Origin of the sequence: Chromohalobacter sp. HP20-39 (assembly GCF_033052815.1) — a bacterium.
Lineage (GTDB): Bacteria > Pseudomonadota > Gammaproteobacteria > Pseudomonadales > Halomonadaceae > Chromohalobacter.
This window is the reverse complement of the sequence record NZ_JAWHTP010000001.1, coordinates 567,865-762,126: the sequence shown is the minus strand read 5'-3', so window position 1 is coordinate 762,126 and position 194,262 is coordinate 567,865. Positions and strand designations below refer to the sequence as shown.

189 protein-coding genes, 1 tRNA gene and 1 pseudogene (1 of these 191 only partly in view) are annotated in these 194,262 nt (G+C 61.2%); 96 read left to right on the top strand and 95 right to left on the bottom strand.

Translation table 11 applies throughout. The features are described 5' to 3' along the window. Positions 1-213: 213 nt before the first annotated feature. Positions 214-414: a hypothetical protein gene (locus RVY79_RS03585; RefSeq protein ID WP_317462641.1), complete on the top strand. Its 201-nt coding sequence runs from the start codon at positions 214-216 to the stop codon at positions 412-414. Between the two features lie 95 nt (positions 415-509). On the opposite strand, the gene RVY79_RS03580 is transcribed toward RVY79_RS03585, so the two are convergent. The 3 genes from RVY79_RS03580 to RVY79_RS03570 all read right to left on the bottom strand — a co-directional run bounded on the left by RVY79_RS03580 (position 510) and on the right by RVY79_RS03570 (position 3,379). After that, positions 510-1,328 (bottom strand): Tim44 domain-containing protein, encoded by an 819-nt coding sequence (locus tag RVY79_RS03580; protein ID WP_317462640.1) that lies wholly within the window; start codon positions 1,326-1,328, stop codon positions 510-512. A 120-nt stretch (positions 1,329-1,448) separates the two neighbouring features. Then, positions 1,449-2,237 (bottom strand): peroxide stress protein YaaA, encoded by a 789-nt coding sequence (gene yaaA / locus RVY79_RS03575; RefSeq protein WP_317462639.1) that lies wholly within the window; start codon positions 2,235-2,237, stop codon positions 1,449-1,451. Between the two features lie 110 nt (positions 2,238-2,347). Further along, positions 2,348-3,379, bottom strand: coding sequence for an NADP(H)-dependent aldo-keto reductase (locus RVY79_RS03570; RefSeq protein ID WP_317462638.1), 1,032 nt, complete (start codon positions 3,377-3,379; stop codon positions 2,348-2,350). Positions 3,380-3,638: 259 nt separating this feature from the next. Here RVY79_RS03570 and RVY79_RS03565 point away from each other — a divergent pair, with 259 nt between their 5' ends. Both RVY79_RS03565 and RVY79_RS03560 read left to right on the top strand, forming a co-directional pair. Then, the gene (locus RVY79_RS03565; RefSeq protein ID WP_317462637.1) at positions 3,639-4,148 is read left to right on the top strand and encodes a sel1 repeat family protein; all 510 of its coding nucleotides are present in this window, start codon (positions 3,639-3,641) and stop codon (positions 4,146-4,148) included. A 133-nt stretch (positions 4,149-4,281) separates the two neighbouring features. Then, complete coding sequence (locus RVY79_RS03560; protein ID WP_317462636.1) at positions 4,282-4,779, top strand: hypothetical protein; 498 nt, start codon at positions 4,282-4,284, stop codon at positions 4,777-4,779. A gap of 57 nt (positions 4,780-4,836) precedes the next feature. Here RVY79_RS03560 and RVY79_RS03555 read toward each other — a convergent pair whose 3' ends face one another. The 7 genes from RVY79_RS03555 to RVY79_RS03525 all read right to left on the bottom strand — a co-directional run bounded on the left by RVY79_RS03555 (position 4,837) and on the right by RVY79_RS03525 (position 8,748). Next, complete coding sequence (locus RVY79_RS03555) at positions 4,837-5,808, bottom strand: NAD(P)H-quinone oxidoreductase (protein WP_317462635.1); 972 nt, start codon at positions 5,806-5,808, stop codon at positions 4,837-4,839. Positions 5,809-5,864: 56 nt separating this feature from the next. Then, positions 5,865-6,407, bottom strand: a complete 543-nt coding sequence (locus RVY79_RS03550) for a TIGR00730 family Rossman fold protein (RefSeq protein WP_317462659.1) — start codon at positions 6,405-6,407, stop codon at positions 5,865-5,867. A gap of 95 nt (positions 6,408-6,502) precedes the next feature. After that, positions 6,503-7,024: a DUF501 domain-containing protein gene (locus RVY79_RS03545; protein WP_317462634.1), complete on the bottom strand. Its 522-nt coding sequence runs from the start codon at positions 7,022-7,024 to the stop codon at positions 6,503-6,505. After that, complete coding sequence (locus tag RVY79_RS03540; protein ID WP_317462633.1) at positions 7,008-7,322, bottom strand: hypothetical protein; 315 nt, start codon at positions 7,320-7,322, stop codon at positions 7,008-7,010. The genes RVY79_RS03545 and RVY79_RS03540 overlap by 17 nt, the downstream gene beginning before the upstream one ends. Positions 7,323-7,350: 28 nt before the next feature. Further along, positions 7,351-7,821 carry a Cys-tRNA(Pro) deacylase gene (ybaK, locus tag RVY79_RS03535; RefSeq protein WP_317462632.1) on the bottom strand — a complete coding sequence of 157 codons (471 nt, stop codon included), beginning with the start codon at positions 7,819-7,821 and terminating at the stop codon, positions 7,351-7,353. After that, positions 7,818-8,228, bottom strand: a complete 411-nt coding sequence (locus RVY79_RS03530; protein ID WP_317462631.1) for a thioesterase family protein — start codon at positions 8,226-8,228, stop codon at positions 7,818-7,820. The genes ybaK and RVY79_RS03530 overlap by 4 nt, the downstream gene beginning before the upstream one ends. Before the next feature lie 94 nt (positions 8,229-8,322). After that, complete coding sequence (locus tag RVY79_RS03525) at positions 8,323-8,748, bottom strand: hypothetical protein (RefSeq protein WP_317462630.1); 426 nt, start codon at positions 8,746-8,748, stop codon at positions 8,323-8,325. Between the two features lie 37 nt (positions 8,749-8,785). Between RVY79_RS03525 and RVY79_RS03520 the strand changes: the two genes are divergently transcribed. Next, complete coding sequence (locus RVY79_RS03520) at positions 8,786-9,943, top strand: PatB family C-S lyase (RefSeq protein ID WP_317462629.1); 1,158 nt, start codon at positions 8,786-8,788, stop codon at positions 9,941-9,943. Positions 9,944-10,006: 63 nt separating this feature from the next. On the opposite strand, the gene RVY79_RS03515 is transcribed toward RVY79_RS03520, so the two are convergent. Next, the gene (locus tag RVY79_RS03515) at positions 10,007-10,951 is read right to left on the bottom strand and encodes a co-chaperone YbbN (RefSeq protein ID WP_317462628.1); all 945 of its coding nucleotides are present in this window, start codon (positions 10,949-10,951) and stop codon (positions 10,007-10,009) included. A gap of 172 nt (positions 10,952-11,123) precedes the next feature. On the opposite strand from RVY79_RS03515, the gene RVY79_RS03510 reads away from it, so the two are divergent. Beyond that, positions 11,124-11,912, top strand: a complete 789-nt coding sequence (locus tag RVY79_RS03510) for a DUF3750 domain-containing protein (protein WP_317462627.1) — start codon at positions 11,124-11,126, stop codon at positions 11,910-11,912. A gap of 70 nt (positions 11,913-11,982) precedes the next feature. Here the strand turns inward: RVY79_RS03510 and RVY79_RS03505 are convergent. Continuing rightward, positions 11,983-12,059 (bottom strand) — tRNA-Met (locus RVY79_RS03505). A gap of 171 nt (positions 12,060-12,230) precedes the next feature. Between RVY79_RS03505 and phbB the strand changes: the two genes are divergently transcribed. Further along, positions 12,231-12,980 carry an acetoacetyl-CoA reductase gene (phbB, locus tag RVY79_RS03500; RefSeq protein ID WP_317462626.1) on the top strand — a complete coding sequence of 250 codons (750 nt, stop codon included), beginning with the start codon at positions 12,231-12,233 and terminating at the stop codon, positions 12,978-12,980. A 78-nt stretch (positions 12,981-13,058) separates the two neighbouring features. Here the strand turns inward: phbB and RVY79_RS03495 are convergent, their stop codons facing one another. Continuing rightward, positions 13,059-15,821, bottom strand: a complete 2,763-nt coding sequence (locus RVY79_RS03495) for a DUF349 domain-containing protein (protein ID WP_317462625.1) — start codon at positions 15,819-15,821, stop codon at positions 13,059-13,061. A gap of 301 nt (positions 15,822-16,122) precedes the next feature. Here RVY79_RS03495 and minC point away from each other — a divergent pair, with 301 nt between their 5' ends. The 4 genes from minC (at position 16,123) to sbcB (ending at position 19,559) form a co-directional block, all read left to right on the top strand. Beyond that, entirely contained in the window at positions 16,123-16,854 is a 732-nt protein-coding gene (minC, locus tag RVY79_RS03490; protein WP_317462624.1) for a septum site-determining protein MinC, read from the top strand. 76 nt (positions 16,855-16,930) lie between these two features. Further along, positions 16,931-17,749 (top strand): septum site-determining protein MinD, encoded by an 819-nt coding sequence (gene minD / locus RVY79_RS03485; RefSeq protein ID WP_040243132.1) that lies wholly within the window; start codon positions 16,931-16,933, stop codon positions 17,747-17,749. Further along, complete coding sequence (gene minE, locus RVY79_RS03480) at positions 17,746-18,015, top strand: cell division topological specificity factor MinE (RefSeq protein ID WP_246976983.1); 270 nt, start codon at positions 17,746-17,748, stop codon at positions 18,013-18,015. Before minD ends, minE begins: the two co-directional genes overlap by 4 nt. A gap of 56 nt (positions 18,016-18,071) precedes the next feature. Then, positions 18,072-19,559, top strand: coding sequence for an exodeoxyribonuclease I (sbcB, locus tag RVY79_RS03475; protein ID WP_317462623.1), 1,488 nt, complete (start codon positions 18,072-18,074; stop codon positions 19,557-19,559). Between the two features lie 84 nt (positions 19,560-19,643). Here the strand turns inward: sbcB and RVY79_RS03470 are convergent, their stop codons facing one another. Together RVY79_RS03470 and RVY79_RS03465 are read right to left on the bottom strand one after the other, a co-directional pair. Beyond that, entirely contained in the window at positions 19,644-22,469 is a 2,826-nt protein-coding gene (locus RVY79_RS03470) for an insulinase family protein (RefSeq protein WP_317462622.1), read from the bottom strand. A gap of 15 nt (positions 22,470-22,484) precedes the next feature. Beyond that, complete coding sequence (locus RVY79_RS03465; protein WP_317462621.1) at positions 22,485-23,156, bottom strand: SOS response-associated peptidase; 672 nt, start codon at positions 23,154-23,156, stop codon at positions 22,485-22,487. 218 nt (positions 23,157-23,374) lie between these two features. Between RVY79_RS03465 and RVY79_RS03460 the strand changes: the two genes are divergently transcribed. Both RVY79_RS03460 and RVY79_RS03455 read left to right on the top strand, forming a co-directional pair. Next, positions 23,375-23,989 carry a TetR-like C-terminal domain-containing protein gene (locus RVY79_RS03460; protein WP_317462620.1) on the top strand — a complete coding sequence of 205 codons (615 nt, stop codon included), beginning with the start codon at positions 23,375-23,377 and terminating at the stop codon, positions 23,987-23,989. After that, complete coding sequence (locus tag RVY79_RS03455; protein ID WP_317462619.1) at positions 23,986-25,878, top strand: MFS transporter; 1,893 nt, start codon at positions 23,986-23,988, stop codon at positions 25,876-25,878. Before RVY79_RS03460 ends, RVY79_RS03455 begins: the two co-directional genes overlap by 4 nt. Here RVY79_RS03455 and RVY79_RS03450 read toward each other — a convergent pair. Further along, a complete protein-coding gene (locus tag RVY79_RS03450; RefSeq protein ID WP_317462618.1) occupies positions 25,875-27,158 on the bottom strand; it encodes an HlyC/CorC family transporter in 1,284 nt (427 codons plus the stop codon). The two genes, RVY79_RS03455 and RVY79_RS03450, sit on opposite strands and share 4 nt — an antisense overlap. Positions 27,159-27,236: 78 nt before the next feature. Beyond that, the gene (locus tag RVY79_RS03445; protein WP_317462617.1) at positions 27,237-28,037 is read right to left on the bottom strand and encodes an inner membrane protein YpjD; all 801 of its coding nucleotides are present in this window, start codon (positions 28,035-28,037) and stop codon (positions 27,237-27,239) included. 215 nt (positions 28,038-28,252) lie between these two features. Between RVY79_RS03445 and ffh the strand changes: the two genes are divergently transcribed. From ffh to RVY79_RS03395, 10 genes are all read left to right on the top strand, one after another. Continuing rightward, positions 28,253-29,665 carry a signal recognition particle protein gene (gene ffh, locus RVY79_RS03440; RefSeq protein ID WP_317462616.1) on the top strand — a complete coding sequence of 471 codons (1,413 nt, stop codon included), beginning with the start codon at positions 28,253-28,255 and terminating at the stop codon, positions 29,663-29,665. Between the two features lie 137 nt (positions 29,666-29,802). Beyond that, positions 29,803-30,054, top strand: coding sequence for a 30S ribosomal protein S16 (gene rpsP, locus RVY79_RS03435; protein WP_075367760.1), 252 nt, complete (start codon positions 29,803-29,805; stop codon positions 30,052-30,054). Positions 30,055-30,068: 14 nt separating this feature from the next. Continuing rightward, positions 30,069-30,623 carry a ribosome maturation factor RimM gene (rimM, locus tag RVY79_RS03430; RefSeq protein WP_317462615.1) on the top strand — a complete coding sequence of 185 codons (555 nt, stop codon included), beginning with the start codon at positions 30,069-30,071 and terminating at the stop codon, positions 30,621-30,623. Positions 30,624-30,660: 37 nt separating this feature from the next. Continuing rightward, complete coding sequence (gene trmD, locus RVY79_RS03425; RefSeq protein ID WP_317462614.1) at positions 30,661-31,464, top strand: tRNA (guanosine(37)-N1)-methyltransferase TrmD; 804 nt, start codon at positions 30,661-30,663, stop codon at positions 31,462-31,464. A 111-nt stretch (positions 31,465-31,575) separates the two neighbouring features. Further along, positions 31,576-31,935 carry a 50S ribosomal protein L19 gene (rplS, locus tag RVY79_RS03420; RefSeq protein WP_317462613.1) on the top strand — a complete coding sequence of 120 codons (360 nt, stop codon included), beginning with the start codon at positions 31,576-31,578 and terminating at the stop codon, positions 31,933-31,935. Positions 31,936-32,067: 132 nt separating this feature from the next. After that, a complete protein-coding gene (gene xerD / locus RVY79_RS03415) occupies positions 32,068-32,955 on the top strand; it encodes a site-specific tyrosine recombinase XerD (protein ID WP_317462612.1) in 888 nt (295 codons plus the stop codon). Positions 32,956-32,958: 3 nt separating this feature from the next. After that, complete coding sequence (locus RVY79_RS03410) at positions 32,959-33,693, top strand: DsbC family protein (protein ID WP_317462611.1); 735 nt, start codon at positions 32,959-32,961, stop codon at positions 33,691-33,693. An 83-nt stretch (positions 33,694-33,776) separates the two neighbouring features. Beyond that, complete coding sequence (locus tag RVY79_RS03405; protein WP_317462610.1) at positions 33,777-35,093, top strand: homoserine dehydrogenase; 1,317 nt, start codon at positions 33,777-33,779, stop codon at positions 35,091-35,093. Between the two features lie 141 nt (positions 35,094-35,234). After that, positions 35,235-36,623: a threonine synthase gene (gene thrC, locus RVY79_RS03400; protein WP_317462609.1), complete on the top strand. Its 1,389-nt coding sequence runs from the start codon at positions 35,235-35,237 to the stop codon at positions 36,621-36,623. Between the two features lie 68 nt (positions 36,624-36,691). Next, positions 36,692-38,491: a single-stranded-DNA-specific exonuclease RecJ gene (locus RVY79_RS03395; RefSeq protein ID WP_317462608.1), complete on the top strand. Its 1,800-nt coding sequence runs from the start codon at positions 36,692-36,694 to the stop codon at positions 38,489-38,491. A 39-nt stretch (positions 38,492-38,530) separates the two neighbouring features. Here the strand turns inward: RVY79_RS03395 and RVY79_RS03390 are convergent, their stop codons facing one another. The 3 genes from RVY79_RS03390 to RVY79_RS03380 form a co-directional block, all read right to left on the bottom strand. Next, entirely contained in the window at positions 38,531-38,950 is a 420-nt protein-coding gene (locus RVY79_RS03390; RefSeq protein ID WP_317462607.1) for a VOC family protein, read from the bottom strand. A 133-nt stretch (positions 38,951-39,083) separates the two neighbouring features. Continuing rightward, positions 39,084-41,624, bottom strand: coding sequence for a heavy metal translocating P-type ATPase (locus RVY79_RS03385; protein ID WP_317462606.1), 2,541 nt, complete (start codon positions 41,622-41,624; stop codon positions 39,084-39,086). A gap of 23 nt (positions 41,625-41,647) precedes the next feature. After that, positions 41,648-42,085: a MerR family transcriptional regulator gene (locus RVY79_RS03380; protein WP_317462605.1), complete on the bottom strand. Its 438-nt coding sequence runs from the start codon at positions 42,083-42,085 to the stop codon at positions 41,648-41,650. Positions 42,086-42,400: 315 nt separating this feature from the next. Here RVY79_RS03380 and RVY79_RS03375 point away from each other — a divergent pair, with 315 nt between their 5' ends. After that, positions 42,401-43,729, top strand: coding sequence for an OmpP1/FadL family transporter (locus RVY79_RS03375; protein WP_317462604.1), 1,329 nt, complete (start codon positions 42,401-42,403; stop codon positions 43,727-43,729). Positions 43,730-43,862: 133 nt separating this feature from the next. Here RVY79_RS03375 and thpD read toward each other — a convergent pair whose 3' ends face one another. The 5 genes from thpD to RVY79_RS03350 all read right to left on the bottom strand — a co-directional run bounded on the left by thpD (position 43,863) and on the right by RVY79_RS03350 (position 50,282). Continuing rightward, positions 43,863-44,768, bottom strand: a complete 906-nt coding sequence (gene thpD, locus RVY79_RS03370) for an ectoine hydroxylase (protein WP_317462603.1) — start codon at positions 44,766-44,768, stop codon at positions 43,863-43,865. 244 nt (positions 44,769-45,012) lie between these two features. Further along, positions 45,013-46,608 (bottom strand): ABC transporter ATP-binding protein, encoded by a 1,596-nt coding sequence (locus RVY79_RS03365; protein WP_317462602.1) that lies wholly within the window; start codon positions 46,606-46,608, stop codon positions 45,013-45,015. Between the two features lie 9 nt (positions 46,609-46,617). After that, complete coding sequence (locus RVY79_RS03360) at positions 46,618-47,511, bottom strand: ABC transporter permease subunit (protein WP_317462658.1); 894 nt, start codon at positions 47,509-47,511, stop codon at positions 46,618-46,620. Between the two features lie 56 nt (positions 47,512-47,567). After that, positions 47,568-48,494, bottom strand: a complete 927-nt coding sequence (gene oppB, locus RVY79_RS03355) for an oligopeptide ABC transporter permease OppB (protein ID WP_317462601.1) — start codon at positions 48,492-48,494, stop codon at positions 47,568-47,570. 186 nt (positions 48,495-48,680) lie between these two features. Continuing rightward, positions 48,681-50,282, bottom strand: coding sequence for a peptide ABC transporter substrate-binding protein (locus tag RVY79_RS03350; protein ID WP_317462600.1), 1,602 nt, complete (start codon positions 50,280-50,282; stop codon positions 48,681-48,683). Positions 50,283-50,546: 264 nt separating this feature from the next. Here RVY79_RS03350 and prfB point away from each other — a divergent pair. The 7 genes from prfB to rimI all read left to right on the top strand — a co-directional run bounded on the left by prfB (position 50,547) and on the right by rimI (position 57,043). Beyond that, positions 50,547-51,645, top strand: a protein-coding gene (gene prfB / locus RVY79_RS03345; protein WP_317462599.1) for a peptide chain release factor 2 whose coding sequence is annotated in 2 segments (ribosomal slippage) — positions 50,547-50,621 and positions 50,623-51,645 — 1,098 coding nt in all. Because the reading frame shifts where the segments join, the coding sequence is not laid out codon by codon here. Positions 51,646-51,731: 86 nt separating this feature from the next. Further along, positions 51,732-53,234: a lysine--tRNA ligase gene (gene lysS, locus RVY79_RS03340; RefSeq protein ID WP_317462598.1), complete on the top strand. Its 1,503-nt coding sequence runs from the start codon at positions 51,732-51,734 to the stop codon at positions 53,232-53,234. A gap of 260 nt (positions 53,235-53,494) precedes the next feature. Continuing rightward, complete coding sequence (locus tag RVY79_RS03335; RefSeq protein WP_317462597.1) at positions 53,495-53,881, top strand: hypothetical protein; 387 nt, start codon at positions 53,495-53,497, stop codon at positions 53,879-53,881. A gap of 106 nt (positions 53,882-53,987) precedes the next feature. Further along, positions 53,988-55,367, top strand: coding sequence for an MFS transporter (locus tag RVY79_RS03330; protein ID WP_317462657.1), 1,380 nt, complete (start codon positions 53,988-53,990; stop codon positions 55,365-55,367). Positions 55,368-55,433: 66 nt separating this feature from the next. Beyond that, positions 55,434-55,745: a BolA family protein gene (locus RVY79_RS03325; RefSeq protein WP_317462596.1), complete on the top strand. Its 312-nt coding sequence runs from the start codon at positions 55,434-55,436 to the stop codon at positions 55,743-55,745. Next, a complete protein-coding gene (locus RVY79_RS03320; protein ID WP_317462595.1) occupies positions 55,693-56,583 on the top strand; it encodes a hypothetical protein in 891 nt (296 codons plus the stop codon). The genes RVY79_RS03325 and RVY79_RS03320 overlap by 53 nt, the downstream gene beginning before the upstream one ends. Next, the gene (rimI, locus tag RVY79_RS03315; protein ID WP_317462594.1) at positions 56,567-57,043 is read left to right on the top strand and encodes a ribosomal protein S18-alanine N-acetyltransferase; all 477 of its coding nucleotides are present in this window, start codon (positions 56,567-56,569) and stop codon (positions 57,041-57,043) included. Before RVY79_RS03320 ends, rimI begins: the two co-directional genes overlap by 17 nt. 33 nt (positions 57,044-57,076) lie before the next feature. On the opposite strand, the gene RVY79_RS03310 is transcribed toward rimI, so the two are convergent. After that, a complete protein-coding gene (locus RVY79_RS03310; protein WP_097022202.1) occupies positions 57,077-57,286 on the bottom strand; it encodes a cell division protein ZapB in 210 nt (69 codons plus the stop codon). Between the two features lie 123 nt (positions 57,287-57,409). After that, positions 57,410-58,033, bottom strand: coding sequence for a 16S rRNA (guanine(966)-N(2))-methyltransferase RsmD (gene rsmD / locus RVY79_RS03305; RefSeq protein ID WP_317462593.1), 624 nt, complete (start codon positions 58,031-58,033; stop codon positions 57,410-57,412). A 135-nt stretch (positions 58,034-58,168) separates the two neighbouring features. Here rsmD and ftsY point away from each other — a divergent pair, with 135 nt between their 5' ends. From ftsY to rpoH, 4 genes are all read left to right on the top strand, one after another. Then, positions 58,169-59,584 (top strand): signal recognition particle-docking protein FtsY, encoded by a 1,416-nt coding sequence (gene ftsY, locus RVY79_RS03300; RefSeq protein WP_317462592.1) that lies wholly within the window; start codon positions 58,169-58,171, stop codon positions 59,582-59,584. Positions 59,585-59,588: 4 nt separating this feature from the next. After that, positions 59,589-60,257 carry a cell division ATP-binding protein FtsE gene (ftsE, locus tag RVY79_RS03295; protein WP_040243093.1) on the top strand — a complete coding sequence of 223 codons (669 nt, stop codon included), beginning with the start codon at positions 59,589-59,591 and terminating at the stop codon, positions 60,255-60,257. Next, complete coding sequence (ftsX, locus tag RVY79_RS03290; protein WP_317462591.1) at positions 60,254-61,246, top strand: permease-like cell division protein FtsX; 993 nt, start codon at positions 60,254-60,256, stop codon at positions 61,244-61,246. Before ftsE ends, ftsX begins: the two co-directional genes overlap by 4 nt. A 153-nt stretch (positions 61,247-61,399) precedes the next feature. Beyond that, entirely contained in the window at positions 61,400-62,266 is an 867-nt protein-coding gene (gene rpoH, locus RVY79_RS03285; RefSeq protein ID WP_317462590.1) for an RNA polymerase sigma factor RpoH, read from the top strand. Positions 62,267-62,360: 94 nt separating this feature from the next. Here the strand turns inward: rpoH and slmA are convergent, their stop codons facing one another. The 13 genes from slmA to RVY79_RS03220 all read right to left on the bottom strand — a co-directional run bounded on the left by slmA (position 62,361) and on the right by RVY79_RS03220 (position 75,983). Further along, positions 62,361-62,978: a nucleoid occlusion factor SlmA gene (gene slmA, locus RVY79_RS03280; protein WP_317462589.1), complete on the bottom strand. Its 618-nt coding sequence runs from the start codon at positions 62,976-62,978 to the stop codon at positions 62,361-62,363. A gap of 104 nt (positions 62,979-63,082) precedes the next feature. Beyond that, positions 63,083-64,003 carry an acetylglutamate kinase gene (gene argB, locus RVY79_RS03275; RefSeq protein WP_317462588.1) on the bottom strand — a complete coding sequence of 307 codons (921 nt, stop codon included), beginning with the start codon at positions 64,001-64,003 and terminating at the stop codon, positions 63,083-63,085. A gap of 51 nt (positions 64,004-64,054) precedes the next feature. Beyond that, positions 64,055-65,464, bottom strand: a complete 1,410-nt coding sequence (locus RVY79_RS03270; protein WP_317462587.1) for a phosphomannomutase/phosphoglucomutase — start codon at positions 65,462-65,464, stop codon at positions 64,055-64,057. 72 nt (positions 65,465-65,536) lie between these two features. Then, positions 65,537-66,013 carry a dUTP diphosphatase gene (gene dut, locus RVY79_RS03265; RefSeq protein WP_317462586.1) on the bottom strand — a complete coding sequence of 159 codons (477 nt, stop codon included), beginning with the start codon at positions 66,011-66,013 and terminating at the stop codon, positions 65,537-65,539. A 13-nt stretch (positions 66,014-66,026) separates the two neighbouring features. After that, a complete protein-coding gene (gene coaBC / locus RVY79_RS03260) occupies positions 66,027-67,262 on the bottom strand; it encodes a bifunctional phosphopantothenoylcysteine decarboxylase/phosphopantothenate--cysteine ligase CoaBC (protein WP_317462585.1) in 1,236 nt (411 codons plus the stop codon). A 73-nt stretch (positions 67,263-67,335) separates the two neighbouring features. Then, on the bottom strand, positions 67,336-68,511 hold the full coding sequence (gene uxuA, locus RVY79_RS03255) for a mannonate dehydratase (protein WP_317462584.1): 1,176 nt from the start codon (positions 68,509-68,511) through the stop codon (positions 67,336-67,338). Between the two features lie 9 nt (positions 68,512-68,520). Next, positions 68,521-69,978: a mannitol dehydrogenase family protein gene (locus RVY79_RS03250; RefSeq protein ID WP_317462583.1), complete on the bottom strand. Its 1,458-nt coding sequence runs from the start codon at positions 69,976-69,978 to the stop codon at positions 68,521-68,523. Positions 69,979-69,984: 6 nt separating this feature from the next. Beyond that, a complete protein-coding gene (locus tag RVY79_RS03245; protein WP_317462582.1) occupies positions 69,985-71,265 on the bottom strand; it encodes a TRAP transporter large permease in 1,281 nt (426 codons plus the stop codon). Then, positions 71,265-71,831, bottom strand: coding sequence for a TRAP transporter small permease (locus RVY79_RS03240; RefSeq protein WP_317462581.1), 567 nt, complete (start codon positions 71,829-71,831; stop codon positions 71,265-71,267). The genes RVY79_RS03245 and RVY79_RS03240 overlap by 1 nt, the downstream gene beginning before the upstream one ends. Positions 71,832-71,903: 72 nt before the next feature. Beyond that, positions 71,904-72,872: a TRAP transporter substrate-binding protein gene (locus RVY79_RS03235; protein WP_317462580.1), complete on the bottom strand. Its 969-nt coding sequence runs from the start codon at positions 72,870-72,872 to the stop codon at positions 71,904-71,906. A gap of 102 nt (positions 72,873-72,974) precedes the next feature. After that, the gene (locus RVY79_RS03230) at positions 72,975-73,997 is read right to left on the bottom strand and encodes a Zn-dependent oxidoreductase (RefSeq protein ID WP_317462579.1); all 1,023 of its coding nucleotides are present in this window, start codon (positions 73,995-73,997) and stop codon (positions 72,975-72,977) included. Positions 73,998-74,028: 31 nt separating this feature from the next. Then, positions 74,029-75,240, bottom strand: a complete 1,212-nt coding sequence (manD, locus tag RVY79_RS03225; RefSeq protein WP_317462578.1) for a D-mannonate dehydratase ManD — start codon at positions 75,238-75,240, stop codon at positions 74,029-74,031. Then, positions 75,237-75,983 carry a GntR family transcriptional regulator gene (locus RVY79_RS03220; RefSeq protein WP_317462577.1) on the bottom strand — a complete coding sequence of 249 codons (747 nt, stop codon included), beginning with the start codon at positions 75,981-75,983 and terminating at the stop codon, positions 75,237-75,239. The genes manD and RVY79_RS03220 overlap by 4 nt, the downstream gene beginning before the upstream one ends. A gap of 168 nt (positions 75,984-76,151) precedes the next feature. Between RVY79_RS03220 and radC the strand changes: the two genes are divergently transcribed. From radC to RVY79_RS03170, 10 genes are all read left to right on the top strand, one after another. Continuing rightward, the gene (gene radC / locus RVY79_RS03215; protein ID WP_317462576.1) at positions 76,152-76,826 is read left to right on the top strand and encodes a RadC family protein; all 675 of its coding nucleotides are present in this window, start codon (positions 76,152-76,154) and stop codon (positions 76,824-76,826) included. Between the two features lie 169 nt (positions 76,827-76,995). Next, on the top strand, positions 76,996-77,232 hold the full coding sequence (rpmB, locus tag RVY79_RS03210; protein ID WP_317462575.1) for a 50S ribosomal protein L28: 237 nt from the start codon (positions 76,996-76,998) through the stop codon (positions 77,230-77,232). A 30-nt stretch (positions 77,233-77,262) separates the two neighbouring features. Then, positions 77,263-77,418, top strand: coding sequence for a 50S ribosomal protein L33 (rpmG, locus tag RVY79_RS03205; protein ID WP_011508261.1), 156 nt, complete (start codon positions 77,263-77,265; stop codon positions 77,416-77,418). Between the two features lie 99 nt (positions 77,419-77,517). Next, a complete protein-coding gene (gene mutM, locus RVY79_RS03200; protein WP_317462574.1) occupies positions 77,518-78,333 on the top strand; it encodes a bifunctional DNA-formamidopyrimidine glycosylase/DNA-(apurinic or apyrimidinic site) lyase in 816 nt (271 codons plus the stop codon). A 40-nt stretch (positions 78,334-78,373) separates the two neighbouring features. After that, positions 78,374-79,564, top strand: a complete 1,191-nt coding sequence (locus RVY79_RS03195; protein WP_317462573.1) for a class I SAM-dependent rRNA methyltransferase — start codon at positions 78,374-78,376, stop codon at positions 79,562-79,564. A 2-nt stretch (positions 79,565-79,566) separates the two neighbouring features. Next, positions 79,567-79,890, top strand: coding sequence for a DUF2007 domain-containing protein (locus tag RVY79_RS03190; RefSeq protein WP_317462572.1), 324 nt, complete (start codon positions 79,567-79,569; stop codon positions 79,888-79,890). Positions 79,891-80,087: 197 nt separating this feature from the next. Then, positions 80,088-81,203: an alanine dehydrogenase gene (gene ald, locus RVY79_RS03185; RefSeq protein ID WP_317462571.1), complete on the top strand. Its 1,116-nt coding sequence runs from the start codon at positions 80,088-80,090 to the stop codon at positions 81,201-81,203. A gap of 99 nt (positions 81,204-81,302) precedes the next feature. Further along, the gene (locus RVY79_RS03180; protein ID WP_317462570.1) at positions 81,303-82,316 is read left to right on the top strand and encodes a tryptophan--tRNA ligase; all 1,014 of its coding nucleotides are present in this window, start codon (positions 81,303-81,305) and stop codon (positions 82,314-82,316) included. A 182-nt stretch (positions 82,317-82,498) separates the two neighbouring features. Continuing rightward, entirely contained in the window at positions 82,499-83,719 is a 1,221-nt protein-coding gene (locus tag RVY79_RS03175) for a YeeE/YedE family protein (protein WP_317462569.1), read from the top strand. A 159-nt stretch (positions 83,720-83,878) separates the two neighbouring features. Further along, on the top strand, positions 83,879-85,564 hold the full coding sequence (locus RVY79_RS03170) for an NAD-dependent malic enzyme (protein ID WP_317462568.1): 1,686 nt from the start codon (positions 83,879-83,881) through the stop codon (positions 85,562-85,564). 98 nt (positions 85,565-85,662) lie between these two features. Here RVY79_RS03170 and acnA read toward each other — a convergent pair whose 3' ends face one another. Continuing rightward, entirely contained in the window at positions 85,663-88,395 is a 2,733-nt protein-coding gene (gene acnA / locus RVY79_RS03165) for an aconitate hydratase AcnA (protein ID WP_317462566.1), read from the bottom strand. 338 nt (positions 88,396-88,733) lie between these two features. Here acnA and RVY79_RS03160 point away from each other — a divergent pair, with 338 nt between their 5' ends. The 5 genes from RVY79_RS03160 to RVY79_RS03140 all read left to right on the top strand — a co-directional run bounded on the left by RVY79_RS03160 (position 88,734) and on the right by RVY79_RS03140 (position 94,837). After that, positions 88,734-88,943: a CPXCG motif-containing cysteine-rich protein gene (locus RVY79_RS03160; RefSeq protein WP_246919207.1), complete on the top strand. Its 210-nt coding sequence runs from the start codon at positions 88,734-88,736 to the stop codon at positions 88,941-88,943. Between the two features lie 161 nt (positions 88,944-89,104). Continuing rightward, positions 89,105-89,707, top strand: coding sequence for a peroxiredoxin (locus tag RVY79_RS03155; RefSeq protein WP_317462565.1), 603 nt, complete (start codon positions 89,105-89,107; stop codon positions 89,705-89,707). 164 nt (positions 89,708-89,871) lie between these two features. Then, a complete protein-coding gene (gene trxB, locus RVY79_RS03150) occupies positions 89,872-90,825 on the top strand; it encodes a thioredoxin-disulfide reductase (protein WP_246899039.1) in 954 nt (317 codons plus the stop codon). Positions 90,826-90,986: 161 nt separating this feature from the next. Next, positions 90,987-93,224: a tRNA(Met) cytidine acetyltransferase TmcA gene (locus RVY79_RS03145; protein ID WP_317462563.1), complete on the top strand. Its 2,238-nt coding sequence runs from the start codon at positions 90,987-90,989 to the stop codon at positions 93,222-93,224. Between the two features lie 149 nt (positions 93,225-93,373). After that, positions 93,374-94,837 carry an aminoacyl-histidine dipeptidase gene (locus tag RVY79_RS03140; protein WP_317462562.1) on the top strand — a complete coding sequence of 488 codons (1,464 nt, stop codon included), beginning with the start codon at positions 93,374-93,376 and terminating at the stop codon, positions 94,835-94,837. Position 94,838: 1 nt separating this feature from the next. Here RVY79_RS03140 and RVY79_RS03135 read toward each other — a convergent pair whose 3' ends face one another. Further along, positions 94,839-95,933: an App1 family protein gene (locus RVY79_RS03135; RefSeq protein WP_317462561.1), complete on the bottom strand. Its 1,095-nt coding sequence runs from the start codon at positions 95,931-95,933 to the stop codon at positions 94,839-94,841. 92 nt (positions 95,934-96,025) lie between these two features. Further along, complete coding sequence (locus RVY79_RS03130; protein WP_317462560.1) at positions 96,026-96,589, bottom strand: type 1 glutamine amidotransferase domain-containing protein; 564 nt, start codon at positions 96,587-96,589, stop codon at positions 96,026-96,028. A 242-nt stretch (positions 96,590-96,831) separates the two neighbouring features. Here RVY79_RS03130 and rmuC point away from each other — a divergent pair, with 242 nt between their 5' ends. Continuing rightward, on the top strand, positions 96,832-98,310 hold the full coding sequence (gene rmuC, locus RVY79_RS03125; RefSeq protein ID WP_317462559.1) for a DNA recombination protein RmuC: 1,479 nt from the start codon (positions 96,832-96,834) through the stop codon (positions 98,308-98,310). A 60-nt stretch (positions 98,311-98,370) separates the two neighbouring features. Here rmuC and RVY79_RS03120 read toward each other — a convergent pair whose 3' ends face one another. Then, complete coding sequence (locus RVY79_RS03120; RefSeq protein ID WP_317462558.1) at positions 98,371-98,844, bottom strand: Dps family protein; 474 nt, start codon at positions 98,842-98,844, stop codon at positions 98,371-98,373. Between the two features lie 191 nt (positions 98,845-99,035). Further along, complete coding sequence (locus tag RVY79_RS03115) at positions 99,036-100,184, bottom strand: glycerate kinase (protein ID WP_317462557.1); 1,149 nt, start codon at positions 100,182-100,184, stop codon at positions 99,036-99,038. A gap of 241 nt (positions 100,185-100,425) precedes the next feature. Here RVY79_RS03115 and RVY79_RS03110 point away from each other — a divergent pair, with 241 nt between their 5' ends. Together RVY79_RS03110 and RVY79_RS03105 are read left to right on the top strand one after the other, a co-directional pair. Continuing rightward, the gene (locus RVY79_RS03110) at positions 100,426-100,971 is read left to right on the top strand and encodes a hypothetical protein (protein WP_317462556.1); all 546 of its coding nucleotides are present in this window, start codon (positions 100,426-100,428) and stop codon (positions 100,969-100,971) included. Beyond that, positions 100,968-101,336 carry a hypothetical protein gene (locus tag RVY79_RS03105; protein WP_317462555.1) on the top strand — a complete coding sequence of 123 codons (369 nt, stop codon included), beginning with the start codon at positions 100,968-100,970 and terminating at the stop codon, positions 101,334-101,336. Before RVY79_RS03110 ends, RVY79_RS03105 begins: the two co-directional genes overlap by 4 nt. 36 nt (positions 101,337-101,372) lie before the next feature. On the opposite strand, the gene RVY79_RS03100 is transcribed toward RVY79_RS03105, so the two are convergent. The 8 genes from RVY79_RS03100 to RVY79_RS03065 all read right to left on the bottom strand — a co-directional run bounded on the left by RVY79_RS03100 (position 101,373) and on the right by RVY79_RS03065 (position 108,037). Then, the gene (locus tag RVY79_RS03100; protein WP_317462554.1) at positions 101,373-101,789 is read right to left on the bottom strand and encodes an HIT family protein; all 417 of its coding nucleotides are present in this window, start codon (positions 101,787-101,789) and stop codon (positions 101,373-101,375) included. Positions 101,790-101,938: 149 nt separating this feature from the next. Continuing rightward, entirely contained in the window at positions 101,939-102,790 is an 852-nt protein-coding gene (locus RVY79_RS03095) for a carbon-nitrogen hydrolase family protein (RefSeq protein WP_317462553.1), read from the bottom strand. A gap of 134 nt (positions 102,791-102,924) precedes the next feature. Continuing rightward, the gene (locus RVY79_RS03090) at positions 102,925-103,449 is read right to left on the bottom strand and encodes a gamma carbonic anhydrase family protein (protein ID WP_317462552.1); all 525 of its coding nucleotides are present in this window, start codon (positions 103,447-103,449) and stop codon (positions 102,925-102,927) included. Between the two features lie 26 nt (positions 103,450-103,475). Further along, positions 103,476-104,231 carry an SDR family NAD(P)-dependent oxidoreductase gene (locus RVY79_RS03085; RefSeq protein ID WP_317462551.1) on the bottom strand — a complete coding sequence of 252 codons (756 nt, stop codon included), beginning with the start codon at positions 104,229-104,231 and terminating at the stop codon, positions 103,476-103,478. 48 nt (positions 104,232-104,279) lie between these two features. After that, a complete protein-coding gene (locus tag RVY79_RS03080; protein ID WP_317462550.1) occupies positions 104,280-104,714 on the bottom strand; it encodes a DNA-binding protein in 435 nt (144 codons plus the stop codon). A gap of 1 nt (position 104,715) precedes the next feature. Continuing rightward, on the bottom strand, positions 104,716-105,261 hold the full coding sequence (locus tag RVY79_RS03075) for a PPC domain-containing DNA-binding protein (protein WP_317462549.1): 546 nt from the start codon (positions 105,259-105,261) through the stop codon (positions 104,716-104,718). Further along, on the bottom strand, positions 105,258-106,871 hold the full coding sequence (locus RVY79_RS03070; RefSeq protein WP_317462548.1) for an acyl-CoA synthetase: 1,614 nt from the start codon (positions 106,869-106,871) through the stop codon (positions 105,258-105,260). Before RVY79_RS03070 ends, RVY79_RS03075 begins: the two co-directional genes overlap by 4 nt. Beyond that, positions 106,868-108,037 carry an acetyl-CoA acetyltransferase gene (locus RVY79_RS03065; protein ID WP_317462547.1) on the bottom strand — a complete coding sequence of 390 codons (1,170 nt, stop codon included), beginning with the start codon at positions 108,035-108,037 and terminating at the stop codon, positions 106,868-106,870. Before RVY79_RS03065 ends, RVY79_RS03070 begins: the two co-directional genes overlap by 4 nt. A 138-nt stretch (positions 108,038-108,175) precedes the next feature. On the opposite strand from RVY79_RS03065, the gene RVY79_RS03060 reads away from it, so the two are divergent. Next, entirely contained in the window at positions 108,176-108,958 is a 783-nt protein-coding gene (locus RVY79_RS03060) for an IclR family transcriptional regulator (protein ID WP_317462546.1), read from the top strand. A gap of 15 nt (positions 108,959-108,973) precedes the next feature. On the opposite strand, the gene RVY79_RS03055 is transcribed toward RVY79_RS03060, so the two are convergent. Together RVY79_RS03055 and RVY79_RS03050 are read right to left on the bottom strand one after the other, a co-directional pair. After that, complete coding sequence (locus RVY79_RS03055; protein WP_317462545.1) at positions 108,974-109,777, bottom strand: SDR family NAD(P)-dependent oxidoreductase; 804 nt, start codon at positions 109,775-109,777, stop codon at positions 108,974-108,976. Between the two features lie 72 nt (positions 109,778-109,849). Beyond that, on the bottom strand, positions 109,850-110,863 hold the full coding sequence (locus RVY79_RS03050; protein WP_317462544.1) for a DctP family TRAP transporter solute-binding subunit: 1,014 nt from the start codon (positions 110,861-110,863) through the stop codon (positions 109,850-109,852). Between the two features lie 366 nt (positions 110,864-111,229). Here RVY79_RS03050 and RVY79_RS03045 point away from each other — a divergent pair, with 366 nt between their 5' ends. From RVY79_RS03045 to dld, 4 genes are all read left to right on the top strand, one after another. Next, on the top strand, positions 111,230-112,237 hold the full coding sequence (locus tag RVY79_RS03045) for a DctP family TRAP transporter solute-binding subunit (RefSeq protein WP_317462543.1): 1,008 nt from the start codon (positions 111,230-111,232) through the stop codon (positions 112,235-112,237). Between the two features lie 34 nt (positions 112,238-112,271). Continuing rightward, complete coding sequence (locus RVY79_RS03040) at positions 112,272-112,745, top strand: TRAP transporter small permease (protein ID WP_317462542.1); 474 nt, start codon at positions 112,272-112,274, stop codon at positions 112,743-112,745. 2 nt (positions 112,746-112,747) lie between these two features. Then, a complete protein-coding gene (locus RVY79_RS03035) occupies positions 112,748-114,076 on the top strand; it encodes a TRAP transporter large permease (RefSeq protein WP_317462540.1) in 1,329 nt (442 codons plus the stop codon). Between the two features lie 165 nt (positions 114,077-114,241). Further along, positions 114,242-115,993 (top strand): D-lactate dehydrogenase, encoded by a 1,752-nt coding sequence (dld, locus tag RVY79_RS03030; protein WP_317462539.1) that lies wholly within the window; start codon positions 114,242-114,244, stop codon positions 115,991-115,993. Between the two features lie 26 nt (positions 115,994-116,019). Here the strand turns inward: dld and RVY79_RS21995 are convergent, their stop codons facing one another. Beyond that, a complete protein-coding gene (locus RVY79_RS21995; RefSeq protein WP_411161696.1) occupies positions 116,020-116,475 on the bottom strand; it encodes a transposase in 456 nt (151 codons plus the stop codon). A gap of 183 nt (positions 116,476-116,658) precedes the next feature. Further along, the gene (locus tag RVY79_RS21990; RefSeq protein WP_411161694.1) at positions 116,659-116,910 is read right to left on the bottom strand and encodes a helix-turn-helix domain-containing protein; all 252 of its coding nucleotides are present in this window, start codon (positions 116,908-116,910) and stop codon (positions 116,659-116,661) included. A 220-nt stretch (positions 116,911-117,130) separates the two neighbouring features. Between RVY79_RS21990 and RVY79_RS03020 the strand changes: the two genes are divergently transcribed. Together RVY79_RS03020 and RVY79_RS03015 are read left to right on the top strand one after the other, a co-directional pair. Next, the gene (locus tag RVY79_RS03020) at positions 117,131-117,259 is read left to right on the top strand and encodes an entericidin A/B family lipoprotein (RefSeq protein WP_317462538.1); all 129 of its coding nucleotides are present in this window, start codon (positions 117,131-117,133) and stop codon (positions 117,257-117,259) included. A 142-nt stretch (positions 117,260-117,401) separates the two neighbouring features. Next, positions 117,402-117,533 (top strand): entericidin A/B family lipoprotein, encoded by a 132-nt coding sequence (locus RVY79_RS03015; RefSeq protein WP_317462537.1) that lies wholly within the window; start codon positions 117,402-117,404, stop codon positions 117,531-117,533. 138 nt (positions 117,534-117,671) lie between these two features. Here RVY79_RS03015 and RVY79_RS03010 read toward each other — a convergent pair whose 3' ends face one another. From RVY79_RS03010 to RVY79_RS02995, 4 genes are read right to left on the bottom strand one after another with little or no spacing between them, the layout of a single operon-like run. After that, on the bottom strand, positions 117,672-118,442 hold the full coding sequence (locus RVY79_RS03010) for an ABC transporter permease (RefSeq protein ID WP_317462536.1): 771 nt from the start codon (positions 118,440-118,442) through the stop codon (positions 117,672-117,674). Beyond that, complete coding sequence (locus tag RVY79_RS03005; RefSeq protein WP_317462535.1) at positions 118,439-119,488, bottom strand: ABC transporter ATP-binding protein; 1,050 nt, start codon at positions 119,486-119,488, stop codon at positions 118,439-118,441. Before RVY79_RS03005 ends, RVY79_RS03010 begins: the two co-directional genes overlap by 4 nt. Before the next feature lie 9 nt (positions 119,489-119,497). Next, a complete protein-coding gene (locus RVY79_RS03000; RefSeq protein WP_317462533.1) occupies positions 119,498-120,709 on the bottom strand; it encodes an ABC transporter permease in 1,212 nt (403 codons plus the stop codon). 8 nt (positions 120,710-120,717) lie between these two features. Further along, complete coding sequence (locus RVY79_RS02995) at positions 120,718-121,650, bottom strand: ABC transporter substrate-binding protein (RefSeq protein WP_317462532.1); 933 nt, start codon at positions 121,648-121,650, stop codon at positions 120,718-120,720. Positions 121,651-121,853: 203 nt separating this feature from the next. Between RVY79_RS02995 and RVY79_RS02990 the strand changes: the two genes are divergently transcribed. Further along, positions 121,854-122,891: a hypothetical protein gene (locus RVY79_RS02990; RefSeq protein ID WP_317462530.1), complete on the top strand. Its 1,038-nt coding sequence runs from the start codon at positions 121,854-121,856 to the stop codon at positions 122,889-122,891. Between the two features lie 11 nt (positions 122,892-122,902). On the opposite strand, the gene RVY79_RS02985 is transcribed toward RVY79_RS02990, so the two are convergent. The 6 genes from RVY79_RS02985 to RVY79_RS02960 all read right to left on the bottom strand — a co-directional run bounded on the left by RVY79_RS02985 (position 122,903) and on the right by RVY79_RS02960 (position 128,786). Then, the gene (locus tag RVY79_RS02985) at positions 122,903-123,907 is read right to left on the bottom strand and encodes an ion transporter (protein ID WP_317462529.1); all 1,005 of its coding nucleotides are present in this window, start codon (positions 123,905-123,907) and stop codon (positions 122,903-122,905) included. Between the two features lie 66 nt (positions 123,908-123,973). Next, on the bottom strand, positions 123,974-124,486 hold the full coding sequence (locus tag RVY79_RS02980) for an acyl-CoA thioesterase (protein WP_317462528.1): 513 nt from the start codon (positions 124,484-124,486) through the stop codon (positions 123,974-123,976). Between the two features lie 46 nt (positions 124,487-124,532). Next, on the bottom strand, positions 124,533-125,879 hold the full coding sequence (locus RVY79_RS02975) for an MATE family efflux transporter (protein ID WP_317462527.1): 1,347 nt from the start codon (positions 125,877-125,879) through the stop codon (positions 124,533-124,535). Between the two features lie 121 nt (positions 125,880-126,000). Then, positions 126,001-126,249, bottom strand: coding sequence for a YfhL family 4Fe-4S dicluster ferredoxin (locus RVY79_RS02970; protein WP_011508227.1), 249 nt, complete (start codon positions 126,247-126,249; stop codon positions 126,001-126,003). A gap of 11 nt (positions 126,250-126,260) precedes the next feature. Continuing rightward, a complete protein-coding gene (coaD, locus tag RVY79_RS02965) occupies positions 126,261-126,764 on the bottom strand; it encodes a pantetheine-phosphate adenylyltransferase (protein WP_317462526.1) in 504 nt (167 codons plus the stop codon). An 81-nt stretch (positions 126,765-126,845) separates the two neighbouring features. Next, on the bottom strand, positions 126,846-128,786 hold the full coding sequence (locus RVY79_RS02960; RefSeq protein ID WP_317462525.1) for a beta-ketoacyl synthase: 1,941 nt from the start codon (positions 128,784-128,786) through the stop codon (positions 126,846-126,848). 251 nt (positions 128,787-129,037) lie between these two features. On the opposite strand from RVY79_RS02960, the gene trmB reads away from it, so the two are divergent. The 3 genes from trmB (at position 129,038) to dacB (ending at position 131,673) form a co-directional block, all read left to right on the top strand. Next, entirely contained in the window at positions 129,038-129,721 is a 684-nt protein-coding gene (trmB, locus tag RVY79_RS02955; RefSeq protein ID WP_317462524.1) for a tRNA (guanine(46)-N(7))-methyltransferase TrmB, read from the top strand. A 34-nt stretch (positions 129,722-129,755) separates the two neighbouring features. Beyond that, positions 129,756-130,085 carry a DMT family transporter gene (locus RVY79_RS02950; RefSeq protein WP_040243024.1) on the top strand — a complete coding sequence of 110 codons (330 nt, stop codon included), beginning with the start codon at positions 129,756-129,758 and terminating at the stop codon, positions 130,083-130,085. A gap of 109 nt (positions 130,086-130,194) precedes the next feature. Then, entirely contained in the window at positions 130,195-131,673 is a 1,479-nt protein-coding gene (gene dacB / locus RVY79_RS02945; protein ID WP_317462523.1) for a D-alanyl-D-alanine carboxypeptidase/D-alanyl-D-alanine-endopeptidase, read from the top strand. 16 nt (positions 131,674-131,689) lie between these two features. On the opposite strand, the gene RVY79_RS02940 is transcribed toward dacB, so the two are convergent. Continuing rightward, complete coding sequence (locus RVY79_RS02940; protein ID WP_317462522.1) at positions 131,690-132,667, bottom strand: MDR family oxidoreductase; 978 nt, start codon at positions 132,665-132,667, stop codon at positions 131,690-131,692. Positions 132,668-132,879: 212 nt separating this feature from the next. Here RVY79_RS02940 and RVY79_RS02935 point away from each other — a divergent pair, with 212 nt between their 5' ends. The 4 genes from RVY79_RS02935 to glnE all read left to right on the top strand — a co-directional run bounded on the left by RVY79_RS02935 (position 132,880) and on the right by glnE (position 138,108). Further along, complete coding sequence (locus tag RVY79_RS02935) at positions 132,880-133,251, top strand: diacylglycerol kinase (RefSeq protein WP_317462521.1); 372 nt, start codon at positions 132,880-132,882, stop codon at positions 133,249-133,251. A 56-nt stretch (positions 133,252-133,307) separates the two neighbouring features. Beyond that, positions 133,308-133,487 (top strand): hypothetical protein, encoded by a 180-nt coding sequence (locus RVY79_RS02930; protein ID WP_317462519.1) that lies wholly within the window; start codon positions 133,308-133,310, stop codon positions 133,485-133,487. A 2-nt stretch (positions 133,488-133,489) separates the two neighbouring features. Beyond that, positions 133,490-134,968, top strand: a complete 1,479-nt coding sequence (locus RVY79_RS02925; RefSeq protein ID WP_317462518.1) for a sodium:solute symporter family protein — start codon at positions 133,490-133,492, stop codon at positions 134,966-134,968. A 101-nt stretch (positions 134,969-135,069) separates the two neighbouring features. Continuing rightward, positions 135,070-138,108: a bifunctional [glutamate--ammonia ligase]-adenylyl-L-tyrosine phosphorylase/[glutamate--ammonia-ligase] adenylyltransferase gene (gene glnE, locus RVY79_RS02920; protein WP_317462517.1), complete on the top strand. Its 3,039-nt coding sequence runs from the start codon at positions 135,070-135,072 to the stop codon at positions 138,106-138,108. 90 nt (positions 138,109-138,198) lie between these two features. On the opposite strand, the gene tnpA is transcribed toward glnE, so the two are convergent. Then, on the bottom strand, positions 138,199-138,615 hold the full coding sequence (gene tnpA / locus RVY79_RS02915) for an IS200/IS605 family transposase (protein ID WP_317462516.1): 417 nt from the start codon (positions 138,613-138,615) through the stop codon (positions 138,199-138,201). Here tnpA and RVY79_RS02910 point away from each other — a divergent pair. The 4 genes from RVY79_RS02910 to RVY79_RS02895 are packed head-to-tail and all read left to right on the top strand — an operon-like array spanning position 138,508 to position 142,527. Next, complete coding sequence (locus tag RVY79_RS02910) at positions 138,508-139,698, top strand: transposase (RefSeq protein ID WP_317462515.1); 1,191 nt, start codon at positions 138,508-138,510, stop codon at positions 139,696-139,698. The genes tnpA and RVY79_RS02910 overlap by 108 nt on opposite strands. Positions 139,699-139,708: 10 nt before the next feature. Continuing rightward, positions 139,709-139,849 (top strand): hypothetical protein, encoded by a 141-nt coding sequence (locus RVY79_RS02905; RefSeq protein ID WP_317462513.1) that lies wholly within the window; start codon positions 139,709-139,711, stop codon positions 139,847-139,849. Positions 139,850-139,852: 3 nt separating this feature from the next. Further along, positions 139,853-141,670 carry an aminopeptidase P family protein gene (locus RVY79_RS02900; protein WP_317462512.1) on the top strand — a complete coding sequence of 606 codons (1,818 nt, stop codon included), beginning with the start codon at positions 139,853-139,855 and terminating at the stop codon, positions 141,668-141,670. Positions 141,671-141,720: 50 nt separating this feature from the next. Further along, entirely contained in the window at positions 141,721-142,527 is an 807-nt protein-coding gene (locus RVY79_RS02895; RefSeq protein ID WP_317462511.1) for an ion transporter, read from the top strand. A 325-nt stretch (positions 142,528-142,852) separates the two neighbouring features. On the opposite strand, the gene RVY79_RS02890 is transcribed toward RVY79_RS02895, so the two are convergent. The 4 genes from RVY79_RS02890 to RVY79_RS02875 form a co-directional block, all read right to left on the bottom strand. Continuing rightward, positions 142,853-145,696, bottom strand: coding sequence for a valine--tRNA ligase (locus RVY79_RS02890; protein ID WP_317462510.1), 2,844 nt, complete (start codon positions 145,694-145,696; stop codon positions 142,853-142,855). A 102-nt stretch (positions 145,697-145,798) separates the two neighbouring features. After that, entirely contained in the window at positions 145,799-146,251 is a 453-nt protein-coding gene (locus tag RVY79_RS02885) for a DNA polymerase III subunit chi (protein WP_317462508.1), read from the bottom strand. 135 nt (positions 146,252-146,386) lie between these two features. Continuing rightward, entirely contained in the window at positions 146,387-147,487 is a 1,101-nt protein-coding gene (locus RVY79_RS02880; protein WP_317462507.1) for a branched-chain amino acid aminotransferase, read from the bottom strand. Positions 147,488-147,608: 121 nt separating this feature from the next. After that, entirely contained in the window at positions 147,609-149,132 is a 1,524-nt protein-coding gene (locus RVY79_RS02875; RefSeq protein WP_317462506.1) for a leucyl aminopeptidase, read from the bottom strand. A gap of 207 nt (positions 149,133-149,339) precedes the next feature. Between RVY79_RS02875 and lptF the strand changes: the two genes are divergently transcribed. After that, positions 149,340-150,422, top strand: coding sequence for an LPS export ABC transporter permease LptF (gene lptF / locus RVY79_RS02870; RefSeq protein ID WP_317462505.1), 1,083 nt, complete (start codon positions 149,340-149,342; stop codon positions 150,420-150,422). Then, on the top strand, positions 150,419-151,483 hold the full coding sequence (gene lptG, locus RVY79_RS02865; protein ID WP_317462504.1) for an LPS export ABC transporter permease LptG: 1,065 nt from the start codon (positions 150,419-150,421) through the stop codon (positions 151,481-151,483). The genes lptF and lptG overlap by 4 nt, the downstream gene beginning before the upstream one ends. A 106-nt stretch (positions 151,484-151,589) precedes the next feature. Here lptG and RVY79_RS02860 read toward each other — a convergent pair whose 3' ends face one another. Both RVY79_RS02860 and RVY79_RS02855 read right to left on the bottom strand, forming a co-directional pair. Continuing rightward, complete coding sequence (locus tag RVY79_RS02860; protein WP_317462503.1) at positions 151,590-152,396, bottom strand: hypothetical protein; 807 nt, start codon at positions 152,394-152,396, stop codon at positions 151,590-151,592. Between the two features lie 261 nt (positions 152,397-152,657). Continuing rightward, positions 152,658-153,620, bottom strand: a complete 963-nt coding sequence (locus RVY79_RS02855) for an AraC family transcriptional regulator (protein ID WP_317462502.1) — start codon at positions 153,618-153,620, stop codon at positions 152,658-152,660. 231 nt (positions 153,621-153,851) lie between these two features. Between RVY79_RS02855 and RVY79_RS02850 the strand changes: the two genes are divergently transcribed. After that, a complete protein-coding gene (locus RVY79_RS02850) occupies positions 153,852-155,372 on the top strand; it encodes an aldehyde dehydrogenase family protein (RefSeq protein ID WP_317462500.1) in 1,521 nt (506 codons plus the stop codon). 115 nt (positions 155,373-155,487) lie between these two features. Here the strand turns inward: RVY79_RS02850 and RVY79_RS02845 are convergent, their stop codons facing one another. Both RVY79_RS02845 and RVY79_RS02840 read right to left on the bottom strand, forming a co-directional pair. Further along, positions 155,488-155,802 (bottom strand): hypothetical protein, encoded by a 315-nt coding sequence (locus tag RVY79_RS02845; protein ID WP_317462499.1) that lies wholly within the window; start codon positions 155,800-155,802, stop codon positions 155,488-155,490. A gap of 2 nt (positions 155,803-155,804) precedes the next feature. Continuing rightward, on the bottom strand, positions 155,805-156,041 hold the full coding sequence (locus tag RVY79_RS02840; RefSeq protein ID WP_317462498.1) for an addiction module protein: 237 nt from the start codon (positions 156,039-156,041) through the stop codon (positions 155,805-155,807). Between the two features lie 151 nt (positions 156,042-156,192). Between RVY79_RS02840 and RVY79_RS02835 the strand changes: the two genes are divergently transcribed. After that, positions 156,193-156,804, top strand: a complete 612-nt coding sequence (locus tag RVY79_RS02835) for a LysE family translocator (RefSeq protein WP_317462497.1) — start codon at positions 156,193-156,195, stop codon at positions 156,802-156,804. A 131-nt stretch (positions 156,805-156,935) separates the two neighbouring features. On the opposite strand, the gene fabF is transcribed toward RVY79_RS02835, so the two are convergent. Next, the gene (gene fabF, locus RVY79_RS02830; protein ID WP_317462496.1) at positions 156,936-158,201 is read right to left on the bottom strand and encodes a beta-ketoacyl-ACP synthase II; all 1,266 of its coding nucleotides are present in this window, start codon (positions 158,199-158,201) and stop codon (positions 156,936-156,938) included. A 114-nt stretch (positions 158,202-158,315) separates the two neighbouring features. Between fabF and RVY79_RS02825 the strand changes: the two genes are divergently transcribed. Next, a complete protein-coding gene (locus tag RVY79_RS02825; protein WP_317462495.1) occupies positions 158,316-158,960 on the top strand; it encodes a TetR/AcrR family transcriptional regulator in 645 nt (214 codons plus the stop codon). 200 nt (positions 158,961-159,160) lie between these two features. Here RVY79_RS02825 and RVY79_RS02820 read toward each other — a convergent pair whose 3' ends face one another. Further along, a complete protein-coding gene (locus tag RVY79_RS02820) occupies positions 159,161-160,096 on the bottom strand; it encodes an integron integrase (protein WP_317462493.1) in 936 nt (311 codons plus the stop codon). A gap of 288 nt (positions 160,097-160,384) precedes the next feature. Here RVY79_RS02820 and RVY79_RS02815 point away from each other — a divergent pair, with 288 nt between their 5' ends. From RVY79_RS02815 to bfr, 13 genes and pseudogenes are all read left to right on the top strand, one after another. Then, the gene (locus RVY79_RS02815; protein ID WP_233973971.1) at positions 160,385-160,579 is read left to right on the top strand and encodes a hypothetical protein; all 195 of its coding nucleotides are present in this window, start codon (positions 160,385-160,387) and stop codon (positions 160,577-160,579) included. Between the two features lie 562 nt (positions 160,580-161,141). After that, a complete protein-coding gene (locus tag RVY79_RS02810) occupies positions 161,142-161,513 on the top strand; it encodes a transposase (protein ID WP_317462492.1) in 372 nt (123 codons plus the stop codon). Then, positions 161,495-162,151 (top strand): annotated as a pseudogene (locus RVY79_RS02805) (IS3 family transposase); the annotation flags it as partial. The gene RVY79_RS02810 and the pseudogene RVY79_RS02805, both read left to right, overlap by 19 nt. Further along, complete coding sequence (locus tag RVY79_RS21985; protein ID WP_411161695.1) at positions 162,096-162,320, top strand: integrase core domain-containing protein; 225 nt, start codon at positions 162,096-162,098, stop codon at positions 162,318-162,320. The pseudogene RVY79_RS02805 and the gene RVY79_RS21985, both read left to right, overlap by 56 nt. Before the next feature lie 657 nt (positions 162,321-162,977). Further along, a complete protein-coding gene (locus RVY79_RS02800; RefSeq protein ID WP_317462491.1) occupies positions 162,978-163,898 on the top strand; it encodes a hypothetical protein in 921 nt (306 codons plus the stop codon). Between the two features lie 122 nt (positions 163,899-164,020). Beyond that, on the top strand, positions 164,021-164,896 hold the full coding sequence (locus RVY79_RS02795) for a toll/interleukin-1 receptor domain-containing protein (RefSeq protein ID WP_317462490.1): 876 nt from the start codon (positions 164,021-164,023) through the stop codon (positions 164,894-164,896). A gap of 75 nt (positions 164,897-164,971) precedes the next feature. Next, positions 164,972-165,484: a hypothetical protein gene (locus RVY79_RS02790; protein ID WP_317462489.1), complete on the top strand. Its 513-nt coding sequence runs from the start codon at positions 164,972-164,974 to the stop codon at positions 165,482-165,484. 322 nt (positions 165,485-165,806) lie between these two features. Then, positions 165,807-166,097 (top strand): hypothetical protein, encoded by a 291-nt coding sequence (locus RVY79_RS02785; protein ID WP_317462488.1) that lies wholly within the window; start codon positions 165,807-165,809, stop codon positions 166,095-166,097. Between the two features lie 98 nt (positions 166,098-166,195). Beyond that, positions 166,196-166,786 (top strand): hypothetical protein, encoded by a 591-nt coding sequence (locus RVY79_RS02780; protein ID WP_317462487.1) that lies wholly within the window; start codon positions 166,196-166,198, stop codon positions 166,784-166,786. A gap of 779 nt (positions 166,787-167,565) precedes the next feature. Then, positions 167,566-167,943: a hypothetical protein gene (locus tag RVY79_RS02775; RefSeq protein WP_317462486.1), complete on the top strand. Its 378-nt coding sequence runs from the start codon at positions 167,566-167,568 to the stop codon at positions 167,941-167,943. A gap of 261 nt (positions 167,944-168,204) precedes the next feature. After that, positions 168,205-168,750 (top strand): hypothetical protein, encoded by a 546-nt coding sequence (locus tag RVY79_RS02770; RefSeq protein ID WP_317462485.1) that lies wholly within the window; start codon positions 168,205-168,207, stop codon positions 168,748-168,750. A gap of 277 nt (positions 168,751-169,027) precedes the next feature. Then, complete coding sequence (locus RVY79_RS02765; protein ID WP_040243348.1) at positions 169,028-169,231, top strand: (2Fe-2S)-binding protein; 204 nt, start codon at positions 169,028-169,030, stop codon at positions 169,229-169,231. 311 nt (positions 169,232-169,542) lie between these two features. Next, positions 169,543-170,022: a bacterioferritin gene (gene bfr, locus RVY79_RS02760; RefSeq protein WP_317462484.1), complete on the top strand. Its 480-nt coding sequence runs from the start codon at positions 169,543-169,545 to the stop codon at positions 170,020-170,022. 63 nt (positions 170,023-170,085) lie between these two features. Here the strand turns inward: bfr and RVY79_RS02755 are convergent, their stop codons facing one another. The 5 genes from RVY79_RS02755 to RVY79_RS02735 form a co-directional block, all read right to left on the bottom strand. Continuing rightward, a complete protein-coding gene (locus RVY79_RS02755; protein ID WP_317462483.1) occupies positions 170,086-171,180 on the bottom strand; it encodes a 5-(carboxyamino)imidazole ribonucleotide synthase in 1,095 nt (364 codons plus the stop codon). Then, on the bottom strand, positions 171,181-171,690 hold the full coding sequence (gene purE / locus RVY79_RS02750) for a 5-(carboxyamino)imidazole ribonucleotide mutase (RefSeq protein ID WP_317462482.1): 510 nt from the start codon (positions 171,688-171,690) through the stop codon (positions 171,181-171,183). A 117-nt stretch (positions 171,691-171,807) separates the two neighbouring features. Then, a complete protein-coding gene (locus RVY79_RS02745) occupies positions 171,808-172,038 on the bottom strand; it encodes a DUF1653 domain-containing protein (RefSeq protein WP_317462481.1) in 231 nt (76 codons plus the stop codon). Continuing rightward, positions 172,035-172,859: a tRNA cyclic N6-threonylcarbamoyladenosine(37) synthase TcdA gene (gene tcdA, locus RVY79_RS02740; RefSeq protein WP_317462480.1), complete on the bottom strand. Its 825-nt coding sequence runs from the start codon at positions 172,857-172,859 to the stop codon at positions 172,035-172,037. The genes RVY79_RS02745 and tcdA overlap by 4 nt, the downstream gene beginning before the upstream one ends. 23 nt (positions 172,860-172,882) lie before the next feature. After that, the gene (locus tag RVY79_RS02735; protein WP_317462479.1) at positions 172,883-173,668 is read right to left on the bottom strand and encodes a pseudouridine synthase; all 786 of its coding nucleotides are present in this window, start codon (positions 173,666-173,668) and stop codon (positions 172,883-172,885) included. A gap of 101 nt (positions 173,669-173,769) precedes the next feature. On the opposite strand from RVY79_RS02735, the gene RVY79_RS02730 reads away from it, so the two are divergent. The 6 genes from RVY79_RS02730 (at position 173,770) to RVY79_RS02705 (ending at position 180,815) form a co-directional block, all read left to right on the top strand. Next, complete coding sequence (locus RVY79_RS02730; protein ID WP_317462478.1) at positions 173,770-174,498, top strand: SIR2 family NAD-dependent protein deacylase; 729 nt, start codon at positions 173,770-173,772, stop codon at positions 174,496-174,498. A 106-nt stretch (positions 174,499-174,604) separates the two neighbouring features. Beyond that, on the top strand, positions 174,605-175,555 hold the full coding sequence (locus tag RVY79_RS02725; RefSeq protein ID WP_317462477.1) for a bile acid:sodium symporter family protein: 951 nt from the start codon (positions 174,605-174,607) through the stop codon (positions 175,553-175,555). Between the two features lie 55 nt (positions 175,556-175,610). After that, a complete protein-coding gene (locus RVY79_RS02720; protein WP_317462476.1) occupies positions 175,611-176,357 on the top strand; it encodes a tRNA-uridine aminocarboxypropyltransferase in 747 nt (248 codons plus the stop codon). 75 nt (positions 176,358-176,432) lie between these two features. After that, on the top strand, positions 176,433-177,329 hold the full coding sequence (locus RVY79_RS02715) for a CHAD domain-containing protein (RefSeq protein ID WP_317462475.1): 897 nt from the start codon (positions 176,433-176,435) through the stop codon (positions 177,327-177,329). Positions 177,330-177,452: 123 nt separating this feature from the next. Beyond that, positions 177,453-179,006, top strand: a complete 1,554-nt coding sequence (locus RVY79_RS02710) for a BCCT family transporter (protein WP_317462474.1) — start codon at positions 177,453-177,455, stop codon at positions 179,004-179,006. A 255-nt stretch (positions 179,007-179,261) separates the two neighbouring features. Then, the gene (locus RVY79_RS02705; RefSeq protein WP_317462473.1) at positions 179,262-180,815 is read left to right on the top strand and encodes a BCCT family transporter; all 1,554 of its coding nucleotides are present in this window, start codon (positions 179,262-179,264) and stop codon (positions 180,813-180,815) included. A 77-nt stretch (positions 180,816-180,892) separates the two neighbouring features. Here RVY79_RS02705 and RVY79_RS02700 read toward each other — a convergent pair whose 3' ends face one another. The 4 genes from RVY79_RS02700 to RVY79_RS02685 form a co-directional block, all read right to left on the bottom strand. After that, positions 180,893-181,753 (bottom strand): glycine betaine ABC transporter substrate-binding protein, encoded by an 861-nt coding sequence (locus RVY79_RS02700; RefSeq protein ID WP_317462472.1) that lies wholly within the window; start codon positions 181,751-181,753, stop codon positions 180,893-180,895. 101 nt (positions 181,754-181,854) lie between these two features. After that, the gene (locus RVY79_RS02695) at positions 181,855-182,856 is read right to left on the bottom strand and encodes a 2OG-Fe(II) oxygenase family protein (protein ID WP_317462471.1); all 1,002 of its coding nucleotides are present in this window, start codon (positions 182,854-182,856) and stop codon (positions 181,855-181,857) included. 56 nt (positions 182,857-182,912) lie between these two features. After that, positions 182,913-184,190 carry a Xaa-Pro peptidase family protein gene (locus RVY79_RS02690; protein ID WP_317462470.1) on the bottom strand — a complete coding sequence of 426 codons (1,278 nt, stop codon included), beginning with the start codon at positions 184,188-184,190 and terminating at the stop codon, positions 182,913-182,915. A gap of 54 nt (positions 184,191-184,244) precedes the next feature. Further along, a complete protein-coding gene (locus tag RVY79_RS02685) occupies positions 184,245-185,240 on the bottom strand; it encodes a phytanoyl-CoA dioxygenase family protein (protein ID WP_411161693.1) in 996 nt (331 codons plus the stop codon). A gap of 67 nt (positions 185,241-185,307) precedes the next feature. Here RVY79_RS02685 and RVY79_RS02680 point away from each other — a divergent pair, with 67 nt between their 5' ends. Further along, positions 185,308-186,195, top strand: a complete 888-nt coding sequence (locus RVY79_RS02680) for a LysR family transcriptional regulator (protein ID WP_317462469.1) — start codon at positions 185,308-185,310, stop codon at positions 186,193-186,195. 12 nt (positions 186,196-186,207) lie between these two features. Here the strand turns inward: RVY79_RS02680 and RVY79_RS02675 are convergent, their stop codons facing one another. From RVY79_RS02675 to trkA, 7 genes are all read right to left on the bottom strand, one after another. Then, entirely contained in the window at positions 186,208-187,203 is a 996-nt protein-coding gene (locus tag RVY79_RS02675; protein ID WP_317462468.1) for a DUF2795 domain-containing protein, read from the bottom strand. A 187-nt stretch (positions 187,204-187,390) separates the two neighbouring features. Then, on the bottom strand, positions 187,391-188,083 hold the full coding sequence (locus RVY79_RS02670; RefSeq protein WP_317462467.1) for a DJ-1/PfpI family protein: 693 nt from the start codon (positions 188,081-188,083) through the stop codon (positions 187,391-187,393). A gap of 155 nt (positions 188,084-188,238) precedes the next feature. Beyond that, the gene (locus tag RVY79_RS02665) at positions 188,239-188,952 is read right to left on the bottom strand and encodes a LysE family translocator (RefSeq protein ID WP_317462466.1); all 714 of its coding nucleotides are present in this window, start codon (positions 188,950-188,952) and stop codon (positions 188,239-188,241) included. Positions 188,953-188,981: 29 nt separating this feature from the next. Beyond that, positions 188,982-190,196, bottom strand: coding sequence for a TraB/GumN family protein (locus tag RVY79_RS02660; RefSeq protein WP_317462465.1), 1,215 nt, complete (start codon positions 190,194-190,196; stop codon positions 188,982-188,984). Between the two features lie 109 nt (positions 190,197-190,305). After that, a complete protein-coding gene (sstT, locus tag RVY79_RS02655) occupies positions 190,306-191,517 on the bottom strand; it encodes a serine/threonine transporter SstT (protein WP_317462464.1) in 1,212 nt (403 codons plus the stop codon). A gap of 204 nt (positions 191,518-191,721) precedes the next feature. Next, positions 191,722-193,170, bottom strand: a complete 1,449-nt coding sequence (locus RVY79_RS02650) for a TrkH family potassium uptake protein (RefSeq protein ID WP_317462463.1) — start codon at positions 193,168-193,170, stop codon at positions 191,722-191,724. 46 nt (positions 193,171-193,216) lie between these two features. Next, positions 193,217-194,262: the 3' portion of a Trk system potassium transporter TrkA gene (gene trkA / locus RVY79_RS02645; protein WP_317462462.1), read on the bottom strand. 328 nt of this gene lie beyond the right edge of the window; 1,046 of the gene's 1,374 nt are visible here — the last part of the coding sequence; the start codon falls outside the window, past its right edge; the stop codon is at positions 193,217-193,219.

Genomic DNA, 194,262 nt, shown 5'->3' with positions numbered 1-194,262 from the left:
TCAGCAGTGAAACCGCTCAGCGCCGATGGTAGTGTGGGGCCTCCCCATGCGAGAGTAGGTCATCGTCAGGCATTTATCCCGGAAACCCCCGTTGGCCCATGCCAGCGGGGGTTTTTTCGTGGGCGAGTGGAACGCCGTTTGCCTGTGAGCGGGGCCTGTGCTTTAGTAAAGGCGTACATGGAGTAAGCACCCACCTCAAAGGAGAGAGAACCGATGCGTAGTGAATGGCTCAAGAAGCTGGCGCTGATGCTGGTGATTGGAATGACCGCCTTCGGTGTCGTTGCCTGCGACAACGATGAAGGGCCGGCCGAAGAAGCCGGCGAGTCCGTGGATGATGCCATGGACAACGCGGGGGACAGCATGGAAAATGCGGGTGAGGACATTCAGGACGCTGCCGAAGACGCCCAGAACTGACGCTACCCTGAATCGTGGAATACCGAAAAGGCCGGACAGATGTCCGGCCTTTTTCATGGCAGGTAGGGCAGAATGCCGTTGAAGAGCGCTGGCGTTCAGGTGCCGGGGTTCTGCTCGATTCCCTGGACGTACCAAGGCGCATTATCACGTATGTCACGGATCAGGTGCCAGGTCTCGTTGAACTCGGTTTTTTCGCCGTTTTCATCGAGAATGCCGTGGAAAAGGACGCTGGCTTCGGCTTGTTGTCCGATTTCTCTGACATCTCCTAGCTCGGCGAACAGACGCACGATCTCTGTCCGGTTATTTGCGGGTTGCTGCGCACGCTCTTCGCGTAGCAAGTTATAGAGTGTTGGCGTGACGTACTCTTGAATCCGGGCCAGATCGTTATTGTCCCAAGCGCGCTGGAGCGTCATGAAGTGTTCTTTGGCGCCGCCGAGAAAGCGCTCTTTATCGAACCACTCAGGCGCTGAGCCGGCGCTTCTGGTGGCTGTGCCGCCGGCATTGGAAAAGGACGGCGTATCCTGCTGAGTATGGGATTGACGCTCGTGGTGCTGTGGCCCACTAGCGGTTGAGGCGCGGCGTGTCCTCAAGAAGCGGAAGACCAGCCACGCGACGAGGGCGACTAGCAAGATGTCGAAAAAACGGATGCCATCGAAGGCGCCGCCAAAGAACAGCGAAGCCAGTAAGCCGCCCGCGAGGATGCCGGCAAAGGGCCCGGCGAAACGTGATAATCCCGCGCTGGGTTGGCGCTGAGTGGTTGCTGCATTGGTTCGGTTTGTGGCGGCGGGGCTATCCGCAGAGCGCGAATAACTGCCAAAGCTTTTGCCACCGCCGAGGCGCCGAGCATCGGCATGATCGGCTGCCAGGCCGAAGCCAAGCAAGCCGACCACGAGCATTACAAAAATGTTGCGCATGCACGTTCTCCCGCAGAATGAGAAGAGGAGTAGAACCGGATGCTCGATTCTAGCGGGGATTCAACGTTGAAGATATCAGTGCTTTTGTGCGGCTGAACCCTACTCGCTCTAGTTATTCGGTCAGGCGCTCGCTGCTTCGCTTTCGCGGCGTGTAAAAACCCAGCTATCGCCGTCCGACAGGCTGCTATTGAATTGGTAGCCGCCAACGTCGAAGCGTTTCAAGTCTTCGGGGTCGTCGACACGCTGGCGAATCATCCAGGCGGCCATCAAGCCCCGGGCTTTCTTGGCATAAAAGCTGATGATCTTGAATTGACCGTTCTTCTCATCCTTGAAGACCGGCGTGATGACACGGCACGTCAAGCGTTTGGCATCAATGGCTTTGAAGTACTCGTTGGAGGCGAGGTTGACCAGCACCGGCGAACCGCTTTCTTCCACGGCTCGGGAAAGGTCCTGGGTGAGGCGCTCTCGCCAGAAGGCGTAGAGATCCTTGCCCGCCGGATTGGCCAGCTTGGTCCCCATCTCCAGGCGATAAGGCTGAATCAGATCGAGTGGACGCAGTAGCCCATATAGCCCCGAGAGAATGCGCAGACGGCGCTGTGCCTCCTGGTTGTCCTGCTCACTGAATGAGGGGGCGTCCAGCCCTAGATAGACGTCGCCCTGGAAGGCCTGCGCGGCGGGCTTGGCATTCTCCGGTGAGAACGGCGGTGCCCATTCGGCATACCGTGCGGCATTGAGTCCTGCCAGCTTGTCACTGATGCCCATCAACTCGGAAAGCCGTTGGGGAGAGTAGTCGCGGAGAATGTCGATCAACTCGGCGCTTTGTTCAAGATACTCGGGTTGGGTGTATGTCGCAGTCGTCGGTGGTGTCTCGAAATCCAACGTCTTGGCCGGTGAAATGACGCTTAGCATGCGCAGTCCTCGCGTTCGGGATCGAAATGTTCATTACCGTTAGTATAACAAGCGCACCAGGGCGCTCCGATGATGGCGTGCCTATCGTGGTGATAGGCACGCCATCGGCGTCAGGGGCAAGGGTTGGGGTGCTGTCGATGCACGGCCTCGATAGCTTCGAGCACGCTAGCGTCCAGCGTCAGATCCTCGCTGGCCAGGTTGGCGTCGAGCTGCTCGAGCGTAGTCGCGCCGATGATATTGCTGGTCAAGAACGAGCGTGAATTGACGTAGGCCAGCGCCATCTGGGCGGGGTCCAGACCATGTTCGCGTGCGATCCCGACGTAGGCGCCGATCGCCTCCTCGGCCAGGTCGGACGTATAGCGCTTGAAACGTTCGAACAAGGTCAAGCGTCCCTGAGGCGGGCGGGCACCATCGAGGTATTTGCCGGTGAGCGCGCCGAAAGCCAAGGGCGAGTAGGCCAGCAGGCCGACGTCTTCACGATGGGCGATCTCGGCGAGCCCGACCTCGAAGCTACGATTGAGCAGGTTATAGGGGTTCTGCACGCTGGCCACGCGCGGCACACCTAGCGTGTCAGCGAGTTGCAGGCTTTGCATCACGCCCCACGGCGTCTCATTGGATAGCCCGATGGCGCGAATCTTACCCGCATCGACGAGCTCCTTGAGGGCCGTGAGTGTTTCCGCCAACGGTGTGGCATCCTCGTCCTCGTCATGCTGGTAGCCCAGCTTGCCGAAGAAGTTGGCGCTACGGTCGGGCCAGTGGAGCTGGTAAAGATCGATGTAGTCAGTGTTGAGGCGCACCAGGCTGTCGTCGACGGCACGCTGCAAATGCTCGCGAGTCAAACGCGGGCCGCCGCGTATATGCTCGAGGCCAGGGCCGGCGGCCTTGGTGGCGATGACCAGGTCATCGCGTTTGCCGCGTGCCTTGAGCCAACTGCCGATATACGCCTCGGTGAGTCCCTGGGTCTCGCCCTTGGGCGGGACAGGATACATCTCGGCGGTATCGATGAAGTTGATGCCAGCGGCAGTGGCGCGATCGAGTTGCGCATGGGCATCGGCTTCGGTGTTCTGTTCGCCGAAGGTCATAGTGCCTAGGCACAAGCGACTGACATTGATGCCGGTCTGGCCAAGGGGGCGTGTCTGCATCTGGGGCTCCGATCGGGTATCGAAAAAGGATGGAAACGGCATGGTAGCGGTGCCGCGTGCGGGCGGCAAACGGGGGTTGAGTCCCTCTGAGGGTAGGCGTATGCTTGGCGCCCCGTTGCCGGGGATAAGGGCGCTAAGCAGTATGTCAGGCAACGGTGACAGTGATTTTATCCGGGGTGTTGGCGCGTGCAGGGAGAGCCCGAGCCGACGCAATCGTTTACGTACCTACTCGGTCACGACGACTTCAGGGTCGATGGTTATGCAACAGGTATCCTCTCTGCGGATTCGGCTCGAATACCGTCTCGCAGCCCAACTGTTACATGCCCGCTGGATGACACGCTCTCCCGGCAAGCATCGTTTGACGATGCGACTTTTTCAGCGCTGTGCCGAAGCCGGTCATACCGCTGCGCTTTCGTTCTATGGTCATATGCTGTTTCATCGTGGCAACTCCCCACAGGATAAGGCCAAGGGCGCACGCTACGTCTTTCAGGCCGCCTACGCGGGCGATGTGCATGCGCAGTACCAGGCGGGTCGTATCTACGAGTTCGGCTGCGCGCAATACGCGCGCCGCGAAGAAAAAGCGGTGACCTGGTACGCACGTGCCGCCGAAGCCGGCCACGGCCTTGCCGCCGAGCGTATGGCTGAAGCCTACCGCTATGCTCACCTGGGACTTCCCGTCGATTCCCGGCGTTCCTCGCAATGGGCGGCGCTTGCCGAACGCGCGCAACGCAGCGAAGCCGGTGAGCCGATCGCGTCCCTGACGCACTGAGGCGTACTGAGAGTAGTGCCGTGGGGGCTCGCATCGCGTCCCCCGTTCACGTAGTCTGATTGGCATGCCCCCTGTAGACATCGTGGGCACGTTTCGTTCGTGACAACCCCGCTTTGAAGAGGAATGCCGCCACGTGTTGCCGATACTGCTCGATATCGAAGCGTCCGGTTTCGGGCGTGGCAGCTATCCGATAGAGGTGGGCATTGCGCGGGCCGACGGCAGTACCTGCGCCTTCCTGATCCAGCCCCTGGAAGAGTGGACCCATTGGGACCCCAAGGCCGAGTTATTGCATGGCATTTCGCGTGGCCGACTGCACCGCGAGGGTTACCCTGTCATCGAAGTGGCGCGCTGGCTCAACGATGAGTTGGTGGCCGACGGCATCGCCTATAGCGATAGCTGGGGGTACGATAATACCTGGCTGTCGCTGCTGTTCCATCATGCGGGCATGCTGCCGCGCTTTCGCCTCGAGGCATTGCGTCGTCTGCTGGATGAATCGCAACTCGAGCGGTGGGGGGCGATGAAGGAGGTCATCATCCGCGAGCGGGGCATTCAGCGCCACCGAGCCGGTGACGATGCACGCCTGTTGCAGCTGACCTACCAGCGTACCCGTGATGCCGCAGGGCAGGCCTAGAGTCCTGGTAAGGCCCTCTAGAACCCGCCTTGTGTACCATAGGTCTGCCGACCGTCGTTATCCCTCTCCGCTGACGCTCAACAGCACCTTGCCTGTGTTGGCATTGTCGATCATGTGCTGCATCGCGGTATCGGCATCTTGAATCGGCCACGCCTTGTCGACCAGCGGTTTGATATCGCCATTCGCTAGTTTGGGCCAGACATGGGCATGCAGTGCATCGAGGATGGCGCCCTTGGCGTGAGGCGAGCGCGAGCGCAGCGTCGAGCCGATGACCCGTTGGCGCTTCATCAGCATGAGACCGAGATCGATCCGGGCGTCGCGTCCTCCCATCAAGCCAATCAAAACTACCCGCCCGTCGGGATTGAGCACCTGTAGATCCTGGGCGATGTAGTCACCACCCACCGGGTCGAGAATCATATCCGCACCGCCCCATTCCTTGATCGGCGCGACGAAGCTGCCTTCGTGCCTGTCCCAGCCGGCATCGGCACCGAGCCGCTTGCAGGCATCCAGCTTTGCCTGGCTGCCAACGGTCACGAAGCACGGGTTGCCGAAGACACGACACAATTGAATGGCGGCCGTTCCCACCCCACTGGCCCCGGCATGCAGGACGATTCGCTCGCCGTGTTTGGCGGCGCCTTCCATGTACAGGTTGAGCCACGCGGTGGCGAAGACTTCGGGCAGCGCGGCGGCGTCACGCAGGCCGAGTCCTTGGGGAATGGGCAGTACCTGGGCCTCGGCGACCACTACCTGCTCGGCGTAACCGCCGCCGGCCAGCAGGGCGCAGACTTTATCGCCGGGCTTGAAGCGCTCCACGTTGTGGCCTACTTCGGCGATGGTGCCGCTGACTTCGAGCCCCGGGATGTCGCTTTCCCCTGGCGGCGGCGGGTATTGCCCAGCACGTTGCATCACGTCGGCGCGGTTCATCCCCGCCCAGGCAACATCAATACGCACTTCGTCGGCGGCAACACCGTGCGGCGCGTCGTGGGTTTGCCAGACCAGCGTCTGGTCATGGATGGCGATAGCGTACATCGAACGTTCCTCCTTGAAACTGGGGTCACATTGCACGGCATCTGTGAAGCGCGCGCTCACGAGGTCGTCGAGGATGCATGTTGCGCTGCCATCAAGTGATCGAGCAAGTGATCGGGGTCGGCGGCGGAAACGAGTCGCGCGCGTGTCTCGGGATTGAGAAAGCCGTGCGCGACGGTATGATCCAGGAACTCCAGCAATGGACGATAAAAACCGTTGACGTCGAGTACGCCGACTGGCTTGTCGTGAAGTCCCAGGTACTGCCAGGTCCAGGTTTCGAACAGCTCTTCCAGGGTGCCGATGCCGCCGGGCAGGGCGATGAAGGCATCGGCGTGCTCGGCCATGGCCGATTTGCGCGCATGCATATCATCGACACGCAGCAGCTGTGTCAGCCCCTCGTGGGCCATTTCGCGCTCGACCAGATGATGGGGGATGACGCCGATGACCTCGCCGCCTTCGCGCAGCGCGGCGTCGGCCACGGCGCCCATCAGGCCGACGCGGGCGCCACCGTAGACCAGCCCCCAGCCGCGTTGCGCGATGCGTCGCCCCAGCGCCTCGGCGGCGTGACGAAAGCTGGCATCGCGTCCTTCACGCGATCCCATATAGATACAGATGCGCACGCTTCCCCCCTATCAGATCGGTAGATTTGTCTCGACATTCGTGTCTTGCGCGATGACCGGCCAAGTGCCATAGAACGCTAGCGCAGACAGGCGAGCACATCGTATTCGGTATCCATCCAGCGTCCGATGGCGTTGTCGCCGCATAGATGATGGGCGTATTGCATATGCAGGCAGCGCACCTGATCCCAGTTGGCGATGCCGCCGATGCCGCGCCGCGTAAAGAGGTCGCGATAGCCTCGGCGGTCGACGATGTCGCGTTCCACGTCGCTCATGGTTTGCCAGCGCTGGGCCACGTAATCCTCGTGGCTACGCCGATACGCGGCCATGAAGTCGGCCTCTTCCTGAAGGCGTGACTCGAGGGCCTTGATAACGCCTTGGGCCTCGATGCGCGAGATGGTGATCTTCAGGTGATCGGAGCACAGCCAGAAATGCGTCGGGAACGGTTTGTCGTCGACGATGGCATGCATGCGCAGCACCAGCGGCGTGCCGTCTTGCGTGGCCGCAGCCACGGTCTGGATGCCACGCGGCGCGCGGCCCAGTTGTTGAGTAATGAGGGCCAGTTGGCGCTCGTCGGGCGCCGTTTCAGGGCGAATCACCATCGCGGGGGTCCAGTACGAATTTCGGCGAGTGGGCCACGGCCCGAAAGAATGCCGTATTGAGCTGCGCGGGCGTCGGCACGTAGTGCCATTCACGCTCGCAGTAGTCGCGTGCTCGTGCGAGTAAGGCGTCATACAGGCGGTTGAAGGGAGCATCATAATCGTAGGGGTCAGCGCCGGGCAACCGCAGGTGAGGATAGTCGGCGAAGCGTGCCACGAAGAAGCGCTCCAGCGCCTTCTCGACCATGCGGTGGCGTGGCTTGTCGTCGGGCGTGAGCCATAGATCGTAGCGAATCGCCATGCGAGCCTCCCCGCCTATCGAAGGTGTTTCATGCCCGCGTCAGCGGGGCTGTGGTCGCCTCGAGCAGGGCGATCAATGCCGTGGGTGTCAGGCATATTTCCAGGCCGCGCCGACCGCCACTGACGTGGAGCGACGACAAGGCGCGGGCGCTGTCGTCCACGAAGGTGGGCAGACGCTTGCGCTGTCCTAGTGGGCTGATGCCGCCCACGACATAGCCGGTGGTGCGCTCGGCCAGGGTGGGGTCGGCCATCCTGGCCTTGCGTGCGCCGGCGGCCTTGGCGAGTCCTTTGAGGTCGAGCGTGGCCATGACGGGCACCAGAGCGACGACGAGACGCCCATCATCGAGTTGTGCGAGCAAGGTCTTGAACACGCTATCCGGCGCCAGCCCCAGCGCGGTCACGGCTTCCTCACCGTAGGCGGCGACCTTGGGGTCATGTGTGTATTGGAGCACCTCGTGCGGGATGGCGTTGCGCTCAAGAAGGCGAATGGCGGGCGTCATGCGGGGGCAGGCTCCTCGTCGACCAGGTGCGCGGCCAGCGCTTCGCGAAGGTCGCCGGTCAAGGCCACCGCCGAGCCCTCGGTGTGATCGTAATGTACCAGCACCACATGGCCTCGGGCGCCCAGGCATCCTTCCTGCCAGGCTTCCTGGGTGACGGTGAAGGAACTGTTGCCCAGTCGCGAAAGCCAGGTGCGAATCTCGACATCCTGCCCATAGAACAGCTCGGCGCAGAATTCTACGTCCAGCTTGGCCATGATCAATGGCCACTTGCGGGGATCGAGGTCGGGCACGAATAGGCGAAACAGGTCGTTGCGTGCCAGCTCGAACCAGGCGGGAAGGCGCGTGTTGTTGATGTGCCCTAGGGCGTCGGTGTCGTAGAAAGCCGGCTCTACGCGGCGTGTGAACATGTCATTTCCCCGGGTCGTCGCCATCGAAAAAGGTGCTTTGCAAGCTAATTAGCATCGACTGCTGGTGGCATGTGGTCAAGTTCGCTCTTCGCCCTCAGATAAGACGCAAGGCGTCCTGGTCGACCCAGGCGGCATCCAGGGCCTTGGCAAGCGGTTCGCGCAAGTGACTCGGCAAGGCCTCGTGGGCGGCGTCGAGGGACTGAAAATCGCGGTTGCGCAGCCAGCAGTAGGCCCAGGCACAGGCTTCCTCGTCGTCGTCGGGCGTGGGGCGTGCGGGCATCTGTACAAGCAGGAAAACGGCGGTACGTGCCGCCCACAGCGGCGGTTGGCAGTTGCTGCTCCATTCACGCAGAGAGCGCCCATCGGGCTCGACTTGGGGGTCGCCGAGCCCGGCCAGGCGTGAGGTGTCGGCGAGAATCATCGCCAGGCGATCGGGGGCGGCTTGACCCAGCATCAGCCAGCGCCTCACCACACGTGGTGTGCCCCGCATGGCCTTGGCATAGAATGAGGTTTCAGGCATGTTCGAGAGTCTTCCGTTCGCGTCGATGAGTCTTAGCATGCCATATGATTTTGCCACGCCGCTGGATCGGCGACAGTATCCTTCCCAAAAATGGCAGCGTTATGCCGAGGATGTATTGCCGTTGTGGGTCGCGGACATGGATTTCGTGTCGCCCCCGGCGGTCGTCTCGGCGCTCGAGGAGCGCGTGTCCCACGGTGTCTTCGGCTATGGCAGGTTGACCGATACGTTGCGCGAGACGCTCTGCACGTGGAGTGCCGATCACTACGACTGGACGATCGAGCCTGATTGGCAGGTCTGGATCCCTGGCGTGGTACCGGCCCTGCACTTGGCCGCGCAGACCTTCTGCAGCCCGGGCCAGGCGGTGATGACCGCGACGCCGATCTATCCGCCGTTTCTGCGTGTGGCCGAACGCAGCGGTCGCATTGCAGAACGTGTGATGCTGACCGAGCCCGAGGCACCGGGCGCGTCTTGGCGCCTTGACCTTGAAGCGCTGGAAGCATCGATCACGCCGCAGACGCGTCTGCTGTTGTGGTGCCATCCGCACAATCCCACAGGACGTGTCTGGGACGACCAGGAATTGCACGCCTTGGGAGAGATCGCTGAGCGCCACGACCTGTTGATCGTCTCCGACGAGCTGCATTGCGACCTGATACTCGACGAGACGCGCCGGCATCGTCCGTTGGCGTCTTTATCGCCGGCTCTGGCCCAGCGCACGATTACCCTCTGGGCGCCCTCCAAGACCTTCAATATCGCCGGGCTGTCGAGCGCCTGCGCGGTGATTCCCGACCCCGAGTTACGGCGGCGTTTTCGCGAGGCGGCAACAGGGTTGCTGCCCGAGGTCAATGTCTTGGGGTTGACCGCCTCTCAGGCGGCGTATGCGCACGGCGAAGCTTGGCGCCGTGAATTGCTGGTGACGCTTAACACCAATATGCAGAGATTGCGTGATCATGTAACTCGGTGGCCTGGCGTCACGATGGCACCGCCCGAGGCGACCTATTTGGCTTGGCTCGACATGCGCGAGGCGGGGCTTGGCGCCTCGCCGCAGCAAACCCTGTTGGACTCGACGCGCGTCGCGTTGTCCGATGGGGCCGATTTCGGGTGTCCGGGGTTCGTGCGGCTTAACTTCGGCACGCCCACCCATCTGCTCGAAGAAGCGCTGGAACGACTCGATGCACGGCTTTGTCCTGCCGGATAGCCATTCTCAAGGTGGCGCGAGGCGCAGGGGATGTCGTGACCGGGGCATCCCCTGTGGTAGGGCTTAGTAGAGCAGCGCGAACATCTTGCGGCGGTAGGCGACCGTCAGGGGATGGTCGGCGCCGAGGGCATCGAAGACGCGCAGCAGGGTCTTGCGGGCTACGTCATCATCATAGGCGCGATCAGTCTTCATCAGCGCCATCAAACCGTCCAGGCCAGCTTCGTATTGGCCATCGGCGACTTGCCGCAGGGCGCGCTTGAATTGTGCCTCGCTATCGTCTCGCTCGCCCAGCGCGGTCACTTCTTCGGCACTGGGGGCTTCCTCGCCGAAGTCCAGACGCGCGCGGACACCACGTGCCTTGGGCGTGTCGCGATGTTCCGGTGGCAGATTGTCGAGCAGCGCCCGGGCGTCGGCCGTATTGCCTTCCGCGAGTAGTGCGCCGGCGAGTTCGATCTGGTAGTCATAATGCTCGGGCCATTCCTTGACCAGCGTTTCGTAGATACCACGCGCCGTGGCGGCATCGCCTGCGTCCAGTGCCTGCTGGGCTCTCTCCTCGGGTGTGGCTTCGGCGGCCTCGGGCGCCTTGAGATACTGCGACAACCACTCGCGGATCTGCGACTCGGGCAACGCGCCCTGGAACTGATCGTAAAGCTGGCCTTGCACGATTAGCTTGACGTCGGGCACCGAGCGGATGCCGAGCTGTGTGGCGATTTCCTGATTGTCCTCGATGTTCAGCTTGGCCAGGGTGAAGGCGCCACCGTATTCGCGTGCCAGCTTCTCGAGCACCGGCATGAGGTTCTTGCACGGCTCGCACCAGGACGCCCAGCTGTCGAGCAACACCGGCCCTTGCATCGAACCTTCGAGCACGACCTGCTGGAAGTTGGACATGTCGACATCAACGATGAACTGAGAAGCATCCTGAGTGCCGGCAGTGGTTTGCGCAGCGCTGGTGTCCCCGTCTTGAGGAGATGTAAGAGGTTCGCCGGTACGCGGGTCGATGATCGGCATGGCAATGGCCTTTCGATAGTAGCGTGTGGATCGATAGTATCGTGTGAGAGTAAAGCGTGAAGACGCTATTGAACTGCCTCTCGTTATGCGGGTCACGCGGCGCGGATTCAAGCCCCGGCGCTGGCGCATGGTGGTATGTAATGAGTGCATCACTACATCTGGAGACGGTCGCATGCACCGAGTGATCAAGAAAAGCCTATGGCTGACGGTGAGTCTGGCCGTCGTGCTGGCCTTGTTGCTGGCTGGCCCAGCCTACATGCTGGCAAGTCAGCGAATCGCGCTAGGCGGCGTCTGGTCCCAGGCGGATCGCTCGTCGGTGGGACTGGCCCCAGCGCCTGGCACCCATCCCGAGGCTTTGGTACAGGTATATGCGGCCCGCGCCTTCGACTGGCGTGGGGCCTTCGGCGTGCATACCTGGATCGCCACCAAGCCGGCCGGTGCGAGGCATTACCAAGTCCATCAGGTTCTCGGCTGGCGGCGGCCCACGGTCTCCTCGCGCCCCGACGTGCCCGACCGCGCCTGGTATGGAAGCGCCCCGACCTTGCTGACCGAGTTGCGAGGTAAGGCGGCCGAGCGCGCGATTCCCAAGATTCGCGAGGCCGTGGCGGCGTATCCGGTGACTGGCCGCTACCGGGTGTGGCCGGGCCCCAATAGCAATACTTTCGTGGCCTGGGTGGTGCGTCGGGTGCCGGGATTGCACGTCGATTTTCCGCCCACCGCCGTGGGCAAGGATTACCTGTTGGACACTATCGTGGCCGAGGCGCCGAGCGGGACCGGTTATCAAGTCTCGCTAGGCGGAGTGCTGGGACTGACCGTGGCCTATGACGAAGGCGTCGAGTGGCAACTGCTGGGTCTGACGCTGGGCGTCGATATCACCCGGCCAGCGCTCAAGTTGCCGGGAATCGGGCGACTTGGGATGGCGTCATCTGAATATACACGAGGGCCTGGCGAGGCTGATTGAGGTGTGACGCTTGGTTCGGGAAGCACAAAAAAGCGGCGCCCTAACTAAAGGACACCGCTTTTTATCTGTTTGGTAGCGGGGATCGGATTTGAACCGATGACCTTCGGGTTATGAGCCCGACGAGCTACCAAGCTGCTCCACCCCGCATCAACTGAGGCGTATTCTACGTTTTTTATGGCCTGAGTCAAGAACTGATTCGTCGACCGTGCAGCATGGCCAAACTCGATCATACTGAAGGCAGGCAGGACGCCATGGAGGCGGGCCAAGTAGGCGTTTCTCACCATGAACGCCATACAACAACAGCATGGGGAGGTGGACATGACGACGCAAACAGCACCCGTCGCCTGGGTCACTGGCGGCACCGGTGGCATCGGGACCGCGATTTGCCTGGCATTGGTCGAGGCTGGATATTTCGTCGTGGCGAGTTACCACAACCGCGAGAAAGCCCAGGCCTGGTTGGCGGATCGCCGCGCCGAGGGTGTCGACAATGTGGCACTGGCAGGTATCAACCTGACCGACTTCGATGCTTGCCACGCCGGTGTCGATGACATTCGCCGTGAATATGGCCCGGTCGAACTGCTGGTCAACTGTGCCGGCATCACGCGTGACAGTACGCTCAAGAAGATGTCACCCCAGCAGTGGCGCGAAGTCATCGACTGCAATCTCAATAGTGTGTTCAACACCTGTCGCTGCGTCATAGAGGACATGCTCGAGGCCGGTCATGGGCGCATCGTCAATATTGCCTCGATCAATGGCCGCAAGGGCCAGTTCGGCCAGGCCAATTACGCTGCCGCCAAGGCGGGCATGCACGGCTTGACCATGTCGCTGGCGCAAGAAACGGCAACCAAGGGTATTACCGTCAACACGATCTCCCCGGGGTACATCGCCACCGATATGATCATGCTGATCCCCGAAAAGATTCGCGAATCGATCCGCGAAGCTATCCCGGTCAAGCGCTTTGGCGAGCCGGAAGAGGTGGCGCGTGCGGTGGTATTTCTGGCCGACCGTGGATCGGGGTTCATCACCGGTGCCAACCTGGATATCAACGGTGGGCAGTTCATGGGCTGAATCGGCTGTAGTAGCGCCCCGCTAGAAGTAGTAGCGCCCCGCTAGAAAATGTCGGCGGGGCGGTCGTCGCTTGTGTCCTTAGGTCGCGCGCTGGGCGATAACGCCGAATAGAGCATCGAAACGCGTGACTCGGGAGGCCCAGACATCGGACGCGATGGGCCCGGTTTCCAGCAATTGCCGCAAGACATCGGCCAGTTCCTGATCGGGTTGCGGTGCCTGGCCCAGGCCATTGTTGAGGCGTGCGACTTGCACTTCCAGACGCAGCGGCTCGTCCTGCACGGCCACCGGCTCGTCTGCGAGCAGCGCCACTTGAACCACCAGTCGGTTCAGTTCGTGATTCGCCGCTTCGCTGTCGCCCTCTCGGCGAGCGGCGTTACGTGCCGCATGGGCATCTTGTAGGTCCTGGGGCATGCCCTCGGGCAGCGCGACATCCGCTTTTTGGTCGTCGCGCAAGGCTGCATCATCCGCATTGACGTGGGCATCGAGCAGGGGACGCAGGCGCGTCCAGCGCTCGGCTTGCTCGGCGAGGATCAGTTGCGCGAGGCGCTCGCGCCGGGCACGGACGATGCCTTGCCAGCGGCGGCGCATGCCCTCGCTGCGGCGACCACCGGGCAAGGGTTCCAGGGCCTCAGCGTCACGCACGGCACTTTCCAGCGTCTCGCTGTCGTCGCTGCTTTGCGGCTGCCAGGCATCGAAACGGTCGATCAGGGCCTGCATGCTATCCAGGCGTGCTTGGGCCTTTTGAGCACGATTCTCGCGTTCGGCCTCACGGGCGGCGAAGATACGATCGCAAAGTCCGCGGAAATGGCGCCAGAGCATCTGCTCTTCACCCTTGGCGGCACGCCCCAAGGCTCGCCAGCGGGATTGGAGCGCCTTGGCCGCTTCGGTGCGTTGGGTCGAGGGCATGTCGGCTTCCATCAGGGCTTCGGCCTCGGCGATCAAGCCGCGCTTGGCGTCACCGATTTCATTGGCCCGACGGTCGATTAACGTCTGCAGTTCATGGCGGATGTGACCAAAGCGCTGGCCGAGTGGCTTGGCTTTCTCGCGCGGCACGGGCGAGAACTGCTGCCATTGTTCGCGTGCACGGTCACGAATCTGACGCAACACATCCGGGTCGGCTTGGGCATCAGGATGTGCGATGAGCTCCTCCAATTGCTCGCACAATGCCTCACGGGCCTCGAGATTACGGTTGCGCGCGGCATCGCGCTGCTGATACCAGTCGTCGAGTGCCGCATGGATGCGCTGCGATGCGCTACGAAAGCGCTGCGAAAGCGCTGCCGTGGCGGCGGCATCGCCCAGTGCCGCCCATTCCTTGACCAACTGACGGTGTCGACGATCGCGCTCGGCATCGGGTGACTGATTGTCTTCGGCCAACGCCTCGATGCTATCGATGAGTTGGGTGCGCTTGGGGCCGGCGACGTAGCCACGCCAGTCGCGCAATTCTGCTAGCCGTGCGCCTAGTCGCTTGAGCCGAGCTTCCAGGTCACCACGAGAGGCATTGGGCAAGGCATCGAGGTGCTGGCGGATCTGCCGGTACAGACGACTCGCGGTCTTTAGGGTGCCACGATCGAGCTGATTTTCGAGCTTGTCGAGGTCTGTGCGCAGCGCCGAAAGGTCGACGGGTGTGCTCGCATCGGCCGTCTCGGCGTTACGCAGTTGACGGGCTTCCTGTATCAGTGGCGTGGGGGGCAGATCGTTCGGCCAATCGATCCGCGCCAGGCAGGCATCGATGGCGGCATGGTCGTCGCGCAGGGCGGCCTCCAGTGACTGGGCCTGCGTCGAAACGCGGTCCCAGGCGTCACCGATGCGCTGGCACTGGGCTTGTGCCTTGGCGTAGCGAGCCTGGATGTCTTCATCCGGGGGGTAATGATCGGACAGAGCCAGCCAGCGTTCGCCATGCAGGCGTTGCTGGGCACGTAGGCTGTCGATGTCCTGATGGGTCAGCTGGGATGCCTGCTGGAGACTCGCGACGGCATCCTCGAGTGCTTCGACGAGTTCCTGGCGGGTGCGGGCCGCCTCGTCTTGGCGTTGTATCGCCTGGTGCTGGGCATGCCCTTCGGTCTCATGATCGGAGAGCGTCTTGCGGCAGCGCTGACTGGCTTCCTGAAAACGCCGCTCCTGCTCGTCGCTGGGGGTGTCGGTCAGTGCTTCCCACTCGCGCACAAAATGGCGATAACGCGCGCCGTAGAGCGGCTCCCAGGCATGTAGGGCATGCGCCTCGAGGGCTTCCAGAAGACGTTTTCGAGCGGCCTGCTGGGCCTGGGTTTCGGCGGCATCGGCGCGTTGACGTTGCAGGCGTTCGCGGGCCTTGCGCGTGACGACCTTGTCGCGCCGCGCCTCGCGCGCCAGGCGTTGCAGCCCCTCGGTGCTCGATACGCGTTCGGCGGCGGCGTGGCGGACCACGGCAATGCCATTGTCGCGTGCCTGCTGGAGCAACGTCGCTTCGTCATCGAGCTTGGCCAGTGCGGCCAGGCGCAGTTCCTGGTTGTCCCCCCCCTCGACGAGTTGAACGAGCAAGTCGTGATCGTCCAGTGTGTCGAGTAAATCGAGGCGTTGTTGCAAGGGCGGTGCATCGGGCACGCTCCCGGATAGAAGCTGTGCCAGGCGCGCCCTCAGCTCAGGGCTGTCATGCGTGGCGAGCCATTCGAGTAGCGTCGAGGGGTCCTCGAACTGGGAGAGGGCTTCGCGCCGTACGCTGGCATCCTCATCGTGCGTCAGGCGCTCAAGGGCGTGGCGGTCGGCCGACTTGTGACTATCGAGTTGTGCAATGGCAGCATGACGGACGCTAGGGTCGCGATGTTGCCAGCGTGGTGCAAAAAAACGGCGGAAGAATCCAGACATGACCCGGCATGCATCCCTGTTCTTGGCGTATTGAATGCGTGGCGATAACGCTGAGACAGCGTTCCTGTCGTCTCACGTCGGCCACGATATTAGCAAAAAGCGTCACATGAGTGAGTGTCGTGTGTGCCATAGCGTATCAAAGCATGCGAGCCGGCACCGGGAAAAGGCGACGATGGCAAGGGTGTCGGTTCCCGGAGACACCTGACAAAGTCGGGACGCTGGTCTTATCATCAGTTGCAGCCATCACGACCCTCGCTTAGCTTTACCTATATACATCAGTCATCAGCTGTGGAGTGTGGCCATGAGCCTCAACATGGATCGGGTAGCATCGGCATTCACCTTCAAGGGTGGCATGTTGCCCATGACGGTCATGGAGCTGACGAGCGCCGACCCTGAGCAGATACGCGCCCAGTTGGCCGGCAAGGTGAGCCAGTCGCCAGCGTTTTTTCAACATACGCCGGTGGTACTCAGCGTAGAGCAGCTCGATGAACCGCACCTGGCGTTGGAGCGTATTTGCGCCGTGTGCCGTGCCCACAAGCTGTTGCCGGTGGCCGTGCGTGGCGGCGCCGACCCCGTGAAACAGTCTGCCTGGGCGTTAGGGCTTGGTTGGTTCCCGCCGCAAGAAGCGCGTCCGCGTGCTGTCGAGGAACCCTCACTCGCCGCTATCGAGCCGGAATCCGAGGCCGAAGTAGCCCCCACTTCGGCCGTGGGGCGTATATACCGTGGTACAGTGCGCTCGGGCCAGCAGGTCACCGCGCCCGAGGGCGATCTCGTCGTGGTCGGCGCGGTCAACCCGGGGGCCGAAGTTCTGGCGGCGGGCAGCGTGCACGTTTATGGCCCGCTGCGTGGCCGCGCGTTGGGCGGCATTCACGGGGACCGCCAGGCGGGCATCTTCTGCAAGGAATTGCATGCCGAGTTGTTGTCGCTGGCCGGCAATTACAAGCGGCTGGAAGATATCGACCCGCGCTTGCTGAACCAGCCCGTACAGGTTCAACTGCGCGATGACCAATTGAACATTTCATCGCTCGGCTAGTCGGGATGTCAGGGCGCCATGTCGCGCCAAAATGGATGGCTAGTACGAACGACTCAATAGCAACAGGAAGCTCATCTTGGCCAAGATCATTGTAGTGACCTCCGGCAAGGGCGGAGTTGGCAAGACGACCAGCGCCGCGGCCATTGCCACGGGCTTGGCGTTGCGTGGCAACAAGACCGTGGTGATCGATTTCGACGTGGGCTTGCGTAACCTTGACCTGATTATGGGGTGCGAGCGTCGCGTGGTGTACGACCTGATCAACGTCATCCAGGGAGAGGCTGGCCTCAACCAGGCGCTGATTCGTGACAAGCGGACCGAAAACCTGCATATCCTGCCGGCCTCTCAGACACGCGATAAGGAGGCATTGACTCCTGAAGGCGTGGAGAAAGTGCTCGAGACGCTGTCCCAAGAGTACGACTTCATCGTCTGCGATTCGCCGGCGGGCATCGAACATGGCGCGCAGTTGGCGATGTATTTCGCCGACGAGGCCATCGTGGTGACCAATCCCGAAGTGTCGTCGGTACGCGATTCCGACCGCATCCTGGGGTTGCTGGCATCCAAGACACGTCGCGCCGAGCGCAGCGAGCCGCCGGTCAGGGAGCACCTGCTGATTACGCGTTACGATCCCAATCGCGTCACCTCGGGCGACATGCTGACGCTCGAGGACGTGCGCGAGATACTGGCCATCAATCTGGTGGGGTTGATCCCCGAGTCGGAAGCGGTGCTGCGTGCCTCGAATCAGGGCGTGCCGGTCGTGCACGACATGGATAGCGACGCCGGCCAAGCTTACGCGGATACCGTTTCGCGCCTGCTCGGCGAGGACGTACCGCTACGTTTTCATGAGTACCAGAAGAAGGGACTGCTCTCCCGTATGTTCGGAGGAGGTCGCCGGTGAAATTACTCGAATTTCTCAAGCGTGAACGCAAGAAGTCGGCGTCGGTGGCCAAGGAGCGCCTACAGATCATCGTGGCGCACCAGCGTGGCGAGCGCGACCAGCCTGACTACATGCCGATGCTGCAGCAAGAGTTGCTCGAGGTGATCAGGCGTTACGTGCAGGTCGACCAGGATGCGATCAACATCAGTCTAGACAGCGACAATGACTGCTCGATACTCGAGCTCAACGTCACCTTGCCACGTGATGAGCAGGGACGCCCAAGCTGAGTCGATGAGCAGGGTGTGCTAGGCTGAGCGCTTTTGGCAGTGGGGAGACTGCGGCCATGGCGCAGGGCAAGAGCGAACCGACCTTTCTTTGGCATGATTATGAAACTTTCGGTGCCGATCCTCGGCGCGACCGCCCAGCGCAGTTCGCCGCGATCCGCACCGATCTCGATTTCAATCCGATCGGCGAGCCGCTGACGTTCTATTGCAAGCCGGCGGATGATTTCCTGCCGCACCCCCAGGCCTGTCTGATCACTGGCATCACCCCTCAAGCCGCGCGCCGTCGAGGTCTCGCCGAGATCGAGTTCGCCGCGCGCATTCATGCCGAAATGAGCGTTCCCGGGACCTGTTCGCTGGGTTACAACACGCTGCGCTTCGACGACGAGGTCAGTCGCCATCTCTTCTACCGTAACTTCATCGATCCGTATTCCCGCGAGTGGCAGAACGGCAATTCGCGCTGGGACTTGATCGATGTGGTGCGTACGTACCATGCCCTGCGTCCGGAAGGCATTGAGTGGCCGATGCGCGAGGACGGTGCGCCGAGCTTCCGTCTCGAGGATTTGACCGCCGCCAACGGCATCGAGCACGCCGGCGCCCACGACGCGCTGGCGGATGTGCGGGCGACCATCGACCTGGCGCGCCTGCTCAAGTCGCGCAATCCTCAACTGTTCGAGTATCTGCTCAAACTGCGCGACAAGCGCACGGTCGCCAAGATGCTGGACATCCAGGCACGCAAGCCGATGCTGCATGTCTCCCGGCGTTATCCTGCCAGTCGAGGGTGTAGCGCTCTGGTGGTGCCGCTGGCCGAGCACCCGAGTAATCCCAATGGGGTGATCGTCTATGATTTGTCGGTGGACCCGGCGCCCTTACTCTCATTGAGCGCCGCGCAGATTCGCGAGCGGGTATTCGCCAGTGCCGATGAGCTGGCCGAGGGCGAAGCGCGCATCCCGCTCAAGGTGATTCAAATCAATAAGAGTCCGGTGATCATGCCGACCACCTCGCTCAAGGACACCAGTGGTCCTCGTCAGGGCGAATATGGCGACATCGTGGCTCGGCTGGGGCTGGACATGGACGCCTGCCGGGGGCACTGGAAGCAGCTTCAGGCCGCACCGGATGTGGCGGCCAAGGCCGCCGAGGTATTTGCCGATGGTCCCGGAGCGCCGCCCAGCGACCCGGACCTGATGCTGTATTCGGGAGGCTTCTTCTCACCGGCGGATCGTCGTGAAATGCAGCGTGCCCGAGAAATGGCACCCTGGGACCTGGCCGATGCGCGTTTCGCCTTTCAGGATCCGCGCCTGGAGGAAATGCTGTTCCGTCTGCGGGCGCGCAATTATCCCGATACGCTGAGTGGCGACGAACAGGCGCAGTGGGAAACCTATCGTTGGGCGCGCATGAACGATGCCCAGGTGTCGAGTCTGACGCTGACGGGGTTTGCGCGCGAGATCGAACGGCTCAACCAGGCCTCGCTGGATGCCGAACAGCGCCAGGTGCTCGAGGAACTGGTCATGCACGTCGAAGCGATGATGCCGCCGCAGGCGTTCGATTGACGCGCGACATGTGCTGACCAGACATCAAACGCCCGGGCCATGAGCCCGGGCGTTTTGCATGATGGATGCCGTTGGCGACCGTGTTCAGTCGTGGGCGGGGAGCGGCTGGAAGTCGCGGGTCAGTGCCATGACATTGCTGGGCTGAGTATGCGCGTCGTAGCTGACCGTGAGTGGTCGTGTGTGCCGTAGCGCGCGCCATGCCTGGCGGATTGTCGAGGCATCTACGGCTTCGACACGGTCTGCCAGTTTTTCGCGACGTGAAAAGTTCGGCTCGGCATAGGCCAACGTCTGCCAGTGTCGATTGGTCAGCTCGCCAAGGCTGTTGGCGCGCTCCCTGAGTTGACTGCTGACCGCGTCGCGATAAGGCGCCAGGTCGCTATCGTCGAGTGCCTTAATGCGTGTGTCGAAGTCCTCCAGAAATGCATCCATGCGCGCGGCGATACGCTTTCTTGGGGTATCCGGGGATTGCACCAGCATCGCCAAGCCTGGCGCATCGAGCACGGGCGAATAGCCGGCCGTGACGATATAGCCGAGCTGCTCCTGGGTGCGTAGTTGGTTGTAGAACGGTGATTCGAGCATTTTGCCGAGCACGGCAAGATGCGCCTGGCTGTCGAGGCTACGATCCGGGCCTTGCAGATAGCGTAATACGGCAGCGTCGTTGCGGGTGCTGCGTGGATGCAACGTCGGCGGGGTTTCGGGGATCGCCAACGGTGACAGGGTGGGAATATCCGAAGCCTGAAGACGAGGCTTTAGCGCATTGGCCACCTGCAATCCTTCGCGGCGGGCCAGGTCGGCATCCAAGTTGCCCACCGCCATGGCTTGCAGATAGAGATCTCCGAGGAAGGCGTCGCGATAGTCGCGCAGGTCATCGACGCTCAACGTATTCAGCGCCTCGAGCATCGAGGATGTCGTCCACTGGGGACGCATCAGCGACTCGCTGAGCGTACGATACATCTGCTGATGCAGCGGTGCCTGGGGCGCATTTTGCCATTGCTGCGAGAGCCGGTACTTGACGCGCGCGAAGCTGGCTTTACTGATGTCGCCTTCCTTGAGGCGCTCGACGACACTGTTCATCAGGCGTATCTGGCGATCGCGCCAACCCGAGAAGGTGAGCGTGATGCCACGGGCATGGGCGTAGGCATCGAAGGATTGTCCGGCCAGCCGGGCTGGATAGAAGCGCTCGTTGAGGCTGTCGGTGACCCAGCCGGCGAGCAGGCGCGTCAAGGCGGCATTGCTAGCGCTGTCGGAGGCATCGGGATTCTGCAGGCTGAAGCGCCACTCCACGCGGGGCGTGCCGAAGCGGTCGTTGGCGAGGTGCCAGAGCTCGACGCTGGGGGCCTCGACGATGGCCTGGGGTTCATCGCCACTAACGTCGAGAACCTCCAGGTCGCGTGCAATGAAGGGGTTGTGCGGTGGCAAGCCGAGGTCGTCGAGGGGCGCGGCGTCCGGCCATGTCGAGAGTCGTGTCAGCGTGTAGGGCGTGTCGAAATAGGGCGAAGTGGTGTCGCCGTCGATGTCCGGGCCGCTGTAGACGCGCAACAGATGCGCCGGCGTCATGTTGGCTAGATAATCACGAATACGCGCAGCATCGAATCCGTCCATGCGGTATGGCGCGTATTGCACATCCTTGAGCGGATAATCGGCCAGGTTCATGGCCAGTTGGCTGGCCTGATCGATGGGCTCCCCGGGTTGCTGAAAGCGAAACGCCTGTTGGTTGAGGCGAGCCTGCTCAGCGTAGCGCCACTGCTGCAGCCCGTCCTTACGAATCCGCGCTATCTGATCGAATAAGCTGGCCTGAATACGATCGATATGTTGTGCGCCTTCCGGTGTGAGGCTGACCGAGACGGCGAAGAGCGCATGTTGGCCATCGCCGTTCATGGTGCCTGCCGAGAGGCCGTCGGCCCATCCCTTGTGCCGTAATGCCGCCAGCAGGCTGCCTTCGCCTTCATGGCCCAGCAGGTTGGCGAGATAGTCGGCTGGCTTGGTGCGATAGTCGCCTTGAGGGTCGGGAATCGGAAACAGGAAGCGCACCTGCTTGTCCTGCGACAGACTCTTGACCTGCAGGCGTGCGGGCAACTCGTCGTCGGTCACCAGGGGCGTATCGATCTCGGGGCGCGACAGGTTGCGGTCGGGGATCTCGGCGAAACGATCACGAACCAGGGTCTCCAGCTTATCGAGCGGTTGGGGCCCGATGACGGCCAGATGCATGACGTTGGCGCCGTAATGTGCCTTGTAGAAATCGACCAGTCGATCGCGAAGTGACGCGGTGTCATCGCCTTGGAGTGTCTCCAGGCTGCCGACCGAGAAACGGGTCATGGGGTGCTCGGGGTTGAGCGCCTGATTGATGGCCTCCTGGAGGCGTCGGCTGTCGTCACGCAGGCGCGCTTGATACTCCGAGTGGACGGCGTTGCGTTCACGGTCGACGTACTCGGGATTGAAGCGGGGGGCGATGAAGAAACGACTGAAGCGATCCAGGGCCTCGGGCAGTGCTCGTGGCTCGATGTCGAAGAAGTAGTTGGTATTGCGCGAGGCGGTGAAGGCGTTGTGATCGCCGCCGTGCGCGGAAATGAAGTTCTGGTAGGCGTCGGCTTTCGGATAACGGTCGGTGCCCAGGAACAGCATGTGTTCGAGGAAGTGCGCCAAGCCGGGCGTGGCGTCGGGATCGTTGGCACTACCGACGTCCACGTTCATGGCGGCGGCGGCCTTGTCGGCCTGCGGGTCGCTGACCAGCAAGACCTCGAGACCGTTGTCGAGCGTCAGGGCGCGGTAGTTGCGCGTATCGTTGGGACTGACGGTCGGCTTGACGACCTCGGTCACCGGGTCGCTGGCGCGTGCCGTCTGGTAACCAGCGACGAGAATGATGAGCGCGCCGAGCAGCCAACGGCTTACAAGGGGGAGGGATGAAAACACGGTGAAGACTCCTCGTTAGTGATCCCAGTAGGTCATCGGGCCGGTGGGATGTCCGCAGGCCCAGTCCTGGTGTGTTGGATCGTTGACACGTCTTGATACAGGAAAAGCGCCCAACAGTTCCAAGGGAGCAGGGGTCAGCATCTCGTGGGCACGTTCGCTCGAGGTGGTTGGCGCCAGCCACTGGTAGGCATCGTCGGCCTCGATGACGGCCGGAAAACGGTCGCTGAGTGGTGCCAGCAGCGGATTGCTGGGCACCGTGATCAAGGCCGTGGAGTCGTTGTACTCGGTCAGCGTGGTGTGGTAGCGACACCAGACCCCGGCCAGCAGCAGCGGCGCTCGGTCGACGCGCGTGATCAGAAACGGCTGCTTCATGCGTGGTTGGGGCTTCCAGACATAGACACCGTCGACCGGGATCAGACAGCGTCGTGCCTGGAAAGCCTCGCGAAACATAGGACGTTCCTCGAGCGATTCGGCGCGAGCGCAATGTGGGGCGTGGTCCAGCACCTTGAGCCAGGGCGGCGTCAACCCCCAGAATGCCGTGACCCAATACGCCTCGCCCTCGCTCTGACGAATGATCGAGATCGGACGGCGCGGCGCCAGGTTGGGACCGACGATCGGTTGGCTGTCCTGGCGCAGCGCGTCGAGCGGCGGCGTTGTCCAGGGCTTGATGTAAAGACGGCCAGCCATGCTCTCTCCTCGCGATCCGACGCGCCAGGGTAAGCCAAGCTGGCGGGTGCTTACCAGCGCTGCTGTTGATTTATCGCAGGGGTTGAGACTTGCGTTTGCGTGCGTTCCCGATATGCTGGGGGAAACGCTGTTCGACCACGCGCGGTTCGGGCTCTTGCGCTCGCTAAGTGCAAAGTAGCGAGAGTCAAGTGCCGCGCATGCTCATCACGAGGAATCCGATGGCTCGTCCCAGACAGCATGCACCCGAGGTGCTGCATGGCCAGGTCATGGCGGCATGTGACGCCTGGCTACGCGAAAATCCCGTGCATACGCTGTCGTTGCGCTCTCTGGCGCGCGAAGTGGGATGCGCGCCCAGCACGCTGCTCAAACTCTATGGCAGTTTTGGCAATCTGCTGCAATACGTCAACGTCGAGACGCTGGGGCGTCTGCGGGCGGCAGTGGAGGGGCTCGAAGGGGCCGAACCAGAACCGCGTCTCAAGGCGCTGGCGACGGCCTACTGGATGTTTGCGCAGCATGAGCCCTATCGCTGGCAGATGTTGTTCGATTATCCGCTGGCCCAGGAAGGCGAGTTGGACCAACGTCAGAACGACATGATCGAAGGCCTATTCGTTCGCGTTGAAGCGTCGCTTACCGAGTACCAACCGCTGATGGGCGAGGTCGAGGCACGTCGTATGGCGCGCACCCTGTGGGGCAGCGTGCATGGCCTGGTCCAGTTAGGACTCAATGAGCGCCTGGGCGTCTGGCAGGGCCAATCACTGGAAGTTACCGAGTTGCTCGATCAATTGCTTAATACAACGCTGATGGGGCTCAAGTACGGTCCGAGAGAGTCGTGATCCCTCGCTTGCTTACCCAGCGTCGATTCGCTCCCTTCTTCTGGACACAGGCCTTGGGCGCGTTCAACGACAACGTGTTCAAGAATGTCCTGCTGCTGCTGCTGACCTTCGTCGCCGTGCCTCGCTATGGCTGGGACACGGGACTGCTCAACAATCTTGCGGCGGCGCTTTTCATCCTACCCTTCCTGCTATTTTCGGCATGGGGCGGCTTGCTCGCCGACCGTCTCGACAAGCGCCGCCTGGTCAGGCATCTCAAGGTTCTGGAACTCGTGACCATGAGCATGGCGGCCGCTGCCGTCTGGTACGAAGCCTATGCTGTGCTGCTGGCACTGTTGTTCATGATGGGCACCCAGTCGGCGCTTTTCGGGCCGGTGAAGTACGCTATCCTGCCGCAACACCTGTCGCCGACCGAACTCGTCAAAGGCAATGCCTGGATCAGTCTGGGCACTTTTCTTTCGATCCTGCTGGGAACGCTTCTGGCTGGCCTGCTGGCGTCGCTGGACGGTGTCTGGTCGCGGGGCAGTATCGCCGCGACCCTGGTGGCGCTGGCACTTTTGGGGCTCGTCGCCAGCCTATGGGTACCCAGTGCACCGCCTAGCCAGGCGGGCACTACACAGTGGCGGCCTTGGCGGGGCGGACGTGAAGTGATGCGCGATGCCTGGCGTCAACCACGGGTATTCCGTGCCTTGCTGGGCATCAGCCTGTTCTGGTTCCTGGGGGCCTGCTATCTGACCCAACTGCCAGCCTGGACGCGTGATGTCGTGCATGGCGACGAGGCTGTAGTCAGTGCCTTATTGGGCGCGTTCGCGCTGGGCGTCGGCGCGGGGGCGCTGCTGTGCGCAAGGTTGTCGGCGGGGCGCCTGGAAGTCGGGTTGATTCCAGCCGGCGCCATGCTCTTCGGTTTGGCGGGTCTCGACCTGGGGCTGAGTCAGCCGCTGACGGGTAGTCAGTCGGGGTTGGCGGCATTGAGTCTGTCACCGGGGTTCTGGCGCCAGGCACTGGATTTTGCGGTGATCGGTCTGGGCGGCGGCTTGTACATCGTGCCCTTGTACACGCTGATTCAGCTCGAAAGCGGTGACGACAACCGCGCCCGCATGATCGCCGCCAACAATATCCTCAATGCGCTATTCATGGTGCTGGCGGCGGTCTTCGGCATCGTCGTGCTGAGTGCCCTCGATGCTTCGCTCAACACTTTCATGCTGGCCTTGTCTGTGGTCTCGCTGACGCTGGCGGCGGTCATCTTGTGCCTGGTACCGCGCCCGGTGCTACGGCTATCGATCTTCGTGCTGATTCGCGTGCTGTACCGGCTGCGTTTTCGTGGCCGCCAATCGGTACCCGCACGCGGCGCGGCATTGGTGGTGTGCAATCACGTTAGCTTTATGGATGCCTTGATTCTGGGAGGGGGATGTCCGCGCCCACTGCGTTTCCTGATGGACCGGCCTATTTACGAGTCCCGGTGGCTGAATTGGTTTTTCCGCATCGCCGGCGCAATCCCGGTAGATTCTGAACGCTGCGACCCTGGTGGTGTGCGGCGTGCCCTGGATGAAGTAAGCCACGCCCTGCGTCAGGGCGAGGTGGTGATGCTATTTCCCGAGGGACGCTTGACGCCCGATGGCGGTGTGCACCGATTCCGGCGTGGCGTGGACATCATCCTGGCGCGGGACCCGGTGCCGGTGGTGCCTGCCGGGCTGGCCGGCCTGTGGGGATCGTGGACGTCGAATCGTGGCGGCAAAGCGTTGACCAAATGGCCGCGGCGTTTTCGGGCTCGGGTGGCGCTGCATTTCGGCGACCCCATTCCGGTGGGCGAGGCCAAACGTGCCGACATGGAGCGTCGTGTGGTCGAGCTCAAGCGCAAGGCCGAAGCCGAGATCGGCGTGACTGAGGATTAAACCAGCGATCGGGCGCGGCGCGCCGACTGCCAGCAGCGTGCCGAAGTGATCAGGTTATCCTTGATCTGGAGGATTTCCATGCGGATCGCCCCCAACTGCAGGCAGGCGGGTGCGTCGGGGAAGGCTTCCAGGTGCTCGAGGATCAAGCCGTTGAGCGTCTTGGGGCCGTCGGTAGGTAACTGCCAGGCGAGTACTTTGTTGATGTCGCGGATGTTGGTAGTGCCCTCGATGATATAGCTGCCGTCTTCCTGAGGGTGAATCTCGCGGTGCGTGGCCGCTTCGTCGGTGGTGAACTCGCCGACGATCTCTTCGAGGATGTCTTCCAGTGTCGCCAACCCTTCCACATCGCCGTATTCGTCGACCACGATGCCGATACGACGCTTCTGTTTCTGGAAATTGAGTAGCTGGGTGTGCAGCGGCGTCGACTCCGGGATGAAGTAGGGTTCGCGGGCTTCCTGGACGATGGCGGCCTTGGTCACTTCGGGCTTCGAGAGAAAGCGCGCGGCATTGCGTAGGTGCAGGATGCCGATGATGTTATTGATATCGCCTTTGTAGACGGGCACTCGCGTGTGCTGACTGGAGCGGATCTGGGCGAGAATGGCCTCGAGGTCGTCGTCGAGGTCGATGCCGGCGATTTCCTGGCGCGGTACCATGATGTCGTTGACGGTCACGTTTTCCAAGTCGAGGATCGACAGCAGCATGGACTGGTGACGCCGGGGAATCATGGTGCCGGCTTCGTGAACGACCGTGCGTAGCTCGTCGCGGGTTAGATTGTCGGCGCCACCGTCGATGTCGCGGATACCCATCAAGCGAAGTAGGCCATTGGAGATCGCATTGACGAGCCACACCAGTGGGTAGAAGAGCTTGAGCAGGGGCTCGAGCGCCATGGAGGCCGGGTAGGCGACGCGTTCGGGCTTGACCGCGGCGAACGTCTTGGGCGTGACCTCGGCGAAGATCAGAATCACGATGGTCAGCACGGCGGTGGAAATGGCTGGCCCCGAGACGTCTCCGAAGAAGTGGATGGCGATGATCGTGGCGATGGAGGCAGCGAGATTGTTGACGAAGTTATTGCCGATGAGAATGACGCCAATCAGCCGGTCGGGGCGGCTCAGCAGCCGCATCACGCGCTTGGCGGTGCGCTCTCCGCTATTGGCCTGGTGAGACAGGCGATAGCGGTTGATCGACATCATTCCGGTTTCCGAGCTGGAGAAGAAGGCGGATAGGCAAATGAGCACGAACAGCAGCGTTAGCAGCAGCCCTAAGGGTATGTCATCGCTCAAGGTGGAGAGGTCCTCGCTGAAAAGCCAACATCGTTTGTAGGGTTTCCCCTTGGAAGTGTCAAGTTGCCGCGTGTCCGCCTAGATATCGTGAAAGATAAGCTGTAGCGCGACCTTGGTACCGAAGTAGCCGAGTACCAGCAACAGGCAGCCGCCCAAGGTCCAGCGCATTGCGCGCGCGCCGCGCCAGCCTAGCCAGTGCCGGCCGATAAGTAGCCCCGTGAAGATCAGCCAGGCGGCGAGGGAGAATACCGTCTTGTGGACGAGATGCTGGGCGAAAAGGTTGTCGATGAAGATGAAACCACTGACGATGGCTGCCGTGAGTAATAGCAGACCGGCGCCGATGAGTTCGAACAGCAAGCGCTCCATGCTCGTGAGCGGTGGCAGCACCTGAATGATGCCGCGTGTATGACGGCGTTTGAGGGCGTGGTTCTGAAACGTTACCAACACGGCCTGTACGGCCGCGATGCTGAGCAGTGCCGAGGCCACGCTGGAGGTCACGATGTGAAAGACGATGCCGGCTGAGACGTTGGACTCGACCATGCGGCTCGGATAAAGCATGAGTGCAATCAGCGTCAAAGCGGCCAATGGGAAGAGGCCGACACCGGCATTCAGCAATGGTTTGATCAGACTGACCGCGATCAACAGGGCGGCAATCAACCAGCTAAAGAGTGAGGCGCTTTCGAAAAGCCCTAGATGCAGGCCATGGCCGAGAAACACACTGTGCGCCACGACCACAGTGTGGGCGCTGACTGCGAGTAAGCCCAGCGAACGCACCAAGGTCGTTCTGGTTGGGACACGCCTGGCAAGTGCCAGCGCCTGCCAGGCGCCCGCAGCGAGGTAACAGACAATGGCGAGAATCGCAAAAGGCAGCGCCTGCATCGGTGGCCAATCCCTGCGCCGGTCGGCGTCGAAGAAAGTGAAGCGTCAATATCACGTGAGCCTGTCACGCGGACTCGGGAGCGTTACTATAGCGAATCCCCGCGCCGTAGCGAATCCCCCCATCGCTCGCGCTGTGCAACGAGTGCATGGAGAGAGTCGCCACGAACGCGTATAATCGATGTTCCATGCCTAGGCAATTCCTGCCGGAGAGCGCCATGTTTGAAAGTTTGACCGATCGCCTGTCGGGCACACTGAAGTCGATCACCGGTCAGGCAAAGCTGACCGAGGACAACATCAAGGACACGCTGCGCGAGGTGCGCCGTGCACTACTGGAGGCCGACGTGGCGCTGCCGGTAGTCAAGGCGTTCGTCGAGCGGGTGCGCGAGCGCGCCGTGGGACAAGAAGTCTCGCGCAGCCTGTCGCCGGGGCAGCAGTTCGTCAAGATCGTCCAGCAGGAGCTGGAAGCGATCATGGGCGAGGCCAACGAGGCGCTGTCGCTCAAGAGCACGCCCTCGGTGGTCCTGATGGCCGGCCTGCAGGGTGCGGGTAAAACGACCTCGGTCGCCAAGTTGGCGCGCTTCCTGCGCGAGCGGGAAAAGAAAAAAGTGCTGGTGGTTTCCGCCGACGTCTATCGTCCGGCCGCCATTGACCAGCTTGAGACGTTGGCCAACGAGGTAGAGGTCGACTTCTTTCCCTCGACCAGTGCCCAGCAGCCGGTGGACATCGCCCAGGCGGCGATCAAGCATGCCAAGATCCAGTTCCATGACGTAGTGATCGTGGATACCGCCGGTCGACTGTCTGTCGATCAGGCGATGATGGAAGAAATCCAGGCCTTGCATGGGGCGGTGTCGCCGGATGAGACGCTGTTCGTGGTCGATGCCATGACCGGCCAGGATGCCGCTAATACCGCGCAGGCTTTCCATGAAGCGTTGCCGCTGACCGGGGTGATCCTCACCAAGGCGGATGGTGACGCCCGTGGCGGGGCGGCGCTCTCGGTGCGCCATGTCACTGGCAAACCGATCAAGTTCATGGGCATGGGCGAGAAAGTCGATGCCCTCGAGCCGTTTCACCCGGATCGTGTCGCTTCGCGGATTCTAGGCATGGGCGACATGCTATCGCTCATCGAGGAAGCCGAGCGCAGTGTCGACCAGGGCAAGGCGGAGAAACTGGCCAAGAAGGTCAAGAAAGGCAACGGTTTCGATCTCGAGGACTTCCGCGAACAGCTCCAGCAGCTCAAGAAGATGGGCGGCATGGGTGGCTTGATGGGCAAACTGCCCGGCATGGGGCAGATGGCCGAGGCCGCTCAGGGACCGGGTGCCGAGAAGGAACTGGGCAAACTCGAGTCGCTGATCAACTCGATGACCCCGAAGGAGCGTCGCAAGCCGGAAATCATCAGCGGATCGCGCAAGCGTCGTATCGCAGCGGGTGCCGGATTACAGGTGCCCGATCTCAATCGTCTGCTCAAGCAGCACAAGCAAATGCAGAAGATGATGAAAAAGGCCGGCAAGAAAGGCGGCATGCAGAAAATGATGCGCGACATGGGCGGTGGCATGGGGGGTCCTGGTGGCCCTGGCATGGGCGGCTCTGGCATGGGCGGTGGTCGCGGTGGCGGCTTCCCGCGCCGTTGATAACGTCTTTCCTTGTCAAGGAAAAAGGTTTCCAATACGTGCCTTTTTCCGTAGAATGCTGCGTCTTCGCAGGTGGGTGTTGCCCGCCGCGACAGTCCGTGGCGTAACGTAAAACTTCAACCGTAGGATTATAGCGCATGGTTACCATCCGTTTGGCCCGTGGTGGCGCCAAGAAGCGTCCCTTTTATCACCTCACCGTCAGCGACTCGCGTAAGTCTCGCGACGGTCGTTTCATCGAGCGTATCGGCTTCTTCAACCCGGTGGCCCGTGGTCAGGAAGAGCGCCTGCGCGTCGATCTCGAGCGTGCCGAGCATTGGCAGGGTCTGGGTGCCCAGCTCTCCGATCGCGTCGCCGAGTTGCTGAAAGAAGCACGCAAGCAGCAAGCGTGAGTGGAATGCCCGCTATGTCGTATGAGAACGGTCGCGCCGATGCGGCGCAAGGCGACGAGCACGTGGTGCTTGGCCGCCTGACCAGTCCCTACGGCGTAAAAGGGTGGTTGAAGGTGTATTCGTACACCAGCCCCATCGAGGGCATCTTCGAGCATGCCGAATGGGTGTTGTCACTGCGCGGCGAGCACCTCGCGTGCAAGCTGAACCAGGGACGCCCCCAGGGCAAAGGGCTGGTCGCCAGCCTGGAAGGCATCTCGAGCCGCGAACTGGCCGAACGTTGGGCTGGCGCGGACATTCTCCTGCCCAAGCAGGCATTGCCGGCGCTCGCGCCGGGCGATTATTACTGGTACCAGCTCGAAGGCCTGCAGGTCGAGACGCTGTCCGGTGAATGCCTGGGGCAAGTGAATTATCTCTTCGAGACGGGCGCCAACGATGTGTTGGTGATCCAGCCGAATGCGGCGAGTCTCGATGATCGGGAGCGGCTGTTGCCGTTTCTGCCCGATGGCGTGATCCGCGAGGTGGATCTCGAAGCCGGGCGTATGACAGTAGATTGGGATCCCGAATTCTGACGCCGTTCAAAGGTGTCGCTGGCCGAGTGATGAAGCCGTGTGGATTGGTGTTGTCTCCCTGTTCCCGGAGATGTTCGAGGCCATCACCCGTTACGGCGTAACGGGACGTGCCGTCGACCAGGGATTGCTAGCGGTGGATTTCTGGAACCCCCGGGACTACGCCACGGATAAGCACCGCACGGTGGATGACCGGCCTTATGGCGGTGGCCCCGGCATGCTGATGAAGGTCGACACGCTGCGACCTGCTATTGCCGAGGCGCGCCGTGACGCCGAACACCGTGGCTGTGAACCGGCGCGTACGCGCGTGGTCTACCTGTCGCCCCAAGGGCGGCGGCTCGACCAGCGTGGCGTGCAGGAACTGGCTGAGTTGGACGCTCTAATCGTCGTCGCCGGTCGTTACGAGGGTATTGACGAGCGAGTGGTCGAGGCCGATATCGACGAAGAATGGTCGATCGGCGATTATGTGCTCAGCGGCGGTGAATTGCCGGCCATGGTGATGGTCGATGCCGTGTCTCGTTTGGTGCCAGGGGTACTTGGCCATGGCGATTCGGCACTTGAGGATTCCTTTAGCGAGGGGCTTCTGGATTGCCCGCATTACACGCGTCCCGAGGTGATCGATGGGCGCCGTGTGCCGGACATCCTGCTTAGTGGCAATCACGCGGCGATTCGTCGCTGGCGACTGAAGCAGTCCCTCGGGCGCACCTGGCTCAGGCGGCCGGACCTTCTCGAAGGTCGCGCTCTGGACCGCGAGCAGCAGCAGTTGCTTGACGAGTTCATCGCGGAAGATGTCGCAAGCCAGCACGTCGGTAGGACGGAGGAGCGACGGACGCTCGATGAATGAGCGCCGCGCGTCACCCACAACGTCGATTCCCGCGTTTCGCGACGCCGGGATCACGACCGACTCTCGAGCCATGAAGAAGAGGCGGTCATCCAAATATCAAGGAGTTTAGTCATGAGCAGCAAGAACAAGGTGATCCAGGCGCTCGAAACCGAGCAGATGAGCAAGAACGTTCCGGAATTCTCGCCAGGTGACACCGTGACCGTTCAGGTCAAGGTTGTGGAAGGCAACCGTGAGCGTCTGCAGGCCTTCGAAGGCGTTGTGATCGGCAAGCGCAACCGCGGGCTCAACTCCGCGTTCACCGTGCGCAAGATTTCCCACGGTGTCGGCGTCGAGCGTACTTTCCAGACGTACAGCCCGCTGGTTGACTCCATTGCGGTCAAGCGTCGCGGTGACGTGCGTCAGGCCAAGCTGTACTACCTCCGCGAGCGTAGCGGCAAGTCTGCTCGCATCAAGGAAAAGCTGACTCGTTAAGCGGCTTGCGGCGTCGTCGAGACGTCATGAGCGCTTCCTTTGAGGAGCGCTCGACGAGAACCCCGCGGGCCATTGGCTCGCGGGGTTTTTGCATATGGGGTGAGCGAAGGCGACGCGTGGAGGGCAGAGTCGGTGGATGATCTTGGGTGGCGTGACGCGTTTCTCGATGGGCTCTGGCTGGAGCGCGGACTCAGCCAGCATACACTGGATGCCTATCGTCGCGATCTGGACGCCTGGCTGGCGCATCTCACGTCGCGCAGCGAGCGTCTACTGGCTCCCGGGGAGGACGCCTTGGAGACGTTTCTGACGGCGCGTCGCGAGCACTACCATCCCCGCTCGGTCGCGCGTCTGTTATCTTGTCTGCGGCGTTTTTACCGTTGGGCGCTGGCCGAAGGGCATATCACCCATGACCCCCTGGCCGAAGCGCGTGCTCCCAAAGCCGTCGCCAAATTGCCCAACACTCTGGATGAAGCCGAGGTCGAGCGTCTGCTCGAGGCGCCTGACTTGGATACGCCGCTAGGACTGCGCGATCGCACCATGCTCGAAGTGTTATATGGATGCGGCCTGCGCGTCTCCGAACTGGTCGGTTTGGCGGTGGATGCGGTCAACTTGCGCCAGGGTGTGTTGCGGGTGCTCGGCAAGGGCGATAAAGAGCGCCTGGTGCCGCTAGGTGAGGAGGCCGCCGTGTGGCTCGAGCGCTATCTACGCCAGGGGCGTGGAGCGCTGATGTACGACCCGACGCGTCCCCCCTTGTTTCCCGGACGCCATGATGGGTTCATGACCCGCCAGACGTTCTGGCATCGTATCAAGCGACATGCCGTGGTGGCCGGTATCGACAAGCCTCTCTCGCCGCACACGCTGCGCCATGCATTCGCGACGCACTTGTTGAATCATGGGGCCAATCTGCGTGTCGTACAGATGTTGCTGGGTCATAGTGACCTGTCGACCACGCAAATCTATACCCAGGTGGCACAGGCGCGTCTGGAAGCGCTGCATGCCCAACATCATCCTAGAGGTTGACCAATGTCTAGAGCCGTATTGTCGGTCATGGGAGGCGCTCTGGTCCTCCTGGCCGCACCACTAAGCTTTGCCGCGCCGCCTGAAGGGCTGGCCGACAATCTTACCCACAATGGGCAGCCGTTGCCGGTGGCGTCGATCCAGGAATCACCGCTACCGGGGCTCTATGAAGTCCGCCTCAAAGGCGGCGACACGTTCTATACGGACGCCGATGGGGAATACCTGGTGGTAGGCGACCTGTATCGCAACCGCGATGGGCAGATGGTCAACTTGACCGAGCGTGCTGCCAACGAACGCCGCCAGGCGCGTCTCGCTGACATTCCCGAGGAGGAACGCGTCATCTACAAACCCGCCGGCGAGGTCAAGGCGCGTATCACCGTTTTTACCGATACCTCGTGCCCTTATTGCCAAAAATTGCATAAGGAAGTTCCCCGTCTCAATCGGATGGGAATCGAGGTAGACTATCTGGCCTTTCCACGTGCGGGTGTCGACTCCAAGGCGGCGCGTGTGATGAGCCAAGTATGGTGCGCAGACAATGCCTCTGCGGCGCTCACCGCCGCGATGCGCGGAGATGCCCCGGATAGTACGGCGCAGTGCAAGTCCTTGGTGGCCGAGCAACATGCTCTGGGGATTGAGCTAGGCATTCGAGGCACGCCCGCCATCATGCTGCCGGATGGCCGTATGGTGTCGGGATACGTGCCGGCCGAGCGGCTGGCGTCGATGCTTGGCATCGAAAAATGACCGGCCGACGATAATACGATGGCCTTCGGCGCCAGGCGCTGGAGGCTCGCAGGACACATACACTGAGCAAGAGGAGCGTGACGTTGAAACCGGTGAGAGTAGGTATCTGTGGGCTAGGGACCGTGGGTGGCGGTACCTTCAATGTGTTGACGCGCAATGCGGACGATATCGCCCGTCGCGCCAGTCGGCCGATTATCGTCGAGCAAGTCGGTACGCGTCGCGATAACCCGCAATGCGAAACCGCCGGGGTCAAGGTCACCCGTGATGTCTTCGAGGTGGCACGCAATCCCGATATCGATGTGCTGGTCGAACTGATCGGCGGCTATGACGTGGCCCGTGAGCTGGTGATGACCGCCATCGAGAACGGCAAGCATGTGGTCACCGCCAACAAGGCGCTGATCGCCGTGCACGGCAACGAGATCTTCCAGGCCGCGCATGAGAAGGGCGTGATCGTGGCCTTCGAGGCGGCCGTGGCCGGCGGTATCCCGGTGATCAAATCGCTGCGTGAAGGCCTGGGGGCCAACCGCATTCAATGGCTTGCCGGCATCATCAACGGCACCGGCAACTACATTCTGACTCACATGCGCGACGAAGGCCGTGCCTTCGACGACGTGCTCGCCGAGGCGCAGGCACTGGGATATGCCGAAGCCGACCCGACCTTCGATGTCGAAGGCATCGACGCCGCGCACAAGCTGACCATTCTGGCGTCGATCGCCTTCGGTGTGCCGCTGCAGTTCGATAAGGCCTACACGGAGGGCATCTCGCGGGTCACGGCCGATGATGTCGAACAGGCCGATCAACTGGGCTACATCATCAAGCACCTGGGAATTTCCAAGCGCACCGAAAAGGGTCTCGAACTTCGCGTGCATCCGACATTGATCCCCAAGGAGCGCCTGCTGGCCAGCGTGCATGGCGTGAAGAACGCCATCGCCGTGATGGGCGATGCCGTGGGCCCGACGCTTTATTATGGCGCCGGCGCAGGGGCCGAACCCACGGCCTCGGCAGTGGTCGCCGACTTGCTCGACGTGGCGCGCGATATCACCACCGAGCATCATTATCGTGTGCCGTATCTCGCCTTCAGCGGCATCGACGAGGCTGACGGCTCGCTGCCGATCCTGCCCATGGAGGATATCGTCACTGCCTACTACCTGCGTCTGCTGGCGGTGGACCGTCCGGGCGTGCTGGCGCGGGTGGCGACGATCCTCTCCGAGCAGGGGATTTCCATCGAGGCGATCATCCAGAAGGAAGCCACCGAAGGCGAGCTGGTGCCCATCATCCTGATGACGCATCGCACTCGCGAGCAGCACATGAACGAAGTGATTCGTCAGCTCGAATCGCTGGCCGATATCGCCGGTCCGGTGACCCGGATTCGTGTCGAAGCCCTCGACGAGCAAGAATAAACCAGGACGGAAGAGGGAAGGGACAAGAAGTAAGACGTAAGAGAGAAAAGCGGCCTTTCAGGTTCTCGCTATGGGGTCTCTTCGTTCTTCCAGCTTCCAGCGGCGAAGCCGCGCTCTTCCTTCTAGCGAGGAAACCGAGCAATGCGCTATATCAGTACGCGCGGCCAGGCGCCGGCGCTGAGTTTCGAAGAAGTAGTGTTGACCGGGATGGCCAGCGATGGCGGTCTCTACGTGCCGGAGACGATTCCCACGCTCTCGACGGAGGATCTCGAGGCGATGGCGGGGCTGTCCTATGCCGAGATCGCGTTTCGCGTGATGAAGCCCTTCGTCGGCGGCGAGATCGACGACGAGACCTTCCGAGGCCTGGTCACGGATGCCTATGCCTCCTTTAGTCACGAGGCAGTGGTGCCGCTCAACCAGCTCGCCAGCAACCACTTCCTGCTCGAGCTGTTCCACGGCCCGACGCTGGCGTTCAAGGATGTTGCCTTGCAGTTGCTGGGGCGCATCCTCGATCACTTCCTGGCCAAGCGGGGCGAGCGTGCGGTGATCATGGGCGCGACATCCGGGGATACCGGGTCGGCGGCGATCGAAGGCTGTCGGCATTGCGACAACCTCGACATCTTCATCCTGCACCCGCACAACCGTGTATCCGAGGTACAGCGTCGACAGATGACCTCGGTGCTGGCTGACAACGTCTTCAACATCGCCATCGAGGGCGATTTCGACGATGCCCAGGCGATGGTCAAGGCAAGCTTCGCCGATCAAGCGTTCCTGAATGGCACGCGCCTGGTGGCGGTCAACTCCATCAACTGGGCGCGCATCATGGCGCAGGTGGTCTATTACGTGGCCTCTGCGGTAGCCTTGGGCGCGCCGCAACGCGAGGTAAGCTTCTGCGTGCCCTCGGCCAACTTCGGCAATGTCTTCGCCGGCTACGTGGCCTATCGTATGGGACTGCCGGTCAAGCAGTTCGTCGTAGCGACCAATGCCAACGATATCCTGCATCGCACCTTGGCCGACAACGACTTCTCCAAGCAGGCGCTCAAGGCGACCCTGGCACCGTCGATGGATATCGTGGTGTCGTCGAACTTCGAACGCTTGCTGTTCGAGGCTTACGAGCGCGATGGCGACGCCGTGCGCGATCTGCTCGAGCGCTTCCAGCACGAGCCGGCGGTGCTCGCCGAGGCGCCACTGGCACGGCTACGCGAGAAATTCGTCAGCCACAGCGTGGATGACGACACCATCCTCGAGGTGATTCGCGAAGCGCATGGGCGTACCAAGGAGTTGCTCGATCCGCATACCGCGACGGGGTATCGCGCTGCCGAGCGTGTTCGTGCGGATGTCTCTACACCGATGATCACCCTGGCGACCGCGCATCCGGCCAAGTTCGCCGATGCGGTGCTCCAGGCGGGCTTCGAGGGCGTGCCGCTGCCCGCTCACATGGCCGACTTGCTCGAGCGTGAAGAACGCTACACCGTACTGCCGGCCGAGCTCGAGGCCGTGCAGGCCTTCGTCGCCGAACAGCGCCGTTGATGTCCTGGGGCGTCGTGGTGCCCCGCGACGCCTCGGTTTGCCATCCCGCCGTCCCCGAGGAGTCATTCGTGTCAGTCGCCGAGCATGATCCGCAACGCCTGCTGAATCGCCGTATCCTGTCTCGCCCGCGCGATGAGAACGTCTACCGCCGCGCACAGTCGGCCGGGCTTAGCGAACTGCAGGCACGGATACTCGCCGGGCGTCTGCATGACTACACCGACGATGTCACATCGCTGATCGACCCCAGCCTGCGTTATCTGGCGCATCCCGAGCGTCTGCAGGACGCACGCCGTGCCGCGGAAAGGGTCGCCCTGGCGGTGGCTGAGGGCGAGCATATCGGCATCTTGACCGATTATGACGTCGACGGTATCACCTCACACGTCGTTATTCTGCGGACCCTGAACGAGCTGTTCGGTGTGCCGATGCATAAGCTGCACAGCTTGATCGGCCATCGTATCTTCGATGGCTATGGGATCAGTTTGCCGCTGGTGGAGCGCACCCTGGCGTTGTCGCCACGCCCCAGTCTGGTGATCACGGCCGACTGCGGTAGTTCCGACGAGCCGCGTATCGCGCGTCTGCGTGAGGCTGGGCTCGATGTCGTGGTCACCGACCATCATGCCTTGCCCACGGCGGGACCGCCGGCGTCTGCCTATGCCACCGTCAATCCGACGCGCAGCGATTGCGATTACCCGGATCCCACTATCGCCGGTTGCATGGTGGCGTGGCTGACCATGTCACTGACGCGCTCGGTACTCATCGAGCAGGGCGTGGCCTCGCCCTCGACCCCGAAATTGTCGCCGTGGCTGTCCTACGTGGCGTTGGGCACCGTGGCGGATTGCGTCTCGCTGGGGGCGAGCCCTGCCAACCGCGCGGTGGTCAGCCATGGACTGACGCTGATCAACCGCATGGGTGCCGCCTGCTGGCGGGTCATGGCCGAGCGACTGGGGGACGACAGCGTGCCCTTCGATGCCGAAACCCTGGCCTTTCAGATGGGGCCGCGGATCAACGCGCGCTCGCGTCTCGACGACCCCTATGCGGCGCTGCATTTCATGCTCGCCGCCGACGACGCCTCGGCGCGGCGTCATCTCGAGGTGCTGGATACCGACAATCAGTCGCGCAAGGCGATCGAGGCGGATATGGTCGAGAGCGCCCGTGCATTGGCGCTCGACGCGCTGGCCGAGGGGGCATCGGCTATCGTGGTCTTCCTCGAGGATGGGCATGCCGGTGTGCAGGGCATCGTCGCCTCGCGGCTGGTGCAGTCCTTCGGGCGTCCCACGCTAGTGCTTACACCGGCCGCTGCGCCGGGCATGCTGACCGGCTCGGGACGTTCCATCGAAGGGCTGCACCTGCGCGATGCATTGCAGCGTGCGCATGAACTGGCCCCCGAGACGTTGCCGCGTTTCGGGGGCCACCGGGGGGCGGCGGGCATTGGCGTACCCCGCGAGCGTCTGGCGGAATTTCGCGATGCCTTTCTCACGGCGGTCGAGGAACAACTCGGTGACCGAGAACTTTTTCCTTACGTGCTGACCGACGGTGCCTTGACGCCCGAGCAGCTGTCGCTGGCGGCGGTGGATGAGCTGGCGCGCCTGGCGCCCTACGGTCGCGAGTTCGACGCCCCGCTTTTCGACGGCGAGTTTCGCATCGAGCAGCTACGCCCGGTGGGGGCCGAGGGCAACCATCTGATGCTCGAACTCTCGTGCGGTGCGGTGAGCCTCAAGGCGATCTGGTTTCGCGCCCTGACGCCCGGCGAGCTGCCGCCGTTCGGGCTCGGCGACCGTCTGCGCTGTGCCTACAAGCTATCGCGCAATCGCTGGCGGGGGCGTGAGTCGTTGCAGTTGATGGTCGAGCACGCCGAACCTGTTGAATAAAAGAGGGAAAAGCCGCGCAGCGGCGCTCTTCCAGCTTGATTAGTAATTCGGCCAGACGCCGGGCGTGGCCAGTTCCAGCAGATGACCGTCCGGGTCGCGGAAGTAGAGGCTTTCACCGCCTTTCGGCCAGTGGGTCCGGCCTTCGATGGGAATGTCGTGTGCGGCGAGCTGGGCTTCCCAGTCATGCAATGCGTCGCGGGTGATGGCCAGCGCCAGATGCACGCGCCCGGTGCCGTCGTGGGGCGGTATGGTGCCCATGCCGTGCGGCAGGTTAACGGTTTCCTGGGTGCTGCCTTGTTGAAACAGCAGCAACACGCTGCCCGGCCCGGCCTCGTACGCGGTGAAGCGATGATCGGCGGTGAAGGCCGACAGCGTCATCACGCTCTCGAAGAAGGCCCGGGCGCGGGCCATGTCGGTGACGTAGAGGGCGGTTTCGAGAACGCCTTGGATGCGTGGCATATCACTCCCCGTTTACCGCGACGCGATGGCCCCAGCATAGCCATCACATGGCAATGATCTCAACGTGGCGATAGCCAGAACCACCAGACGATGCCGGCGATCAATGCCAGCCCGATCAGGTTGATGAGAAGTGTCATGCGGCCTCCTCAGACGTTTTGGCACTGTGTGCCGTGGATTTGAATAGCCTCAACCGGTTGGCGTTGCTGACCACGGTGACCGAGGACAACGACATGGCTACGGCGGCGACGATGGGTGAGAGCAGCATTCCCGTCAGCGGATAGAACACCCCGGCGGCGATGGGGATCCCCAGGCCGTTGTAGCCGAAGGCGCCCCACAGGTTCTGTTTGATGTTGCGCAGCGTGGCGCGGCTGATCTCGATGGCATCGGCCACGCCGTGAAGCGAGTTGCGCATCAGCGTGATGCCTGCCGACTCGATCGCCACGTCGGTGCCTTGGCCGATGGCGAAGCCCACATTGGCTTGGGCCAGGGCCGGGGCGTCGTTGATGCCGTCGCCGGTCATGCCGACGAGATGCCCGTCGCGTTGCAACTGCGCGACGATCTCGCGCTTGTCTTCGGGCAATAGCTCGGCCTCGACGCGCGCGATACCCAGCGCCTTCGCCACGGCTCGGGCGGTATGCGCGTTATCGCCGGTCAGCATGACCACCTCGATGCCATCTGCCTGCAAGCGTGCCACAGCGTCGCGGCTGTCCTCACGCAGTGGGTCGCTGATGCCGAAGACGCCCAATACCTGCCCGTCGGCGGCCAGGTAGAGCGGTGTCTGCGCCTTGTCTTCGAGCTCGGCGCCCCAGGCCTGAGCCTGGCCCAGTTCGACATCGCCGTCGCGCATCAACGCGGCATTGCCGAGTCGCAACGACTGGCCCGTGTCGGTGACGGCAGTGACGCCACGCCCGCTGAGGGCCTGAAACTCGCGTAGCTCGGGAAGCGCGGTCTGCGTGACACCCTGCTGCTCGGCGTAGTCGCCGAGCGCCTCGGCGAGGGGATGCTCGGAGCCGCGTTCGAGGGCCGCCACCCAGCTCAATGCGGTGTGGGTATCCTCGGTGGCCCACTGAGCAGCGGTCACGCGCGGACGACCCTCGGTCAGGGTGCCGGTCTTGTCGACGACCAGCGTGGTCAGCTTGCTGGCGGTCTGCAGCGCATCGCCGTCGCGCACCAGGATGCCGTGCTCGGCGGCCTTGCCGACGCCGATCATGGTCGACATCGGTGTCGCCAGCCCCAGGGCGCATGGGCAGGCGATGATCAGTACGGTGGTGGCGGTAACCAGCATGTGGACCAACTGCGGCGCGGGACCGACATTGAACCAGACCAGTGCCGTGATCACGGCGATGATCAACACGCTAGGCACGAAGACGGCGGAAATTCGGTCGGCCAGGGCGCCGATGGGGGGCCGCGAGTTCTGGGCGCTGGCTACTTGCTCGACGATGCGTCCCAGGCGACTGTCGGCGCCGATACGGGTGGTGATATAGACCAGCGTGCCGCGGCCGTTGACCGTGCCCGCGCTGACCTCGTCGCCGGGATGCTTGGCGACGGGCTGGGGCTCGCCGGTCAGCATTGATTCGTCTATATGGCTGTCGCCTTCCTCGACGCGACCATCCACGGCAAGACGTTCGCCGGGACGCACGCGAATGCGGTCATCGACGGCAACCTCCTCGAGCGGTACATCGTGTTCGTTACCGTTGCGAATCACTCGGGCGGTGGGTGCCTGCAGGTCGAGCAGGCGATTGAGCGCCCGGGACGTGCGTCCCCGGGCGCGCAGTTCCATGGCATTGCCGAGGCTGATCAGGCCGATGATCATTACCGAAGCTTCGAAATAGAGCCCGCGCGCGGCGACTGGAATCGCCTCGGGGATCAGTACCACCGTCATCGAATAGAGCCAGGCGGTGCCGGTGCCGACGGCGATCAGGGTATCCATGTTGGCCTGGTGATGACGGAAGGTTTTCCAGGCATTGATGAAGAAGCGCCGGCCTGCCGTGGCCATGATGCCTAGTGTGACCACACCGATCAGCAGCCAGACCCAGCGCTCCATACCGCTCAACTGTGGATGATGAAACAGCATACTGCCCATCAGCAGCACCCCGGGAATGAGCCCCAACGCGGTGTCGCGGAGCCGTTGGCGGTACTCGTGCGCCTCGTTGTGTTCACGAGTGCGTGCGGCCTGGCCAAGATCCTCGATGGGCTCGGCACCGTAGCCGACCGCTTCGACGGCATCGACCAGTTGCTGGGGACTCGCATTGCCGAAGACCTCGGCGGTATGCGAGCCGAAGTTGACGCTGGCCGAGCGCACGCCGGGCGTAGCGTTCAAGGCCTGGGTAATGGTGTTGACGCAGCCGGCGCAGGTCATGCCGGACAACGACAGACGTACCGGCGCCCCGCCGGGCGTTGTTTTCGTGTCTTGCCGATCACCGCTCGAGGCCGTCGCTGATGCACTGTCGTCAACGGCACTGGTCATCGTTTCCGGTGGGTAGCCGGCTTGCTCGAGCAACGCGCTCAGGCGCTCCGCGTCCAGAGAGGATTCGACATCGAGGCGCTTTTCCCCGGGCTCGCCGGTGACCTCGGCTTGACCATCCTCGGCTTGGATCGCCTCGCGCATGCGTTTGACGCACCCCTGGCAGCTCATGCCGGGGACGGTGAAAGAATGGGGAGCCGTTGTGCTCATCTTGCGTTCTCCGTTTGGGGCGCTCATGGCGCCTGGCGTGAGAAACCGTCGTCACTTTCCATGGGCAGGCTCTCGATCAGCCGGCACAAGCTATGGCCGTCGGGTGTGCCATCCGGCATGTCTCTCCAGGCGGCCAAGGCGCGTTCCATGCGTGTCGCCAGGGCCTGCAACTCACGAATGCGCGATTGAATTTCCGGCAAGCGTTCGGCCAGCAGGTCGCGCACCATGGGGCACGGAGAGTCGCCATGGTCGGCGTGCTCGAGAATCTCGCGCACCTCACGCAGACTGAACCCCAGCGTGCGAGCGCGCTGGATGAAACGCAGGCGATTGAGGTCGTCGGCATCGTAGAGTTGATAGCCGTTGTCGGGATCGCGTTGCGGATGCAGTAGCGCCTCGCGTGTGTAATGGCGCACCGTTTCGCCGGTGACGTCGGCGGCTCGGGCCAGATCGCTGACTTTCATGGCACCCTCCTGAATGATAAGAAAAGTCTAGAACCTTTGGGTTACACAAAGGTCAAGGCGATCCTAGCCTATTTTTACTGCCCTACGATAAAAAGCTGAAATGCTTGAAGAAGTATCTCGCATGTCCTGACAGAGATCAGATGAGGGACTGCTTATAAGACTAAAGAATGAGCGTTCCTGAGATTAAAACGAACGTTTGCTCTTGACTTGAAAACGCCCATCGGCCAAAACGAAGAGGCACGCCATTATTCGGGCAAGGGTAAAAAACCTAAGACAATTTTCGCCTCCACGTCTCCGCAGAAGAGGACGTTTTTCATGCATAACAACATCAACAAGCTCACGCTTGCCGTGACCCTGGCCTCCGCCGTAATGGCGTCCGGCCAGGCCGCAGCCTCAGGATTCCAGGTTCGTGAACAGAGTGCCAAGGCGCTGGGTAACGCCATGGCAGGTGCGGCGGCCGGTGCCGAGGATGTCAGCTATATGACCTATAACCCGGCAGCCATCGGTAATGTCGAGGGCACCCAGGTGGCTGGCGGTATTTCCTATATTGATGCTGGCTTCGAATTGACCGATGCGTCAGCGAGTTCCGTCAGTGGGGCAAACTATTCTGGAAGTGGCGACAACGAGGGGGGCGAGGAGGCCTGGGTGCCCAGCTTCGCCTTCAAGACGCGCCTGAGTGAACGCTTTGATTTTGGGTTTGCGATCTCCGCGCCGTATGGTCTCTCGACGAAGTATGACAAGGAGTGGATCGGCCGCTATCACGCCGTCGAAACCGAGCTCAAGACCATCGATATCCAGCCGACGTTGAACTTCCGCGCCACCGATCGCCTCGATCTGGCTGTGGGGCTGCGTGCCCAGTATGCCGATGCCACGCTGTCCAATGCCATCGATCTGGGGAGTCAGGTCGGTGCAGCGGGGGCTTATGACGGTATGGCCGAGGTGACCGGCGATGACTGGGGCTACGGCTACACGCTGGGGGCATTGTTCCAAGCCACCGAGCGGACCCGCCTGGGGATTAGCTACCGCTCGGAAGTCGAGTTGACGCTGGAGGGCGAGGTCGATTACAGCGCCAACGGACCGGTCGGTCAGCAGGTCCTGGCAGGTGCGCAGGCATCGGGTCAGCTACAAGATGCCGGAGGCAAGGCGGATATCACCACGCCGGCCAACCTCAACCTGGGGATCTATCATCAACTGACCGATCGGCTCGCCTTGATGGCCAATGCAGAATGGACCGAGTGGAGCAGTTTCAAGGAGCTCACTGTCGAGTCTGGTGGCAGCGAACTGAGCACCACGACCGAAAACTGGGACGATACTTGGGCCTTCTCGGTCGGGGCCAACTATCGGCTCAACTCGCAGTGGATGCTGAGAACGGGGCTGGGGGTCGATGAATCGCCGGTGCCGGACAGCGAGCACCGTACACCGCGTGTACCGGATACCGATCGTCGTTGGGCGACGCTCGGGGCGACCTGGATGCCGACGCCGGATCTTGGCGTGACAGTGGGCTATATGCACGTATTCGGTGACGATGGCGATATGGACCAGAACGCAACGCCGACCAACGAGAATGCCAGCCGTGGCAACCTTTCCGGCACCTATGAAGTCGAGGCCGATGTCTTCGCGCTGTCGATGGATTATCGCTTCTGAGTCGAGAATGAAAGCGCTCAAATGCGTTATATAACGACGAATCCCGGCATTTGCCGGGATTCGTCGTTCCGGGGTGAAGGCCAGCCCAAGCAATGTCAGTGACGAAGGTGGCACTCGGCCTTCTTTGAACCCCTCACTTGAGAGGCTTCAGGGGGCTCCAGTCCTTGCGGTTGGCCAGAAACTCGGGTCGCGGACGGTTGCCGCAGTACGGGTCGTGCAGCGTGTTCTCGACACTGTTGTAGACGAAGAATAGGTTGCTGCGCGGCCAGCACGACATGTTGATGTTCGAGCCATGTAGGGTATTGCACTCGAACATCACCAACGAGCCAACAGGCCCCTTGGGTGCCTCGATATCGCCCTTGAGCATCAGTTCGCGCAGACTGGCATCGTCCGGCACGCCGATTTCTTGACTCTTTAGCGACTCTTTATAGTTGTTCTCCGGCGTGCGGCCCACGCAAGGAACGAAGTAATTGTGCGAGCCGGGCACCAGCATCAGAGGGCCGTTGAATTCACCGTTTTCGGTGAGAATGATCGAACAGCTCACTGAGCGCATGCGGGGCATGCCATCTTCGCTGTGCCAGGTCTCGAAATCGGAATGCCAGTCGAAACCTTTGCCTTTGAAGCCGGGCTTGTAGTTGATCCGCGACTGATGGATATAAGCATCGCCACCGAGGATCTGCTGTACCATCGCCAACAGGCGCGGGTCGCGCGTCAGGCGGCTGAAGCGCTCGGATACCTCGTGGATACCGAAGATCGAACGAATTTCCTGTTTGCTGGGCTCGAGGATGGTGCCTTCCGAGAGCTTGAGGTCATCGTCGTTCTCGTAGTCGGCCAACTCATCCAGGAACGCGGCCATCTCGTCTTCATCGAAGAATCCTTCGAAGGAAAGAAAGCCCTTGCGTTCGAACTCGTCGAGCTCGGCTTCGCTGAGCGGCCCCTTGCGTTGCTTGCCCTCGCTATGCACCACCGGGTCGATGCGCTCGAACATCCCCAGCTTGCGTTCCAGGCGCGTCGGGAATAGATCTTGAGTCTCTTTCATTGCAAACTCCTCCATTAGTCTGCTTTGAAATGATATCGCTACTGTCCACACATAAAAGTAGCCGGGTAGGACAGCATCGACAACACTTCGTCGCCTATCGGTAGTCTTCCTGACCACCTCACCGAAGCTACGCCTCAATTCTTCGTGTGTATTTAGCCTATGTTAAGGCGCGTTCGATTCGTCTCCCTGCAGTAAGTAAGTCCAAGGCGCCCATTGCGAGGTGTAAAGGGACGAAACGCCGGAATCAGGCGGCGTCGACGAAGGCGGCCCTCATCAGTTCCTGGGTGTAGCGCTCGCGCGGGTTGGCGAAGATCTCCTCGGTAGTGCCTTGTTCGACGACCTGGCCCTCCTTCATCACCAGCACGGTGTCGGCCAGCGCGCGCACCACCGAAAGGTCGTGGCTGATGAACAGGTAGGTCAGGTCGTGCTTGCGTTGCAGGTCGCGCAGCAGGTCGATCACCGTCACCTGCACGGAACGATCGAGCGCCGAGGTGGGCTCGTCGAGCAGCAGGAATTCCGGCTTGAGCACCAGCGCCCGGGCGATGGCGATACGCTGGCGCTGGCCGCCGGAAAATTCGTGCGGGTAGCGGTTGCGCATCGCCGGGTCCAGCGCCACTTCCTTGAGTGCCTCGATCACTCGTGTCTCGCGTTGGCGGCGGTTAAGTTCCGGGTGATGCACGCGCAGCCCCTCGCTGATCACTTCGCCGACGGTCATGCGCGGCGACAGCGAGCCGAAGGGATCCTGGAAGACTACCTGCATGCGCGAGCGCAGCGGTCGCATGCTGGCGGTATCGAGGTTGGCGATATCGCTGCCGTCGAAGCGGATCTCGCCGCGGCTCTTGAGCAGTCGCAGCAACGCCCGGCCCAGCGTCGACTTGCCCGAGCCGGACTCGCCGACGATGCCCACGGTCTGGCCGCGGCGGATGGTCAGGTCGATGCCGCGCACCGCCTCGAAGTATTCGCTATTGCGGAACAAGCGCTTCTTGAGCGCGAAACGCACACGCACGTCTTTCGCCTCGAGCAGCATCGGCATGGTCTCGTCGACCGGCGTCTTGCGACCACGCGGGTCGGCATCGATCAGCATGCGTGTGTAGTCGTGCTGTGGATTGGCGAATACCGTGGCGGTGGTGCCGGATTCGACGAGTTCGCCGTGGCGCATCACGCATACCCGGTCGGCGAAGTGGCGCACTATCCCCAGATCGTGGGTGATGAACAGGATCGCCATGCCGTAGCGCGCCTGCAGGTCCTTGAGCAGCGCGAGGATCTGCGCCTGAACGGTGACGTCGAGCGCGGTGGTTGGCTCGTCGGCGATCAACAGCTCGGGTTCGCAGGCCAGCGCCATGGCGATCATGACCCGCTGGCGCTGGCCGCCGGAGAGCTCGTAGGGATAGCTGTCGATGCGCCGCGAAGGGTCGGGAATGCCTACCTGCTCGAGCAGTTCGATGACCTTGGGGCGCGCTTGACGTCTATTGAGGCCGAGGTGCTTTTCCAGCACCTCGGCGATCTGTCGGCCGATGCGCTGCAAGGGATTGAGCGAGGTCATCGGCTCCTGGAAGATCATCGAGATGGCGTTGCCACGGATACGGCGCATGCGCTTGGGCGTGACGCTCAACAGGTCCTCGCCCTTGAAGCGGATGGCGCCGCGGGTCTTCGCCAGATCGGGTAGCAGGCGCATGGCGGCGGTCGATGACACCGACTTGCCGGAGCCCGATTCGCCGACCAGCGCCAGCGTCTCGCCGGGCTGGATGGAAAAACTCACGCCCTTGACCGCCGAGACCGTGCCGGTGGGCAGTTGGAAGTCGACCGTCAGGTTGTCGATTTCGAGTAACGTGTCGGACATGGTGTTTCCCTAACGGGTCTTGGGATCCAGGGCATCGCGCAGTCCGTCGCCCAGGAAGTTGAGACAGAATAGCGTCAGCGCCAGGAATACCGACGGCACCAGCAGCAACCACGGTGTGCTCTGCATCATGTCGGTACCTTCGGAAATCAGCACGCCCCAGCTGGTCAGCGGCTCCTGCACACCGAGGCCGAGGAACGACAGGAAGCTCTCGAGCAGGATGACCTTGGGCACGGTGAGTGTGACGTAGACGATCACCGGGCCGATGGCGTTGGGAATCAGGTGGCGGGTGACGATCTTGCGATCGCGCACGCCCAGCGCATGGGCGGCCTCGATGAACTCGCGCTGCTTGAGCGCCAGCGTCTGGCCGCGCACGATGCGCGCCATGTCGAGCCACTCGACCGCGCCGATGGCGGCGTAGATCAGGAAGATATTGCGCCCGAACACCACCATCAAAAGGATTACCAGGAACATGAACGGCAGCGAGTACATGATGTCGACGAAGCGCATCATGAGGCTGTCCAGGCGTCCGCCGACGTAGCCGGAAATGGCCCCGTAGAGCACCCCGATCACCAGGCTGACGAAGCTCGCCACCAGCGCCACCGACAGCGACACGCGACCGCCGTAGAGGGTGCGGGTAAGCAGGTCGCGACCGTTGGCGTCGGTGCCCAGGAAGTGGCCGTTCTCCAGGGTGGGGGCGACACTGAAGGCGTTCCAGTCGACTTCGGCGAGTCCCCAGGGCAGCAGATAGGGACCGATCAGGCAGGCTGCGGCGATCGCGATCAGCAGCATGAGACTGACCATCGCCGCCTTGTTCTGCTTGAGCCGCCGCCAGGCATCTTGCCCGAGGCTTTTGCCCGCCACGGGATCGGGCTCGGCGGGCGGATTGGGGCCGCCGGGCGGCATGTTGTGGCCGCTATAGGGTGTGGTATCAATGGTCATGGTGCTGGATCCCTGGCCGGTCAGTCGTCATAGCGGATTTGCGGGTCGAGCGCGGAGTAGATCAGGTCGACGAGCAGGTTCATCAGTACGATCAGTGCGCCGTAGAACACCACCGTGCCCATCACCAGGGTGTAGTCGCGGTTGAGCGCGGCCTGAACGAAGTAACGTCCGATGCCGGGAATGCCGAAAATCTGCTCGATCACCACCGAGCCGGTGATGATCCCGGCGATTGCCGGCCCCAGGTAGGACGTCACGGGGAGCAGCGCCGGACGAATGGCGTGGCGCCAGATGACCTGACGCTCGGAAAGCCCCTTGGCGCGCGCCGTGCGAATGTAATGGCTACCCAGCACTTCGATCATGCTGGCGCGCATCATGCGTGCTATATAGGCGATCTGCTGGATCGACAACGCGATCACCGGCAGCATCAGGTTGGGCCACGCACCGCCGTTCCAGCCGCCGGCCGGGAGCCAGGCGAGCAGCACGCCGAATACCAGCGCCAGGATCGGCGCGATGACGAAGTTGGGCACTGCGATGCCGGCCAGCGCCGTACCCATGACCGTGTAATCGATCATTGTGTTGCGTCGCAAGGCCGCGATGATCCCCAGCGGGAGTCCGGTCAACAGCGCGAGAAGCATTGCCAGGCCGCCGATCTCGAGACTCACCGGGAAGCCTTGGGCGATCAGCTCGGTGACCGAGAAGTCCTTGTACTTGAATGACGGCCCGAAGTCGCCCTGCAGCAGGTTGCCCATGTAGCGCAGGTACTGCATCGGCAACGGCTCATCGAGGTGATACGCCGCCTTGAGGTTGGCCTCGATTTCCGGCGGCAATTGGCGTTCGCCGTCGAATGGTCCACCCGGCGCGACGCGCATCAGGAAAAACGAGATCGTGATCACGATCAGCAGAGTGGGAATCGCCATGAGCAGGCGTTTCAGCGTATAGGTCAGCATGGGGCATTCCGTACATTGTCTGCAGACGGGGCGGCATCACCGGTATGGACTGGTCCGCTAGCAAGCCTGCGCGAGGGCGCTGTGAACCCATCCTTGGGCGCTACATTCGTCGTCCATGACGAATGACCCTCGCGTCGGCTCGCTATCGGCGTCCACCTTTCACTTAGAGGTTGTGAAAAGGTGCCCTCACTCAGAGAACTTCACCCAACGTGAAGGATGGTCATCCTCGGCGTTGTCCTGCCAACCGCTGATCTCGGGATCGACCAGGTTGCGCGTCACGTAGTAGAGCAATGGCACCAAGGCGTAGTCGTCGAGGGCGACGTTCTCGGCCTTCTCGAGGAGCGCCTCACGCTTGTCGAGATCCAGTGTCTTGGCGGCCTGGTCGAGCAGCTTGTCGTACTTGGGATTGGAGTAGGCGCCATAGTTGTTGCCGACACCGCTGCGCAGCAGGGTCAGGAAGTTCTCAGCGTCGTTGTAATCGGCGATCCAGCCGGCGCGAGCGACGTCGAAGTCGCCAGCCTGAATGGTCTGATAGTGAACGGTGGCTTCGGCATTGGTCATCTCGATCTCGACACCGAGTGGTTTCCACATCGCCGCCAAGGCGATGGCGATCTTCTTGTGCTCGTCGGACGTGTTATAGCGCAATTGCAGGTGCAGTGGATGATCGGGGCCGTAACCGGCTTTCTCGATCAGTTGCTTGGCCTTGGCCAGACGTTCGGCATAATCGCCTTCGACGCTATCCATATGCTGGACGTCATAGTGGTTGGTGCCCGGCGGGACCAGGGAGTAGGCCTCCTTGAAGCTGCCGGCCATGATCTGCTCGGAAAGCACCTTGCGGCGCACCACCAGATTGAGCGCTTCACGCACGCGTTTGTCGGCGGTCGGCCGGCCGTCGCGGGCGTTGAGCACGTAGTAGTAGGAGCCCAGCATCGGACTGAGATGGGTGGCCTGTGGCAGGTTCTTCTTGAGCCACTGATAACGGCTCGAGGGATAATCGCGGATGATATCCAGCCCACCAGCGCGAAAGCGCGAGATGGCGGCGTTGCGGTCCTCGGTATTGAAGTAGTTGACGCCGTCCAGCGAGACCTCGTCGGCGTCGTAATACTCGGGATTCTTCTCGACGCTGATACGCGATTGCGAAATCCACTCGACCGGCTTGAAGGCGCCGTTGGTGACGATGTTGTCCATCTTGATCCAGTCGTCGCCATACGTCTCGACGGCATGCTTGGGCACCGGGTAGGCAGTGTAATGGGTCAGCAATTGCAGGAAATAGGGTGTCGGCGACTCGAGGGTGACCTTGAGGGTCTTGCCGCCGTCCAGCGATTCGGCACCCAGTGCGTCGAGCGGTTTGTCGCCGGCGTTGACCGCTTCGGCGTTCTTGATCGGGTAGAGCAGATAGGCGTATTTCGAGGCGCTGGCCGGATCGAGGAGATGTTGCCAGCCGAACACGAAGTCTTCGGCGGTGACCGGTTCGCCGTCCGACCAGGTGGCGCCCTCGCGCAGGTGGAAGGTATAGGTCTTGCCGTCCTCGGAAATTTCCCAGTCGGTGGCCATGCCGGGCATGACCTCGCCCTTGGGATTCTCCTTGAGCAGCCCCTCGTAGACGTCCATGAGGATCTGCGACTCCCACACTCCGCCGGAGACCTGTGAGGTGTCGAAGGAGGCGAGCTCGCCCATGACGCCGATGTTGAGGGTCTCTGCCTGGGCTGGTGTCGCCAGGGCCAGGGATGTCAATGACAGAGAAGACAGCGCCATGGCGCCGAGTAAGGTATGCGATTGTCGAAGCATGTTGTTGGTCCCGCTTGTTGTTGTGTCGGATGCCTGAAAGGCACCACAACTGTTGGATTACCTTCTCCCTGTTGGGTGAAACGTGTCCATTGCAAATTTCGTATATGCTTTTTCATAAATTCAATAGAGCGCTCACGAATGCCGCCTAGCGCGGCATGGGATAGCCGCTCGCGGGTGCATTGGCTACAATGTGTCTCTTTTCTTCACCGTGTGCCGGCAAGCACGCCGCTGCGGTGCGAATCAGCGCACCTGCAAAGGATTCCCATGCAAGAGATCAACCCGATCAACCACCTCATCAAGGACCTGTCCGAACGGACAGACGTCCTGAGGGGGTATCTTTGACTATGCCGCAAAGAAAGAACGGCTAGAGGAAGTCACCCGCGAGCTGGAAAACCCGGATGTGTGGAGCGATCCGGACTACGCGCAGAAGCTGGGCAAGGAGCGCGCCACTCTGGAAGCCGTCGTTGAGACCTTCGACGTGCTGGAGCGTGGCCTGACGGATCATCAGGAACTGCTCGAGCTGGCGGTGATGGAGGAGGATGACGCCACCGTTGACGAAGTGAGAAGCGAACTCGAAAAGCTCGAGACACAGCTCACCAAGCTCGAGTTCCGGCGTATGTTTTCCGGTGAGATGGACGCCAACAACGCCTATCTCGATATCCAGGCCGGGTCCGGTGGCACCGAGGCGCAGGACTGGGCCAACATATTGCTGCGCATGTATTTGCGTTGGTGCGAACACCACGGCTTCAAGACCGATATCATCGAGTTGTCCAGTGGCGATGTGGCGGGCATCAAGTCGGCGACTTTGCATATTCAAGGCGATTACGCCTTCGGCTGGCTGCGCACCGAGACCGGCGTGCATCGCCTGGTACGCAAGAGCCCGTTCGACTCCGGTGGGCGCCGGCATACCTCGTTCGCCTCGGTGTTTCTATCGCCGGAAATCGACGACAACTTCGAAATCGAGGTCAATCCCTCCGATCTTCGTGTCGACACATATCGTTCCAGTGGTGCGGGCGGCCAGCACGTCAACACCACCGACTCGGCGGTGCGTATCACCCACGAACCCACCGGGATCGTGGTGGCATGCCAGGGCCAGCGCAGTCAGCATGCCAACCGCGACTTCGCCATGAAGCAGCTCAGGGCGAAGTTGTGGGAGCTGGAAATGGATAAGCGCAACGCCGCCAAGCAGGAAGCCGAGGACAACAAGTCGGATATCGGCTGGGGCAGTCAGATCCGTTCCTACGTGCTCGACGACCAGCGCATCAAGGACTTGCGCACCGGCGTGCAGTCCAGCAACTGCGAGAAAGTGCTCGACGGCGATCTGGACCAGTTCATCGAGGCGAGCCTGAAACAAGGGCTATAGCCTCGCGCTTCTAGCCACGGGTGGCGAGCGATGGCGCCCGTGGCCCGTCGTTCGCACCCCGTAGCCAATTCTTCATAGGTAACGACATGGCCAACCAAGACTCCTCTCAACACGACGAGAATCATCTGATTGCGGAACGCCGTGCCAAGTTGGCGGCACGCCGTGCCCAAGCCGCAGAAGAGGGCGGCAGCGCCTTCCCTAATGATTTTCGTCGCGATAGTCTCGCTGCCGAATTGCAGGCTGAGCTGGGCGACAAGGACAAGGCCGAGTTGGAAACGCTCGACCGTCAGGCCTCGGTCGCCGGGCGCATCATGCGCCAGCGTGGGCCCTTCATCGTCATTCAGGACGTTTCCGACCAGATTCAACTGTATGTCGACAAGAAAGGTCTGCCCGCCGAGGTGCTGGAAGACGTCAAGAGCTGGGACATCGGCGATATCGTCGCGGCGCGCGGGCCGGTGCATAAATCCGGCAAGGGCGATCTGTACGTGATGATGGGTGAGGCGCGCTTGCTGACCAAGAGCCTGCGGCCCCTGCCCGACAAGTTCCATGGCCTGACCGACACCGAGGCGCGCTATCGCCAGCGCTACGTCGATTTGATCATGAACCCGGAGTCGCGGCGCGTCTTCGAAGTGCGTTCACGAGTGATCGCCGGCATTCGGCGCTTCTTGGTCGAGCGCGGCTTCATGGAAGTCGAAACGCCGATGCTGCAGCAGATTCCCGGTGGTGCCACGGCGCGGCCATTCGTCACGCATCACAATGCGCTGGATATCGACATGTACCTGCGCGTCGCGCCGGAGCTATATCTCAAGCGGCTAGTGGTCGGTGGCTTCGAGCGGGTGTTCGAGATCAATCGCAATTTCCGTAACGAGGGACTGTCGACGCGTCACAACCCCGAGTTCACCATGCTCGAGTTCTACTGGGCCTATGCCGATTACCGTGACCTGCTCGACCTGACCGAAGCGATGATCCGTGAGGTTGCCAGCGATGTGCTGGGCACGACGACGATCGACTATCAGGGGGCACGCTACGACCTTGGCGAATCCTTCCAGCGCCTCACTCTGCGTCAGTCGATCCTGGAATACGGCGACGGTATCGGCGAAAGTGACATCGATACCTTCGAGGGGGCTCAGGCGACCTGCGAGCGCTTGAGGATTCCGGTCAAGCCGAACTGGGGGCTGGGTAAGCTGCAGACTGAAATATTCGAGCACGTCGCCGAGGAAAAGCTCGAACAGCCGACGTTCATCACCGAATATCCGGCCGAGGTCAGTCCGCTGGCGCGGCGTAACGATACCAATCCTCATGTCACCGACCGTTTCGAGTTCTTCGTCGGCGGCCGCGAGATCGCCAATGGTTTCTCCGAGCTCAACGATGCCGAGGATCAGGCCGAGCGCTTCGCCGAGCAGGCGGCTGAGAAGGACGCCGGCGATCTGGAGGCGATGTACTATGATGCCGATTACGTTCGCGCACTGGAGTATGGCCTACCGCCGACGGCGGGCGAGGGCATCGGTATCGACCGCCTGGTGATGCTGCTCACCGATAGCCCGTCGATTCGAGATGTGCTGCTGTTTCCGGCGATGCGGCCAGAATAAGGCTGAGCTGCGCCCAGAGCTGTAAGTTAGAAGCGAAATCTATCGCGACGAGCTACAAAAAACAGGATGCCATCGTCTCGTCGCTCAAAGTCATCGGTGTTGACCCTGGCTTTTTCTTACAGCTTAAAGCTTACGACTTATCGCTCCCGGCCCGCGGCGACGCTGGGAAGAGTTGTTGGTAAGGGGCGCATCGAGCGCCCATAATGGCTGCGGTTCGAATTCCGCCGACTCCGGGCGGTTCCCAAAAAGAGGTAACACCGATGAAGCTGCTCAATCGTTCCGCGCTGAGCGTCAAGCCGACCCAGGCGTTTGTTGACTGGATCAACTCGCTGGAGCCCACCGTCGGTGAAGACGATCTGACCCTCGACGATGTCGAGCGGGAAAGCACCGTCTATCTCATTCCCGAAATGGACACGCCCGAGGCACTGGCCGCCTACGTCCGCGAGCGTCATCTCGATCTGCTCGAGAACGAGCTGAGCGCTTGGGAAGAAGACGCACGTCAGTGGCCGGAGCCGCTCGGCTGGGCGCTTTTCGAGCAATTCCTTATCGTCGAGCACAGCTATCTGGCGCTGGATCTCGATGATGAAGTGCCGCTCGAGATTTACGAGATCGACGACGAATTGCTGCTCGAAACCGACGAGGATTGATCCATTCGGTGAGTGGTATCGAAGGTCGGTACGCAGGGCGCTTGAGCCGCCGGCGCGTCGCCGCGCGAAGCACGTCGCTACGCGAGGGGAGTGTGGCAACGTGCTGATGAAGCGTCTGTTCGTGACACGCCCTGGCGACGAAGGCTTGCCCGGCCCGCAGCGCCGCCTGGCGATGCTGGTGATGGTGTTGGGGACGCTGATGTCGGTGCTCGATAACGGCATCGTCAATATTGCGCTACCTACGCTTGCCAATGAGCTTTCGGTGAGTGAATCGCGCGTGGTGTGGGTCACCAATGTCTACCAGCTGGTATGCGCGGCTCTGTTGTTGGGGTTCGCCGCCCTGAGTCGGCTCATTGGGCGGCGGCGTCTGTATTTGGGGGGCCTGGCGCTGTTCGTGCTGGCCTCGCTGTGCTGTGCGCTGTCGCGCAGTTTCGAATGGTTGGTGGCCTCGCGTATGCTGCAAGGCATCGGCGCCGCGGCGATGTTGAGCATTGGCCCTTCCATGTACCGTTTGATCTTCCCTTCGCGGCTGCTGGGCTCGGCAATCGGCATGGGTGCGCTGGTAGTGGCCTTCGGGATCGCCTTCGGGCCGTCGCTGGGTGGCATCATCCTGCATTTTGCGAGTTGGCCGTGGTTGTTCGCCATCAATCTGCCACTGGGCCTGTTGGCCTTGATCTTGGGGGTTCGTGCGCTGCCCAGCGAGACGATCGAGGCGCGAGGGTTCGATTGGCTGGGAGCCTTGTTGTCGGCCTCGATGCTCAGTGGCTTCGTGTTTTCTCTCGATCATGTTGGTCACGGCGCGCGCGGCATGAGTGCTTGGCTGCCGTTGTTGCTCAGCGTGCTGTGCCTGGTGCTGTTCGTGTGGCGCCAACGCAGCGCGAATGCACCGTTGGTGCCGTTGCCGATGTTTCGCGCCACGCGTTTCAGCATCGCTGCGATGATCTCTCTGATGGCCTTCGTCGCCCAGGGAATCACTTTCGTGGGGCTGCCGTTCATGTTTCAGACGGTGATGGGCGCGACGCCGCTCGAGGCCGCGCTGCTGTTCACCCCCTGGCCGCTGGCGCTGATGCTGGCGGGGCCGCTCTCTGGGCGGCTCGCCGACCGTTTCAATCCGACGCTGATCTCGTCGCTCGGCCTGGCGATCTTCCTGCTCGGGATGTTGAGCCTGGTGACCTTGACGGCTGAGTCCGGCGCCGTGTCGATCGCTTGGCGGGCAGTCTTGTGCGGGGTCGGTTATGGGCTGTTCCAGGCGCCCAACAATCGCGAGATGATCGGCAGTGTGGCGTTGACCTACAGCGCCAATGCCTCGGGCGTACTGGCCTCTGTACGAACCTTTGGCCAGGCCTTGGGGACCGCCTCCGTGGGGTTGATGCTGGCGCTTTCCTGGGGGTCGCTGACGTATGCGCTATGGTTGGGCTGCGCCAGTGTGGTGGTGGCGCTGGCACTCAGCGTTTGGCGGATTCCGCTGGCGCGTGCCGAGGCGTGAGCGATGCTTATTCCCCATCGCGGGAAACGTTACAATGACGCGTATCCGACAGAGGAGAAAGGTGTCATGAGTATTCAGGCACGTATCGAAGAGAAGCTGCAGTCACTCGACCCCGCACATGCGGCGGTCGAGAACGAAAGCTACATGCATAATGTGCCGCCGGACTCCGAAACGCACTTCAAGGTGACGTTGGTCGCCGAGCGCTTCGCGGGTCTGATGCCGGTCAAGCGCCATCAGCAGGTCTACGCGTTGCTCGCCGACGAGCTGTCCGGCCCGGTGCACGCCTTGGCTTTGCACCTCTATACACCTGAGGAATGGAGTCAGCGTGCCGCGGCGCGTCCGGACTCCCCCCATTGTCGAGGCGGCGGCGCGCACTGACATGGTAGGTGACGTCCAGCGGTTGCAGTATCTCGAGGCCATGGGGCTTGGTGCCTGGGCCAGCCGTTATCGGCTGCCCAATGCGCTGTCTACGCCCGCGTGCGAATGGGACACGCCGCTTCCCGAAGCACCGGCGAGTCATGGTGCGCGCTTGCAAGCGCTGCTCGACGATGCCGCGGCGGTGCCGGCCACGGGGCCTTCGGCGGAGGCCTCGCCGGAGCCGCGCAACACCGCTAAGTCGGCCTCGAGTGCGTCTGCACGGGCATTGCTGCTGGGTGAGACGCCGCCCGAGCCGGCTCCCTCGGCGTTCGAGAACACCACTGAGACGGCGCCGTTGGCCGCTGACGTCGGCGAGACCGAGACTCACGCGGCACTGCGCTATGATCTGCAAGTCGCGGCCTTGGAGGGGCGCTGGTTGCTGCTGATGCCCGAGGTGAATGCGCCTGACGGTACGGCGCGTGAGCTGCTTGGCAACCTGCTGCGCGCAGCAGGCATCCATATGGATGCGGCACTCGAATTTCGCAACTTTCGATGGCCCCTCGTCGATAACGCACCGGTGACGGCGCCCCTGGACGAGGCGCGCGACGGCCTGCGTGCCTATCTCGCTGGCCAGGCGCGGCGCGGCTGGCGTCCCGAGCGACTATTGGTGTTCGGCCAGGACACGACCCTGAACGCGGTGCTGGCCCTCGAGGACGCGCGCAGCGAGACTTTAAGCTTGCCTTGCTGGACGCTGCCGTCGCTGGCGACACTCAAGTCATCCGCCGTCGCCAAGCGCGCCTTGTGGCCGCAGCTCGCGGTGTGGCGCGATGCCTGGGCCGGCCATGACGATGCGTCTTGAACGTCTCGCTGTGGCGCATCTGGATGCCGTGGAGGCGCTCGAGGAAGCGGGGCAGGTACATCCCTGGAGACGAGCAACCCTCGCGCGGGCACTCGTCGACGATACCCTGGAAGCCTGGGGCGCATGGCGGGACGCGACACTACTGGGGCATGCGGTACTCGCCTGGTTGCCCTTCGAGGCCGAGCTGCAAGCGATTACCGTGGCGCCGCACGCGCGTCGTCAGGGCGTAGCGGGCATGTTGCTCGCGCATCTCGTCACGCGTGCCCGGCAAGGCGGTGCCGAGCGCTTACTGCTGGAAGTGCGCGAAAGCAACGCGCCGGCCCTGTCGCTGTACCGTCAATACGGTTTCGGCGAGGATGGGCGTCGGCGCGGTTACTATCCCCCCGCCGAGACGAGGGGAGGCGAGCGCGAAGCGGCGGTTCTGATGTCGAGGCCGCTTGCGGCGCGAGCGGTCGACTGACGGCGCTTCCTGCCTTGGGATATTGGTTCTGAGTTACTGGTTTTGCGAGTTGTCGCTGGCGTCGTCTTCGATGTCCTGGAACTTGCCCAGCAGCCCATTGAGGCGGCGCTCCCACTCATCACGCTCCTGCTTGAGGCGCGTGTTCTCTTCGCGCAGCTCTTCCGCCTCCATTTTCAGCATCTCGATGGTCTCGACAGCGTTCTGCACTTTCTGTTCGAGCTGGTTGAAGAGTTCGAGGCTCATGGACTTCTCCTACATGGTGAATGGGGCGATGCGGTTGGGCGCGAGCTAAACGCCTACGCCGTTGGCGGCCAGCCTACGCGCGCGACGCGCGCGCGACAAGCGTCGCCAGGCGCCGACAGAGCGTTACTCAGTATGGCAACGACGATACAAATGTCCGATGCCATCGCCGGCACGCACCTCGCGATGCAGGTGCCAGTTAGTGGGCACTCGAGGCTCGCATTCGTGCTCTATTTCCAGATAGATCCACGCCTCCTCACTTAGCCAACCGTGTTCCTCCAGCGCGTGACAGGCGTCGACGGCGTGGCCCTGGCGAAAGGGGGGATCAAGGAACACGATATCGAAGGGTGTGACGGGGCCGGCGAGAAATGCCATGGCGGTTTGGCGACGCACATGGCCGTTGGCGCCCAGCGTGTCGATATTGGCGCTCAGGCTGGCGGCGACATCGCTGTCGGTCTCCACGAAACAGGCCTGAGCGGCGCCGCGCGAGAGTGCCTCCAGCCCTAGCGCGCCGGTGCCGGCGTACAGGTCCAGCACGCGTGCGCCGACGAGCTCGAAGGCCAACCAGTTGAACAGCGTCTCGCGGATGCGGTCCGGTGTGGGGCGTAGGCCGGGCCGCTCGAGCACGGGCAGCTGGCGGCGACGGTAGTCGCCGCCGATGAGGCGCAAACGCCCGCTCGCGCGTGACGGCGAGGCGCGCTGCGTGCCGCGGGCGGGACGCTTGGCGGAGGAAGAACGACGTCGATTCATGATCGGTGGATTGTACCGCCACCCGTCGCACAGTGATAGGATGTGGCGATTCAGACACTTCAGGACGCCGGGCGTCATCCCCTCGTGTCGCGGGGAGCGTGGCGCACGTCGTCCGCGTAGACGTAGATCACGCCCATGTTCGGTTTTTTAAAGCGCAAGAAGAAGCAAGAGTCTCCCGCCGAGGACGTCGACGAGTCGCAAGAGGATACAGCGGCGCTCGACAATGAAGAGGGCGATATTGGCCACGAGGAGTCGCCCGACGACGAGGCGCGACGCGCCGTTGGCACGGTCGACCCCGATTCGGCCGAAGCGGCCGAGATCGACCCCGAGCCGTACGAAATCGAGGCCGCGCGCGAAGCCCTGGACGACCCCGGGTTGACGCCCCGCGACGGCGCCATGGGCGATGCTCGGCCGCTCGATCCCAATGCCGAGGCACTCGCCGAGGACGTCGCCCCCGATGACGAGACGCCGTCCGCGTCTTCTCAGGCGGCAGCCGAGCCGGCGACGATTGCCGAGCCCGAGCCCGAGCCCGAGCCCGAGCCCGAGCCCGACACGGCGGTGCAGATCGACGAGCCGGCCAGCGTGGCGCAACCCCAGGAGCGCCCCAAGAAGAAGAGTTGGTTCGCGCGCATCAAGTCGGGTCTCGGCAAGACACGCGCCAATTTCACCGAGGGGCTGGCGGGTCTGTTTCTGGGCAAGAAACAGATCGACGATGAGTTGATGGAGGACCTCGAGACCCAACTGCTGATGGCGGATGTGGGGATCGAGGCGACCACCGAGATCATCGACCGCCTGACCGAGCGTGTTTCGCGCAAGGAATTGAAGGACCCGCAGGCGCTTTACTCAGCCTTGCAGGAGGAGCTCCAGGATCTTCTCGACCCGGTCGCCCAGCCGCTGGCGCTGCCGCCCAAGGGCGAAGGACCGTTCGTGATTCTGATGGTCGGCGTCAATGGTGTCGGCAAGACCACCACCATCGGCAAGCTGACGCAGCGTTTCCAGAACGAGGGGCGCAGTGTGATGCTGGCGGCGGGTGATACCTTCCGCGCGGCGGCGGTGGAGCAGCTCAAGGTATGGGGCGATCGTAATCAAGTGCCGGTGGTGGCACAGCACACTGGCGCCGATAGCGCTTCGGTCATCTACGATGCGCTCTCCGCCGCCAAGGCACGCGGTGTCGACGTGCTGATCGCCGATACAGCCGGGCGCTTGCATAACAAGAGCCATCTCATGGAAGAGCTCAAGAAGGTGCGCCGCGTCATGGCCAAGCTCGACGAGAAGGCTCCACACGAGGTGATGCTGGTGCTGGACGCGGGAACGGGCCAGAACGCACTTTCCCAGGCCTCTACCTTCAACGAGGCGGTACCGGTGACCGGCATCACCTTGACCAAGCTCGACGGCACCGCCAAAGGGGGCATCATCTTCGCGCTGGCCAAGCAACTAGGTACGCCGATTCGTTTCATCGGCGTGGGCGAGACCCTTGACGACTTGCGGCCGTTCGCCGCCGAGGATTTCGTCTCCGCGCTGTTCGAGCGCGACACCGGCGGAGACGCGTAGCGGTATGATCGTCTTCGAACATGTCGGCAAACGCTACGGCGGGCGCTCCGAGGCCCTCGCCGATATCAATTTCCGAGTGGGGCGGGGCGAAATGTTGTTCCTCACCGGGCACTCGGGCGCTGGCAAGAGCTCGTTGCTGCGCTTGATCATGCGCCTGGAAAAGCCCTCGCGCGGTCGCGTACTGGTGGCCGGTCACGACCTCGATCGCTTTCACCTCAGCCAGATCCCGTACTATCGCCGCCAGATCGGGGTGGTCTTCCAGGATCACCAACTGTTGTTCGATCGCAGCGTTTTCGCCAACGTGGCTTTGCCGTTGGAGATTCAGGGCGTCGAGCCCCGTGAGTCCGCGCGGCGCGTGCGTGCCGCGTTGGATAAGGTCGGTCTGCTGTACCGGGAAACGGCGCTGCCCATCGAGCTCTCGAGCGGTGAGCGTCAACGCATCGGTATCGCGCGGGCGGTGGTCAACAAGCCGTCGTTGCTGCTCGCCGATGAGCCCACCGGCAATCTCGACCCGCAGCTCTCAGCCGATATCATGCGCTTGTTCGAGGACTTCAATCGCATCGGTACCACGGTAATGGTCGCCAGTCACGACCTGGCACTGATCACGCGCCTGCGGCATCGGGTCCTGCGCCTGCGCGAGGGCCGACTGGTCGGCGACGAGGAGGCGGCATGACGCGACGCACGACGTCTCCGGAGGGTCAGCGTCCCGCGCGACGTGGCGCCAGAGCCTCGCAGGTGGGGCTGGAAAGCCGCACGCGGGCATGGCTGCGTCATCATCGCGCGATGTGTCTGGATAGCGCCCGGCGGCTCGCCAAGCGCCCGCTGAGCAGCCTGCTGACCATGCTGGCAATCGCCATCGCGCTGGTGCTGCCCAGTGGGTTGTGGCTGGCGTTGGATAGCGCCCGATTGCTGGATGCTGAACTCGACGAAAGCGCGACCGTGACCGTCTATCTCGATACGCGTCTCGATGAGAGCGCGGCGATGGATGTCGCCGCGCGGTTGCGCGATCAGGCGCCCGTGGCAGGGGCGCGGCTGGTGACCGCCGCCGAAGGTCTGGCGGAATTCCAGCAGGGCGTGGGGCTCAAGGACGCGCTGGCCTCATTGGAAGATAATCCGCTGCCCGCAGCGGTGGTGGTGACGCCGGCCGACACCGATCCCGATGCGGTGCGTGTGCTGGCCAGCAATCTCGAGGCAGTCGATGGCGTCGACGAGGCACGCGTCGATCTCGCCTGGTTGGAGCGCCTGCGGCGTCTGGCTGAATTGGGGCAGCGTCTGACCCTGGCCTTGGCAGGACTTTTCGGGCTGGGCGTGCTGCTGGTGGTGGGTAATACCATTCGCCTGGCGGTAGAGAGTCGCCGTCAGGAGATCGAGGTAGTGACGCTGATCGGAGCCACCCATGCGTTCGTGCGTCGCCCTTTCCTGTATAGCGGTGCCTGGTATGGCTTGGGTGGCGGCGTGCTGGCGATCGTGCTGTTGACCCTGGGCGGCCATTGGCTCTCGGCACCGGTCACCGCCCTCGCCGAGAGCTATGGCGCGCACTTCACGCTGCCGCGACTAGGCCTCGGGGGATCGGTTTTGCTATGTTTTTGTAGTACACTGCTTGGCTGGCTGGGTGCTTGGTTAGCCGTCGGCCGTCATCTTGCCGACATCAAACCCCGCTAGGCTTGACAAGCCTGATGGCATGTATTGAACTTTCGTTCAAGTTAGCCTTCTAATGGGTCATTCGTGCTATCAGGCACAAGATTCCTTCGCCGTGCTGCCGTTGATGCTGTATCCATCACGCACGCAGGGCGAACAACCGATGGAGACATCTGCATGAGCAACAGTCTTCAGCCCGTGGGTCATCTTTCTCCCGGTCATGATCTGAATGGTTACATTCAGGCCGTTAACCGCATCGCTGTGCTGTCTTCAGACGAAGAACGCGATCTGGGCTTTCGCCTGTACGAACAGGGAGACCTCGAAGCGGCACGGCGCTTGGTCATGTCGCATCTGCGTTTCGTGGTGCACATCGCACGCAGTTATTCCGGTTACGGCCTGCCCCAGGCCGACCTGATCCAGGAAGGCAACGTCGGCTTGATGAAAGCCGTCAAGCGTTTCGACCCGAATCAGGGGGTGCGTTTGGTGTCGTTCGCCGTGCACTGGATCAAGGCCGAGATTCACGAATACGTGCTGCGCAACTGGCGCATCGTGAAAATCGCCACCACCAAGGCGCAGCGTAAGCTGTTCTTCAACCTGCGTGGCGCCAAGAAGCGCTTGGCGTGGCTCAACAATGATGAAGTCGATGCCATTGCCAAGGATCTCGACGTCAAGCCACAGGTCGTGCGTGAGATGGAAGGTCGACTCTCGGCGTTCGATGCCGGTTATGATGCTTCACCCTCAGAGGAAGAAGATCAAGGCTTTCAGGCGCCGGTGCATTACCTCGATGACGAGCGTTACGACCCCGCCGCCCAACTCGAGGCCGAGGACTGGGAAGAAGATTCCACGCATCGCCTCAAGTCGGCGCTGGGTGAACTCGACGAGCGCTCGCAGGATATCCTGCAGCGTCGTTGGCTTTCCGAATCCAAGGCCACGCTACATGAATTGGCCGATGTGTATGGCGTCTCCGCCGAGCGTATCCGTCAGCTCGAGAAAAACGCCATGAAGAAGATCAAGCAGCAACTCGGCAGCACTTTCGCTGCTTGAGTCTGAGCGCTAACGCGCAAAGGTCGACACGAACAGACCGGCGCGCGAAAGCCACAATGCCCGGCCATGTGCCGGGCATTATCGTATGCGGCGTCTACACGTGGGCAGGGTGCGGCGTGGCGACCAACAGGCGTGCGGAGAGCATCTGCCACTGCTCTTCCCAGTGCTCGGTGGGAAGGCGCCGGAAGTCACTGCGCACATATTGCGTGATGCGTCCATCGGCGGTGGCCAGCAGCAGGTTGGCCGCGGCCGAGACCTTTAGCGTGGTGCGCAGGCCTTCGTGAATCTCGGCTTCGCGCAGTATCTGCTTGAGCTGGGTTTCCAGGCGGTCGAAGAGCTGCGTCATGCGCACGCGCAAGCGTGCGGTTTCGCCGGTCAAGGCATCGCCACCTAGCAGCCGGCACAGGCCGGGATTCTTTTCTGCGAAGCCCAACAGCAGTGTCAGAATATGATGACAGCGCGCCTGTGCCTGCGGCTCTTCATCGAGAATCCGGCGGATGCGCTCGAACAGCGTCTCCTCGATGAACTCGATCAGTCCTTCGAACATCCGCGCCTTGCTGGGGAAATGCCGATAGAGGGCGGCTTCGCTGACGCCGACTTGGCGGGCCAGCGCGGCGGTGGTGATCCGCTTGCCGCTGTCCTCCTGCAACATCAGCGCCAGCGCCTGGAGGATCTGCTCCCGGCGAGTTTGCTTGGGTGTTTCCTGCGTCATCGATTTTCTTCTATTGGAATCGTGTTAGCCCATCCTAATGGGCTGCCGGGATGCCGACAAATCGTCGCGCATCGCGGCGCACCGTCCCGGGTGCGAAGGGAATGTCAGTCCGTGGCGCCTTCGTCGTTGGCGATGTCGGTGATCAGCGTGCCGACCCCGGCATTGGTGAAGATCTCCAGTAGCGTGGCGTGTGGTACGCGACCATCGATGATATGCGAACTGGCCACGCCGCCTTTGACGGCATCCAGCGCGCAGCGGATCTTGGGCAGCATGCCGCCATGGATGGTGCCATCGCCGATCATTGCGTCTACCTGAGCGGTGGAAAGGCCTGTCATGACCTCGCCCTCGGCATTCATCAGCCCCGCGACGTTGGTCAGCAGCATCAGCTTCTCGGCACTCAGCGCTTCGGCAACCTTGCCGGCGACCAGGTCGGCGTTGATGTTGTAGCTGTGACCTTCGGCATCGACGCCGATCGGCGCGATCACGGGGATGAAATCGCGCGCGGTGAGCATCTCGATGAGGTCGGTGGCGATGTGCTCGACCTCGCCGACATGGCCGATATCGATGATTTCCGGTGCGGTCATCTCCGGGCTTTGATGCTCGACGCGCAACTGGCGTGCGGTGATCTGTGCACCGTCCTTGCCGGTCAAGCCGATGGCCTTGCCGCCGCTGCGATTGATCAGGTTGACGATGCTCTTGTTGACCAGCCCACCGAGCACCATCTCGACCACGTCCATGGTCTCGGCATCGGTGACGCGCATGCCGCCGACGAAGCGGGACTCGATGTTCAGACGCTTGAGCAGGTCGCCGATCTGCGGGCCACCGCCATGCACCACCACCGGGTTGATGCCGACTTCCTTCATCAACACCATGTCCCGAGCGAAAGAGTCGATCAGCGTGTCCTCGGTCATGGCGTTGCCGCCGTACTTCACGACCACGGTCTTGCCGGAGAAGCGCTGGATGTAAGGCAACGCCTCCGACAGAATCTCGACCACTAGACGCGGGTCGCGTGCGTGTTCATTCATGAATGTTGTCTCCTTGAAAGCGGCCGGTGCTCAGACACCGACCGCCGAGCGTCAGAAGGGGAGATCGGCCTCGGGGGCGACCTGCTTGAGGGCGTCGCGGAATTGGCCCTGAATGCGTGCCAGGGCTTCTTCGCTTTTGCCCTCGAAGCGCAGTACCAGCATGGGTGTGGTATTGGACGCGCGGCACAGGCCCCAGCCGTCGGCATAATCGACGCGAATGCCGTCGAGGGTAGTCTTCACGCCGTCCTCGCCGAAGTCGCCTTCCCGGGCAAGTTTGTCGACGATGGCGAACTTGTGCTCGTCGCTGACCTTGGCATTGAGCTCCGGCGTGCTGAGGTCCTGCGGGAAGCGCGCGAAGAAGGTGTCGGCGTCCTGCCCTTGAGAAAGTTGCCGCGAGAGGATCTCCAGCAGACGGGCGGCGCCATAGAGGCCATCGTCGAAGCCGTACCAGCGTTCCTTGAAGAAGATATGGCCGCTCATCTCGCCGGCCAGCGCCGCGCCGGTTTCTTTCATGCGTGCCTTGATCAACGAGTGCCCAGTGCGCCACATCTCCGGTGTGCCGCCGGCGTTCTCGATCACTTGGGCCAGATTGCCGGTGCACTTGACGTCGAAGATGACGCGCGCGCCGGGACTACGCTGAAGCAGGTCCTCGGCGAAGGCCATCATCAGGCGATCGGGATAGATCACCTCGCCCTTGGGTGTGACCACGCCGAGGCGGTCGCCATCCCCGTCGAAGGCCAGGCCGATGTCCGCGCCGGTTTCCTTGACGGTGCGGATGACGTCCTCGAGGTTTTCCAACTTGCCGGGGTCGGGGTGGTGGTTGGGGAAGTCGCCGTCGATATCGGCGAACAGCGGTACCATGTCCGCTCCCAGACGTTCGATCAGTTGTGGGCCGAGTTCGCCAGCCACACCGTTGCCGCAGTCGACCACGGCCTTGATCTTCCCGCTCAGGCTGACATCGCCGAGGATGCGGTCCAGGTAGGCAGCGCGTACATCCATTTCACGCAGGCTGCCTTCACCCTCGCCAAGCGCGTCGTCCTGGATGCGCTGATAAAGCGCGGTGATGGCGTCGCCGGAGAGCGTCTCGCCGCCCAGTACGATCTTGAAACCGTTGTAGTCGGGCGGATTGTGGCTGCCCGTGACCATGACGCCGGAACGGGTGCCCTCCAGCGTGTGAGTGGCGAAGTAGAGGACCGGCGTGGGTACCATGCCGATATCGACCACATCGCGCCCCGCGGCGCGTAGACCGCGAATCAGGGCCGCTTGCAGACGTTTGCCCGAGTGGCGGCCGTCGCGGGCGACGACCACGGTGGTTTCGTCGCGGCTGGCGGCTTCGGCGCCGATGGCACGACCAATCAACTCGACGCCTTCCTCGGTCAGACTGTCGTCGACGATGCCGCGAATGTCATAGGCGCGAAAGATGGACGCGCTGATGGACGTATTGGGAGCTTGTTGGCTCATGGTGAATCCCTTCAAGTCGATGGCCATGTGGCCGTGAACATCGGGGCGACCGTCAGCGTCGCCCGCCTGAACTCAATGGCGGCCGGAGTGACCGAAGCCACCTCCGGCGCGCTCGCTGGCGGCGAAGTCCTCGACGATGTCGAGGTTAGCCTGTACCACGGGGACAAGCACATATTGTGCCAGGCGCTCGCCCGGTTCCAGAACGAACGTCTGGTTGCCGCGGTTCCAGACCGAGATCATCAGTTCGCCTTGATAGTCGGAGTCGATCAGGCCGACCAGATTGCCCAGCACGATGCCGTGTTTATGCCCCAGGCCGGAGCGAGGCAGGATCATGCCGGCAAGACCCGGGTCGCCGATATGCACGGCGAGGCCGGTGCGCACCAGTTCGCAGTCGCCGGGCGCCAGCGTCAGCGGGCCATCGAGCAGGGCGCGCAGATCCATGCCGGCGCTGCCGGTGGTGGCGTAACCGGGAAGAGGAAAGTCGTGGACGCGTTCGTCCAGAATCTTCACCGACAAGGTGGTGTCGGAAGACAACGAGGCATCTGACATGGGAATGGGTCCGTCAGTCGTGCGCCGTGGGGGCGCGGTGGGCGTAAAGCGTCAATACCCGGTCGACGATGGCGTCGGCCAGGGTGGTCTTGGGCTGTGGCGGCAGCGCTTGGCTATCGGTGTCATCGCCGTCTCGCCACAGCAACAGGGCGGCGTTGTCGTCGGCGCCGAAGCCGAGCCCGGCCTGTGAGACATCGTTGGCGACGATCATGTCCATGCCCTTGCGGGTCAGCTTGTCACGCGAATAGCGTTCCACGTCACGGGTCTCGGCCGCAAAGCCTACGACCAGCGGACGCGGTGAACGCGCGGCGATCTCGGCCACGATATCGGGGTTCTTGACCAGGGTGAGTGTCATCGTCTCGCTGGCGTCGGTTTTCTTGAGCTTGTGCTCGGCGACGTGCTCGGCGCGGTAGTCGGCGACCGCCGCGCAGCCGATGAAAATATCGCTCACGGCAGCGGCGTGCTCGGCGGCGGCGAGCATCTCGCTGGCCGATGTCACATCGACGCGCTCGATCCCTGGGGGCGTCGCCAGGGCGACCGGTCCGCTGATCAAGCGCACATGGGCGCCACGTCGAGCCCAGGCAGTGGCCAGGGCGTAGCCCATTTTGCCGGAGCTGTGATTAGAGAGGTAGCGCACCGGGTCGAGCGCTTCATGCGTCGGCCCAGCGGTGATCGTTACCCTCAGCGCCTCGGCATCGCGCACAGCCGGTGCCTGCGCGAGCTCGGCGATCAGCGCTTCCGGTTCGCGCATACGGCCGGGCCCGACATCGCCACACGCCTGTTCGCCGCCATCGGGACCCAGCAGGCGCCACCCTAGGGCGCGCAACGTTGCGGCATTGGCCTGAGTCGCCGGATGGCGCCACATGGCTTGATTCATGGCCGGGGCCATGACGCACTCCGCCTCGCTGGCCAGGCACAGTGTGGTGAGCAGGTCGTCAGCATGACCATGCGCCAGGCGCGCCATGAGATCAGCGGTAGCCGGCGCGACGAGGATCACCTCCGCCCAGCGCGCCAGCTCGATATGCCCCATGCCGGCTTCCGCCTCGGGGTCGAGCAGTGACGTGCGCACCGCTTCCCCCGTAAGGGCCTGAAGCGTCAGCGGGGTAATGAAGGTCTGCGCGCCCTCAGTCATGACCACGCGCACCTCGCACCCCGCCTTCTTCAATAGACGAGCGAGTTGAGCGCTTTTGTAAGCGGCGATACCGGCGCTGATACCGAGTAACACGCGCTTGCCGAAGAGTGTTGGCATGGCGGGAATCCTGACCGTTTTGCAGGCCCTCCACCTTACCATCGTGCCCCGGATTTGCGTAGCGCGCGCCGCTTCAAGCGCATAGCTGTTTGATGGCGATCTCTATTCCGCGCAATTCTGCCAATCCCTTGAGACGGCCTATCAGTGGATAGCCCGGGCGTGTCTCGCGAGATAGATCATCCAGTAGGTGATGGCCATGATCGGGGCGTAGCGGCAGACGCGGACCGCCGTCACGTTCGCGGCGACGTTCCTCGTCGATCAGAACCTTCATGACGCCGACCATGTCCACGTCGCCATCGAGATGCGGCGCCTCATGGAAGGTCCGCGGGTCTTCCTCGCGTCGAGTGGCACGCAGATGAGCGAAGTGAATGCGCTCGGCGAAGCGCTGGCCCATCGCGACCAGGTCGATTGCTTCGCTGACACCGTAGGAGCCGGTGCAGAAAGTCAGACCATTGGTCGGGCTGGGCGCGACATCGAGAATCCATTGAACGTCGTCGGGTGTCGAAACCACGCGTGGTAGTCCGAACAGCGAACGGGGCGGGTCATCGGGATGGATCGCCAGGCGGATGCCGACCTCCTCGGCCACCGGCACGATGGCGCTCAGGAAGTGGCCGAGATTATCGCGCAAGCGGGCGGCATCGATCTCGGCATACTCAGCGATCACCTCGCGAAAGCGTGCCAGGGTGTAGTGCTCCTCGGCGCCGGGTAGCCCCGCGATGATGGTGTCGGCGAGCCGCTGGCGTGCCGCTTCGTCGAGCGTTTCGAGGTAGCGAAGAGCGGCGTCGCGTTCGGTGGCATCGTAGTCGCGTTTGGCACCGGGACGCTCGAGCAGGTACAGGTCGAAGGCGGCGAAGGCGGTCTGGTCGAAGCGCAGCGCCGTGCCGCCGGTGGGTAGCGGCCAGGCCAGGTCGGTGCGTGTCCAGTCGAGCACCGGCATGAAGTTGTAGCAGACCACGTCGATGTCGCAGGCCGCCAGGTTGCGCAGTGTCTGCTGGTAGTTGGCGATGTAGGCATCGCAGTCACCGCTGGCCTTCTTGATGTCCTCGTGGATCGGCACGCTTTCGACTACCGACCAGTTGAGCCCGGCGGCCTCGATCAAGCGCTTGCGCTCGGCAATCGCCTCGCGAGGCCAGGCTTCACCGTTGGGAATCTCGTGCAGAGCGGTGACGATACCGGTGGCTCCGGTCTGGCGGATGTCGTCGAGGGTGATCGGGTCGTCGAGACCGAACCAGCGCCAGGTATGTTCCATGGTCGTATCCTATCGTGTCGGGTCGTCGAGTGCGGCCAGGGCCGCGGTGACGCCGCTGCCATTCAGTGTGTGGTAGGCATCGAGTACTGCGTTGCGAAAACAGGCATCCTCGGCCAGCGCTCGCGGGAAGATAGCGTCGAGGGAGAGAAAGGCGGCGATCAGCGACTCGGGCTTGTCGTGTTCGGCATGCAATGCGGCGAAGGTCTCGGCCATCGGATCGTCGACCGGGTGGTGAGCGTCGGCCAGGTCGCGACCGGCGGTATAGCGGATCCATGCCGCCACGCCGAGCGCCGTGCAGCCGATCTCGCCGCCGGCGTCGAGCTGTTTCCGGGCACCGGTTAGCCAGCGCTGGGGCAGCTTCTGCGAGCCGTCCATGGCGATCTGCTGCAGGCGATGGTGCAGGCTGTCGTTGGCGAAGCGGGCCAGCAAGCTATCGGCGTAAGCGTCGAGATCGGTGCCCTTGGGCATGTTCAGCGTCGGAGCGGCCTCGTCACGCATGTAGCGGTGCAGCAGGCCGACGAATTCCGCGCGGCAGATGGCGTCGGCCACCGTCTCGATCCCCGCCAGCACGCCGAGGTAGGCGAGCAGCGAATGGCTGCCGTTGAGCATGCGCAATTTCATGGATTCGAAAGGCGCGACGTCGGCGACCATCTGCACGCCGTCGTGCTCCCAGTCGGGGCGCCCTTTGGGAAAGTCATCCTCGATCACCCATTGGCTGAAAGCCTCGCAGGTCACCGCTGCCGGGTCGTCGACGTCCAGCGCGCGCAGGCGCTCGAAATCGGTCTCGCTCATCGCTGGCACGATGCGATCGACCATGCTCGAGGGAAAGGTCACGGCATCGGCGATCCATGCAGCGAGTGCGGGGTCGCGCTGACCGGCCAGTTCGATCACCGCGCGGCGAGTGCGCTTGCCATTATCGGGCATGTTGTCGCAGCACAGCACCGTAAACGCCGCAGTATCGGCCGTGAATCGCCTAGCTAGCGCTTCGACCAGCATGCCCGGTGCGGTCTGCGGCTGCGTGGGGCTGGCGATATCGTGACGAATCGGCTCTGCGTCGAGCAGCAGCCGGCCGTCCGCCGGATCGAGGTGATAGCCTTTCTCGGTCACGGTCAGCGTGACGATGCGCACGTCGGGCTCGCTCATGCGGGTCAATAGGGCCTCGAGATCCTCGCCTCCGGGACCGGCATAGTATGTTTCGCGAATCGCCGTGATCTCGCGCAGGGTGAGAGTTTCGCTGTCGGCGTATTCGGCGACGTGATAGCGCTGATCACGTTCGCGCATCAGCTCGACTAGATGGCGGTTGGAGCGAATGTTGGCACTGGCGATGCCCCACGGGCCGCCACCGTGGCGGGTCAGGTTGCGCTCCAGGTAAACCGCCTGATGGGCGCGATGAAAGGCACCAAGGCCGAGATGGACGATGCCCACCGTGGCCGGTGCATGCTCGCTGGGAATTTGCGTCGGGGTCATGATTGATCAGTCTCCCATCAGCAGGTTGGGTAGCCATAGTGAGAGAGCTGGCACATAGGACACCAGCAGTAGTACCACCAGGTTGCAGATCAAGAAGGGCACGATGGCGCGTGCCACCCGTAGTACCGGCAGCTTGCCGATTCCCGAGACGATGAATAGGCACACGCCGAGAGGTGGTGTGGTCAGTCCGATCATCAGGTTGAGCACCGCCATCAAAGCAAAGTGGACTGGATCCATGCCTACACCGGTCGCCACGCCCAATAATGCAGGGAAGAGAATGATTAGTGCCGCGATGGTTTCCATGAAGGTGCCAACCACCAGCAGAATCAGGTTGAGGATCAGGATGACCACTATGGGGTTTGTGCTGAAGCCCAGAATCTGGTCGGCGATCATCTGTGGAATCTGCTGGCTGGTGAGGATCCAGCCAAACAGGTTGGCCAGGCCCACTAGCAGCATCAGAGAACTCGAGGTCAGCACGGTGTCGACGACGATCCGCGGCAGATTGCGCCAAGTGATGCCCTTGTAGACGAACATGCCGATCACCAGGGCGTACAGGCTGGCGACGATGGAGGCCTCGGTGGGGGTAAAGAAGCCACCAATGATGCCGTAGAGGATGATGAAGGTCATCAACAGGGCCCAGAAGGCGCTACGTCCTTCCTTGATGAGCTCCTTGAAGGTCGACCGCCTCTCGCGCGGGTAGCCGCGCTTCACCGCCAGGATGTACACGGTGATCATCATCGCCAGGCCCAGCAGCAGGCCGGGGATGGCGCCGGCCAGGAACATCCGACCCACCGACACCCCGGACAGCGAGCCGGCGATGATCATCGGCACGCTGGGCGGGATGATCGGTCCCACCGTCGACGAGGCGGCGGTTACCGCAGCGGCGAAGGGCTTGTCGTAGCCGGCACGGGACATGCCGGGGATCATCACCGAGCCGATGCTTGCCGCATCGGCCACGGCAGTGCCGGAGATACCGCCGAAGATCATCGAACCGCCCACGTTGGCCAGCCCCAGGCCACCGCGTATATGACCCATCAAGGCGTTCGCGAAGCGCACGATATGGTCGGTAATGTTGCCGACGTTCATCAGGTTGCCGGCGAGCACGAAGCCGGGTATGCACAGTAGCACGAAGGTATCGATGCCACCGTACAGGCGCTGGGGGACGATGGTCAGCGAGATGTCCGCTAGTAGCAGGTAAGAAAGTGAGGCGATACCCAGCGAGAAAGCAATGGGGATGCCTATTAGCAGCAGGACGATGAATACGCAGAACAGGACGGCGACTTCCATCACGGCGCCTCCCCGGTCGGGGTCGAACCGCCGCGGGCGATGGCCACTCCGGCCTCGATCAGGCCGATTGCCGCATATAGGGTGGACAAGCCGAACAGGGCGACGGTCGAAAAGAAGATGTAGTGCATATGAACCCCGAGGGTCGGCGAGGTCTGGAAGGCACCCACTTGGGCGAACTTCATGGCATAGGGAATCATCCACGCCGCGAAAACGCCGATGACTAGGCAGCATAATGCTCGATAGATCAACTGACTGCGCCATCCCAGTAGGTGTTGGAAAAGCTCGACATTGACGTGCCGGTTGCGGCGCAAGACGAGGCCGGATGACAGCGCCACCATGTAAATAAAGAGATAGCGCGACAGCTCCTCGGTCCAGGCTGGCGCGAATGGCAGGGCGACGCGGGCGACGATCTGCAGCATCACTACCGCCGCGATGGCCAACAGCGCTAGCGAAGCCAGCAGGGCGAACAGGCGGTCTAGCCCGCTCACCAGCCGTCCGAAGACACCGCCCAGGGGTGGGATCTCGGCGATGTCGTGCAGCGGATCGCTCGGCTCGGAATCGCTCATCAGGACTGTCCCTCGGAGAATCAAAGGAAGGCCGGGTCCGTCACGTCTGGACCCGGCGGGGAATGGGCTTGGTCAGAGGTTCTGTATCGCCTCGTAGAGCTTCTGCTGCTCGTCGCTGAGAGATGCCTTGACGGCCGGTGTGGCCTTCTTGGCGAAGGCTTCCTGGTCAACATCGACGAATGTCATACCGGCATCCTCAAGTGCATTGCGTAGCCGCTTCTGGTCTTCGGCGAAGAGTTTCTCTTCGTAGTTCTGCATCTTGTCAGCGGCATCGAGAACTATCTTCTGGAGGTCCTCAGGCATTGACTCGAGTTTCTGCTTGCCAATCACCACGTAGATCCAGCTACGCACATGATCGGTCATATTCACGTAGTCCTGGACCTCGTCGAAGCTGGCACTTTCGATCAACGACAGCGGGTTTTCCTGGGCGTCGATGGTGCCCTGCTGCAGCGCCGTGAACACCTCGCTGAAGGCCATTGGCGTGGGCTTGGCGCCGAGTGCCTGCCAGGTATCGACGAACAGCGGCACGTTGGGTACGCGCAGGCGCAGGCCGTTGAGATCGGAAGGCTTCTTGATCGGCCGGTTGGAGGTCAGCTCACGTGGGCCGCGCTCGAACCAGGCGATCGGCACCAGGCCGGTCTGGGCTTTGATCTGGGCTTCGATCTCCTTGCCGATCTCGCCCTCGACGGCCTTGCGCATGTGTTCGGAATCGCGAAACGCATAGGGTACGGCCATCATCGCTGCCTTGGGCGCCCAGTTCTGCAAGCTCTCGCCCGTAATGGTCATGTCGGCAGTACCGAGTTGGATGCTGTTGATCATTTCCATTTCGGTGCCCAATTCCTCGTTGGGAAAGATTTGCACATCGATGCGGCCATTGGATTTCTTCTCGACGATCTGCTGGAAGCGCTCGGCGGCCTTGTTCCAGATGTGCTCCTCGTTGGCCAGGTGGCCAAATTTAAGGGTGTAATCCGCGGCCGTGGCGAACGGTACGGCGAGTATGCTTGAACCGATAACGGCGCTGGCGAGTAGTTGCTTGAGCATGACGTTCACTCCTGACTCTGGTTGATGGCTGTTGTTGTTGAGCATTGAGTAGTGGTTTGCAGTCGATCATTGGCGAGTGCGAGGGTCGAGTCGCTTAGCGCTTCAGGCGTCGAGCTCGATGAGTACCTTGCACACGCGTTCCGGGTGATGGTCGATCATGTGGATCGCCTCCCCCATCTCAGCGAAGGGCAGCCGATGGCTTACCAGCGCCGTGGCATCGAGTCGCCCGCTGGCGAGCATCTCGATGACTTCGGGGAACTTGCGGTTGTTGAGTCGTGAGCCGACGATGCTCAGCTCTTTCTTGATCACCTCGAGCTGGACGAGGTCGCTGGGCGTCGTGTTGAACCCCAGCAAGCCAATACGTCCGGCCGGCGAGGCGATCCGCGCGAGCTGAGGGAACAGCGCCGGCACGCAGGCGGCGTCGGCGATCAGCGGCACGCCTTCGCCGCTAGTGCGCTCGGCCATCACGGCCTCGAGATCTTCCCGCTGACCGTTGACGGTGTGGCTGGCGCCAAGCGAGAGGGCGACGTCCAGTCGGTCGTCGATGACGTCACAGACGGTTATATCGGTGAGCCCTTTGGCTCGGGCGACCTGGAGGATCGTCAGGCCGATCACGCCGGCGCCGAGGATCAGCAGAGAATCGCCGTCGTACGGCTGCATCCGGTCGAGGACGTTACAGGCGATGGTGTAGGGCTCGACCAGCGCGGCTTGATCGAGAGCGATGGTCTCGGGCAGCCGATGGGCGTTGGCGGCGGGAACGCTGACCTGGTTGGCGAAGCCACCGTTGCGGTGCACGCCGATGACCTGCATGGCGCTGCAGACGTTGGGCCGACCGATACGGCACGGGTAGCACTCGCCGCAGTTGATCACCGGGTCGATGCATACCCGATCACCCACCGAGAGGCCCTCTACGCCGTCGCCCACCGCCTCGACGACGCCGGCGAACTCGTGGCCGGTGATCCGCGGGAAGCGCACGAAGGCGTTGTCGCCGTGAATGATATGCATGTCCGAGCCGCAGATACCGGCGAAGGCGACGCCGACGCTAACCTCGCCGGCGGCGGCTTGCGGGGCATCGATGTCAACGATGCTGAAATCGTGGGGTGCACGAACCTCAAAGGCTTTCATGACGGACTCCGCTCTATGAAAGGGAACGGGATTACCAGTGCCAGAGCGTGCCGTCTTCCAGACGGTTGACCGGCAGGCTGGCGCGTTTGTAGGGGTACTTGGCCGCGAGCTCCTCGTCGATATCGACGCCGTGTCCCGGGGACTCGCCCACCAGGAAATGGCCGTCCTCGAAGCGATAGTCGTGTGGGAACACCGCGTCAGTCTCGTCGGTGTGCGGCATGTGCTCCTGGATGCCGAAGTTGGGCACCCAGGTATCGAAGTGAATCGCCGCGCCGAGACATACCGGCGACAGGTCGGTGGGACCGTGGAATCCGGTGCGTACATGATAAAGCGCGGCTAGATCGGCGACGCGACGTAGTGCGGTAATGCCGCCGCCGTGGGTGAGCGGCATGCGGATATAGTCGATCCATTGGTTCTGGATCATCTCGCGGCAGTCGTGGATTGAATTGAATACCTCGCCGATTGCCAGCGGTGTGGTGGTGTGCTCACGGATCAGGCGTAGGCTTTCCTGGTTCTCGGCCGGCACGCAGTCTTCCAGCCAGAATAGGTGATAGGGTTCGACGGCCTTGCCCAATCGCGCTGCTTCGATCGGCGTCAGGCGATGATGGACGTCGTGCAAGACGTGCAGCTCGTCGCCGAATCGCTCGCGCACGGCGGCGAACAGCTTGGGAACATGGTTGAGGTACTTCTCGGTGCTCCAGACGTGTTCGGCGGGTAGCGAAGAGTCGGCCGGCTCGTAACGCTCGCCAGGGTTCTTGGCCACGCCATAGGTGGTCTCGATCCCCGGCACCCCGGCCTGGACGCGTACCGCGCGGTAACCCATTTCCACATGGCGGGCGACCTCTTCCAGGCAGTCATCGATCTCCTGGCCGGTGCAGTGGGCGTAGGTCATTACTCGCTCACGGCTCTTGCCGCCGAGCAATTGATAAAGCGGCATGCCGGCAGCCTTGGCCTTGATGTCCCACAGTGCCATGTCGACGGCGGCAATGGCGGTCATGTTTACTGGGCCACGTCGCCAGTAGGCGCCGCGATAAAGATACTGCCAGGTGTCTTCGATGCGGCTGGCGTCGCGGCCTATCAACGCTGGAACGATGTGTTCGTCAAGGTAGGCCGCCACTGCCATCTCACGACCATTGAGAGTGGCATCGCCAATCCCGTGGATACCTGCGTCGGTGACGATCTTGAGCGTCACGAAGTTGCGCCCGGGGGAGGTGACGATGGTATAGACGTCGCGAATTTTCATGCACTGACTCCAGAAAGCTGAGGGGGCCGGCGGCCACCGGCCGAGGCGGACTCGAAAAGCTCGGGGAAGCGTTCGATCAGGGTCGGTAGTGAGCTGAGAATTTCGCGCAAGTGTTCCTTCACAGCTTTTTCGGCAGCCTCGGGATCGCGCGCAATGATGCTTTCGAGGATGCGGGAGTGCTGGTCGATCAGCTTGGTGATGGGCGTGGCATCCGGGACGCTCAGATAGCGCACCCGGTCGAGCTGTGCCTTGACTTCCTGAGTCACGCGCCAGGCAGCGTCGTGTCCGGTGCTGAGCGCGAGCGTTCGATGGAACGCCTCGTCGAGACGGTAAAAACGGTCATGGTCTTGTGGATCGATACAGCGCTGCTGGCGGTCGATGAGCTCATGAAGTTCGTCGCGGACCGATGACTCGAGTCCTTGTTCGGCAGCGTCTCGGGCGACCGCGATTTCGATGGCTTCGCGGACGAAACGTGCCTCCATGACATCGGCTTGCGAAATGTGCATGACGTAGGTGCCGCGCTGGGGCCGTACCTCGATCAGGCCGGCCTCCGAGAGTCGAATAAAAGCCTCGCGTACGGGTTGCCTGCTGACCGCGAAGGTATCGGCGATCTCTTTCTCCGACAGTGCCTGGCCGGGCGCCAACGTCATGCGAATGATCGATTGGCGCAGGACCGCATAGAGGCGTTGACGGACATTACCGTCGGGCTGTTCGTCCCAGAGTGCGAGCAGCGATGGCGTCATGTGAAGATCCTGAATCGATATGTTGTATGACTAGTATGGTAGTCAGGTTAGTCAATCATGCGATGCAACTTTGGTTGGGGGGCAGCATGCGACATTGCTTATTGATTAGATATTGCTGATATTGTGTCTGAGTGTGTCGTGACATCCGAAACCTGAGGGGAACTGGTGATGGGAATACGCGATTGGCCGGAAGGCGAACGCCCGCGTGAAAAGTTGCTCACCCTGGGGGCGCCGGTGCTGTCGGATGCCGAGTTGTTGGCGATTTTTCTGCGTGTGGGCGTGAAGGGGCGCTCGGCGGTGGATCTTGCGCGTGATCTGCTGGTCGCTTTCGGAGGCTTGCGGCCGTTGCTGGAGGCCGATCAGGCGCGCTTTTGCGCGGAGCATGGTCTGGGCGAGGCTAAATATGTGCAGCTTCAGGCCTCGCTGGAGCTGTCGCGGCGCCACCTGGGGAGCTTGCTGGAGCGTGGCGGCGCCCTGACCTCGCCGGCCTTGGTGCGCCAGTTCTTGACCTCGCAGTTGCGTCACTTGCCTCACGAGGCGTTCGCGGCATTGTTTCTGGATACGCAGCACCGCGTGATTCGCTTCGAGACACTTTCGGAAGGCACGCTCGATAGTGCATCCGTTTATCCGCGTGAGGTGTCGCGGCGGGCGCTGGCACTCAACGCCGGGGCGTTGATCTTTGCACACAATCATCCATCCGGTGTGGCCGAGCCAAGTGACGCCGACCGGCGGATCACCCAGCGGCTCAAGGAAGCGCTGGCGCTTTTCGAGATCCGTGTGCTGGATCATTTCGTCGTCGGCGATGGTGAGGTAGTATCGTTCGCCGAACGCGGATGGCTATGAGGCCGTGTCCGTGATGCCAGGCTGGCCGTCCGTCGAGCCCCGCAAGCTTGCGGAAAGGCTTGACGTCTGGTATAAAGTACGCCCTTTGAATCAGGGCAGAAGGCGGTAGCCTGCCATTCCCGGTTTGCCCGACAGGTTTTGAACAACTCGCCAGTGGTTGGAGGCTTCCATGTCCCAAGTATGTCAGGTTACCGGTAAGCGCCCGGTGACTGGTAACAATGTTTCTCACTCCCAGCGGAGAACTCGCCGTCGCTTCGTGCCGAACTTGCACACCCATCGTTTCTGGGTGGAAGGCGAGAAGCGTTTCGTCAAGCTGCGCGTTTCCTCCAAAGGCATGCGTGTCATCGACAAGAAGGGCATTGAAGAAGTGCTCAGCGATATCCGCAAGCGTGGTGACCGCGTCTAAACAGCGCGTCCAAACAGGGAGTAATGAGTCATGCGTGACAAGATCAAGATGGTGTCCAGCGCCGGAACCGGCCATTTCTACACCACCGACAAGAATAAGCGGAACACGCCGGATAAGCTCGAAATGAAAAAATTCGACCCGGTCGTCCGCAAGCACGTGATGTACAAGGAAGCCAAGATCAAGTGATCTTGGTCCTCCTTCGCCACAGGTGACGTTCACCTGTCAGAAAAACCCGGGTCGCTCCGGGTTTTTTTATGCCAGCAAGAAAGGTGGCGGGAGGCCAGCATGCCCGAACTCCCTGAAGTCGAAACGACGCGTCGCGGTATTGCGCCCTATATAGAGGGGTGCGAGATTCGTGAAGTCATCGTGCGCCAGCCCCGCTTGCGTACGCCGGTGCCGGATGACTTGGCGGATACGCTCGTCGGTCAGCGCATCGGTACGCTAGGGCGTCGTGCCAAGTACCTGCTCATGCCCGTTGGCGATCGTACCCTGCTATGGCATCTGGGAATGTCCGGGAGCTTGCGCGTGGCGCGTCTCGGTGATATGCCCAGAAAGCACGATCATGTCGACCTGGTCGTGGAGGATGGCGTGATCCTGCGTTATCACGACCCACGTCGTTTCGGCTTCGTCGATTGGCTGCAGGGCGCGCCGCTCGAGGATCCACGCCTGGCACGCCTGGGCCCCGAGCCGTTGTCGCCGGATTTCGACGGTGAGCGTCTCTACCGGTTGTCACGCAAGCGGCGAATCGCCGTCAAGCCGTTCCTGATGGATAATACCGTCGTCGTGGGTGTCGGCAACATCTACGCCAGCGAAGCGTTGTTCCTGGCGGGGATCGACCCCCGGCGCGCGGCGGGGCGTATTTCCCGCGAGCGCTATGAGCGTCTGGCCGAGGCGGCACGCGAGGTACTGGCGTCGGCGATCACGCAGGGTGGCACGACGCTTCGCGACTTCGTCAGCGGCACCGGCGAGCCCGGTTATTTCGCTCAGCGCCTCAACGTCTATGGGCGGCAAGAAGCGCCCTGTCGGCGTTGCGGCGAGCCTTTACGCTTGGTTACGCTAGGTCAGCGGGCCAGCGTTTTTTGTCCCCACTGTCAGCGCTGAGCGCTTCGCGCCGCGCGATGTCTTCGCCAAGAGGTTTTCCGTGACCGAACGTCTACGCCTCAAGAAAAACGCCGATCGGCGTCTCAAGGCGGGCCATTTATGGCTCTATTCCAACGAGATCGATATCGCGGCCACGCCGCTGAAGGATTTCGAACCGGGCGCCCAGGCGGTCATCGAGGCCGCCAATGGCAAGCCGATGGGCATCGCCTACGTCAATCCGCACTCGCTGATCTGCGCGCGTATCGTCTCGCGCGACGTCGATGTGCGTCTCGATCGTTCGCTGCTGGTCCACCGCTTCAAGCAAGCGTTGAGCCTGCGCGCACGGATGTTCGCCAAGCCTTTCTATCGCCTGGTGCATGGCGAGGGGGATCTGCTGCCGGGGCTCATCGTCGATCGTTTCGATGATGTACTGGTCGTGCAGCTCAATACCGTGGGCATGGATCGGTTGCGCGATGAGATCGTCGCCGCGCTCGAGAAAGTACTGGCGCCGCGCGCCATCGTGTTCAAGAACGATTCCTCTGGGCGTCGTCAGGAACAGCTCGGCGACGAGGTCGAGGTAGCCTATGGCGAGCTGCCTGACCAAGTGCTGATCGAGGAAAACGGCGTGCGCTTCGTAGTGCCGGTGCTCGATGGCCAGAAGACCGGGTGGTTCTTCGATCATCGCGCCAACCGGGCATGGCTCAATGGCCTGGTCGCCGGCAAGCGCGTGCTGGACGTGTTCAGCTATGTGGGTGGCTGGGGCGTTCAGGCGGCCGCACATGGCGCTAGCGAGGTGCTGTGCGTGGATAGTTCCGCCCAGGCCTTGGAGCGTGTGGCCGAGAACGCTGAGCTTAACGGCCTGGCCGAGCAAGTGGCCGTCGGTGAGGGCGAGGCCTTCGAGGCGCTGGCGGCGCTCAAGGCGGAAGGCGAGCAATTCGATGTGATCGTGCTCGACCCGCCGGCCTTCATCAAGAAGCGCAAGGATATCCCCAATGGCGAGCGTGCCTACTCGCGGCTCAACCGTGAGGCGATTCGGCTGCTGGGGCGCGATGGCATGCTTCTTTCGGCGTCGTGCTCGATGCACCTGGCGCCGGAGCGCTTGATGGAATGTGTACGGGGCGCGGTGCGCCATCAGGACCGTCACGGACAGGTCATCTATCAAGGCCATCAGGGGCCGGATCATCCCGTGCATCCCGCAATTCCCGAAACCGCTTACCTCAAAGCAATGGGGGTGCGGGTTTTCCGCAACTGATCATGACGTTGGATAGCGTTCGCGTCTTTCGCCATCCCAACGCGTTGCTGGTCAACCACGTGCACAACGTGCTGACCAGTGCCGGGTTGGTGCCCGTGCTGCGCAACATGACCCTCGGCGGTGGCGCCGGCGAACTGCCGCCCGGCGAATGCGAGCCGGAGGTCTGGGTGCCGGTGGGGCATCGTCAACGCGCCGAGGCATTGGTCGATGAGGCCCTCAATGGGCCCGCCGAGGGTCTCCCTGCTTGGCGGTGCCCCGCTTGTGGTGAATCGTTGGAAGGTGTCTTCGATACCTGCTGGCAGTGTGGTCAGGCACGTCCCGTCTGAGGCGAGCAGGGTATGCATGGCATGGCCGACGTAAATCGTTCGGCCACGGGCGCTTTCGGCGTAAAGTTTTCTTTAGAAGCGTGGTTTTATAGCGCGTCCTTCCGTTTTTTCTTCTCCCTCCCTCCGATTCCTGTGCGTGTGCTGTAATGAATAGTCGTTGAGCCTATTTTGTAGACACCCTCGGAAGCGGAGGCGCCATGAAAATCGCCGTACCCAAAGAAATCAAGAATCATGAGTATCGTGTCGCCTTGACGCCAAGCGTGGTGCGCGAGCTGGTGGCACGCGGGCATCGCGTGGCAGTGCAAGCATCGGCGGGCGAGGGGGCCGGCTTCCCCGACGCTGAGTATGAGGCGTCGGGGGCGCGTATCGAGCAGGATCTCGACGCGCTATGGGATAACGCCGAGCTGATCGTCAAGGTGAAGGAGCCTCAGCCGGAGGAGGTCAAGCGCCTCAAGCCGAGCCATACGCTGTTCACCTACCTGCATTTGGCCGCCGAGGAGTCGCTGACACGGGGGCTGATGGACAGCGAAGCTACCTGCATCGCCTACGAGACGATCACCGACGCAGAAGGCGGTTTGCCGCTTCTGGCGCCGATGAGTCGCGTCGCCGGCCGCATGGCCGTCCAGGCCGGCGCGCATAGCCTGGAAAAGGCGCAAGGCGGTGCTGGTATTCTGATTCCCGGGGTGCCCGGCGTGGCGCCGGCCAAGGTCACCGTGATCGGTGGTGGCGTGGTCGGGGAGAACGCTGCACGCATGGCGCTGGGGTTGGGCGCGGATGTCACCGTGCTCGACAAGTCGCTGGAGCGGCTGGAAGTGCTCGACCATCGCTACCAAGGACGCTTGAATACCGTGTATTCGACGGCGGATGCATTGGAAACGGCTGCCCGAGAGTCGGATATCGTCGTCGGTGCGGTGCTAGTGCCGGGCGCGCAGGCGCCCAAGCTGATCACCCGCAAGATGCTCAGTGACATGCGCCCGGGCAGTGTGTTAGTGGACGTGGCCATCGATCAGGGCGGCTGCTTCGAGACGAGCCGTGCGACGACCCACGCCGATCCCACCTATGTCGTGGATGGTGTGGTGCATTACTGCGTCGCCAACATGCCGGGTGCCGTGGCGCGCACCTCCACCCAGGCGTTGACCAATGCCACCTTGCCGTTTGTACTGGCTCTGGCCGACAAGGGATGGCAAGGCGCCCTGGCGGAGGATCCTCACTTCCTCGAGGGGCTCAACGTACATGCCGGCCACATCACGCATCCGGCGGTGGCCCAGGCATTCGGTCTGGACGCGGTCGACCCCAAGAGCTTGATGGCATAGCGCGCGACCACGACGTTCCGGCTGGGGCTGGTCGCCTTGGCCGGGACGTCGTTGTACACTGGGCGGATTCTCACATTTCGTTGCGATCAGCCCAATTTCATGACCAAGACACGCGTTCTGACCGGCATCACCACCACCGGTACCCCGCATCTCGGCAACTATGTCGGGGCCATCAAACCGGCCATCGAGGCCAGCCAGCGTCCCGATGTTGATTCCTTCTACTTCCTCGCTGACCTGCATGCGTTGATCAAGTGTCAGGATCCCAAGCGCGTGCAGCAATCGCGCCTGGAGATCGCCGCCACCTGGCTGGCGTTGGGCCTGGATACCGACAACGCCGTTTTCTACCGCCAGTCGGACATTCCCGAGATTCCCGAGCTGACCTGGATGCTGTCCTGCGTCTGTGCCAAGGGGCTGATGAACCGCGCCCATGCCTACAAGGCGGCGGTGGCCGAGAACGAAGAGCTCGGCCATCAGGATATGGATAAAGGCGTGAGCATGGGGTTGTTCGGTTACCCGGTGCTGATGGCGGCGGATATCCTGATGTTCAATGCCAATAAAGTCCCGGTGGGGCGCGACCAGATCCAGCATATCGAGATGGCGCGTGACATGGGCGGGCGCTTCAACCACCTCTACAAGGGGCAATACTTCACATTGCCCGAGGCGGTAGTCGACGACAAGGTGGAAGTATTGAACGGGCTCGATGGTCGCAAGATGTCCAAGAGTTACAACAACACCATCCCGCTGTTCGTCTCGGAGAAGAAGCTTCAGAAGCTGGTGCGCAAGATCAAGACCAACTCCCTGGAGCCCGGCGAGCCCAAGGATCCCGACAGCTGCACGTTGTTCCAGATCTTCTCGGCGTTTGCCTCTGCAGAAGAGACTGCCACCATGCGGGCCGACTACGAGAACGGCATCGGCTGGGGCGAAGCCAAGGATCGGGTCTTCGAATATCTCAACGCGCACCTGCGCGAGCCTCGTGAGCGGTATAACGCCCTGCTCGAGGATCCCGGGCATATCGAGAACGTGCTCAAGCAGGGTGCTGAAAAGGCGCGTGCCGAGGCGCAACCCCTCATGGAACGCGTGCGCGAGGTCGCTGGCCTGGGGCGCTTCGTGTAACGCCTCACTTACTCTTTTTATCGGCGCGTCTTGCGCGCTGCCAAGGCCCGTGTCTCGTGACACGGGCTTTGTTTTATATTGCCAAACGCTATAGCGTGAATGCGGTTTATGAATTTTTAAAAGTTCTGGGCGAGCGCTAAGATAGGCAACAATTTCCATCCTAATGATGACAGGAGGTTGTGATGCCTGACGTATCCAGCGTTTCCGCGTCGCCGACGCCGCGTCGCGGTGTACCGCCGCTGGCATTGGCGGCGGCGATAGTCTTGCTCCTGGGCGCTCTGGCCGTGGGCACGGCCTTCGGGGCGGCCACGGGGTTGCTCATGATCGTGGGGGGCGCCCTGGGCATGGTGCTCTATCATGCCGCTTTCGGCTTTACCTCCGCGTGGCGTGTGTTCATCACCGAGCGTCGCGGGCGAGGCCTACGCGCGCAGATGGTCATGCTGGCCTTGGCGGTGGTGCTGTTCTTCCCGGCGCTCGGTGCGGGGACTCTGTTTGGCACGCCGGTTTCCGGCTATATCGCACCCATCGGGGTATCGGTCCTGGTTGGTGCGTTCCTGTTCGGCCTGGGTATGCAGCTCGGCGGCGGCTGTGCCTCGGGGACTCTGTTCACGGTGGGCGGCGGTAATGCGCGCATGGTGATTACCTTGGTGTTCTTCATCGTCGGCTCCCTGGTCGGCACGGCGCACTTCGCCTGGTGGCAGACGTGGCCGGCGTTCCAGCCGACGTCGCTGCATGGCCTGTTCGGTGTGGGCGGCGGTATCGTCGTGAGCCTTGCGTTGTTCGCCGCGATCGCGGCGGTGACGGTGGCCATGGAGAGGCGCCGGCACGGTCAGCTCGAACGGGCGCCGCAGGTCGAGGCCGGCCGCTCGCGTTGGCTGCAAGGCCCTTGGCCGCTATTGGCCGGCGCGGTGGGGCTGGCGGTGCTCAATTTCATCACGCTGGCGCTTGCCGGGCGTCCATGGGGCATTACTTCGGCGTTTGCGCTGTGGGGCGCCAAGATCTTCGAGGCGCTGGGCGGCAATGTCAGCGGCTGGGGCTATTGGCAGGCGGCCGGCAATGAGGCGGCCTTGAACGCCAATGTCTGGAGCGATATCACTACGGTCATGAACGTGGGGATCATCCTCGGGGCGATGGCCGCGGCGGCGCTGGCGGGCCGTTTCGCGCCGAAGTTCAACATTCCGCTACGTTCCGTGGTGGCGGCAGCTATCGGCGGATTTCTGCTGGGTTACGGGGCACGCCTGGCGTTCGGCTGCAACATCGGCGCCTATTTCGGGGGCATTTCATCGGGCAGCTTGCACGGCTGGCTGTGGTTGGTCGCGGCGTTCGCCGGCAACATGCTGGGCGTACGGCTACGCCCGTGGTTCTTCTCGGGCCCGGCACGCCCCGTGGCGCGCAGTGGCTGAGCCGGCCGTATAATCGATAAGCGCCAATGATGCACGGTGTCCTTCGGGACGCCGTGCGTCGTTGTGGCGTGCGCGGGTGGCGAGGCGGCGTGATATAGTGAAGCTCGAGCCGTGCGGAGTCTCCGGGCTCCGAGTTCCGTCACCTGCGTGAGGCAAACGATGAGCGAAACATCCAAGCGTCCCCTTTATATTCCTTATGCCGGCCCCTCACTGCTGGAGATGCCGCTGCTCAATAAGGGCAGCGCGTTTACCAGCGAAGAGCGTGTCGAGTTCAACCTGGTGGGCTTGTTGCCGCAGAATGTCGAGAGCATCGAAGAGCAGCTCGAACGCGCTTATCATCAGTACACTCTGTGTCAGAACAACCTCGACAAGCACATTTATCTGCGGGCGATTCAGGACGACAACGAGACGCTGTTCTTCCGTCTGCTGGAAGAGCATCTCGAGGAAATGCTGCCGATCATCTACACCCCCACGGTGGGCGAGGCATGCGAAGAGTTCTCCAATATTTACCGCAATCACCGCGGGCTCTTCATCTCGTATCCCGATCGTCACCGCATGGACGATATCCTGCGTAGCGCCACCAAGGACAAGGTGCGCGTGATCGTGGCCACTGACGGTGAGCGCATCCTGGGGCTGGGCGATCAGGGCATCGGCGGTATGGGCATTCCCATCGGCAAGCTGTCGCTGTATACCGCCTGCGGCGGCATCAGCCCGGCCTACACGCTGCCCATCGTGCTCGATGTGGGCACCAACAATCAGAAGCTGCTCGACGATCCCATGTACATGGGCTGGCGCCATCCGCGGGTCAGTCAGGAAGAATACGATGAGTTCATCGGCATGTTCATGGAGGCGCTGCAACGGCGTTGGCCCAACGTGCTGTTGCAGTTCGAGGACTTCGCCCAGACCAACGCCATGCCGCTGCTCGAGCGTTATCGTGACCAGCTGTGCTGTTTCAACGACGACATCCAGGGCACGGCGTCGGTGTGCGTGGGCACACTGCTGGCGGCCTGCAAGACCAAGGGCGAGGCGCTCAAGGATCAGACCATCGCGTTTCTCGGGGCCGGCTCTGCGGGCTGCGGTATCGCCGAGCAGATCGTCGTGGCGATGACGATGGAAGGCCTGAGCGAAGCCGAAGCACGCCAGCGCGTCTACATGGTCGACCGTTTCGGTTTGTTGACCAGTGACATGGACGGGCTCTACGACTTCCAGCAGCGTCTGGCGCATGAGACCGCTACCTTGAGCGACTGGGACACCCAAGACCGCGACCTGCTCGACGTGGTGCGCAATGCCAAGCCTAGCGTATTGATCGGGGTTTCCGGGCAAAGCGGCCTGTTCACCGAAGAAGTGATCAAGGCGCTGCACGCCGGCTGCGCGCAACCGCTGGTGATGCCGCTTTCCAACCCGACGTCCAAGGTCGAGGCTGTCCCACAGGACATTCTCGAATGGACCCACGGCGAAGCGCTGGTGGCCACGGGCAGCCCCTTCCCGCCGGTACGTGTCGGTGAGCGCGACGTGGCGATCGCCCAGTGCAACAACGCTTATATCTTTCCTGGCATCGGACTGGGGGTGGTGGCGACCAACGCGTCCCGCGTCACCGACAAGATGCTGATGGCGGCCTCCAATGCGTTGGCCCAGAACGCGCCCATCGTCAAGACTGGCAGAGGCGCGTTGTTGCCTTCATTGGGCGATATCCGCGAGATCAGCAAGGACATCGCCTTCGCCGTCGCCAAGCAGGCCCAGGAGGAAAACGTCGCGCTGTCTTCCAGTGACGAAGCGCTATGGGACGCCATCGAGCGCCACTTCTGGTATCCGCGTTATCGCGCTTATCGGCGCCGCGCTTTCTAAACGCACGCCTATCGATTACCCATACAAAACACCCCGCCGGCAATGCCGACGGGGTGTTTCTTTATGCTGCTAGATAACGCTAGCTCAGCGCGGAATGACTACAGCATGCTACGCAGCACATAGTGCAGGATGCCGCCGTGACGATAGTAGGCCATCTCGTTGGCGGTATCGATGCGGCATAGCGCCTCGATCTTCTTCTCGCCTTTATCGGAGGCGATGGTCACCTTGACCTTGGCGCCGGGTTCGATATCTGCGATGCCTTCGATGGAAACCGTTTCGTCACCGGTCATGCCCAGTGACTTGCGATCCTCACCCTCGGGGAACTGCAGCGGCAACACGCCCATACCGATCAGGTTGGAGCGGTGGATGCGCTCGTAGGATTCGGCAAGCACGGCACGCACGCCGAGCAGACGCGTGCCCTTGGCCGCCCAGTCGCGGCTGGAGCCGGTACCGTATTCCTTGCCGGCAACCACCACTAGTGGCGTGTCTTGCTCGACGTATTTCATCGCCGCGTCGTAGATCGCCATCTGTTCGCCGCTAGGCACATGGCGGGTATAGCCGCCTACGACGTCATCGAGCATCTCGTTTTTGATACGTACGTTGGCGAAAGTGCCGCGCATCATCACTTGGTGATTGCCGCGCCGCGAGCCGTAGGAGTTGAAATCCGCGGGCTTGACGCCGTTTTCTTGCAGATAACGGCCGGCAGGGCTGTCCGGTTTGATCGCGCCGGCGGGCGAGATATGGTCGGTGGTCACCGAGTCGCCGAACATGGCCAACACGTTGGCACCCTTGACGTCCTCCAGCGGCGCGGGTTCCTTGCCCATGCCCTCGAAGAACGGCGGATGCTGGATGTAGGTGGATTTGTCGTTCCACGCATAGACATCGCTTTCCGGTACATCGAGCGACTTCCAGATCTCGTCACCCTCGAAGACCTCGCTGTACTCCTTGCGATACATCTCGGTCCTGACCTGCTCGACGGCCTCGGCGATCTCCGCCTGGCTGGGCCAGACATCCTTGAGGTACACCGGGTTGCCATCCTTGTCCTTGCCCAGCGGATCCTTGGAAAGATCGATGCGCATGTTGCCGGCCAGGGCATACGCTACGACCAAGGGCGGTGACGCCAGCCAGTTGGTGGGCACCAGCGGATGGATACGGCCTTCGAAGTTGCGGTTGCCGGAGAGCACCGAGGCCACCGTCAGATCGCCTTCATCGATGGCTTTCTCGATTGGCTCGTGCAGGGGGCCGGAGTTACCGATGCAGGTGGTGCAGCCATAGCCGACCAGGTTGAAGCCCAGTGCGTTGAGATCGCTCTGGGTGCCACTGGCGTCGAGGTAATCGGTGACCACCTTGGAGCCCGGTGCCAGTGACGTCTTGACCCAAGGCTTGGTGGTGAGGCCCTTCTCGACGGCCTTGCGCGCCAGCAGCCCGGCGGCCAGCATCACGCTGGGGTTGGAGGTGTTGGTGCACGAGGTGATGGCCGCGATGACCACGGCGCCGTGGTTGAGCTTGAAGTTTTCGCCATCGACTTCGCAGTGCTGGCTATCTTCGTGCTCCAGGCTCTCGTCGGTGCCCACGGCGGTCTGGCCTCCCTCTGAGAGCCACTTGCCTTGCTCGGTGGGAGCGACGTCCGGCTTGCGATCGCTGAGAATCTTCTCGAAGGTGGACTTCATGTCGGTCAGGGCGACACGGTCCTGCGGACGCTTGGGCCCGGCCAGGCTGGACTCGACCTCGTTCATGTCGAGGTGCAGAACATCGCTGAAGATTGGCTCGGCACCGGGTTCGCGCCACAGCCCCTGCGCTTTAGTATACGCCTCGACGAGCTCGATCTGATGTTCGTCACGGCCGGTGAGGCGCATGTAGTTGAGGGTTTCCTCGTCGACCGGGAAGAACCCGCAGGTGGCACCATATTCAGGGGCCATGTTGCCGATGGTGGCGCGATCCGCCAGCGGCAGGTCCTTGAGGCCATCGCCGTAGAATTCGACGAATTTACCCACCACGCCTTTCTGGCGCAGCATCTGAGTGACCGTCAGCACCAGATCGGTGGCGGTGATGCCTTCGCGCAGCTTGCCGGTGAGCTTGAAGCCGATGACCTCGGGGATCAGCATCGAGACCGGCTGGCCAAGCATCGCGGCCTCGGCCTCGATGCCACCTACGCCCCAGCCGAGCACACCCAGGCCGTTGATCATGGTGGTGTGGGAGTCGGTGCCCACGAGAGTGTCCGGATAGGCGAACGTCTTGCCGTTTTCTTCCTTCGTCCACACCGTCTTGCCCAGATACTCCAGGTTGACCTGGTGGCAGATACCGGTACCCGGCGGCACGACGCGGAAATTATCGAACGCCTGCTGGCCCCAGCGCAGGAATTCGTAACGTTCGCGGTTGCGCTCCATCTCGATGGCGACGTTGTCCTTGAACGACGACGGATCGCCGTAGTGATCGACCATCACCGAGTGGTCGATGACCAGATCCACCGGGGAGAGCGGGTTGATGCGCTCGGCGGATTCGCCGAGACGCTTGACGGCGTCACGCATGGCGGCCAGGTCCACGACCCCGGGGACGCCGGTGAAATCCTGCATCAGCACGCGTGCCGGACGATAGCCGATCTCACGAGTGGAGCGTCCTTCCTTCTGCCAGTCGACGAGTGCCTGCATGTCGTCGGGGGAGACGCTTTCATCGTCGCCGTAGCGCAGCTGGTTCTCGAGCAATACCTTGAGTGTCATGGGCAGGCGCGAAGCGTCGCCGAACGCTTGTGCAGCCTTGTCCAGACTATAATAGTGGTAGGTATGACCGCCGACATCGAGTGTCGATAACGTATTCTGTGGAGCTTCGGACATGGGGCCCCCTCCTCATCAATGCTGGACGATTTTTCATGGCGAACGCCGAACCACGCTGCCCTTGATATGCTGGAAAGGTCTGGAGACCATCCGATGGCTCGGTTCGCCGCGAGTCAGGTTCCTTCGACAATGTCTACAATATCATCGATACCGGAGACATTGTCATGATAAGCCTTTATTTCAAGCGCGCCCATGTCACCAAGGTGGCAAGTAGGCAATGCCTGAAGCGTGGCACACCCGTCTTGTGCGCGAATCTCGACGCATTGGCTTGAAAGAAGGCAAGAGTGACCCGACATTCAATTGGTAATGCGCCGTACTCGAGGACGCCAGGAGTCGGTATGAACGAAGAGATGTTGTTGTCATGGCCGGCGACGTGCCCTTACTGCGACGCCTCTTTCGAGATGCTGATCGATAGCAGTGTGGGTAGCCACGCTACTTGGGAAGATTGCCCACAGTGCTGTGCGCCGATCCAAGTGCGTGTGACGGTATCGCCGTTCAGCGGCGAACTTGAAGACGTCATGCTAGGGCAGGACGACGACGTATTTTGAGTGCTGCCATAGGCATCCCGCTATGGCAGGCACGATATATCGACCCGATAGGGAGCGCCTATATTGCCTATTGGGGCAATCAAATTGGCATAAGAGAGGCCCGCCGGTAACCTTGGCAGGGTTTCATCATAGTCATCCACCCGACTTTTCAGGAGAAATGAATGAGCGTATTGGTTGGACGTCAGGTACCCGATTTTGAAGCGGCAGCGGTTCTGGGCGATGGCACGATCGTCGACGATTTCAAGCTGTCCGAAACCAACGGCAAGCTGCGTGTCGTCTTTTTCTGGCCGCTGGACTTCACCTTTGTCTGCCCGTCCGAGATCATCGCGCACGACAACCGTCTGGCGCAGTTTCGTGAGCTGGGCGTCGAAGTGATCGGAGTGTCCATCGACTCTCAGTTCACCCACCACGCATGGCGCAAGACCTCTCCCGAAAAGGGCGGCATTGGTGAAGTCGGCTTCCCGATGGTGGCTGACGTCAAGCACGAGATCACACAAGCTTTCGGTATCGAGCACCCGGAAGCCGGCGTCGCCCTGCGCGCGTCCTTCTTGATCGACGAAGATGGCGTCGTCCAGCACCAGACCATCAACAACCTGCCGCTGGGCCGCAACGTCGACGAGATGCTGCGCATGGTCAAAGCGCTCAAGTTCCACCAGAAGAATGGTGAAGTCTGCCCGGCTGGCTGGGACGAAGGTCAGGAAGGTATGAAGGATACCGCCGAAGGCGTCGCCAAGTACCTGGGCACGCACTCCGACGAACTGTAAGCGTTAATGCGTTTGCAACGAAGGGCGGCCTTATCGGCCGCCCTTTGCCGTGTCGGCGCGTGTTTGCAGCGTAATGGTATGTGGTATGCGCGTGATGCGTGCATGCCACATAGCATTTCTTGGTTCAATTGCCGGTCAGCGTATCCCGTAAGCGAGGTTTTCCCATGAGCGACGTGCGTCACGAACGACTGATCATTCTCGGTTCCGGCCCTGCCGGTTATACGGCGGCCGTCTATGCGGCCCGTGCCAATCTCAAGCCGCTGCTGATCACAGGCATGCAGGCCGGTGGCCAACTGACCACCACCACCGATGTCGACAATTGGCCGGGCGACGCCGAGGGTGTGCAGGGGCCGGAATTGATGGAGCGCATGCGTAGCCATGCCGAGCGCTTCGATACCGAGGTGCTGTTCGATCACATCAACGAGGTCGAGCTGCGTGAGCGTCCGTTCGTGCTCAAGGGCGAAAATGGCACCTATACCTGCGATTCCTTGATCATCTCCACTGGTGCCAGCGCGCGTTATTTGGGGCTGCCATCGGAAGAGAAGTTCATGGGGCAGGGCGTGTCTGCCTGCGCGACCTGCGATGGTTTCTTCTATCGCGGTCAGGAAGTCGTGGTCGTCGGTGGTGGCAACACCGCCGTCGAGGAAGCACTGTATCTGTCCAATATCGCGACCAAGGTCACGCTGGTGCATCGCCGCGATAGTCTGCGTGCCGAGAAAATCCTGCAGGACAAGCTCTTCGACAAGGTCGAAAACGGCAACATGGAGATCGTCTGGAACCACACACTCGAGGAAGTGCTGGGTGATAACACCGGTGTTACCGGGGTGCGCTTGATCTCCACCGTCGATGGCGCTTCACGTGAGATTCAGGCGCCGGGGCTGTTCGTCGCCATCGGCCATTCGCCGAATACTGGCATCTTCGAGGGCCAGCTGGACATGAACAGCGGCTATATTCGGGTCAAGTCCGGGCTCGATGGCAATGCCACCATGACCAGTGTGCCGGGCGTCTTCGCCGCCGGTGACGTGATGGATCACGTCTATCGTCAGGCGGTGACCTCCGCGGGTACCGGGTGCATGGCGGCGTTGGATGCCGAGCGCTACCTCGACGGCCTGGAGTGAGCCTGGATAAGGCCATTTCGCCGCGCCGTGCGGCGACAGCCTGACGCCGACGACCACGCCCGCGAAACGGATTCGCGGGCGTCTGTAGTTGTGAGAGTTTGTGAAACTTCGTGAGAGCTTGTGAGAGGCTGTCGAGGGCGATACCGCAAGGGAGATGACGCATGAATACCCCCTCGGATGACATGACGTCCTCCATTGCATGGTTGGATGCCCTTGTCGACGCCTGCCGTGAACGTCGCCATCGCGGCGTGATCTGGATACCCGCGCCTCCCGAGACGGCACATTCACGTGCACTTTCCCTGTGGCGAGCCCGCGCGTGGCAAGCTCCCTTGTGGGTCGGTTCGGCCGCTCCCCAGGAAAGCATCGACGCGCTTGCGCCGCGCCAGGCACGCACCCGCCTGGGGCGAGAGCATGATCTGATCATCATCGATGCCGATGTCTCGTCGGGCTTCGATCCGGATGCCTTCGGGGCGTTGAGCGGCACACTGCGTGCTGGAGGGCTGCTGGTCGTGTTGACGCCTGCCGAGTGGGCTGACGGCCAGGCCCGCCCGGATGCCGACTATGCGCGTCTGGCACATTGGCCATACGCACCGACGACCCTGAGCGCCCATTACCTGGCGCGCCTGGCACGAGGCTTGCGTCGCGAGCCCAGCATCTGGCGCTGGCCTGATGAGCACGCCATGCCGTATCCCGGTCACCTGCCCGAGGCGAGCGCACACACTTCTACCCCCGCTCTTGTATCGCCCGGCGATGACGCCTGCATCACGCATGATCAGCAAGAGGCCGTGCATCGGCTCACACGGTTGCGTCGCCGGCGCCCCGTGGTCCTGAGTGCCGATCGAGGGCGTGGCAAGTCGGCCGCGTTGGGCATCGCTGCCGCGCGACGGCTGGCGGCGGGCGACACGACGCTGTGGGTCACCGCACCGCGTCGGGCAGCGGTCGAGCCGCTGTTCGAGCGCTTGGCGGCTTTGTATCCCCACGGCCACCGCGCTGAGGCGCGCTTTCACGTCACGCTGGAAGCGGGCGCGTGCGAGGTGCGCTTTCTCGCCCCGGACGCCGTCATGGCGGCCCTGAGCGAGCCGGGCGTGGAGCGTCATGCACCGCCGACGCTGTTCGTCGATGAAGCGGCGGCCATCCCCACGCCACTGTTGGCGCGTTGGCTGGATGCGTTTCCGCGTCTCGCTTTCGCCACCACCGTGCATGGTTACGAAGGCACCGGGCGCGGCTTCCAGGTCCGTTTCTACGCGCGTCTATCGCGCCGTACGCCCGATTGGCGCGAGATCCACTTACGTGAGCCGGTCCGCTGGGCCGACGGCGATCCTCTCGAGCGTCTGACCCGTGACATGCTGCTGCTCGATGCCGCGCCGGCCGATGATGGCGAGGCCGAAGCGGCGCTGGTTGCCGCGCCACTGCGCATTCGCTGGCTCGACAGGGCGACGCTGGCCCACGACGAGCACGCCCTCGAGGCGTTGTTTGGCCTGTTGGTGCAGGCCCATTACCGCACCACCCCGAGTGATTTGCGCCAACTGCTCGACGGTCCGGATGTGCGACTCGCGATGGCCTATGCCGGTGATACCTGTCTCGGGGTATGCCAGGTGCAGGCGGAGGGCGGTTTTCCCGCCGGTCTGGCCGAGCGCGTCGTGCTCGGCGAGCGTCGTCCGCGCGGTCATCTACTGGCACAGTCATTGGCGGCGCACGGTGGCTGGCAGATGGCACTGACATCGCGCTGGTGGCGCATCATGCGGATCGCCGTGCATCCCGCTGCGCGGCGCCGTGGTGTGGGGCGGGCACTGGTCGAAACCGTGGCCGTATCGGCGCGTGGCGAAAATGTGATGCATCTGGGCGTGAGTTTTGGCGCCGAGGCGATGCTGATCGCCTTCTGGCGGCGTTTGGGGTTCATCTCGCTGCGTTTGGGGCTGACTCGCGAAGCGGCGAGCGGCGAACACGCGCTGATGATGGGACAGGCGCTGACGACTCCGGCGGGAGCGTCGTTGTCGGCCTGGTCGGATGACTTCCAGCGCCTGCTGCCGAGTCTGTTGGCCTTCGAGCTGGCGCATCTGGAAACCGATGTCGTCACGACGTTGCTGCACGAGGGAGTGGCGCCCGAGGTGAACGCCGATCTATGCGCACGCCTGGAGCGTTTCGCTCAGGGCGGCGGTGAGCTGGCGCTCGCGCGGCCCTGGCTGTGTCGGGCCTGGCTGGCCTGGTGGCGCCGCCAGCCGCAGGAAGCCGCCGACGAGACGCCGGACGAGGACACGCAGGCGTTGCTTGATTGGGCCACGACGTTGTTCCAGGGGCGTGATGTCGAGGCGACGCGTGCGATGGGGCGGCAGGCGCAGCTCGCCCACTGGCGCCGCCTGGCGGCCCTCTTGCACTGTCGCCTGAGGCCGACGCCATGACTGTCGCCGTTGGCGGACTTGCGTTGCGCGATGCAGCGCGTAAGGTGTCATGACGCCCGACACGTGCTGCGTCGCCATTCCTTGATCGTTTGTCGTTACCGGGAGACGTGGCGCGCGATGTCGGCGGCTCCCAACAGGAACGATTTCCCATGAACGATCATCTTCTGCAACTCTCTCCCGAACCGCTGTGGCGCCATTTCCGCACGTTGTGCAATACGCCGCGCCCCTCCGGTCATGAACAGCGCCTGGTCGAGACGCTCATCGCCTGGGCCGACGAGCATGGATTTACACATGAACGCGACGCCGCCGGCAACCTGAAGATTTGCAAGCCGGCCTCGCCAGGATGCGAGGAACTGCCCGGCGTGATCCTGCAGGGGCACTTGGACATGGTCGCCCAGGCCAACGCCGATCACCCGCATGATTTTACCCGCGATGCCCTCGACACCTACGTCGAAGATGGCTGGCTGCATGCCCACGAGACGACGTTGGGCGCGGATAATGGCATGGGCGTGGCCGCCGCGCTGGCGATCCTTGAGGATGACACCCTGCGGCACGGTCCGCTCGAGGCGTTGTTTACGCTGGAAGAAGAAGCTTCCATGCGTGGCGCGCTGGAGCTCGACGAGGGCTGGCTGCAGGGGCGTTACCTGCTCAATCTCGACTCCGAGGATCGCGGCCAGGTCTATATCGGCTGTGCCGGTGGGGCCGATGTGGTCGTCGGTGCGCGGCTGCCCACACGGGATCTCGGCGAGGACGAGATCGTGCGTCGCGTCGCTCTGACTGGGCTGGTAGGCGGCCACTCGGGCATCGACATCCACAAGGGGCGGGGCAACGCCAATCGCTTGTTGGTGCGGGTACTGCGCGCTCTGGAACCGTTCGGTGCCTGCCTCGTCGCCTATCACGGCGGGACGCTGCGCAATGCACTGCCGCGCGAGGCCTTCGCCAGCATCGCGTTGCCTGCCGACGAAGAGGCGGCAGTCACGCAGCGGCTGGTCGAACTGGAGGCCGAACTTGCCAGTGAACTGGCGGGGATCGACGAAGACGTGCAACTCACCCTCGAGCCCTCCGAGCCCGATGCGCCCCTCACCGAGGCTGCCAGTCGCCTGCTGATCGCGGCTCTGCATGTGGCGCCGTGCGGCGTCGAGCGCATGAGTGTGGAAGTGCCGGGCGTGGTGGAAACGTCCAACAACCTGGGCGTGGTCAAGCTGGAGGCCGGGCGCTTTCATCTATGCGCTCTGGTACGCTCGTTGCGCGATAGCGCCACGCAGGATCTCGCCGACCGCTTCCGGGCATTGTTCTTGCTGATCGGCGCCGAGACGCGGGTCGAGAACGCCTATCCCGGCTGGACCCCGGACCCCGAGAGCACGCTGCTGGCGCGCTTTCGTCGTCTGCACCTCGAGCAGACCGGGGTCGATCCAGACGTGAAGGTCATCCACGCCGGGCTGGAATGCGGCATTCTCGGAGGCAAGTATCCACACCTAGAGATGATTTCCTTCGGCCCCTTGATTCGCGGCGCTCACTCGCCGACGGAACGCGTCGAACTCGACTCCGTGGACGAGTTTTGGCAAGTGCTGCGCGCCGTGATCGAAGACTTGGCCTCGGCGCGAGCGGCGTGACTCAGCGCGATGCCTGGCGCACGGCTTCCAGCCCCGTCTCGGAGATATAGCCTCGGTCGTGCGCATGCACGGCCATGGCGGCGCTATCGTCACTCAGCAGCAGCTCGCAGTCGGTGTGCTCGATCTCCTCGCGCAGCCGGGCGATGGCCGCTTCGCGGTCGGGCTTGCGGTCGACGCGGCGAATGTAGATCGTCTTCACCCGATCCGGGTGCTCCTTGACGATACGCGTGTAAATCTCGGGATCGTGTTGACCGCTGTCTCCGATCAGCACGCAGGGCAGCGTGTCGAACAGCGTGAGCATCTGGGTGATCAAGTCGTACTTGTGATCCTCGGCGCGGCGCGGCCAGGGATGGCGCCAGGAAATCCCCCATTCGCGCAGGAACAGGATCGGCCCGACCGGGATGTGGTTGAGCTGGAAAAACGCCTCAAGCACCTCGTAGATGCTCCACGGACCGCGTGAGACGTAGAGGATCGGCCGCCGTGAGTCACCCGCCGTACCCGCGTGCAAGGCTTGGTAGAGCTCGGCAACGCCGGGAAAGGCAGTGCGTCGGTGGGCCTTCTCGACGAACAGCCGATACAGCATGCGCAGCTTGTCGGCGACACCGGTGTACATCACCGTGTCGTCGATGTCGCTGATCACCATCAGGTCGGTATGTGGTGGCGGAATATAGACATCGGCGCGTGAGAGGACGTTATCGCGGTCGGCCGTGATGACCTCGAGCTCGGCGCGGTGCCAGGAAACGTGTTCGTCGAGCGGGATGTCGAGCGGCAGACGGACATCGAAATAGCCGTCGTGGTCGGTCGTGACGGTAGCGCTGTTGTCGCCCAGGCGAATGCGCACCTCGGCGTCGGCAAAGCCGCGTCGCGCCAGGCGTCGAGTCACGTCTGCGGCGTCGCGTAGTGCCCCGCGTCGTGGGATGACGTGCGCCAGTCCCACCTGACGGAAGACCCGCCCCATCAGGAATGCCTCGCGATGCGTGCCGTAACCACGGTAGGGATGGACGACCGGTCCGCCACGGCCGCTATCCGACTTCATCGGCCGCGCGAAGATCCGTAACAGACTCTTGACGGCAAAACGCAGGCGTCGTGAAGGCATTCGAATGCCGCGTTGCGGGCCCACGCTCTCGGTGGTACGCAAAACGTCCGCCTCACGCGAGGCGGACGTCGATTGTGGTCGGTGGGGAGCCATCAGGCGTGTTGTCCGCTGTGGCGACCTTCGGCCAACTCCTCGATCAGTTTGGCGTTGAAGGCGTCCATGTCCTTGGGCGTGCGGCTGGTGACCAAGCCGTTATCGACGACGACCGGCTCGTCGACCCAGTGGGCGCCAGCGTTCTTGAGGTCTTGCCCCACGGAGGCGACCGAGGTCATCTTGCGCCCGTCGACGACACCGGCGTTTATCAGGATCCATGGCGCATGGCAGATCGCAGCCACCGGCTTGCCCGCCTCGAAGAAGCCACGCACGAAGGCGAGCGCGTTTTCGTTGAGGCGCAATTCATCGGGGTTGAATAGCCCGCCGGGGAGCACCAGCGCGTGATAATCGGTGACGTCGACATCGCTCAAGGCTTTGTCGGCCTCGTAGGTGTCGCCCCAGTCGGTTTCGGCCCAGGCACGAATGCCCTTGCCTTCGGGCGTGACCACGTGCACCTCGACGCCCTGACTCTTCAAGGCGGCACGCGGCGCGGAAAGCTCGGATTCCTCGAACCCATCGGTGGCGAGGATGGCGACACGTTTACCTGACTGCGCTTGACTCATCGTGACCTCCTGGTCGTGATGCTTCATGGATGAGGGCAGCCACCACCGGGCGATCCTAGTCCGGTATCAGGCGGCCTCACTGATTGAGTTTGGGCCATCGAGGCGGGACTTCAAGCCCCGGGCCGCTTGCGTCGCGCTGCCGAGTGGGGGAAGGTGACGCGCGAAGTGTTTCATCGAGTATTAAATCGAGAGTTTTCACCGAACGTTTTAATCGAAAGTTTTCCATCGCCGGTATTACGCCCATGTCCAGCACGTTCCCCGCCGCTTATCTTTTCTCCCTTGCGGCCGTCCTGACGCTTGCCGCGCTGACACTCGGTGTGGCATGGCGACGTGAACGCACGCGTCGCGAAACGGCCGAGCACGAGGCCGAGCGTGCCCAGCATCGCTATGCCGAGACCGAGGAAGCACGTGCTCGGCTGGAGCGCGAGCTGGCCCAGAGCGATGCCCAACTGGACGCCGTGCGTGAGCAGAGTCTCGAGACCCAGCGCCTGCTGGGGCAACGCGAACGTGATCTCGACGACCGCCAGGAACGACTCGCGGCGCTACGCGAACGGTACGGTCGCCTGGAAACGCAGCTCGAACAGGAGCGCTCCCATCATGCCGAGAAGCTGGCCCTGCTCGAGGAGGCGCGGACACGCCTCACTAAGGACTTCGAGGCGTTGGCGGGGCGGATTTTCGAGGAACGACAGCAAACGTTCAATACCCAGAGCCGCGAGAATCTCGAGGCCATGCTGGCGCCGTTTCGCGAGCAGGTCGGCGACTTCCGGGCGCGCTTGGAGGAGATTCATGGGCAATCGCTGCGCGAGCGCTCGACGCTCAAGACGCAGATCGAGCATCTGTCCACACTGAACCGCCAGATCACCGAGGAAGCCGCCAATCTGACGCGGGCGCTCAAGGGCGACAAGAAGATGCAGGGCGATTGGGGCGAGGTGATACTCGAATCGGTGCTCGAACGCTCGGGGCTGCGCCGCGATATCGAGTACAAGCGCGAGGTCTCGGTGGAGGGCGAGTCGGGCCGTCAGCGCCCCGACGCGGTCATCTACCTGCCCGACAATCGCCATCTGATCGTCGACGCCAAGGTCTCGCTCAACGCCTACGTGCGCTATGTCAACGCCGAGGACGACGCCACGCGCGCGCAGGCATTGAAGGCCCACGTTCAGGCGGTGCGTGCGCATATCGACGCGCTTTCAGGACGCGATTACCCGCGCTTGCCGGGGCTCAACTCACCGGATTTCGTATTCTTGTTCATGCCCGTCGAGCCGGCGTTCGCGGTGGCCTTCCAGCATGATGAAACACTCTTCCAGGACGCCTTCTCGCGCGACATCGTGGTGGTTACGCCGACGACGCTGCTGGCGAGCTTGAGAACCGTGGCCAGTCTCTGGACGCTGGAGCGCCAGAACGATAACGCCCGCGTCATCGCCGCACGGGCGGGCAAGTTGCTCGACAAGTTTCGTGGCTTCGTGGATAGCCTCGAGGACGTCGGCCGCCATCTGGAGCGCGCCGACGGTAGCTACCGGCAGGCGATGGGACGCCTGTCAACGGGGCAGGGAAGCCTGGTCAGCCAGGCGCTGATGCTCAAGCGCCTGGGCGTGCGCATGAAGCGCGACCTGCCGACGCACTTGACCGATCAGGTGGACGCAGAAGCATTGGACGAGATGGCGGACGACGAACCCAGCGCCGAGGAAACCTCTTCCGGCGACGAGACACGTGGGGGCTCCTAATGACACCGCCCGGCACGAGGCCGGGCGGTTTCATCGAACGAGATGGACGCGTGGCGGGAATCAGCCCAGGTAGGCGCTGAGCATCCACACGGTCTTTTCCTGCTCGCGGATGTAGTCGCTCATCTGCGAGGCGGTGCCTTCGTCGTCGGCATCGGCAGCCATGGAATTGAGCTCGCGCTGCAATTCGAGCAGTGCCTGATAACCCTGCACCAGCCCACGCACGCACTCGGTGCCTTCATGCACGTGGGTGTCTTCCTGAATGCGCGAAATCTTGGCGTAATCGCTGTAGGCATGCAATGGCTCGTGCCCCAGCGTGAGGATGCGCTCGGCGACTTCGTCGACCTTGGCAAGCAGGTCGGTATAGATTTCCTCGAACTTGGTATGCAGTTCGAAGAAATGCGGGCCTTTCACGTTCCAGTGGTAGCCGCGCGCGTTCATGTAGAAGATCTGGTAGTTGGCCAGCAGTTCGTTGAGCTTCTCGGCCAGCTGGTTGGCGCTGCTGGTATGCAGACCGATGGCATTGATGTCGGACATGAAAGCACTCCTTCGTAAACAATGGACGAACGTCGTCAGTGGTCAAAAACGTCAATGGGCTTAGTCTAGAGTGTCGCCTGGGGCTTGGGTAACGAATCTTTCCCATCGACGATATAGCGTCTACATATGAAATGCCCATGACGCGGTGGTTTTTCAAGGGTGGAGGGTGCGGCATTGCGCGCGCCCTGCGATTAGCGTGATGCATGACGGTTGGCGAGTTGCCAAACGCGCAGCAGGCTTTCGGCACGGTCGGCGAGCAATTCGGCGGTGCGTTCCAGGGCCTGCGGCAGGGCCAGGGGGCCATCGGCCAGCGCGAAGGCGGCCTCGATGCCCTCGTCGTGAACGGCCTGCCAGCCATCGCCGAGTCGCCCGGCGAGTGCGAGCGTGGGCACGCCGTGTCGTCGCGCGCGCCGGGCAATGCCCACCGGTGTCTTGCCGGCAAGGCTCTGGCCATCGAGCTGGCCTTCGCCGGTGATCACCAGGTCGGCGTCTTCCAGCAGACGGTCGAAGTCGACCTGATCCATGACCAGTTCGATGCCGGGCTGCAGCCGTGCCCCTAGAAAAGCCGCCGCTGCGAAGCCCATGCCGCCAGCCGCGCCGGCGCCGGGTAGCGCGCGGTGATCCTTGCCGAGCGCGCTGGCGACGTGGTCGGCGAAATGTGCCAGGGCCGCGTCGAGCTGTGTGACATCCGCCGGTGTGGCGCCTTTCTGGGGGCCGAAGATCGCGCTGGCCCCGCGCTCGCCGAGCAAGGGGTTGTCGACGTCCACGGCGGTGTCCACCTTGAGCGCCGCCAGGCGCGGGTCCAGGTCGCTCAGGTCGAGTTCGGTCAGCCGCGCCAATGCCGCGCCGCCTGGCGGCAGTGGCTGGCCTTCGGCATCGAGCAGTCGCGCGCCCAGCGCCACGAGCATCCCCGCGCCGGCATCGTTGGTGGCGCTGCCGCCCAGGGTGAGGATCAAACGCGTGGCCCCGGCATCGAGCGCATCGCGTATCAACTCGCCGACGCCAAGGGTGGTGCTGTAAAGCGCGCTGCGCTCGGCGTCGGCGAGCGCTTGCAAGCCGCTGGCTTCGGCGAGCTCGACATAGGCCGTGGCACTCGCAGCGTGCCATCCCCAACTGGCGTCGATGGGGCGCCCCAGGGCGTCGTGGACCTCGGTGATGCGGCGTTCGGCTCCTGTGGCGGCCAGCAAGGCATCCAGGGTACCTTCGCCGCCGTCCCCCATCGGGCATTGGACCAACTGTGCTTGAGGCAGGACGCGGTCGCAGCCTGCGGCGATGGCGACAGCGGCCTCGCGGGCCGAGAGAGCATCCTTGTAGCTATCCGGGGCGATGACGATCTTCATGAGCGAGCCTCTTGCATGATCCAAACCCGAGAGCGGGGCGTCGTGGCCGAATGGCCAGTAGACTGTCAGCCTAACCCATGCTGGCGCCGGGCGGGAGTGGCCGCCCCTGCTCATGCTGACGGAACAGTGGCCCTCAACTACGCTCACAACGAGGTGCCCGTGCAGCGGTAACGGTGAAGCGAGACGCGCTATTTCGCTCCTCGTTGCCTGAGTGACCTTTTCCTTTCAGGCGAGAACACTGATGATGAAACCTCTTTTGCTGGTGGTGTTGGCATGGGGGCTCGGCGGCTGTCAGGGCCTGGCTTCTTACGATCCGCTGGGCCGCGATGTGGCCTCGCCGTTGCCCGAGGCATGCCACTGGCCGGCCGAGGGCAGCGCCAAGGCACGGGTGAGGGCCACGGCCGATGCCCTGGAGGCACAGGGGTATCGTATCGAGCAGACCGAGGTCGCGCTGGGGCTGGTGAGTGCCGCGCGGAGTGTGGCACAGCCTGGCCTGGGCGCCGTGGATCGTCCTTTCTGGGGGCGCAGCGGCTTCTGGGGACGCTATGGATTAGGCGGGCGAAATGGCTATTCGCTGGGCTACTTCCAAAGCTTCGGCGGCGACCCGGTGCGCCTGCAACGGGTCTCGGTGGTCGCCGCCGAAGGCATCGTGCGGGTGACGCGCGATTCGCGGGTGGTCGATGTCGACGGTTATCTGATCGATGCGCGTCCGGACAACAGCGCGGCGTTCTGCGCCGCTTTACACGATGATATCGACGCACGCATGCGCGAGGGGAGCACATCATGAGGTGGCTGGGCGTATTGCTCGTGGCAGCGTGCTTGGTATTGAGCCTGGTCGGGTGCGCGACCACGTCAGTGCCGCCGCAGACCCGGTCGTTGGTCGTCGAGGCCGCACCGTCGACTGCGTTGGAAGCAGGGGTGGCGATGCTCACGGCACGCGGCTTCGTGATTCGTCGCGCCGATGCCGACCTGGGCGATGTCGAGGCCGTATTGGCCTCGCGCCCCACGCTTGCGGTGCGCTATCGGCTGGAGGCAACCGAGCAGGGCACGCGCATCACGCTATCGGGGCAGCGTGGTGGTCAGCCCGTGCCGCCCTATGTGTTCGACGCGCTGCTGATTGATGTACAGGAGCGGCTCGGTGAGCTGCCCTAAGTGCTACGAAAACTGCTCTGTGCGCCTACGTGCGTATCACTCGGATGATGCCAACAGATCGCGCAGTGTCATCAGGTGGGTGTCCAGTGTCGCATCGTCATAGGGTTGCGGCGTGCCCTGTCCCCACACAGGTCCCGGCCAGGCCGCGTCGCCCTGGTGGCGGATGATGACATGCAGGTGCAACTGCGCGACCTGATTGCCGAGCGTCGCCAGATTGAGCTTGTCGCCGTCATGATGCGTCATCAAGCGGCGTCCCACCTCGGTGGCTTCCTGCCACAGCGTGGCCTGATCCTCGGCGGAGAGTTCGTAGACTTCGCGGATCTCGGCGTGGCGGGGGATCAGTACCAGCCACGGATAGCGAGCGTCGTCGTTCAGGCGCACCTGGCACAGGGACAAATCGGCGACGTAATGCGAGTCGGCCGCCAAGCGTGGGTGCAGGGTGAAATCAATCATGAGCGGCGCTCCTGAAAATCGTCGTAAAGTGGCATGGCTATGCTAGCTGTTTAGTCGCGGAGTGTAATGTTTTATGGTACAAACAATTATCCGAGGAGGGATCTGGACTTCCCCTTTTTCTACCGAATAGTGGAAATGCCATAATTATTTTATGAATTCAGGATCTTGTTAATGTTTTTGTATAGGTCAGGTCTTCTTGCGGTGAAGTAGTCAAGCTTTGCTCGAGATGCTTCTAGTCCTCCAAGATCTATTTCATAGTTGAATGTTTGGTTCGGGGCTCGATCAAGTAAGATCATGACTTCACCATCGGGTGAGATTACGCAGGAACTACCATAGAAGTCGGCAGGATTTTCATTATCGATATAATTCTCATTGCCGCCCTTGTTGACAGCGACAACCCAGACTCCATTTTCAAGGGCACGTACTTGCAGCTCTTGAATGAACATCTTTGACCGGAGACCACTAGACGAGGCTAAAACGACCACTATATCAGCGCCGCGCAAGCGAAGTTCTCGCCAAGACTCTGGGAATGATCGATCATAACAGATTAGTATCCCGATAGTCGCTTCTTTTATATTCCACAAGACAAAACGATCGCCGGGTGAGAAATAAAAGCTTTCCATTCCTCGAGTCTTACCATGGCATATGTTAGGAATGTGGGTTTTGCTATAGCTTTCGCCTAAACCTCCGTTCGGTTTTGCAAGAACAGCAGTATTGAAATATTTTCCGTCTAATTCTTGGAATATACTTCCAGTAACATGGCAGCCCCCTTCCTTGGCTAGTTGGTTTAATGCTTGTGTAGTGGCGCTCGGGATTTTTTCTGCAAGATCTAGCCATTTCTTATCTTTTTCCAGTGCTATGTAGGGGGTTGATATTAATTCTGGAAAAATTAGAAGATCTGTTTCTTGCGATATTGCTTTTCTTCCTTGCTCCAAAAGCATTCTGATTTGTTCATTTTTGCTTCCCGTATAAGGTCCAGTTTGCACCGCAGTTATTTTCAATTTAGTTCCTTTGGGCTGATGTATTTTTTCATTTCAGTAGGGGTTTATATATCTAAGCGTAGTACCGTGCCTGCTGATTTATTGAGACCGCCCTCCCCATTTTTTATCAGGATATCTTCACATAAATATAATTGTTATGTTATTTCGCGAAGAAGGGCACGGTAAGTGGCTGCTTTGTCCATGTAGTGTTCAGCATTGGCTTCGAGAAATTCTCGGCGTTCCTGCTCGCCAACCTGGCGAATGACCCGCGCCGGTGAGCCGATGGCGAGTGAGCCATCAGGAATCTCCTGTCCTTCAGTGATCAGCGCATTTGCTCCAATGATGCAATGGTGGCCTATATGGGCGCCATTGAGTACTACCGCCTGAATGCCAATAAGACTGTGATCGTCGACCGTGCAGCCATGCAGCATCGCCTGATGGCCAACCGTCACGCCCTCGCCCAGCGTCAATGGCTGACCAGGGTCAGTGTGCAGGACTGCACTATCCTGAACATTGCTACGCGCTCCGATAATGATCCATTCGTTGTCACCGCGAAGTACCGCCTTGAACCAGATACTGGCGTGGGCAGCAAGTTGTACTTGTCCGATTACGTTAGCATCGGGGGCAATCCAGCTGTCGGGATCGATGTTGGGAGTGCGTTCGCCTAAGCTGTAGATCATCGTTTTCCTTTTCCCAGCCACTAGCGTTATTTGAATAGGCCGGCTGTGGCGAAACCGCCATCGACAGCCAGTACTTGCCCGTTGATGTATCCCGACTCGTCGGAGAGCAGGAATGCTACCGCCGAGGCGACTTCGTTGGGTGTGCCGTAGCGCTTCATGGGTACCCGGGAATGCCACTGTTCGCGCACCTCTGGCGTATGCATGGCTTGCGCCAGTGGTGTGTCGATTGGCCCAGGTGCTACGGCGTTGACACGAATGCCGGCATCGCCGAGCTCGTTGGCCATCACTAGGGTTAGTGCATTTTGGCCAGCTTTGGCGGCTCCGTAGGCGCTACGGCCTTTATTCCCGCGCATGCCCGATACTGATGAGATATTGACTATTCGGCCTGGATATCCCTCATTAAGCCAATAGCGCGCCATAGTCCTCGAAACGATGAAAGTGCCGACGAGATTGACATCGATGATTTTACGGAAACCATCCACTTCCATGTCGGCCGTCAGGCAGTCCATACCAATACCGGCGCAATTAACGACACCGCTGAGTGTATGGCGGGCTGCTGCGGTACGTACCGCTGCCTCGACCGAGGCTTCATTGGCGATGTCGCAAGCCTGAGTATCGCCACTGTTGAGCCCCAGTTCTCGACACGCATCGGTGAGCTTCTCGGCAGAGAGGTCGAGCAGAAAGACAGTGATGTCACGTGCCAGCAGTGTGCGCGCCACAGCGAAACCAATACCGGATGCTCCGCCGGTGACGAGTATTGCGGGTTGGGAAGTGTTGTTCATAGCAAGCTCTCCTGAGGGCTCACCATACGAAGATGGCGAGCACAAGGGTCAAGTCGCATCTGGTGTGTCCGGCAACCACTCTTCCAAGGTGACTTCGAACGTCATGCAGACTGGGTTCCAGCCCGGTAGGAAAGGGCCGCCATGGATATTTCCTTCGGGATCGGCGACGATCCCAGCAAGCGACGCCATCAGCGTACCGTCCTCGCCGGAACGAACTTCACCGGCAATGCTGACAACTTCGACGGCGGGGCCCGAGACTTGTTGATAGCCTCCGTCGCGGCCCCCCAGGCTGGCATCGATCAAACTGCCCAGTCCTCCGCGAACGAAGGCGTTCTGAAACCCTTCGGCCAGGCACATCTTCTCTACGCCTTGAACTAGGTCCTCGTTAGGCGCAATTCGAGCATAAGCCACTCGGCCCATGCGTCCCGATTCGGTGGTAATTATTTGGCCAGGGGACTGTGGTGTAGGGGTCTGGTTGGTCATGTCATGACTCCTTGTAGGGCTTGAGCAGCGGTATGTTGGTCTCGTTATCGAAAGCTTGGCGGAGTTCGAACCCTTCGAGTGCGGTCACAAGTACAGTGATTGGTGTGTTACCGATCACGGACGTCTGAGGCACGATATGGCCACCCTTAACCTGCCCTGACTCGGTACGTAAAGTAGCGTGACAATGAACCAGTGGCCGCCCGTTCATGTCCTTGCCGATAGTGGCGTTGCCAAACACCATGAAGGCCGCACCGGCATCAATCGGCTTGGAGTATGCAATCATGGCATTACCGGAAGGATCGGGCGGAGCCACGCAGTACTCCAAGTGTTCGAAATGGCCACCGAGGATTGTTGTGGATGCGCTGGTGACGTTGATGTCACGCAAGGGCTCGACCAGAGCCTCGTAGAGGGAACGCCCAGGAGCGAGTACTAGGCGAATATGGTGGCCGCTCTGATGGTGCATGCTTTGTATGCGGACTGGACTGAAGCGTCCGGTATGACGCAGCATGCGCGGGTGATGATAGCTGGACTGAGTGTTACGGGTCATGACAGTTTCTCCCGTTCTTCGATCGCTTGCTTAATGATCTTCTTGGTGATTTTGCCATAGTTGGATTTGGGTAAGTCATCGAAGAAGTGATAACGGTGGGGCACCTTGTAGCCTGAGACCTTGGTCTTAATCCATTTGCGCAATGTCTCGGCATCGAGCGTCTTTCCCTCGACGGGAACGATTGCGGCGACTCCTACTTCGCCCCAGTGATTATCCGGCATGCCAATGATTGCCACCTCTCGAATGCCAGGGTGGGTCAGCATTTTTTCTTCAATCTCGCGTGGGTAAATGTTGGAACCACCGGAAATGAACATGTCAGAGGCTCTGCCGGTGATATATAAGAAACCTTCGTCGTCGATGTGGCCTAGATCGCCAGTGCGGAACCAGCCATCGCGAAACGATTTTTCGTTGGCTTCGGGGTTTGCGTAGTAACCGGCGAATACCCCTAGGCCGCAGACACAGATCTCGCCAGTCTCGGAGGGTGCGAGTTCGTTGCCGGCATCATCTTGGATGGATACTTGCATGGCGGTACGATCATAACCGCAAGTACCGGTTTTCATCTCGTCGTCGCTAGCACTATGCAGAACAGGTGGCAGCACGGTGATGTTGCCGGTAACCTCACCCAGCCCGTAGTACTGAACCAGAACGTTGCCGAGCTTCTCGAGGGCGAATTTCTGGTCGGCTCGGTACATTGGCGCGCCAGCATAAATTATGTAGCGCAGCGATGAGCGATCGTAGTGGTCGACTGCCGGATCCTCGACCAGCATCTTGACGATGGTAGGAACGGTGAAAATGTTAGTTATACGGTGGTGCTCGATGAGTTGCCAAATTTCATCCGCATTGAAACCACTTTCACTGGGTAGAACCGTCTTTACGCCGCGTGCGAGCTGCGGCAGATAATGAATGCCCGACCCATGGGAAAGTGGTGCGATCACTAGACTGGCGTCGGTGGCGTGATCGGTTCCCGGCATTAAATCGCATAGGTGATTGGTGGTAACGAAGCCCATCTGCCCATGAGTCAGTACCGCAGCCTTGGAACGGCCCGTAGTTCCTGATGTGAAAAAGAACCAGCAGGGATCATCGTGTTGAACATCGGCGTTGTGGCACGCCTGCCCCTCGTGCTCGCGTAAAAAGCTTTCGTAATCGACGTCGCCAAAGCTGCCTTCCCCAATACGGACGGTGAATGCTAAAGACGGGCTGGCCTCAAACATGGCGTTACAATGATCCTCGAACTCAGCGCCGATGATTAGTACCCGGGCGGCGGTCAATTCCGCCAGCCATTTGGACTCATCCGGCGAAATACGGAAATTGGCGGGGGCCCATACCGCACCGAGTCGGAAGGCAGCAAGTTGTGTCTCAATCATCTCGAAGCCATTGCGGCTGTGGACGAGAATCCGGTCACCTTTTTTAATACCCTGGGCGCGCAAAGCCAATGTAAGTGCGCTGACGCGCTGATCCAGCGATTGCCAGGTGAGGGTGTTATTTCCCATTACGAGTGCGTCCTCGTGCGGGAAACGACGTGCCGCCTGGGTTAGAAAGTTGGCGAGGTTCATTACTCGCGTGCTGACTGGGACAAGACCGCCGGCTGGTGCTTCCATCGGCTTACTCATTTGCTGCGCTCCATGATGCTGACATAGTTGGCGACAGCCGCGCCGCCCATGTTGAATACACCCGCAAGCCGGGCACCAGGGATTTGCATGTCGCCTGCTTCGCCCATTAGTTGCAGACAGGCCATAACATGCATCGATACGCCGGTTGCACCGACGGGATGCCCCTTAGCTTTGAGGCCACCGGAAGGATTAATTGGTAGCCGGCCATCCTTGTAAGTCCAGCCCTCTCGAATAGCGCGGTGTCCCTCGCCCGGTGGTACCAGACCCATTGCCTCGTATTCGATTAGTTCGGCGATAGTGAAACAGTCATGCGTCTCGACGAGGTCGAGATCGTTGAGCCTGACGCCAGCAGACTTTAGCGCCGAATCCCAGGCGTGTCTGGCACCAGCAAATGCCAGCGGATCGCGGTGGCTGAGTGGCATGATGTCGTTGGCATGAGTGCGTGCCCGGAAGGATATGGAACGTTCCATTGCGTCGGCGGTAGCCTCGTCAGCGAGAACGAGCGCCGCTGCTCCATCGGAAATCATCGAGCAGTCCGTGCGTCTCAGCGGATCAGCGATGAGGGGGTTCTTGTCGCTGATGGTGTTGCAGAATTCGATGCCTAGGTCTTTGCGTACGTGAGCATAGGGGTTGGATACGCCATTTTTATGATTCTTGGCGGCTATCAATGCCAACTCTTCGCGCCGATCACCATAGCGCTTGAAGTATTCCTCGGCGATGCGGCCAAAGACGCCAGGGAAGCCCCCTTCGGTTATCTCTTCCTTGCGGTAACTTGCCCCCAGTAGCAAATCGCCCACTTCATGGGTAGGGGTGCTAGTCATTTTCTCTACGCCCACCACAAGAGCGATACGGCCGCGTCCTGATTCTATGAAGTCCATCGCGGCATGCAAAGCTGCAGAGCCGGTTGCACAGGCATTCTCAAGGCGTGTCGCTGGCGTGTAAGCCAAAGCCGGTTCGTTCAGCGCCACGAGGCCGGCCTGAAAATCCTGCTTGGAGAAGCCGTTATTCATGACACCCAAATAAATACCGTCGACATCTCCAGCGGGTACTTCGGCATGCTTAAGAGCACCGCTGGTGACCTGGGCGATCATCGCTTCGGTATCGGGTTCTTCCCGCTTACCGAAGGGTAGGTGCGACCAACCGACAATTCTCGACTTGCTTGACATTCAAAACCTCCATTCCGCATAGTGGAAAATGAGTTTTTATATAGATCAACATATTTCAGGGATTCAGACGTATCAATGCTTGAGGGCGAAAAATCGACCAATATACTAGGCCATATTGTGGAATAAATAGGTGTTGCGATGTCATCAGTGAAGGGAGCCCAGTCAATTTCTCGTACGCTTCAGGTCTTGCGCGTTATCGCCGGTGGACTAGGGGAGGGCGTCAAGCTGTCCTGGATCACTCGGCGTACCGGTCTCGCCAAGCCGACGGCTCATCGGCTGCTTCAGGCCTTGCTCGCCGAAGGCATGGTCGAGAAGTCCGAAAGCGAGGGCTATTTTTTGGGGCCGGAGTGCTATGTGCTTGGGGTGATTGCCGATCAGCGTTATGGGTTGAGCCATATCGCGTCGGAGCCGGTGGCTCGGATTGCTGCCGAGTGTGGTGATAGTGCTTTTTTCTCGATCCGAAGCGAGTGGCACTCACTCTGCCTGGTTCGCAAGGACGGCAACTATCCCATCAAGACGCATGTTCTACAGCCGGGCACCCGGTTGCCGCTGGGGGTGGGCGGGGGAGGCATTGCCATGCTGTCGGCGCTTGGCGACGATGAAGTAGAGCAGTGCCTAGTGGCAAATGCCGAGGAATGTGCCGAACACTATCCCCATGACCAGCGGGCCGACCAATTGAGACGCATAGCCGAGTGTCGAGAACTCGGCTATGGCATCAACCGAGGGTCGGTGGTCGCCGTTTCATGGGGAATTGGTGCCGTCGTCCGTGATCCCCGGGGCGAGGTCCTGGGCACTTTGAGCATCGCGGCCATCGAGAGCCGGCTGCAGCCAGAGCGCCAGCAAGTGCTGGGCCCACAATTAGTGCGCGAGGCCGCCGCTTTGGAGCGCAAGATCCAAGAAGCACAGCGTATGCGCCAGTAACAGTGAGTGGGCTGTTTACACGTTGGTGGCACCCAGCGAGAGGCCGCCATCCACAACCAGCCGAGTACCGGTGATATAGCGCGACATATCGGAGGCAAGGAAAAGCGAGGCATGAGCCACATCCCAGGCATTGCCCATGAAGCCCATGGGGCACTGACGGTTGCGCTTTTCGCGCATTTGCTCGATATCACCGCCATAGGCATCGGTCAACGGTGAGTAGATCATTGGTGTGTCCAATAGCCCGGGCAGGATGCAGTTGGCCCGAATGCCATGAGGGGCGTATTCCGCCGCCAGGTTTTCAGTGAATGCTAGAATGGCGGCCTTGGAAGTGGCATATGCCGAATAGGCGAAGCCGATCCAGCGTAGAGCCGCGATGGACGAAATGTTTACGATGTTGCCGCCACGCTGGCGAGTCATGACCGGCAAGACATGCTTGCAGGTCAGGAAGACGCCGGTCTGATTGATGCGAGTCAACCGTTCCCAGTCGTCTTCGCTGGTTTCTACCGGACCTCCCGTCATGGAGATTCCAACATTGTTGTGCAGTACATCGATACCTTCGTAATGGTCCATGGCTGCTTCCACCAGGCGCACCACATCTTCGGAGTGGGTTATGTCAGCGGCGACCGCTTCACAAATGCCACCCTCATCCCGAATGAGGCGTTGCGTCTCTTCTGCAGCGGCCATGTCCCGGTCAACGGCTACTACTCGGGCTCCTTCTCGGGCATACAGCACCGCAGCCGCTTTACCATTGCCCCACCCTTCACCACAGGAGCCAGCACCAACCACGACAACTCGCTTGTCTTGCATTAAGTCTTTCATTAAATTCTCCTTGAAGAGTCGGCAGCCTACGACTGCCGACTGCATATTTTTTATTAAAATAGTCGGTAGAAATTACTGGGATTGACGGACTCCCTCAATTGTGTTCTGGAAAGTGTTTACTAAAGGCATGCCAATTTCTTTCGCCCACTTATCAAAAGAGTCTTGAGTGGCCTGCCGAAATTTTTTCATTTCTGATTCGCTAGGGTTGTATATTTTCATTCCCTTTTCTTTAAGAAATTTGACCCCATTAGCTGTCTGCTTCCGAGTGAGCTGTTTTTGATAACTCATTGCCTGTTGCGCAGCTTGCCGCATTGTAGTCTGCATTTCTTTGTCCCAAGAATTCCACAGTTTTTTACTGACCGCCAAGAAAGCAGGGTCGTAAGAATAATGCCAAGTGGTGAGGTAATCCTGAACTTCATAAATTCGCTGCGGTATGATGACTGCCCCGATAGGGTTCTCCTGGCCGTCAACTACACCTTGCTGTAGTGCTGCGAAAGTCTCAGTCCATTGAATCTGCTGTGGATTAGCTCCCAGTTCATCCATGATGTCGATAAACATAGGGCCAGCCACTCGAATTTTTAGACCGTTCAGGTCGTCGGGTGTCTTGACCGGGTGGACGCTGTTGGTCAGCTCGCGAAAGCCACTCTCCCCCCATCCAAGTACGACCAGCCCCTGCTGGGCCATGATCTCCTCCATCTTTTCCGCTGGCTTACCGTCCAAGGTTGCGTCAACCTCCTCATAATTGCTATAGAGATAGGGTAGTGAGAAAACTGACATTTCAGAAATTAATGGGGATACGGATATAGCCGATGAGAGCAAGAAGTCTATATCACCACGGCTTACCATTTCCGCCTGCTTCAATTGATTGCCTCCGGCTAGTACCGCATTACCGAAGACTTTAACCTTCGTGTTACCCCCGGTGGCATCTTCAACCAGCTTAGCAAACCTTTCAGCACCTTTATTACGGCTCGTCGAATCGCTCGTTTCACTGGAGAGCCTTAGCGTTTCTGCCTGGGCCACTCCCACTGTAGTAGCGACCATGAACAGGCTTGCGAACACAATATTAAGACCATCCCTGAATTTCATTAGCCACCCCATATGCTAGATGTTAGTCACTCAATAATTTAATTGGCATAAATAAAATGATCTTAACTTCCGCGCCGGGCAATGCTACTTTAGTATGTCATTCCATGATATAGAACAATACGCAGGGGCTGAAGGTAACCTCAGTGCTTTCCTAAAGCGATATCGGAAATAAGTATGCATCATGCTTTCATGGTAAGGTATTGATAAATATAGTTTTTATAAAAAATTTAAAATTTTAATTTACCACTAAAACCATTGTCTAATGGCCGGTGCGATGATGAAAAACCATAGTTTTGGGGGAGCAACATAAATCATCCACAAAGTGGAACAAAATTCAGCTGTGGCGACACTACAAGAGGTGCACCTATGCAATCGAAGCGGCTACTCTCACTATTTTTTTCCATCACGGCCTTAGTCTTTTCTGCCGTATCACAAGCTGATACCTATAGACTTACACACAATACGTCCAATGCCACAACTTGGCAGCAGGGAGCTGAAAAATTCAGAGAAATTCTGAATGAGAAATCGGGTGGCGAGTTTGCCATCAAGATATTTCCTAATGCCGTTCTGGCAGGTGGAGATCAGATGAAGCAAGCTCAGATGGTTGGTCGTGGCGACATTGATTTTGTGGTTACCTCGGCAATTAACGTTACACCTTTGATTCCTGAAATGGCTGTGTTTTCACTCCCCTACCTATTTTCGAACTATAAACAGGTGGATGCTGCCATTCAGGGCGAGCCAGGTGAAAAGATGAAGGCCATCGCTGAAAAGCATGGGATCAAAATTTTAGCCTGGGGGGAAAATGGCTTTCGTGAGCTGACCAATAGTGTTAAGCCAGTCGAGACCCCCGATGACCTGAATGGCATGAAAATTCGTGTTGCCGGTCCAATGTACATCGACGTTTTCGACGCCCTTGGTGCCAACCCACAGCAGATACAGTGGACCGAGACCTTCTCCGCTTTGCAGCAGGGCGTAGTTGACGGTCAAGAAAACCCTATTGGCTCGATTATCGTACCACAGCGGATCTATGAGGTTCAGGATTACCTGACTATGTGGCATTACTCATACGATCCTATATTCATTGGCGTAAGCAAACAGCTTTGGAAGAATTGGGACGAAAAAACTCGCACCATGGTGCAGAATGCTGCAAGCCAAGCTATGCAGTACCAGATTGAGCTATCCAGGGAGAAGACAAAATCTGGCATAGATACGCTCAAGAAACATGGTATGAAGATTACTACCCTCTCGGAAGAGCAACTACAAGCCTTCCGTGATGCTACCCGACCAGTCTATGAAAGCTGGGCTAAGAAGGTTGGGGAGGATCTCGTTCAGTCATTTGAAGAAGCTGTCGGTAAAGTAGCAGATCAACAATAATGCTACAGGCTAGGAGCCTAGGAGGGTTTTCGAAATGATAAAGATACTTTTGCGCCACTTCGAGGAGGTTATCTGCGGCATTGTCTTTCTTTGCATGACCCTCTTAGGCTTCGCCAATGTGGTGGCGCGCAATCTTACCAACTTTTCGCTGGCCTCGACTCAAGAGCTGATTATTCATGGCTTGGTGGTACTGACTGTATTCGGTGCAGCTATCGCCGCCAAGCATGGCCAACACCTAGCGGTGACTGTGCTTTACGACAATGTCCCCCGCGCCTTCAAGCGGGCTTTGGTAGTGGTTTCGATATCACTAGTAGTCGTAACTCTGATGTTATGTTGCTTTTTTACTTATAAACTGCTTATGCATCAATACGCCAGCGGCGTTGTTTCCAGTGCTCTGCAAATTCCTAAATGGTACTACACACTGGTCATACCCTTCGGGTTTGTGATGCTCCTTATCCGTCAGGTTGAGCTAGCGGTGGTCGAGTTTCAACAGCTGGGGGCAAGTTAATAATGATGGAAATATCGACCGGTACGCAGATGGTTGTACTGTTCTTTGTCTTCGTTCTTTTACGCGTTCCTGTCGCTTTTAGCCTTTCGCTATCGGCTATGTATGCCATGTATCAGATGGGGTTCGGGCTGGACATGGTAGGTGACTTGATCGTTACGGGCATTGCCAAGTACTCACTATTAGCCATCCCTTTCTTTATCTTAGCAGGCAATATTATGGGGGTTACTGGTATTGCCAGTAAAATGATTAACTTCTTTCGCGTCTTGGTGGGTGGCTTGCCCGGTGGCATGGGACTGGTAGGAACAGTGGTATGCTTGTTCTGGGGGGCGGTCAGTGGTTCTGGTCCAGCCTCGGTGGCGGCTATTGGCCCCCTTATCATACGAGGTATGGTTGCTGATGGCTATTCGCGCCCGTTCGCTGCCGGCTTAGTCTGTACCGGTGCGGCCCTGTCGCTTATCATTCCGCCGTCCATCGGACTAGTCATCTATGGCATTCTTGCCCAAACTTCGATCTCTGATCTTTTTTTGGCTTCGATCGTTCCCGGCTTGATGCTAGGCTGCCTGATGCTATGCGCTCTGCCGTTTGCCAAGCTATTACCTCTCCGCGATGCTGATTATCCCGACGACCAAGAAGCTATTAACCTATATGAACGCTCCGAAGCCGATAGTACTCTCTGCTATAGTCAACGTCTGGCTCGCGCCTTCAAGGATTCGTTTTGGGGTCTACTGACGCCTGTGGTGATTCTCGGCGGTATATACGGTGGAGTGTTTACGCCCACTGAAGCTGCGACTGTCGCTACCGTCTACGCCATGTTTGTAGGATTTGTTGTTTATCGCTCGCTGAGCATCAAGGCGCTTTTCACTTGCGTAGTTGACTCGGCAAGTTCTTCGGCAGTAGTTATGCTGGTGGTGGCCTTCGCTAGTCTTTTTGGCTGGGTGGTAGTGGTTGACGGCTTAGTAAGCAACTATTCAGACGCACTGCTAAACATAAGTGACAGCACTTGGGCGGTCGTACTGGTGATGATGCTTATTTTGCTGCTGACGGGGATGTTCATGGATGCGATTACTATCATGTTCATTACTCTGCCAATTTTCTTGCCAGTAATCAATAGTCTTGGTCTTGATCCAACCTGGTTCGGTGTCGCTTTGATGACAGCATTGTCGATCGGTTTGATTACACCCCCAGTAGGCATCAATCTATTCGTCGCTGCAAATATTACCCAACTGCCTATCGGCAAGATCGCTTTGGGAGTACTGCCTTTCTTAGTAGTGTCGTTGGTCGGCCTTCTAGTCATTACTTATGTGCCGAGTATCTCTCTTTTCCTGCTATAGGCTAGAAAAGCATAGGGGTGTGGGAAATAATTAAAAAATTAGACGATAGCACGTTTTATATTTCTGCTCGCTGTAAGGTTTTGAGGGAGAAGCAGAAGTTATGGTAAAGGCATGCCTTGCGCAATTTGTTATTTTTGTTCGCTAATGACCAGGAAGTGATTGGCAATGTCTATCTACAAACAGTCACTTGAGAGACAACCATCTATCCGCGAAAAGCCACTAGAGTTTGTTCGTAGACTAGAGGAGATCGTCGGTAAGCCACAAGTTCTTAAGGGAGAGGATAAAACTCGGCGCTACCGCACCGGTTTTCGCTTCGGCAGTGGGCGAGCGTTAGCCGTGGTTAGGCCAAGATCACTACTAGAGCAGTGGCGAGTACTAAAAGCTTGTCTGGAATCCGATTGTATTGTGATCACTCAAGCGGCCAATACCGGATTGACTGGTGGGTCGACACCGGATGGTGATGATTACGATCGTGATATTGTAATTATCAATACTATGCGGCTGAAAATAATTCAACCAATAGAAGGTGGCCGACAAGTAATTTGCTTACCAGGAGCTACGCTGGATCAGTTGGAAAAGCTACTGGCTCCTATGGGACGAGAACCGCACTCGGTGATTGGCTCATCTTGTATCGGGGCTTCGGTGTTTGGCGGCGTGTGTAATAATTCTGGTGGCTCTCTCGTTAAACGAGGCCCCGCTTATACCGAGTTGGCACTTTATGCTCGGCTCAATAGCGATGGATGTCTAGAGCTGGTCAACCATCTTGGCATCAAGCTGGGGGAAAAGCCCGAGCAGATTCTCAAGAGCCTCCAGAACGGTGATTACAGCGCTCATGATATAGAAGCTTCAGGTGGGCGCGCCGCCTCTGATCGCGACTATATCAGACATGTTCGTGATATCCATGCCGACACTCCGGCTCGTTTCAACGCCGATCCAAGAAGACTCAACGAAGCTGCAGGTTCAGCGGGACGACTGATGGTGTTCGCCCTGCGCCTGGATACCTTCCCAATGGAGAAGAATCCTAAGGTCTTTTATATTGGCACCAATCATACCACAGTGCTAACCGGTCTGCGTCGACGCATTCTAACAGAATTTGAGATATTACCTATTGCGGGTGAGTATATGCATCGCGATGCTTACGATATCGCGAAGTATTATGGAAAAGATACTTTTCTGACCATTCAACACTTAGGCACGCATCGGTTGCCAACGATATGGGAACGCAAGGGTCGCTTTGACGATTTCTGCACTCGCGTGCGATTTCTTCCCGCCAATGCTTCGGATCGAATAATGCAGAAGTTTAGCCGATTATTTCCCGAGCATTTACCAAAAAGAATGGACGAATACCGTGACAGCTTTGAGCACCACCTGATGCTCAAGGTGTGTGAGGAAAATGTCGATCGCACACGCAAGTTGCTCGACAATTTCTTCATCGATCATGAAGGAAGCTATTTCGAATGTAGTGACGAAGAAGGAAAAAAAGCTTTTCTGCATCGTTTCGCTGCCGCTGGAGCAGCTGGGCGCTATCGTGTTATCCATGATGACGAGGTGGAGGATATTGTTGCCTTGGATGTTGCACTCAGGCGCAACGAGCGTGAGTGGATGGAGACGTTGCCTCACGAAGTCGATAAAAAATTACTGCACAAGCTCTACTATGGCCACTTCCTTTGTCACGTAATACACCAGGATTACATTGTAAGGAAGGGAGTTGACTGCCTCGAATTGGAATACCGTATGTGGGCACAGCTGGATGAACGCGGAGCGGAGTACCCTGCCGAGCACAACGTGGGCCATCTTTACATGGCGAAGCCAGTATTGCGCGATTTTTATCGTCAACTCGATCCATGTAATTATTTCAATCCGGGCATAGGAAAAACTAGTAAGAAAAGGTTTTGGGATGGCAGGCGTAGGCTCTAAAATGTTGTCTCTCCATATATAACTGGTTATTCATAATTAATCGTGTATTTCGCTCCGTAGCTACTGAGTAGACGGTGTACCTCATCACAGAGGCGATCAAATGAGAGGTAGGTGTTCAAGGGCAGCCAGGCGTACTTCATTCGCCGCCACAGAATTTCGTTAAGGTTCAATTCTGGCAAGTAGGCCGATAGATATACGAGATGCACGCGATGTGCTATCCACTCCAGTATCTTGCGCTTGAAGGCCTTGGAACGATGCATGCGGGCATTATCGAGCACCACGATGGCGAAGGTATCGGGATGCTTCTGGGCGACAAACTGATCAAATGCTTCAATCACGGCCTCCGTGGTCACCGTATGGGGGCGGTGCGATAAATCAGCTTGCCGGCTCGGAGAGATGGTATCTAGGAACCCCAGCACATTCAGTCGTCGGCTATGTGAGTACACCGTCACTTCCTCTTCCCGTTCATGTAACGCCTTCAGGAGGCCCTGTGTGTTGCGAAAATCGGTTTTGTCACGCCGTTTCCGCAGCGAGTGCTGTATACGCTTGAAGCTATGGCGATTTTTTCAACACGCGGAGGTGACCGTGCTGATCGTCTTGCCGGTCTCTTCCTGTAGTCAAGCCTGCAAAGATCGAATCTGATGAGGATGCTCAGCGACCAGTTCTTACAGTCGCTCGTGGTTGTGTTTGTCGAGGATCGGCGTCCGCCCACTGCGCGGCTTGTCGATCAGCCCGTCGAGACCCGACACTTCCCACTGTTTGAGCCATCGTGAGACAGCATCGCGGCGAACCTGCAGTATCTCACTGATCTGGTTGATGGCATGCGTACGCCGACGTAAGGCGCGCTTCTCACCATGCTGATAGGTCGGTGTCTGCTGTTCAGCGTCAGTGAGAGGGGTAACCAAGCGTCTGACCATGATTTCATCCGTGTCAGAGATCCTGACATGGATAGCACACGAAAATTTACGTTCAAGCACTTACCGCAACCCCTTATAAAATGGTTTATGACCTATATTTGGTTTACGTCTTCCACGGGGCTCCTGAAGATCGTCGAAAATCACTCGACTGTGCTAATGTCATGTTACACGGCATGGGGGCCATGTCGCGTCTTATATGGGATGATTCCAGGAGATGTTCATGAAGCGTGCAACGGTTGCGATCTTGGGTTTGCTGGTATTGGCGGCGCTGAGCGGCTGCAACACCATCCACGGTGCCGGTGAGGATATCGAACGTGGCGGTGAAGCCGTTCAGGAAGCAGCGTCCTGAGGCATTGCCGTGTAATGAGTGCATGGCAGTATTGGCTCTGGTACGTTGATGATGCCATTTGAATGGTTTTGGGATGCCCCGTATGAACGGGTATGGAACGGCGGAATGTCTTTCCGCTCGATAACGTGAAGGAGACACGACGATGAAACGGATACTGGCATTTTCTCTGCTGCTGATGTTCACCGCTGGCGCAATCACCGGGTGTAATACCCTGGAAGGGGCCGGTGAGGATATAGAACAGGGTGGCGAAGAAGTTCAAGAAGCAGTCGATTGACGCTTGCTACCGCCGCTCCACACGGGGCGGTGGTACGCCTCACCTTGCGTTGGATACGCTTGAACCCTGCATGTCGGCACTCTGGTGTCGTTTCCCCTTTCTCGCATGCGAATGTCCGACGAGCATGTGTATACCTCGTCACTGGGCATTACCTTCTTCGCCGAACGAAAAGCGCCGCTCCAAGCGTTCGAACGCCAGGTCGGTGACGATGGCCAGAAGTCCCACCAGTATCGCGCCCTGAATCACGTAAGGCAGGTTGTTACCGACCAGGCCGGCGATGATGGGTGTTCCTAATGTCGTGGCACCCACTGTGGAGCCGATGGTCGCCGTGCCGATATTGATGATCACCGAGACGCGCACGCCGGCGATGATGACCCGCATCGCCAGGGGAAGCTCGATGCGCCACAGGATCTGCCAGGCGCTCATGCCATTGCCGCGCGCGGCCTCGAGCGTTTGCGAGGGCACCGTGCCAAGGCCGGCGACGGTATTCTGTACCACGGGCAAGAGGCCATAGAGCACCAGTGCCACCAGCGTGGGCACGAAGCCGAAACCGGCGAGTGGGACGGCGATCGCCAACACCGCCGCTGGTGGGAAGGTCTGACCGATCGCGGCCAACGTCGATACCAAGGGTTCGAACTCGCGACCTGCCGGCCGTGTGACGAACAATCCCGCCGCCACGCCGATACTGACAGAGATAAGCGACGACAACAGCACCAGGGCGAGGTGGGCGAGTGTCAGGTTGAGAAAACTTTCGCGCTGATACATCGCCGGGTCTTGATCGGGAAACAGCGCCCGAAACAACGGCGCCAATTGCTCCATGCCCAGCACCAGCGCGATCAACAAGGTGCTGAGCGCGATCAGCAGGAATCGATGCCAGGAGGGCGGACGTGCCAGTGCGTTGACGCTCATGGGCGGTGCCCCATGACGCCAGCCATCGTCACCTCACCCAGCAGGCGCCCTTCGCTATCGAGCACTGGCAGGGCCGTCACGCGGAACCACACCATGCGCGATAAAGCTTCCTTCATCGACATTTCCGGCGTGGCGCTCCACTCGTTGTTGACCACCGTGCGAGCTATATCGGATTCGCCCAGGCGACCACCCAGCAGGGCCATGGGGCGGTCATCGGCGTCCACCTGCCAAGTGATCGGTGCACTGGCGATGGCATTGTTGCGCGTGCGCTGGGCCGGCCGGCAATACTCCTCGACCCGGCGCCGCGAGAGCAGCTTGAGGCCTAGATCGGCGCGCCCGATGAAGTCGCGCACGAAGTCGTTGGCGGGGGCGACGAGAAGCTCCGCCGGGCGGTCGTATTGCACCAGTTGGCCGCCATTGAGCAACGCCACGCGGGAGGCCAGGCGCAAGGCCTCGTCCATATCGTGGGTGACGAAGACGATGGTTTTGCCGGTCTGGCGATGCACGCGTGACAGCTCGACCTGCAGCGCGTCACGCGTCAGCGGGTCGACGGCACCGAAGGGCTCGTCCATCAACAAGACATCGGGGTCGGCGGCCAATGCACGGGCGACACCGACGCGCTGGGCTTGGCCCCCCGAGAGTTGATGCGGATACTTGTCGTGTAGCCCGTCAGCGTCGAGCTGGAACAAGGCCAGTAATTCGTCGATGCGCTCGGCAATGCGCGACGACGGCCACTTGAGCAGCCTGGGCACGGTGGCGATGTTGTCTGCGACGCGCCAATGTGGAAACAGCCCGATCGACTGAATGGCATAGCCGATGCGGCGACGCAGCCGCTCCGGCGGCAGGGTGGTGATGTCTTCGCCGCCCACCAGAATTTTTCCTTCGCTGTGTGCGATCAGGCGATTGATCATCTTCAGCGTGGTCGATTTGCCGCACCCCGAGGGGCCGATGAGCACGCAGAATTCGCCCTGCTCCACGGTGAGGGAGATATCGTCGACGACACGCGTATCTCCATAGCGCTTGGTCAATCCCTGAAGTTCGATCATCGGTGTTACCTATCGTCGGGTGCCGGCCGGCTTGCTCAGCACGACCAGCATCTGCAACGTGAAATCAGCGATCACTGCCAGCACGATGGTGGGGATCGCGCCGAGCAGGACCAGATCGATGGCGTATTGGCCGAGTCCCTGAAAGATGAAAGCCCCCAGACCGCCGGCACCGATCAACGCCGCCACTACGGTCAGGCCGATGGATTGTACGGTGACGATGCGTAGTCCCGAGAGCATGACCGGCAACGCCAAAGGGATTTCCACGCGCCAAAGCACTTGGCGTGCGGTCATGCCCATGCCGCGTGCGGCTTCCACGGTGGCGGGTGGAACGCCCTTTAGCCCGGCGTAGGTATTGCGCACCACGGGCAGCAGTGCGTACATCACCAGAGCGATGATGGCCGGCGCGGCGCCGATCCCCTTGATGCCCCATTCGCCGAGCAATGGGAAAGCATTGCCGAGTGCCGAGAGAGGTGCGATGAGCAGCGCGAACAAGGCGATCGAGGGAATCGTCTGGAAGAAGTTGAGCACGCTGAAAAGTGCGCCCCGCAGGCGCATGTGACGATGGGCCAACAGACCCAGTGGAACGCCGAAGAGCAGTGCCGGCCCCAGCGCGGAGCCAACCAGAACCAAGTGCGTGATGAACTGGTCACCGAAATCGTCGCGGATGTTGGCGTATTCGCGCATGATCGACAGATCGTCGAAATGGCCGCTGGCGAACAACATCGCCACGCTCCCCCCCGCGATCAGTATGTAGCCCAGACGCAGTAGCCAACCGCTGGAGGTGCGCTGAAAGGCATCGATGGCCGCCAGCGCGCAGCAGAATACCATCACCCAGAAGGCGGCGCCTTGCGAGACGCGCGCCGAGGATGAGGTCTCGGCAAGCGCGCGTTGCGCATAGTCGCCCAGGCTATACAGCGTGATCAGCAATAACCCCAGGCTGGCCAGCAAGACCACACCATGCGCAAGGGTCCGCGGCAAGGGGCGCTTTAATGCCGCGATGGCAAGTAGCCCCATGAGTACAAGCATGACGATGAACTGCCATCCCGACGAGGCGTCGTTCAACATGATGGACTGCCCTGCTGCCAGGCGGTTGGGCGACAGCGTGGCGAAGGGCAATAGCCCGGCCGACAGCCCCCCGGCACAGAGCAACGTGACGAGGACGCGGTTGGCGATCAGGCGAGCGCCGCTCGTATCACGCGTGGTTGGGTGAGAAGCAGACACCGGCACCGTCAGTCGAGCAGATCGTGCGATTCCAGGTAATCCCGAGCGACATCGCTGGCGGGTTCGCCATCCACTTGGATGCGCCGGTTCAGGCGTTGCAGCGTTTCGCGGTCAAGGCTTTTAAAGGTAGGTGCCAGTATCTCGGGGATGCGAGGATACGTCTCTAGTGTTTCCTGACGAATGACCGGTGCTGGCTGATAGACCATTTGCACGCCCCGGGGATCATCCATCACCTTGAGCCCAGCGGCGGCGATCGCGCCGTCCGTGCCATAGACCATCGCCGCGTTGGTGCCGCTCGTGTTCATGGCAGCCGCGCGGATGGTGGCCGCTGTGTTACCGCCGGAAAGCACCAGTAGCTGGTCCTGGTCGAGCTTGAAATCGTAGGCCTGCTGAAAGCTGGGCAGGGCCGCCTCGCTTTCCACGAACTCGGCAGAACCGGCCAGCTTGACCTCGCCGCCGTTGCGTACCCAAGCGGCAAAATCCGCCATGGTGGACAGGTCGTGCTTCTCGGCGATGTCGCGGCGCAGGGCAATGGCCCAGGTGTTGTTGGCCGGCGCTGGAGTGAGCCATACCACGTCGTTGTGTTGCTTGTCGTAAGCACGAATCTTCTCATAGCCTTTGTCGGCTTTTTTCCAGGCCGGGTCGTCGGCAGTCTGGGTGAAAAAAGCACCGTTGCCGGTGTACTCGGGATACAAGTCAATTTCATCCTGGAGCAAGGCCGTGCGTACGATATTGGTCGGCCCCAGTTGGAGGTTTTCTTCCACGGGGATATCGGCGCTCTCCAGGAGTTGCGCCATCATGTTGCCGAGCAAGGCGCCTTCGGTGTCGATCTTCGATGAGACGCGTACTGGGTCGGCGGCGAGAGCCGGTGTCAAGGACAGCGCCGCCCCGGCGGCGATGCCGAGTACGGCGTTGGCGAAGTACTTGAAGGTTCCTTGCATGATGGCCTGGCTCCTTGGCAATGACGGGCGTCGCGATGGTTTCAACCTTGAGTCTAGCATTCTCGGCTTGCGCGGCGAGAGGTAATGCGATGTCAGGTTGCCCATCCGGTCCTTTGGCCGCAAGTCGCTAAGATGTACCGCGACCATGTGAGGATTTCGCGTTACGCTGGAAGGTTCACGAACAACGCGTTCAAGGAGGCGTCATGGCAAATGCCGAGGTGTTGAAAGAAGGGACACTGCATTGTTTCCCCGTAGGCCTGCGTGACGAGAATGGCCAGGTGGTCAACGTTGAAGTGTCGGCGGTGGTCTATGATGGTCAGCGGTTGATTCTGGCCAGCGACAAGCCCATTCCCGGTGACGCACGTTCGGCCGTTTTTTCCGTTCCGATCACCGATGCCGAGCCTGACGATAGTGGCCTCGACTACTTGACCGCAGATGCCATCAAGCGAGCGGTCAAGTACGAGGACTTCGCGCTGACCGCTGACGGCGGTTACGTGCTGGCGACCACGGGATTCGATCGTATCGACATGGAAAGTCATGCGCTCAACGCCTACAACCATCTGCTGATCTGGCCGCTAGGCGAGCCCGAACGGGTGCAAGTGGTCGACCCCGATCCCCGGGATGGGGTCGAGGGGTCGTTGGAGCTGCGCAACAAGCTGAACGGCGCCATCGGCGAGCCGTATTACAAGATAGAAGGGCTGGCGGCGATCCCCGGGGAGCGCGGTGACGGGCTGCTACTCTTCGGTGTGCGTGAGCAAGGTCGCTCACATGATGACTTCGAATTCGTATGTCGTGTCGTGGGGGCGCATTACAGCATCAATGCCTATGGCAACCTGGTGTTCGTCGACGAGTTACGCGAACTCTATCGCTTCTCGCCTCAACAACAACCCGAAGTACGCTATGACTGCGGCCTGTCCAGCCTGGAGTACGATCCTCATCATCAGCGTCTGTTCCTGATGACGAGCTTCGAAGTCGAGGAAGCGGGCGAAGCGCGCATCGGGGGGTATCTCTGGGTCGTGTCGCTCGAAGACTTCGCGGCAGGAAAGGCGCCGGCGCTGGTACGCACGGTAGGCGGTGACGCCCTGGAGTTCGTGCACAAGGCCGAAGGCCTGGCAGTGCTGGACAGCGAGCGGTTGTTCGTGGCTTACGATAACGACCGCGACATGTCGCTGGGCAGCATCGATGAGCGCGACGAACGCCACGCCTGCGAAGCGCCGTACACCATCTTGCGGCTCACCTGAGCCCCTGCGATTCACCTGAGGTCGAAGTCGTCCTTCCAGCGCTGAACGGCGATTTCGTCCTTGAGCATTTCCAGCGTTTCGATCAACACCTGCTCGGTGACGCGATCGGTGCGCTGGTCGACATGTAGCCAGGCGTCGATGCCGCTGCCCGCCAGGTCGCCGATGAGACTCTTGAAGCGCGGCGAGCGTAGTCCATCGATGGCCTCGTGGACCACGCGGCTGGCGACGTCGCTCAGACTACGCTCCATGGCGTGGGCCACGTGTTCGCCCATGGGCAGGCGCCTCAGTCGGGAGAGCTCCTGATTCTCCTCGAGCGTGCGAGTGACCAGGGCCGCCACGTAGCGATGCACTTGCTGATGATTCTCGGCATAACTCTTGTCGACGGTGGTCTCGAGGCGTCGGGCGATTTCGTCCACCAGCGCCGCCTTGCGCGGCTGGATCACCTGCTCCGAGAGACGCTTGGTGAAGTCGTCGCTGCGCTGGACCTCGTCCTGCAAGCTGCTCAGCAGGCGCGTCGCCACGCGATCGGAAAGCTCCTCCATGAGCATGCGGTAGTAACGCTCGAAGAAGGTGTACAGGCGCCAGCGGCGGATATCGATCGCTCCCAGGCGCTGTAACCGAATCAGCAGCGAGATGAGGCGCAATACACGCAGGATGCGGAAGCCGCTGACGGGAATGCACCCCAGCACGTCGTACCAGTGCGCGAATGGATAGAAGAACCAGCGTGCGTAGCGGCGCTCGGCGACGGCCACCGCCCACCCGGCCAGGACATCGAGCAGGAAGATACTCACGAAGACCAGGTCGATGGTCATGAAACGCTGGTGAATGGCGCTGTCATAAGCGTGATGGAGGCTCGGAGCCAGTGCTTCGAGGCCGGCATTCAACGGCGGCAAGAGAAACAGGCTATCGACGAGCAGCAGCAACAAGTTCGCCGAGACCAGCACCACGATGGCGATGTCCCAGACGAGATAGAAGCGCTCGCGTCGGCGCGAGCCAGCGGTGGGAGGTGCGCTCATCAAGTTCTCCATCGGCAGCGCCATGCATCCTGCAGGTGGCTACGCTATCAGTTTCCCGGCGCCGCGTCAGGGTGCCTCGCGGGTCTCGTCGAGATGCGCCTGGGCGCGCCGTTCTTCCTGCTCTTCTTGCTTGCGCATTTCCTTGCGTAACTTGGCTTTTTCGAAACGTAGCTTTTGCAAGGGCGTGTCGAGTTGCAGTTGTGGCACGGGATTGGGATGGCCATCGCCATCTACTGCGACCATGGTCAGGTAGCAGCTGTTGGTATGGCGAATCACGCGATCCTGGATCGACTCGGCGATAATCTTGATGCCGATCTCCATCGAGGAGTGCCCGACATAGTTGACCGAGGCCAGAAACGTCACTAGTTCACCAACATGAATGGGTTGTTTGAAACGCACCTGGTCCACCGACAGCGTCACGACATAGGAGCCGGAATAACGGCTGGCGCAGGCATAGGCGACTTCGTCGAGCTTCTTTAGAATCGCGCCGCCATGCACTTTGCCGCTGAAGTTGGCCATGTCAGGGGTCATCAGCACCGTCATGGTGAGCTCATGCTGGCGGGGAAGGTCGTCGGTCATGCGGGCTCCATTGATTGATGCGTGACTGGCAAATGTGTACCACGTTTCATGCGTGATTGTCCGCCTGGCGAGAGGTCTGGGATTCAGCCCAGCGCGTGCGCCGGTAGTGCAGGTAGACGGCGGCGAGACTTGCTGAGCGCACCAGGGTGAAGGTGGTGAAGGCGAGCCACAGGCCATGGTTGCCCAGCGGTTGCGTGAACCACCACACCGGAAGGTAGACGGTGAGCGCCAGCAGGATGGTATCGCGCATCTCGCGGGTTGCGGTGGCGCCGATGAAGACGCCATCGAGCAGATAACTCCACACCGCGATGGCCGGCATGACGATCATCCAGGGCAGATAGTCCCCTGCCGTGGCGCGCACGTCGGGGAGATCGGTGAGCAGGGCGATCAGGTAGTCGCCGCCGAAGGCGAACGCCGCCATGGCAACGCCGGCGGTGATCAGCGAGAAGCGCGCGGCAGCGCGCACCGAGGTCCCGAACAGTGGCCAGTCACGGCGTCCCACGGCACGCCCGGTCAAGGCCTCGGCGGCGTGGGCGAAGCCGTCCAGCGCGTAGGAGGTGATCATGATGAATTGCATCAGCACGGCGTTGGCGGCGAGCACCGTATCGCCCTGATCGGCGCCTTGGGCGGTGAAGAACGCCATGGCGAATAGCAGCCCTAACGTGCGCACGAACAGATGCCGGTTGACCTGGAAAAGCTCTGAATAGGCGCCAAAGCGCAGCAGGCGCTGGCGCAGAAAGCGCCCCTTAAGCAGCTTCAACTGCCGTGCCACCAGCCACAGGCCGGCCACCAAGGCGGTGTAATCGGCGATCACCGTGGCCCAGGCCACGCCGTCACTGGTCATGCCCAGGCCCACCACGAACAGCAGGTCGAGCACGATGTTGACGCTATTGGTCAGTACCATGATCGCCAGCGTGACCCGCGAATTCTGCTGGCCGAGGAACCAACCGAGAATCGCGTAATTGGCCATCACCGCCGGGGCCGAGAGGATGCGAATATGGGCATAGCGCGTTGCCAGTGACATGGCGGCCTCGCTGCCGTCGAGCAGGTAGAGACCGAAGCTGATGAGCGGTTCGGCGAGCAGGATCAACATCACGCCGATGCCCAGGGCCAGCAACAACGACTGCCCCAGCAGGTTGCGTATGTCGCTGTCGTCCTCGCGCCCCATGGCCTGGGAGGTGAGGCCGGTGGTGCCCATGCGCAGGAAGCCGAACCCCCAGTAGAGAAAGCTGAAGAGCATTGCGCCAAGGGTCACGGCGGCCATGTAGCGCGAGTCCGGCAGGTGGCCGACCACGGCGGTGTCTACCAACCCCAGCAGTGGGACGGTGATGTTGGACAGAATGATCGGCCAGGCAAGCGGCCAGATGCGTGGCGAAGTACGGGATGAGGGCACGGAATTGTATCGTTTGCGGTGGGCGTTCACGCCTGGCGGGGCCGCTCGCGGGGCATGCAAGGAACGTTGGAGATGTCCCTGCGTGCGGGCCCTCGGTGCTGCGTATCGTGCCTGGTCGCGCTCAGGCGGCGGTAATCAGCCGATACTTGTGCATGAGCTGGTCATGGGTTTCGCTGCGCTCGGGATCGAGGGGAATGCAGTCCACCGGACACACCTGCTGGCACTGGGGCTCGTCGAAATGACCGACGCACTCGGTGCACAAGTTGGGGTCGATGACGTAGATCTCCTCACCCGGGGAAATGGCGCCATTGGGGCACTCGGGTTCGCAGACATCGCAGTTGATGCACTCGTCGGTGATCATCAGGGCCATGGAGGTGTCCTCTACTGCGTATCGGGCGACGAGGGGTCTGAGGCGAAATGCCGGCTCAGTGCATCGACCACGCAGGGATGCACGAGCTTGGAGACATCTCCCCCGAGACGCGCGATCTCGCGCACGATGGTGGAAGAAATATACGAATTCTCGATCGCGGGCGTCAGAAACAAGCTTTCGATATGAGGCGCCTGGGCCCGATTCATATTGGCCAATTGTAACTCATATTCGAAGTCGGATACCGCTCTCAATCCGCGCAGGATAATGCGCGCGCCTTGCTGATCCAGCAACTGCGTCAGCAACCCGCTGAAGCCCACGACCGTGACATTGTCGAGATCGGCAGTGATTTCTTCGATCAAGGCGACGCGGGTCTCCAGCGACAATGCGGGCTGCTTGCGCGGACTCGCCGCCACCGCCACCACGACCTTGTCGAACATGCGCGCGGCGCGTTCGATCAGATCGTAATGACCATGGGTGACGGGGTCGAAGGTACCGGGATAGACCACGTTATTCATGGGTACATCCTGTGCCGAGATACCAACAGGGTAGTGGTTGCCCATGGTCGGCAGCAATCGTGCGCCGACCGGGCGTGGCGATTACAACCGGCCGTAGGGATTGTCGACCGCCAGTGATACCGGCTGATCGAAGCCGGGAATATGCAGCGCATCGCGCGTCATCGAGAGTTCCGGCCCTTCGAGAACGCCTTCGCCGAAGCGGTAAGTGACGTCGAACTGGCCGTTGTCGGACGTCGCCAGATACACGTCGGAAGCCGCGAGGGTGGCCTCGCGACGATGCTTCCAGTCGTCGATGGCGCGTTGGCCGTGGCGCTGGATCAGCAGGCGCTCGGTGGCGGCCGGCGAGATGACCAGGCCGGTGGCGTTATTGCCGCCGAAGCCCTTGGCATTGATGAAGGCTGCGTCGGCCTCGAAGGACAGCGGGTCACGGAAGAAGCGCAGGCGCTCGGCGAAGACGTCATCGGCCACCGCCTCGAGTGTGAAGATGCCGGGAATCACGCCATGGGCGAAAGTGCCCAGCGCACTGGCCATCTGATCGCCTGCTGCGCCGCCTTGTGAATGGCCGACGAATGCCTTGACGGCGGTGACCGGCCACGACTCGATACCATGCGCGCGCGCCACCATGTCGAACACGTGCGACTCGGTGGTGCGATTCTTGGGTGTGCTCGTGCCGTGCGCGTGTAGATAGCTGCGGTGGCGTACTGCGTCTTCGCCGAGCATGTCGCTGGCAAGACTGACGGCCTTGGCCAAGGTGATGTAATTGCCGATGCCCGGCGCGGAAATCGAGCGCTTCCAACCGTCGGCATTGACGAAGACATCGGGTACCGCACCGAGAATCTGGGCGCCGGTCTCGAGCGCCAGGGAATCGTCCATCAGCAGCAGGAACTGGGTCGACTCGGCGATGGTGAAGCCGCAGTTGCGCGCGAAGGGTCGGCAGGCGCGCTGATAGTCGCTATCGGTGAGCAGCGTCAGCGCGTCGAGGGACTTGAGGCTCTCATCGTCGGCCAGCGCTCCCATGGTGCGGAAGCCCTCGACGATCTCCGGCGTGATCGGCGCATCGCTGGTGCCCACCATGACCACCCGGCGCCGGCCGCTGCGAATATCTTCCAGCCCCAGGCGCAGATTGTAGAGGAAGCTGGCGCAGGCCCCGAGCACGGCGCCGGTGGCGCCGACGCTTCCCAACACATAGGCGTTGAGAAAATCGGCAGGCATTTGTCCGTAACCCAGTGGCATCTGCTTGGAAGTCGCCCGATGGCCGCTTACAAAGCTTTGCAAGAGCCCGCCCCAGCCCTCGTTGTCGAGCTGGCCGATGGAGTTGCCGGCATAGACGGCGATGGCGTCCGGATCGAGACGGTTGCGCAGTGTCGACCAGTCGAGGCCGCTCTGACCGAGACAATCGGAAGCGCCGAAGATGGTCATCGCCAGGCCGCGTGGATGGTGCACGCTGCGATAAAGCGCGTCCGGCGAAAAGCCGCTAGGCAGTTGCCCCGCCGAGCGCACCTGGGCACTGCGGCGTTCGGGGAGCAGCACATCGAGCGATCCTGGTGGCACCACGACTTCGACTGTGCGTTTGTCGATGTCGCGCACCTGCCAGGTGGCGGGCACGTCGTTGGGAAGCTGGCGGCGGCGCACGCGAAATGTCAGCGCGGCTTCAAGGTCAAGCTGTGCCGCGCGATTGGCGGGAATCCCTTCGCCGTTGAAACGCTCGTCCTCGATACGACGGATCAGAGTATGATCGAGCACGTGCTGGCGATAGCGTGCGACGACGTCGGCGTCATCGAGAATGTTGCCCTGGGCATCTTCCCAACCGCCGCTTTCTATGCGCGAAACGAGCTGCATCATGGCGGCCAGGGCCAAGATGGTTTGTGCCTGAAGAGTATCGGGCAAGGCGTCGAGAATCGTTCGGCGAAAAGCCTGGTGGCCCGAGGTTCTGCCGGCGGCGTTAACACCACCCATGCCGACGATCACCGGTAACTGTGACAAGCCGCGTTCCTCGTAATGCTGTGGATGACGATGCGTCATGTTTCGTGGCCGGCACACGTCGGCCGATATGGCGCGTCTCCTAGCGCCAGGCGGCGCGCGGAGCCTTAATGAGTCTGGGCGAGAATGATAGCACTCGGGGGCGAGTGGCGTCATGCGAACACTGTCCGATAAAGGGGAAGCGCCCTTGCAATGCGCCGACGGGGATATTCCATGGGCTGGTATCGTGACGCTCGGACAGGGCCGGCAGTCTGCTAGAATAGCGTGTCGTTCAGTCGTTTAAAGAGCCGCCCATGCATGCCAACTCCCGTGCCATCGTCACCCAGCAGACCGCGCCGCACGAGGACCTTTCGCGGCGTGTGTCGCGGGCGTTGACTCACCCCTGGCAAAAGCCGTTGGCCACGCACACGCGGATGGCATTCGGTGCGGCAAGAAATTGGCTGCATGAGCAGGACAAGCCGCTGATTCTCGACGCAGGCTGTGGCGTTGGGCTTTCCACGCGGCGCTTGGCCACACGCTTTCCCGGCCACGCTGTGATTGGTGTCGACCGTAGTGCCGACCGTCTCTCCAGAGAGCATGGCGAGTTGCCTGACAACGCATTGCTGGTACGTGCCGATCTGGTGGATTTCTGGCGTTTGGCGCTACACGAGGGGTGGCAACCGGCACGTCATTATCTGCTCTATCCCAATCCGTATCCCAAGGCATCGCACCTCAAGATGCGCTGGCATGGGCACCCGGTGTTTCCAGCCCTGGCGGGTCTCGGCGGCGAACTGGAAGCGCGCTCCAACTGGCGGCTTTATCTCGAGGAGTTGGCCCTGGCGCTGGCTCAGGCCACGGGGCGCGAGCCGCATCTCGAGCCCTGCGAGCCATCGGGTGAGTACCTCACGCCTTTCGAACACAAATATCACGCCAGCGGGCAGCCACTCTGGCGTCTCAAGGTGACACTGGCGCATCGGCCCGAGCTGTTGCCCACCTAACAATCAGGCAGCATGGGCCTGCAGGAGAGAGAATATGGTGTATGTATTTTTGGCCATCGCGATCATCGCCGAGGTCGTGGCCACCAGCGCGCTCAAGGCGTCCCAGGAATTCACTCGCTTGTGGCCGAGCGTGACCGTGGTCGTGGGCTACGCCTTGGCGTTTTACATGCTTACCCTGGCGCTGCGCGATTTGCCGGTGGGCATCGCCTATGCGTTCTGGGCCGGGCTTGGCATCGTGCTGGTCACGCTGATCGGGGTGGTCGTGTATGGTGAGAAACCCGATTTGCCCGCGATTCTCGGTCTGGGAATGATCATCGCCGGGGTCGCCATCATCCAGGTGTTTTCGCGTATGTCCGCGCATTAGGGACTCTCTGCAAAGTGCCTACGCTCGATCGTACGCCGCCATCGCACTCGATCAGGAGCCCTGCTAGCCTAGCGGACGATATATATTCGTCCAGGGAAGGAAAAATTTCATGCTGAGTAGGCTGTTCCACTGCCGACATCCACGCGCCTTGCAGCGTGTCGGTCGTCGTGTGCTCGCGCTTCTGGTCATGATGGGATTGCCATTGGCCGCGCAGGCCGATGGCTTCGACAACCTTGCCACACTGGCCGACAAGGGCTTCGTGATCGGTGCTCAGGCGCAGCTGTTGGGTAGCGGTGAAAGCCTGGGGGCGATCCACCCCACGCGGCGGCTTTCTCCGGCCTCCGTGACCAAGCTCTATACCGCCGCCGCGAGCCTCGACCGCTGGGGGCCGCAGCATCGTTTCACTACGCAGTTGGTCTCCAGCGGCGACATCGATGCCCAAGGCGTCTTGCATGGTGATCTGGTCCTCGACGGTGGCGGCGACCCGGCCTTGACCAGCGAAAACCTGTGGCGCCTGGTGCAGCGTTTGCGTGAACGTGGCGTGCGTGCCGTCGATGGTCAACTGGTGGTCAGTCAGTGGCGCTTCGGCCCGGTGACCTGCGTGACCACCGATCGCTGCGAGGCGCGCACGCGCTCCGATAATGCCTACAGCGCCTTGTTATCCTCGGCGGCGGTGAATTACGGCAGCTGGTGCAATCGGGTCAAGCCCGGCAATGCCGTGGGCGACGCGGCCTCCATCAGCGATTGCGCCACGGTGACGCCACTTACGCGGATCGCCAATAACGTTGAAACCGTGCCGCGCGGTGGCGACACACGCCTGAGTGCCGAGCGCATCAGCGATGAGCGAGGCGATACGCTACGCATCAGTGGACAGATCGCTCGCGGTGGCTTCTCGCGTGAGGTCTATCGCGCCAGCTCCGAGCCTGCCGAGCAAACCGCCAAGACGTTGCTGGCTTTGTTGAGGCAAGCGGGGATCGAGGTCGATGGTTACGCGACCAGCACGACACCGCCGCCGACCACGGCCAAGCGCTTGGCGGCGGTGGATGGCAAGCCGCTGCAGGAATTGCTGCTGCGCATGCTCAACTATTCCAACAACTTCATGGCCGACACTCTGGCGCTGGATCTCGTCGACAAGCCGCACGCGGAGTTGCAGGACGGTGCCGACGCGCTGATGCGCTTTGCCCGCAGCCTGCCGGGGCAGGGCGTGCCGACGCTTGCCAGCGGTAGCGGTCTGACCCCCGAGAACCGTGTCTCGGCCCGCGGTCTCAATGCCTTGCTGGAAGCGATGTACCATCGGCCGGCGCTGTTTCCTACCTTCGTGGCTGGTCTGCAACTGCCGACCAATGGTCCCATGCACTTCATCCGCCGTGGCAGTGACACTTTCCAGCGACATGTCATGCTCAAGACCGGCACGCTCAACGAGCCGGTCACGGTGCGCGCGGTAGCCGGCTATTTCCGCACCCAAACCGGGCGTTGGGGCAGCTTCGCGGTACTGGTCAACGGCACTTCGCAAACGCCGTATCTCGCCTGGCGGCAGGTGTTGCCCCTAGTGGCGGCGGACCTGACGCGGATGATCGAGGCCCACTGAGAACTCGCCAGGAACATTAGCGTCGCGGGTCGACGAGCACGCGTCCGTGGGTGCGGCCTTCGAGCATGGCGTGAGCCCGGTCGCCCACGTCGTCGAGACCGATCTCCTCGACGTGCATGTGCGACAGCAACGCGTTGGGTAGGGCAGCGATGCGTTGCCACGCGGCGCGGCGCCGGTCGAAGGGGATATACACGCTATCCACGCCGAGCAACGACACGCCGCGTAGGATGAACGGCATCACCGTGGTCGGCAGCGCGGCGTCGCCCGCCAGCCCCACGGCGGCGACCTTCCCGGCGTAGTGCATTTGCGCCAGTAGGTTGGCCAGGACTTGGCCGCCGACGGTATCCACGGCGCCCGCCCACTGCGTCGATTCCAGCGGTCGGCCACGGGCTTCGAAGTCGGCGCGGGGTAGAACGGCGTGGGCACCGAGCGCCTCGAACCAGGCATTCTGCTCGGGCTTGCCGGTGACGGCGTGAACCTCGAAGCCTTCATGGGCGAGTATCGACACCGCCCAACTGCCCACGCCGCCGCTGGCGCCGGTCACCACGACCGGTCCGTCGCCGGGGACGAGGCCGGCCTCTTTCAGTCGCATGACACTGAGCATGGCGGTGAGTCCGGCGGTGCCGAAGAGCATTGCCTGACGAGTGCTCAGCGGATGTGGGCAGGGCACCAGCCAGTCGGCATCGACGCGCATGGCCTCGGCGAAACCGCCCCAATGACGCTCGCCGACGCCCCAGCCGGTGAGGATTACGCGGTCCTCGGCGGCGAACCGCGCATCCGTGGAATCCGTCACCGTGCCGGCGAAATCGATGCCCGGCACCAGTGGATAGTCGCGCACGATCTTGCCCTGGCCGGTGACCGCCATGGCGTCCTTGTAATTAAGGTCCGAATAATCGATCGCGACGCGCACCGCGCGTTCCGGCAACTGGCTTTCCTCGAGCGTTTCGAGGCGGGCGCGGGGGGCGTCGTCATGGAGCATGAGTGCACGGGGCATGGAGGACTCCTTGCGAATTCGGGTGAGCGCGAGATCATTAGCCTAGCGTTGAGCCGCGAGTGTCGACAACGCGACTTTTGCGGGATACCGTCCGTCATTCGCGCGGCGTTGCCTGGGATTGCCCCTTTGTTACTATCTTGGGCGCCGTGTGCGTTGCCGTCCTGGTCATTGCGTGTCGGCCATCGAGAACCCTTAGCTGAGGACCCAGCGCGATGAAACCCCGCCAGACCGGCTTGCGTCACTTGATCAATTCCACGTGCTATTCGCTCAAGGGGCTGCGTGCTGCGTTTCGCAATGAAACGGCGTTTCGTCAGGAGGTGGGCATCTGCGTGGTTCTCTTGCCCCTGGCATGGTGGATCGGCGCCACGCCGGTGGAATGGCTGTTGTTGGTGGGCAGCTGCGCACTGGTACTGATCGTGGAGTTGCTCAACAGCGCGGTGGAAACCGTCGTCGACCGTATCGGCCCCGAGCATCATGAGCTGTCCGGCCGGGCCAAGGACATCGGCTCGGCGGCGGTGATGATCTCGCTTATCATGGCGGGTCTGACCTGGGGCTTGCTGGCCTGGCAAAAGTTCCTCGGCTGAGCGCCTTGGTCGAGGATACCGGTGTGTTCACATTCAGCGTTCGTGTGAGGTGTCCCATGTCCCGACGCATTGGTTTTGGATTGCTCGGCGTGCTGGTGGTGGCTGCCGTGATTGTCCCCTACACGTTACTGCGCGATGTCCAGGCCTGGTATGGCAGTATGCTGTTCTGGGGGCTGATCGGGCTCGCCGTGATCGTTCTCAACCTGCTCGTTACCGCCGATTTCAAGGAGAAGTGAGGATGTCGTCGATGCTCGTGTGGACGTCGGTGCTGGTGTATGTCGTCGTCGCCCTGGGCGTGGCCTGGCGCTCACGCGAGCGCGGCCCCGGTGATACGCGCGACATGGCACACTATTTCCTCGGTGGGCGGCGCATGGGCGGGTTGGTGTCGGCGCTCAGTTACAGCGCGACGACCTACAGTGCCTTCATGATGGTGGGGCTAGCGGGGCTGACCTACGCCGGCGGCGTCGGGGCGCTGGGTTTTGAAATCGTCTACTTCGCCGGGGTCTCGTTGGTGGCCATCTTCGGGCCGCGCTTCTGGGCGGTGGGCAAGGCATTCGGTTTCGTCACCCCCAGCGAGATGCTGGGACACCGCTATGCGAATCGCGGCGTGGCCGTGGCCACGGCACTGGTTAGCAGCCTGTTCCTGATCCCCTATGCGGCGGTGCAACTGGCGGGCGTGGGGTATCTGCTGAGCGGCATGACCGACGGCGCCATCGGTTTCACCACCGGCGTGGCGGTCGCCACCGTGCTGGCGCTGGTGTTCACCTTCATCGCCGGGATTCGCTCGGTGATGTGGACCGACGCGTTGCAGGCGTTGTTGATGATCGTTGCCTCGACGGCCGTGGCGCTGCTGGTGGTAGCCTCGCTGGGTGGCTTCGAGGCGCTGTTCGCGACCCTCGCCGATGAACATCCCGAGGCGCTTACGGTGCCCGGCTCGGGATTTTTTACGCCAGCGACCTTCCTCGGCCTGACGATCCCCTGGTTCTTTTTTAGCCTCTCCAATCCCCAGGTCAGCCAGCGACTCTTCATGCCCGCCTCGCTTAAAGCCATGCGCCGCATGCTGCTGGGTTTTCTGTGCTTCGGACTGGTATACACCGCCGTATCGGTGCTGTGGGGCTTTTCGGCGCTGATCGCGTTTCCCGATCTGGAAAATTCGGATCTTGCCACGCCGACTCTGCTGGCCTCCGCGCACGTGCCGCCGTTACTCGGCGCGCTGGTGATGGTGGGCATCCTGGCGGCGGCGGTATCGACCATCGACTCGATCATGCTGACGCTGTCGTCGATGCTGTCGCGGGACGTCTATGCGGTGGCCCGCAAAGGCAGCGATGAACGCCGCCAACTCGGGGTCGGCAAGGCCGTGTTGCCGCTGATCGCGTTGCTTGCGCTGGCCTTCGCCGAGTTGCGTCTCGACCTGATTGCGGTGCTCTCCGTTGCCGCCTCGACCGGCCTGGTAGTCACCGTGCCGGCGCTTATCGGCGCCTTTTTCTGGCGCGGTGGCAGTGCGGCGGGCGCCCTGGCCAGCATCCTCGGTGGCGGTGCCTGGGTCGTGGCGCTGTATATCACCGACGCCAAGCCGCTGGGCTGGCCGCCGGGGATCTGGGCGCTGCCGGTGGCGTGCGTGTTGTTCGTGGGCGTCAGCCTGGTCACGTCATCACCGCGTCGCAGTGCCGAAGCATTCATCGCCACCGCCGAGCGTCAGTTGCCGTGGCGGCGCTGAGGATCGCTTGCTTGTAGCTTCCAAGCGAGTAGCTCCGCTAAGCTGGGCCATATCACGCTTGCCCCGGCGCTAGGTGCCGGGACGTTCCAGGAGAGTGCATCATGGCCCTGCCCGAAGGATTCCTACCACACGCCGATATTCCTGCACCGTTGCATGCGGCGTTGGGCGAAGCCACCGAGCGGCTCGACGATGCGTTGTGCATGGCCGATCGCGTTGCCCAGGCGCAGCGTTCGACGAGTGACGCCGACGCCAATGTCGATGTCGAAGAGACGCCGACTGCCACCTGGCTGGCGCTCTCGGATGAGCGTCGTGCAGAGCTGGCACGGGTCGTAGCGCTTTCCGACTTTGCCACCGAGACGCTGGCCCGCGATCCCGGTTGGCTGTCGGTGCTGGATGCCGAGGGCGAACTGGATGAGTCGCCGCTGCGCGAGACTTGGGAAGCGGAGCTCGCCGAGCGCCTTGAGGTCGCCGAAGATGAGGCGGCTATGCAGGCCGCGATACGCCGCTTCCGGCGGCTGCGAATGCTGGGTATCGTATGGCGCGACCTGTGCCGCGCGCCGCGTGGCCAGGCTGGCGAGGCGGGCATGTGGACCACGGCGCGTGATGTCAGCAGCCTGGCGGAGATCTGCCTCGACGGGGCGCTGGATTGGCTCGAGGACTACTATGCACCGCGCTGGGGCCAGCCGGCTCGCCGTGCCGACGGCACGCCGCAACGTTTGGTGGTGCTGGGCATGGGCAAGCTCGGTGCGGGCGAGCTCAATCTGTCCTCGGATATCGACCTGATCTTCGCCTTCGCCGAAGAGGGCGAAACACAGGGCGGCCGGCGGGTGCTCTCGCATCAGGAGTATTTCACCAAGCTGGGCCAGAAGCTCATTGGCGCGTTGGACGCGGTGACCGATGAAGGCATGGCGTTTCGTGTTGACATGCGCCTGCGTCCGCTCGGCGATGGTGGGCCGCTGGTCGGCAGCTTCGCCACGTTGGCTAGCTACTATCAGGACCAAGGGCGTGAATGGGAGCGCTACGCCATGCTCAAGGCGCGCCCAGTGGCCGGTGACCTCGAAGCCGGCGCCGAACTGCTCGCCTCGCTGCGGCCGTTCGTGTATCGCAAGTACCTGGATTTCGGCGCCATCGAGTCGCTGCGTGAGATGAAGCGTCTCATCAACCGCGAGGTCAAGCGCAAGGGCATGGCCGACAACATCAAGCTTGGCCCCGGCGGTATCCGCGAGGTGGAATTCGTGGTCCAGGCGTTCCAGTTGATTCGTGGTGGGCGTGATACCGAGCTCCAACTGACCTCGCTGGCGGAGGCGCTGAGTTGTCTGACGGACCTGGAGCTTTTGCCGGGTGAAGTGACCGATGCACTGCGGAGCGACTACGCCTTCTTGCGCGATCTTGAGCATGCCTTGCAGGCTCAGAAGGACCGCCAGACCCAGACCTTGCCGGAGGATACCCTGGGCCGCGAGCGACTGGCGCTGGCGCTCGACATGGCCGACTGGCCGGCACTCGTGGCGCACCTCGACGAGGCGCGAGGGCGAGTGCGCGAGCATTTCGACGCCGTCATTGCGCCGCCCGAGGAGGAAGAGGACGAGCAAAGCGCCCCCGAGGAGGCCTCACGCGAGGAGTTGGGCGCGCTCTGGCGGGAGGAACTGACCCCGGCGGAGGCCCGCGAGACGCTGACGACGCTGGGATTCGAGACGCCGGAGGCGACCCTCAAGCGGCTTACCGATTTGCATCGTTCGCGTGCCGTGGCGGCCATGCAGCGCATCGGTTTCGAGCGTCTCGATGCCTTGATGCCGCTGCTGCTCGAAGCCGTCGGCGAGAGTCGTGCGCCGGATGTCGCGCTCGAGCGCGTCTTGCCGCTGATCGAAGCGGTGCTGCGGCGCACTGCGTACCTGGCGCTGCTGCGCGAGAATCCCGATGCGCTGCGTCAGTTGATTCGGCTGTGCGCCGCGAGCCCGTGGATCGCCGAGCAGTTGGCGCGCCATCCTGTACTGCTCGATGAATTGCTGCACCCCGCCACGCTGTATTCGCCCGCCGACAAGGACGAACTCGCCGATGAGCTGCGCCAGACATTGGCGCGAGTGCCCGAGGACGACGAGGAGGGCCAGCTCGACGCGTTGCGTATCTTCAAGCACGCTCAGGTGCTGCACGTCGCGGCCTCGGATATCGTCGGCGCGCGGCCGCTGATGAAGGTCAGCGATTATCTCACCTTCATCGCCGAGGTGATTCTCGAGCAGGTACTGGCGATGGCCTGGAAACAGGTGACACGCAAGTACGGCCGCCCCTCGCGCCATCCTGGCGAGCGTGAGAGCGATGACGCCAATTTCGCGATCGTCGGTTATGGCAAGCTGGGCGGCATCGAGCTGGGCTATGGCTCGGACCTGGACTTGGTGTTTTTGCACGATGCCGATCCCAAGGGTGCCACCGACGGCGCCAAGGCCCTCGACAATGCGGTTTTCTTCACGCGCCTCGGTCAGCGCATCATCCATTTGCTGACGGCCGTCACGCCCAGTGGTGCGCTGTACGAGGTAGACATGCGTTTGCGTCCTTCCGGCAACGCCGGGCTGCTGGTGACGACGCTCGATGCCTTCGCCGACTACCAACACCAACAAGCCTGGACCTGGGAGCACCAGGCGCTGGTGCGTTCGCGCGCGATTACCGGCAATGCGGCGTTATGCGAGCGCTTCGAGGCGGTACGTCGTGAGGTGCTGGGTCAGACGCGCGACCCCGACACACTGCGCGGGGAGGTCGTCGCGATGCGTCGCAAGATGCGCACGCACCTGGGTAGCAGCGATCAGGCCGGGCGCCAGGGAACGTTTCATCTCAAGCAGGATCCCGGTGGCATGGTGGATATCGAGTTCCTCTGTCAGTACGCGGTGTTGCGACTAGGGGCCGAAGCGCCGGAGATGCTCGCCTTCAGCGACAACATGCGCATTCTTGAAGTGCTGGAGGAAAGCGGCCGCCTTCCCGCCGAGCAGGCGCGCGAGCTGCGCGAGGCGTATCTCACCTATCGCGGCATCAGCCATCGCGCCTCGCTGGCCAAGGCCGGGAGCCAGGTCGAGATCGCCGATATCGACGACCATCGCCGCCGGGTCCGCGCCATTTGGGCGCAGTGGATGCAGGATGATGACGCGTCTCGGTAAGTATCACTGGAAATAAACAGTTACCAACCTTGCGCGAAATGCCTTGTACTTTTAGTGCGGGGATGGATAGCGCGAGCCGCGTTGCGGTCCTCAATGTGGGCGGGTCTGCTGCTCAATGTACTGCCGAACCACCGAGATAGGCGCACCCCCCACGCTACCTGCGAAGTAGCTCGGGCTCCACAGGGCATTGTTGAGATAGGCTGGCTTCACCAACTCAGAGTGCATAAGCTTTAGCTTGCGACTGGAGACCCCTTTCAAGCTGTTCACCAGCCGCGACAGTGCCACCTTTGGTGGGTAGGTCACCAACAGGTGTGCGTGGTCAGGCTCGCCATTGAACTCGACAAGCTCGGCTTCAAAGTCGGCGCAGACGCTGCGGAAGATCCCCACCAGGAATTCAAGATGCGGGGTGCGGAAGACACCTCCACGGTATTTGGTCACAAAAACCAAGTGAACGTGGAGCTTGAAAACACCGTGTCTTCCGATTCTATACGTTTGCTGAATGCCCATAGCCCCAATATATTTGAAGCCATGAAGCAGACCAAGACCCTCAAGGTTCGCGTGAAAGACAGACACGTAGCGGAGCTTAATCGCATGGCGCGCAGCGTGAACTTCGTCTGGAACTATGTGAACGAACTGTCGTCTCGTGCTATCCGTGAGCGCGGTCTGTTTCTGTCGGCCTATGACATGCATCCGTACACTAAAGGCGTTGGCACGGAACTTGGCCTGCACAGCCAGACGCTGCAATGTATCGCCGCCGAATATGCCACCCGCCGCAAGCAGTTCAAGAAGTCCTGCCTGAATTGGCGCAAGTCACGCGGTGTGCGCCGCTCTCTTGGCTGGATACCTGTCAATACCGGCGCGGCCAAGTGGAAGAATGGACAGGTATTCCACAACGGCAGCTACTTCAAGGTCTGGGACAGCTACGGGTTGTCGAATTACAAGTTCCGATCCGCCTCGTTCAACGAGGACGCCCGAGGCCGTTGGTACTTCAACGTGGTGGTTGATGCCGAAGTTAAGCCATCAGTGGGACAAGGCTCGGTAGGCATCGACCTTGGGTTAAAAGACATCGCCACATGCAGCGACGGCGAAAAGCTGGAAAATGGGCGTTTCTATCGCGGTATGGAAGCCAAGCTGGCAATCGCTCAGCGAAGCCGTAACAAGAAGCGCACCCGTGCCATTCACGCCAAGATCAGGAATCGCCGCAAGGATGCCTTGCACAAGTTCTCACGCCGTCTGGTAGATCAGTACGGTGAAATCGTCGTGGGCGACGTCAGCTCACAAAAACTCGCAAAGACCAAAATGGCTAAGTCCGTGCTCGATGCCGGATGGGGCCAGTTGAAGACGATGCTGGAATACAAATGCGCTCACGCAGGCATCGTGGTCAAGGTAGTGCGAGAAGCCTACACCACCCGCACCTGTTCGGCTTGTGGTTCACTCAGTGGGCCACAAGGCGTAAACGGGCTGCGACTAAGAGACTGGGAATGCATGGAATGCGGTGTCGTCCATGACCGGGACGTGAACGCGGCTCGGAATATCCTCAGTCTCGCGGCGGGGCATCGCCGTCCAGAAGTGGGAATCCCCGTCCTTTAGGACGGGGAGGATGTCAAAGTCCGCCTCCGGCGATGGCATACGTGCCATCGTGTTGGCGCTGCTGACGCCGCTCATCAAGCGTATGCTTAAGGGCAATTCCACCGTCGATCCCGCCGGTGCTTCGTCTTCCAACGCCACCACCGGAGCCTGAGTCATGCCGTTGAGTGAATCTCCCCAAACGCCCGCCGCCCGCCTGGCAGCACTGCGCGAAGCCATGCGTGAACAGGCCGTCGATGCCTGGTGGTTACCGTCGTCCGATCCGCATAGCTCCGAATACCTGCCGCATCACTGGCAGGGCCGCGCCTGGTTGTCGGGCTTCGATGGGTCGGTGGGTACGCTGGTGATCACCCAGCAGGCGGCCGGGCTATGGGTGGACAGTCGCTATTGGGTACAGGCCGAGCAGCAGCTGGCCGGGAGCGGCATCGACTTGATGAAGCTCCAGCCCGGCCAGGCGCAGCGGCCCATGCAGTGGCTCGCCGAGCAATTGTCGCCGGGCGCCACGCTGGGCTTCGACGGCGCCGTGGTCTCGATGGCCAGCGTGCGTCAACTGGAGGCACATCTGGCGCCGAAGGAGATCCGCTGGGAAGGCCATCGGGATCTGCTCGATGCCATCTGGCCGGACCGCCCCGCGTTGCCCGAGGCGCCGGTGCGGGCCCACCCGAGCGCTTACGTGGATACCTCGCGGCGCGACAAGCTGGCGACATTGCGCCAGGAAATGGAGGCCCAGGGCGTCGATACACATCTGGTGTCGACCCTTGATGACATCGCCTGGCTGACCAATCTGCGCGGTTCGGACGTCGCCTTCAATCCGGTGTTTTTGTCGCATCTGCTCATCGAGCAGGCACGCGCCACGCTGTTCGTCGCGCCGGGCAAGCTGGATGACGCCGTAATCGGCGAACTCGCCGACGAGGGCATCGATGTTGCCGATTACGCCCAAGTGGCGGAGCGCCTCGGCGGTCTTCCCGCCGCTGCGTGCCTGCTGCTCGATCCGGCACGGGTGAGCCTGGCGCTTATGCAGGCCGTGCCGGAGAGCGTGAGCATCGTCGAGGCCTTTCAGCCGAGCACGCTCGCCAAGAGCCGCAAGAGCGACCGCGACATAGAGCACGTACGCCATGCCATGGAGGACGACGGCGCCGCGCTGTGCGCCTTCTTCGCCTGGTTGGAAGACGCCTTGGCCAGCGACGAGACAGTGACCGAGCTGAACGTCGACGAGCGGATCACCGCCGCACGGGCAGAGCGCGACGGTTTCGTCTCGCGGAGCTTCGCGACCATTGCCGCCTTCAACGCCAACGGCGCGCTGCCGCATTATCACGCCACCCCGGCGGCGCATTCCGTGATCGAGGGCGATGGTTTGCTGCTGATCGATTCGGGGGCCCAGTACCTGGGCGGGACCACCGATATTACGCGGGTAGTGCCGGTGGGTGAGATCGACGCGGCGCAGCGGCGCGATTTCACCCAGGTGCTCAAGGGCACCATCGCGCTGTCACGCGCCCAGTTCCCGCGCGGCATTCCATCGCCGCAGTTGGACGCCATCGCCCGCGCGCCGCTATGGGCCGCGGGGATCGACTACGGCCATGGCACCGGGCACGGTGTGGGCTATTTCCTGAATGTCCACGAGGGGCCGCAGGTGATCGCGTGGTACGCGTCGCCGACGCCGCAAACGGCCATGCAACCCGGTATGATCACCTCGATCGAGCCGGGCGTCTACCGGCCCGGGCAGTGGGGAGTGCGCATCGAGAACCTGGTGGTCAATCGCTCGGCTCAGCCCAGTGAATTCGGCGAGTTCCTGTATTTCGAAACGCTCACACTGTGCCCCATCGATACCCGCGCCATCGACATTGCGCTGCTCGATGACGCGGAAATAGCCTGGCTAAACGCCTACCACGACGAGGTTCGTCAACGCCTGATGCCCAAGGTCGAGGGCCAGGCCCGCGACTGGCTCGAGCAGCGCACGCTACCCATTGCTCGGTAGCGTCGACGTGGTTGAAGCGCGGCAAGACACGACAAGGCAAGGAGAGGCGCATGGCGGTTAGGCAAGAAAGCATTACGCCGTTCCAGCTCATCGTGCTGGTTCTGTCTTTCTATGTGATTGGCGCCTTGTTGGCGGATCTTTTCCTGACCCTGCCTGAGGAGGTCTCGCGCCTTCTGACGTACATGGACTGGGTGGTCTGCGCGTTTTTCTTCGCAGACTTCTGCCTGCGCTTTCGCGCCGCCCCCAACAAGTGGCGCTACATGCGCTGGGGATGGCTGGACCTGCTGGCGTGCATTCCGCCGGGGCCGTTCCAGGGCGCACGCTTGTTCCGTGTCGTGCAGATGCTGCGGGTGATCCGCGCGGTGAAGTCCGTGCGCATGATCTGGCGGGTGCTGTTTCGCAATCGCGCCGAGGGTGTGTTTGCTTCGGCGGCGACCGCCACGCTGTTGCTGGTGGCCTTTGGCGCTATCACCATGCTACTGCTTGAGTCTCCCCACCCGGAAAGCCCCATCAACACGGCGGAAGAGGCGCTGTGGTGGGCCTTCGTGACCGTGACCACCGTGGGTTATGGCGACTATTACCCGATTACCACCCTGGGCCGGGTCGTAGCGGTGTTGTTGATGGTCGGCGGCGTGGGGTTGTTCGGGAGCTTCGCCGCGTACATCGGCTCGTTGGTGGTGTCCGATGACAGCGAGCAGGAGTCGCGGCAGCACAAGGCAGATCGCGAGATGATGCGCCATCTTTCGCGGCAGATGGATAGCCTGAACGCCGAGGTCTCGTCCCTGAAGGCGCTGCTCGAAGCTCGGGACTCGGAAGACGCCACGCGTCGGACATCAGTGCCGCGCGATGAGGATTGAAGAGAGCTATCGCTATCATGCTAACAATTTATTGGTGGCATGAGGCGCGCAGGGATAAAGTAAGCGGCATCTGGTGCTCATCAGATGTTTCATCCCTGCATCGGTTTGCGATGCACCCCTAGTAGTACCCTGCCTCAACCCGCGCAGCCCCCTGGCGCGGGTTTTTTTATGCCTGCTCAGCGGTCGGCGCTCCGAGATTGTCACATGCTGTGTGGGGAGGCGTTCCCCTGACTCTGTTGCCCTGACATGAAAACGCCCATGCGGCGTGAACCGCATGGGCGTGATGGCGTGCGCCAGCGTTGTGCCGACGTTTTGACAGCGGCGCTTACAGCGCGGCGATCTTGTCGCGTTGCTCGCTGAGGTGCTGACGGCTGGCCTGGGCGTCGGCGAGCTTGGCGCGTTCCTTCTCGACGACTTCGGTCGGGGCCTTGCTGATGAAGCTTTCGTTGCCGAGCTTTTTCTCGATACCGCCGATGAACTTGTCCTGTTTGTCGATTTCCTTGGCCAGGCGGGCAAGTTCCACGTCCTTATCGATCAGCCCCGCCATGGGCACCAGCACTTCCATGTCGCCGACCAGTTGGGTGGCGGCGAGCGGGGCCTGGTCGGGGTCATCGAGCCAGGTGATGCTGTCGAGCTTGGCCAGCTTGGAGAGGAACAGCCGATAGGCTTCCAGGCGCTCGCGGTCGGCTTCTCCGCCCTTGGTGAGCAATGCTTCCAACGGCTTGCCGGGGGCGATGTTCATCTCGGCGCGGATATTGCGCACGGCGATGATCACGCCCTTGAGCCACTCGATGTCGCGCGTGGCGTTCTCGTCGATACGGCTCTGGTCGGCCTGTGGCCAGGGCTGAGCCATGATCGAATCATCGCCGCCGGCATGCGTACCGGCCAGGGGCGCGACGCGCTGCCAGATCTCTTCGCTGATGAACGGCATCATGGGATGCGCGAGGCGCAGGACGGTCTCCAGCACCCGCACCAGCGTGCGCCGGGTGCCGCGCTTGGCGGCGGCGGTGGCGTTGTCGTCCCACAGCACCGGCTTGGAGAGTTCCAGGTACCAGTCGCAGTACTCGTTCCAGACGAAGTCGTAGAGCGCTTGCGAGGCGTGGTCGAAGCGGAATTCCTCCATCGCACGGGTGACCTGGGCCTCGGTCTGCTGCAGGCGCGAGACGATCCAGCGGTCGGCCAGCGATAGCTCCACTTCACCCTCGAGGCCACAGTCTTCGCCTTCGGCATTCATCAGCACGTAGCGCGAGGCGTTCCACAGCTTGTTGCAGAAGTTGCGATAGCCGTCCAGGCGGCCCATGTCGAACTTGATGTCGCGCCCGGTGGTGGCCTGCGAGAGGAAGGTGAAGCGCAGCGCATCGGTGCCGTGGGGCTCGATGCCTTCGGGAAATTCGTCACGCGTGGCCTTGGCGATGGCCTTGGCCTTCTGCGGTTGCATCATGTTGCCGGTGCGCTTGTCGATCAGCGCGTCCAGGTCGATGCCGTCGATCAGGTCGATGGGGTCGAGCACATTGCCCTTCGACTTGGACATCTTCTGGCCCTGGGCGTCGCGCACCAGGCCGTGCACGTAGACCTTCTTGAAGGGCACCTCATCGGTGAACTTCAGCGTCATCATGATCATCCGCGCGACCCAGAAGAAGATGATGTCGAAGCCGGTGACCAGCACGCTCGAGGGATGGAAGGTCTCGAGCTCCGGCGTCTGTTCCGGCCAGCCCAGGGTGCCGAAGGTCCACAGGCCCGAGCTGAACCAGGTATCGAGAACGTCTTCGTCCTGAGTCAGCGCGAGATCGGCGGCGAGGCCGTACTTATCGCGAGCTTCCTCGGCGCTGCGCGCCACATAAACGTTGCCCTCAAAATCGTACCAGGCCGGAATGCGATGCCCCCACCATAGCTGGCGCGAGATGCACCAATCCTGCAGGTCGCGCATCCAGGCGAAGTACATGTTCTCGTAGTTCTTGGGCACGAACTCGATGTCGCCGTTCTCTACTGCGGCGATGGCCGGCTTGGCCAACTCCTCGACGGCCACGAACCACTGATCGGTCAATAGCGGCTCGATGACGTCACCGGAGCGGTCGCCATAGGGCAGGGTGTTGTTGACGGTTTCGATCTGCGCCAGCAGCCCGGCGGCCTGCATGTCGTCGACAATGGCCTGACGCGCCGCGAAGCGGTCGAGCCCGACGTAGGCGGACGGCAAGGCGGTGTCGATGTCGGCGAGCGGGCGGCCCTGGATATCGAAGGCCTCGGCGCGGGGCAGGATGCTGGCGTCCGGGGTGAAGACGTTGATCAGCGGTAGAGCCTGACGCCGGCCGACTTCGTAGTCGTTGAAGTCGTGCGCGGGGGTGATCTTCACGCAGCCCGAGCCCTTGTCCATGTCGGCGTGCTCGTCGGCGACGATGGGGATACGGCGTCCGACCAGTGGCAGTTCGACGAACTTGCCGATCAGCGAGGCATAGCGCGGGTCCTCGGGATTGACGGCCACGCCGGTGTCACCGAGCAGCGTCTCGGGGCGCGTGGTAGCGACAACGAGGTGATTCTGGCCGTCATCGGTGGTCACGCCATCGGCGAGCGGATAGCGGAAATGCCAGAACTGGCCCTGCTGGTCCTTGTTCTCGACTTCCAGGTCGGAGATCGCGGTATGCAGCGTGGGGTCCCAATTGACCAGGCGCTTGCCGCGATAGATCAGCCCCTCGTCGAAGAGCCGCACGAAGACTTCCTGCACTGCCTTGTAGAAGCCGTCGTCCATGGTGAAGCGTTCACGCGACCAGTCGACGCTGGCGCCCATGCGGCGCAACTGCCGCGTGATATGGCCGCCGGATTCGTGCTTCCATTCCCAGATCTTGTCGGTGAAGGCGTCACGGCCCAGATCGTGGCGGCTCTTGCCGTCTTCCGAGGCGACCTTGCGCTCGACCAGCATCTGCGTGGCGATGCCGGCGTGGTCGGTGCCTACCTGCCACAGCGTGTTGTATTGCTGCATGCGCCGCCAGCGGGTCAGGGTATCCATGATGGTGTCCTGAAAGGCGTGGCCCATATGCAGGCTGCCGGTCACGTTGGGCGGCGGAATCATGATCGAGTAGGGCTCGCCCTGGCCGGCGGGCGCGAAACGATTGGCGTCTTCCCAGCGCTGATACCAGCGGGTTTCGATTTGATCGGGTTGGTAGGTCTTGTCCATGGGCGTCGGTCGGCTCTTGAAATACGGTCATCACGGCGTATGGCCGTGGCGAAAAATGCCGACAAGTATAACCCCGCAAGCGGGGTGACGTCATGGCGGGGCTTAGCCCGCAGCGTGGCGTGAGGTGTTGGTGAGGTCGTTGGCTTTGACGGGGTAGCCGCGCTTTTTATAGGTCTGCCAGCAGGCGCGCTTGGCGGTCAGCACATCCTGATGCTGATTGATGATCTCGGCGACGCGCTCGAAACGCGAGAACCACTCAGGAATCTCGGGATGCAGGTTGAGCATCGCCTCGACGCCGGGCGCCGGAGGCGTTTCCCAGCCCAACGTGACGGGCGGCAGGGGCTCGACCTCGTCGGCTAGCACTGCGTGGGGCAGGTAGCTTTCGGGCTTGAAGGTCCACAGCCGATCGTCGAGATCGCGCGCCATGGCTTCGTCCTCGGTGTGGATATGCAGCCGATAGCCCTTGCGGTGGATGGTCTCCGCCAGGCGGCAAGCGAAGTCCAACCGCGCATCGAGCGTGGTATCGGGTAAGATGTAGAAATCGACTTGGGTCATGAATCCCCGCCCCGGCTGCGCCAGGAGTTGTAAGAAACAAGAGGGAAGAAGGAAGAGAAACTCAATCGATCCCTTCAAGGCGCGTAGCGCCGTTCTTCCCTCTTCCAGCCGCGCAGCGGCGCACTTACGTGGGCCTTAGGCCAGGCGCGTCAGCCAGTTGCGCGTGTCTTCGCTGCGCCCGTATTGCAGGTCGAGCAGTTCCTTGCGCAGGCGCTTGCCGACTTCGCCGCCGCTATCCGCCTTGAGACGAATGCTCTCGTCTTCGCTGCGCAGTTCGCCGACCGGGGTGATGACGGCGGCGGTGCCGCAGGCGAAGACCTCGGTGATCTCGCCGGAGGCGGCGCCCTCACGCCACTCGTCGATGCTGATGTGGCGTTCCTCGGGGGTCAGGCCCTGGTCCCGGGCGAGTTCCAGAATGGAGTCACGGGTGACGCCTTCGAGGATGGTGCCGGTCAACTTGGGCGTGACGATGCGTCCGTCCTTGTAGACGAAGAACAGGTTCATGCCGCCGAGTTCCTCGATCCACTTGTTCTCGGCGGCGTCGAGGAAAGCGACCTGGGCGCACTCGTGCGCTTCGGCTTCCTTCTGGGCTGCCAGCGAGGCGGCGTAGTTGCCACCGCACTTGGCGAAGCCCGTGCCGCCGGACGCGGCCCGCTTGTAATGCGAGGACAGCCAGATGGAGACCGGATTGACGCCGCCCTTGAAGTACGCCGCCGCCGGCGAGGCGATGACGTAGTAATCGACCTCTTTCGAGGGCCGCACGCCGAGGAAGGTCTCGCTGGCGATCATGAACGGACGCAGGTAGAGGCTCGATTCCTCGGCGGCACTGGCCGGTGTCGGCACCCAGACATGGTCCTGGGAAAGCAGTGCCTTGAGCGAGCCGATGAAATCCTCGTCGGAGAGCTCGGGCAATGCCAGGCGACGCGCGGAGGCGCGGAAACGTTCGGCATTCTTCTCGGGGCGGAAGGTCCATACCGAGCCGTCGGCATGGCGGTAGGCCTTGATGCCCTCGAAGATTTCCTGGGCGTAATGCAACACCGCTGCCGCCGGGTCCAGCGTCAACGGCCCGTAGGGACGGACTTCGCGGCCATGCCAGCCGACATCGCTCGTCCAGCGGATATGAGCCATGTGGTCGCTGAAATGACGACCGAAACCGGGGTTTTCGAGAATCGTCTCGCGCAGGGCGACATCCTTAGGATGCGCGTTAGGCCGTATATCGAAGCCTGAAGGGGTCACTGAAGTTCTCCGTCAAATCTGGCGCTCGGTCGGATGCCGAGAATGGCACAGGCGCGTCGGACGAGGAAAGGCCAGCGCGCCTGCTATTTACGTTAGCATGCAAATTGTTGGCTGCGAAGGGTCACGCGACGCTGGGGCGCGTCTCGTTGGCCTCGGTTTCGCGGTCGAGCAAGTATTGGGTCAACAGGCCCACGGGGCGGCCGCTGGCGCCTTTCTTGTCCCCCGAAGCCCAGGCGGTACCGGCGATATCCAGGTGCGCCCAGGGATACGCATCGGCGAAGCGCGACAGGAAGCACCCCGCAGTGATGGTGCCGGCGGGGCGACCGCCGATGTGGGCCAGGTCGGCGAAGTTGGAGTCGAGCTGGCTCTGGTACTCCTCCCACAATGGCAGGTGCCAGGCGCGGTCCCAGGCGTTCTCGCCGGCGTCGAGCAAATCCAGCGCCAGATCGTCGTCGTTGGACAGCAGCCCCGAGGCATGATGACCCAGGGCGATGATCGCCGCACCGGTCAGGGTCGCGATATCCACCACGCTGGCAGGCTTGAAGCGCTCGACGTAACTCAGCGCGTCGCACAGCACCATACGTCCCTCGGCGTCGGTGTTGAGAATCTCGACGTTGAGTCCCTTGAGGGTCTTGACGATGTCGCCGGGCTTGATGGCGCGGCCATCGGGCATGTTCTCGGCGCTTGCCACCACGCCGATGATATTGATCTTGGGCTTGAGCGCGAGCACCGTCTTCATGGTGCCGAAGACGCTGGCGGCGCCGCACATGTCGAACTTCATCTCGTCCATGCCGGCCCCCGGCTTGAGCGAGATGCCGCCGGAATCGAAGGTGATGCCCTTGCCGACGAGGACGTGCGGGGCTTCGTCCGGGTCCTCGGCGCCGCGATATTGCATGACGATCAGGCGCGAGGGTTCTTCGCTGCCCTGGCCGACGGAGAGCAGGGCGTTGGCGCCCAGCGCGTGCAAGGCGTCCTCGTCGAGGATCTCGACGCTTAGTGCGCCGTCGGCGTCTGCTGCCAATGTTTGCGCCTGCTCGGCGAGGTAACGCGGCGTGCAGACATTGCTGGGCAAGTTGCCCAGGGTGCGCGTCAGTGCGACCCCTTCGCCGACGGCGGCGCCGATGCGCGCCCCCAGTTCGGCCTGGGGCGTTTCATCCGCGTCGCTGACCAGCAGCGTCAGGCTCGCGAGACGCGGTGCGGGGGCCGGCTGCGACTTGAAGTCGTCGAAGCGATAGCAGGCACGATGCGCGGCTTCCAGGGTCACACGGGCTTTCCAGGCGGTATCGCGTTCACCGACCGGCACATCGGTAAAGGCAGCGGCGACATCGTCGAGTGGCAGTTTGACGATGGTTGTGAAGGCGGCGTCGAGGGCCTTGATGAGTTGCCCTTCGCCACACTTGGCGCGTTCGCCGAGGCCGACGAGCAGCAGGCGCTCGGCACCGAGTCCCGGGGCAAAGGGAATCAACTGCACGTTGCCGAGACTGGGATCGAAGTCACCCCGGTCGAGAAGCTGGCCGATCAGGCGTTCACTGGCGTCGTCGAGCTTGTCCGCCGCCGGCAGCAGGTCTCCATCCGTGAAGACGGGCACGATCAGGCATGCCGTTTCGACCTTGGCCGGGTTGACGTTGATTACGGGGAATTCCATGGCGTCTCCACGCGACTGAACTGACATGACTTGCCTCGCGGCGAGACAAGTGTCCGGGGATTCTGGATAATACCGGCAAGGATGCCGGCGCTGAACGTACTCCAGTGTACGCAAAGCCGGAACGCAATGCATGGGGAGGGTGGTCGAAGGCTGCATTGGGCCCCGCAGGGGCATCGTGGACCAGGGAACCGACCCGGGAGAAGACGCTTGATCGTATTCCGCTATCTGACGCGCGAGATTCTCGCCACCATGGCTGCCGTGGCCGGCGTGTTGTTGCTGGTGATCATGGGCAGTCGCTTCATTCGCTATTTCGGCGATGCCGCGCAGGGGGACATTCCCGCCAATATTCTCGGCACCCTGATGCTTTTTCACCTGCCCGGGTTCATGGAGCTGGTGCTGCCGCTGTCATTCTTTCTCGGCATTTTGCTGGCGTTCGGGCAGCTTTATCTCAATAGCGAGATCACGGTGCTGGTGGCTTGTGGTATCAGCCCCAATCGACTGTTGCGGGTAACGCTATGGCCGGCAGTGCTGGTGGCGATACTGGTGGCGGTGTGCAGCCTGTGGCTGACCCCGAGCGGCGCCCGCCACAATGAGTTGGTGCTCGAGGAACAGAAAAGCCGGCTCGACTTCTCGGTGCTGCAACCGGGGCGTTTTCAGGAGTTCGGCAGTGGACGCGTCGCCTATACCGAGAGCCTCAACGATGACCGTTCACGCATGCAAAACGTCTTCATCAGCCAGCGCCAGCCGCGTAACGGTGGAGCGCCGGGAACGATGGTCACGCGGGCCGAAGGTGGTTATCAGACGGTCGACGAGGAGACCGGCAGCCGATTTTTGGTGTTGACCGATGGCCGACGCTATAGCGTCGAACCGGGAACGCATGTCGCCGAGCGTGTGCAGTTCGATACCTATGCAGTACGCCTGTCGCAGTCCAGCGAGCGCATCAATCTCGACGCGGCCGAGCTGACCTCGACGCCTGAGCTCATCGAGCGGGGTGGCAATGAAGCCTGGGCGAACCTGCAGTGGCGGCTGTCGATGCCGCTGATGGTGCCGATCCTCACCCTGTTGGCATTACCGCTTTCGCGGGTCAACCCGCGTCAGGGACGATTCGCCAAGTTGCTGCCGGCGATCTTTATACACATCAGTTATTTGAGTCTGCTGCTGGCGGCCCAGGACGCCATTGCGCGTGGAGCTCTGCCAGCGTCCATCGGCATGTGGCCGATTCATCTGGGGTATTTGTTGCTGGGTATCTGGATGATGCGTCGTGACCAGCGCCGGGGAGGCCGGGCATGATTTTTGACCGTTTCGATCGCTACATCGCGCGCAATGTGCTGTCGGCCATGCTGGTCGTGCAGGTGATGATCCTGGGGCTGGATCTGGTCATTTCTTATATCAACGATCTCGGTGATGTCGAGGGTAACTACGGAGCCCTGGATGTCTTTGTGTATTTATTGATGCGCTTGCCGTGGCGCTTTTATCAATACGCGCCGGTAGGCGTCTTGATTGGTGCGTTGATCGGTCTGGGCAGCATGGCCTCGAGCAACGAGCTGACGGTGATGCGCGCCTCGGGGCGCTCATTGGCTCGCATCTTGTGGGGGGCCATGAAGCCCCTGGGGCTGGTGATCATCTTGACCATGGCCATCAGCGAATGGGTCAGCCCTGTCACCGAGCAGTACGCGGAAGCCTGGCGTCTGGAGCAGCTCGAAGGTGAGGACGCAATCCTCTCCGAGCGCGGTGGTTGGCAACGCGAGGGTGACGACTTCTACCGTTTCGGGACCATCCGCGCGGATGACGTGGTCATCGATGTCACCCGTTATCATTTCGATGGCACGCGTCTGGTCAGTGCCATGCATGCCGACCGCGCAGTCTGGGAAAACGGCAGTTGGCAATTGCAGAACATCGAGGAAACGCGCTTCAAGGATGGCCGTACCGTCGTCAATACCGACGCTAAGCGTGCCTGGGAAACGTCGTTTACCCCGGCTCAGTTGAACCGCTTGTTGCGCCCCTTGGAAAGCCAGTCGCCCAGTGATTTGTGGCGTTATGCCAGTTATCTGGATAACCAAGGACTCGAGGCCACGCAGCCGCTGTTGTATTTCTGGCAGAAAATGCTGCTGCCCTTCACCCTGGCAGGCCTGATGCTGGTGGCCGCATCGTTCGTGTTCGGTCCCTTGCGTACTGTGGCGGCCGGCACGCGCGTGTTCTACGGCATCATCGTCGGCGTCTCGTTCAAGTACCTGCAGGATCTGCTGGCGCCGGCATCGATGCTGTTCGGCTTTTCGCCGGTGTTCGCGGTGCTGGTGCCCACCGTGGCCTGTTATGTGCTGGGCATCGTGCTGCTCAGGCGCTCCGGCTGAGGAAAACGCTACGCGGGTCACAACGCAACGCCCCCGGCGCCGTGATTTCGGCACCGGGGGCGTTTTTGTTCATTGACGCGCGTCGCACAGGTAGCTTTCGTAGAGCCTAGTCCGCGAGGGCGCGATCGAGGCGTGTAAGGATGGCGTCGACCTGGCGTGCGGGCACCACCAGAGCGTCATCCAACGGCGCCAGCGTGTCGATGTGGTGCGGTAGTTGAGTGATCGCCAGCCCCATGCCCTCGTGGCATTCTCCGTGTTGATAACGTACGAAGGAGAGTTGCCCCAAAGCATCGCGGCCACCGAGGTCGAGGCGCGCCAGCTTGCTGAACGCATCGACGCTATCGAACACCGGCGCGTGTGTCAGCGGTAGGTGCGTCAAGTGCCAGGCCAGCCAACCATCGCCGAGGTGTTCAGCATCGTCGCGCAGGGCGCGAAACCAGAGCTGGACCTGTTCGAGGCGATAGCGCGCCCACGCAGGCTTATCCATCCACAACACATCGGTGCTCTGGGTCGTGGCGGCATCAAGCTGTCCAGGCATGTAGACCCATGACTCGGTGAGCTGTGCTAGGCCGGTGGGCAGCGGCTCCTCGAGCATGCGCTCGCCGAGTGAATCGAGCGCCGCGTCGAGCTGGTTGGGAGCTTCCGAATAGCCGACGTTGTAGCGCCATACGCGTCCGGAGATTTCCTGGGTGACGATATGGTCTTCATCGAGTGCCATATGGCTCATCAGGTCGCGAGCCCCGAGCGATGCATCCGCGAGGCCGGCGCGGCGCGCTTCTATGCACAGGCGCTTGAGCATCGGGTTGAGTGGCAGGCGGTGATAGTCGCCGTAGCACTGGCCGTCTTCCTGAAAGGGAGTGAGGTCGAGGTGCAATCGCGGAGCGTCGCCGCTTTCGGCGTGACGTAACGTCATGATGTCTCTCTTGTGAACACGATATGCATCGCGGCGCGATGCAGGAAATGCCTACCCCGGTCATGAATTCCGCGTGACACTCATATTGCCTAGTACTTAATAGCTTAGTACAACGAACGTGCATCACGAGGAATTCTTGCTTTACGTGGGTAGAATAAAATTTCGTTATCTACTTTATCGGATTGACGCTGAAATGCAAGCACACTCCTTGAGGAGTCGCTGATAGAAAATGCGTTTTGGGCGCATGTGGGGCGCCGCGCCTCAGGCGATGAGAAGACGGCGATAATCGCCGGGCGTGAGGCCATAGGCCGCCTTGAAGCGCCGGGTGAAGTGACTGAGGCTGCGGTAGCCCAGCGAGTAGCAGATCTCGGTGATGGGAGCGTCGGCCTCGCGCAGCCACTGGCGAGCGCGGGCCAGGCGCAGGCGTTGCTGGTACTCGCCGGGGGTATAGCCGACCTCGCGCTGGAAAAGCCGATACAGACGCGCCTTGCTCATGCAGGCCTCGCGGGCCAATTGTGCACCGTCCAGCGGCTGCTCGGGATGACGTTCCAGCCAGGCCAGCGCGGCCGCGAGCCCGTGGCGCGGTGGCGCCTGGCGGGCGTCGGCGAGCAGCAACTCACGCGATTGGGTACGCAGCAGGCGCACGATCAACTCGTCGATGCCCAGCCCGATCAGCGCGTCGCGGTCGGGGTGGTTCTCGCGGAAGAGCCCCATCAGGCGCTCGATCAGCGCCTGGGTGGTCGGGCCGTGCGGCACATGCAGGGCATGCGGCTGATAGTGCCACTCGCCGAGCTCCCGTTCGCGTGGCTGGGCCTGGTTGAGGCGCTCGCTTAGGCCGTGAATGCGCGCGGGGTCAAGATCGATGGTCAGGCAGGTGGTGGGCGCGTCGGGGCGCGCATCGGGGAAGTCGATGCGGACTTCCTGGTGCGGTGCCAGCACGAAGCTCTCGCCCGGCAAGAAGGTTTCCGGCACTTCGGTGGCACCATGCATCACCTTGCGCCCTTGCAGCATGCCGCAGTAGAGCACCCGCTCGGCGCTCAAGGCGACATCCTGCGCGGGCCACCAGGTATCGTAGATCGACAGCTCCGCATGCGGGCCCGCGTAACAGATGCGATTCTCGATCAAGCGCCGTGTGCGGGGCGTGTCCGCGAGTTGATCGAGCGTGCGGGTATTGGCCGCACGAGGCGCCCGGGCGCGCGAATCGGGAGGCGTGACGGCATGCATGGCGAACTCCTGAACGGTACCGACGGTGAGGGCGTGGGTGTGGATGTCGCCCGTTACCTTGCAGTGTAGGCAAATTCGCTATCTGAGACTGGCAGACAAACGTCGGAGACTGGCAGGCAAACCGACGCCTGGCCGACACGCCATGCTGAAGGCGATGCGTACTCATTTTCCAAGGGGCAGGGTCGCACACCAGACGATTCGCCCCGGCGCATTCACCCAAGGAGACACGCCATGATTCACGCACGTCCCGGCACCCCGGGTGCCGCCGTCGACTTCAAGTCGCGTTACGAGAATTTCATCGGTGGCGAGTGGGTGGCGCCCGCCGACGGTCGCTATCTGGACAACATCACCCCGATTACCGGTGAGGTCTTCTGTCAGGTACCGCGCTCATCGGCTGCGGATATCGACCGTGCGGTAAAGGCGGCGCAGAAAGCCGCCCCGGCCTGGGGCAAGATGCCGCCCGCCGAACGCGCCAAGGTGCTGCTCCAGATCGCCGATCGTGTCGAGCAGAACATCGACAAGCTTGCCGTGGCCGAGACCTGGGACAACGGCAAGCCGATCCGCGAAACCAGCGGCGCCGATATCCCGCTGGTGGCGGATCACTTCCGCTATTTCGCCGGTTGCCTGCGTGCCCAGGAAGGCACCATCAGCGAAGTCGATGAGAACACCGTCGCTTATCACTACCACGAGCCCTATGGCGTGGTGGGCCAGATCATCCCCTGGAACTTCCCCATCCTCATGGCGACCTGGAAGCTGGCGCCCGCGCTCGCCGCCGGTAACTGCTCGGTGCTCAAGCCGGCCGAGCAGACCCCGGCCTCGATCAACATCTTCCTCGAGCTGATCGCCGATCTGTTGCCGCCGGGGGTGATCAACGTCGTGCACGGCCTCGGTGAAGAAGCCGGCGAGGCGCTGACCACGCATGAAGGTGTCGCCAAGATCGCCTTCACCGGCTCCACCCCGGTGGGCAGCAAGATCATGGCCAATGCCGCCAAGCGCATCGTGCCGGCCACGCTGGAACTGGGCGGCAAGTCGCCCAACGTGTATTTCGAAGACGTGCTCTCGCATGGCGAGGCCTTCGCCGAGAAATGCATCGAAGGCTTGTTGATGACCTTCTTCAACCAGGGCGAAGTGTGTACCTGCCCGTCTCGCGCGCTGGTGCACGAATCGATCTACGACGAGTTCATGGCCCGCGCCATCGAACGCGCCAAGACCATTCGCCAGGGCAACCCGCTGGACACCGAGACACAGATCGGCGCCCAGGTCTCCAAGGAGCAGTTCGACAAGATTCTCTCGTACATGGATATCGGCCGCGAGGAAGGCGCCGAATGCCTGCTGGGCGGCGCCAAGGCCAGTCTCGAGGGCGAACTGGCGGGTGGCTTCTACGTGCAGCCCACCATTCTCAAGGGCCGCAACGACATGCGCGTCTTCCAGGAGGAGATATTCGGCCCCACGCTCGCCATCACCACCTTCCGCGACGAAGAAGAAGCGCTGGCCATCGCCAACGATACCGAATTCGGGCTGGGCGCCGGGGTCTGGACCCGCGACATGAACCGCGCCTACCGCATGGGTCGAGGCATCCAAGCCGGGCGCGTGTGGACCAACTGCTACCACCAATACCCCGCGCACGCGGCTTTCGGGGGCTACAAGAAGTCAGGCATCGGCCGCGAGACCCACAAGCTGATGCTCGATCACTACCAACAGGTGAAATGCGTACTGGTGTCCTACAGCGACGACCCGATGGGGCTGTATTGAGAGAGGGCTGTATTGAGTAACCGCCATCCACGAAACTGAGTCGCGTCCGACTCAACCCTTTGCCGCTTCCTAGGGAAGCGGCATTTTTGTAGGCGTGCCGTGTTGGAAAGTCAGGTTAGAGCTTATCTCGTTCCAACCAATAGCCAGGCTTGCGAGAGTGGTGGGCGACGGCGATTACGACTGTTTCTTCTGGCAACTCAATCACAACTATGTCGTACGGGAAGCGTTCCAGGATCAATCGTTTTGCACCGATATTGCCGGCTTCTTCGGGCAGAGGTGCTAGGGGGATAAGGTTTTCTTCAATAACGTCGATGGCGGCGTCAACGGCAGCAAAAAACTCGGTTCCGAGTCCAGGCTGCTCATATTCGTACCATGCTGCAGCCTCTATCGCTTCCTGCGAGGCATCTTCCAGTATCCGTACCGTTCTCACTATTACTGGCCTAATCTCGCCCGCATCTTGGATCGCAATTCTTCACGGTTGATAAGTGTCGCTTCTCCGCTTTTGACCCTGGAAGCACGGCGAACGATTTCATCGTTCCAGGCTTGCTCGACAGAGTCGTCACGGGGACCGTCCAGACTCATTATCAGCTCGCGAGCCAGCGCTGCACGTTCCGACTCGGAGAGCGTCGAAATCTGGGAGCGTAGGTGGTCTAATGTTTCCGTATTCATGGTGCCTCCGCGAGTGGCAATACGATTATGCTAGCCCGATTCAAGGGCCCTAACAAGGCGGTCAACGGGACGCCAACGGCGCTCTACGTGGGCGTCCAACCTTCTCCGACTGGCGAAGTATTGCGAGAGCGGTGTCTAGCGAGGATTTGAGATGGACCTGTACTGGCTGTTCCTGATAATGGCAACGCTGACAGTGCTTAGCCCAGGGCCGGGCGTCGTAATGACCCTAAGCAACGCGCTGCGGTATGGCTTCATGGGGAGCCTTGGCGGAATATTCGGTATTGCCTTTGGCACCCTGCTCGTTGCGAGCATCTCCGCCTCGAGTGTCGGGGTGATCTTGGCAACTTCGGCGGTTGCTTTTACGGCGCTGAAACTCCTTGGCGCCGCCTATCTGTTCTATCTGGGGATTCGTCTTTGGCGCTCTCCGTCGCTTACGTTCTCTGAACGGCCCACGCAATCGCTAGGCTTTCGCCGCCGCTTTCTCGAAGGGCTTACAATACAACTGACCAACCCCAAGGCCGTGTTTTTCTTTCTCTCGGTCTTTCCTCAGTTCATCAACCCACAGGGGAACTTCACCGCACAGTTCACGCTGCTGGTGCTGACGTACAGTACGCTGGTGATAGTAATTCATTGCCTGTATGCGTTCTTCGGCCAACAGGCGAAAGGGTGGTTCCGCTCGCCAACGGGGGCGCGCGTCGTCAATCGTATCGGTGGTGCGACCTTCATGTGCTTCGGGGCCGCCCTGGCTAGCGCAAAAAGGTAAGGTAGGAGACACGCCCTAGTCGCTACACGGGGCTGGATTTCTCTCTGCAACAGCGAGCGTTTTCCAGCCACCACCGCTGCGCCGAAGCGGTGGTGGTGGCTTGTCGGAGCGCAGTACTTTTCAGACAGTGCCTACACCTTGCTGACGATCAGTGCGGCATTCACCCCGCCGAAGCCGAAGCCATTGCACAGCACATGCTGGCTGCGGTGTTCGCGTGCCTCGCCGGAGACGAAGTCCAGATCGCTTAGATCCTCATCGGCGTTTTCCAGATTCAGGGTCGGGGGAAGCTGGCCGTGAATGGCCGCCAGGGCGGAGAAGATGCTTTCCACCCCGCCGGCGGCGCCGAGCAGGTGGCCGGTGGTCGCTTTGGTGGCGGAGATCGGGATGCCGGCGAGGGCGTCACCGAACGCATTGCGCAAGGAGGCGATCTCGGCCCGGTCGCCGACCGGCGTCGAGGTCGCGTGGGCGTTGATATGATCGATGGCGTCGGGGGCGAGCCCCGCCATTCGCAGCGCAGCCCGAATGGCCGCTGCGGCGCCGGCGCCATCCTCCGGTCCAGCGGTGATGTGGTGGGCATCCGCGCTGGTGCCATAACCGCTGAGGAAGGCCAGCGGCGTTGCCCCGCGCGCCTCGGCGTGGTCCAGGGTTTCGATCACCAATAGCCCTGCGCCTTCGCCCATGACGAAGCCGTTGCGGGCCTGATCGAAGGGACGCGATGCCTTGGTGGGGTCGTCCTGCTCGGTGGAGAGCGCCTTCATGGCATGAAAGCTGGCCAGCGAGAGCGGGTCGATACAGGCTTCGGCGCCACCCACTAGAGCCACTTCGGCCTCGCCGCTGCGGATCATGCGCATGCCATCGCCAATCGCCTGCACGCCTGCCGCGCAGGCCGTGACCGGGCAGCCCAACGGCCCGCGCAAGCCATAGCGAATCGACACATTGCCCGCCGCCAAGTTGGCCAAAAAGGCCGGTACGGTGAAAGGCGAGAGCCGACGGTGGCCGCGCGTCGTCAGGGTATTCTGCGCCTGGGTAATGGTCGGAAACCCGCCGATGCCGGAGCCTACGATGGTGGCGGTGGCCAGCCGGTCCTCATCGCTTTCCGGGAACCAGTTAGCCTGGGTCAGCGCCTCATCGGCGGCAGCCATGGCATAAAGGCTGAACAGCTCCATCTTGCGGCGTTCCTTGGCATCGGCCACGCGGTCAGGGTCGAAGCCTGCCTCCGGGTCGCTCTCCATGCCGGGTACCGAGCCCGCGACCTTGATCGGCAGCTCGCCGGTATCGAAACGCGAGATCGAAGAAATGCCGGAGCGACCGGCCAGCAGGCGCTCCCAGTTGGCGTTCACGCCGCAACCGAGGGGGCTGACCATGCCCATGCCGGTGATGACGAGCGGTGATGACATGATAGTGTCCTGAACGAAATTGTATTCGTGCCACGCTAGCACCCAGCTTGATATGATCAAGATAATATTCAGCGTGTATTCAGCACCTATTCTGAGCAGCAACGTGAGGTCGCCATGTCCGACTCGACGAATCGCAAGGCCAAATCCCGCGAGCGCATTCTCAAATCGGCCGTCGAACTGTTCAGCCGCCAAGGCTTCGAGAAGGTCTCCATCGGCCAGATCATGAAACTGGCCAAGATGACCCACGGCGCCTTCTATGCTCACTTCGCCTCCAAGGAAGCGCTCTACCACGCCTCGGTGCGCGAAACCCTGGAAAGCAGCCGCGCGGCCAGGCTGGTCAAGGGGCCGCTTTCGATGAAGCACCTCACGGAGCTGGTCTCCAACTGCTGGAACCTCCAGGAGCTGGAACGCAAGCACAAGCCCGGGCCGGAAACGGTGCTATTCAACGAGATCGGCAACGAGAACGCCGAGATCCGCACGCTGTTCGAAGCCTCGTACCTGCGCATGAAAAAGATGCTGGAAACCCGGCTCATCGCCCTCAGTCGCCTCAAGAAACTCCCCCTCGAACCCGACCGCGACGTCATCGCCGACAAATCCCGCGTCATTCTCGCCTCGTTGGTCGGCGCCGTCGCCATCGCCAAGAGCCTACCCGGCGAGCAGGAACGCCAGCACATTCTCGAAGCCGCTCAACGCAACATCCTGCAGATGCTCGGCGTCGACGAAAGCGAACTGGAAAGCATGCTGGGTGAAGCCAGGTAGTAGTTCCCCGCGTGAAATGACTTCTTTCTCATGCTTTCGTGGGCATTGCTCTCCCTGTAACGGCTGGTTACGGTACAGCAAAGACTACTTAAGAAGACTGATGACCAAGCAGCGCGCAGAGACTATCGCATGGATGACAGCCGCTCATCGCCGCATGCACAGGTAGGGGCGGTAGCGTGGCTAAAAGCCCAGTCCAGTCCTCAGCCCAATGGGCTACGTACGCCGGCAAATCCTTTGCCCAGCACATGTGTATAGATCTGGGTGGTTTCCACGCTCTTGTGCCCCAACAGCTCCTGAACGGTACGAATATCTGTGCCCTGGCTCAGTAGCTGGGTGGCGAAGCTGTGTCGTAGCGTGTGGCAAGAGCCAGGCCGCGGCAACGATGCCGCTTTCATTGCCTGCTTGACGGCCTTCTGTACCGCCGATGGGTGGATATGATGAAGTACCACCTTGCCTGTCTCATCAAAACAGGGGCGGCTGGCCGGGAATAGCCACTGCCAAGCCAAGGAGATTCCGGCATTGGGATATTTGCGATCCAGCGCATGGGGAAGCGTCACGGGAACACTGCCATGATGCAGGCGGTGGTCAAGTTGCTGGCTGGCCATGGAGATTTGATGCTGCAAAGAGGGGATGCAGGTTGAAGGGAGCAGGGTGGTTCTGTCCTTGTCCCCTTTACCAGCCCTCACCGTGATGATTTGACGTTCGAAATCGATATCACGGACGCGTAAACGGCAGGTTTCGAGGACCCGCAATCCCGAGCCATACATCAAGGTTGCCATCAGATGCATGGGACCGGATAGCTGATTCAGCACGAGCACAACTTGCTCGTGACTCAGCACTACCGGCAACCGGCGCGGTTGCTTGGCATGCGAAAACTCCCCGATATCCCCTAAGGGTTGCTCAAGTACATGGCGATAAAGAAAAACAAGAGCATTCAGGGCCTGGTTCTGCGTGGCTGCTGCCACATGGCGCTGTACCGCAAGATGCTCCAAAAAAGTTTTCACTTCGGAGCCACCCATGCTGGTGGGGTGACGCAAGCCATTGAAGCGAATGAAATAACGTATCCAGTAGCAGTAAGTCTTCACGGTGCGAGGGCTGTAGCGTTTCACTCTCATGATGGCTTTCACGCGATCCATCAGCTTTGGCGGTTGGCTGTGAGCATTAATGGGCAACCCTAAATTAGTGTATATGTATACAGTATTATCAGATTCAGCAAAACGCGCAAGCACGCGAATTTTGTATAACGCGCCTAATTCTGCTTAGCACTATTTAAAATCAATGGGTTAGGTGCGAAAAGGCGGGCTTGATAAGATTTCTTGAACGCGCGCGCTCATTCAAGTAGCAAAATGAGCGTGCTATCTAATACCTGTTAGCTGCCCTTGAGTTGCCATACCAAACCGAAAGTACGAGCAGGAGGATTACAAATGGCCGAAGTTGAAATTGAAGAGATCATTGATCACCTAAGCAGCGAAATGAAGCGTGCTCTTGAGGCTGCGGTACAGGACGTCAAGCCTGATGCCAACATAGATAGAAACGACCTGTTCCGTGCATTCCGAAGAGCCGTGCGCCGTAAGTGCAACACATGGGAAACGGTTCCGGATCAGTACGTGCGTAAGTAGGTTTAAGCATTCCGGCTTTGTAGACATGTCTGAGTATCGGTTAACTTCAGAAATCATCTCCCGTTCGGTATCCGATATCAGGGATGCAGCGAAGTTGGAGTGGGCTCTTTCAGAGGTTTACGAAGCTGGAGAACCTGAGACGTGACTATGTGGTCATTTTCCGATCATTGAGCTTTGCAACCTGCACAACCCCTCAAATGGAAACTATGCAACGGTTGGAAACTGTTGCGTCAAGAAGTTTCTGGGCCTGAACTCGGAGAAGATCTTTCAAGCTATCAAACGCGTGAGAAAAGACTCTGAGCGTGCATTAAATGCTGAAGCTATAGAGCATGGCTTCGATCGCGAGTGGATCAATCAATGGGTGCGAGACTTCTACATAAGCACTATGAGGAAGCGCAAGCTTTCCCTTAAGCAACTAGCCAAACGCATCCAGGTCAATGAGAAGTTTTCGCAAAATCTACGGCGGTCGCGCGGCGACAGCTAACAAATCGCTGCAGTTGATCGTGGACTTCCCCCCGGTTTAGTGGACACGCATCGATAACTCCCACGTAGGAGAAACCCGATGCCCGCAATAATCACGGGGAAGAAGACGCAACGTTACAGCACTGAGTTCAAGGTGAAGGCGGTCGAGTGGAGCCACCAGGCTCACCGAAGCGTCCAAGGGGTCGCGGAAGCGCTGGATATTCACCCGTTCATGCTGTCACGCTGGCGAAAGGAGTACCGAGAGGGAAAATTTGCCATGAAACGGGTTGAGAAAGCGCCTGCCGAAGCCAAGGAAAAGGTCAGGGAGCAGGATGAAGTCACCCGCCTCAAACGCCGGGTTGCGGAGCTTGAGGAGGAAAACGACGTCCTAAAAAAGTTTCAACGTTTTCAGGCCGAGGAACGACGGAAGCGTTCCGGTTCGTCTGGAAACACCGGCAACGATACAGCGTAAAGTCGCTTTGCCAGCACCTCAGCATTTCACGCTCCGGCTACTACGCCTGGGTCAACCGAAAGCCAAGCAAACGAATGTCCGAGCGAGCTATGCTGCTGTCCCAGATCCGCAAGATCTACGATAACAGCGAGGGACGATACGGCAGTCCGCGAGTTTATCAGGCGTTGCGCCGTGAGGGCGTCACGGTGGGTAAAAACCGGGTCGCGAAGGTGATGCAGCAATGGGGAATGAGGGCGCGCGTTACCCGCGTCTACCGGCGCTTGGCGAGGCGCCGTCATGAGCTGAAAGCGCTGCCCAATCACCGTTTGGAGGCTCCCGCACCGGACGCTGTGGATCAGCAGTGGAGCAGCGACGTCACTTACATCAAGCTGGGTTCGAAATACGTCTTCCTGGCGGTGGTGCTGGATCTGTTCTCGCGTCGAGTGCTGAGCTGGCGATTGGGTGAGAGACTGAGTGCGGATTTCTCCAGAGCGACCCTGCGCGAGGCTTTCGAAGCTCGGCGTCCCGCTGCTGGTCTATTGCTTCACACGGATCGAGGTATCGAATACCGGGCCCAAAAGACGCAACGATTGCTGAAACAGCATAGGGTACGTCACAGCGAACCGCCCGGGCCAATGCACGGACAACGCCGAGGTTGAGTCCTTCTTCAAGACGTTGAAGGGAGAATTGCTGCACGCCACCAGTTTCGTGACGATGCGGCAATTACGGAAACATATAAATCACTATATTGAAGGCTTTTATAACACCCAACGGCTCCACAGCAGCCTTGGTTACAGGACGCCGCTGGAATTTGAGGGTTTGCACTGATGGGGCGTGTCCACTTTTTTGGGGGAAGTCCATCGCCACTTCGTGGCGACAACTGAGCTTGGGCGTTAGGCGAGTTGAAACTGCAAGGGCGCCAAATGCGTATAGCAAGAATCCCAGAGGATATTTTGTGGCAGCTGAAGGTTCTATTTCCCATAAAGCAGGGAGAGTGCTTTTCAAATAGCGGAGTAGCCACAATTTGCGCCTTGGGAGACTACGACTACTCCCAAAAAGTAAAAAACCATCAACTCTTGATTCGGTATGCGCTTGGTTTTCTGAGCCCTCCAGGTTACGACACAGTCCCTCATGCGTGGTTGGTTTGTACAAAAGACAATAAAGTCACTTTTCCTTGGGATGCCACCCTCCAAGTAAATTCGCCGCTGTGGAACCGGCAGAGTCAAGACTTTAGGTACGAAACAAAGCACATCCTAACCGCTGACGAACTACGTAACTGGTTGCGCAAAAAATATCCTGACAGGGAGTTTACGACCGATGGCATACCTCATGGAAACTGTAGCTTTCCTATCATCAACCAAACGGGAGTTATTGAGTGAGCGCGCAGCCTAACAATGCGCTCAACTATCGCTCACGTCGTTCGCTGGACGTCCAAAAGCTGCGCTTTTGGCCGCCCGTTAGATTATTCGTTAGGCAGGAGTTGACGTGATCAAGCCACCCGATGAAAAAGAAGTGACTGACGACTGTGTCGTGCATGATCACCCTGTTCCCCCAGAGGAGCTCGCTAGATATAGCGTCGACCGAGATCCTTATTCTGAGGCTGATATTGCAAGCTATGTTGAGAGCCAGTCTCGTGATGAAGAAGTTCAACACGTTGAGCGAATCAAAACAGAGGTTGTGCTAGGTGATACCTACGAAATGTGGGATGTAACCACTGATAGTGGCCGTTGGTGGGTCATAACGAATCTCACCAACCTTTATTCCCAAAAGCATTTTCCAAGCCTTGACTACACTCTGTCTTTTCATATCGGGCTTATGATGCGCCTGAGAAGCCGATCAGATAATGTCGACGCAGGAGAGCTCAGTCCATTCGATGAAGTGATACGCCGCGAAGAGCAGGCTTCCCACAGGCATGAAACTGCTGTTGAGGCTGAAGATTACCAAACCGTCGGAATGCTGCTAAGGGAAGCTCTAATTTCGTTGATTGGTGCGCTAAGGCGTAGAACGGAGATACCAGAGGAAATAGAGCGGCCGCAAGATGCCAATTTTATTGACTGGTCAAACGTTCTGATGAACGAGTTGTGCCCCGGGAGTAGCAACAAGAGTCTTAGGCAACATTTGAAGAGTGTCGCGAAAGAATCGTGGCAGTTGGTGAACTGGCTCACGCACTCTAGAAATGCCAATAAGACAGCCTCTTCTATAGCAATTCATTCTTGCCAAACGGTGATTGGCCATTTCATCCAGATTTTGGAAAGGAGCCGGATTGATAAGAACGAGGAGTGCCCGGTTTGTAAGTCAAGGAACATTAGAACCCATTTCGATATTTCCATCGGTGACGATGGAGAATACTTCTCGAGTTGTGGGGTGTGTGACTGGACTGACCACCCAGACGTAGCGGGAGAATGAGTAGCAGAGAGGGATTTATGCCTAACCAGGCCAGTCACGGCGACGGCTACTGCATTGCGGCTTCGCCTCCATTTCGTAGCCGCGCGTGCTGGCGGCGTTATGCGCATAAAGGAAATTTCTAGATGTCGGTAAGCGTGTTTTTAAGTCATAACCATCGCGACAAGGATTTTGTAAGAAAGCTTGCGAGAGACATGGAGAGCCATGGTGTTCGTTATTGGCTTGATGAAGCGGAAATGAAAATAGGCGACTCATTGATACAGAAAATACGAGAAGGTATTGATTCTGTAGACTTCTTCGCCGTTGTCTTATCTCCTAATTCTGTTGAAGCACCTTGGGTTGTAAATGAGCTTGATGTTGCTATGAATCACCAGATAAACGGAAAGCCTATTAAAGTACTCCCCATTCTGCTCAAAGAGTGTGAGCTTCCCGGATTTCTGGTTGGGAAGCTGTATGGGGATTTTCAGAACGAAGCTCAGTACGAAGACTCATTTAGAACGCTCATTAATAGTATCGGTTTGGTCTTCAATAAGAGCGTTATGAACTCTGAAAGAAGCTCAAACAGTCTCGGCACTGCGCTAGATAAAGCTTTCTTGAAAAGTTTGCCTCTTATGTCGAAACCTTTTCATCGGCCATTTCAGTATATGGGAATGCCCATCCACAAGGCTGAAGCAGAGATTGGAGCCACTGCGAACTCTGTAGGTAACATTATCGTCGAAAATGATGATTGCAGAATGCTCCTAGAGGCAGAAGGGAATTTTATTAGCTATGTAGAAGTTGATCTGAAAGCCACTGCGCCACATAACCAAAATCAAGAATTCGACTCAGAGCCTGTTCTTGGTGCTTTAAGTATCGGATTTACGGAACTTGATTTAGAAAGGAAGAAAATCCATTACCACACCTACTATGACCATAGAAGAAAGCTCAAAGTCAGCGTCTCATGCCTTTATGATGGGGCGCCGCTTACAGTGGCATTTAGTTCAAAATACTATGGTATGTAAATCGCATAACAAAGCATTGCAGCGGATAAATCGCTGAATGCGGCGTTATACGTAAATAGTTAGGATGTATCGTACGTGATTTTAGATTGTTCAAATTATGAATCTACCAAAAAATCTATTCTAGATATTTTTAGCACCACTGAGGGCAAATTAACTTCAGTTTTGCAATCTATAAATCCATTCGAAAGCATCTATAAGCCTCCTGGAGAGGTTTTATATGAAGAAGCTTGTGATATTCTCGGGCATCCAAAAGATAATATAAGCGTTGTCTGGTTTCATGGATCGCGAACCGAAGATGCGAGCCAGCTTAATAAACTTGGTATCCTTACTAAAAGTGAGGCAAGAAAATTCATAGAGCCACGGCTCAAAGAATTATCAGAAGGAATGGAAAGCTTTGGCTCCAATCCATTCTCAATGTCCATATCTGGAAAGCAAGGTGATCATGATGAAGGCCCTTTTGCATTTCTAATGCGAGATGTTGCTATTCATGCCCCCTCACCAAACCATAATTATCTAGACTCTCCTGAAATGGTAGAGGATATTGCCGGAACATTGCTTGGTGAAAAACTATTCACAATTAGTGAATAGTTTTAAAGAGATAAGCGCTCCTTGCCTAGTCTCTTTCATATCTGAATCTAAAGGGTATGAAGTACCTCAAGCATTGCTCTACTTAAAGCTGGTTGAAGATGGGGAAACGCATTTCGAAGCAGCTTCATCCGAAAATATATTTTTCGATTCAGAAAATGTTATTGTGTCTCCTGATAGGATTAAATCTGTTGAGATTATTGGAAACGTATAACAAGGCAATTAACTACGCGCCTGCGGCGCCGGACGCTCGTACCTCGCGCCGGTTATTGCGGCGTTATGTGCCTGAAGTGTTTAGCCCAGGTTTTTGGTATTGGAGGGTTTTATGCAGCTAGCCATTTTAATAGTACTGATTTTAATAGCGGTGCTTATCGCTCCATGGCTTATCGGAGTAGCAATTGCCGCAGCAGCCGTTTACGGCGTATATCTCGTGGCCGCTGCAGCGCTTGCAGGAGTAGCTTTTGTCGTAGCTGTAATTTGGGTGCTATTTATCGATAAAGGCCGAAAAGAGAAGCCGGAAGAAATTCACGGTGAAAGGAAATCCTGCAGACACTGTCAAGTCGAAATGGCTGTATCTGCCACTCATTGCAAGAATTGCGGTCAATCATGCACATAACCAGCCAAGGCAGTGGGACACATTTTTGCTTCGCTGCGCTCAAAACGCAAGAATATGCCCCTGCTTGGGGGCGTTAACTTATTGGAGGTCACAACGAGATGGATGTTGGTAACTGGATTTCGGTCTTTATGGCCTTGATTGCAACAGCGTCTGTAGTGGTCACATACGCTGTCTTTCGGTCATCAACTGATCCGGTCGTTATCGTCTATGCCGATCCTGATATTAAACGGCCTTCCATTGTAAACCTGATTATCAAGAACGTCGGTAATGGTGCTGCGCACAACATAAAATTTAAACCGACTAGGCCATTGCCCTACGAAGCGTTCAGCATAGAGGTACCAGAGAAAATGCCCGAGTCTATGGAGGTTGGCCCCATCGTTGCTGGCATTCCATTTTTAGCACCAGGGCAGCAGATCACGCTAACTTGGGGGCAATACGGAGGACTTTACAAATATATCGGTGATGAACCGATACAAGTTGAGGCCCAGTACTATGCAGTGGGAAAGCCGAGATTTTACTCGAGACGATTGAGCGCAACATCGTCTCTCGATGTGCGGACATTTGAGCGCAGCGAATCCGCAGAACACGGGTATGGGCCAAACTTGGTAAAAGAATTTAAGGCTCTCAATAAATCATTTTTCTCAGTAAGTAAGGGCATTCAAAAAATAGCCGACCGAGAAAAAAGTTAACAATCGCAGGCACAGCGACGGTTTTTTCATTGCGGCTGCGCCTCCATTTCGCAGCCGCGCGTACTGCGGGCATTGTTCGGAGAACTATTTATGCGTGCGATAGATATTGAATGGGAGGGGCCCTTCTCGGTGCCATATTGCCGTGAAGAGGACAGGTACCACCCGCCCTCCTTGCCGCATGACCTGGAGCAGGGAGCGCAAATATATGCCGTTTATGGCCGGCACCCAGTGTATGGCCCCAATATTCTCCTTTATATTGGTCAGACCCAATCCTCCAACACGGGGCGGAGTGTTCGCCAACGGCTCCGAGAGCACTTGGATGGACGTTTTTGGTTCCAGAAGGAACTATTCATCCACGCGGGCGTCGTCTCGGAAGCAAGCGTATCGGTGGGTGATCCGGACTTGATCCGTGGGGTTGAGTCTCTTCTGATTGCCGTACATCTCCCTGCTTTAAATGTCGAGTACATGAAGGGGCCGAGCCGTAATGCCCGTCAGCTGCATATTGTGAACTGGGGCGTCCCCGGCAGTGTTATGCCCGAATGCTCTAGTCGATATTTCATAGGATTCGAAAATGACTAGCACAACAAGTCGCTTGAGGCGACGCTGGCAAAGCTCGAGCGCCTCAGCGTGCCGTTAAGCCTGTAGAAAAACCGCTAACATCACGCTTCGGCAGGATCGGGAAATTTGGCGCGCTGCGATACCAGATGCCGCGCTCGTGCGTAATCCAATGTGCCGGTAGAATCGTGGTCCTTTTGTCCCCCGGTTGCCGGACGCCTACCATGAAGCTTCTAAAGGAACTGATCCACCCTGAACTGTCTTCCCGCAATGGGCGGGTCTTTCGACGCCATGCAGCCCGGGGTATTGTCCTGCGGGACGATCGGATTCTGCTGCTATTCACTGAGCGCTACAGCGATTTCAGCTTGCCTGGCGGCGGTATTGATGAGGGCGAAGATATTGATGTTGCCCCCAAGCTGGCCGATGCGCGGATGGAAAGCTATGAAGTGGCCAATGGAATGAAGCCGATCTGGATGCCGGTGTCGGAAGCGGTGGACCATAATCGCCAGGTCATGGCGCGTCAGGAGGGCACCATGGGGCAGTCGATTCAGCGCGAAACGTTCATGCTGGAAAAAATCGCTGACGAGTTGGTGCCGGCATAGGTACGTTATCCTATGGGAAACGCATGAAAAACCGCTCGACGACGCACGGTTCGAAGGGTGGGGGCGCCTAGATTTTCCGCCACCTTCCTCAATTGCGCCAGGCATGGCGCACAGCGTTTAGCACACTAAAGCTGCCTTGCACAGTGCCGATAGCCGGAGTAAGCTTCGCGTCCCTTGCCGTTTGGCAAAATGCAACACTCTCCTAGCGTGCTAGTCTGATGTAAGAAGTGCCTTGTCAGGCTTGTTGCGGAGGCATCTGTGATGAATACCGTGAACCTCAAATCGTCAATCGGCTTTGCGATCAGCATGTTCGGCGCGCTGTCGTCGGGTGTTGGCGTGGCATCTACTGAGGTTGTCCACTACTCGGTTCATCAGGTGCCGTCAGCCCAGAAGCAAGAAAGCCGCCGCGCTGAGCGGGCATACATTCTTAGCGAAATTGTGCGCGCCAACCGTCGTGCTCGCCACCTGGCCCAGATATTCCAGAACGAGTGCGTTCGCCTCTCTCAGATGCCCGATGATGCCGTGGTCGACCCAGAGGCCTACCAAGGCCTAGTGGATGCTTTGCGTGCCCAAGAAACTATGCTAAGGCGTACCATCGCCATAGTGGGACGCGATGAGGCAACAGAAATGGGCATCATGGATCTCCACCGGAATACCGCGAAAGCGCGTTCCGCTGCATCCAGTGCGACCCTTCTAGCCAAGCAGACTACCAACAAGCCCCAGGTGGTTGAGGGCGCCGCTAATGGCGAAGCGATGAAGGCGCTTGCCGATCGTTTCGAGACCGAGCTGACTAAGCGCTTTTCATAAGGGCGTTATGGAAAAGGCCGAGAACGAGCAGCGGATGCTCTGGATTGCCGACATGGCGAGAGACTTCCGTGATCGCTATTGATGATATTTCGGAGCTAAACTTTCGTTATCCCCCCACCTTCCCGATTGTGCCTCGAAATCATCCCCTTACGTGCGCCTCCCGACGATATGCCACCAAAGTCGAGCCTCCGCCGAGCGAAAAGAGTGTGATTGGGGGTTGAAAGTATTTATGCGAATCATTTACATTCCCTATCAGGGCGATCAGCGAGGTGATGGAATGTACGTGTGCATATGCCGAGGCGTGACCGACAATGCCATTCGCGAGGCCGTTGAAGACGGTGCACGCAGTTGGCGGGAAGTGCGTGAGCGTACTGAGTGTGCGACTCAGTGTGGCCGTTGCGCCTGCACGGCCAAGGCCATCACGCGTGATGCCATCACCCAGGAAATGATGCCCAGCGCGGATCTTGCCTACGCCGTCTAGCCGTTGCATCGCTTAACCACGCGCCGCTGCGTCGCGTCGCTGCATATCGAACATCATCGCCAAACGCCGCTATCCCATTGGATAGCGGCGTTTTAGTATCTACCGCCTAGCGCAGGCGGAGTGGCAATCGTTCTCGCTTGTTATCTCCAATCCTTCACAAATGCGGTGTTTTCGCGGCAAGATCTTGTCTTTATTCGACTTTTTCGGCGAAATAGTCGATACTCCCTGTATCCCAAGGCAGGGGTGGCTGGTTACGATTGGCGGGTCATCATTGCCTTACAACTAAATGAATCTTCAAGGGAGATGTGACGATGAAAGGTGATGCCAAGGTCATTCAGCACCTCAACACCGCACTGGGCAACGAGTTGGTAGCGATCAACCAGTATTTCTTGCACGCCAAGATGTACAAGGATTGGGGCCTGGCCAAGCTGGCCAAGTGGGAATACGACGAATCCATCGAAGAGATGCGTCATGCCGACGAGTTGATCGAGCGCATCCTGTTCCTCGAGGGCATTCCCAACCTTCAGGATCTGGGTAAGCTGCACATCGGCGAGAACACCAAAGAAATGCTCGAGTGCGACCTCGCCATCGAGAAGACGGGCTGGCAGGACTTGATCGACGCCATCGCCTACTGCGAAGAAGTGCGCGATTACGTTAGCCGTGATCTGTTCCGTCGTATCCTCAACGACGAAGAAGAGCACATCGATACGATCGAGACCGAGCTCGGCCTGATCGACAAGGTGGGTATCCAGAATTACCTGCAGCAGCAGATGAGCGCCGACGCTGAGTGATCGCGTCGCTGCCATGCTGATGTCAGATGCCCGCCAATTGGCGGGCATCTTGCGTTACGGGGCTTAGCCCAGGTCGTTGACCAGTAGCGCTTCGACGTCGGCGGTGCGTTCGGCCAGCGTGGCCGCGTCGGGGGCGAGAACCGTGACATGACCGATCTTGCGGCCGGGGCGGGGCGCCTTGTGGTAGTCGTGCAGGTGCGCGCCGGCAACGCTGAGCACGGCGTCGCGATCGGGAAAGGCGCCGATGATGTTGAGCATGGCGCAGGGCACGAGGCGCGTGGTCTCGCCGAGCGGCAAGCCGGAAATGGCGCGCAGGTGGTTCTCGAATTGGCTGGTCGTCGCGCCCTCGATGCTCCAGTGCCCGGAGTTGTGCACGCGCGGGGCGATTTCATTGGCCAGCAGTTTGCCGTCGCGGGTGACGAAGAACTCGAAGGCCATGACGCCGACGTAATCCAGCGCCTCGAGCACGCGCGTAGCGTAATCGGTGGCGTTGGCCTGCAGCGGGTGATCGGGCTGCGGCTCGGCGCGATGCAGAATGCCCTGGCGGTGCTCATTGCGCGACAGCGGCCAGACCCGCACCTCGCCGTCGCGACCGCGCACGGCGATGGCCGAAACTTCGTGATCGAAGTCGACGAAGCCTTCCATGATCAGCGGTACATCGCCTAGCTCGGCGACGCTACCGGGGACGTCCTCGGCGTGGCGCAACACCTTCTGGCCCTTGCCGTCGTAGCCGAGCGTGCGCGTCTTGAGCACCGCCGGCAGGCCGATCTCGGCCACTGCATGGTCCAGGTCGTCCTGGGTCTCGATCAGCGCGATGGGCGCGATGGCGATATCCAGTGACTGAAATAGCGATTTTTCGGCGCCACGGTCACGCGCCGTTTCCAGCGCCTTGGCCGGGGGAAAGGCGGGGCGTTGCTCGGCGAGCTGCGTCAGCGCCATCGTCGAGACGTTCTCGAACTCGAAGGTGAGGACGTCGCTGGACTCGATCAGCGCTTGATGCGCCTCGTCATCGTCCCACTCAGCGCAGAGATGGACGCCATGCACGGCGGCGCAGGCTTGGGTCGACGGATCGAGAAAGGTGAAACGCATGTCCAGCGGTGCGCCCGCTTGCGCCAGCATTCGACCCAGTTGGCCGCCGCCTACGATACCGATATTCATTCATGCCTCCTGCGTGTCGTCGGTGGGACGCGGATCGGGCGCGTCGAGCACCTTTTGTGTCTGTGCGTCGCGATAAGCTTCAAGCGCCTGACGAATATCCGGATACTTGTTGCCCAGCATGGCGGCGGCGAGCAGTGCCGCGTTGATGGCGCCGGCACGGCCGATGGCCAGCGTGCCGGTGGGAATGCCGGCGGGCATCTGGACGATGGAGAGGAGCGAGTCGACACCGCTGAGCATGCTCGATTGCACGGGCACGCCGAGCACCGGCAGGGGTGTCTTGGCGGCGGCCATGCCGGGCAGATGCGCGGCACCGCCGGCGCCGGCGATGATGACTTCCAGCCCGCGCCCGGCGGCCCCGGCAGCGTAGTCGAACAGCAAATCCGGCGTGCGGTGGGCAGAGACGACTTTGACTTCGTGCTCGATGCCCAGCGCCTCGAGCGTGTCGACGGTGTGGCACAGGGTCGCCCAGTCGGACTTCGAGCCCATGATGACACCAACCAGTGCGCTCATGCGTTCTCTCCTTCGGATGTGTGGCAACGTCATGGCGTCGCGCGAAACGAGAAGCGCGGTATTATAGCATCGTAGGCCGCGTGGGGCAGCGACGCTCTATGTCTAGTCGCCCCGCGCTCAGCGGAAGGCGGCCTCGAGTTCGAAGCGCGGCACCGGCTCGCCGGCGACTTCGACGGTCTCGCAGAACATCGACAAGGGGCGCACCCAGAGGCCGTAGTCGCCGTACAGCGCGCGATAGACCACCAGCGGTTCCTCGGTTTCGCTGTGGTGGGCGACGCCCAGCACTTCATAGCTGGCGCCCTTGTAATGACGATAGATGCCAGGAATCGGGCGTGTCTCGTGGCTCATGTGGATGTCTCCGTGACGTGGGGATCGGCCGGTTCGCGCTCGGCCTTGGCGGCGAGGCGCGCGAGCGTGCGCGAGGCGGCCACGAAACCGAAGGTGCCGGTGACGAAGGTGGCCGCGCCGACACCGCTGGCGCAGTCGAGGCGCGTGGACTCGCCATTGCCGGGTTTTTGCTGGCAGACCTCGCCCTCGGCGTTGGGGTAGACGAGCTGCTCGTCGGAGTAGACGCATTCGACGCTGAAACGCCGCTTGGGGTTGCGCGAGAAGCCGAAATCCCGCCGCAGGCGCGCGCGTACCTTGGCGAGTAACGGGTCGTGCTCGGTGCGCGTCAAATCGGCGACGCGGATCCGCGTGGGATCGGTCTGGCCGCCCGCCGCGCCGGTGACGGTCAGGCCGATCTTGCGGCGCTTGCACCAGGCGATCAGCGCGCTCTTGGCGATGACGCTGTCGATGGCGTCGATGACGTGGTCGGCGTCCTCGGGCAGGCGCTCGGCGAGATTGGTCGGCGTCACGAAGGCGGTGTCGGCGTGCACGGTGATGCCCGGTTGAATGGCGCGGCAGCGCTCGGCCATCACCTCGACCTTGGGGCGCCCGATGGTGCCGTCCAGCGCGTGCAGCTGGCGGTTGACGTTGGACACGCAGACATCGTCGAGGTCGATCAACGTCAGGGTGCCGATGCCGGCGCGTGCCAGCGCCTCGATGGCCCAACTGCCGACGCCGCCCACGCCGATGACCACCACATGAGCGTGGCGGAAGAAGGTCGCGGCGCGGGTGCCGTAGAGGCGGCGAATGCCCCCGAAGCGGAAATCGTAATCGTCGTGCATGTGCTCTTTCCTCTTGCCGGTCGTTACCGGTCGTGGCCGGCGGGCCATAGCGAAACAGGGCGCGTCTCGTGCCAGTCGACGCGTGTCGCCGTAGCGTGGCCCTGCCAGCCGAAGCGCGCGAACAGCGTGCGCATGTCATCGGCCAGGGGCGCGTCGATGTGTAGCGTGCGCTGGCGCTCGGGGTGCCAGAGCGTCATGCCCACGGCCGCCAGCAACAGGCGCGGGCTTTCCAGGTGATCGCGGAAGAAGCGGTTATGGGCGCCCTTGCCATGCTTGGCGTCGCCGATGATCGGGTAGCCGCGCCGCGAAAGGTGGCGGCGAATCTGATGCCGTCGGCCGGTCCAGGGCTGGGCCTCCATCAAGGAATAGCGCACCTGGGGGTAACGGTCGATGCGCACCGGCAATTCGACGCTGTCCAGGCGGCGTACGGCCGTCCAGGCGGCAAGCTCGGGCATTTCCGACTTGGGGCGTTTGCCGTCTTCCTCGCGCAGGCCGTAATCGAGCACGTCTTGCTCCGGGCCGACGCCGCGCACCACCGCCAGGTAACGCTTGTGCACGCGGTGCGTGGTGAATTCCTCGCCGAGTGCCTTGGCCATTTCCGGGTCCAGGGCGAAGAGCAAAAGCCCCGAGGTTGGCCGGTCGAGCCGGTGCACCGGATAGACGTGGCGCCCTAGCTGATTGCGCAGGGTCTGCAGGGCGAATACCTGCGCATCGGCGGCGATCGCACTGCGGTGGACGAGCATCCCCGAGGGTTTATGCACGGCAACCATGCGCTCGTCCTGATAGAGTACGGGCAATTCCAACGTCATGAAGGGGCCTTCGGGGTCGCTCGAAGGGCGCCTATTGTCGACGTTGCCAGATAGGATGTACAGCCGTTGGCGAAGTGGACTCACACAGCATAGAGGTAGGCATGAGCGAGCATCAGGCACCGCATCTCGTCGTTCTCACCGGGGCGGGCATCAGCGCCGAGAGCGGTCTCAAGACGTTCCGCGACGGCGATGGCCTGTGGGAAAACCACCGCGTGGAGGATGTCGCCACGCCCGAGGCCTTCGAGCGCGACCCCGAAAGCGTGCTGCGCTTCTACGACGAGCGCCGCGAGCAGACGCGCCGGGCATCGCCCAACGCTGCGCATCTCGCTCTGGCCGAACTCGAACGGGCCGGGTTTCGCGTCAGCGTGATCACCCAGAACATCGATGACCTGCACGAGCGGGCAGGGTCGCGCGATGTGCTGCACCTGCATGGCGAGATCCTCATGGCACGCTCGAGTGCCGATGCCAGCTTGCGCTACCCGGTGGGGAGCAAGGGTATTCGCATGGGCGAGTTATGCGACAAGGGCAGCCAATTGCGACCGGACGTGGTGTGGTTCGGCGAGCCGGTGCCGCGTTACGCCCAGGCGTGCGACGTCGTCGCCGAGGCGGATTTCGTGTTGGTGGTGGGCACTTCGTTGGCGGTAATGCCGGCGGCGATGCTACTCGATCAAGCGCCGATCGAGGCGCCGTGCCTGCTCGTCGACCCTCAGGCCGAGTCGCTTGCGCCGCGCGGCGTACGCGCCATCGCGCAACCGGCGAGCCAAGGCGTGCCACCGCTGGTCGAACACTGGCGGCAAGCGGGCGGCCTGTGGATGCCGGACTGGGCTTGAGGCCGATGCGCTTCGCCTGTGCCACGTTTTACGGCACACTACGTCCTCCATCTTGCATGCATAAAAAGGTACATAAAGTACCGACGCAACACGCTAGGACACGCACATGCCAATCTTCGAACGTATCAATCGTCTGTTTCCCGTCTGGGCCATCTTGCTGGCGGTCATCGCCGCCGTGGTGCCGGAGCTTTTCACCGGCCTGGCCGGCTATATCAAGACGCTGCTGGTGATCATCATGTTCGCCATGGGGCTGACGCTCACCAAAGGCGACTTCGCGCGGGTGGTGAAGTCGCCCAAGCCCATCGCCGTGGGCGTCATCCTGCAGTTTCTGGTCATGCCGCTGGCGGCGCTGCTGGTGTCGCGCGTCCTCGGCCTGTCGCCCGAGTTGACCATCGGCATGGTACTGGTGGGCGCCACGGCGGGCGGTACTTCCTCCAATGTGATGACCTGGCTGGCCGGCGGGCATGTGGCGCTTTCGGTGTCGATGACCATGGTCTCGACGCTGATTTCGGTGGTCGCCACGCCGCTGATTACGCTGTTGCTGCTGGGCCAGAGCATCGACGTGCCGGTGCTGGGCATGCTGCTGAGCATCGCTCAGTTGGTGGTCGCGCCCATCGTGCTGGGCGTGGTGATCCATCACCTGCTGGGAACGCATATTCAGCGCGTGGAACCGGCCCTGGCCACGCTGGCCATGGCGGCCATCGTCTTGATCATCGCCATTGTCGTGGCGCTCAATGCCGGACGATTGAGCACGTTGGGGCCCATCGTGGCGCTGGCGGTCATCGCGCATAACGGCATCGGCCTCGCGGCGGGATACGGCCTGGCGCGGGCGCTACGCTTCGACACGCGAACCGCGCGCACTATCGCCTTCGAGGTCGGCCTGCAGAACTCCGGGCTGGCGGTGACCCTGGCCAATCAATTCTTCACTGCGGGCGCTGCGCTGCCTGGGGCGTTGTTCTCGGTCTGGCACAACGTTTCCGGCTCGCTGTTGGCGGGTTACTGGAAGCGCCGCCACGTGTCGAACGCGCCGCCTGCGGCCTCGACATCGCGTGGATGAAAGCCCGGCCGGGCATGCTAGAATGCCCGGCCTTTTCGACCCAGCCTGATACCTCATGCATGACTCCCCCGATGCGCCGGCCGATTCAGCCACGGCGGCTTCCGGTTATGACCCCGAAGCACCGCGCAAGCCATTCAATGCGCGCGGTAGCTTCGTCTCGCGTTGCCCGGACTGCCGGCTACCGGCGCTCAACTGCTTGTGTCCGTATCGCGTGGCGGTCGAGAGCCGTGCGCGCTTCTGGCTGCTGACGCATCCCATCGAGCACTACAAGCCGACCAATACCGGTCGTTTGATCGGCCATATCCTGCCCGAGACCGAGGTCTTCACCTGGTATCGCACCGAGCCCGACCCGCGGCTGCTGGCGCTGCTCGATGACGACCGCTTTGCGCCGTTCGTCGTCTTTCCCGACGATCAGGCGGATTACGCCGAGCGCGTGGTAGGCCCCGAAGCCGTCGACGCGGCATTGGCCGGCTCGCGCATACCGGTGTTCATCCTTCTCGACGGCACTTGGCGTCAGGCACGGCGCATCTTCCGGCGTAGCGAGTACCTGGCCTCGCTGCCGGTGCTGCCGCTCAAGACATCACGCCTGACGCGCTACCGGCTGCGCAAGGCCGCCTCCAGCGAGCATCTTTGCACCGCCGAAGTCGCCGCCGAGCTGTTGCGCATCAGCGGCGACGTTGAGGCCTCGGCGACCCTCGACGACTACTTCGAGGTGTTCAACGAAAACTACGCCTCCAGCCGCCGCCATCGTCAGGTCGAAGCGCCTTCCGGCGCGATGCGGCGTTTGCTCGAGCGGCGCTAGCTCCATGCTGTGAATGGCCGATCATGGCAGGGCGTGTCTAGACTGAGAGAGGCCATCTCGACTCAGGAGAACGACGTGCCCTACCGCCTGAAAATGCAGGAATCGACCGAGGCGAGCGTGCAGCGTATCGCCATCGAGCAGATAGAACGCGCTCAGTCGGCGCTGCAGGATCGTGCGGATGATCCGGTCAACGCCATCCATGTACTGCGCCAGCGCTGCAAGAAGCTTCGCGCGTTGCTGCGCCTGGTGCGCCCAGCGTTGGGGGACAAGCGCTATCGCAAGGAGAATCGGCGTTTTCGCGACCTGGCGCGTCGCGTGGCCGGCAATCGTGACGACCAAGTGCTCGTCGAGACGTTCGAGCGGTTGCTGAACCTGCACGCAGCGGAACTCGATCGGCGTCATTACTCGGCGATTCGCCGCAAGCTGGTGGCGCGCCGTGACGCCACGCTGGAGGGCGCCGACACCCCGGACTGGGAGGGCTTGGCATCGGCGTTGTCCGACGCGCGCGATGCGGTCGCTGGCTGGACCTTAGCGTCGCAGGGCTACGCCGCCGTGTCGGGCGGTTTGGTCGGCAGCTATACCCAGGCGCGCGAGGCCTTGCGTGAAGCCCGGCGCACGCCGTCTACCGCAGCGCATCATGAATGGCGTAAGCGCGTGAAGTACCACCGTCATCATTGCGAGTTGTTGCGCCCGCTGTGGACGGCCGCATTCAAGATGCGTGCGCAAGAGGCGCATCGGTTGTCCGATCTGCTGGGCGAAGATCATGACCTCGCGATGCTCGGTCTCGCACTAGACGCCGAGGACATGCAGCGTATTGGCCCAGAGAGGCGCGAGGCGTTGAGCCGTCTCGTCGGTCGGCGACGGCATACGTTGCAGGGCGACGCCGAGGCACTGGGGCAACGACTGTTTGCGGAGTCGCCCAAGGCGTTGAACAAGCGCGTCGAATGTTACTGGCAGATCGCGCGTGCCTGAGCCGCGAGAGCGCACGTAATGATCTGAGCACGTCAGGGTGCCGGCGCTCAGCATTTCGATTTGCCGTGTTCGACGAAGGTCGGTAGTGTGCGCGCCTCACGCGACTACCGGAACCTGAAATAGATGACTCAAGACAACACGAGTGCCATGCGCTCGGGCACGCGTTTTGGCGACCCGACGGTGATGGGGCTGACGATTGGCTTCATCGTGCTGTTCGTGGCGCTATCGCTGATCGATGCCAACGCCATGACGGCGGTGATCGGCGCCGGGTTCGCCTGGACGGCGAAGACGTTGGGCGCCTATTTCCAACTGTTGCTGCTGCTCACCTTCCTGATCGCCGTGGGCGTGGCTGCATCGCCTGCGGGACGCGCGCGCATCGGCAATCGAGAACGCCCGGACATGGGCACCTTCAAGTGGGTGTCGATCATCCTATGCACATTATTGGCTGGCGGTGGCGTGTTCTTTGCCGCCGGTGAGCCGGTCTATCACTTCGTGGTCACGCCGCCGGCGTTTTCCAGCGAACCGGGCACGCCTGCGGCCATCCCCAATGCGCTGGCGCAGTCTTTCATGCACTGGGGCTTTCTGGCCTGGGCGGTGCTCGGCACCCTGGCGGCTATCGTGCTGTCGCATCATCACTATGATCGTGGCCTGCCGCTGCAACCACGCACGCTGCTGGTGCCGTTATTGGGCGAGACGCGCATGCGTGGCGTCTTCGGCGGCGTGGTGGATGCGGTTTGCGTCATCGCCGTGGTCGCCGGCACCGTGGGCCCCATCGGCTTTTTGGCCACGCAGATGAGCTTCGGCCTGCATACGCTGTTCGGTGTGGCTGAGGGTTATGGCACGCAGTTGATGATCCTCATCGTGCTGGGCGGGGTCTACGTGACATCGGCGATCACCGGCATCGAGCGAGGCATCCAGATCCTGAGCCGTTTCAACGTCATGCTGGCGTTGGTCATCGGCGCCGCGATCCTGCTCTTCGGGCCGACGCAGTTCCTGTTCGATAGCTGGTTCCAGGGCTTTGGCACCTATGTGGGGTCGTTCTTCGAGATGGCCACCATGACCTCGCAGACCGCGCCGGATTGGTGGATGAAGTGGTGGACGGTGTTCTTCTTCGCCTGGTTCATCGGCTATGCGCCGCTGATGGCGATCTTCGTGGCGCGTATCTCGCGGGGCCGTACCATCCGTCAGATGGTCGTCGCCGTGGCCGTGCTCGCCCCCGTGGCAACCTCGGTGTGGTTCACGCTGCTGGGTGGCTCGGGAATCTTCTACCAGATGAGTGGCGCCATCGACCTGAGCGAGGCGCTCAATAACTTCCAGTTCGACGTCGCGACGTTGACGGTGGCCCAGGCGCTGCCGGGCGGTAAGTTGATGGCGCTGGCGATTCTGCTGCTGACCACGATCTTCGTGGCGACTACCGGCGACTCCATGAGCTACGCGATCTCCGTGGTCAATGCCGGCCATGACGATCCCCAGCCGGCGCTACGCGCGTTCTGGGGCGTGGCGATGGCGTTGATGGCGGCGATTTTGCTGTACATGGGCGCGGGGCAGATCAGCGTACTGCAGCAGTTCATCGTGATCACCGCGATCCCCGTGTCGCTGGTGCTGCTGCCCTCGCTGTGGCTGGGGCCACGTGCCGCGCAAGCCATGGCCAAGCGTCAGGGGATCGTCGCGTCGTAATCGACCTTCGATGCCTTGCATGATAAAGCGCCTCGGCATATCGCATGCCGGGGCGCTTGTCGTTGGATGCGAGGTCGTTGATCACCTGAGTGAGCGGTGAGCCCCAGTTGCGATGGGCGGCGCTAACGACACATGATCGGCGACCTTGTCTTCTTTTGCGTCACCTGATGCGCTCGGTATTGAAATTTCGATTTGCCGTGTTCGACGAAGGTCGGTAGTGTGCGCGCCTCACGCGGCTACCGGAACTGGACATTGATGACTCAACACGATGCGAGCGCCACGCGCTCGGGCACGCATTTTGGCGACCCGACGGTGATGGGGCTGACGATCGGCTTCATCATTCTGTTTGTGGTTTCGTCACTGATCGATGCCGACGCCATGACCGCAGCGATCAGCGTGGGGTTCGCCTGGACGGCGAAGAATCTGGGGGCCTATTTTCAACTGCTATTGTTGCTGACCTTCTTTATTGCCGTGGGCGTGGCCATGTCATCTGCGGGTCGCGCGCGCATCGGCAATCTCGAACAGCCGGATATGAGCACCTTCAAGTGGGTGTCGATCATTCTGTGCACGCTCCTGGGGGGAGGCGGCGTCTTCTTTGCTGCCGGTGAACCTATTTACCATTTCGTGGTGACGCCGCCGGCGTTTTCCAGTGAGCCGGGCACGCCGGCAGCCGTGCCCAATGCGCTGGCACAGGCCTTCATGCACTGGGGCTTTCATGCCTGGGCGGTGCTCGGCACCCTGGCGACTATCGTGTTGTCGCATCATCACTACGATCGTGGCCTGCCGCTGCAGCCGCGCACGCTGCTGGCGCCGCTATTGGGCGAGGCACGCATGCGCGGCGTCTTAGGTGGCGTGGTGGACGCCGTCTGCGTGATCGCTGTGGTCGCCGGCACCGTGGGCCCCATCGGCTTTTTGGCCACACAGATGAACTTCGGCCTGCATACACTGTTCGGTGTGGCCGAGGGCTATAGCACGCAGTTGATGATTCTCGTCGTACTGGGCGGGGTCTACGTGAGTTCGGCAATCACCGGCATCGACCGGGGCATCCAGTTTTTGAGCCGCTGCAATGTCATGCTGGCGTTGGGTATCGGCACCGTAATCCTGCTTTTCGGGCCGACGCAGTTTCTGTTCGATAGCTGGCTTCAAGGCTTCGGCACTTATCTGGGGTCGTTCTTCGAGATGGCCACCATGACCTCGCAGACCGCGCCGGACTGGTGGATGAAGTGGTGGACGGTGTTCTTCTTCGCCTGGTTCATCGGCTATGCGCCGCTGATGGCGATCTTCTTGGCACGCATCTCGCGAGGTCGCACCATCCGTCAACTGGTCGTCGCCGTGGCCGTGCTCGCTCCCGTGGCAACGTCGGTGTGGTTCACGCTGTTGGGTGGCTCGGGGATTTTCTATCAGATGAGCGGCGCCATCGACCTGAGCGAGGCGCTCAACAACTTCCAGTTCGATGTTGCCACGCTGGCGGTGGCCCAGGCGCTGCCGGGCGGCAGCCTGATGGCGCTGGCGATTCTGCTGCTGACCACGATCTTCGTGGCGACTACCGGCGATTCCATGAGTTATGCGGTTTCCGTGGTCAACGCCGGCCATGACGATCCCCAGCCGGCGCTGCGTGCGTTCTGGGGCGTGGCGATGGCGTTGATGGCGGCGATTCTGCTGTACATGGGCGCGGGGCAGATCAGCGTACTGCAGCAGTTCATCGTGATTACGGCGTTCCCGGTGTCGCTGGTGCTGTTGCCCACGCTGTGGCTGGGGCCGCGCGCCGCGCAGGCCATGGCCAAGCGTCAGGGAATCGTCGCGTCGTAACCGACCTTCGGTGCCTTGCATGGAAAAGCGCCCCGGCATTCAACATGCCGGGGCGTTTGTCGTTGGATGTGAGGGGGTCACTCGCTGGCTTCCAGCCATTCGTCGACGAGCGCTTGATTGTCTTCGAGCCATGTCTTGGCGCCTTTGACGGGGTCACCTGCCTTTTCGATATCGGCCATCAGGCTGCCCAGGCTATCGTCATCCATTTGCCATTCGTTGAGTACCCGAGTGAGCCACGGGTCGTCATCGCTGAAGTTCTGACGCGAGAACCAGTAGATGGTTTCGTTGTCGCCGTACACGTTCTTGGGATCCTCGAGGTACTTGAGGTCGTATTCGGCAAAGGCCCAGTGCGGACTCCACAACGTCACCACAATCGGCTCCTCGTTCTGGTAGGCACTATCGAGTGCCGCCATCATCGCGGGGCCCGAGCTGTTGACCTGTTCGAGGGGGAGCGAATATGCGTCGATAGCCTTGTTCGTCAGACCCGCGATCGAGGAACCGGAGTCGATGCCTAGAATGGTGGGGCTGCCCTGGTACTCGAAAGTGTCGGCGTTTTTCTTGAGTTCCGGGATGCTGTCGATGTCGACATAACTGGGCACCACCAGCCCGAGCCCGGTGCCTTCGTACCAGCCTTCGTGGACCGTGAGTTGATCCTTGTAGGGTTCGAGATAAGCGGCATCGGTGGTAGGTAGCCAGATTTCGAGAGAGATGTCGAAGTCGCCATTGGCCAGGCCGCTGTAGAGGGCGTTCTTGCTCACATCCGAGAGCTCGACATCGTAATCGTAATTATTTTCGAGGATGAGCTTCCACATGTTGGCGACCGCGATGTTCTCGGCCCAGTTATTGGTGCCGATGACCAAGGATTCGTCCTTGGCGTGAGCCGTTGTCGCGGCACTGAACAATGCTGCAGCAGCCAGGGGGTACAGAACCTTTCTCATAATAGTATCCTTCTCTTTTTGTGTGATTTGAAAACACAGTATTATATACACTTACTGACACGACGCTATTTTCAGGTGTCGGTGCGGGCTCAGCCGCTGGTTTAGGCGTCGGCGGCGGGCGCGCGTTCCAGGCCCTGAAACTCGACGAAGGCTTGCATGCGTTCCCACAGTCGGTCGCCGTAGACATAGCCACCGTCGCCGGCTGCGTCGGGCGCCTCGATATGGGCATCCACCGCCGGTTCGAAGAAGAACGGTATGGAATGCCGCGAGCGAGTGCCGCCGACGATACGATGCTCCGTGGCCTGAATCCGCCCATCGGACCAGTCCGCCAGCAAGCGCCCGAAGTTAACCACCAACGCATTGTCACGGGGCGGCACTTCTTCCCAGTTGTCGCTTGGGGTGCGCACTTGCAGGCCGCCGACCTGGTCCTGCCACAGCAGCGTGATGAAGCCGTTGTCGCAATGCGGTACGCCCACCAGCCAGCGCCGCGCATCGCCACTGCCGTCGACCGCCGGCATGGCGGCCAGGGTCTCGGCCGGACGCTCGGGATAATGGATCAGGCGCAGCGTCGAATTGCCGTGATCAAAGGGCCGCGTGAGTGTCTCGCGCGGCATGCCGAGCCCCTCGGCCAACGCCCCGGCGATCACGCCGCCGAGCGATTCCATGGCGGCATAGTAGGCGGCGACATCCACTGACCAGCCGGGTAGATCGGATTCCGGCGGCTGCGGTGTGGGCTCACGCAGCGGGTCGCCACTCTGGGTATCCGCTCGCTCGGGGTGAGCAATGTCCGGTCCGAGGTCGATCCCCTCCTTCCAGGTTGGGTCTTGGTTCTGGGGCGGAAAATAGCCGCGATAGACATTGCGGTTGGCCGGCTCGAACTTGTGTCGCGCCAACGGCTGCTTGTGCGTCGCATCGAGCTCGAAGAAGCGCAGCAAGCGGGCGTGAATGTCATCAGCGAGCCCCAGTTGAGCCGGGGTGATGCCTACAGTCATGAAACCGGAGTCGCAGGCGGCATCGACGATTGCTCGGCGCGTCTCGTCGCGTACCGGGTCGTCGGCGAGCAGCGGCGTCAGGTCGATATGCGGAATCAGCGTCTGGCTCATGGAGGCCCCTTGTGGCGGATGGACGAAACGGTTAGCCGGTGGCGTCGGCTGGCGTGTCACTCGGCCAGCAATCGCGCATCGAGAGGATAGTCGGAAAGTAATTCGACCTGACCGTCGTCGCGAATGTAAAGCTGCTCCTCGAGCTTGACACCTTCGCCACCGTCTTCGTGGCCGATGTAGCTTTCCACGCAGAGCGTCATGCCCGGCTGCATGATGCCGTCGTAGCCCTTGTCGTCGATGTCCTCGCGGTGAACGATGTAGGGATACTCGCCGGTCATGCCGACGCCGTGGGCCAGCGCGAAGTAGCGCCGCGCCTTGTAGGGCTCGGGGATCTGCCAGGCCTTCTCGGCGTACTCCTTGAATGACATGCCCGGCGCGACCAGTGCCATGTTGTGACGCACCTGGTCGAAGGCCATGCGATAGAGCTCGCGCTGGGTGGCCGTTGCTTCGCCATCGCCGCACAGGAAGGTGCGAGAAAAATCGGCATAGTAGCCATAACGGCCGACCACGTCGGTGTCCAGCGCCACCAGCTCGCCGGCTTGCATGGCTCTATTGGAGCATTCCTGAAACCAGGGGTTGGTGCGCGGCCCGGAGTTCATCAGCCGCGTTTCGACGTAGTCCGCGTCGGTGGCGATGATGTGCTGGTGCAACTGCGACCAGACTTCGTTTTCCGTGGCGCCGGGACGAATCGCGGCTTCCAGCTTGCGGACGCCGTTCTCCACCGCACGCAGCGAGCTGCGTACCATCTTGATTTCGTTGGGCACCTTGATGGCGCGGGCGTGCTCCAACGGGATCTGGGCATCGCAGACCTGCCAGCCATGTTCGATCAGCGCAAAGGCTGCGTGCGAAGTGGCGCTTTCGATGGCCACCTTGTCGCCTTTTTGCCCGCCGCACTGGCGCACCAGTTCGTCGATCTCGTTCGCCCAGGCCTGGGTGGTCTGCTGCAGATGATCTTCACAGAAATAATAGGAGATCGCTGTCGCCGGGCGCGTCTCGTCGATGCCGGGCAAGCCTTCGGTCAAGTGGCTGCAGCCGGAGAATTCGAACATCACCACTGGGCCTTCCGCCGGCACGAAGGCGTAGCGGGCCGGGTTACGCGCCGAGTAAACCTGCATGTTGCGCGCGCCGGTGGCATAGCGCACGTGGGTCGGGTCGAACAGCACGGCGGCGACGATATCGCGCTTTTTCAGCTCCGCCCGAGTACGTGCCAACCGATCCAAAAGAATCTGCTGGATTTCCGACGGCGTCGGTTCGCACTCGGCGGGATCGTGCGTCGGCGCCAGGATATCGGTGCCTTCCAGCAGGGAAGGTAGCGTGGATGACAAGCTGGTCATGGTCGGTTACCCGTTATTGGAATGAGAAAAATCGTGGCTTTTTAACCACTTCGATCAATCTAGAAGGCCGTCGGCGCGTTCTTCTCGGCGTTTTTCCGCCTCGATATGCGCTTCGGAGACACGCCCGTAGAGCTGGCGCGTGCGCTCCAGCCGACCCACCACGCCCGGCTGCTGCGAATAGGCGAAGATCGCCGTGTGGCGCTCGCGTTCACCGCCGACGCGCGTCACCCGGTGCAGCGAGTAACGACCCTTGAAGAGTTGCAGGTCGCCGGGGCGCAGCAGCAACGTACGCGGCGTAGCGGTGTCCTCGCCGCGAATCACCGCGCCGACGCCGTCGTAGTTTTCGCCCGCCGGTGTGCGGATGTTGGGGCAGTACTGGAACTCGCCGCCGCTGTCCGGCATGTCGGTCATCATCGTGACGATGTATTCGTTAGTGTCGTAGTGCCAGGGCTGTTCGGTGCCCGGCGGCAATACGTTTTGCACCAGCCCGGCGAAGGGATCGGCGTACTCGAACACTTCTTCCTCGTCCAGGCACGCGGCGACCAGGCGCTTCATCGCCGGCGACACGTAGAGCTGTTGAATCACCGTATCCGCTGGAATCATGTCACGGGTCACGAAGCCGCTGGTGCGCTCCATGAAGATGCGACGCGGGTCGCTTTCCGGGAGTGTTGCGTCATCACGGGTAAACCAGGCGTTGACGCGGCGGCTGGCGTAATAGCTCTTGGTCGATAATTCACGCCCTTCCTGGCGGGCCTGCTCCAATGCGTCGGGGCGCAGGAAGCCGCGCAGCACGGCACAGCCTTCGCGATTCAGGTCCTCGCGAACCCGCGCTATTTCGGCTTGCAGGCGCGGGTCGTCGGCGTCATGCAGGGGATAGCGCTGGGTGTCGACGAGTGCGCTCAGGTCGGTGCGTTCGGCGTCCGCCAGCCATTGCTGGGCCGGCTTGGAGGCGACGTCGGGTTGGGTCGTGGCAGCGGTGGTACCCATGGGGGCGTCCTCTCGATCAGCGGAATTGTCGGCATCAATGGGGCGGTCGTCGTCGCCGGTCATATTGGCCGGCCCGTCGACGTCCTCTATGCTGGACGGATCCGTTCGATCAGGGAAACGAGTCATTCCAATGGCAACCATCGGTATTTCCGATAGCACGCAGTTGGCGGCGCTGGACAGCGATCTGCTACTGGCGTTCGTCACCGTGGCCGATAGCGGTGGCTTTACCGCCGCAGCGCGCTATCTGCACAAGACCCAATCGACCATCAGCCTGCGTATCAATACGTTGGAAACGCGGCTCGACACGCGGCTGATCGAACGCGGCAGTCGTCGGCTCAAGTTGACCGACGATGGCGAGACCTTTCTCGTCTATGCGCGGCGCTTGTTGCAGCTTCAACGCGAGGCGATCGCCGCGCTCGGCCGCTCGCAGCCGGTGACGCTGCGCTTCGGCCTCCCCGAGGATTACGCCGATACCTGGCTGCCGGCACTGCTCGAACGCTTCGGCGCCCGGCATCCCGACGTGCACGTGCATATCCACTGCCGCATGTCGACGGAGTTGCTGGAGCAGCTTGAGAAGGGGTCGTTGGATATCGTGCTGGCGGTGCAGCATGAACCGAGTAGCGGTGGGCGCCCCGTGACCACGGAGGAGGTGGTCTGGGCGGCGCATCGGCGTTTCGAGCTCGACGCCGAGCGACCGATTCCGCTGGCGCTGTTCCCGGAGCAGTGCGTCTATCGGCGTCGGGCGCTGGCCGCGCTCGCCGACATCGGTCGCGATTGGCAGCTCGTCTCCACCAGTCAGAGCCCCAGCGGATTGAAGGTCATCGTGGGACAGGGCCAAACCTTGACGGTCGGGGAGCGGCGCCTGCTTCCCGAAGGGTGGAAAGTGATGGGCGCCGCCGAAGGCTTGCCGCCCTTACCGCCGGCAGTGCTCGAGGTGCACCGCTCCCCCAGCCCCATGCATCCGGCCTTCGATGACTTCGTCGCCTTGATTGCCGAGGTGCTGGAGGAGGGCGGTTAAGTGGACGTTAACTCAGCTCACCCTTTCCAGCTCCCGGGTCACGTCGGCCATGGTCTCGTATTGCCGCTTGGGGAACTCGTTGAGTACCTTGATGACGTCGTCATTGGCCTGGTTGGCCTTGGCCTGCTTGATCAGGTCGGCCTTGCCACACGGGAAATCCACCCCCTTGAGCGCATGGGCGACGCCGGCCGCCGACGACGTATGGCGCGCCGCCTTGCCGCCTCGCTCGCCGCCCTTGCTGGGATCGCTCGCGGGCTCGCGAGCCTCGGGCTTCATTTGCGGCTCCGTTAATTTTCCCGCCTCGAGCGCTGCCGTCGGCCATTCGCGCGACTTGAGCCCCAGGGTCTTGAACAGGCTCGCCTTGCCGCTGATTGTGACATCTTCGTCGTCCAACGCATCATGCGCGCCGATCAGCAGGAATTGGGCGCTCTGGTAATCGAGAAGTTTGCTGTCATCGATATCGATCCAGCGCTTCTCGGCAAACTTCTCCTGCAAACGCTTGGGATAGTTCGGTTTGGACTCGGGGAAACCGGGCACATCGACGGCGGGATTGCGCACCGAGATGATATAGCTCGCCTCCGCTAGTATCCCCAGTTCCTGCTGTGCCTTGCCGGGTTTATCCGGACTGGAGAGGCGGTAGGCCAGGCGCGTGCTGCTGTCACGTTCGAAGATCGCATAACGCCCCTCGCCAACAGGAATCGCCTCGCCCTGCTCCTGTTCGCCGCGGGTCTTGGTGTCGTATTCGAGTGGCGCCAGCGCCTCGCCAATCTTCTTTGGCTTTCCCGTCATGTCGTTCATCATCCACTCGCGTGCGGTGGATTTCGGCTGGCCTTGGGTGATTTTCGGCATGCGCTTCTTGCCCACTATGAACAGTCGAGCGGCATCGCCGTCATCTGGCGCCAGCACCATGTACAGGCGCTGCACGTCATCCAGTCCCTGAACTTTTTCCACGTCGACCTTGGGCCGATAGAAAAAATAGATATCGCCTTTTTCCACGTTAGTCGCCATCTGTCACCTCCTGTGTACGAGAGAGCGATTTGAATCGGTACTGCACCTTCTAGTTAGCAGAGGGCGCCCGGTCGCGCAAAGATCGCTTATCGACGGATTCTGAATATCGTCGGGCGTTTCGCATGGCAACGGCTGCTCTTGCAACGCCGTGTTGAGCGCGCGCATCAATGGCAGGCGATCATCAGGGTTAGCGCTTTGTAGCGTAACGCTCGGCTAGGTGTTGTGCCTGTCGGTAACGAGAGGCCTGCATCTCGGCCATGTCGGCGACGACGTGGTCGTGGATGGCGGCCGGGGCTGTTTCGGGGCGTCCGGCATCAAACGGCGGCGCGGGCGCATATTCGAGAATCAGTTGAGTACGCTGAGCGGTCGCGTCATCGATCAGTGCGGCGATGACGGTCAGCGCGAAATCGATTCCGGCGGTGACACCGCCGCCTGTGATGATCTCGTCATCGCGCACGACGCGCGCCGGGTCCGGGATGGCGCCGAACAATGGCAGCATGTCGCGCCACGCCCAATGGCAGGCGGCTCGTCTTCCGTGGAGCAGCCCCGCCGCTCCCAGAATCAAGGAGCCGGTGCATACCGAGGTCACGAACTTTGCGGTGCCGGCCAAGTGTCGAATGGCGTGGATAAATGTGGCGTCTTCGGCCGCATCGAGGCAGCCTAAACCACCGGGAACGCAGAGAACGTCGCAAGTCGCGATGTCTGTCAGGTTGTCCAGGTTGGAAAACGTCAATCCCTGGGCGTCGACGGGCTCCCCGCCGGGGGAGGCGACCACCACATCGACCTGCGGCACACGCGAGAAGAATTGATGAGGCCCAGTGAAATCCAGGTGCGTTACGCCGGGGTAGATCGGTATGACGATACGTATCTTCGAGTCCACGATAATTGCCTCTGTAGAGCGGGTTCGAGGTTTAGAGTAGCCTGTACCGTGATAGTCTCAAATGACCTATAACCCTCGTTTTCCGCCATGACGCTGTCGTTTGGCTTTCGCCCCTGACACTGCGCCGTATTGGGTTGGATCATCGACCTCCCGGTTTAAGTCTGGCGTTTTGCCAACGCCAACCACCCGGCCAGGCTAACCATTAGCGAGCCGCTGATACCATCCAGCCAGCGTTGCCGACTCAGACTGAGGCTGCCGCGCCCGAGTAGATGCCCCGCGCCGGCATAGAGCAGCGCGCAAGCGAACTCGATCAGGATATAGGCCAGCCCCGCCAGCATGATTGCCGGTGCGAACGACGCTCCATCGGTATGCAGGAACTGCGGCAGGAAGAGCGCAAACAGCACATATGCCTTGGGGTTGGAGAGTGCGACCAGCGCTTCCCGGCGTAGCAGCGGCCAGGCCTGCGCGGTCTCGATGCTCTCGCTCGGACGTACCGCTGTAGGTCGCCAAGCCGTCAGCAATGATCTCACTCCGAGATACGACAGATACGCCACGCCAATCCACTTGAGTACGTTGAAGAACACCGCGGAGGTTGCCAGCCAATGCCCGAGCCCCACGGCGACACCGACCACCATCAAGGCGAACGCTGCGAAGCGTCCGCAGGCCGCCGTCATGGCAGGCGCGACACCGACATGGAAACCATTGGAAAGCGATAAGAGCTGATTGGCGCCAGGCGTTAAAGCCATGACTATGGACGCACCGATCAGGAGCGGCCAATCGATGGAGGTAACCGCATCCGGGAACGCCTGCGTCATGGCCACGTTAATCAGGGCCAGGAGGCCACTACAGAATAACGGGATGCGGGTCATGGTCACTCCTTGGCAGATCGAATAAGCCCTTACCCGAACAACTGCCCGGCGATGCGTAGCCCGGCAATCCAGGTGCCGGCGGCGGAGCCTAACGTGGCGAGCAGGAATACCAGCAGCGTGCGGGCGACGCGGTTTTTCCACCAGCCGCGCGGTGCGCTGACGTCATGGCGCAGGCGCGAGAAGTCCCCCACGGTAGGGCGGCGCAGTGCCAGCTCTACGCCGGCGGCGACGAATCCGGCGCCGATGGTGGGGTTGAGCGAGGTCAGCGGAGCCGCGATGAAGGTCGCGATGATGGTCAGTGGGTGGGCCAGTGCGATGACGGTGCCGAATGCCGAGAGCGCGCCGTTGATCAGGAACCATTCACCGACCAGTGACCAGCCGAGCCCGGTATCGCGGGAGAAACCGATGGCGAAGCCGGTCAGTACCAGCGCGACGATGACCCACGGCAGGGCTTTCCAAAGCTTGGATCGCTGCGGGGTGACCTCCAGTGAGCGGCGTTCCTCGTCGATAGCCTCGGCACTGGGCGGTTGCTGCCCCAGCGCTTGCAGGTGTTCCCCTAGGCCCTTCATGTGTCCGGCACCGACGACGACCAGAATATGCCGTGGTGCTTTTCCGGCGACTTCTTCGCGTAGGCGCAGGGCCATGTAACGGTCGCGCTCGCGGATCAAGGGAGCATAGAGCGACTCGGACTGCTCGGCGAACTCGGCGAAGGTCGACTCGAGCACATCGCCTTCCTTGAGGCGCTCGATCTCCTCGCTAGAGACTTTCTTGCGCGAGACCACGCTGCCCAGGAGCCCTGAAATCAGGCTCATGCGTTGCCACCAGGGCACGTTGTGATAGATACGCTTGAGGGTCACGCCGATGTCGCGATCGACGAGATACAACGGCAGGTCCGCGCGCTTGGTTTCCTTGATCGCCATCTGCATCTCGGCGCCTGGTGTCACGCCGGACTGCTCGGCGACACGTTGCTGGAAGGCGCCCAGCGCGAGACTCGCGGCGACCATGCCGGCCTTGCCCTGACGCAGGACCTGGAAGAGATCCATCTTGGCCATGGCGTCGGGCTGGGTGGCGCTCTGGTAGCGCGTGGGGCACAACTCGATGGCCACGGCGTCGAAGTCGCCGGAACGGATCATTTCGCGGACCTCGTCGGCGCTGGCGCGCGAGACGTGGGCGGTACCCAGAAGGGTGTAACGGGTCTCACCCTGATCGATGACCTGGCGAGGGCCGGCGGTAGTATCGGGCATTCGGCGTTTCGCTTCGGTGGCGGAAAAGCTCGATTATCCACGATGGCAGGGGGCGGGCCAAACCCGTCCCCGCTCGATACTGCTGCGAGCGGGGCGTCGAACGTGCGGCTCAGCGCTGGGTGCGGCACGCCGCAGCGGTGAATAACACATCGGTGGACGAGTTCAACGCGGTCTCCGTGGCGTCCTGCACGACGCTGATGACAAAGCCGATAGCGACGACCTGCATGGCCACGTCATTGGAAATACCGAATAGACTGGCGGCCATCGGGATGAGCAGCAGGGACCCGCCGGCCACGCCGGAGACGCCGCAGGCAGCGAGAGAAGCGACGATGCACAGCAAGAGTGCCGAGGCGAAGTCCACAGTAATGCCCAAGGTATGGGCGGCCGCTAAGGTGATCACCGAGATGGTGATGGCGGCGCCGGCCATGTTGATGGTGGCGCCCAGCGGAATCGAAATCGAATAGGTGTCGGGGTCCAACTCTAGGCGCTCGCAGAGCTCCATGTTGACCGGGATGTTGGCGGCGCTACTGCGCGTGAAGAACGCCGTGATAGCGCTGCCGCGCAGACAGGCGAAGACCAAGGGATACGGATTGCGCCGTGTCGCCAGGAACACGATCAAGGGATTGGTGACCAGCGCCACGAACACCATGCAACCGACGATGACGGCAAGCAGATGGGCGTAGTCGAGCAGTGCGTTCATGCCGGTATCCGCGAGGGTGCCGGCGACCAGGCCGAAGATGCCCAGCGGCGCGAAGCGGATCACCAAGCGCACGATGTTGGAGACGGCATCGGAGAAGGCATTGAGCACCCCGAGGGTCGTCGCGGAGGTGCCGCGCAGCATCATGCCCAGTCCGATCGCCCAGGCCAGGATGCCCACGAAATTGGCGTTCATCAGCGCGGCGATGGGGTTGGCCACGACATTGAGCAGCAGGTTGCGCAGGATCTCGGTGATGCCGCCCGGCGGCTGGCCGCTTGCCTGAGGCGCGTCGATGACCAGCGATGTCGGGAACGCGAAGCTGGCGACGACGGCCACCAAGGCGGCGCACAGGGTACCGACCACGTACAGCAGCAGCACGCCGCGAATATGCGTGGGTTGGCCGCGGCGATGATTGGCGATGGCCGCCATGACCAACAGGAAGACCAGCACCGGTGCTACGGCTTTCAGGGCTGAGATGAAGACCTGGCCCAGAAGGGATATCGAGGTGGCGGCATCCGGCCATAAAGTGGCCACGACGATGCCGAGAACGATACCGATGACGATTTGCGGAATGAGCCCTAGGCGGAGCACCGTGCGTAAAGGGCTAGCGAGGCTGGCGGACATGACACTCTCTCGGGACTGAACAATGGATGACGGCCCCTAGCGGTGGGCCGGGAAGCGCGCATGGTAGCATTGCCACCATCGCGGCACCCGGGCAATTGGCCTTTAAAGTTCTGATTGTTCAGGGAATAAGGATGTGAAAGCCGCTATGACTAGCTTGAAGCAAGCATAATAGCGTTTTTGGGGAGAGGATCGTCGCGTACGGTTTCAGCGTCGCCAGAAGGCGGGCGTGAACAGCACCAGGATGGTGAAGATTTCCAGGCGCCCGAACATCATCGCCATCACCAGGGTCCATTTGGCGAGATCCGGCATGTCACCGTAGTGCGAGGCCACGCCGCCCAGCCCCGGGCCCAGGTTGTTGAGGGCCGAGCCCACCGCCGACCAGGCGGTCACCTGATCCAGCCCGGTGGAGAGCAGGATCAGGAGCATTAGCACGAACAGCAGCATATAGGCGGAGAAGAACCCCCATACCGCTTCGGCCACGCCACTGGAAATGCGCATCTTGCCAACCTTGACCGAAAAGACCGCATTGGGGTGGATCAGGCGGTGAATCTCACGCAGGCCCTGTTTGAGAATCAACAGAATGCGGATCACCTTCATGCCCCCGCCGGCGGACCCCGAACAGGCACCGACGAACGCCGCGATGAACAGCATGAACGGCAGTACACCTGGCCACGCGGTGAAGTCGGCGACGCCGAAACCGGTGGTGGTGGCTATCGAGACCGCCTCGAACAAGCCGTGGCGCAGTCCCAGGGTGTCGTCGTAGGTGCCACTCAACATGAGCGTGGCGATGGTGATGCTGACCAGTAGCGCCAGAAAGACCACGAAAAAGCGGAATTCGGGGTCGAGCAAATAATGACGCAGGCGCTTCTCACGCCACACTGCGAAGTGCAGCCCGAAGCTCAACGACGAAACGATCATGAAGAATACGCAGATCAGCTCGATGGTTGCGCTGTCGAAATAGCCGATGCTGGCGTCGTGTGTCGAGAAACCGCCGATGGCGACGGTCGAGAAGCTGTGCCCGATGGCATCGAACCAACTCATCCCCGCCAGCCAATACGCCAGGAAGCACGCCAGTGTCAGGGCGGCATAGATGTACCACAGGGCCTTGGCGGTCTCGGTGATGCGTGGGGTTAGCTTGGAGTCCTTGAGTGGCCCGGGAATCTCGGTACGGTAAAGTTGCATGCCACCGATGCCCAGCGTCGGCAGGATCGCCACCGCCAGTACCACGATCCCCATGCCGCCCAGCCATTGCAGCTGCTGGCGGTAGAAGAGAATCGACTCGGGCAGCAGGTCGATGCCGGTGAGGATAGTGGCGCCGGTGGTAGTGAGGCCGGAAAACGATTCGAACACGGCGTCGGTGAATGATAGCGACGGGTCCTCAGCCAGCATCAGCGGCAGCGAACCGAACAGCCCCAGTACGCTCCAGAACATCACGGTGATCAGAAAACCGTCACGGGTGCGCAATTCACGTCGAGCGTGACGGGTCGGCCAGTAAAGCAGCGCCCCGGTGATGAACGAGATCCCCAAGCCGATGACGAAGGCGTCCGCAGTGGCATCGTCGAAAATCAACGAAATCACTAGCGGTGGCACCATGGTCAGGCTGAACAGCATCAACAACAGCCCGACGATCCGCAGGATTACCAGGAGACTCATGGTATGTGCCTTGCCAAAACGGGGGCCATGCGTGACCGAATACTCATCAGAAGAATGTCAGTCCCACCTGGAAGAGACGCTCGACGTCGCGGATGCGCCGCTTGTCGACCACGAACAGAATGACATGGTCACCGCTTTCCACGACGACGTCGTCGTGGGCGATGAGGACTTCCTTGCCGCGCACGATGGCGCCGATGGTGGTGCCGCTGGGCAAATCGATTTCGTCTATGGTGCGCCCCACGACCTTGGACGATCGTGAGTCGCCGTGGGCGATGGCCTCGATGGCCTCGGCGGCACCGCGCCGCAGCGAGTGAACGTTGACGATATCGCCGCGTCGCACGTGGGTGAGCAGACCGCCGATGGTGGCTTGCTGCGGCGAGATGGCGATATCGATCTCGCCGCCCTGGACGAGATCCACGTAGGCGGCGTTGTTGATTAACGTCAAGACCTTCTTGGCGCCCAGGCGCTTGGCCAGCATCGACGACATGATATTGACCTCGTCGTCGTTGGTCAGCGCGCAGAAGATGTCGCAATCCTCGATGTTTTCTTCCAACAACAGGCGCTTGCTGGTCGCGCTGCCGTGCAGCACCACGGTGCGGTCAAGGCGTTCCGAAAGCACCGTGCAGCGTTCCAGTTCATGCTCGATGATCTTGACCTGGTGGCTATGTTCGAGCGTCTCGGCGAGCCGTTCGCCGATGTTGCCGCCGCCGGCAATGATCACACGACGGAAATCGCGGTCGACCTTGCGCAGCTCGCTCATTACCGCGCGGATGTCCTTGCGCGCGGCGATGAAAAAGACTTCGTCGTCGGCCTCGATGACCGTGTCACCACGTGGAATCAGCGGCCGGTTGCGGCGATAGATCGCCGCCACGCGGGTATCCACGTTGGGCATGTGGCGCCGCAGGAAGCCGAGCTCCTGACCCACCAACGGCCCGCCATAGTAAGCCTTGACGGCCACCAGTTGGGCCAGGCTGCCGGCGAAGTCGAGCACCTGCAGGGCGCCGGGGTATTCGATCAGACGGCGGATATGATCGGTGACCACTTGCTCGGGGCTGATCAGCACATCGACGGGAATCGCGTCGTGGGAGAACA

What these genes read in the sequence shown, in the direction of transcription:
- thpD (WP_317462603.1), bottom strand. Translation starts at nt 44,768, where the DNA reads ATGAAAGAGACTCAAGATCTATTCCCGACGCGCCTGGAACGCAAGCTG.
- rpmG (WP_011508261.1), top strand. Translation starts at nt 77,263, where the DNA reads ATGCGTGACAAGATCAAGATGGTGTCCAGCGCCGGAACCGGCCATTTC.
- RVY79_RS03085 (WP_317462551.1), bottom strand. Translation starts at nt 104,231, where the DNA reads ATGAACAACACTTCCCAACCCGCAATACTCGTCACCGGCGGAGCATCC.
- RVY79_RS03555 (WP_317462635.1), bottom strand. Translation starts at nt 5,808, where the DNA reads ATGTACGCTATCGCCATCCATGACCAGACGCTGGTCTGGCAAACCCAC.
- rplS (WP_317462613.1), top strand. Translation starts at nt 31,576, where the DNA reads ATGAGCAGCAAGAACAAGGTGATCCAGGCGCTCGAAACCGAGCAGATG.
- acnA (WP_317462566.1), bottom strand. Translation starts at nt 88,395, where the DNA reads ATGTCCGAAGCTCCACAGAATACGTTATCGACACTCGATGTCGGCGGT.
- RVY79_RS02705 (WP_317462473.1), top strand. Translation starts at nt 179,262, where the DNA reads ATGACTCAACACGATGCGAGCGCCACGCGCTCGGGCACGCATTTTGGC.
- RVY79_RS02810 (WP_317462492.1), top strand. Translation starts at nt 161,142, where the DNA reads ATGCCCGCAATAATCACGGGGAAGAAGACGCAACGTTACAGCACTGAG.
- RVY79_RS02815 (WP_233973971.1), top strand. Translation starts at nt 160,385, where the DNA reads ATGGCCGAAGTTGAAATTGAAGAGATCATTGATCACCTAAGCAGCGAA.
- RVY79_RS03170 (WP_317462568.1), top strand. Translation starts at nt 83,879, where the DNA reads ATGAGCGAAACATCCAAGCGTCCCCTTTATATTCCTTATGCCGGCCCC.
- RVY79_RS02685 (WP_411161693.1), bottom strand. Translation starts at nt 185,240, where the DNA reads ATGACCGGCGACGACGACCGCCCCATTGATGCCGACAATTCCGCTGAT.
- purE (WP_317462482.1), bottom strand. Translation starts at nt 171,690, where the DNA reads ATGAGCGCACTGGTTGGTGTCATCATGGGCTCGAAGTCCGACTGGGCG.
- sbcB (WP_317462623.1), top strand. Translation starts at nt 18,072, where the DNA reads ATGGCGCAGGGCAAGAGCGAACCGACCTTTCTTTGGCATGATTATGAA.
- RVY79_RS21990 (WP_411161694.1), bottom strand. Translation starts at nt 116,910, where the DNA reads ATGGTCAGACGCTTGGTTACCCCTCTCACTGACGCTGAACAGCAGACA.
- RVY79_RS02990 (WP_317462530.1), top strand. Translation starts at nt 121,854, where the DNA reads ATGGCAAATGCCGAGGTGTTGAAAGAAGGGACACTGCATTGTTTCCCC.
- RVY79_RS02835 (WP_317462497.1), top strand. Translation starts at nt 156,193, where the DNA reads ATGGACCTGTACTGGCTGTTCCTGATAATGGCAACGCTGACAGTGCTT.
- RVY79_RS02730 (WP_317462478.1), top strand. Translation starts at nt 173,770, where the DNA reads ATGAGCGAGCATCAGGCACCGCATCTCGTCGTTCTCACCGGGGCGGGC.
- RVY79_RS03135 (WP_317462561.1), bottom strand. Translation starts at nt 95,933, where the DNA reads ATGCCTTCACGACGCCTGCGTTTTGCCGTCAAGAGTCTGTTACGGATC.
- RVY79_RS02825 (WP_317462495.1), top strand. Translation starts at nt 158,316, where the DNA reads ATGTCCGACTCGACGAATCGCAAGGCCAAATCCCGCGAGCGCATTCTC.
- RVY79_RS02675 (WP_317462468.1), bottom strand. Translation starts at nt 187,203, where the DNA reads ATGGCGACTAACGTGGAAAAAGGCGATATCTATTTTTTCTATCGGCCC.
- bfr (WP_317462484.1), top strand. Translation starts at nt 169,543, where the DNA reads ATGAAAGGTGATGCCAAGGTCATTCAGCACCTCAACACCGCACTGGGC.
- RVY79_RS03410 (WP_317462611.1), top strand. Translation starts at nt 32,959, where the DNA reads ATGTCTAGAGCCGTATTGTCGGTCATGGGAGGCGCTCTGGTCCTCCTG.
- RVY79_RS02765 (WP_040243348.1), top strand. Translation starts at nt 169,028, where the DNA reads ATGTACGTGTGCATATGCCGAGGCGTGACCGACAATGCCATTCGCGAG.
- RVY79_RS02925 (WP_317462518.1), top strand. Translation starts at nt 133,490, where the DNA reads ATGTCGTCGATGCTCGTGTGGACGTCGGTGCTGGTGTATGTCGTCGTC.
- RVY79_RS03015 (WP_317462537.1), top strand. Translation starts at nt 117,402, where the DNA reads ATGAAACGGATACTGGCATTTTCTCTGCTGCTGATGTTCACCGCTGGC.
- argB (WP_317462588.1), bottom strand. Translation starts at nt 64,003, where the DNA reads ATGAATGAACACGCACGCGACCCGCGTCTAGTGGTCGAGATTCTGTCG.
- RVY79_RS03445 (WP_317462617.1), bottom strand. Translation starts at nt 28,037, where the DNA reads ATGCAGGCGCTGCCTTTTGCGATTCTCGCCATTGTCTGTTACCTCGCT.
- RVY79_RS03510 (WP_317462627.1), top strand. Translation starts at nt 11,124, where the DNA reads ATGCACCGAGTGATCAAGAAAAGCCTATGGCTGACGGTGAGTCTGGCC.
- RVY79_RS02690 (WP_317462470.1), bottom strand. Translation starts at nt 184,190, where the DNA reads ATGACCAGCTTGTCATCCACGCTACCTTCCCTGCTGGAAGGCACCGAT.
- RVY79_RS02840 (WP_317462498.1), bottom strand. Translation starts at nt 156,041, where the DNA reads ATGAATACGGAAACATTAGACCACCTACGCTCCCAGATTTCGACGCTC.
- RVY79_RS03380 (WP_317462605.1), bottom strand. Translation starts at nt 42,085, where the DNA reads ATGAAAGTCAGCGATCTGGCCCGAGCCGCCGACGTCACCGGCGAAACG.
- RVY79_RS02780 (WP_317462487.1), top strand. Translation starts at nt 166,196, where the DNA reads ATGGATGTTGGTAACTGGATTTCGGTCTTTATGGCCTTGATTGCAACA.
- RVY79_RS03545 (WP_317462634.1), bottom strand. Translation starts at nt 7,024, where the DNA reads ATGGTGATTCGCCCTGAAACGGCGCCCGACGAGCGCCAACTGGCCCTC.
- RVY79_RS02950 (WP_040243024.1), top strand. Translation starts at nt 129,756, where the DNA reads ATGGTGTATGTATTTTTGGCCATCGCGATCATCGCCGAGGTCGTGGCC.
- RVY79_RS03105 (WP_317462555.1), top strand. Translation starts at nt 100,968, where the DNA reads ATGAGGTGGCTGGGCGTATTGCTCGTGGCAGCGTGCTTGGTATTGAGC.
- RVY79_RS03110 (WP_317462556.1), top strand. Translation starts at nt 100,426, where the DNA reads ATGATGAAACCTCTTTTGCTGGTGGTGTTGGCATGGGGGCTCGGCGGC.
- RVY79_RS03100 (WP_317462554.1), bottom strand. Translation starts at nt 101,789, where the DNA reads ATGATTGATTTCACCCTGCACCCACGCTTGGCGGCCGACTCGCATTAC.
- ftsY (WP_317462592.1), top strand. Translation starts at nt 58,169, where the DNA reads ATGTTCGGTTTTTTAAAGCGCAAGAAGAAGCAAGAGTCTCCCGCCGAG.
- RVY79_RS03525 (WP_317462630.1), bottom strand. Translation starts at nt 8,748, where the DNA reads ATGCCTGAAACCTCATTCTATGCCAAGGCCATGCGGGGCACACCACGT.
- RVY79_RS02775 (WP_317462486.1), top strand. Translation starts at nt 167,566, where the DNA reads ATGAAGCTTCTAAAGGAACTGATCCACCCTGAACTGTCTTCCCGCAAT.
- RVY79_RS03310 (WP_097022202.1), bottom strand. Translation starts at nt 57,286, where the DNA reads ATGAGCCTCGAACTCTTCAACCAGCTCGAACAGAAAGTGCAGAACGCT.
- sstT (WP_317462464.1), bottom strand. Translation starts at nt 191,517, where the DNA reads ATGTCCGCCAGCCTCGCTAGCCCTTTACGCACGGTGCTCCGCCTAGGG.
- RVY79_RS03540 (WP_317462633.1), bottom strand. Translation starts at nt 7,322, where the DNA reads ATGGCGATTCGCTACGATCTATGGCTCACGCCCGACGACAAGCCACGC.
- RVY79_RS03240 (WP_317462581.1), bottom strand. Translation starts at nt 71,831, where the DNA reads ATGAGCGATTCCGAGCCGAGCGATCCGCTGCACGACATCGCCGAGATC.
- RVY79_RS02770 (WP_317462485.1), top strand. Translation starts at nt 168,205, where the DNA reads ATGAATACCGTGAACCTCAAATCGTCAATCGGCTTTGCGATCAGCATG.
- ftsX (WP_317462591.1), top strand. Translation starts at nt 60,254, where the DNA reads ATGACGCGACGCACGACGTCTCCGGAGGGTCAGCGTCCCGCGCGACGT.
- RVY79_RS02890 (WP_317462510.1), bottom strand. Translation starts at nt 145,696, where the DNA reads ATGGACAAGACCTACCAACCCGATCAAATCGAAACCCGCTGGTATCAG.
- rpsP (WP_075367760.1), top strand. Translation starts at nt 29,803, where the DNA reads ATGGTTACCATCCGTTTGGCCCGTGGTGGCGCCAAGAAGCGTCCCTTT.
- RVY79_RS02935 (WP_317462521.1), top strand. Translation starts at nt 132,880, where the DNA reads ATGAAACCCCGCCAGACCGGCTTGCGTCACTTGATCAATTCCACGTGC.
- RVY79_RS02680 (WP_317462469.1), top strand. Translation starts at nt 185,308, where the DNA reads ATGGCAACCATCGGTATTTCCGATAGCACGCAGTTGGCGGCGCTGGAC.
- mutM (WP_317462574.1), top strand. Translation starts at nt 77,518, where the DNA reads ATGCCCGAACTCCCTGAAGTCGAAACGACGCGTCGCGGTATTGCGCCC.
- ald (WP_317462571.1), top strand. Translation starts at nt 80,088, where the DNA reads ATGAAAATCGCCGTACCCAAAGAAATCAAGAATCATGAGTATCGTGTC.
- ffh (WP_317462616.1), top strand. Translation starts at nt 28,253, where the DNA reads ATGTTTGAAAGTTTGACCGATCGCCTGTCGGGCACACTGAAGTCGATC.
- RVY79_RS03080 (WP_317462550.1), bottom strand. Translation starts at nt 104,714, where the DNA reads ATGACCAACCAGACCCCTACACCACAGTCCCCTGGCCAAATAATTACC.
- RVY79_RS03160 (WP_246919207.1), top strand. Translation starts at nt 88,734, where the DNA reads ATGAACGAAGAGATGTTGTTGTCATGGCCGGCGACGTGCCCTTACTGC.
- RVY79_RS02720 (WP_317462476.1), top strand. Translation starts at nt 175,611, where the DNA reads ATGCATGACTCCCCCGATGCGCCGGCCGATTCAGCCACGGCGGCTTCC.
- RVY79_RS03040 (WP_317462542.1), top strand. Translation starts at nt 112,272, where the DNA reads ATGATAAAGATACTTTTGCGCCACTTCGAGGAGGTTATCTGCGGCATT.
- RVY79_RS03520 (WP_317462629.1), top strand. Translation starts at nt 8,786, where the DNA reads ATGCCATATGATTTTGCCACGCCGCTGGATCGGCGACAGTATCCTTCC.
- RVY79_RS03045 (WP_317462543.1), top strand. Translation starts at nt 111,230, where the DNA reads ATGCAATCGAAGCGGCTACTCTCACTATTTTTTTCCATCACGGCCTTA.
- thrC (WP_317462609.1), top strand. Translation starts at nt 35,235, where the DNA reads ATGCGCTATATCAGTACGCGCGGCCAGGCGCCGGCGCTGAGTTTCGAA.
- coaD (WP_317462526.1), bottom strand. Translation starts at nt 126,764, where the DNA reads ATGAATAACGTGGTCTATCCCGGTACCTTCGACCCCGTCACCCATGGT.
- RVY79_RS02995 (WP_317462532.1), bottom strand. Translation starts at nt 121,650, where the DNA reads ATGCAAGGAACCTTCAAGTACTTCGCCAACGCCGTACTCGGCATCGCC.
- RVY79_RS03270 (WP_317462587.1), bottom strand. Translation starts at nt 65,464, where the DNA reads ATGAGCCAACAAGCTCCCAATACGTCCATCAGCGCGTCCATCTTTCGC.
- RVY79_RS03330 (WP_317462657.1), top strand. Translation starts at nt 53,988, where the DNA reads ATGAAGCGTCTGTTCGTGACACGCCCTGGCGACGAAGGCTTGCCCGGC.
- rimM (WP_317462615.1), top strand. Translation starts at nt 30,069, where the DNA reads ATGTCGTATGAGAACGGTCGCGCCGATGCGGCGCAAGGCGACGAGCAC.
- glnE (WP_317462517.1), top strand. Translation starts at nt 135,070, where the DNA reads ATGGCCCTGCCCGAAGGATTCCTACCACACGCCGATATTCCTGCACCG.
- RVY79_RS02710 (WP_317462474.1), top strand. Translation starts at nt 177,453, where the DNA reads ATGACTCAAGACAACACGAGTGCCATGCGCTCGGGCACGCGTTTTGGC.
- RVY79_RS03235 (WP_317462580.1), bottom strand. Translation starts at nt 72,872, where the DNA reads ATGCTCAAGCAACTACTCGCCAGCGCCGTTATCGGTTCAAGCATACTC.
- RVY79_RS02885 (WP_317462508.1), bottom strand. Translation starts at nt 146,251, where the DNA reads ATGACCCAAGTCGATTTCTACATCTTACCCGATACCACGCTCGATGCG.
- RVY79_RS03055 (WP_317462545.1), bottom strand. Translation starts at nt 109,777, where the DNA reads ATGAAAGACTTAATGCAAGACAAGCGAGTTGTCGTGGTTGGTGCTGGC.
- RVY79_RS02905 (WP_317462513.1), top strand. Translation starts at nt 139,709, where the DNA reads ATGTCAAAGTCCGCCTCCGGCGATGGCATACGTGCCATCGTGTTGGCG.
- ftsE (WP_040243093.1), top strand. Translation starts at nt 59,589, where the DNA reads ATGATCGTCTTCGAACATGTCGGCAAACGCTACGGCGGGCGCTCCGAG.
- RVY79_RS02795 (WP_317462490.1), top strand. Translation starts at nt 164,021, where the DNA reads ATGTCGGTAAGCGTGTTTTTAAGTCATAACCATCGCGACAAGGATTTT.
- slmA (WP_317462589.1), bottom strand. Translation starts at nt 62,978, where the DNA reads ATGACGCAGGAAACACCCAAGCAAACTCGCCGGGAGCAGATCCTCCAG.
- fabF (WP_317462496.1), bottom strand. Translation starts at nt 158,201, where the DNA reads ATGTCATCACCGCTCGTCATCACCGGCATGGGCATGGTCAGCCCCCTC.
- RVY79_RS02970 (WP_011508227.1), bottom strand. Translation starts at nt 126,249, where the DNA reads ATGGCCCTGATGATCACCGACGAGTGCATCAACTGCGATGTCTGCGAA.
- ybaK (WP_317462632.1), bottom strand. Translation starts at nt 7,821, where the DNA reads ATGACGCCCGCCATTCGCCTTCTTGAGCGCAACGCCATCCCGCACGAG.
- RVY79_RS03570 (WP_317462638.1), bottom strand. Translation starts at nt 3,379, where the DNA reads ATGCAGACACGCCCCCTTGGCCAGACCGGCATCAATGTCAGTCGCTTG.
- trxB (WP_246899039.1), top strand. Translation starts at nt 89,872, where the DNA reads ATGAGCGACGTGCGTCACGAACGACTGATCATTCTCGGTTCCGGCCCT.
- RVY79_RS03565 (WP_317462637.1), top strand. Translation starts at nt 3,639, where the DNA reads ATGCAACAGGTATCCTCTCTGCGGATTCGGCTCGAATACCGTCTCGCA.
- RVY79_RS02700 (WP_317462472.1), bottom strand. Translation starts at nt 181,753, where the DNA reads ATGAGAAAGGTTCTGTACCCCCTGGCTGCTGCAGCATTGTTCAGTGCC.
- RVY79_RS02980 (WP_317462528.1), bottom strand. Translation starts at nt 124,486, where the DNA reads ATGACCGACGACCTTCCCCGCCAGCATGAGCTCACCATGACGGTGCTG.
- RVY79_RS03245 (WP_317462582.1), bottom strand. Translation starts at nt 71,265, where the DNA reads ATGGAAGTCGCCGTCCTGTTCTGCGTATTCATCGTCCTGCTGCTAATA.
- RVY79_RS02855 (WP_317462502.1), bottom strand. Translation starts at nt 153,620, where the DNA reads ATGCATGCCGTCACGCCTCCCGATTCGCGCGCCCGGGCGCCTCGTGCG.
- RVY79_RS02785 (WP_317462488.1), top strand. Translation starts at nt 165,807, where the DNA reads ATGCAGCTAGCCATTTTAATAGTACTGATTTTAATAGCGGTGCTTATC.
- RVY79_RS03250 (WP_317462583.1), bottom strand. Translation starts at nt 69,978, where the DNA reads ATGACCCCGACGCAAATTCCCAGCGAGCATGCACCGGCCACGGTGGGC.
- RVY79_RS02755 (WP_317462483.1), bottom strand. Translation starts at nt 171,180, where the DNA reads ATGAATATCGGTATCGTAGGCGGCGGCCAACTGGGTCGAATGCTGGCG.
- RVY79_RS03190 (WP_317462572.1), top strand. Translation starts at nt 79,567, where the DNA reads ATGACGTTGGATAGCGTTCGCGTCTTTCGCCATCCCAACGCGTTGCTG.
- RVY79_RS02660 (WP_317462465.1), bottom strand. Translation starts at nt 190,196, where the DNA reads ATGCCCGATACTACCGCCGGCCCTCGCCAGGTCATCGATCAGGGTGAG.
- lysS (WP_317462598.1), top strand. Translation starts at nt 51,732, where the DNA reads ATGGCCAACCAAGACTCCTCTCAACACGACGAGAATCATCTGATTGCG.
- RVY79_RS02650 (WP_317462463.1), bottom strand. Translation starts at nt 193,170, where the DNA reads ATGAGTCTCCTGGTAATCCTGCGGATCGTCGGGCTGTTGTTGATGCTG.
- RVY79_RS03335 (WP_317462597.1), top strand. Translation starts at nt 53,495, where the DNA reads ATGAAGCTGCTCAATCGTTCCGCGCTGAGCGTCAAGCCGACCCAGGCG.
- RVY79_RS02745 (WP_317462481.1), bottom strand. Translation starts at nt 172,038, where the DNA reads ATGAGCCACGAGACACGCCCGATTCCTGGCATCTATCGTCATTACAAG.
- RVY79_RS02735 (WP_317462479.1), bottom strand. Translation starts at nt 173,668, where the DNA reads ATGACGTTGGAATTGCCCGTACTCTATCAGGACGAGCGCATGGTTGCC.
- tnpA (WP_317462516.1), bottom strand. Translation starts at nt 138,615, where the DNA reads ATGGGCATTCAGCAAACGTATAGAATCGGAAGACACGGTGTTTTCAAG.
- RVY79_RS02910 (WP_317462515.1), top strand. Translation starts at nt 138,508, where the DNA reads ATGCGGGGTGCGGAAGACACCTCCACGGTATTTGGTCACAAAAACCAA.
- RVY79_RS03495 (WP_317462625.1), bottom strand. Translation starts at nt 15,821, where the DNA reads ATGTCTGGATTCTTCCGCCGTTTTTTTGCACCACGCTGGCAACATCGC.
- RVY79_RS02895 (WP_317462511.1), top strand. Translation starts at nt 141,721, where the DNA reads ATGGCGGTTAGGCAAGAAAGCATTACGCCGTTCCAGCTCATCGTGCTG.
- RVY79_RS03145 (WP_317462563.1), top strand. Translation starts at nt 90,987, where the DNA reads ATGAATACCCCCTCGGATGACATGACGTCCTCCATTGCATGGTTGGAT.
- RVY79_RS03050 (WP_317462544.1), bottom strand. Translation starts at nt 110,863, where the DNA reads ATGAAATTCAGGGATGGTCTTAATATTGTGTTCGCAAGCCTGTTCATG.
- RVY79_RS03580 (WP_317462640.1), bottom strand. Translation starts at nt 1,328, where the DNA reads ATGCGCAACATTTTTGTAATGCTCGTGGTCGGCTTGCTTGGCTTCGGC.
- RVY79_RS03220 (WP_317462577.1), bottom strand. Translation starts at nt 75,983, where the DNA reads ATGACGCCATCGCTGCTCGCACTCTGGGACGAACAGCCCGACGGTAAT.
- coaBC (WP_317462585.1), bottom strand. Translation starts at nt 67,262, where the DNA reads ATGCCAACACTCTTCGGCAAGCGCGTGTTACTCGGTATCAGCGCCGGT.
- RVY79_RS03530 (WP_317462631.1), bottom strand. Translation starts at nt 8,228, where the DNA reads ATGTTCACACGCCGCGTAGAGCCGGCTTTCTACGACACCGACGCCCTA.
- RVY79_RS02850 (WP_317462500.1), top strand. Translation starts at nt 153,852, where the DNA reads ATGATTCACGCACGTCCCGGCACCCCGGGTGCCGCCGTCGACTTCAAG.
- RVY79_RS02695 (WP_317462471.1), bottom strand. Translation starts at nt 182,856, where the DNA reads ATGAGCCAGACGCTGATTCCGCATATCGACCTGACGCCGCTGCTCGCC.
- rimI (WP_317462594.1), top strand. Translation starts at nt 56,567, where the DNA reads ATGACGATGCGTCTTGAACGTCTCGCTGTGGCGCATCTGGATGCCGTG.
- RVY79_RS03115 (WP_317462557.1), bottom strand. Translation starts at nt 100,184, where the DNA reads ATGAAGATCGTCATCGCCCCGGATAGCTACAAGGATGCTCTCTCGGCC.
- uxuA (WP_317462584.1), bottom strand. Translation starts at nt 68,511, where the DNA reads ATGGAACATACCTGGCGCTGGTTCGGTCTCGACGACCCGATCACCCTC.
- RVY79_RS03005 (WP_317462535.1), bottom strand. Translation starts at nt 119,488, where the DNA reads ATGATCGAACTTCAGGGATTGACCAAGCGCTATGGAGATACGCGTGTC.
- RVY79_RS02665 (WP_317462466.1), bottom strand. Translation starts at nt 188,952, where the DNA reads ATGACCCGCATCCCGTTATTCTGTAGTGGCCTCCTGGCCCTGATTAAC.
- dut (WP_317462586.1), bottom strand. Translation starts at nt 66,013, where the DNA reads ATGTCAGATGCCTCGTTGTCTTCCGACACCACCTTGTCGGTGAAGATT.
- rsmD (WP_317462593.1), bottom strand. Translation starts at nt 58,033, where the DNA reads ATGAATCGACGTCGTTCTTCCTCCGCCAAGCGTCCCGCCCGCGGCACG.
- RVY79_RS03060 (WP_317462546.1), top strand. Translation starts at nt 108,176, where the DNA reads ATGTCATCAGTGAAGGGAGCCCAGTCAATTTCTCGTACGCTTCAGGTC.
- RVY79_RS03130 (WP_317462560.1), bottom strand. Translation starts at nt 96,589, where the DNA reads ATGAGTCAAGCGCAGTCAGGTAAACGTGTCGCCATCCTCGCCACCGAT.
- tcdA (WP_317462480.1), bottom strand. Translation starts at nt 172,859, where the DNA reads ATGCACGACGATTACGATTTCCGCTTCGGGGGCATTCGCCGCCTCTAC.
- RVY79_RS03585 (WP_317462641.1), top strand. Translation starts at nt 214, where the DNA reads ATGCGTAGTGAATGGCTCAAGAAGCTGGCGCTGATGCTGGTGATTGGA.
- RVY79_RS03375 (WP_317462604.1), top strand. Translation starts at nt 42,401, where the DNA reads ATGCATAACAACATCAACAAGCTCACGCTTGCCGTGACCCTGGCCTCC.
- RVY79_RS03180 (WP_317462570.1), top strand. Translation starts at nt 81,303, where the DNA reads ATGACCAAGACACGCGTTCTGACCGGCATCACCACCACCGGTACCCCG.
- RVY79_RS03070 (WP_317462548.1), bottom strand. Translation starts at nt 106,871, where the DNA reads ATGAGTAAGCCGATGGAAGCACCAGCCGGCGGTCTTGTCCCAGTCAGC.
- RVY79_RS03360 (WP_317462658.1), bottom strand. Translation starts at nt 47,511, where the DNA reads ATGCCGCCCGGCGGCCCCAATCCGCCCGCCGAGCCCGATCCCGTGGCG.
- dld (WP_317462539.1), top strand. Translation starts at nt 114,242, where the DNA reads ATGTCTATCTACAAACAGTCACTTGAGAGACAACCATCTATCCGCGAA.
- RVY79_RS03065 (WP_317462547.1), bottom strand. Translation starts at nt 108,037, where the DNA reads ATGTCAAGCAAGTCGAGAATTGTCGGTTGGTCGCACCTACCCTTCGGT.
- RVY79_RS03155 (WP_317462565.1), top strand. Translation starts at nt 89,105, where the DNA reads ATGAGCGTATTGGTTGGACGTCAGGTACCCGATTTTGAAGCGGCAGCG.
- RVY79_RS02940 (WP_317462522.1), bottom strand. Translation starts at nt 132,667, where the DNA reads ATGCCCCGTGCACTCATGCTCCATGACGACGCCCCCCGCGCCCGCCTC.
- RVY79_RS03010 (WP_317462536.1), bottom strand. Translation starts at nt 118,442, where the DNA reads ATGAGCGTCAACGCACTGGCACGTCCGCCCTCCTGGCATCGATTCCTG.
- RVY79_RS02985 (WP_317462529.1), bottom strand. Translation starts at nt 123,907, where the DNA reads ATGAGCGCACCTCCCACCGCTGGCTCGCGCCGACGCGAGCGCTTCTAT.
- RVY79_RS03120 (WP_317462558.1), bottom strand. Translation starts at nt 98,844, where the DNA reads ATGTCCGACATCAATGCCATCGGTCTGCATACCAGCAGCGCCAACCAG.
- RVY79_RS03325 (WP_317462596.1), top strand. Translation starts at nt 55,434, where the DNA reads ATGAGTATTCAGGCACGTATCGAAGAGAAGCTGCAGTCACTCGACCCC.
- RVY79_RS03460 (WP_317462620.1), top strand. Translation starts at nt 23,375, where the DNA reads ATGGCTCGTCCCAGACAGCATGCACCCGAGGTGCTGCATGGCCAGGTC.
- minC (WP_317462624.1), top strand. Translation starts at nt 16,123, where the DNA reads ATGAGCCTCAACATGGATCGGGTAGCATCGGCATTCACCTTCAAGGGT.
- RVY79_RS03020 (WP_317462538.1), top strand. Translation starts at nt 117,131, where the DNA reads ATGAAGCGTGCAACGGTTGCGATCTTGGGTTTGCTGGTATTGGCGGCG.
- RVY79_RS03390 (WP_317462607.1), bottom strand. Translation starts at nt 38,950, where the DNA reads ATGCCACGCATCCAAGGCGTTCTCGAAACCGCCCTCTACGTCACCGAC.
- RVY79_RS02820 (WP_317462493.1), bottom strand. Translation starts at nt 160,096, where the DNA reads ATGGATCGCGTGAAAGCCATCATGAGAGTGAAACGCTACAGCCCTCGC.
- RVY79_RS03140 (WP_317462562.1), top strand. Translation starts at nt 93,374, where the DNA reads ATGAACGATCATCTTCTGCAACTCTCTCCCGAACCGCTGTGGCGCCAT.
- manD (WP_317462578.1), bottom strand. Translation starts at nt 75,240, where the DNA reads ATGAAAATTCGCGACGTCTATACCATCGTCACCTCCCCCGGGCGCAAC.
- RVY79_RS03175 (WP_317462569.1), top strand. Translation starts at nt 82,499, where the DNA reads ATGCCTGACGTATCCAGCGTTTCCGCGTCGCCGACGCCGCGTCGCGGT.
- RVY79_RS02930 (WP_317462519.1), top strand. Translation starts at nt 133,308, where the DNA reads ATGTCCCGACGCATTGGTTTTGGATTGCTCGGCGTGCTGGTGGTGGCT.
- RVY79_RS02875 (WP_317462506.1), bottom strand. Translation starts at nt 149,132, where the DNA reads ATGGAATTCCCCGTAATCAACGTCAACCCGGCCAAGGTCGAAACGGCA.
- RVY79_RS03350 (WP_317462600.1), bottom strand. Translation starts at nt 50,282, where the DNA reads ATGCTTCGACAATCGCATACCTTACTCGGCGCCATGGCGCTGTCTTCT.
- lptG (WP_317462504.1), top strand. Translation starts at nt 150,419, where the DNA reads ATGATTTTTGACCGTTTCGATCGCTACATCGCGCGCAATGTGCTGTCG.
- rmuC (WP_317462559.1), top strand. Translation starts at nt 96,832, where the DNA reads ATGTCCAGCACGTTCCCCGCCGCTTATCTTTTCTCCCTTGCGGCCGTC.
- RVY79_RS02725 (WP_317462477.1), top strand. Translation starts at nt 174,605, where the DNA reads ATGCCAATCTTCGAACGTATCAATCGTCTGTTTCCCGTCTGGGCCATC.
- RVY79_RS03075 (WP_317462549.1), bottom strand. Translation starts at nt 105,261, where the DNA reads ATGACCCGTAACACTCAGTCCAGCTATCATCACCCGCGCATGCTGCGT.
- radC (WP_317462576.1), top strand. Translation starts at nt 76,152, where the DNA reads ATGGGAATACGCGATTGGCCGGAAGGCGAACGCCCGCGTGAAAAGTTG.
- RVY79_RS03035 (WP_317462540.1), top strand. Translation starts at nt 112,748, where the DNA reads ATGATGGAAATATCGACCGGTACGCAGATGGTTGTACTGTTCTTTGTC.
- trmB (WP_317462524.1), top strand. Translation starts at nt 129,038, where the DNA reads ATGCATGCCAACTCCCGTGCCATCGTCACCCAGCAGACCGCGCCGCAC.
- RVY79_RS03385 (WP_317462606.1), bottom strand. Translation starts at nt 41,624, where the DNA reads ATGAGCACAACGGCTCCCCATTCTTTCACCGTCCCCGGCATGAGCTGC.
- RVY79_RS03515 (WP_317462628.1), bottom strand. Translation starts at nt 10,951, where the DNA reads ATGCCGATCATCGACCCGCGTACCGGCGAACCTCTTACATCTCCTCAA.
- oppB (WP_317462601.1), bottom strand. Translation starts at nt 48,494, where the DNA reads ATGCTGACCTATACGCTGAAACGCCTGCTCATGGCGATTCCCACTCTG.
- yaaA (WP_317462639.1), bottom strand. Translation starts at nt 2,237, where the DNA reads ATGCTAAGCGTCATTTCACCGGCCAAGACGTTGGATTTCGAGACACCA.
- RVY79_RS03465 (WP_317462621.1), bottom strand. Translation starts at nt 23,156, where the DNA reads ATGGCTGGCCGTCTTTACATCAAGCCCTGGACAACGCCGCCGCTCGAC.
- phbB (WP_317462626.1), top strand. Translation starts at nt 12,231, where the DNA reads ATGACGACGCAAACAGCACCCGTCGCCTGGGTCACTGGCGGCACCGGT.
- rpmB (WP_317462575.1), top strand. Translation starts at nt 76,996, where the DNA reads ATGTCCCAAGTATGTCAGGTTACCGGTAAGCGCCCGGTGACTGGTAAC.
- rpoH (WP_317462590.1), top strand. Translation starts at nt 61,400, where the DNA reads ATGAGCAACAGTCTTCAGCCCGTGGGTCATCTTTCTCCCGGTCATGAT.
- RVY79_RS03365 (WP_317462602.1), bottom strand. Translation starts at nt 46,608, where the DNA reads ATGTCCGACACGTTACTCGAAATCGACAACCTGACGGTCGACTTCCAA.
- RVY79_RS03550 (WP_317462659.1), bottom strand. Translation starts at nt 6,407, where the DNA reads ATGGGATCGCGTGAAGGACGCGATGCCAGCTTTCGTCACGCCGCCGAG.
- RVY79_RS02960 (WP_317462525.1), bottom strand. Translation starts at nt 128,786, where the DNA reads ATGACGCATCGTCATCCACAGCATTACGAGGAACGCGGCTTGTCACAG.
- RVY79_RS02900 (WP_317462512.1), top strand. Translation starts at nt 139,853, where the DNA reads ATGCCGTTGAGTGAATCTCCCCAAACGCCCGCCGCCCGCCTGGCAGCA.
- RVY79_RS03230 (WP_317462579.1), bottom strand. Translation starts at nt 73,997, where the DNA reads ATGAAAGCCTTTGAGGTTCGTGCACCCCACGATTTCAGCATCGTTGAC.
- RVY79_RS02860 (WP_317462503.1), bottom strand. Translation starts at nt 152,396, where the DNA reads ATGACGTTACGTCACGCCGAAAGCGGCGACGCTCCGCGATTGCACCTC.
- RVY79_RS03090 (WP_317462552.1), bottom strand. Translation starts at nt 103,449, where the DNA reads ATGATCTACAGCTTAGGCGAACGCACTCCCAACATCGATCCCGACAGC.
- dacB (WP_317462523.1), top strand. Translation starts at nt 130,195, where the DNA reads ATGCTGAGTAGGCTGTTCCACTGCCGACATCCACGCGCCTTGCAGCGT.